Origin of the sequence: Enterobacter cloacae complex sp. 2022EL-00788, assembly GCF_026627565.1 — a bacterium.
Lineage (GTDB): Bacteria > Pseudomonadota > Gammaproteobacteria > Enterobacterales > Enterobacteriaceae > Enterobacter > Enterobacter pasteurii.
In genome coordinates, this window is the sequence record NZ_JAPNMC010000001.1 from 284,806 (window position 1) to 511,569 (window position 226,764).

Below are 226,764 nucleotides of genomic sequence, written 5' to 3' on the forward strand. Positions count from 1 at the left end.
AAGGCTGCCGAGCCAGATCTCGCCTCCGCGATGGGAAAGCGCATCACCGTAAAGGGAAGCGATAAGCGAGGTCCCGCTGATGGGAACGGAGCTGACCGCGTGCTGGATAAAGGCATCAAGTTTATTCATATGATTCATTCTGTTGTGATTTTTTTCCTGGATGAATCATAGCACAGGAGTTTGGGATCGACCCTCACCCTAACCCTCTCCCAAAGGGAGAGGGAACGTAATACACCCTCAGCCCTTTGGGAGAGGGCTGGGGTGAGGGAAATTCAACCGTTGGCGGCCACTTTACGCAAATCAAACACCCGGCAGGCTTTACCCTCCGAGCGGGGAATGCTGCCGCAGTTCACAATCATCACATCGGTTGAGATGCCCACCATCGACTTAATACGGTGGCGCAGCTGGTGGCAGACCTGACAGCGCTGCTCGTGCGTTAACGTTAAGCTGCTCTGCTTTAGCTCAACCTTCACCGAAAGTGAATCAAGATGCCCGCGACGGTTCACCTCCAGCTGATAGTGCGGCGAAAGGTGTTCAAACTTGACGATCTCTTCTTCCAGCTGTGACGGGAAGACGTTAACGCCGCGAATGATGAGCATGTCGTCGCTACGCCCGCTGATGCGGTCCATCCTGCGCATGGTGCGCGCGGTGCCCGGCAGCAGGCGCGTCAGATCGCGGGTGCGGTAGCGGATCACCGGCAGCGCCTCTTTGGTGAGCGTAGTGAACAGCAGTTCGCCCTGCTCGCCGTCGGCCAGCGGCGCGCCGTCATTCGGGTTGACGATCTCCGGGTAGAAGTGATCTTCCCAGATGGTCGGGCCGTCAGCGGTTTCGAGACACTCCATCGCTACCCCCGGGCCCATCACTTCGGAGAGGCCATAGATGTCCAGCGCGGTAATGCCCAGCCGTTTTTCAATTTCACGGCGCATCGCCTGCGTCCACGGCTCGGCGCCAAACACGCCGACGCGCAGGGAGCAGGCGCTGGCGTCACCGCCCATCTGGCGCTCCAGCTCTTCGATCAGGTTCAGGCAGTAGGACGGCGTAACCATGATCATGTCCGGCTGGAAATCGCGGATCAGCTGCGCCTGCTTCTCCGTCTGGCCGCCGGACATCGGGATCACCGTCGCCCCCAGACGCTCGGCACCGTAGTGCGCGCCCAGCCCGCCGGTAAACAGCCCGTAACCGTAGGCCACGTGAATTTTATCCTTCGCGCTGCCCCCGGCGGCGCGCAGGGAGCGGGCAACGATATTGGCCCAGTTGTCGATGTCATTTTGGGTATAGCCCACCACGGTCGGCTTCCCGGTGGTGCCGGACGAGGCGTGGATGCGCACCACCTGCTCCATCGGCACCGCAAAGGTATCGAACGGGTAGTTGTCGCGCAGATCCTGCTTGGTGGTGCACGGGAATTTTTGCAGGTCCGCCAGCTCGTTAAAATCGTCAGGGTGAACGCCCGCCGCGTCAAACTTGCGTTTGTACATCGGAACGTTGCTGTAGGCGTGGTTCAGCGTCCACTTCAGGCGCGCGGTCTGCAGGGCCTGTAATTCATCAACGGACGCGGTTTCGATCGGGTCAAGCTTTGTTGTATTTATCATCGCAGGGTACTCACATTATTGTTCGCTCAAACACGCTCAAGGATCATGGCAATGCCCTGACCCACACCGATGCACATCGTACACAGCGCGTAGCGCCCGCCGCGTCGGTGCAATTCATTGCCTGCGGCCAGCGCCAGTCTGGCACCGCTCATGCCCAGCGGGTGGCCCAGCGCGATCGCCCCGCCATTCGGGTTGACGTGCTCCGCGTCATCCGGCAGGCCCAGCTGGCGCAGCACGCCCAGCGCCTGTGCGGCAAAGGCTTCGTTAAGCTCAATAACGTCCATATCGGCGATACTGAGCCCGGCGCGCTCCAGCACCCTGCGGGTGGCGGGAACCGGGCCCAGCCCCATCAGACGCGGCTCTACCCCCGCGGTTGCCATTGCCACAACGCGGGTGCGCGGGGTTAATCCCTGGGCCAGCGCCATCTGCTCGCTGGCGACAATCAGCGCCGCCGCGCCGTCGTTCACGCCGGACGCGTTCCCCGCCGTAATCACGCCGTTCTTACGAAACGGGGTTTTCAGCGCGGCCAGCTGTTCAAGCGTGGTCTCCGCGCGCGGATGCTCATCCTCCGCCACCTCCGTCACCGCCCCTTTTTTGCCGGGCACCTGAACCGGCACAATCTCCTGCGCCAGAACGCCGTTCTGCTGCGCACGCGCGGTGCGCTGCTGGCTGCGCAGGGCAAACGCGTCCTGATCGGCACGGCTAATATTTAACAATTCAGCTACATTCTCTGCCGTTTCCGGCATGCTGTCAGTTCCGTATTGCTGATGCATGAGCGGATTCACAAATCGCCAGCCGATCGTGGTGTCGAAGATTTCAGCCTGACGCTGGAACGCCGCCGTGGCCTTGCCCATCACGAAAGGCGCGCGGGACATGGACTCCACGCCGCCGGCGATCAGCAAATCGCCCTCTCCGGCCTTGACGGCGCGCGCCGCAAAGCCAAGCGCGTCCAGGCCTGAACCGCACAGACGGTTAATGGTGGTGGCAGAAACCGCGTGCGGGAGCCCGGCGAGCAGCGCCGACATGCGCGCCACGTTGCGGTTATCTTCCCCGGCCTGATTCGCGCAGCCGAAGATCAGGTCATCTATCCGCTCGAGGTCAAGCTGCGGGTACCGCGCCAGCAGCCCGCGCAGCGGCACGGCGCCTAAATCATCAGCGCGCACGCCGGACAGGCTGCCGCCGTATCGACCGATCGGGGTACGAACACCATCACAAATAAATGCGTCACGCATCAGGCTTCTCCTGTCACACTGCCGCCGGTGCGGTGGGATTTCCCGCGAAAGAGAGCGACGGTTTTCTGTTGTTGGTTTTGAATTTCAATGTCGTATACGCCGGTCAGCCTGCCCTGATGCTTTACCCGCGCGGTAGCCGTGAGCTTATCCCCGGCGAAGCCCGGACGCAGAAAGTCGATGGAGCAGCCAGAGGCCACCGCCGCCAGCCCCTGGCTGTTGCAGGCGTAGGCAAAGGCGGTATCGGCCAGCGAGAACAGCTGGCCGCCGTGGCAGGTCTGATGGCCGTTGAGCATCTGCGGCGTGATGGTCATCGTGACCACCGCATAGCCTTCGTCCATTTCGATAATGTCGATGCCAAGCGCCCGGGCGCAGGCGTCCCGTTCATACATGGCACGAGCGTTGTGCCAGGCGTTATGACTCATGGCTACTCTCCAGAAGCGCGCGCTGGCGCAGCAGTGAACAGGGGCGATAGCGTTCTTCACCGTAGTGACGTTGCAGGTTCTCCAGCAGCGCTAACAGACGCTGCCAGCCAAGACGCTCGCCCCAGGCAATCGGGCCGCAGGGGTAGTTCACCCCTAAGCGCATGGCGGTATCGATGTCTTTTTCGCTGGCAACCCCTTTTTGCAGCGCGTCCAGCGCTTCGTTGGCAATCATCGCCACCGTGCGCCAGACCAGCAGGCCGGGGTAATCGGCAATCTGCACCACCCGCTTCCCCTGGTGCTGCAACCAGTGAATGGCCTTCTGCGTGGCGGAGTGCGGGTTGCCAGACGCTGCGGCTATCACCGCCACGTCGCGCTCGATGCGGTCAACCACCACGACCGGCCGACCGTGGCGCAGCGCCAGGGACTGGGCGGTTTCACCCTGCGTTTCAATCAGCAGCAGCTCGTCGATTTCCGTGACACCGTCACTTCTTCGCTGGGCGCGCATCGGGCTGAAGCTGTCGCTAACCGGCGCGAGCCAGCTGACGGCTGGCTTTTCTTCCTGCCAGCGGTAGACACCCTGCCCGCTTTTTTTGCCCAGACGCCCCGCCAGCACCAACTCCTGCTGTACCAGCGACGGCAGAAACCGGCGCTCCTGCCAGAAGGCGTTAAACACGGAGCAGGTCACCGCAAAGTTGACGTCCTGACCAATCATGTCCGTCAGCTCCAGCGGCCCCATCGGGAAGCCACCGCCGTCCCGCAGGGCGGCGTCAATTACCTCCGGCGCCGCCACCTGCTCTTCCAGCGCGCGCCACGCTTCGGAATAGAAAGGACGCGCCACGCGGTTGACGATAAAACCCGGCGTGGACTGGCAGCGTACCGGCTGTTTTCCCCAGTTCAGCGCCAGCTCGCAGAGGGTATCTGCCACTTCCGCCGAGGTTGCCAGCCCGCTGACCACCTCCACCAGCTTCATCACCGGCGCGGGGTTAAAGAAGTGCAGCCCGGCGACGCGCTCGGGATGACTAACCTCCGCCGCAATGGCGGTAACGGAGATGGATGAGGTGTTGCTGACGAGCAGCGCCTGCGGCGGGCAGACCTCTGCCAGCTGGCTAAACAGCGCTTTTTTCACCTCCAGACGCTCAGAGGCCGCCTCGATCACCAGATCGGCCTGCGCCAGGGCATTGATGTTCGTCACCGGGGTCAGGCGGGCCAGGATTTGCTCCCCGGCTTCGGCAGAGAGTTTTCCGCGCGAAACGCGAGAGGACAGGCGCTGGCGAATGCCGTCAATGGCGCGGGAGATGGCCGAAGCGTCAATGTCGTACACCAGCACCGGATGACCGTGGCTGGCCGCCACCTCGGCAATCCCGGCACCCATGGTGCCGCTGCCGATCACGGCGACCGTGTGAATGTTCGTCGCCATCTTATTTCCCCGTAAAGCGCGGAGCGCGTTTCGCCAGGAAAGCGCTGACGCCCTCCCGGTAGTCGTCGCTGCGTCCGGCAAGCCGTTGGTAATCCCGCTCAAGATCGAGCTGAGCGTCCAGCGTGTTGGTTTCCGCGGCGTTAATCGCCTGCTTGATCAGCCCCAGCCCGAACGTGGGCTGCGAGGCGAAATGCAGCGCCATCTGCTGCGCGGTAGCGGAGAGCTGCTCGTCGTCCACCACCTGCCAGATCATTCCCCAGTCCTGCGCCTGCTCGGCGCTGAGTTTATCCCCCAACAGCGCCAGCCCCATGGCGCGGGCGCGTCCGGCAACGCGCGGCAGGAACCAGGTGCCGCCGCAGTCCGGCACCAGCCCGAGCCTGCTGAAGGCCATCACGAAGGTGGCCGAGCGGGCGGCGATCGCCATGTCGCAGCCGAGCGCCAGCGTCGCACCGGCCCCTGCCGCCACGCCGTTCACCGCACATATCACCGGCTTCGGCAGCTTTGCCAGGCGGCGCACCAGCGGGTTGTAAAAGGTTTCAACGGACATGCCCAGATCGGGCGCGGGGCCGTTCGGGTCAACGTTACGGTCGTGAAGATCCTGCCCGGCGCAAAAGCCGCGCCCGGCGCCGGTAATCAGCAGGCAGCGGATGGCGTCATCGCGCTCAGCCTGCTTCAGGCATTCGGAAAGCTGCTGGTGCATTTCGTCGTTAAAGCTGTTCAGGCGCTCGGGGCGATTCAGCGTAATGGTCATTACGCCCTGCTCAACATGGCTCAGAATAAATTCCACAGTTAGCGTCCTTTAAAGTCTGGGGTGCGTTTTTGTAAGAAGGCAGCGATACCTTCACGGCGATCGTCGGTGGCCGCGAGCAGCGTGAACAGCTGACGCTCCTGCGCGAGCCCGGCCTGGAGCGGCACCTCCTGCGACTGGCGCAGCGCCTGCTTCGCCGCCTGCAGCGCCAGCGGCGAGTGGCGCGCCATCAGCGCCGCCTGCTTCAGGGCGTACTCCAGCGTCAGCGAGGCCGGGAAGACGTCGCTGACCAGCCCGGCGCTATGCGCCTGAACAGCTGTGATGCTTTCGCCCGTCAGCACCATTTTGCTGGCCAGCGATTTACCCACGCAGCGGATCAGCCGCTGGGTGCCGCCCGCGCCCGGCATGATGCCCAGGGAAATCTCCGGCAGGCCAAAGCGGGCGTTATCGCCGGCAATCACCACGTCGCACAGCAGCGCCAGCTCGCAGCCGGCGCCCAGCGCGAAGCCGTTGACGGCGGCGATCAGCGGCTTGTTGAAGGCGTTAATCCGCGCCCACAGCTGGGGACGGATATCGTTCAGGGTGGCGGGCAGGTCTTTTTCAGCCATTTCGTTGAGGTCGGCCCCGGCCGCGAAGCAGCGTTCGCTGCCGTAAATCACGCAGGCAGAAATTTCCGCGTCCGCGGCGGCGGCCTCGAGCTGCCCCGCGAGCAGCGCCAGCAGCGCATTGTTGAGCGCGTTGCGCGCCGCCGGACGGTTGAGCGTCAGCTGCATCACGCGGCCATGGCGGGTGACAATCAGTTCGTTCATGCCATCCCCTTCGCGTCAAAATCGACAATAACGTCGGCGGTCAGCGGCAGCGCCTGACAGCTCAGGACGTAGCCTGCCGCCAGCTCGTCCGGCTCCAGGCTGTAGTTGGTAGCCATATCGACTTTCCCGCGCAGCACTTTGCATTTGCAGGTGGCGCACACGCCGCCCTTGCAGGCGTAAGGCAAATCCGCCCCCTGACGCAGGGCCGCGTCCAGGATGCTCTCGTCGTCCGCCGTCAGGGTGATTTCCCGGTCGCGCCCGTCCTGACGGACGGTCACCTTCTGCCCCTCGGCCTGCACGCCGTGCGTTCGCTTCGCGGCGATGCCCGGCGTGTTAAAGCGCTCCAGGTGAATCGCTTTTTCCGGCATGCCCAGCGCTTTCAGCGCCGCCTCGGCGTCGTCCATCATCGCCGACGGGCCGCAGATGAAGGCTTCGTCGTACTGGCGGAAGTTGATCAGGGTTTTTGCCAGCGCCTGGAGCTTTTCGCCGTCAATGCGGCCATGCAGCAGATCGCTGTCGAGGGTCTCCTGGCTGAAGATGGACACCAGCTGCAAACGCTGCGGGTACTTATCCTTCAGGTCCGCCAGCGCCCGGCGGAACATCATGCTCTGGCTGCTGCGGTTGCCGTAAATCAGGGTGAAATGGCTGTGCGGTTCCGTGGCAAGGGTCGCGGAGAGAATGGCCAGCATCGGGGTGATCCCGGATCCGGCGGCAATCGCCAGATAGTGGCCTTCCCGTTCGGCCTGCGGCTGGTAGCCGAAATGCCCCTGGGGAACCATCACCTCCAGCGCCATGCCCTGTTTGATCTCATCCCGGGCATAGCGGGAAAAGCGCCCGCCCTCGATGGCCTTCACCGCCACGCTAATTTCTCCCGGCGCGGTGCTGCGGCAGATGGAGTAGCAGCGGCGCAGTTCTTCATCCCCGAGCCGGGCTTTCAGGGTCAGATGCTGGCCGGGGCGGAAGCGGTACGCCTCCTGCAGCGCCTGCGGCACCGCGAAGGTAATGGTTACCGCGTCGCGGGTTTCGGGTTCTACTTTTGCCACTGTTAATGAATGAAACGTTGTCATGGCGGCCTCAAATACATTTGAAATAGTCGAACGGCTCACGGCAGGTATTGCAGCGGTAGAGCGCCTTGCAGGCCGTGGATCCAAATTCACTGATAAGCGAGGTATCGGTGCTCGCGCAGCGCGGGCAGCTCACCTCAGCCGGCGCGTGTGCGTGACAGCTGTGGCCAACGGGCGGGCTGATGCCGTATGCCCGCAGGCGCTCGCGCGCGTCGGCGGTCATCCAGTCGGTGGTCCAGGCCGGTTCAAGCTGGAGCACGATATGCACCGGGGTAAAGCCGCTTGCGGTCATCGCCTCGCGGATCGCCCCCAGCAGGTGCTCCGTTGCCGGGCAGCCCGAATAGGTTGGCGTAAAGCCGATGACCCAGCCCTCACCCTGCGCCTTGACGCTGCGCACCATGCCTAAATCGGTGATGGTAAGAACCGGCACTTCCGGGTCTGGGATCTGGCTTAACAGCGCCCAGATCTGCGGGATTTGCGCCGGGGTGACGTCGACGAGGCGTTGCATAGCGTGCTCCTTTACCACTGCTGCCCGGGGTAGGCGCGCTGGAGATACTGCATCTCTGCCAGCATCGGCCCCAGATGTTCGGTATGAAGGCCCTTCTTGCCTCCCGTGCGATACGCCACTTCCTCTGGCACGCTGAGCTGAGCTTCCGCCAGACCGGCAAACACCTCGCTTTCCCACGGTTCACGCAGGGTGCGAGGGTCAACCGCCACGCCGGAATCAATCAGCGCCAGCTCAACGTCGTCGGCGTCGAACAGCTCGGCCGTAAAGCGCCACAGGCCGTTCACCGCCTGCTGCATTTTTTGCGCGGAGGTTTCCGTGCCGTCGCCCAGGCGCACCAGCCAGCCGCGGCTGAAGCGCAGGTGATAGCGCGCCTCCTTAATGGCTTTAGCCGCGATGGCGGCAAGCTGGCCGTCGCTGCTGCGGATCAGCCGCTCGTACAGCGCCACGTTCCAGGCGTCCATCAGGTACTGGCGGGCGATGGTGTCGGCAAAGCTGCCGTTTGGCTGTTCCACCAGCAGCACATTGCGGAACTGACGCTCATCGCGCCCAAACGCCAGCGCGTCTTCATCGCCCTGGCCTTCCAGCCCGGCGGCGTACGTCAGGAAGTTGCGCGCCTGGCCGAGCAGATCGAGGCCAATATTGGCGAGCGCCAGGTCAATTTCCAGCTCCGGCGCGTGGCCGCACCAGGCGCCGAGACGCTGAGAAAGCACCAGACCGTTGTCGCCCAGGCGCAGGGCATATGCGGATACGTTGTTCATCCCTAACCTCACATGTGCTCAATGCCATCGGGGATCGTGTAAAACGTCGGATGGCGGTAGACCTTGCTTTCCGCCGGGTCGAAGAACTCGCCGCTCTCTTCCGGCTGGGAGGCGACAATTTCACTCGCCTTCACCACCCAGATGGAGCAGCCTTCGCTGCGGCGGGTATAGGCGTCGCGCGCGTTTTCCAGCGCCATGCGGTCGTCGGCAGCGTGGAGGCTGCCTACATGACGGTGCGACAGCCCCTGCTTAGAACGGACAAAAACTTCGTATAACGGCCAGTAAACATTGCTCATGTTGGTTTCCTCTTATGCGGCCCGGCGAGCGCGCTGTTTTTCGGCGTGCGCCAGCGCGGCTTCGCGCACCCACGCGCCGTCGTCCCAGGCTTTACGTTTTGCGGCCAGACGTTCGTGGTTACAGATTCCGCGCCCGCTAATTACCTCGTCAAATTCCTGCCAGTCGATCTCGCCGAAGCGGTAGTGGCCGCTCTCCTCATCGAAGCGCAGGTCGGGATCCGGCACGGTCATCCCCAGCATCTCCACCTGAGGCACGGTGTTATCCACGAAACGCTGACGCAGCTCGTCGTTGCCAAAGCGCTTGATCTTCCAGGCCAGGCTGCGGGCGCTGTTGGGAGAGTTGTCGTCGTTTGGCCCAAACATCATCAGCGCCGGCCACCAGAAGCGGTTGATGGCGTCCTGAAGCATCTGACGCTGTTCTTCACTGCCCTGCGCCAGCGCCATGCAGGCTTCAAAGCCCTGACGCTGGTGAAAGCTCTCTTCTTTACAGATTTTCACCATCGCCCTGGCGTACGGGCCGTAGGACGTGCGGCACAGCGCCACCTGATTAACGATGGCAGCCCCGTCCACCAGCCAGCCGATGACGCCGATATCCGCCCAGCTCAGGGTCGGATAGTTGAAGATGGAGGAGTACTTCATCCTGCCGTCGAGCATCTTCTGGTAGATGTCTTCCCGCGCGCAGCCCAGCGTTTCCGCCGCGCTGTAGAGGTACAGGCCGTGTCCGGCTTCGTCCTGCACCTTCGCCAGCAGAATGGCTTTACGGCGCAGCGTCGGCGCGCGGGCGATCCAGTTGCCTTCCGGCAGCATGCCGACAATTTCGGAGTGGGCGTGCTGACCAATCTGGCGGATTAGCGTCTTGCGGTAGGCTTCCGGCATCCAGTCCTGCGGCTCGATGGCCGTCTCCTGCGCGATGCGTTGCTCAAAGCGTTGTTCTTGCGTCACATAACCACCTTTATGATTCGTTAAATCACCATATGTAGCAAAATGGTGAATCATTTGGTTTCTTAAAAGTTACACAAAGGTTAAATATAACCCCAAGAAGCGTTTGCCTGTTTTGTGACGACGCTCGCAAGGCTTTTCGCTTAAGGCTTGCCACGCGCGGGTTTAGCATCAGGATTCCGGGTTACGCAGATCACATCGTTAACAATTCATTAAAACTCAGCTTGATTTTTATGATTCACGATCAAACTATTTATAGGTAAATCACGAAACACCTGGAGAGAAGAAATGCAGCAGTTAGCCAGCTTCTTGTCCGGCACCTGGCAGTCAGGCCGGGGCCGCGCGCGCACCATTACCCACGCCATCAGCGGCGAGACGCTATACGAAGTGACCAGCGAAGGGCTGGACATGGCGGCCGCTCGCCGTTACGCCATTGAAAGCGGGGGTGAAGCGCTTCGCGCAATGAGCTTTATCGAGCGTGCCGCCATGCTGAAGGCGGTGGCTAAACACCTGCTGGGCCAGAAGGATCGGTTTTATGCGCTGTCAGCCCAGACCGGCGCGACGAAGGCCGACAGCTGGGTGGATATTGAGGGCGGCATCGGCACCCTCTTCACCTACGCGAGCCTCGGCAGCCGTGAGCTGCCGGACGATACCCTGTGGCCGGAAGATGAGCTCATCCCGCTGTCGAAGGAAGGCGGTTTTGCGGCCCGCCACGTCTTAACCTCAAAATCCGGCGTGGCGGTGCATATCAACGCCTTTAACTTCCCGTGCTGGGGGATGCTGGAAAAGCTCGCGCCTACCTGGCTTGCCGGGATGCCCGCCATCATCAAGCCGGCCACCGCCACCGCGCAGGTTACTCAGGCGATGGTGAAATCGATTGTCGAAAGCGGGCTGGTGCCGGACGGCGCCATCAGCCTGATCTGCGGCGGCGCGGGCGATCTGCTGGGCCAGCTCGACAGCCAGGACGTGGTGACGTTTACCGGCTCGGCCAGCACCGGCCAGAGCCTTCGCGTGCACCCGAATATCGTCGCGAACGCCATTCCGTTCACCATGGAAGCCGATTCCCTGAACTGCTGCGTGCTCGGTGAGGACGTGACCCAGGAGCAGCCGGAGTTTGCGCTGTTCATTCGGGAGGTGGTGCGCGAGATGACCGCCAAGGCCGGGCAAAAATGCACCGCCATCCGCCGCATCATCGTGCCGGAAGCGCAGGTTGAGGCGGTCAGCCAGGCGCTGATTGCGCGGCTGGAGAAGGTGGTTGTCGGCGATCCGTCGCAGGAAGGGGTGAAAATGGGCGCGCTGGTAAACGCCGAGCAGCGCGCCGACGTGCAGGAAAAAGTCGATAGCCTGCTTGCCGCCGGCTGTCAGGTCCGCCTGGGCGGCAAAGCCGATTTGCAGGCGGCTGGCGCCTTCTTCCCGCCCACCCTGCTGTTCTGCCCGCAGCCTGACGAAACCCCGGCCGTGCATTCCACCGAAGCCTTTGGCCCGGTCGCAACCCTGATGCCGTACCGCGATACCGAACACGCCATGCGGCTGGCGCGGGCGGGCGGCGGCAGCCTGGCGGGAACGCTGGTCACGGCAGATTCAAACGTGGCGCGGCAGTTTATTGCCGGAGCAGCACGCGCCCACGGGCGTATTCAGATCCTTAACGAGGAATCATCCAAAGAGTCAACCGGACACGGTTCCCCGCTGCCGCAGCTGGTGCACGGCGGTCCGGGACGTGCGGGCGGCGGCGAGGAGCTGGGCGGCCTGCGCGCGGTGAAGCACTACCTCCAGCGCACGGCCATTCAGGGCAGTCCGTCCATGCTGGCCGCCATTGGCAAGCAGTGGGTGCGTGGCGCAGAGGTACAGGAAGATCGGATCCATCCCTTCCGTAAATACTTCGAGGAGCTGCAGCCGGGTGACAGCCTGCTTACGCCGCGCCGTACCCTGACGGAAGCCGATATCGTCAATTTTGCCTGCCTGAGCGGCGACCACTTCTACGCCCATATGGACAAAATTGGCGCGGCGGAGTCGATTTTTGGCGAGCGCGTGGTGCACGGTTATTTCCTGATTTCTGCCGCAGCGGGGCTGTTTGTTGACGCCGGCGTCGGCCCGGTTATTGCCAACTACGGGATGGAAAACCTGCGCTTTATCGAGCCGGTCAAGCCGGGTGACACCATTCAGGTACGCCTGACCTGCAAACGTAAAACGCTGAAGAAGCAGCGCGCTGCCGATGAAAAGCCCACCGGCGTGGTGGAATGGGCGGTTGAGATTTTCAACCAGCATCAGCAGGCCGTGGCGCTCTACTCCATCCTGACGCTGGTGGCGCGCCAGCAGGGTGATTTTTGATCAAAGCAATAGGGTTAGCTGCTTCGATCGTTTGAGCGCATTAAATAAATCTGAAGAGAAAACATGGACTGGATGGCTTTGATTCATCAAACCATCCAGTCAGCCTGGTCTGAGTAAGTTACAACCGGAAACATTAAGCAAATTGACCATGTAATTAGCATGGTTATTATTTAGCGCCGGGAATATTCCCGCGTTAAATTACATGGAAGATTAATAGACTATGGCAATTCCTGTTTACCTTTTCTTAACTGACGATGGTGGCGCAAAAATTACAGGCTCGGTGGACGTTTGTGACCGTGAGGGAAGCATTGAAGTCACTGGCTTTACGCACAATCTTCGCCTCCCAACCGATCCATTGACCGGGAAAATCACCAGCAAACGCAACCATGCTCCAGTCGTTTTTCAAAAAGAAATCGATTCTTCCTCCCCTTATCTGATGAAAGCCTTTTCGACTGGACAAACCCTTAAAACAGCCGAGTTCAGGTGGTATCGCATTAATGATGCCGGGCAGGAAGTTGAATATTATAATATGCGTCTCGATAATATTCGCGTCGTTTCCGTTACGCCACTGATGCATGACGTTAAAGATCCGACTAAAGAAAAACACAATCATCTTGAAGTCGTGGAACTACGCTACGATAAAATAACCTGGACATATTGTGATGGTAATCTACAGTTTGCAGACTGCTGGGCTGAGCGCTAAATATGCGAATCCCATCCTATTCAACTCCCTATAATATTGCATCCTTTGCGCCACCGGGCGTGGATGTAGTTAGCCACATGCTAATAGCGCGATTTCATGGTGGCCCCTCATTAATGACCTACATATGGTTTTATCAAATGGTCAGAAACCATGGCCCATGGGATTATAAACAGGGCCGTGCAGAATATGCCAATTTTGGCAATTTTCATTACGGTGCCGTTGGCGCGGCGGCGGGCATTCCTGAAGGAATTCTGCTCCGGGGGGCAGGTACCGCACAGATCCTTGCCGGGACCAGTAATCCCGTCGAGTTTGCAAAATTCCAGAGCGATAATAATTACGGTGATGACCCAGTCGATCAGTTATGGATAAGGGCAGGAATAGATTATGCGCGACGTGCGGGCTTTTAACTGGCGGGCTGGAGTCATTATCGTTTTTTTCCTTATATTCATTGCATTCGCTTTCCGCGATCTGTTTACCGTGTATGAAAATGTTCAGGAAAAAATCACTGTTAACGACCGTTTAACTCTTTATATTACTCAGGTTGAGGCAGGCTCACTGTCCAGGAACAGGTATCATATTTATCTCTTCGATGCGAAAAAAAGCACGGAAGAGTTCATGTCTAACGTTAAGGATATTAACCCCGTCATGGTTACCGATGATGATAAAGCTTCGGTGACAATTAAAGATGGAGATATTTATATTCGCGTTCGCGGCAAGGTCTATTCGTTCACGACGGTAGGTTTAGATGTCCGCATTCATCTCGACAGTTCACCTTACTGACGCGCACTTTCTCTTTCACGGGGTGTGATGCACCCCTGCCCTTTTTTTAACCTGGCAAGACTGACAAACAACCTGGCAGATGCAGGCAAACGTTTTTCGTGGGCGCCTGTCAGGATAAGGCTGACACAACACAATAAACACAACAAGATGAGGTCTACGATGGGAAGCACTCCTTCTTTTTCTGCCCGCAGAACGGCGCTGGCCATGGCCGTTACGCTCTGCTGCGCCTGGCAGTCCCCTGTTTTCGCTCACGGCAGCGAGGCGCATATGGTCCCGATGGATAACGCGCTTCAGGAGTTTGGGGCTGACGTGCAGTGGGATGATTACGCCCAAATGTTCACCATCGCGAAGGACGGTGCTTTTGTGAAGGTCAAGCCGGGGGCGAACACCGCTATCGTCAACGGTAAACCCCTGACGCTCCAGGTGCCGGTAGTGATGAAGGACAAAAAAGCGTTTATCTCTGAGACCTTTATCAACGACGTTTTTCAGTCCGGCCTTGACCAGACTTTCCAGGTGGAGAAGCGCCCTCACCCGCTAAACGCGCTGACGGCAGATGAAATTAAGCAGGCCGTCGGGATTGTAAAAGCCTCGGCGGACTTTAAGCCCAACACCCGCTTTACCCAGATCGCGCTGGCGGAGCCGGAAAAAGCCAAAGTGTGGGACTTCGTGCTCAACGGCACCGCCGTGGATACGCCCCGGCAGGCAAATATCACCATGCTCGTTGGCAAACAGATTGTCGAAAGTCGCGTGGATCTGAAGGACAAAAAAATCCTGCGCTGGGCGCCGGTAAAAGACGCGCACGGCATGGTGCTGCTGGATGATTTCAACACCGTTCAGCAGATCATCAACGAGAGCCCGGAGTATGCCGCGGTGCTGAAAAAGCGCGGCATTACCGATCCGACAAAAGTCATCACCACGCCGCTTACCGTCGGCTTTTTTGACGGCAAAGACGGCCTGAAGCAGGAAGACCGCCTGCTGAAAGTGATCGCCTATCTGGACGTGGGCGACGGTAACTACTGGGCGCACCCTATTGAAAACCTGGTCGCGGTGGTGGATCTCGACCAGAAGAAAATTCAGAAGATTGAGGAAGGCCCGGTGGTGCCGGTGCCGCTTACCCCGCGCCCCTATGATGGCCGCGACCGCGTTGAAACGGTGAAGAAACCGCTGGAGATTATCGAGCCGGAAGGCAAAAACTACACCATTACCGGCGATACGGTGCACTGGCAGAACTGGGATTTCCACCTGAGCCTGGATTCACGCGTCGGCCCGATTATCTCCACCGTCACCTATAACGACAACGGCAAAAAGCGTCAGGTGATGTATCAGGGCTCGCTCGGCGGCATGATCGTGCCTTACGGCGACCCGGATATCGGCTGGTACTTCAAAGCCTATCTGGATTCCGGCGATTACGGCATGGGCACCCTGACCTCTCCGCTGGTGCGCGGCAAGGACGTGCCGTCTAACGCCGTTATGCTTGATGAAACCATTCCGGACTACACCGGGGCGCCGCTGGAGATCCCGCGCGCTATAGCGATTTTCGAGCGCTACGCCGGGCCGGAATATAAGCATCAGGAGCTGGGTAAGCCCAACGTCAGCACCGAGCGCCGCGAGCTGGTGGTCCGCTGGGTCAGCACCGTTGGCAACTACGATTACATCTTCGACTGGGTGTTCCACGAAAACGGTACCATCGGCATTGATGCGGGCGCAACGGGGATTGAAGCGGTGAAGGGCGTGCAGACGAAAACGATGCATGACGCCACCGCGAAGGATGACACCCGCTACGGCACGCTGATCGACCATAACATCGTGGGCACCACGCACCAGCACATCTATAACTTCCGTCTGGACATGGACGTGGACGGGATCGGCAACAGGCTGGTGGCGATGGATCCGGAAGTGAAGCCGAACACCGCAGGCGGCCCGCGCACCAGCACCATGCTGGTTAATCAGTACAGCATTGATACCGAACAGCAGGCGGCGCAGAAGTTTGACCCGGGCACCATTCGCCTGCTGAGCAACACCAGTAAGGAGAACCGCATGGGGAACCCGGTCTCGTATCAGATAATCCCTTACGCGGGCGGTACGCACCCGGTGGCGACCGGCGCGAAATCCGCCCCGGACGAGTGGATTTACCACCGCCTGAGCTTTATGGATAAACAGCTGTGGGTAACGCGTTACCATCCTGACGAAATGTATCCGGAAGGGAAATTCCCGAACCGCTCCACGCGCGATACGGGCCTCGGCCAGTACGGCAAAGATAACGAGTCGCTCAACGACCAGGATAACGTCATCTGGATGACCACCGGCACTACCCACGTTGCCCGCGCCGAAGAGTGGCCGATTATGCCGACGGAGTGGGTACACACGCTGCTCAAGCCGTGGAACTTCTTTGACGAGACGCCAACGCTCGGCAAGAAAAAAACCGAGCAGAAATAAGCACACGCCGGGCATTTGCCCGGTTTTTTTATCCATACATTTGAGGAATAATCGAGCCTGCTTATAGTTAGTAATACCTGGCTTTCGCGAGCTATCCACCGGACGGGAACAAAAATTGTAATGGAAAAAAGACACAACGCTACACCTGAGCCAGCGACCTGGCCAACCCGTAATTCGATGGTCGTCCACGGGCTGGCCGTAAACCTGCCGTGGCTTGCTTTCGTGAATGCGAGCTTTGCGCTGATGGTTCTGCTGCGCAACTCCCTGTTCGGCCATATTGATGCCCTTCTGCACATCAGCCAGCACCTGCGGCTGATGATTGACGCCTCCATGCTGGGCGTGGTGATCCTCTCCGTTGCGCTGGTGATGATGGCCTGGCGACGCATCCGCGGGGTCAGCGCCGTGCTGTTTATATGCAGCGTGCTCTGGTCGCTTTGCTGTTACTGGTTTATCAACGTTATCCAGCTTCCTCACCCCTGGCCGATATTTGTCACCCTGCTGATGGCCGGCATGACCGCACTCTATTTTCACCCGGTGGGGCTGTTATGCTTCATCGTGCCGCTGTGGCTCACCATGCCCGTTGCCAGCATGCTGCTGAATAAGGAAATGACGCTTCGATTTGCCGGGCTGTGGGTGATCTTCACGTTCATCCTCGTTTGCGGACGCTATATCCTGCTCCGCTGGTTTGATGAAGCCTGGCGTCGCAACCAGCAGAACCAGCGGTTAATTTCGCGGCTGGACGCGCTGGCCCATCAGGATCCGCTGACGAAAACGGCCAATCGCCGCGCGATGGAGCTGGTGCTGGAAAACGCGGTGGAGCAAGGCAAGCCCTTTACGGTGCTGATGCTGGACGTGGATTACTTCAAACTTTATAACGATACCTATGGTCACCAGGCGGGAGATGAGTGCCTGGCGCGGGTGGCCGAGGTGCTGAATACGTCGGTGCGCACGCCTGAGGATGTGGTCTCACGCTACGGTGGCGAGGAGTTTGTGGTGATCCTCTTCGACTGCGCAGAAGACGTTGCTGAAAAGGTCGCCGCACGGATCCAGGCTGGCCTGCGCGCGGCGGCGATCCCGCACGCCGCGTCTAAGGTAGGTGACTATGTGACGGCCAGTATGGGTATCGCAGGTCACACCGAAGGTCTGGCCGGGCCCGAAATCATCGCCCGCGCCGACGCGGCGCTGTATCGGGCGAAAGAGGGAGGACGGGATCGGTGGTCGCGGTAAGGCTGGCGCCCGCGTCCCCTCACCCTAACCCTCTCCCCTGAGAGCCGAGGGCATTGCTCAGTGCCCGCATTGATTTATGGGGATCCCTCAGCCCACAGGGAGAGGGCTACCCGGCGTTTTTAATACCGCACGCAAACTGACTTGGTTTCACACCAGCCGTCCAGCCAGTCCGGACCGAAATCGCGCCCGGTGCCGGACTGCTTCATTCCGCCAAACGGCAGGTTGGCGTCGATCAGCGTGTGGCTGTTCACCCATACCGTCCCGGCCTGTAGCCTGTCGGTGTATTCCAGCGCTTTACCAATATTCTGCGTCCAGACGCTGGCGGTGAGCCCGTACTCGGTGTCGTTCGCCAGCTGAAGCGCCTCCTCACCGTCCGCCACGCGCACCAGGTTTACCACCGGGCCGAACACCTCCTCACGCGTCAGGCGCAGGTTATTATCCGGGTTAACCACCATCGTCGGCGAAACGTAATAGCCTTTGTCGTCCGGCCCGCGGTTACCGCTGATCAGTTCCGCGTTGTGTGCCTTCGCTTCATCCAGGAACGCCTGGACCTTATCGCAGTGGGCGCGCGACACCAGCGGATTGATAAACGCCTCGGGCGACATGCCCGGCCCGACGGTCAGGGATTTCACGGCCTGTTCAAACCCGCTGACCAGCGTGTCAAACAGCGGGGCCTCAATATAAATGCGCGAGCTGGCCGCGCAGACCTGCCCCTGATTCAGGAAGCTGCCGGTCATCAGCCCTTCAATCACCCACGCCGGATCGGCATCTTTCAGCACGATGGCCGGGTTTTTGCCTCCCAGCTCCAGCGTCACGCCCGTTAACGTGTCCGCCGCCGCGCGGGCGATCTGCTTGCCCGTCGCCGTCGAACCGGTAAAACTCACCTTGGCAACGCGCGGGTGCGAGGTCAGCGCCGCGCCGCAGACGGCGCCGCTTCCGGTAACCACGTTGAACACGCCATCCGGGATCCCCGCCTCGCTCGCCAGCTCCGCCACCCGTAACAGGGTGAGCGGCGTGGTTTCGGAGGGCTTGATCACGATTGAACAGCCTGCCGCCAGCGCGGGCATCACCTTCCACATGCCAATCATCAGCGGGAAGTTCCACGGCACGATCCCCGCCACGACCCCAACCGGCTCTTTGCGCGTCCACGCCTGATAGCGCGCCCCCTGCGGCAGAGGAATAGAGAGATCGAGAGTTTTGCCGGCAATTTTCGTGGTCAGCCCCGCCGTATAGCGCATCCAGTTCAGGGTGCAGCCCACTTCGAACGCGCGGGAAATAGTAATGGATTTCCCCTGCTCCAGCGTTTCGAGCTGAGCCAGCTCTTCGCCGTGCTGCTCCACCAGATCCGCAAACCGCAGCAGGATGCGTTCCCGCTCGGCCGGCAGACGCCCTGCCCAGCTTCGGGCGACAAAGGCGCGCCAGCCCGACATTACTGCACGATCCACGTCATCAACGCCGGCATCGGCGGTGGAGGCAATCACCTCTCCGGTCGCCGGGTTGTAGACGTTCAGACGCTTTTCGCTATCGGACGCGGCCTGACGCCCTTCAATCCACAGGCCATGCTGGCGATCTAAAAACTGCTGCACGCCCGGTAGAACGGCGATATGTGATTCCGACATAGGGTACTCCTTCGTTATGCTTCGCAGGGTGTGTATGCAGTCTAAGAGGGGTTTCGCATTCCTGCTTTTGTCTGTGTGACATTCGCTTTGCCACCTGTGACAGGCTCCGCAAATTGTGATAATTCCCGCTTATAACGCTGTAACCATTGAGTGTTCTTTCCTATAGTCAGCCTCGTAGCCCTGACTAAATGCAACATAAATGTAACAATGCGAAAACGGTGACGGTACAGCGAGAAAATCAATGGCATGTGCAGGTGAACAGGACAATTTTCAGCAGTGGCTGGCGCAGATTAACCAGGTTTGCGGGCGCTTTGCTGCGCGTCCGCTAGGGGGCGCGTTTCTCGGCGAGCTGGAAACCAGCTACACCCAAAGCCTGAAGCTAAGCACCGTAACCGCCGCTGGCGTTAACCTGTTTCGCACCCGTCAGGAGATCAAAAACGGCAACGACGCCTGGTTCTATACCGTGTTTCAGCTGGAAGGTAGCGCGGAGATTGAGCAGGACGACCGCCGCTCGGTGCTAAAAACCGGGGATATCACGCTGATTGATGCCTCCCGCCCGTGCTCCATTTACTGGCAGGAGCGATCCCGCCAGATTTCGCTGCTGCTGCCGCGGCAGATCGTTGAGCAATACGCGCGCTTTCAGGAAGTGAGCTGCGCGCTTACCCTTTCCCGCAGTCTACCTACCGTTCAGCTTAGCTATCGCCTGTTGCAGGAGAGCATGGGCAATGCCGATCTGAGCGCCAGAGAGAGTGAAGCGGCCCTTGAGGCAATGGTGTGCCTGCTGCGCCCGGCGTTCCAGCAGCGTGACGAGGTGCTGCCGCGCAAGGAGCGCCAGTTCCGCAACGTTCTGTCACTGATTGACGACCATATTCAGTCAGAGGCGTTAAGACCGGAATGGATAGCCTCTGAGAGCGGCATGTCAGTACGCAGCCTGTACCGCATGTTCGCCGAGAAGGGGCTGGTGGTGGCGCAGTATATCAAGAACCGTCGCCTCGATTTATGCGCTCAGGCGCTGCGCGGCATTAGCGATGACGAAAAGCTGGCGGGAATTGGCTACAGCTGGGGCTTTACCGACCATAGCCATTTTTCCACCGCGTTTAAGCAGCGTTTTGGGGTCTCGCCCGGCGAGTACCGGAAGCGTTTTCGCTAGCTACTTTTTCAGCCACCTGCCGTTTATCCCCTTCACGTACTCCCCCGGCTGCGCGCGGGCCACCAGCTTTTGCCCCGCCATTTTTGCCACGTCGTCCACGGGCAGATTATTGCTGTCGGCCAGTTTTTGATAGCTTTCCGTGCGCGCGGCGTTGATACGGTTCACCAGCGCCAGCGTTTCCGCGTCATGCTGGACGGGGGCAAGGTAGCCGCTCAGGGTTTCCCCCACGCGCCCCTGGGCGCGCGCGTCGTTGAGCGTGAGCGTGGCGGCGTGAACGTTCATCCCCAGCGCCAGTAACAGCAGTGCTAATCGTTTCATGGCATCCTCAGAACAGATCGCTGCGGGATTTCAGCAGGGCTTCAACGTCTTTATCCACCTTGATATGGATTTCGTGCTCGATTTTCACGTTCATGTTGATGGTGATCGGCTCTTTGGGCGCCGCCACTTCAATGCGCGGCGTACAGCCTGACAGCAGCGCGGCCACGGCCACGGCGAGCACACCAGCCCTCATTTTCATTGTTGTTCCTCACTTTCCTTGCCTGTCGAACCGCGGAGAAGTGGTATCGCCGCATGTTGCTCAAACCATGTTTGCAAATTGTCTCCAAAGCGCAGACTGCGCCAGAGGGTAAAAATGTTCTCTTCATGGGTATAGTTCAGGTTCACGAAGCCGCTTTTGCCGTCGACGCGGCTGGTGCCCTTAATGGACGCCTGCATGGTTAATACGCCCAGATTATCCACATTGAGTTTTGTCCACGACTGCGAAATTTCCATATAGCGGAGCCAGTTAATTGCCGCCCCGGCAGCCATGTTGTCTTTCACAATGGCGTCTGCCGTATCCTGGTCGATACGCAGCGTCATCGGCCCCGGGTTGGTCAGCCAGCCATCTTTAATGATCCATTTCTCATTGTCCAGCCAGAACGGCAGCGCACCGCTCACCGGGCCGGACATGGAAAACTGCTTAGGATCTACCGCGCTAATCAGTTCGCTGGAGGAAATATTATCCACGCGCAGGAGTGCCGGATCGTGCTGCGGCATTCTCAGCTGCTGCATGGTGATTTTTCCGCCCAGCACCTCAACCTTAACGTTGGTGAGCAGGAGCGGGTTCGCTTCGGTCCAGGGATAATCGCCCTGGAGATCCGCGGTGATATTTCGGGCCGTCACCAGGTTTTTCACCTCGCCGATGCGTAACGTTACCGGCCCGCGCGTGCCCAGCGACCAGGTGCCCTGGCTCAAGCGGAACGGCAGTACAAAATCGACGCCGTTTATCTCGTTATCCGGCATCCACGCGCTGCCTGCTTTCAGCACCCCGTGCCCCCCCGCCTCAAAGCCCTGCCCGGCTGCCGCCGAGAAAGCGACCTGGGCATACATCTCACCGTCGCGCAGCGTCATTTTCCAGTCCGGTGGGATCAGCGGCTGAAACACGGTGAGAGACTGCTTTGGCCACCAGGCCTGACCGCGAAGGCGTTCGCCGTCCCAGCGGCCATTAACCCGTACCGGGCCGATTTTTTCCGCATGGAGGTCACCCTTAAACTGGAATACCGTCGGGTCTGTCCCCTCAACGCTGAAGGTCAGGACGGACGGCGGCAGCACGCTTCCGCCAGAGAAGGTGGTTTGTCCGGCATTAAGCACGAGCGCGCCGCTGAAGGTGGGTTTATCCGGGTCCCGCGACCAGCGCACCGGCTTATCCAGCGCCAGGCGCGGTTTGCTGACAAGCATCGTGCCGTACTGGAGTTTGTCGAAACCGGTAGAGAGGTCCGTCAGCTCTATCAGGCTGTCGCGCCATTCCCCGGTGCCCCGCACATCCCAGCGCGCGTTCATTGGCGTGAAGTTCCCTTTACCCCAGTAGCGCCACTGCCACAGGCCGTTATCGGGTAAAAAGTCGTTCGCCTGGCCGTCCAGATGCAGCTCAAAATTGCCCATCTCGTTCTCATGCGCCCGCAGAATGGCCTGCAAGCGGCCGTCCACGCCCTTCTGCGTAAGCTTCACTCCCGCCAGCGGCCAGCGGATCTCATCGATATCGAGCGCGTCGATGAGGCGACCGCGCGAGCGCAGCAGCGCGCCGGGAGCAAAAGTAAGCTGAGGATCGTAGAGGCTGCCGGTCAGCTTTGCCGGGAGTCTGGCATACAGGATCAGATCGTTTTGCTTGGCTTCACCGCTCAGGTATAGCGGCATTTCGCTGTTTTCCATACTGAGCGAGCCGGGGCCGATATTCAGCACCGCGTTGCCCTTACCCGCATCCCCCTGCGTCAGGACGTTGAGACGCCCCGTGAACGTGGCTTTTTCCAGCCCCTGCTGCCAGTTATCTACCCTGAGGCCGACGCGACCGCTCATCGGCATACCGGAGGCCGACCAGCTCCAGCGGCCGTCGCTGACGTTTAACCGCTGGGCGGTAATCTGCCACGGTAAATCGAGCAGCGGATCGGGATTGCCACGCGCCATGACCAGCAGCTGGCCCTGATTGCCCTCCCAGTCAAGATCGGCATCGACCAGCGAGGATAACTGTGGCACGTTGAAGGTGGCGACCGTATGCCCTTTTACCGGCACGCCGTCCGGTACCAGCGGCATCGTAAATTCGCCGACCAGCTTCACGGGCTGCGGCTGGTTCGGCAGCTGCACATCGAACTGGGTTATTGAAAGCGTCTGGCCGCGCAGCTGCCCCCTGATGCTCACCTGCTCTCCTTTATAGGTGATTTCCTGGCGGGCCGGGGTCAGTGAAGCGTGCAGCTTCCCCTCCCACTGCTGCCAGGGGGAAAGCGTAAAGCGGTGAACGGTAAGCCAGGTGTTGGGCAGTATGGCCTGCCACTGGGCCAGCGTTTTCGGCGCCACCGTAGAGGGCGCGGATTGCGGTAATTTGCTCAGGCAGACGGCGTTGAGATCGAGCGCGCCAATATCCAGATCCCAGCGGCCCGGATGGGACAGCGTGAGGTTTTCGACGCGGGCAATTTCACACTCATCTACCAGATAGCGGAGATCGGGAACGATCAGGGCGTGGCGCGTGAGCCGCGGGCTTTCTTCAAACGCGATGCGCGTTCCAACCGGTAGCCAGATCCCGGCGAGCGTGGGCACCCACTGGGCGAGCGTCATCAGCAGCGTCAGCGGCACAATAAAGAGCAGCAGTAATAGCGCGATTGCGGCTTTGTATTTACCCTTCATGGGCAGTTAATATCCTGATTTAGCGAAATAAATAAGCCGTTCCTGCCGCTCATTGTCGCATGTTTAGCCAGTCAGTTGAAGGTAATGCCATTTTTAAGAGTAGATGCTCTACAATAATTCATAGAACTTATTGATTTCAATGAAATTTGAAAAATTGTAAGATAATTTTAATCATGCTAACGTGGTTGCAAAATCACTGGAGAACGTCTTATGAAACTCGCGGTATATAGCACAAAGCAGTACGACAAAAAGTATCTGCAACATGTTAACGAGACGTACGGTTTCGATCTTGAATTTTTCGACTTTCTGCTGACGGAAAAGACGGCAAAAACGGCCCACGGCTGCGAAGGCGTTTGTATCTTCGTGAACGATGACGGCAGCCGACCGGTGCTGGAGGAGTTGAAAAAACAGGGCGTAAAATACGTTGCCCTGCGCTGCGCGGGCTTTAACAACGTCGATCTTGATGCCGCCAAAGAGCTGGGCCTGAAGGTGGTTCGCGTCCCGGCCTACTCTCCGGAAGCGGTTGCCGAGCATGCCGTCGGCATGATGATGTCGCTCAACCGTCGTATTCACCGTGCCTATCAGCGCACCCGTGATGCCAACTTCTCTCTGGAAGGGCTGACCGGCTTTACCATGTACGGTAAAACCGCGGGCGTGATCGGTACCGGCAAAATCGGCGTGGCCGCCCTTCGCATTCTGAAAGGTTTCGGCATGCGCCTGCTGGCGTTCGATCCGTACCCAAGCGCGGCTGCGCTCGAGCTGGGCGTAGAGTATGTCGATCTGAAAACGCTTTTCTCCCAGTCTGACGTCATCTCCCTGCACTGCCCGCTGACGCCGGAAAACTACCATCTGCTTAACCAGTCGGCATTCGAACAGATGAAAGACGGCGTGATGATTATCAACACCAGCCGCGGCGGGCTGATTGATTCTCAGGCCGCTATTGAAGCGCTGAAAACGCAGAAAATTGGCGCGCTGGGGATGGACGTGTATGAGAACGAACGCGATCTGTTCTTTGAGGATAAATCTAACGACGTGATCCAGGACGACGTGTTCCGTCGCCTGTCGGCCTGCCACAACGTGCTGTTTACCGGTCATCAGGCGTTCCTGACCGCCGAAGCGCTGATCGGCATCTCGGAAACCACGCTGGGGAATTTGCAGCAGCTTGATAAGGGCGAAGCGTGCCCTAACGCGATCGTTTAAGCCAGTCTGGCCGGGTGGCGGTTACCTCTGCCCGGCCGATAATAAGCCCATCGGAAAAATAACAGTGCCCCGGCTGGCAGAGGGGATATTTCGTTTAAAAATAAATAACGACCGTGTAAAACAAATCTACAACTGTTTTCAGGAAGCCGTTCTACACTTTAAGCGGATATATCGGTAATAAGATTAATATAAGACAATTTTATTACGTCCTTAAATGCCGGGCTATTTACGTAGCCTTCACACATTGTTGCTATTAGCAGAGGAGTCTGAAATATGGCATTCGTAACAACGAAAGATGGTGTCAGTATTTATTACAAAGACTGGGGCCCGATGGATGCGCAGCCCATCGTTTTCCATCACGGCTGGCCACTGAGCGCCGATGACTGGGATAACCAGATGCTCTTTTTCCTTGCAGAAGGCTTCCGCGTCATCGCCATCGACCGTCGCGGTCATGGTCGTTCCGATCAGGTGAGTGAAGGCCACGATATGGATCATTATGCTGCCGACGCATCGGCGGTGGTCGAAAGCCTGGATTTGCGTAATGCCGTGCACGTCGGCCACTCCACCGGCGGGGGCCAGGTCGCCAGATACGTTGCGAAGTACGGCCAGCCTCAGGGCCGCGTGGCAAAAGCGGTCCTGGTCAGCGCCGTTCCACCGCTGATGGTAAAAACGGACGCTAACCCCGGCGGAACGCCCATTGAGGTGTTCGACGGCTTCCGACAGGCGCTGGCAGCCAACCGCGCCCAGTTTTACCTCGACGTCGCCAGCGGTCCTTTCTATGGCTTTAACCGGGACGGGGCAGACGTTTCGCAGGGCACGATACAGAACTGGTGGCGTCAGGGAATGATCGGTAGCGCCAAAGCCCACTATGAGGGCATTAAGGCGTTTTCAGAGACCGACCAGACGGACGATCTCAAAGCCATTACGGTGCCTGTCCTGGTGTTGCAGGGCGATGACGACCAGGTCGTGCCGTATAAAAATGCCGCCCTTCTGCAGGACAAGCTGCTCGCAAACAGCGAGCTTAAAATTTATCCGGGCTTCCCGCACGGGATGCATACCACGCATGCCGATACCATAAACGCCGATATCCTGGCATTTATTCGCTCATAAAGACGATGATTATTCATAAAGAAACCGGGCGGCACGCCCGGTTCTCTTTTGCACCAGGGGCATTTTTTTTGGCTGTACATAAGCAAAAAACCCGCCGGGAGCGGGTTTTTGTAGTAGCCATGAAGATTATTTGAACACTTCAGCTACGGCCTGGAAATTAGGGCCATGCTCACGAGCGGCAATGATGACGTAGTATTTCCCGCCCTTCTCGTCTGCCAGTTTTGAGAGTTTTTCATGAAGATCGGAAGGTGAAGAAATTTGTCCACCTGAAGCCCCTACGGTTACATTACCCAGATATTCCAGCTTGAAGTGGTGCGCTTCATCCTTGGAAATCATATCTGCCGCAGATGCGCCAAAGCTTGCTACCGTTAAAGCCAGTACAGTCCCTAATAGTGCCTTTTTCATATCATTCCTCCTGTGGATGTATCTTCCTGTTTAACATTAGCACTAAATATGTAAACGAGCCGGGTCATTTTCACAAAGGGATTACGCGATGCTTCATTTCCTGGCTTTTATTCCTCACCACGCGGGCTCAGCAGTTTCATCTACTATACTGACCGATGCAGTTGTCATTTATCCGCGCGGTTACGCGTAAAGTAACGAAAACTCACCTGTACCATGACCATCAGGAGAACAATATGCACACGAGTAAAACCCTGAAAAGGGTGCTAGCCGTATCAGTAGCTGCAGCGATGTTCAGCACCGTTGGCGTACAAGCCCAGACGACGAACGCCGCGCAAACCAGCGCTGCGGGCCAGGCTCAATCGGGCGCTAAGCTAAGCTCCGGCGACGAAAACGCGTTGAAGGACATGGCGCAGGCCAACATTAACGAAGTGGCCGCCGCCAAACTTGCCCTGAGCAAGGCCCAGAGCAGCGAAGTGAAAACATTCGCTCAGAAGATGGTCGACGATCACGGTGCCGCCCTCACCAAAGTCCAGGGCGTTGCCCGGCAAAAGGGGGTAGAACTGCCGACCGAGCCGGACGTTGCGCATAAGGACCTGACCCGTAAGCTGGAAAACCAGAGCGGCGACGCCTTTGACAAGATGTATATGGAATATGCCGGCGTGAAAGACCACCAGATGGTGCTGTCGAAGCTACAAAAGGATGCCAGCAAGATCGACGATCCGGACGTGAAGGCTCTGGCTAACGAGCACACCCCGGTCGTTGAGCAGCATCTGAAGTCCGCCGAGCAAATGTCGGTGCCGTCCGGCGCGTCAGCGGACAAAAAGTAAGTGCCGCAGCAGCATGGCGCGCCCCGAGCGCGCTGACCCAAAAAAAGTGGGGCCCGCAGGCCCCACGCGCATTTCTACCCTCCCGGGTGAACGTTATTCAGGCAGCGCGTAGACCACCACCTGGTCGCCCACCTGATCCTTCAGGATAGTGTTCCCGCCCGCCACAAACGCCACGTACTGACGGCCTTTATATTCATAGACCGACGGGTTCGCGACCGCCGGGGCTTCAACCTGATCGGACCACAGCTCTTCTCCGCTTTCAACCGAGTAGGCACGCACTTTGGCATCCATCGAGGCGCCGATAAAGATCACCCCGCCCGCCGTCACGGCCGGACCACCGATAGTGGGTGAACCCCAGCCTTCCGGCATAAAGAAGCCATACTGCTGGGATACGCCAACCGGACGACGCCATTTCACATCGCCCGTGTGCATGTCCAGCGCCACGATTTCGCCAAACGGTGGCTGCCAGCACGGCATGCCCAGCCAGTTATCGGCCACCAGCAGGCGCATACCGTACGGGGCTCCTTCCTGCGGCGCAAAGCCGCTTTCGTTGCCGGCGGTTTTATCCGCCTTATCGTAATCCTCGCGGCTGTAGAGCTTCACGTACTGGACGATATGCGAGGTGTTGACGATGGCGATCTGCTTTTGCGGATCGAACGCAACCCCGCCCCACTGCACGCCGCCGGCGCTATCGGGATAGGTTAACGCGCCCTCGCCTTTGGTGGTGGGCGGCGTATACATTCCCTCATAGGTCAGGTTGTCCCACAGGCGGGAGCACTGGCCGGCACCGACGATATCCGCCAGCTTCCATATTTTCGGCTTTTTCGACTGGTCGAGCAGCGGCGCGGGCTTGGTTGGGAACGGCTGCGTGGGCGAGAGAACTTCGCCCTGCACCGAACCGTCACCCTGCGGAACCGGACGTTCTTCGATAGGCCATACGTCCTCCCCCGTCAGGCGGTTAACCACAAACAGGAAGCCCTGCTTGGTGGCCTGCACCAGCGCCGGGATCTTTTTGCCGTCTACGGTGATATCCATCAGCGTCGGCGCGGAGTTGATATCGTAATCCCAGACGTCGTGGTGCACCCACTGGCGGGACCAGACCACCTTACCCGTGTTGATGTCCAGCGCGGTGGTCGAGGTGCCGAGGGGAATCGCGTCGACGCGGTTGCCGCCCCAGTAGTTGGGCGACGGCGATGAGACAGGCAGATAGACGAGGCCATTGGCCTCATCCGCGGACATGTGCGTCCAGACGTTGGCGGTACCGGTACGCTTGCGGATCGCTTCCGGGATCGCGTCAAAGGTCCATTCGCGCTCGCCGGTCCGGGCATTGATGGAGAATACGGTGCCCGGAGGCGCTTCGGCATAGGCCCAGTCTTTACCGGCCCAGCCCACCAGCAGATGGTCGCCGACCACGGTTGGCGGCTGCAGGATAGAGAGCGGATACCTGGCGTTAATGGTGTTCCACTGGTTCACGTCCAGCACGCCGTTGTCCGCAAAGCCGCTGCACGGTTTGCCTGAATCGGCGTCCAGCGCGAAGAGCTTGCCGTCAACGGTGCCCATATAGACGATCTTCTGGCATGCCTGGCCGTTCACCGGATTTTTTGCCTGCCAGTAGGACACGCCGCGGTTCTTCAGCACCGGCTGGGTCAGCGCCTTGCGCGAAGATTTGGTGTCATAGTGCCACTTCTCTTTGCCCGTGCCCGGATCCAGCGCAATCAGACGATCGAACGGGGTGCCGATGTAGAGGGTGTCGTTGGCGAAAATGGGCGTGGCGGACCAGACGGTGGCGGGCGTATCGCCTTTCCCATCCGAGACGTCGCCGGTATGGAACTCCCAGATTTTCGTTAATTTGCCGACGTTTTCCGCTGTGATTTGGGTTAGCGGGCTGTATTTTTGCGCGTTAAGCTGCCCATGGAAGCTGTCCCAGGTGGCTGTGGAAGGCACCAGCGGCGTTGCCGGCTGGCTGGTCGAAGCGACTTTTTGCCCGCTACCGTTGCCGGTTGAGGCATCGTCTGTGGTTTTTGTCGTCCCTGGCGCCTGCCGATCGGCCGCATCAATATCAAGCGAATCCTGGGTGCCCTGAGAGGCCTCAGCGGCCTTATCCTGGGCCTGTAGCGCGAACGGGGCGACCAGCAGCGCCAGCGCCGTCATGCCGACCTTCAGGAAGGGATAATACTTATCGTTATGCACGGGCGGCTCCTCAGGCTTTGACGCGTTGATGGTTACGGGCTGACGTGCTGCTCAGCATAATCAGACCGATCAGGCCGACCACCATGGCCGCCGTGATGATGTACTGGTGCAGCAGCGCGGCGGCAAAACCCACGCCCGCCAGCAGCACCAGGGTGATAATAATCAGGAAAATGCGCGATCCGCGACCGGAAGCCGCGCGTAGCATAAAGGCCAGTATCGCCAGCACTACGCTGGCGATGGCTACGCCCAGTGCGCCAATGGTGCCGGTGACGCCGGTAAGCGGCGTCCACCAGGCGTACAGCGCCACCGCGAAGCCGGTTAACGCGGCCAGCAGCAGCAAAATGCTGCCGACGCGCGAGGATTGAGAATGATACATACCAGGAAGCCCCCTATAAAAATGCAAAATAAACCACCGTTAAGGCGTTTTCGTGGATATATGCCGCTGCCGTTCGCGCAGACACTCGCTAAAAAAACAACGCGGCGTGAGAAACGGCGGCATATTTCACTAAACGTAACAGAGTATAGAAGAGGATTTTTTTAAGGGGCGTTTATCCGGCGAGCGCCCTGCTCCACGCTGCGTTCAAAAGGCGGCGTGTTCCGAGAAAAACGCACGGGCGAAATTTAATGTCTGCTTTGAACGAGGAGCAAACAACGCAATTCCTCATGTAAAAACCTACCGGCTTAAAAATTTGGAAATTTAACGGAAATGGTTAAGCTTCTTATAAACATGCTTAAGGATAGCCAGAAAATGATTGTTAACTGTATGGTCTACCGTTCAGGCCAGCCCGCTGAAACCGTAGATATTGAAGATATCAGCGAAGTTATCCAGGATCCCGATGCGTTTATATGGCTGGGGCTTTGGCAGCCTGAACCGGCGTTTATGTACAAGGTACAGGAGGAGTTCGGTCTGCACGATCTGGCAGTAGAGGATGCGCTTAACGCACATCAGCGGCCTAAGATAGAGCGTTATGGCAGCTCGGCATTTATCGTTGTGAAGACCGTAAGTGGTCAGGGCGACAATATTGAGTTTGGCGAAACGCATTTGTTCGTGGGCCGAAACTTCCTTATTACGGTGCGCCATGGGGCTTCAGAGAGCTACGCTCCTATACGCGCCCGCGCTGCCGAGGCCCCGGACATGCTTTCGCATGGTCCGGCTTATCCCCTTTACTGTATTCTGGACTTCATTGTCGACAGCTATGCAGAGCTGACCGCGCGCCTCAATACAAAAATTGGCGATATTGAAGCGACGCTTTTTCACAGTGAATTTGACCGTGAAGCCATTCAGGACGTGTATTCCCTCCGCCGTAATCTGCTCGGGCTTCGCAATGCCGCTCAGCCCGTAGAAGAAATCTGTACAGAGCTTATCCGCATTCATGAAGAACTCATCCCAAAACCCCTCAGGGCCTATTTCAGAGATATTCAGGATCACGCTCGCCATGTCGTAACGGACGTAAATGACATGCGTGAGCTGCTTAGCAGCGCGATGCACGTCAACCTGGCCCTGGTTTCAGTGCAGCAAAACGAAGTTGTGAAGAAACTGGCCGGCTGGGGGGCGATACTCGTGATCCCGACGGTAGTCTTCAGCATGTATGGTATGAACTTCGAACATATGCCGGAACTGAAGACGCTCTTTGGCTATCCGGCTACGATCGCCGTCACGCTGGGGGCCTGTGTATTACTGTGGCTTCGGCTCAAACGCTCTCGCTGGCTTTGATTGATAAGCGGTCTGATAGTTTTTGGTGTCGTGAAGTACAGTAACGCCTCACGCTTACGTCGATTATGCCACGACACCATATTCTCTCCTTTATTTCCCCTGCATATGTCGGTACATCCCTGTTCATTGAGAACCGGGATCGCCCGCGCCACCGCTTATAAAATACTGCAAAACGAGACTATTACAGGGCAAGGTCATTCGTTATTACAAATTATCAAGCCACATCGATAATTATTATATTTGTTTATGCTTTATTGAGCTCGGGTGTGAATTCATATTGACGGACATAGGCACTAATTTTTTTACACAAGGATGGTTAATATGAAAAGGGTTTTTATGACGGCTGCATTAACTGGTTTATTTGTCAGTAATAATCCATATGCAGGAGAAAGCTATCTGGTCTATAACCCACACAATATTGCGGTATTTGAAGTCCGTTTCTTTAACGTTGGCGACGGCCCCTTTATGCCGGACTGGCCGAGCGCGTCTGAGTCAACCTGGGATCTTGGCCAGCAACAAAAAGAAAAAATACTCGATGCCATGCGTTACTGGGCTGAGGTTATTACCCCCAGCCCAGGGCAACTGCCCGCCATTATCAATGTGGGGACGTTTAACGACGAGAATGCCGCAGGTTCCAGCGAATCAGTGACCGACGGCATCATAAGCCTGACGCAGCTGCAGGGCGCATTGAACGGCATTGATACCGGAGAGCTGACCTTTGGCTCCCACGCCCAGTTCATCATGGGCAAACTGGATTTTGATAACGTTCCCTATGTGCCCGCGCAGTTGCCGCGCACTGGAAAGGCCGATCTGGTCAGCGTCGCTATTCATGAGCTGGCCCATGGCCTGGGAATATCCAATATGGTTACCGAGCTGCAGGGAAGTGGCACATTCACGCCCGCTTTCGATACCGTGCCTTTTGGCTCCTGGACCAGCCATCTGCGCGACGATCGTGGCAATCCTGCCCGACCAGGGCAGGTAATATTGTGTAATGGATGCAATAACACATGGGATCCGCAAGGCTTTGATGTACGGCTCGATAAAGGCTATTTCACCGGCAGGCACGTGGATGAAGTCCTTGCAGGCGCCATGCCTGGCGTGCCGGTGAAAATGTTAGCAGACGACGGTTCGGTCGATGATAACTACATGAGCCATATCGAGCTGAAAAACAGCATGATGAGCCATCAGAACTACCGCAATTACACAACGTTTATGGAAGCGGAACTGGCGTTGCTGCAGGATATGGGATATCAGATTGACCGACGTAACTTTTTCGGTTTTTCGCTGTATGGCAACGGGCAAACTCTCGTTAACCGCAACGGCTATTTTCAGCGTAATCAGCAGGCGGATGGCTATCTGGCTGGTCAATACAATACCGCTAGTCTGGGGGTTGGCCTGCATGTGTATGGCAGTAATAACCATATCTTTCAACAAGCGGACCTGTTGACGTCAGGGGCTGGCGGCGCGGGCATCCGTATAGACGGGCAAAATAACATCCTGAGCATCGAACCCGGAGTTCGGGTATACGCCGATGGCGTTAATGGCCGCGGGGTGATGTTTGCCTACGGTAAACAGCACAGCCTTATTCAGCGTGGCGACGTTCAGGCACTGGGCGCCAGTGGCGTCGGTATCAGTTTTGATTTTGGCAATAATCTCCTGGGTAACGAAGTGGACTACCGTGGATCCTGGCTTCATATCGTGGACGGATATTACGATGCGTTATTACCCGAGCTGCAGGGAGCGCTGGTAGATAATGCCGACATCAGCGGACGGGTTGCCGGTAAAGGCGCGGCGATTTATATATCACCGAACGCGCTGGTCGGTAATATAAATATATTAACGGGTGCCCGGCTGGAGGGTGATATTTATTCGGACTACGCCCAGCGGGATGACTATGGCCAACAGCGGTTAACGCTGCTTACCTTCGGTAAGAAGGCCAATGCGTACGGGCAAGCGACGGAAGCTGCCGATGCTGATTTCAGCTTTACGTACCGCGGAAATATTGAAGGTATCAATAATTTGGCACTGGACGCGCACGGAGGGAAAACCTCGCTTAACGGCGATTTTCAGATTTACAGCATGACTATTGCGCCAGGTGCCAGCCTGTCCGGCAACGCCAGCTACACGCTTAATGAGGAAGGCCGCTTTGTAAATAACGGGATCCTTGCGCCGGGTAATTCCCTTGGGCAAATCAATATATCCGGCGCTTATCAACAGGGGGATACCGGGCAGTTGTTGCTGGAAGTCGACGGGCGCGGCAGGCATGATACTCTGCGAGTGGACGGTCACGCACAGTTTGACGGTCAGCTGACGTTTGCGCCGCAGCCGGACTGGTACGCAACAAACTGGCGTCTGAGTACGCAAGATTTACTAAAAACGGACTCTTCCGGCGGCAATTTCAGTGCGGTGAACAGCGTGCTCCGCTCACCCACGCTAACGCTGCAAACAACGCCTCAGGGAAAGAATGGCTGGCAGCTCTCAATGCTGCGCGCTTCAAACGCATACAGCCGGTATGCGCAGGACGCAAATGCGCGGCAGGTAGGACAAGCGCTGGATAAAATTGTGGCAGAAGCTAAGTCGGATATACAACCGCTGTACCGTACCCTGGATTTCTCAGCCACTGATGGCAGGAGTATCAGCAATGCCTTGCCGCAACTTTCTGCGGGCGCCTACAGCGCCATGTTCGCAAGTTCCCTTCACCGTGAACAGCAGATAGCGCGGATCGTTGGCAGGCCAAATCCTGTGGTTATGCCGAAGCAGCTGGCGGAAGGCGAATGGCGCAGCTTTGCCATACCCTTTGGCGGCGGCTTCTGGCAACAGCGTCAGGGTGACAGTGTAGGGTACGACGCCAGCAGTTATGGCATTGTATTCGGTGCTGAAAAACAAAACGATGAGAATCACAACTGGATTTATGGCTTTCATGGCGCGGTCAGCGGCCAGTCGGTGACGGTGAAATCACCAGAAACCGCGACCGGGAAAACCACTGCTTTCGATCTCGGTATTCATGCTCGTTACGGCGCTGAAAGAGCCGAAGGAATGTATTTATTCGGCACTGGCCGATTGGGTATTGAAGACAGCTGGCTGGACAGAAACATTAGTGTCGAAACTTACGGAGCAAGCCACCATGCCACCTGGACCGGATTGTCAGGCTCTGTGTCGGCCGGCGGTGGCTATCGATGGGCGCTGAATAATAACGTGAACGCCGGACCGGTAACGTCACTGAATTACACCACATTACATCGTCCCGGCGTGAAGGAAAGCGGCAATGACGGCAGCCGACTGATGCTGGGTTCGCAGACCTTTGATTCTCTGAGATCAAGTATCGGGGTGAATGGTAACTGGAATGCACCGCTCGCTTCAGGGGCATCGGTAGCAGCTGAGCTGCAGCTCACCTGGGATCATGAACTCCTTGATGGCAACGTAGTGCAACAAGCCTCTTTCGCCAGCTATCGAAGCACAGGGTTTAGTTCCAGGAATCAGGTGGCTGGCCGTGACGCTCTGGGTGTTAAGGCAGGTATGAGCTATAAAATCAACGCTGATGTCGAACTGGGCATCGGGGTTGAAAGCGAAATGTTTCGTTCTGGCTATGACTCGATCGCAGGTAATCTTTCAGCCACCTGGCGTTTCTGATGTCTGAGGACGAGAAAATAACAGGGCTGGTAATTTAACTCACCGTATCCCCGGCGTTGCCGGGGTATTCCTGAAGATTTTTGATATCAGAAATGGCTTGTGTCTCCCTGGCCATGCTCACCAGAACCTTTAACCCGCTTAAGCTGGATCTCTTCACCACGTTGCCAGGCATCAGCGCCCTTAGCAACCGGGTGCGCCACAATATCCTTACGTTCTTCTTTGATGGCTTGCGTGCTCACGTCAAAGCGTCGATCTCTGTCAGCCAGGAGTTTAGGGTCTAACTGCCCTTCCCCGGTAAAGCCCATCATCAGTGCCGGAATGCCGAGCGGCAGCTTTTTATCGCGGTCGGTGTGCCAGGTATGCCAGGTCTTGCCGTAGGTATTCACAATTTTGCTCATCAATGCTTTGTCAGCCACTGCAGGTAAACCTGGCGCAATCAGGCTGCCGGATTTCACTTCATATTGATGGCTGTGCCACAATTTTTTTTCTTCCGGCGGCAGTGTGTTAAACAAACGCTCACTAATGATGTACTCAACGCCCATTAAACGGGCATCTTTGGTGTTTCCGTCGTAGATCACCGCCTGCATCACGTCTTCATTCAGGACGGTTACATAATGATGGGCTTCCATCTGGCCATTTTTATCCCCGCTATAAAAATGGAAACCGTCAAGGTAGGCGCTAATTGCATCAATGGGCGGACGGGACTGGATAAGCTGAGCACCGGCTTCAAGCGTGCTCGTCCCGACGGAGGTTTTTGCACCCGGAACAGGCGTATTTGAAGGGGTATTGTTCGCGCCGCAACCCACCAAAGTCAGGCTCGACAATAATAAAAGCGATAATGGTTTCATTGACCCTCCCTGTAAAAGTCGCTTTACTGAAAGTAGTACATTCGCGCAGACACGCCAGGAGAATTTTTATTAAACCATCGGGCAAACGGGCGTACCGAGGCATATATTTTCGGCTACATTAAAGCTTCAGACTATAAAACATTGTTTCTCTCATGCTCAATGAGCCATTCTTTACGCGAAATACCGCCACCATAACCGGTCATTCCTCCATCTTTTCCAATTATTCTGTGACAGGGGATCACTATTGCAATCCGGTTTGCTCCATTCGCTGCAGCGACAGCGCGTACGGAATTTGGCTTATTTATCCGTAATGAAATGGCCTGATAATGAGAGGTCTGCCCATATGGAACAGTACGCAACTCTTGCCAGACAGATTGTTGAAAATCACTGCCTGGGGCATCTATAGCGATCTCAAACTGTCGTCGAGTTCCGGCAAAATATTCACTGATTTCTTTTACTGTCCGCCGGGTATGGCTGTTTTCTCCGGTGACAATCCTGGCGTTAAATATACGCTGGATATCGCGGAATTCTGTTTCTAACTTCCGGCGATCGGTAAACTCCAGCAGACAGACTCCCCGCTCTGTAGCACAGACAAACATAGGCCCAAGCGTGGTAGTAAACCGATGAATAACAATGACCTGGGTTAACTGAGTCGGCGTTGCGCCAGTAAGCCGCTTGTAGATGTAACCAAACCCACTCAGGGATTCATAGCCATTGTCTAACGCAACGTCAGTAGCCGATCGTCCGCTTTTTAGCTCCTGCAGGGCAATATTCACCCGCTGCATTCGCTGGAAAGCCTGAAAAGTGATACCGTGATGTTGCAGGAACCAGCGTCTTACACGCTCCGGACTGATTCCATGCTGACGAAGCTCCGCGTCAGCCACACGGGATTTAATATCACGCCTGACAAGCGCAAGCGCCTGTTCAACAAATAATGGCGCGCTATGCGCATTTTCAGCAGGTCTGCAGACCTTACATGGTCGAAAGCCAGCTGCCAGGGCAGATTTGGCATCTTTATAAAATTCGACATTTTCGCGTTTAGGCTTACGTGCCCGGCATACAGAAATGCAGAATACACCAGTGGTCCTGACGCCAACAAAAAACACGCCGGTATATTCTGAAGCTCGTTCGAGTAATGCCTGATACCAGATATCACACAAATTCTTATCGACTATTTTCATCACCAAAAAGTCCTTCAAACGTCTGACGAGTTCGAATCGCATGCATTACATCAGTCAGCTTTGACTGCATGGCTGAATGAACAAAATTGCCCATTGAAATACGCTTTACCCCGGCTAGTTTCAGTCTGTCGAACGATGGAAGATCGGGCATACACATGACGTTCAGAGGCAGACCCGTTGCCTCTGCAATGAGGCTAATGTCTTTCTCTGACGTCAGACCGGGAACAAAAAGGCCGTCAGCCCCTGCTGCTTTATAGCTCTGACCCCGTAATATCGTCTCCTGCAACGCAGCTTCATGCCCGAGCAGGTACGTGTCAGTCCGAATGTTCAAAAACAGGCTATAATTTTCGCTTCTCAGCGCATCACTTACTGCTCTCAGATTACGAGAAAAATCAGAGACATCGTCAAGCTGACGCACCCCATTAATGACTCTGCTGTCTTCAAGGTTAACGCCTGATACGCCTGTCTGAGCAAGGAGCCTGAGATGGTTTGTTATCTCTTCCGCTGAATCACCATACCCTGCTTCCATATCAACGCTCAATGGCAGGTTACTGACAGCCCCGATACGGGTGACCACATAAAATAATTCATCAAACGGCATACCCTGCCCGTCTTCATATCCTAGCGTGGACGCTATTGCTGCGCTGGATGTTCCGAGAGCCTGATAACCTGCTTCTTGCGCTGCGGCAGTACTGGCGGCATCCCAAACGTTAGCAATAAGAAGAGGCTCATGTTGGTTGTGGAGTTCGGCAAAGTTCATATTCATACCCTCTCAATGGATTGAAAATGAATCTAAGCATTCAGTAAGAACGGCACAACCGAAATTCAGACGACCATTTTTAGCATACGTAGTCTGAACTCGGGGGCGGGACCAGACCGAAAAGTTTCAAGGTCTGGTTCTGGCACTAAGCAGACACCCTATCGGATTTGAAGGTCTGCTATGAGCGAGGAGCGGACATAAGATTCCAAAATAGAAAAAAATCGCCAGATTCACTAGTAGAGGCTAAATTGAATTCAGGCTCCACTGGTATGACCACGCAGGTAAGGCTCATAAAATGAATTCGATAATCATCCCCGTCAATCAAGGCGGATTTCTGGCTGCCACGGTTTGGGAGAGAAGCAATGCTAAAGCGTTGGTTATCCTTCACCCGGCAACGGCGGTTGTGCAGGCATTCTATAAGGGATTTGCAGAGTATCTTTTTAACAGAGGATTCAGCGTTCTCACTTATGATTACCGCGGTACGGGTCTTTCGAAGTCCGGGAGGATCTGTCATTACAACGTCTCAATGTCAGACTGGATCGAGCAGGACGTCGGATGCATAACAGCATGGGCTAAAGAGCGTTTCCCAGGCGTTAGTCTGCTGGCGGTAGGGCACAGTGTGGGAGGTCATGCCGTTCTGCTTTCGTCTGCCACCCAAGCTTTGCAGGCAGCGGTCATTGTGGCCTCACATGCCGGTGTGACGAGCACGATAAAACGAACGGTAGAAAAAGCACGAGTCTGGTGCTTATTGCGTATTCTGGCCCCGGTTCTTTGCCGTATCTTCGGCTACATGCCTGCCAGGCGCCTGGGGCTGGGCGAAGATTTACCGGCTCCGGTGATGCGTCAGTGGGGGCGCTGGAGCGCAATGCCGGGTTATTTTTACGACGATCCAGACTGGAATGCACGCCAGCGGGCAGGTGAGATAACGTTACCCGTGCTGGTGATGGGTTTTGATGACGATCCGTGGGCTAACCCTGAAGCTATTGCACGGTTGTTGGAGCCAGTGCAAAACGCAAAAATAGAACGCCGCGAGATACGGCGCGCAGATTTTGGACTTTCGTCCATTGGCCATATGGGCTTTTTTCGTGTGCGATGTGCGGAGAAATTATGGCCCGTCGTCGGACAATGGTTGGAGAGTCAATGCCCGGATTGAACGAAGTGTGGACATTAAGCCCTGAGTCCTCAAAGTTTAACGTCCGTTTTTGGCACAAAGCAGACTAAAACAGCCATTAACATTCATCGAATCCTCAGTAAATCTGAATAGCGGGTCGTGTACCGCGGCGAAAGCATTTCACGCTTCATCTGCCATTGCTGCTGTATGCCCTGCCCCGCAAAGTAAAGCGTACCCTTTCCATCCTTCGCGTTCAGACGATCCAGCACTTCCATCAGCTTTTCGCTTCCGGCACGCGGCGCGCTGTTGTCAAACAAATTGAGCTGGGCAACGCCCTGGCTGAAGAAGTCCCCGAGCATAATGCCGGCTTTCTGGTAGCGGTGGCCCTCCTTCCAGATTTTATCGAGGCACTTTACCGCAGCGTTGATAATGTCGCGGGAATCCTGAGTGGGCGTGAGAAGCGTCATTGAGGCACTCTTGCCGTAATAGGGCTCGTTCAGCGCGAATGGGGAGGTCTTGACGAACGCCGAGATAAAGCGGCAATACTGGTGCTCGCCGCGTAACTTCTCAGCGCCGCGGGCCGCATAGCTGCATATAGCCTGACGCACCTGCTCATATTCTGTGGCGCGTTCACCGAATGACCGGCTACAGACGATCTCCTGCTTTGTCGGTGCAAACTCTTCCAGATCGAGGCATGGCTCGCCGCGAAGCTCCCGGACCGTTCGCTCCAGCACCACATTGAAGTGCTTGCGGATAATCCACGTGCTCTGCTCTGAGAGATCCAGCGCCGTTTTGATGCCCATCGCGTTGAGCCTCTTGCTGATGCGCCTGCCCACGCCCCACACGTCCTCTACCGGCACGATAGCCAACAGCCGGCGCTGGCGGTCGATATTGGATAAATCCACCACCCCACCCGTCTGATGCTGCCATTTCTTCGCCGCGTGATTTGCCAGCTTCGCCAGCGTCTTCGTCTGGGCGATGCCAACGCCGATCCTCAGGTGCGTACGCTTCAAAACCGTGTCGCGGATCTCCTTGCCAAAGTCAGTCAGATCCCGGCAGTTTCGAACCCCGGTGAGGTCACAAAAGGCCTCGTCAATGGAATATATTTCGACGCGAGGGCTTATTTCTTCCAGCGTGGTCATTACCCGGTTGGACATGTCAGCGTAAAGTTCGTAGTTGCTGCTGAAGCAAACCACGCCGGCGCGCCGGAACAGATCCTTCTGCTTAAAATATGGCGCCCCCATCGTCACGCCAGCGGCTTTGGCCTCTGCGCTGCGCGCTATCACACAACCGTCGTTATTTGAGAGGACAACCACCGGTCGGCCTCTCAAATCTGGCCTGAATACCGTCTCGCATGATGAGTAGAATGAGTTCACATCACAGAGCGCAAACATATCAGCTGGCCGATTTAACAATAAAAGTAACCACGCCGAAGACGTCCAGCGTGTCTTCGCTGCCAACGATAATCGGCGAATAAGCGCTGTTCATCGGATTGAGCTGAACGGTAGGCCGCAGCTGCAGGCGCTTAACGGTAAATTCCCCTTCCACCGCGGCGATGACGATATCTCCGTGCTCGGCCGTTCGGGAGCTATCCACTACCAGCAAATCGCCGTCGCTTATTCCCCCCTCAATCATCGAATCACCCGCGGCTTTCACGAAATACGTCGAGCTGGGATGAGCAACGAGAAGCTCATTCAGATCGATGCGCTGTTCCACATAGTCGGCAGCCGGGCTTGGGAATCCGCACTGAACTAAATCGCTGAAAAGTGGAAGCGCGATAATCTCACGCAGTTCTGCAGGTCTGATAAATTCCATTACGCATACCTCTACTACTGTTTTTATATACAGTAGTTTTGTTTTGAAGCACGCGCAAGGCAGCTGAACCGCAGCGACTGTTCAAACCTTCACCGTTTCGCTTGTAAGTTTCTCTCTGGCTTCGAATTATGGTTTTTGTAAATTTTACGCTTAAACGCTTCGACTGCTCGTTTTAAAGACTAAATGAATAGATTGTCATCAACGCGACAAGCTGAAGGACGGCATGGCACTTCTTTAACCAGAATGTCGTTTGACTGTACCAATATACAGTAGTATTTTTACATTCAGACTGAATCGCATAATTAATATTCATAAGGATAAAAGATGTTTGTTGAACTGGTTTATGACAAGCGCAACGTACAGGGGCTGGAGGGAGCCAGGGAGATAATTCTGGCTGAACTGACAAAACGCGTGCACCGGATTTTTCCTGATGCCAGCGTCAAGGTTAAGCCGATGCAGGCGAACGGCCTGAATAGCGATGCCAGCAAAAGCGACCGGGAAAAGCTGAACCGTATGCTTGAGGAAATGTTTGAAGAGTCAGACATGTGGCTGACGCATGAGTAACAGGCGTTTAGTGACAGGGAAACCCGCTATAGCGTATGCCGGGTTTCCCTGTCATCGACGTAAAATAAAGGTGGGACAGGTATTTATTAATATCGCTTCATTGTGTTGACTGGCGCCCTTTCTGACCAGTCGGGCCTCTCACCAGTCATAATGGCACGCTGTTGTGATGGCGTCACAGACTGGGTTATTTCAGGCATTGATTTATATTCAGGTTGTTCAGGAGGGCTAAGAACCAGATCGGAACTACAGCCTGACAGAAGAAAAAAAACGAATACAGATGAATTAAACTTAAACACTTCAACCCCTTCCAATGGGACAACATTTTGCAGACAGAATGTGGTGTCTCCCGGTGTCGTTGCCCGAGTCAGCAAAGACATGCGCATACCCGCAGAGGGCAGTTGCCTGGAACGCCCTTTGGCACAAAACATTCACCACAAGAATAAATTATGCCGCATTCACTTTCCCAGTCAATGTTACTCATGGGTAAAGCCGGTTTATTCTCGCTGGCTCTGTTCCCGTACCTGACTCTATGGTGAAACAAATACGTTATCCTAAAACGTGTTCCGTGGTATCGCCAGTAAGTAAAGCATGGCGAAAAACAACGATCCCCAATACACCGAGTCATATCGATAAGGGTCAAAGTCAATATGTAAAAACCCTCTGAAAAATTCGTGGCCATTTGCAAAGATATTTATCTGAACGGTTGCCATAGCAATAACGAACACCATATAGGCAATAAATGGCGGGTATTTATGGAGCCTGTTAACTTTTAACTTCCCCAGGTAACGCAAGAAAAAAACTGCAACAGACACAATAAAATAGACTGCGGCAGGCCAGACAGATGGATAAAGCAAAAATTCTAATTCTTGTGACATAATCAATTCTCTTTAGCTACTTGGTACATCTGCCATCCCGTAATGCTACCACTGGTCAAATCCAAAGCCATTGCGGTTTTAGATGCCTCTTGCCAACCTCTGATATAATAAGATTGGATATTATGGAATAGACTCCATGATTTTTCTCTGGGTGCCAGAACTTTTCTGCCCGCACCATATGCTGATAAAGAGAGATCATCTACACCGTAAACTAAGTCAGCCTGGTTATTACCATAACCCAGCTTCGTAGCAGCAAATCTTTATGCATCTCTCAGGGTTCCCGATTGTTCTTCTCGGAAAAGAAGATAGAACCCATTTTCGTACATATTATTTAAACCATGAGCAATCATAGGGGCGCCGTATGCTGCGCATGCTAGCCCTAACGATCCAACGCATAAACTATGCCCCTCCATAAACTTGCGCCCCACCTGCAACAAAGCCAATCTGTTTGAGCGCGATAATCGTCGTTGTCGTCCGATTTTTTTCGACAACTAAAAATATCTTCGCTCGGTTAAAGGTTAGTAGATCGTCCTGTTCATGGAGGTGCCTGATTTGTTCTTCAAGAAGCTGTATTCTCCCGAGATAGGTAAGACAGTGGGATTCAATCTCTCATTTCATAAGCTTTCCAATGTTATAGGTTGGAGAGTATATTGTGAGAATGTTTTGGCAACAAACTCAAATAAAAAACCAATGTATTACCTCTCGAAAAATATTTAATAGATATGAGAGTCGAAAATCACTGTTACAGCACCTCGATATGTATCAGGTCGAGTAGATAACATTCTATCTACATCTTGTTTAATGATCAAAAAATCTATATAACCACTTTTATCCTGACCAAACTCTTTAGTTTCGAATATATTTCTATTAATATCCTTGCCAATGCCAATTCGTTTTCTACTCACGACTCCGCCTGAGTTTTTATCAACAATATTATTAGGGAGTGTCAAAAGCGTTTGCACAGGAATATTTTCTTTAGAATCATCTCCTTTAATGGAGCAATTATCTCCGATTTGATATTCGCATTGTAGATAGGTTGTAAAAGAGCCTGATGAGGATATTGAAAAAATACTTTTACCTGTGAGTTCTGGAGTTATGCGATTTATCATCCAGCGTTCCCAGTTTGCTTTTCCTTGCTCCTCTGTACATTTTTTACCCTTATCACAAGGTTGTAGAGATATTTTGCGCTCTTCTATATTTGTATTGATTTTAAGCTCGTGATTTACGCTGAGTGAAAAGTTAATTGTCAAGGTGCTATCTGAAGCTTGAAAGTTGTCGCCGAAATCGATATCCATTCCAGGACCTACATCAAATCTCAGCGTTCCTGTATAAATTCCTGATTCCATACTCAATGGATTAGGTGTTTTTAGATCATAGCCAAGACTAATCCCATCTACTCCATTTATATATTTATCGTCTCCTTCAGGCCGGTCTGTTGATGTAATATTATAACAACCACCGACACCCTCCGGATATGACCACAACCACCAAGCATAATACCCACCTATCCATCCAGGGGCACGATATACACATCCACCTGTTGGTTCTGAAAAGAACTGAACGTTTTTCCAATCATACACCCCGTGATTTTTAGCAGCTGTATATCTGGCACTTAAGGCATTAATTCTAAAGGAAACAATCGTTTTACTGGTACCATTACTGACTTCAACTTCCCTAAAAGACGAAGGTAATTTGAAATAAAGGCTATCTCTTGGATTGTCATTTACAGTAAGAGATCTTGATGGTTTAAGTACTAATCCAGTCCCAAGACTAACATCACCATTTTTACATTCATCTGGGTAGCGCACACAATACCCACTCTGTGGCGTGGTATTTGTGAACTTATTATTATCCGGCATCCATAAAGATGGTGTGAAGCTTGCAGTTATATTCAGGATTTCAGCTTTCGAATTTGGCGCAATGATTAGCAACATCATAGCCGAAAAATAAAAACACGTGATTATTCTCATTTTTTATTCCCTCTGTGTTCCACGCTGCATTTCAACGAATCCACAAATTGCACAGAATTAGCTTGGAGCCCCTCAGTGGCTGGAAGAACACATGCCAGGGCTGGTTTTCCATCTTCAGCTCTCATTTTTAGAATTCGATTATTTCTGCCTGTCTCTAATGTCAGAACGCCTTCCGCATTTATTACCGACCCGCTAACATCGCTTTCTACGAATCTATTTTTAAGAAGTTTACCTTGCTCATCTTGTAAAGTTCCGATAAGTGAATAGGTCTTAATCGCATTTACTTTCACGTACTGCACGCTGCCCTTGTTTAGTTGTATACTCTTTTGTTCTGGGAAGACTTTAACGCTATCTCCTCCGGTGGCACTAAATTGAATTAAGTCCCTTTTCCACTGTTCTGCTGGTACAACATTTCTACCGGGGGTTAAGCGGATCTCAGAGATCTTTCCCGAGGCTTGGATAACGATATCATCGTCATCCGATTCTACATCCACAATCAGTGCTGAACTCATACCTCGGGTGGTACTGCCGCTGGCCGATGCCATCTTTCCTCCACCCAACATCAGCACTTGACTTAGGTTTCCACCTGCTGTGTTTGTACTTCCTTGCGTGTTGTGTTGCACCCAGCCATCACCGCTTGCGAACTGCGTATCCACTGAAGCATTTGCACTTAATACAGTATTCCGGGAGCTGTATGACACACTTCCTCCCATCGTGCGAAGTACGCTTTCATCCTCTGGCTGATACTGATAACTGAGACTCGAATAACCGCGATTTTGATTCATCCCCGTTTCCGCTGATACAGCGTGCTGTGAAGATGGTGCCAGTGATAAGCTCAGACCCAGCGACACACCATTATCACGGCGCTTATTACCGTAACCTGGCCTATCCCAGCCGCTGACTCGAAAGTTCATATTTCTTCCAGCTAACGAACCCAGAGTCGTCGTCGAGATATCAGTACTAAATCCCTTCCGCCAAGGAGTATCGATATACTGGCCGTTTACTGTAAGTGATGTTGACCAAGGTAGTCGTAGCGACAAAGATGATCCCCAGACATCACCCTGCTGACGGTTTCTAGTCTGATGGCCGTATACGTCAGTTGTTGTTGACCGCCAAAACAGGCTCGCCGAGCCTCCACCTTGAATGGTGCGGTAATAACGAAAATCGGTATTTTGGTTTGACTGGTTGTCATTACTACCTGTCGTATACTGCGCAAACAACGAATCGTTCGGTGAAAGCGTGACATTACTTCTAACCCGGACTTGATGTTCGTTTTCGGTGGCTGCGCCGCTCAACCCCATCACCACCCGCGGGTGAATAAGAAAGTCAATACCGCCGCCAGCCGCTCCAGGATTAATGTTTTCGTCGCCATAGCGGTTGGTAGTACCAATGGTTCGCTGCTGCCCCCCCCAAAGGTTCATGCGCCAGCGTTTTTCGGGATTGTTCCAGCCCTGGGGTTTATAAATTTGTGCATGCTGGGTGTCGACAATGTGACCATTTTCGATAATTTTGATAGTTATGTCATATATGCCGCCCGGCAGACGTCTCGTATCGAGTGCTTGTACACCCGACTCTAGTTGCTGCGTATGAATGAGTCTCCCATCGCGCCAAACCTCCGCAATTGACTGATTTTTCCCAGTGACGTATACAGGCCAGGCACTTACGCTGTCACTACTAATAAGTAAGGAGTCAGATGTACCCCACATGGCACCAACTACCGTGTCATATCCGAAGCCTGATATTTCAACGTTACCCGTATCACTGTCGGGTGTGAAAAAGCCTAATCGGATAAAATGACCGGGAAATTCTTTCTGGGAATATAATTCATATAGGTTGCTGCTGCTGTAATGATATTTACCGTCGGTACCAGAAGACTGAAAAGAGGCTTTCTGGCTCCACCCAAGAAAAGAGGCTGTAAGTGTTGAGTTAATCCCCCAACTGCGGGTACTATCACTGTTGGTCACAGAAATATCATTATACATAATCATTCCACCAGGCATTCTCTCCGGCAATGTGATGAAGCTTTCTTCAGTTCTTGCTGTTTCATAATCTGATGTATATAGTTTCAGTACTGAGTTATCTAGTCGATATTCAGCCGCCATAAGACCAGGCGGACATTCTTTAGTACATTCCCCTACCGATACCCCTTTCTCCAGAACTTCTTTCCATCTGTCCCTAATCACAGGTTCAAGGTTATCTGACTCTTCCACGATACGAATGAGGCGAACTTTACCGCCTTCTGTTAAGGTTATTGCAGCTTCGAATAACAGAGAGTCGTTCAAAAAAACCTGTGCATGAACTTCTGACTCATAAAAGTAACGCCTGAAATCTTCAGGAAGAGCCCTCATATTAGCGGCTAGTGTCATTTCCGCTTCTGCATAGAAGAATGGGCAAAAAGATAAAAGCAACACGATTCTTTTCATATTAAAAGCCGCTGTAGTAATACAGCGGCCTCCTCTGTCAAGTTAGAGAAACAAGCCAGACATTATGGAGTTACTACAGGCTCAAAAATCATGGCCACAGAGCCGGTAAACATGCCGTTCACGGTGAGCGCTGCATCGTCAGCCTGAGTGATTTTTAAGGCAGTACGGCCACCTGCTTTAGCTGCCGTTGCACTTACCACTTCGGATGCGGTTTTGGTTACAGGCGTATTGTTAAAGGTCACAGCCAATGGAATAACATCCGTACCGTTTGACAACTGTGGTTTACCGTCAGAATTCAAGTTACCAGTCAGAGTTGCCTGGATGCCACCAGCGGTGTTTTTGTATTGGAACTGCTTTTCAAAAACCTGCAGTTTGCTGCTTGCAATGTCATAACCCATATCTTGGGTCTGATCGATCCAGCCTGCATCAACCGGGAGAACCTGGAAGGAATCTGATGGGACAGTAGCCGACAGGTTGATAGTGTAACTCTGGCTATCTGCAGCGTTTGCTGCACCTGTCATTGCCGCACAAGCAAAGATTGCCGCAGAAATGCTAGTTTTGATTGCAGTTAATTGACGATTCATAAAAAACTCCTTAAGGTTATTTCGTCCAAAATTCGCACAAAAGAGTGCTAGTGAATTAAGCAGGTATTAGAAAGACTTCGCCTGCTTATTGTTTCCCTCGATGAGAGTGAAATTTGTTTTGAAATCTTTTTTGCCAGTAATTGAATGGCTACGCCCAGGGAGAATAAACTCTCGACTGACTTCACCACAGTCAGTATTAGCAGTTCGACACTGGCGAATATCTTCAAGTACTACCGTTGCATTGCCATTGTTTGTGACAGATATCCCCCCAGCTGTATTATTTTTGATCCCAGTATTAAATGTGGGTTTCTCAGGCTGAACAATTACAATAGCTCCGTATCCAGTAAGAATATTTACACCTGCTTGCAGTGTATCTTGTCGATATTGCCCTGCCGCCTTGCTATCTAGTCCAAAACCATCATCGGCTTGAGGCATAACTGGGGTAAATCGTACACGGAAGTACCGTTCCTTCTCTCGCATTCCCGGCCACATAACACGAACCGACTGAAATCCATTTGGTGGAATAATCATCCTCAAAGGTGTAACTACCAGCCTATTTTTTTCGAGAACATTACCGTCCATCTCTTTCACAGGGCTTTCATTATTAGAGGTATTTTTGCTATTTGGATCTATCTCTAGCAACTCAACTCTCACAAAGGCAGTGGAGTCGCCACTGTTATAAATACGCTTTGTAAGACTCTGACTTTCAGGAGTTAGTACATCATACATACTTCCTATACCAATCATCGGAGCTGAGTTGACCGGTGCAGAGAAGATTCCAAGAGATAGAATTACCCCTGACAAATTTATGACATTTTTAAAATCAAACATAACACCTCATTCCACGCTTGGTAGTTTACGTGTAGTTAGATGAATACTACGAGAACAGAATTAATCTTGTGATCGATCAATAATCAACGCCTCATAAATTAACAACTTGATGATTCTCAACCCCTCAAAATAATCACTTCCATTATCGTGTATTTCAAGACATTGGGTGATTTTTCCTTTCAGCCAGTTTAATGCAAGTCTGTCAGGCTTTTTGTCACACACAAACTCAAGGAAATTTATCATTTCATGGCATTCCATGAATCCATAATGATTTAGCTTTGTTGATAGTTCGTCACAAGTAATCTCGGCAGAAAATGAGTAATCTTGACTGCCCATTATCAGTGTCGACTCCTATTCCATCTTCTAAGCAGTTCGAATATATAATTCATTCACATAGCTTCTACGAAAACTTGGATTGCCTACACATCGCGCTCAACTATCAGAGTTATGTTGCGGCAACTTTTCGATGGGCAGAAATTTACCATCGAAAACCGACAATGGAATCTTTATATTGAAATTATTGATTTTATAGAGTTTTATGCTGATTTATAAACTTTTAAAGACCAATACACCAACTAGAAAGACTTCTGTTAGGAAATTTCCTAACATGGGTTTATCCATAAGGTTGTAGGATGTATAATTTTCAGCGTGCTTTGAAGAGGAAATGAGGGATTATGCTGTATATCATCGAGGATCTGGTCTGTTTTCGCACAGATGATGGTGCGCTCTGGACCAAAAATGACGAAAAAGATTGTTTAATCCTCAGCCCCATCGTTGCACGACTATTACAACTTTTCTTACAAGAACAAGGTAAGCTGCTTACAAGAGAAGAAATTATGCATACTGTCTGGGAGAAGCACGGACTAGAACCCTCTAATAACAGTTTAAATCAGTATGTTTCTCAACTCAGAAAGTTATTATCACATTATCAGACTCCAGATGAGTCCATTCGTACAGTTCCTCGAGAAGGTTTCATCTTTAGCAATCAGATACAAGTACGAATCGCAAATGAAATTCATTATCAATCAAAAGCAGCAGAAAATTTAATATCGGAAAAGTTAAAAGAAAAAAAATTCTCCATGTCAAATAAATGGCTTGGTTTAGTCGCTTTAATGATGGTTATTCTAGCTCCCGTCATAGTTATCTTTGGAACCGAACTTCTACATAATAAACAATCATCTACTACCCCATACAAAATAGGCCAATTAGATCACTGCCCAATCTATTCTGTTTTAATGGGCCGAAATGCCAAACTGAAAGAGACTCTCACAGCTGCACAAAAGTATATAACCGATAACAACGTAAAATGTATTGACAATACCGCTTTATATTTTTTTTCAACTGGCAGCGCGTTAAAAAATCAAAACGGAAGAGTATTCTTGTCGCAATGCAAGAAAAAAGATAATAAAATAATATCTTGCATGGATTACACTTATCACTCATGGAAATAACCAATGAAAAAGATAAAAGTTCTTCTTCAAAAAAGAAAATCAGTTGTATTGATACTTTTCACAATTGCTTTGATTGAGTCTGTATTCTTTTTCGTTCATTATCGCCATCGTTTTAATATCGACTGTGATTCAGATTTTATCTTCAGGGCACCTCAAAATGCTTATGAAATAAAAGGAGTCATGATTTTAAAACTGGACTATGACAAACAAGGCCGAATCAGTATTGACGGTATAGTGAAATCCAAACACGGTCAAACCAGACTTAACCGTGATGCTCTTTTTACTTACAACAAAATTAACGCCACCACGTTCAAAATGGATAGCCTTAAAATAGTTAAAGGAGAACGAGATACTGCTTCGGATGAGGACCTTGCTATCAATTTTTTCTCGTTAGCATTCGAAACCCGAAGATTTCTCACAATACATCGTATTGAAAATGGTTATCTCGTTGGTAATACCACAGCTCCAGCTTTTATGTGTCTGACACCCTAATTTTTGAGCTTGGTTACATAATTCTTTTACGTGGGGGTGAGATGCGGTCACCCCATAATATTTCCTTTTCTTTAATGTCCGAAACGCTTTCTTTGTTCGTACATTGATTTGAGTAATTCTGCAGGTGTAAGCCCCTTTTGTGCCACTGGCGCTGCCAGCGCTCGTCGAACAGGCGAAATCGGACTCCCGGCCAGCACCCGCTTTTCCCACATATCAAGAATGTCACTGACTTCACGATCAAGCTCTTAGTGGCTCAGCTGACCATCCTTCCGTGGCGCCGCAGCTCGAGGCAAATGTGGTAATAAAGCTGATTAAGCCACGGATATAGCTCGCAGCTCTGATATCCTCCTGCAAATTTCGCAGAATTTAAGGATTCATTTTGGGGAGGAATTTTGGGGAAGAAAAAACCGGACAAAAAACCGGGCTTAACGCCCGGTTCTGTCTTCAGCCAGTAATGCCCTTACCCACTCAATCCACGATTCTCCAGCATCGGTTCGATCTTCGGATCGTGCCCGCGCCACTGGCGATAAAGTTCAGCTAAATCAGTGCTATTGCCGCGGGACAAAATCGCCTCGCGGAATTTCTGTCCGTTTTCACGCGTTAATCCGCCCTGCTCGACAAACCACTGGTAGCCATCGTCCGCCAGCATCTGCGTCCACAGGTAGGCGTAATAGCCTGCCGCGTAGCCGCCGCCGAAGATATGGGCGAAGTAGCTGCTGCGATAGCGCGGCGGTACGGCAGGTAGATCCAGCCGCTCTTTTTTCAACGCGGCGGCTTCGAAGGCCTCAACGTCCTCAACCGGCTCCTGAATGCCGTGCCAGTTCATATCCAGCAGCGCGGCGCTCAGCAGCTCCGCCATGTCATAACCCTTGTTAAACTGGGTCGCGTTGAGCATTTTTTCCCGCAGCGCATCCGGCATCGGCTCACCGGTTTGATAGTGACGGGCAAAGTGCGCGAACACCTGCGGATGGCTGGCCCAGTGTTCATTGATCTGCGACGGAAATTCAACGAAATCACGCGGCGTATTGGTACCGGAAAGCGTGGCATACCGCTGGCTGGCAAACAGGCCATGCAGCGTGTGGCCAAACTCGTGGAACAGGGTAATCACATCATCCCAGGAGAGCAGCGCGGTCTGCCCGCTCGCTGGTTTTTGATAGTTGCAGACGTTGTAGATAACCGGGCGCGCGGCAAATTCGTAAGACTGCTCAACGAAATTCCCCATCCACGCGCCGCCCGCTTTGGAATCACGCGCGAAGAAGTCGCCGTAAAACAGCGCCATGCCTTCACCGGTGCAATCGAAAATCTCCCACACGCGAACGTCCGGGTGGTAAACCGGTATATCAAAACGCTCGACAAAACGGATGCCGAACAGCTGCGTGGCGGTCCAGAACACGCCCTCTTCCAGCACCGTATTGAGCGCGAAATAGGGTTTGATTTGCGACTCGTCCAGCGCATATTTTACCGAGCGCACGCGTTCGGCATAATATGCCCAGTCCCAGGCCTGCACCGCAAAGCCCCCCTGCTCGTCGTCAATCACCTTCTGAATATCCGCCTGCTCCAGCGCGGCCCTGCTGCGCGCCGCGGGGACAATCCCGCGCATAAACCCGAGCGCGGCGTCCGGCGTTTTCGCCATCTGATCGGCAATGCTCCAGCTGGCATAGTTTTCAAAACCGAGCAGCTGCGCCTGCCTTGCCCGTAAGGCGGTCAGCCGACTGATCAGGCCGCGCGTATCGTTTTCGTCGCCTTGCTGAGTACGTTCCCAGCCCGCATAAAATAACTTTTTGCGCGTCTCGCGCTGCGCCAGCGCCGCCAGCGCGGGCTGTTGCGTGGTATTCAAAAGCGGGATCAGCCAGCGATCCTTCAGCCCTTTTTCCGCGGCAGCGTGGGCCGCGGTGGCAATCTCCTCCGCGCTGAGTCCATCAAGCTGGCGGACATCGTCCACCACCAGCCCTCCCGCCCTGTTCGCGGCCAGCAGGCGCTGGTTGAACTGGCTGGTCAGGGTGGCAGATTCGGTATTCAGGGCTTTCAGCTCTGCTTTTTCATCGGCATTCAGGCGCGCGCCTGCGAGAACAAAGTGCTGATACGTCTCCTCTACCAGGCGGCGGGATTCGGCGTCCAGCGCGTCGCGATCCTGCCAGACGGCTTCCACGCGGGCGAAAAGCGTATCGTTAAGCCAGATATCGTTCGCCAGACCGGCCAGTTCGGCAGAGAACTGCTCGTCCAGCGCCTGGAGGTCATCGTTGGTGTGTGCTGACGTCATGGCGAAAAACACGCTGCTGACGCGCGACAGCATGGCCCCGCTTTTTTCCAGCGCGAGCACGGTGTTATCGAAGTCCGGCGCGGCGCTCTGCGCGATAATCGCATCAATTTCCGCGCGCTTAAGGCGCATTGCCTCATCAAAGGCCGGACGATAGTGGCTGTCGTTGATCGCATCAAAACGTGGTGCCTGATAGGGCAACAGGCTACTTTCAAAAAACGGATTGTTGACCGACATCGTTTACTCCTGAGCACGGTATTTCTCCCCAGAGTAGGCCAGCCAGCGCCGGCCTGCAACGGTGTCATACAAATGTTGCCTTAACGACGTGCCGGAGAGCGTGCTATGTTAGTACCACACAAAAAGCGTTGAGGAACAGTGAGATGATTATTTTAGTTACCGGGGCGACAGCGGGTTTTGGTGAAAGCATCACGCGTCGCTTCGTCGCCAACGGACACAAAGTGATTGCAACGGGCCGTCGTCAGGAGCGCCTTCAGGAGCTGAAGGACGAGCTGGGCGACAGCATCCTGACCGCACAGCTGGACGTGCGCAACCGCGCCGCCATTGAAGAGATGATTGCTCACCTGCCTGCCGAATGGCGCGAAATTGATGTTCTGGTCAATAACGCCGGCCTGGCGCTGGGCATGGAGCCTGCCCATAAAGCCAGCGTGGAAGACTGGGAAAACATGATCGACACCAACAACAAAGGGCTGGTGTACATGACCCGCGCCGTGCTGCCGGGCATGGTTGAGCGCAACCGTGGGCACATCATTAACATCGGTTCCACCGCCGGCAGCTGGCCTTACGCGGGCGGCAACGTGTATGGCGCAACCAAAGCCTTCGTCCGCCAGTTCAGCCTGAACCTGCGCACCGACCTGCACGGCACCGCCATCCGCGTGACCGACGTTGAGCCAGGCCTGGTCGGCGGAACCGAGTTCTCCAACGTGCGCTTCAAGGGCGATGACGCGAAGGCGGATAAAACCTATGAAAATGCCAACGCGCTTACGCCGGAAGACATCACCGAAACCGTGTGGTGGGTTGCCACCCTGCCGAAGCACGTCAACATCAATACCGTTGAAATGATGCCGGTTAGCCAAAGCTATGCCGGGCTGAACGTGCATCGCGGCTAAACTGCCCTTCCCGGCCTGCGGGCCGGGTATGTGACGGCGTGCAAAAGAATGGTAGTATGTTCAGGTTAACTCTCTGAGAAATCACAATCCATGGCCGCTGAATCGCAACTTAATCCTACCCAGCCCGTTAATCAGCAAATTTATCGCATATTACGACGCGATATTGTTCGCTGCCTGATCCCGCCGGGTACGCCGCTCTCAGAAAAAGAGGTTTCGGTACGTTTTGACGTTTCCCGTCAGCCCGTGCGCGAGGCGTTTATTAAGCTTGCGGAAAACGGCCTGATTCAGATCCGCCCCCAGCGCGGTAGCTACGTCAATAAAATTTCGCTTTCGCAGGTGCGTAACGGCTGTTTCGTACGCCAGGCCATCGAGTGCGCCGTTGTGCGCCGCGCCGCGACGCTCATCAACGACAACCAGTGCTACCTGCTGGAGCAAAACCTGCATCAGCAACGTATTGCCATCGATCGCAAACAGCTAAATGACTTTTTCCAGCTGGACGATGAATTTCATCAGAAGCTGGCGCAGATTGCCGAGTGCCAGTTAGCCTGGGATACCGTCGAGAATATTAAAGCCACCATTGACCGCGTGCGCTATATGAGCCTCGACCACGTGTCTCCGCCAGAAATGCTGCTGCGCCAGCATCACGATATTTTCAGCGCGCTGGAAAAACGCGACGCGGAGGCCGTAGAAAAAGCGATGACGCTGCACCTCCAGGAAATTAGCGAGTCGGTACAGTTAATTCGTCAGGAAAACAGCGAGTGGTTTAGCGAAGAATAAAGCCTCGCCGCCCCCTTTCGGTTGCGGCGACGCGTTTAACGGACCACTAATACCGGAATAGTGGCGTAGCGCAGGATAGTTTCGGCATTTGAACCAAGCAAATGCGTCGTGATGCTCGGATTTTTTGACCCGATGACGATGACGTCATATTCCCCCTCTTTGCTGAGCTTGATTATTTCGTCGCGTACGTTGCCGAAGCGCACCTCGCAATCAATATTCTCCGGGGCCATATCAAACAGACGTTTCAACGCCTTCATTTTCTTGTCGGACTCGGCGGTCATATACTCTTCGAACTTCTTAATATCCGCGTTGAAGCCCCGAAGTAGCGAACGGCTGCTGTTGGGCAGAATGTTGACCAGCGTAATTGTCGCACCTTCCGCCTTCGCGAGGTTGACCGCGTGGCGTACCGCTTTGTCGCTTAAATCCATTTCAAACACGTCAACAGGCATCAAAATTTTCTTGTACATAAGCCTGACTCCTTTTCCGGTGAAGGGTTATTTCCTGCTTCAAGAATGGCATTACGGATATAAACGAACCCTAAACGCTTACGCGTCGAAACTATCAGTTTAGTAAAAGAACTGTCCGCTTTGTAAAGGGGTGTGCTGAACCGTCAACGCCGCCCTCAAATAAGAAAAAAGTGTGAGCTTGATCAAAAACAAATAATTTTGGCGAAGAGAGGCGTATTAATAGTGCCCCGTGAACGGCAGCCGCTGGAATAGCGCCGTAACGGATAAGTGAGAGAGGAGAAAATACCATGATGACATACGACCGTAACCGAAATGCAATCACCACCGGCAGCCGCGTCATGATTAGCGGTACAGGCCAGTTCGGCGTGATTAAAGCGATCCACAGCGACGGCCTTAACGCCGAGCAGGTGCGTCGTAGCAAAACGGTTGAAGTGGAAGGATGCGAAGGTAAGTTCGAGCCGATTGAGCTGATTCGCCTGGGGATGCACTAAGCTATGCCCCGACATGCCGCCGCGAACGGCGGCATGTCATAGCATTAAAGCCGGGCGGCGTACTCAGCAACCGTGGCTTTCGCCCCTTTTTGCAGTAACGTTTGATAGGCCTGCATAACAGCCCCCACAAAAACGGCGTCCTGCGGCAGTTCGTTGCCAAAAACAGACTCAATGCCCAACAGCGCGTTAACGCGGCTTTCCCCCTCGGCGCTACCGTTTACCGCCGCCTGAATCGCCGCCAGCTGCGGGTCGCTCACCTCGATGGCGTTGCCCTGCTCATCCACCCCGCCGACATAACGCATCCAGCCCGCCACGCCCAGCGCCAGCAGCGGGAAAGGCGTCTGGTGAACCAGGTGCCAGCGCACGGGATCCAGCATACGCTGCGGCAGTTTCTGGCTGCCGTCCATGGCGATTTGCCAGGTGCGGTGACGCAGCGCCGGATTGCTGTAGCGCGCGATCAGCAGGTCGGCATAGTGAGCTAAATCAACGCCCTTCACCTTCAGCGTCGGGGCCTGCTCGTTTAGCATCAGCGCGCGGGCGGCGGCGCGGTAGTTTTCGTCTTCCATGCAGTCGTTAATGTGCTGATAGCCCGCCAGATACCCGAGATATGCCAGGAACGAATGGCTGCCGTTTAGCATACGCAGCTTCATCTCTTCAAACGGAATAACGTCAGAAACCAGCTCCGCACCCGCCTCTTCCCACTGCGGACGTCCGGCAACGAAATTATCTTCAATGACCCACTGGCGGAACGGCTCGCAGGCCACGCCTGCCGGGTCACGTACGCCGGTCAGCTGCTCGATTTTATCCAGCGTATCGGCCGTGACGGCGGGCACGATGCGATCCACCATGGTTGACGGGAAGGTGACGTTAGCTTCAATCCAGTCTGCCAGCTCGCCATCAACAGCGCGCGCGTAGGCGCAGGTAACATTGCGCATCACGTGGCCATTCTCCGGCATGTTATCGCACGACATCACGCTGAATGCCGGTAATCCCGCCGCCTTACGACGCGCCAGCGCTTCAACCACGACGCCAGGTGCAGATTTGGGCTGCTGCGGGTTTCGCAGGTCTGCAACGATTAACGGATGATCGAGCATCAGTTTTCCGGTTGCCGGGGAGTGGCAATACCCTTTCTCGGTGATGGTCAGTGAAACAATGGCAACCTGCGGCTCGCACAGCGCCGCCAGCACGGCTTCCAGCCCGTCGACCTGCGCATGCAGCGCGCTTTTGACGACGCCAACCACGCGCGCCGTCCACGCATCGGCAGACATTTCTGCCACGGTATAGAGGTTATCCTGCGCCTTAAGATCGGCTATCTGCTGTTCGCCGCCAATCAGGTTAATTTCACAATAACCCCAGTCGCTGCCGCGATCGGCGGCAAGAATATCGGCATACACCGCCTGATGCGCGCGATGAAACGCGCCGAATCCAAGGTGAACAATGCGGGCCTTAAGCGCGTCGCGATTGTACTGAGGAAGCGTGGCTTTAGCCTGTAATAACCGGTTTTCCATGATTGTGACTCGTTTGATAAAGGAAGCTGAGAACCGCTGCCGCTCTCCGTTAGAGCGACAGCGCCTGTTGACTACACCAGCTAGAATGGCAGCGTCATTATTGTGTCTTGCCGATCACCATACTGGTTACGCTGCCGTGAACATTGATTTACATTAACTTTCGGCTAACTGGTGTGATATAAAAATCAAGTTGTGTGACATCTGGCAAAAGATATAAACCAAAATCATACCGAGGTGCGCACCGGCTCTTCGCCAGGCCGGACAGTCGGCTCGCGCCACAACCTGTCGTAGGGATAGCCTGTTAAATCTTCCACGACCCGGCGAGCCTCGGTGGATACGCGCTGAGGAGACCCGTTTGCCTTCAGACGATCGAGCTCATCCACAAAGATTTTGTGCGTACGCTTGTTCAGGTTGAACGTCAGGGCCTGCCACAGGGCCAGAATGAGCAGACCAGCGGTACCGATGAACATAAGCATTGCGATGGTGTGGATGGCTTCCGCTGGCTGCGTCAGGCTCCCTTTAACAAAGCCGCCGCTTTGTAGCAGAAGGCCCACGATAAAGGTGGCGATGGCGACCGTGGTTTTCCGGGAGAAGGTCATTACCGCGGCAAACAGCCCCTCACGACGCTGACGGCTCACCATCTCATCGATATCCGGAATGAACGGAAACACGTTCCACGGCGTAAATTCAAGCACGCAGCGCCCCACCTGATACACTCCGGCCAGAATGACCAGCGTCGCGACGGTATTCAGCGCGGGGATCTGGTACACGGCAAAGAAGCCACCCAGACAAAGCAACATCAGTGAATAGGCAAATACGTACAGCTTCGATGGCCCATATTTGATGATCCCTACGCCTGCGATTAGCGTGACGGGCAGCCCCACGATGCTCATCGACAGCAGCGTGCCGGCCAGCGAGGATGAGACATGCAGACAGTAGACGCAGAAAAAGACAAACACGGTGTTGTAAACGTCTTTGCCGGTAAACGACAGCAGATAGATGGCGAGATGTTTTCTGAAGGCCCGGATTTTCAGGGTTGAGCCATACTCCTTAAAAAGTCGGCCAAAGGCGACCAGCTTCTCCAGTGCCGTTTGCGGGTGCCTGCTTTTTTCAAGCCCGGCGAGCATTTCCGGCGTCAGCTCGCGCTCCCAGGTCACTTTCCACGAGATAAATACGCACACCATGAACAGGACGGCAAAAATAACGCCGTTAATGAGATAGGCATGGGCGCTGTTTTCCCCGAAATAGCCAATCAGCAATCCGGGAATGAATGTCGCCAGAAACGTCCCCGATGCCGAAAGAAACATGCGGCAGGTAGAGAGCTTGGTCCGCTGGTTAAAGTCTTTCGTCATTTCTGATGGTAACGTTTCCCAGGGGATCAGCACCATTGCGGCAATAATTTCAAATGCCAGATAGACCGCGAGATAAAAGCCGTATGTCATGCCGTCAAGCCACAGCAGCGCGTAGACCAGCATTAGCGGTGCGCCGATGAGCAAAAAGAAGCGCCGACGGCCAAATTTTTTACCAAAATAGTTTTTGTAAAAATGGTCCGTGAAGCTCCCCATAAACAAACTTACTACAGCATCGACAATACGCGCGATGGCGACAATAGACGCCGCTTCAACCGGAGATAGCCCGACAAACGTTGTATAGAAAAATAATAGCCAGGCGCCGATAACGGTAAATGCACCGCCGCCCATAATATCCGTTAGCCCGTAGCCGATACTAACCGGAATGGTAATTTTTTTTGCAGTCCGAGACATGTTTCATCCCCACTCAGTGAGTAGAATTTAAAATCTGAAATAGTTTTCAGCATTATCGTGGCAAATATTTTTAACCATCTTCGTGAGGATGGCGTTATTATCCGGAACCTCCCCGCGCTCCACCCAGCCACCGATGAGATTGCACAAAATGCGGCGGAAATAATCGTGGCGGGTATACGAAACCAGACTGCGCGAATCGGTCAGCATACCGACAAAATTCATTAGCAGCCCCTGATCCGCAAGGCTGTTCAGCTGGTTTTCCATTCCGCGTCGGGTGTCGTTAAACCACCACCCGGAGCCAAACTGTATCGGGGATTTAACGCCCAACTCCGCAGACTGAAAGTTGGCGATAGTCGTCGCGACGATATCGTTATAGCTGGCGTTGAGGTTATACAGGATGGTTTTGGGCAAGGCCTCAGCCTGCGCCATGGCATCCAGAAGCTGGTTGAGGTTGGCCGCAAGATTCGACTGGTCGGTCAGCGAGTCAAAACCGGTATTACTGCCAAGAGAACGGTACATGCGGGAATTATTGTTGCGAATCGCACCGAAGTGTATCTGCATTGCCCAGCCGTGCTGCCTGTAATAACGCGCCAGCATAATAAAAATGGCGCTGTCGAGAATCGCGTTATCACGGGCGTCCAGATTTTCGCCCCGGCGTTTTCGGGCAAATACGGATTCAACCTGGCCTTCATCCGCTGCCTGAAAAGGGATCTCCACGGGGCCGTGATCGGAAATTCGGCATCCCATGTCGTGGAACCAAGCAATACGCTGGCTCATCCCTCTGGCAAAATCGTCGAAGGTCTGGATTGCCGCCCCGGTCTTCTCTCCTAACCGATCGACAAAGGCAGCAAACTGCCGTGCGTCTGGTGAAAAAACATCGTCCGGGCGGAAGGTCGGTAATACCTTCACGCGGAACGTCGCGTCATCACGCAACAGCTGATGGTAACGTAAATCATCAAGCGGCGCGTCCGTGGTGCAAATAACCTCTACTCTTGAGCGCTTAATAAGTTCCCGCGGCGTAAAATCAGGCTGTTGTAATAGCCGATTACAGTGTTCCATTATTTCACGCCAGTTATGGCTACCCAGCGGTTCGTCACAGGAAAAATAGTGATGAAGCTCTAAATGCGTCCAGTGATAAAGCGGATTGCCATAGCTCGCTTCGATCGTTTCGGCCCACGCCGCAAATTTCTCCTCCGCCGGGGCATTGCCCGTAATGTATTTTTCGTCAATACCGTTGGCGCGCATGGCGCGCCATTTATAGTGATCGCCTGCCAGCCAGAGTTCGGTAATATTCTCGAGGTTTTTATTTTCGAAGATATCTTTCGCGTCCAGGTGGCAGTGATAGTCAATAATGGGCAGCGCTTTTGCGACGTCACGATAGAGCTCGACGCCTCTGGCATTGCCAATCATAAAGTTATCGTTAATGAAGCTCATGACAGGGCTCCATATTTCTGCTGCTCCGCGGCGGCAGCGTTCTGACGCAGGGGATCAGCCGCGTCTTCCGCCAGGCTTAAATCGCGGTCGCGGACTTCTGGCATCATCAAAGCAGAAATTAACCCAATCAGCGAGTACGCCACCAGCATGACAACGATCGGCCACCAGGACCCGGTCATGTTGCAGAAGATCCCCGCCAGCACCGGACCAAAGCCTACGGCTACCAGGCCGCCCGCCTCTTTCGAAATCGCCATGCGGGTAAAGCGGTTTCGCGAACCAAACATCTCCGCCATGGTGATGTTTTCCAGCGCAAACAGCCCGAGCACCGCGAAGTTATGGATAACGATGATAGAGAGCATGATCACGCCCGGCGCGTAGCTCTTGTCGACGATAATCGACAGCATCGGGTAAGCCAGAATGATGGCTGAAATGTTAAGGATGATATAAGGCAGGCGACGCCCCACCTTATCGGACAGCCAGCCCAGCAGCGGGATGGAGAGGAAGCCGAGAATCGAGCTGATCATCAGCGCATCGGTTGGGATCGCCTTATCAAATAACAGCGTCTGCACCAGATACCCGGCCAGGAAGGTCTGGATCAGACCTGAGTTCCCCGCCTGACCAAAGCGCAGCCCCGTCGCCAGCCAGAAGGATTTGCTCTTAAACATCGCGCCTAATGAGGTATCCTGCACGGCGACCGGCGCAACGGTTTCGGCGTCGTTAACCTTCTCAAACACCGGACTCTCTTTCAGATTCATACGCAGCCAGATGGCAAAAATCATCACCACCACGCTGGCGAGGAACGGCACGCGCCAGCCCCAGGCGACGAGCGCTTCGCGGTCGAGGGCAAAGAACATCACGGCCCAGATCGCCGTGGCGCTCAGCGTCCCGCAGTTGGTGCCCATTGCCACCAGCGAGGAGATGATGCCGCGTTTACCCTTCGGCGCGTACTCCGCCAGCATGGTACCCGCGCCGGAGATTTCTGCCCCCGCGCCCAGCCCCTGAATAATACGCAGCGTCACCAGCAGCACCGGCGCAAAAATCCCGATCTGCGCGTAGGTCGGCAATACGCCAATCAGGGTGGTGCAGATCCCCATCATGGTGATGGTGATAAACAGCACCTTTTTACGGCCAATCCTGTCCCCCATTCTGCCGAAGATAAACGCTCCGACGATGCGCGCGATATAGCCCGCGCCATAGGTGCCCATCGCCAGGATCAGCGCCATGGCGGCGGACTGTTCAGGGAAGAAAATTTCATGGAATACCAGCGCGGCGCCAAGGGAGTAAAGCTGAAAATCCATAAACTCCAGGGCGGTGCCCAGCCAGCCGGATACGGCGGCTTTCACCAGATCCGACGTCGTTCTTTGAGGTTGTACATGAGTCATGATGGCTATCTCTGAAAGGTAAGATGCGTACCACTTAGAGCCTGTCTTCGCAGGCTCTTAACCGCATGAATTGTTATTGGTCGAACGTGAGCAAGACCTTGCAGCACCGCCGCTGGTCTTTTTCAAACAGCTCGATTGCGTCCGTAACGTGGTGATAGTCAAAGGTATGGGTGATCAGTTTTTCAGGGTCGATCAGCCCCTTTTCCAGCCAGTCAATGACGACCGGGAACTTGTTGGCGTTCAGGCGCGAAGAGAAAATCGACAGCTCTTTGCCGGTGATCCCCTGCTGCACGATCTGGCTCGGGTCGCTGGAGAAGCCCATCAGCACGATGCGCGCGGCCGGTGAAGCCAGCGCGATCGCCTCCTGCAAAATGGTCGGATGACACGCGGCATCAATGATTAACGTCGGCTTGATACCTTTTTCGTCCAGCGCGGCCGGTAACGCCTGCTCGCCGTTGTTGATTACCCAGTCCGCACCGCTGCGCTGCGCCATCGCCAGCCGCTCGTCAATACGATCGACCACGATGACCTGCTTCACCTTATAAACGCCCTTCAGCGCCTGCACGGTGACGAGCCCCATCGGACCTGCGCCGTAGATCAGAGCCACGTCCTGTTCGGTTGGTTTTGCCTGCCCCGTCACGTTGGCGGCAATGGTGAACGGCTCCACCATGACGGCATGTTTGTCAGATATCGCATCCGGAATGCGCCACGCATTTTTAGCCGGTACGACGGCGTATTCGCTGAAGCCACCGTCGCGATGCACGCCCAGCACCACCAGCGAGGTGCAAACGTTCGGTTTACCCACAGAACAGGGGTAGCAGTGCCCGCAGCTGATCACCGGATCAACGGAAACGCGCTGGCCCAGACGGCTGTTCTCCACGCCCTCGCCTACGGCGTCTATCACGCCAAAGAACTCGTGACCAATCACGCGCGGGTATTTCGCAAACGGGTTATGCCCCCGATAGATATGGCTGTCTGAACCACAGATCCCGGCGAGCTTAATTTTGACGCGGACTTCATCAGCGCCCGGCAGCGGGAGGGAACGTTCTTCAATCACCAGCGAATTTGGCTGTTGGATGACTACGCTTTTCATTATTCGCTCCTCGTTTACCAGTTCCAGAGGGTGCCATCTTCCAGACGGGCCACCGGCAGATAGGCCGGATCGTACGGGTATTTCGCCGCCAGCTTTTCGTCAAACTCAATGCCCAGCCCTGGCTTATCGCCCGGATGCATATAGCCGTTATCAAAACGCCAGCTGTGCGGGAAGACTTCCAGCATCTGCTCCGAGTAGCCCATGTACTCCTGCACGCCAAAGTTAGGCACCCACAGGTCGAAATGCAGCGCCGCCGCATGGCAGACTGGCGACAGATCCGAAGGACCGTGTGAGCCGGTGCGTACCTGGTAGAGTGAGGCAAAGTCCGCAATTCGACGCATCCCGGTGATGCCGCCCGCATGGGTAATAGTGGTGCGGATGTAGTCAATGAGCTGCTCTTCAATCAGCTGCTTGCAGTCCCAGATGCTGTTAAACACCTCGCCTACGGCAATCGGGGTGACGGTGTGCTGGCGAATCAGGCGGAAGCACGCCTGGTTTTCTGCGGGGGTAGGATCTTCCATCCAGAACATGCGGTACTCTTCGATGCTCTTGCCGAAGCGTGCGGCTTCAATTGGCGTGAGGCGGTGGTGCATGTCGTGCAGCAGATGTTCGTTAAAACCAAATTTGCTGCGTACCGCGTCGAACAGTTTTGGTGTGAAGTCGAGGTATTTTTCAGTGGACCACAGCTGCTCTTCCGGCCAGTCCCCTTTGGTCGCTGGCTCATATGCCAGCCCTTTCCCCTTGGACATGCCGTAGGTGGTTTTCATCCCCGGCACGCCGCACTGAACGCGGATCGCCCTGAAGCCCATCTCCTTATGGCGGGCATAGTCTTCCAGCACGTCGTCGATGGTATGGCCGGTGGTATGACAGTAGACCATCACCCCTTCACGGGATGCCCCGCCTAACAGCTGATACAGCGGCATGTTAGCGGCTTTCGCCTTGATGTCCCAAAGGGCCATATCCACGGCGGAGATTGCCGACATGGTGACCGGGCCACGGCGCCAGTAAGCCCCTTTGTAGAAGAACTGCCAGATATCTTCGATGCGATGCGCATCGCGGCCTATCAGCTGAGGGCACAGGTGGTCTTTCAGGTAGGAGGCAACGGAGAGTTCACGTCCGTTCAGCGTGGCATCCCCCAAGCCGACAATACCGTCGTCGGTGGTGATTTTAAGGGTGACAAAGTTACGCCCCGGGCAGGTTACAAATACTTCAGCCCCGACAATCTTCATAATCCATTTCCTTACATCGCTCGTTGTGATGCAGGAAATTTACGCAACTACACTACTACCATACAAGTATAATGATCGTAAAATCGGCGGGCGATCACATTATGGGGGGCGCCTAGGCGCGCCCCCAGCCAGCGACGATGATCAGCATGCCGCACAGGGCAACTGCTGCTCCGGCCCAGTCATATACGCTGAGCCTGACGCCATCGACAACGCGCAGCCACAGCAGCGCGGTACAGACGTAGACCCCGCCGTAGGCGGCATAAACCCGCCCGCTGGCGGCCGGATGCAGGGTGAGAAGCCAGACAAAAAGGGCCAGCGCCACCCCAGCCGGAATCAGCAGCAGCGCGGGCGCGCCCCGCTTTAGCCAAAGCCACGGCAAAAAGCATCCGATGATTTCGCACAGCGCGGTCGCGAAAAAAAGCAGCGTCGTTTTCAACATTTTTTTCATTTCGTGAGGATTGATTTAGGCATGATACGCGATAATGGTCTCAACGTTCCCATACCTGCGGCGCGGGTATGACACCCTTCTGGATTGGTGTAGAATCCAGAAGGGGAATCCGATTATCTGCACCCGTTTAAAGGAAACGCTATGACTACATTAAGCAAACGCCTTTGTCTGACAGCCGTACTGGCGCTGTCATCGTTCACCTTTGCCGCAACGGCGACTGCCGAAACCAGCAAGCTCATCATTGAGTCTGGTGACAGCGCGCAAAGCCGTCAGAACGCCGCCATGGACAAAGAACAATGGAATGACACCCGCAGCCTGCGTCAGAAAGTGAACAAGCGCGCGGAAAAAGAGTGGGATAAAGAAGACGTCGCGTTTGATGCGCGCGATAAGTGTCAGCAAAGTGCCAACGTCAACGCTTACTGGGAACCTAACACCCTGCGCTGTCTGGATCGTCGCACTGGACGCACGGTTGCACCGTAATGACGAACCTGTGTGACGTTAAGCTCCGCCCGCTGGAGCGCGAAGATTTACGCTTTGTCCATCAGCTCGACAACAACGCCAGCGTGATGCGCTACTGGTTTGAAGAGCCTTACGAGGCGTTTGTTGAGCTGTCGGATCTTTACGATAAGCACATCCATGACCAGAGCGAGCGCCGGTTTGTGGTGGAGTGCGAAGGCGAGAAGGCCGGGCTGGTTGAACTGGTTGAGATCAACCACGTTCACCGCCGGGCCGAGTTTCAGATCATTATCTCACCGGAACATCAGGGGAAAGGCCTTGCGTCGCGGGCGGCAAAGCTGGCGATGGATTACGGATTTAACGTTCTGAATCTCTATAAGCTTTATCTCATCGTCGATAAAGAGAACGAAAAAGCGATCCATATCTACCGTAAGCTGGGCTTTATGGTGGAGGGCGAGCTGATCCATGAGTTCTTTATCAACGGCGAGTACCGTAACACGATCCGCATGTGTATTTTCCAGCATCAGCATCTGGCCGGGCACAAATCTTCCGCCGCCAGCCTGCTTAAACCTACCGCGCAGTAACCTGCGCGGTTTTCATTTCAGTAATATTCAATACTGTTTTTGATGGTGTACTTGCGCTCAACGGCAGGTTTGACGCTGTCATCGACGATCGCCAGCTCGCAGCTCACCGGGTTATCGTGGCGATCGTAGTCGCAGGTCTGCTTCACGCTGCCCATTGGCTTATCGTTCAACAGGCTTACCGCCGTGTAATCCAGGCGCTTGCGCAGATCGTTCGACGGCGTCGACTGAACTGCCAGCTTTTGGTCGCCGGACACGGTGGTTTTACCCAGCGGATAGCCGTCGGCGTCATACCGGTACTTCACCTCCATCTCTTTGCTGTGCGCGGCAACCACAAACCCGTTATCGTCGGTGTCCCACTTCACGCCGGCAGAGGGCAGCTCCGCCAGCTGGCATTTACCCTGTAACTTTACCTTCTGCTGCTGGGTCTCTGCGTCGAGGTAGAAGTTAGCGTCCAGCACCAGCGCAACGCCCGTATTGGCCTCCAGGTCGTGCAGCTCAAGCGTATCGAAACATCCTTCTGTCGACATCGTACCGGTCACGCGTTTAGAGACCTCACCCTTTTCGTTGAAGAGCGTCTGGGTGAAATCCTTCACCGGGCCGCGCAGAGGATCGAAATCAAACTCGTTCGAAAAGCTCGCCATCTCCGGCGTAAAGGACAGCGGCGCGCTGCTGTTGTCGCATCCCACCAGTACCGTTGCCAGTAGCGTTATCGCTGCGTAATTCTTCACATCATTTACCCGTCAAAAGACAATATTCTCAATCATATTAGCAAATACAGTTATTTACACGGTTCCTGCTAAAATTAACTCATACACACTGAAAAGGAGCAACAGATGAAACAGTTACCCTGGATTACCGCCCTGCTGTTAATGAGTGCTTCACCTGCGATCCTCGCCGCCCCGGATTCCTGCGAGCGCGTGAAAAGCGACATTCAGCAGAAGATTATCAACAACGGCGTGCCGGAGTCTGGCTTTACGCTAAATATCGTCCCCAACGATCAGGCCGACCAGCCGGATGCGCAGGTCGTTGGGCATTGTGCCAACGATACCTTCAAAATTTTGTACACCCGCACCAGCAGCGGTAACTACCCGGTAAGCGGCGCGGGTACGCAGGACAGTGCGCCCGCTGAGCCGCAATGATTTTTCTGCACTCAATCCCCCTGATTTGACGAGGATTAATATTTAATACCTCCAAATAAGTAACACTCCCCCCATCATTAGCCCGGTTGTAATCACGGGTGAAAATAAATACTAACAATGATGGGGTGAGTCATGTCCGAAGTTGAACATCACGGCGGGATCAGCCGCCGAGCTCTGGTTAAATCTACCGCCATAGGATCCCTGGCGCTTGCCGCCGGTGGGATCGCGTTACCTTTTGGTCTGAAAAGCGCCGCCGCTGCGGTGCAGGCCGCCATCCAGCCCGCGGAAGATAAAGTTGTGTGGGGTGCCTGCTCGGTGAACTGCGGCAGCCGCTGCGCGCTGCGTCTGCACGTCCGCGACGACGAAGTTTACTGGGTCGAAACGGATAACACCGGTGAGGATATCTACGGCAACCACCAGGTTCGCGCCTGTCTGCGAGGCCGCTCCATTCGCCGCCGCATTAACCATCCTGACCGTCTGAACTACCCGATGAAACGCGTGGGAAAACGCGGTGAAGGCAAGTTCGAGCGTATCACCTGGGAAGAGGCGCTGGACACCATCGCCGCGAACCTGAAAAGCGTGGTCGAAAAATACGGTAATGAAGCGGTCTATATTAACTACTCCTCCGGGATCGTTGGCGGCAATATTACCCGCTCCTCCCCTTACGCCTCGCTGGTCGCGCGCCTGATGAACTGCTACGGCGGCTTCCTCAGCCACTACGGCACCTACAGCACCGCACAAATCTCCTGCGCAATGCCCTACACCTACGGCAGCAACGACGGCAACAGCACTTCGGATATCGAAAACAGCAAGCTGGTGGTGATGTTCGGCAATAACCCGGCGGAAACGCGCATGAGCGGCGGCGGGATCACCTACTACCTCGAACAGGCTCGCGAACGCTCCAACGCGCGCATGATCGTTATCGATCCGCGCTACACCGACACCGCCGCAGGGCGCGAGGACGAGTGGATCCCGATCCGTCCGGGCACCGATGCGGCGCTGGTGGCGGGTATTGCGTGGGTATTGATTGATGAAAATCTCGTCGACCAGCCCTTCCTCGATAACTACTGCGTTGGCTATGACGAAAAAACGCTGCCGGAAGGCGCGCCCGCCAACGGCCATTACAAGGCCTATATCCTCGGCCAGGGTGACGATCGGACGGCGAAAACCCCGGAGTGGGCGTCGCGGATTACCGGCATTCCTGCCGATCGGATTATCAAGCTTGCCCGCGAAATCGGCTCTGCAAAGCCGGCCTATATTTGTCAGGGCTGGGGGCCGCAGCGCCAGGCGAACGGCGAGCAAACCTCCCGCGCCATCGCCATGCTGCCGATCCTCACCGGCAACGTTGGCATTAACGGCGGCAACAGCGGCGCGCGCGAATCGACCTACACCATCACCATTGAGCGTATGCCGCTGCCGGAAAACCCGGTGAAAACGCAAATCTCCTGCTTCTGCTGGACGGACGCCATCGCCCGTGGCCCGGAGATGACCGCCCTGCGCGACGGGGTGCGCGGTAAAGAAAAGCTTGATGTGCCGATCAAGTTCATCTGGAACTACGCCGGTAACACCATCATCAACCAGCACTCTGACATCAACAAAACCCACGACATTTTGCAGGATGAGAACAAGTGCGAAACGATCGTCGTTATCGATAACTTCATGACCTCATCGGCGAAGTATGCCGATATTATCCTGCCGGACCTGATGACCGTCGAACAGGAAGATATCATTCCTAACGATTACGCCGGGAACATGGGCTACCTGATTTTCCTCCAGCCGGTTACCGCGCCGAAGTTTGAGCGCAGGCCAATCTACTGGATCATGAGCGAGGTGGCGAAGCGCCTTGGGCCGGATATTTATCAGAAATTCACCGAGGGCCGTACGCAGGAACAGTGGCTGCAATATCTGTACGCCAAAATGGTCGCTAAAGATCCTCAGCTGCCGTCCTACGATGAGCTCAAAAAAATGGGCATCTATAAGCGCAAAGATCCGAATGGACACTTTGTGGCCTATAAAAAATTCCGCGACGATCCGCACGCCAACCCGCTGAAAACGCCGTCGGGAAAAATCGAGATCTACTCCAGCAGGCTGGCGGATATCGCTGCAACCTGGGAGCTGCAAAAAGACGAAACCATCACCCCGCTGCCGGTTTATACCCCCACCTTCGAAGGCTGGGATGCGCCCGAGCGCAGCAAATTCCCGCTGCAGCTGTTCGGTTTTCACTTCAAAGCCCGTACACACTCCAGCTACGGCAACGTGGATGTGCTTCAGGCCGCCTGTCGCCAGGAGGTATGGCTAAACCCCGTGGATGCCGATAAACGCGGCATTAAAAACGGGGATATGGTGCGCGTGTTTAACGACCGCGGTGAAGTGCGCATTGCCGCGAAAGTCACGCCGCGCATCATGCCCGGCGTGAGCGCAATGGGCCAGGGCGCCTGGCACGACGCCAGCATGAACGGGGATCGGGTCGATCACGGTTCCTGTATCAATACGCTGACCACGCACCGCCCGTCACCGCTGGCGAAAGGAAACCCGCAGCACACTAACCTGGTGCAGATCGAGAAGGCCTAAGGAGTAACCGATGACAACCCAGTACGGATTTTTTATTGATTCCAGCCGGTGCACCGGGTGCAAAACCTGCGAGCTGGCCTGCAAGGACTACAAAGACTTAACCCCGGACGTCAGCTTCCGCCGGATTTACGAATACGCGGGCGGCGACTGGCAGGAGGATAACGGCGTCTGGCATCAGAACGTCTTTGCCTACTATCTGTCGATTGCCTGCAACCACTGCGAAGATCCGGCCTGCACCAAGGTCTGCCCGAGCGGCGCAATGCACAAGCGCGACGACGGTTTTGTGGTGGTGGACGAGGATGTCTGCATCGGCTGCCGCTACTGCCACATGGCCTGCCCGTACGGCGCGCCGCAGTACAACGCCGCCAAAGGCCACATGACCAAGTGCGACGGCTGCCACAGCCGCGTGGCGGACGGCAAAAAGCCGATCTGCGTCGAGTCCTGCCCGCTGCGCGCGCTGGACTTCGGCCCGATTGAGGAGCTGCGCAAAAAGCACGGCCAGCTTGCCGCGGTCGCGCCGCTGCCGTCTGCACACTTCACGAAGCCGAGCATTGTGATCAAACCTAACGCCAACAGCCGTCCGACGGGTGACACCACCGGCTACCTGGCAAACCCGAAGGAGGTGTGAGATGGGAAGTGGATGGCATGAATGGCCGCTGGTAATCTTCACGGTCTTTGGGCAGTGCGTGGCCGGCGCGTTAATCGTGATGGGTTTCGCCTGGCTCAGGGCAGAAGACGATGCGGCTAAAAAACGTATCGTGCGCAGCATGTTTTTTCTCTGGGTAGTAATGGGAATTGGGTTTATGGCCTCGGTACTGCACCTTGGCTCACCGCTGCGCGCCTTTAACTCGCTTAACCGGGTTGGCTCTTCTGCCCTGAGTAATGAAATCGCGGCTGGTTCGCTTTTCTTTGCCGTGGGCGGTTTCTGGTGGCTGGTGTCGGTTATCGGTAAAATGCCCCCTGCTTTAGGGAAAGTGTGGCTGGCCGTCAGTCAGATACTGGGGCTCGTCTTTGTCTGGGCGATGACCCGGGTCTATCAGATTGATACCGTTCCGACCTGGTACACGGGCTATACCACGCTGGCCTTCTTCCTGACGCTGGCTCTTGCTGGTCCACTGCTGGCCGCGCTGCTGCTTCGCGCCGCAAACGTCGCGTTCAGAGGGACTTTTGCCGCCTCCGTCAGCGCGCTGGCGCTGCTGGTCAGCGTGGGTGCGATCGTGCTGCAAAGCAACGCGCTGGCGACTATCCACAGCGCCATCCAGCAGGCCAGCGCTCTGCTGCCTGATTATGGCTCGCTTCAGGTATGGCGCATCGCGCTGCTGGTGGCGGGTTTAGGCTGCTGGATCTGCCCTCTTATTCGTCGCCAGGAACCAAAAACGCTCGGCCTGTTCACCGGCTTCGTGCTGGTGGTGCTGGGTGAACTTATTGGCCGTGGGCTATTCTATGGTCTGCATATGACCGCTGGACTGGCGATTGCCGGTTAACACAGGCGCGCGGGGCAGCCCGCGCGCAAGTAAGGAATGTTGTAATGAATGATCTCTCACATCGCGAATCGTTCGCGTTCAGCGCCCGGGTACTGGGTGCGCTATTTTATTTTGCCCCGGACAGCGAACAGACCGCGCCGCTGGTGAGCGCCCTTATCGCAGGTGACTGGGTTCAGGACTGGCCGCTGGCGCAGGAAAGCCTGCAGCCCGTCGCCGATATGTTTAAGGCTCAAACAGATGAAGCGTTGAAGGACGCCTGGCAGCGTCTGTTTATTGGCCCGTATGCCTTACCCGCTCCACCGTGGGGCTCCGTCTGGCTGGATCGCGAGTCCGTGCTGTTTGGCGATTCGACCCTTGCGCTGCGCCAGTGGATGCGTGAAAACAATATCGCTTTTGAGATGCAGCAGAATGAGCCGGAAGATCACGTCGGCACGCTGCTGATGCTGGCGGCATGGCTCGCCGAAAACGGACGCGACGCAGAGCGCGACCAGCTTCTGGCCTGGCATCTGCTGCCGTGGAGCACGCGTTTTCTCTCCGTGTTTGTTGAAAACGCGGCGCATCCTTTCTACGTCGCGCTGGGTAAACTGGCTCAGCTGACGCTGGCAGACTGGCAATCCACCCTGCTCATCCCCGTTGCCGAAAAAACGCTGTACCGGTAGACGCTTCTGGCTTGCGCATCCTTTTGGGCAAGCCATCTATGTACATTTTTGCTGCAACGCGGAGCCGGAACTGTTATACTGTATATAATTACAGTACCGGAGGCGCAAAATGGCTGTTGAAACAAAATTCGTTGTCGTAAGAAAAGGTGAAGAGAAAATGACTTTTGCCAGTAAGAAAGAGGCTGACGCTCACGACAAACTGCTCGACATGGCAGAAGCGTTCACCGACTGGCTGCTGCAAAGCGGAATGCAGATGGATGAAACGCAGGCGGAAAACCTTGGGCTCTATCTCGCCGAGCAGAAAGAGGCCGTGCAGCATATTCTGCGTACCAGCAGGCTTCCCGATCTTAATGCCGCTCCTGTTGCCGATAAGACAGACGCAGAGGCGGATGGCGGTAAGAAAATCAGAGCCGTTAAGGCTGCCTGATCGTCAGAACGCTTCATCACCGATCCTTACGCCGCAGGCTGGAAACAGCTCGCGGCGTTTTTATTAGCCTGGACATTCCTGGCCGTTCGCACCATGCGAGGGGCGAAGGTTCTCAAAGCCCCTGCATTAAAAGCGCATATCTGTCCATATAGCCTCCATCATTTGCGAAAATTAAATCAATGATCCTCTGACAGAATGCACATTCTGATATGGAGGCGAAATGAATAAAATAAAATACCACCTTAGATACCTGGAATATTTTTTAAGGAAGTATAAAACGCTCTTAACTAATGATATGGCTTTCCATCTGGCCAGACTTAAAAGAGTGACGGGTGTTAGCGCGGATTTACGCAACCCGTCAACGCTTAATGAGAAAATTTGCCACCGCATCTTATTTGAACATAATCCATTTTACACAATGTTAGCTGATAAGCTTGCCGTAAGAGAGTACGTGGCAAAAAGCACGTCTTTAGTTAAGCTTATTCCGCTGGCCGGCGTTTATAACAGGGTGGAAGATATTGACGTCGAAACACTGCCCGATCGGTTCGTATTGAAATGCAATCACGACAGTGGAAGCGCTATCGTCTGCAAAGATAAAGCATATTTTGAACCCAGGAAAGCACTGACCAGGCTGAAGCTTTCGCTGAAAAGAAACATGTATTATACAACCAGAGAATGGCAATATAAGGATATTAAGCCCGTCATTATATGCGAACCTTACCTTGATTTATTTGCAGATAAGGACAGGAGCGTTACGCCAGAGATGTTAAGAGTACACTGTTTTCATGGGAAAGCCTGCTTCATCGAAGCTGACTTTACAGATGACAAGGGACAAGGATTCATTAATGTCTATGACAGTTCATGGACTTTGCAGCCCTTTCAAATGGAATATCCCAACACGCCGCAACCGGTTGATGAGCCTGAATCATTTGCTAAATCGGTCATTGCTGCCCAGGAATTGTCGAAAGACATCAGCTATTGCCGCATCGACCTTATGCTAAAAGGGCCGGACCTGTATTTCAGTGAAATAACCCTGAGTCCAAAAAGAGGAAAGCTGAAGATAACCCCAGCGGAGTGGGATGCTAAACTTGGCAGTTTGTGGAACCTTACCCTGGCTGACAACAGGCTCAATTGAGCCTGTGCAGCAAGGTTTTTACACTGGCCACGATAGTTTGAACAGCGAGCCGTTTTCTCGCGTTAGGCTATAGCTAACGTTTCCTCCGTGCGCGTGCATAATGGCCTTAACTACCGACAGCCCTAAACCGCACCCATCAGGATTGACCTTTCTGGCCTCTTCACCTCGCTGAAAAGGCTGGAATAAAGACTTCTGCAACGCTTCCGGAATTCCAGGGCCTTTATCCTGAACGAGAATATAGTTATCGTTTCCCATAACGCCATTTTTCACTAAGAGGGTCTGTGACGTTGAATATTTTAAGGCGTTGTCGAACAGCACCGTCAGGCACTGAATAATACGTAAAGGGTCGCAAACGCTTCGCTGATATTTAAGCTCAGGAATGATTACAAATTGTTTAGCTTTAAAATCAGGCAAAAAGGTTTCGATCGCATTCGAAATCGTTGCCGCAAGATCGACCTCGCTAAGCATCAGGGAGTAACCTGCCCCGCCTGAGGAGCTCACAACGCGAAGATCCTCAATTAAGCTGGTCAATCCTTCCGTTTGTTTCAGGAGGTTTTTTAATAGCGCCGGGTCTGGTTCGAAAACGCCGTCAACCAGTCCCTGAAGCCTTCCCCGCAAAATAGTCACCGGCGTGCGAAGCTCATGGGCGATTGCCGCATTCCATAAATTCCGCTGCGTATCCAGCGTTTGTAATTTTTCCGCCATCTCATTAAAGTCGTTAACGAGATTATTCATCTCACCCAGCTGGGAGCTGCCGCCACACGCTCTGGCGCTAAGATTTCCCTGCGCGATCTGCTTCAGGCTGAACGCCACGTCGTTCAGCGGTTTTAAGATCCTCGCCGACAGTTTGACGGTAAAGAAGAGTGAAACGACCAGACTGGTAAGTGAAGCGATCAGGATCCACATCCAGTCGAGGAAGGTCATATTTTCTTCATTACCCGCATTCGTCCCGCCCGGCAGAAAGTCGATCAGGAAGCTGTAGAATAAATAGGATCCCAGCACGGCAATGGCGATAATGATGAACGTTAACGACAGCATATGCGTCAATATTTGACGGCTCAGAAACGTTTCTTTGTTCATTTTTTTTCACCCAGCCGGTAGCCTAATCCTCTGATGCTTTCAGGCATCCCCTTAAGTCCGGCTTGTTCAAGCTTTTTCCTCAGTTTGCTCATATGACTGTCTACCGTGCGGTCCAGCGTGTCCCCTTCAGGCAAACACGCGTCGAGTAACTCTTCACGTGAACATACCTTCCTTGGGTTTCTGGCTAAATAGGTCAGAAGCTTAAATTTAGTGGTCGTGAGTACCGGCGCGTGAACCTCACCCTCGATAGTAATTTCAATATAAAATTCATCGGGATAAATTGTCAGATACGGCGTTCTTACAGGCCGTGAATGCGGAGCCTCAACTCTCGTTCTGGTTCTGCGAAGTACCGCTTCCACTCTGGCAATAACCTCTGAGGGATTAAAAGGCTTTATGACATAGTCGTCAGCCCCAAGCCGCAGCCCCATAAGCTTATCTACGTCCTGATCCAGTGCGGTAACCATGATGACGGGTACGCTGGTTTCTTTTCTCAGGGTGGTCAGTACATTCCAGCCATCGTATACGGGCAGGTGAATGTCCAGCAGCAGGAGATCCGGTTTATGTATACGGGTAAGATTGATCGCCTGCTCACCATCTTCAGCTCTTAGGGTTTTCATTCCTGTCTTATGCAAATAGCCCGTCAGTATGGCAGCGATGTCATCATCGTCTTCGGCGACGATAATCAGAATGTTGTTGTTCATATTTTCTTCCACAGTACTGATGACAGCGAGGATTTTACCCTGAAAGGTCTTTTAACAACATGGTTAAAAATTATTCGCTGCATTATTATCAACATCTCTTACAGCAGTGCTGTCTGACAGGAAAACCAGGGAGAAGTTCATGAAATTATGCCTGAGGCTTTAAAAAGGTTTTTGCGTTCTCCATACTGGCTACACAATTCAAAAATAACAAAGCAACATTGTCACGTAATAATGATCGTACAGGTAATAAGCGTTCGGGAATCCAGCGACTTTCTTCTGCCCTCGCAGGATAAAGCGCCATAGCAAGACAGCCGCTGCTGCGTAAGGAAAACTATCATAACGGCTAAATTTAATTTACGACATGAAAACGTCGTGGCCTCGTTTTTATACGCATTAGCTTCATGGGGCTTACTATACGCCTGGCTTTGTCTTATGCATTATTTCAATGAAAAAGGAGAGTCAACCTTACCTTTTTCATCACCGATCCGAATATCATTAGCTATAGCCGTGTTGTTTTTCATCATACAGAAAAGACCGGGAGTACTGAAAACCTTCTTTATCATTACATCGGGAACAATATTAACATTCCTGCAAATCATTACTGCCCTGCATTTACTTTTAAAAATCATGCCAGACGTTAGCGATTTGGTTTTTTATTACGAGTGTTTTTTACTGCTGTTTTTTTGCGGCTTGCCCATGTACTTATGTTTACGAATGATTTGATTACACGCCCTGTCATTATGAAAAGTACCTAAGCGTTGGCTACACATAGCCTCCATAAAACCTCCACTCGCGGATGACATCATGAAGATATACTCAGCGCATACCAGCCGATACTTACCTGAACGAACGTCATTAACCAGCGGCAGAATGCTCTCGCCGCTTCGATGCAAAATATATATACAAGATGATCTATAAAGACAAAACAAACGCGCCTGCGGCCTCTGGAGTTGCGCCTTCACTGAAGAGGCTCGCCTTCCGCCACAAAAAAAAGTTGTGTATTACTTTCCTGCTCGTTATTGCTGAAAACGTTGCTTTCCTGCTGTATCCCGTTCTGGCGGGCGTGGCGATAAATGCGATACTGGCGGGTCAAACCTCCCGTGCGGCCATTTATGGCCTGATGGTGCTGTTCATGTGGTGCATCGGCGCCGCCCGACGCAGCGTCGATACGCGAACCTTTGCACGTATCTACGCAAGCCTTGCGGTGACGGTTGTTATCGCTCAACGGAAATACTCGCTTAGTCACTCGACTATCGCCGCGAGAGTCACGCTATCGCGAGAATTTTTGGATTTCTTCGAGCTGCATTTGCCCGTATTTATCACCTCGATTGTTTCGCTTTTCGGCGCGGCAGCGATGCTGTTATGGATTGATTTTTGGGCAGGTGCGATCTGTTTCATCATCGTGGCAATACTGATGGCCTTCGTTCCGGGCTATGCCTTTAAAAACGAGACGTTATACCGTCGGCTTAATAATCGCCTTGAAAAGGAGGTGGATTACGTTAGCAGGGCATCGTTTGGATCCCTGAGCAGACATTATGACACGCTTGCCCGCCTGCGCATGGTCTTGTCCGACAGAGAGGCGTGGGGATATTTTTCCATCGGCATTCTGGTATTTATCCTCTTTTCGGTGACGATTATCAGAATGAGTCTGCAGTCCGGGATCAGCGCTGGTTATATTTATTCCGTAATGACTTATATGTGGATGTTTGCTACAAGCCTGGATGATGCGCCCCATCTCCTCGAGAAATTCTCCCAGCTCAGGGATATCGGTAAGCGGGTTTCTACGGACGATGAAATACCCTTATCAAAATAAACAACTTGACGATAAACTCTTATACGCTGACTGGATAAACCTGTAATGTCACATTTTTTTATTGAACGGCCCATTTTTGCATGGGTTGTCGCGCTGTTTATTGTTCTTACAGGAATATTGTCTATTCCTCGCATTCCCGTTGCGCAATATCCTGCCGTTGCGCCGCCGGGCATTATTATTTCGGTCAGTTATCCTGGCGTTAGCCCGGATGTGATGAACACGTCCGTAGTATCGTTGATTGAGCGTGAAATTTCTGGCGTTGACGATTTGCTCTATTTCGAGTCCTCCACTGACAACACGGGGATGGCAACGATTACGGTAACGTTTAAGCCAGGGACCGATATTAAAATTGCTCAAATGGATCTGCAAAACCAAATTAAGATTGTGGAGCCGCGCCTGCCGCAACCGGTGAGGCAAAATGGCATAAGCGTTGAGGCAGCCAACTCCGGTTTTTTAATGATGGTAGGACTGAAATCAAAAAAAGGAGAATATCAGGAAGCCGACCTGAGCGATTATTTTGCCAGAAACGTCACGGATGAACTCCGACGCGTACCCGGTGTAGGTAAAGTCCAGCTTTTTGGAGGGGAAAAGGCGCTCCGCATATGGCTGGATCCGATGAAATTACACGCGTATGCGCTGTCGGTCACCGACGTATTAAACGCTATCAGCCATCAAAACGTGATTGTTTCTCCGGGCAGAACGGGAGATGAACCTGCAACCAGCGGACAGGGGGTGAGTTATCCTATAACGGTAAAAGGGCAACTCTCTTCGGTAGAGTCGTTTCGTAACATCACGATCAAATCAGAGACCTCCGGTGCTCGCCTGAGGCTGGCAGACGTTGCCCGCGTGGAGATCGGATTGCAAAGCTATGCATTTGGGATACGTGAAAATGGCGTGCCAGCAACGTCTGCCGCTATTCAGCTTTCTCCCGGCGCAAATGCGATGAGTACGGCCGCCAGCATCCGCGCGCGGCTGGCGGAGCTATCCGATGTGCTTCCAGAGGGCATGGCGTTTACCGTACCTTTCGATACGTCTCCGTTTGTTAAGCTTTCTATCCTGAAAGTGGTTGAGACATTTATCGAAGCGATGGTGCTGGTGTTTTTTGTGATGCTGCTTTTTCTGCACAAGATTCGCTGCACGCTTATTCCCGCGATTGTGGCGCCGGTGGCCCTGCTCGGGACCTTTACCGTTATGCTATTCAGTGGTTATTCCATCAATATTTTGACCATGTTTGGTATGGTGCTGGCCATTGGAATTATCGTTGACGATGCAATTGTTGTGGTCGAAAACGTTGAGCGCCTGATGGAAGAAAAAAATATGTCCCCTCAGGAAGCGACGCGAGAAGCGATGAGTGAAATTACTCCGGCCATTATCGGCATTACGCTGGTGCTTACCGCGGTATTTATACCTATGGCTTTCGCCAGCGGATCCGTTGGTATCATTTATCGACAGTTTTGTATTTCGATGGCGATCTCTATTTTACTTTCAGCATTCCTGGCGCTGACGTTAACCCCTGCGCTTTGTGCGACCCTGCTCAAGCCTCATAGCAATCATCACGGTATAAGCAGAGCATTTTCAGTATGGTTCAACGCGCGCTTTCACAGGCTAACCGCATTTTACCTTTCCGGTCTGGGATTTGTGCTCAAGCGTACCGGCCGCATGATGTTGATTTACGCAGCGTTATGTTTAGCACTGTATGCGGGCCTGTCTTCCTTGCCTTCTTCATTTTTGCCAGACGAAGACCAGGGGTATTTTATGTCATCAATCCAGCTCCCCTCTGATGCCACCATGCAGCGAACGCTAAAGGTCGTTGATAAATTTGAAGAGGAAATCGCTCAGCGTCAGGCGATACAGAGTAACATTATGATCCTCGGATTTGGTTTTTCTGGCTCGGGTCAGAACTCGGCCATGGCATTCACCACGCTTAAAGACTGGAAGAAACGCCAGGGGGCCACGGCGCAGAGCGAAGCTGACTCCATTCAGACAAGAATGGCAAACGTGCCTGACGCGGTAACCATGAGCCTGCTGCCTCCGGCAATTTCGGATATGGGTACCTCATCCGGCTTCACCTATTATTTACAGGACAGGGGCGGTAAAGGTTATCCGGCGCTGAAAGCTGCGGCAGACGAACTTGTTATGCAGGCGAATCAGCATGAACAGCTGGCCGATGTTTATATCGATGGGCTTAGTGAGGGAACCAGCCTCGCGCTTAATATCGACAGGGAGAAGGCAGAAGCCATGGGCGTGTCGTTTGATGAAATCAATCAAACTATTTCCGTGGCGACAGGCTCGAATTATGTCAACGATTTTACCAACAACGGCAGGGTTCAGCAGGTTATCGTTCAGGCGGATGCCCCCTACCGGATGCAGCCAGAACAATTACTGGCCCTGTCTGTCAGGAATCGTCTCGGGAAAATGGTTCCCTTATCGACTTTTGTGACGCTTTCCTGGAATGTCGCTCCACAGCAGCTGAACCGCTATCAGGGATTTCCTGCCCTGCGCATAACCGGAAGTGCGGCTCAGGGAAAATCGACGGGTACCGCAATGGACGCGATGGACAGCCTGGCGCGGCGCTTACCTGCGGGCTTTGCAGGTGAATGGGCAGGCAGCTCCTTACAGGAAAAGGAGTCCGCTGCCCAGTTCCCGGCGCTGATTGCCCTGTCGATACTGGTGGTATTTATGGTGCTGGCGGCACTTTACGAAAGCTGGTCTGTTCCGTTCGCGGTAATGCTTGCTGTTCCGCCAGGGCTGGTCGGCGCCGTACTGGCCGTTTCCATTGCGAATAGCGCCAACGATGTCTTCTTTAAGGTCGGCCTGATAACCCTGATCGGACTCTCCGCCAAGAATGCGATTCTTATCATTGAATTTGCCAGGCAGCTGGTGAACGAAGGGCATAACCTGGTTGATGCGACAATGACCGCAGCGAAGCAACGCTTGCGGCCAATACTGATGACCTCTCTGGCGTTTACCTTAGGCGTGGTTCCGCTGATGCTTGCCAGAGGCCCCAGCGACAGCACCCAGCATGCTATCGGAACGGGCGTTTTCGGCGGAATGCTCAGCGGCACGCTACTGGCCATTTTCTTCGTCCCGGTATTCTTCGTCGTGATTACGCGGTTGACTGAAGTGCGAAAAGGCAGGTTGATAAAACGCCAGGACGTCTGAGATCGTCCACTCTCCCGGCCAGTCCAGAGCTTTTTATCTCCGGGCTGGCTTATGGCATCTCAGGCTCTGAATAGCACGCTACGTCATCACACATTTCCTGCAGCTCATTGATCAGTCTTGCCACATGGAAACCATCGCACACGGAGTGATGAACCTGAACGGCGAAAGGCAGCAAGACTTTCCCGTCCTGCGCGTAATATTTCCCGAACGTGAACATGGGCGCAAAAAAGTTCTGCATGTTAGCGACGTTGACATTAAAAGTAGTGAAACTCACCCAGGGAATATTCGATATGAAGAAAACATTTTCCCGGGACTCTTCCTTAGGCCAGTAGGCAAGGTTATCACCATAGCGAGAAACGTCTTCTGCATAAACGTTCTGAAAGTGACTAATATTCCCGTCAAAGTGGCTCCATAATGATGAAAACGTCTCCGTCTCTTTATGGAAAAGGGTGTACCCTGGATGCACCTCGTTCCATATTATAAGCTCATCATCCTTCATGGCCATGCGGAATTCCGGATGCCGGTTTACGGCTTTTGAAATAAGGGCAATAATCGCAGGATAAAATTTCCAGCCAGCCTGTTTGATATGTTTTAGCAGCGCGGTAATGTCCAGCTGAACCGTTTGGTTAAACGTGGATTGAGCAAAGCCCTGAAATACCGCAAAGTGTTCCTTTCTTGCCCAACGGGATAGATCAACAGTCGTATATTCTGCCGTTATTTTTGTCATTTCTTAGCCTTAGTTGAGCAGCGCAATATAAAATAGTAGCGTATCACAACCATAGTGGCTGTATAGGCCGTAGCGTAGATGGCCCTTAAATTTTCAGCGTATCAATCACGGCTCTCAGCGCCGGCGACACGTTACGGTGCGGATAATAGAGATATAGCCCGTCCATCCGCAGGCTGTAGCGCTGCAAAACGCGTATCAGCGTGCCGCGCTCCAGATCGTCAGCCACCTGCTCAACCGGAACGTAGGCCAGCCCAAGCCCCAGGCGCGCCGCTTCGGCCTCCATATAGCTGTCCGAAAAGGCCCACTGGCCCTCGGGGCGATGCGTAAAACGCTTTTCGTCCTGCACCAGTTCCCACTGATAGTGGCTACCGTCGGCAAACTGATAGGCAATGCACGGATGGGCAACTAAATCTGCGGGCGTCTGCGGAAAACCGTAGCGACGAAAATGTTCCGGGGCGGCCACCACGGCCATTTCCATATCGGGCGTGATGCGTACGGCAATCATTCCCTGCCCCACCTCCGGCCCCAGCCGGACGCCCGCATCAAACCGTTCGGCGATAATGTCCACGAAGCGGCTTTCATTCATCAGCTCCAGCCGAATATCCGGGTAGCGCTGTTTGAATACGGCAAGCTTTGGCAGCAGGCATTTTTCGATGGCGTGCTGGCTGGCATTGATGCGCACGGTTCCGGCAGGCGTCTGGCGGTAATGTGCCAGTCGGGTAAGGCCGGAATCGAGCGAGTCAAAGGCCGCGCCCGCGGTCTCATAAAGCTGTTCCCCGGCGTGGGTCAGCGACAGTTTACGCGTGGTCCGCATCAGAAGCTGAACGCCCAGCCGCTCTTCCAGCTCCCGGACCGAGCGGCTGATCCCGGATTGTGCAAGCCCGAGCCGCTGTGCGGCTGCCGTAAAGCTTCCCTCGCGCACCACCTGAATAAACAGGTACAGCTCGTTGTAGTTTTCCCGCTTCGCCATCGCCCCTCCATTTATAACAATATGATATTAATTTTAGCAGCTTTCGGCCTCTAATCATCACTATTACTGCTAACTATAATGACCCCCATCACAACAACACGCGGTACCTCTTATGAAAACATTCACCCAAAAACTATCCGTAGCGATGCTGCTATGCGCATCATTAAGTGGAGTGACGACAATGAGTTATGCAGAAACAACGAATCCAAACGCGCCCGTTTCGATGGTGACCACCTGGGATAAAACGTTCGCCGAGAGCGATAAGGTTGACCATCGCAAGGTGACGTTCCAGAACCGGTACGGGATCGTCCTGGTTGGGGATCTCTACATTCCTAAAAACCGCGGCGACCACAATCTGGCAGCGATTGCCGTCAGCGGGCCTTTTGGCGCGGTCAAAGAACAATCCAGCGGACTGTACGCCCAGACCCTTGCTGAACAGGGTTTCGTTACCCTGGCGTTCGACCCGTCTTATACCGGTGAAAGTGGCGGCCAGCCGCGCAACGTAGCCTCTCCTGATATCAACACCGAAGACTTTAGCGCCGCGGTGGATTTCCTGGGATTACAGAAAGAAGTTGACCGTAACCGTATTGGCATTCTCGGCATCTGCGGCTGGGGCGGTATGGCGCTGAACGCGGCATCCATGGATACCCGCGTGAAGGCGGTTGCCACCAGCGTCATGTATGACATGAGCCGCGCGATGGGTCACGGCGTGGGCGACGGGAAAGATCGTTACACGACGGCCGATCGCCGGGCCGTATTGCAGTATCTGAACGCACAGCGCTGGAAAGATGCCGAAAGCGGCACCTTCGCCCACGGCGGCCATGACATTTATGTTGATGAAAACGGTAAGGTGACGGCGGCCGAACGGATCCTGCCGGAAGCGTTACCCGCCGATCCGCATCCGGTTCTGAAAGAATTTTATGACTACTACCGAATGCCGCGCGGCTTCCACGCCCGTTCCGTTAACTCCACCGGCGCGTGGACCGCGACCATGCCGTTATCCTTTATGAATATGCCGCTGCTGAGCTATGCCGGGGAGATCGCCATTCCTACGCTGATTGTGACCGGTGAAAACGCGCACTCTCGCTATTTTGCGGAAGACGCGTTTAAGGCCGTCGGCAGTAAACAGAAAGAGCTGGTGATTGTCCCGGGCGCAAACCACGTCGATCTCTACGACAACGCCGCGGGGAAAATCCCGTTCGCGCAGTTTGCGCAGTTCTTCAAAACCAGCCTGAAATAATACGCACAGCCCCCGAGTCTCAAGGGGGCTTCTCTTCTCTCCGCTGTGAATTACGACTATGTCTACGCTGAACCCCATCACATCACGTAATACTGAACCTGCGCGCTGGGGAGGTATTTTTGCCATGACCCTGTGCGTATTCGTTCTGATTGCCTCGGAATTTATGCCCGTCAGCCTGCTCATGCCCCTTGCCCGGGATTTAGGCGTGACGGAGGGGCTGGCAGGCCAGGGTATCGCCATTTCCGGTGCGCTGGCGGTCCTGACCAGCCTTTTTCTTTCCCAACTTGCCGGGAATATGAACCGTAAATATCTTCTGCTGGGCATGACCATGCTGATGGCGCTATCGGGGATCGTCATCGCCTTCGCCCCGAACTATCTGGTCTATATGACGGGCCGGGCGCTGATCGGCATTGCCATCGGCGGGTTCTGGTCGATGTCTGCCGCAACGGCCATCCGCCTGGTGCCACAGCATCAGGTCTCCCGAGCGCTGGCGATTTTCAACGGCGGCAACGCGCTGGCGACGGTTGTCGCCGCGCCGCTGGGCAGCTATCTTGGATCGACCATCGGCTGGCGAGGCGCGTTTCTCTGCCTGGTTCCCGTGGCGATAGCGGCGTTCGTCTGGCAATGGTTTAGCCTGCCCGCTATGAACGCAAACCAGGGCCAGGGGTCACACAAAAGCGTATTTCGCCTGATTCGCCAGCCCGCGGTTTCCGTTGGTCTGATGGCGTGTGGTCTGTTCTTTATGGGCCAGTTTGCGTTATTTACCTATGTTCGTCCCTTCCTCGAAACCGTCACGCAGGTGAGCGCCTCCGGCCTGTCGCTGATCCTGCTGGGTATCGGAATAGCGGGTTTTGTCGGCACGACGATCGTGGCCCTGGTACTGAATGCCGCCTTTTACCGGACATTAATGGCCATACCTTTGCTGATGGCGATAATTGCCGGCGTGCTGATCCTGGCCGGGCATAGCCTGTGGATCGTTGCCCTGCTGTTTGGGTTCTGGGGAATGCTGGCAACGGCGGCGCCCACGGGCTGGTGGACGTGGCTCGCCCGGACGCTCCCGGAAGATGCCGAGGCGGGCGGCGGGCTGATGGTCGCGGTGATCCAGCTCTCCATCGCTCTCGGCTCGACGGCAGGTGGCCTGATGTTTGACTCCCTTGGATGGCAGAGCACCTTCGGGCTGAGCGGCATATTACTGCTGAGCGCGGTGGGGCTGACCTTTAAGGCGTCGCGCTACGCAAGATAAGGCATTATATTAACAGGGTTATTTTATTTAATTACAAAACCACGAACACCTCCCGATGAAATAATAATTAAGCAATATCCTGGTCAGCCAGCGATATCGCTTTGTTAGCTTGAAGAATCAGGCAAAGCTCAAACGGGAGGTATTCTTTGCTGATTAAATTAAAGAAAGAACGAACGCATCAGGAGGATCGCCGTCTTGCTCTGTGGCTGGCGACCTCCGCGGGTCTGCTGAATGCCATTGCGCTGGGCGCGTTTGGCTTTTTTCCCTCCCACATGACGGGTAACACCTCGCAGCTATCCAGCGAAGTCTCCTCCACCGATCTTAACGATATCCTTTTCTTCGGCGCCATTATTCTGTCGTTTGTGACGGGCGCCATTGTCGCCAGAATAATTGTTATCTGGGGCATTATCCATAACGTCAGGCTGGTATTTAGCCAGGTTCTGCTGGTAGAAGGTTTTTTACTGGCCGGGGTTTCTCTCTACGAACTCTATTTCCACTCCTTCGCCACAAATCAGGAAATTATTCTTTTCCTGTGTGGACTGATGGGGATCCATAATTCCACCTCCACGCAGCTTTCGGGCGGGCGGGTGAGATCAACCCATATTACCGGCACGCTAACCGATGCGGGCATTTCGCTGGCCTCCGTCATGGTCGCCATGCTGCGCCGGGATTACTCAAAAGACACGGCGGCGCAGAAAAGCCAGCTAAAAACCCATTTAACCACCCTGTTCTCGTTTATCACCGGCGGTATTGCGGGGCTGATCCTCTTTCGCTGGTTTGGATTCAACGCGATGCTGGCGCTGGGGCTGATGCTGGTACTCGTGGCTGGCTTCTCGATTGTTCGCATCTCATGGCGTGTTCGAAAGGTTCGTGCCGCCCTGAGCCGATAGCCCGCCGCTATGCCTTAGGTGACGTTGTCACTTAAGGCGCTTCTCTTTAAGACTATTCTGCCTTCCCGCTGACAGCCCTTATCGCATAAGGCTTAGTCCAGGTTGTCACTAATTTCATAGGGTTACTGTTTTACCCCCTTCGCTGGAACCCGTCCCATTCGCTTGCTATAGGTGAAGTACCCCTGCCGAAACATGGCATAACAACAGGCAACCGGTGGTTGCTATAACGCATGCGCACAGGGAGACACACCGCAATGCACCCATTACTCAAACGATCGCTGCTTTTTATCGGCGCCATTATCGTGGTTCTCGCCCTCCTCGTCTGGGGAATTGGGCCTGAGACGATTAAGGCGCGCCAGGTTGACCTGCTCTATCTCGGACGGCAGCACCTGATTCTGGTCTTCTCATCGATGTTCTTTGCCCTGCTGGTCGGTATTCCAAGCGGTATTCTGCTGAGCCGCCCGGCCGCGCGAGGTATCGCTGAATACGTGATGCAAATCTTCAACGTGGGCAATACCCTTCCTCCGCTGGCGGTGCTGGCGCTGGCGATGGTGGTGATTGGCATTGGCGATAAGCCAGCCATTATCGCCCTGTTCCTCGCCTCGCTGCTGCCGATTGTGCGTAATACCTATGCCGGGCTGTGCTCCGTTCCCTCATCGTTGCTGGAAGCGGCGAACGGCATTGGCATGACCAAATGGCAGCGCCTGCGCCAGGTTGAGATCCCCAACGCCTGGCCGGTGATGCTCTCCGGGATCCGCATAGCCACCGCGATTAACGTCGGCACCGCACCGCTGGCGTTCCTGATTGGTGCCAGCAGCTACGGCGAGCTGATATTCCCCGGCATTTATCTGAATGACTTCCCGACGCTGATCCTGGGCGCGGCGGCTACCGCCCTGTTCGCCCTGATCCTGGATACCCTGCTGGCCGCGCTGGGCCGCGTGATGAGCCCACATCTCGCTCAATAACAATAACAAGGAGCTTCTATGAGACCGTTTTCCCGCCTGGCGGCGCTGTGTGCCGCCGCGCTCTTCTCCAGCCACGCGCTGGCGGCCCCGCTAATCCTGGCGACCAAGAGCTTTACCGAGCAGCACATCCTGTCGGCCATGACCGTGCAGTACCTGCAAAAGAAAGGCTTTCAGGTGCAGCCGCAAACCAATATTGCAACGGTAATTTCCCGTAACGCGATGATCAACAAGCAGATCGATATGACGTGGGAGTATACCGGTACGTCGCTAATCATCTTTAACCACATCAACAAGCGCATGTCGCCGCAGGAGTCTTACGAGACGGTGAAACGCCTGGACGCAAAGCACGGCCTGGTGTGGCTTAAACCTGCCGATATGAACAACACCTACGCCTTCGCCATGCAGCGCAAGCGCGCCGAGGCGGAACATATCAACACCATGTCTGAGATGGTGGCAAAGATTGAGCACGTCCGTAAAACCGACCCGGATAACAACTGGATGCTGGGTCTTGACCTGGAGTTTGCCGGACGCAGCGACGGGATGAAACCGCTGCAGGCGGCCTACGGCATGGAGCTCGACCGCCCGCAGATCCGCCAGATGGATCCTGGTCTGGTCTATAACGCGGTGCGCGACGGCTTTGTCGATGCGGGGCTGATTTACACCACCGACGGGCGGGTAAAAGGTTTCGATCTCAAAGTGCTGGAAGACGATAAAGGCTTCTTCCCGAGCTACGCCGTGACGCCGGTCGTGCGTAAAGACACGCTGGATGCCAACCCGGGGCTGGAAGAGGCGCTTAACACCCTCTCAGCCCAGCTTAACAACGACGTTATCACCGAGCTGAACAAGAAGGTGGATATCGACCATCAGTCACCGCAGCAGGTCGCCCGTGATTTCCTGCGTAGCAAACGACTGCTGTAGGAGGCGCTATGGAGACCATTCACTACATTTTCGACAACTGGGACTATCTGCTCACCCTGACGCTTCAGCATCTGTGGCTGGTGGCCCTGGCCGTGGGGCTGGCGATAATTATTGGCGTTCCGCTGGGCATTTTGATCGTTCGCCACAAATGGCTGGCTACGCCGGTGCTGGGGATTGCCACCATCGTGCTCACCATCCCGTCTATCGCGCTTTTCGGCCTGATGATCCCGCTCTTTTCGCTGATCGGTCAGGGCATTGGCGCCCTGCCCGCCATTACGGCGGTGTTCCTCTACTCGCTGCTGCCGATAGTGCGTAATACCCATACCGCGCTCGACAGCCTGCCCCCCGGGCTGCGCGAAGCGGGACGCGGTATCGGCATGACCTTCTGGCAGCGCCTGCGCTGGGTGGAAATCCCGATGGCGCTGCCGGTGATCTTTGGCGGGATCCGCACCGCCGTGGTGATGAACATCGGCGTTATGGCGATTGCCGCCGTGATCGGCGCGGGCGGGCTCGGCCTGCTGCTGCTTAACGGCATTGGCGGAAGCGATATTCGCATGTTGATTGCGGGCGCGCTGATGATCTGTCTTTTAGCGATTGTGCTCGACTGGCTGCTGCACCGTTTGCAGGTAGTACTGACTCCGAAGGGGATTCGATAATGATAAAACTGGAAAACCTCACCAAACAATTTTCACAGAAGCACGGCCAGACCGTTAAGGCCGTCGACAACGTTAACCTGAACGTGCCCGAAGGGGAAATGTGCGTGCTGCTCGGCCCGTCCGGCTGCGGGAAAACCACTACCCTGAAGATGATTAACCGGCTTATCGCCCCAAGCAGCGGTAAAATCCTGATTAACGGCGAAGACACCAGCGGAATGGACACCGTTACCCTGCGCCGCAACATTGGCTACGTGATCCAGCAGATTGGCCTGTTCCCGAACATGACCATCGAAGAGAACATCACCGTTGTGCCGCGCATGCTGGGCTGGGACAAAGCCCGCTGTAAAGCCCGTGCCGAAGAGCTGATGGATATGGTGGCGATGGATCCGCACAAGTTCCTGAACCGCTATCCGCGCGAGATGTCCGGCGGCCAGCAGCAGCGTATCGGCGTGATCCGCGCGCTGGCGGCGGATCCGCCGGTACTGCTGATGGATGAGCCATTCGGCGCGGTGGACCCGATCAACCGTGAGGTGATCCAGAACCAGTTCCTGGAAATGCAGCGCAAGCTGAAAAAGACCGTCATGCTGGTGAGCCACGATATTGACGAAGCGCTCAAGCTAGGCGATCGCATCGCCGTTTTCCGCCAGGGGCGTATCGTCCAGTGCGCCAGCCCGGACGAGCTGCTGGCGAAGCCGGCCAATGAGTTTGTCGGCTCTTTCGTGGGCCAGGATCGCACGCTGAAACGCCTGCTGCTGGTTTCCGCGGGTGACGTGACCGATCGGCAGCCTACCCTCACGGTGCGCGAATCAACGCCGCTGCCGGAGGCCTTTGCCATCATGGACGATAACGATATTCGCGCCATTACCGTGGTTGACGAACAGGGCAAGCCGCTGGGCTTTGTGAAGCGCCGCGAAGCGCGTAATGCCGACGGCGCCTGCGTCGACATCCTCCATCCGTTCCGCATGACCGGTAAGGCCGAAGACAACCTGCGCGTGGTGCTTTCTCGCCTGTATGAGAGCAACACCAGCTGGATGCCGATCGTGGACGAAGACGGACGCTACAACGGCGAAATTTCTCAGGATTATATTGCGGAGTATTTGAGTTCAGGGCGCACGCGCCGGGCGTTAAATATTCATAGCGACAGTTAAACACCCACGCCGGGCTATGCCCGGCCTCTTTTTCGCACGCATACCTTTTGCTAACCCCTCGTTTTCCTATCACAATATCCTATCGTCTCCGTTTAATTCTGCCCCATGCAACGACTTCACGCTTACCCCGACATTCGCGCCATGTTCCGCCGGCTCCTGATCGCCACCGTGACCGGCGTGCTGGCGGCGCTGGCCGTAGCGGCATTTCGCCACAGCATGTATCTGCTGGAGTGGCTGTTTCTCAGCAACGTAAGCGGTAGCCTGGTAAACGCCGCCGCCGCGTTATCTCCCTGGCGTCGGGCGCTGACGCCCGCGTTGGGCGGCCTGGCCGCAGGCATCCTGCTGTGGGGATGGCAGCGGCTTACGGCGCAACGCCCGCATGCGCCAACGGATTATATGGAAGCGCTGGAAACGGGTGACGGCCAGTTTGATTACGGCGCCAGCCTGGTGAAATCCCTCGCGTCGCTGCTGGTGGTCTCCAGCGGGAGCGCCATCGGCCGTGAGGGCGCCATGATCCTGCTCGCGGCGCTCGCCGCCTCCTTTTTTGCACAGCGTTTTACGCCGAAATCTGAATGGAAACTGTGGATAGCCTGCGGTGCCGCCGCCGGGATGGCCAGCGCCTATCACGCGCCGCTGGCCGGGAGCCTGTTTATCGCTGAGATCCTGTTCGGCACCCTCATGCTGGCCTCGCTCGGCCCGGTAGTGATTGCCGCCGTGGTGGCGCTGCTCACCACGCGTCTGTTAAGCCCCGGCGCAAACACGCTTTATACGGTGCACCTGAGCGAAGCCTTAACGGCCGCAGATTATGCGCTGATGGTTGGCGTCGGCTTGCTGGCAGGGGTTTGCGGCCCGCTGCTGATGTGGCTGATGGGTTTTAGCCATACGCTGTTTCTGCGTCTGAAGCTTTCGCCGCCGTGGCAGCTGGCGCTGGGTGGGCTGATCGTCGGGCTGCTGTCGCTGCTAACGCCGAAGGTTTGGGGAAATGGCTACAGCGTGGTTCAGGCATTTTTGCAGTCGCCACCGCTGTTGTCGGTGATTGCGGGCGTCTTTATCTGCAAGCTGCTGGCGGTGCTGGCGAGCAGCGGCTCCGGTGCGCCCGGTGGGGTATTCACGCCAACGCTGTTTGTCGGTATGGCGACCGGCATGCTGTTTGCGCAGCTATTTGCCCTGTGGTTTCCTGGCGCTGAGACGGCGATTTTGCTCGGGCTGGCGGGGATGGCGACGTTGCTCGCCGCCACCACGCACGCGCCGATCATGTCGGCCCTGATGGTATGTGAAATGACCGGGCAGTATGTCTTACTCCCCGGCTTGCTGGTTGCCTGCGTGGTGGCGTCCGTACTGTCGAGGACGTTACGCCACGACTCGATCTACGGGCAGCATACCGCCGAAAGCAGAGAGATCGACGTAGTGCGCTAGGTCGCGCTGTTCGGCGCGGGGCAGATAAGGCAGTTCACCCACCAGCGGACCAGGCAGTTTTTTGCTCAGCACGTCGATGATTTCAGCGTAGTGCGCAAGGCCGGGGTTAATCCGGTTCGCCACCCATCCAATCAGCGGCAGGCCGTCATTCGCAATAGCCTGCGCCGTCAGCAAGGCGTGGTTGATGCACCCTTCCTGAATACCCACCACCATCACCACCGGCAGTTGCTCCTGCACCACCCACTCGGATAGCGGACGCAAATCGTTCATCAGGCTGCGCCAGCCGCCGGTACCTTCAACGACAACGTGGTCAACCTGTTCACTCAGGTTTGCCAGGCCATCAGAAAGCAGGCTGTAGTTAATTAGCCCGCTGTGGGCGACGCTGCTCTCCTCCTCGCTCAGGGCGATAGGATTAACGGCGTCATAGGGCAGCTCCAGAGACGAGACGCTTTGCAGAACCAGGGCGTCTTTATTACGCAGCCCTTCTGGCGTCTCTTTACTGCCTTTTGCAACCGGCTTGTATCCTGCAACGCGTTCACCCCTTGCCGCCAGGGCCTGCAACAACGCGCGGGATACCACTGTCTTCCCGACAGAAGTATCAGTACCAGTAATAAAGAAACGCTTAAGCATGACTCATTCCACCTCTTGGGTATGCTTCAAAAATATAAACCAGGTAAATAATTCAGTGGGGGAAAGTCTACGGGATGCGTGCGCTACCCGGCTTGAGATAGCGCAATTTTTCGTACATCAGTGGAAAAGAGTTAGCCCTGCAGTAAACGAATCAGCAGCGAGCCGTTGTACATCGCATCTTTAACCAGCGCGGCGCCCGCCATCGTTCCCTGGTTGGAGAACTGGGTGCTTTCGACCACGATATTTTTGCTGTAAGCGGGAAGTGCCTGCTGGCTGATACAGGCGGAGATCGCCGGAAAGAGGATCTCCGCCGCCTGGCTGAGCGGCGAGCCAATCAGGATTTTTTGCGGATTGAACAGGTTCACCATTATGGCCAGAATGCGCCCGACGTTATTGCCCACGCCAGTAATGATGTCCTTCGCCAGCAGATCGCCCTGCCTTGCCGCCGCGCACAGCGCATCTACGCTCAGCGGCTGCCCATGCAGCGTGGAGCTCATCGACTGGCTGAGTCGCACCTGCGCCAGCTCCAGCACGCTTTCGACGCTGGCGATCGTCTCAAGGCAGCCGTGGTTACCGCAGTAGCAGCGTTTACCGTACGGATCGACCTGCGTATGGCCGATCTCCACCAGACTGCTGCTGCCGGCGTGTAAAAGTCGTCCGTCGGTGATCACCCCCGCCCCGACGTTGTGGTCAATCACAACCTGAATCACGTCTCGTGCGCCGCGGGAAGCCCCAAACAGCGCCTCGGCCATCGTCCAGGCGCTGATATCATGCTGTATGTAGACCGGCACGCCGGTATGGCTTTCCAGCACTTCTCCCAGCGGCATCTCTTTGACGTTTTCATAAAACGGCATGCGGTGCACAATGCCATTTTCGGTATCAATAATTCCCGGCAGGGTAATTGCAATTGCCGTTAGGCGTTCGAGGCGCTGCTGATGGCGAATAAAGAACTGGTCGATATGGATCAGAATGGCGTCAAGAAGAGGTTGTTCTGCGTCGAGCGGGAGTTCCAGCCGGTCTTCTACCACCAGCTTGCTGCTCAAATCTCGCAGCGCGAGAAAGATTTCCCCGCGGCTAATGCGCAGCGACAGGTAGTGCCATGCCTCGGTTTCGACCACCAGCCCTACCGCCGGACGGCCGCGGCTGCCAGGCTCCTGAATTTCCGTCTCCTGAACCAGATGGGCTTCCAGCATTTCGCGGACAATCTTGGTGATACTGGCGGGTGCCAGCTGTGCCAGGCGCGAAAGATCGATACGCGAAACCGGACCGAGCTGATCAATCAGGCGATAAACGGCGCCCGCGTTGGTCTGCTTTATCTGATCGATATGCCCTGGCTGACTATCAGCAACCACCTCGTACTCCCTTATTTTCGAGCTTCGAAATAAACTGAGGGCTATGGTGAAGCACTTCAATGGCCGACGTCAAATTTTTACTTAGCCATGTGATTTACTGCACATTTTTGCCCACTTTTCCCTATAAATAGCGCCCGTGAGAGGCGGTAATTAGCGCTGCTTTGAAACGTTGTGCCGCGTGGCTTTGTTCATGATGTTTAGACCACACCAGCCACATCTCCGACACCGCATCCGGCTCGGCAATAGTTACCCAGCGCATTTCCGGCAGCTGCACCCGCTTGAACGAGGCCGGAAGAATCGAAACGCCAAGCCCTGCGGCAACGAGACCAATGATCGTCATTGCTTCTCCTACCTCCTGGGCGATGGTCGGAACAAGCCCATAGCGCCTCATCAGGCCGAGAATATCGTCGTACAGCCCGGTCCCCACCTGCGGGTCAAAAAAGACAAACGGCTCTTTCGCCAGTTCAGCCAGCGTGACGCTGTGCTTAGCGGCGAGAGGATGGTCGCGGGGGATCATCGCCATCAGCGGTTCCCGCAGGATCACCTGCCACGCCAGGGTATCAGGCAACCGCGTGTTGCGCATCAGCCCCAGGTCGAGCGAGCCTTCATTGAGCGGCGATATTTGTTCCCGGGTATTTATTTCGCGAGTCTGAATATGCACGTCGGGAAAGTTGCGACGAAACGATGACAGCGTTTGTGAAACGGCGCTGATAAAGGGAGCCGACGAGGTAAACCCGATGCGCAACTCCCCCGTTTCGCCAAGATAGAGCCGCTCCGCTCTGGCCGCGGCGTCATCCACCATGCTCAGGATTTGTCGGCTGTCGGCGAGAAACTGCTTCCCCGCCGCCGTCAGGCTCACGCTGCGGTTGGTTCGCGCCAGCAGGCGCGCCCCCACCTGCTGCTCCAGGATTTGGATCTGCTGGCTTAGCGGCGGCTGAGAGATGTTCAGCCTTGCCGCGGCGCGGCCAAAATGCAGTTCTTCGGCGACGGCAACAAAATAACGCAAATGGCGCAGTTCGATATTCATATTTATAAAGTATCATTTGAGATTATTAATATATTAGACAGAATATTTACATTTTCCTACCCTGATCCTGTGGTCATACCCGTCACCAGAAATCACGGGGATGTTTAAGCAAGGATTACGTGTGAGTCGTACAACAGCTGTTGATGTCGCGCCGGCAAGCGACATTGATGTCTTACCCGCAGCACCGCAGCCGGTTCAGTTTATTAAGCGTGGAACACCGCAGTTTATGCGCGTCACCCTGGCGCTCTTTTCCGCAGGTCTCGCCACCTTTGCCCTGCTCTACTGCGTACAGCCTATTCTGCCGGTCCTGTCGCATGAGTTTGGCGTGTCGCCGGCCAGCAGCAGTATTTCTCTCTCCATCTCAACCGGGATGCTGGCGATTGGTCTGCTGTTCACCGGGCCACTGTCGGACGCTATCGGCCGCAAGCAGGTCATGGTAACGGCGTTAATGCTGGCCTCCGTTTGTACCCTGCTGTCCACTATGATGACCAGCTGGCACGGCATTCTGATCGCGCGCGCGCTGATTGGCCTCTCCCTCAGCGGCGTGGCGGCGGTGGGGATGACCTACCTCAGCGAAGAGATCCACCCGAGTTTTGTGGCCTTTTCCATGGGGCTGTACATCAGCGGGAACTCTATCGGCGGGATGAGCGGACGCCTGCTGAGCGGCGTGTTTACGGATTTCTTTAGCTGGCGCATTGCCCTGGCGGTTATCGGCTGCTTCGCGCTCGCCTCGGCGCTGATGTTCTGGAAAATACTGCCGGAATCGCGCCATTTCCGCCCTGCCTCCCTGCGCCCGAAAACGCTGTTTATCAACTTCCGCCTGCACTGGCGCGATAAGGGATTGCCGCGTTTGTTCCTGACCGGTTTCCTGCTGATGGGCTCTTTCGTGACGCTGTTCAACTATATTGGCTATCGTCTGATGCTCTCTCCGTGGCATCTCAGCCAGGCGCTGGTGGGTTTGCTCTCCGTTGCGTATCTCACCGGAACCTGGAGTTCGCCAAAAGCCGGGGCCATGACGGCTCGCTACGGCCGCGGCCCGGTGATGCTGGCTTCTACTGCCGTGATGCTGTTCGGGCTGCTGATGACGCTTTTCTCCTCCCTTTGGCTGATTTTTGCCGGCATGCTGCTCTTCTCCGCCGGATTCTTTGCCGCGCACTCCGTTGCCAGCAGCTGGATTGGCCCGCGCGCGCGCCGCGCCAAAGGCCAGGCGTCGTCGCTGTATCTGTTTAGCTATTACCTCGGTTCCAGCATTGCCGGTACGCTCGGCGGCGTGTTCTGGCATCACTACGGCTGGAACGGCGTAGGCGGGTTTATTGCCCTGATGCTGTGCGCTGCGCTGCTGGTGGGCGCCAGCCTGCATAAACGTCTGCAATAGGTTAACGTTATCCCCGCATGAACGTAATTGTGCGGGGCTCATTTCTGACGTTAGTTATGCTTAATTAAAAATTAAGCATAATCAATTGCTTATTACTATTTCGTGTATTTATTATCCACACCGCTCTCTGTAAGCTCATCGACTCCGTTCTATGAAAAGAGGGGTTTTACATGGCTATTCCAGGCAACATGTGGTTGTACGATGACGGTGGCGCACTGATCAAAGGCGGTTGCGACGTGCAGCAGAGGGAGTACAGCATTGAATTTAAAGGTTTTCACCATAACCTTTCTACGCCGACCGATAATCTGACAGGTAAACCTACGGGTAAGCGCATCCACTCCCCGATGATGATTGTTAAGGAATTCGATTACTCCTCACCCTATCTCTATAAGGCAGTCGCCACTGGTCAGGCTCTGCAAAAAGCCGAACTCAAGTTCTACAAGATTAATGATGCAGGCCTGGAAGCGGAGTACTTCAATATTGTTCTGGAGGGGGTGCGGATTGTTTCGGTATCACCTGCCATGGCCGCGCCGGGCGACAACAATAACAACCACCTGGAAACGGTTGAATTGCGCTACGAGAAAATCACATGGAAGCATAACGATGGAAATATTATTTTCTCCGATGCATGGAATGAGCGGGCGTCAGCGTAACTGGGGTCGATATGGATACAATCGAAGAAGTTAACGGCACCTACTTTTACAGAGGCCATTCAAACGTCACTCCGGGCGAGTTACTTGAGATCATTTTTCTGGAGGAGTTCTGTATAGAGTTGGGGATAGATGCCGTTTCAGGTGCGGCTATTTTGGGCGGGCAACCGTGGTTAGGTACGCGAACGAAGCCAGGGAATGCCATTGAAGGAACAAGCGTCATTTCAAAGTATGCGCGAATGATTTTGAAGGATGTTAAAACCCCTTTCGGAATTCGAGTCAAAACACCGGTGGGTGTACGGATGAGAACAACAACAAGCCTTGCCGCTGTTATTGCCCGCTATTGTCCCTGGTTAGGTTGGGGGTCATTAGTTACCACCCTTTACAGAATTTCGACGCGCACTCAGGAGAAATATAACCTGATCGCACGACCTAAAGACCGTATACAGTGGACATCGTTCTAATGCTCACAGACGAAATTAGCTCTAAAGTCCTTGATATGTTCAACGATGAAATTTCACGCGAACTTGACGATAACTGGAACGAGATATTGCTTGAGCTCGATTCTGATTTATTCGGTTCACCAGGCGATGACCTTCACGACGCGTTAAACCGGTACGAGAAAGAATTTAACGTGGATTTATCTGGCGTGAACTGGTCTCGTTATTTTCCCTGGCAGAACACCCCATTATTAAAGCGCTGGTTTAAGCTAAAGCGGGAAGAGGTAGAAGCAACCCGCATTCCGTTAACCGTAAGCATGTTTGCTGAATCCGCAAAAGCAGGAAAATGGCTCTACGATTGAATTGACAGGGGCTTCACGCCCCTGACATCAAAAGTACACGGTTCCTCCCTAAATCGCGTTACACTCCCCTGAACACCTCCAACAGAACGAGAACAATAACTATGCAGAAAAACGTTTCTTATCAACAGCTCACCCGCACCTTCCAGCGCCTCTCACGCTTCTCTCACCTCACCTCCATCGCCAGCTGGGACATGTTCACCATGATGCCGCCAGGCGGCAGCGCCGCGCGGGGTGAAGCGCTGGCGGAGATGAGCGTCCTGCAACATCAGATCCTGACCGATAAAAAAGTGGGCGAATGGCTGGCCGCGGCGGCAGAAGAAGATCTGAACGACGTTGAGCAGGCCAACCTGCGTGAAATGACGCGTCACTACCAGCAGGCGACGCTGCTGCCGGAATCGCTGGTGGAGGCCAAATCGCTGGCAGGCAGCAGGTGCGAGCACGCCTGGCGCACCCAGCGTCCGGCCAACGACTGGCAGGGCTTTTCTGCCAACCTGAAGGAGGTGGTGAAACTCAGTCGTGAAGAAGCCCGCCTGCGTGCCGATGCCAAAGGCTGCACGCCTTACGACGCGCTGCTGGATATTTTTGAGCCGGACATGACCAGCGCCCGCCTGGACGTGCTGTTTGGCGACATGAAGTCGTGGCTGCCGGATCTGCTGGCAAAGGTGGTGGAAAAGCAGGCCCAGCATTCGTTCGTTCCGCCACAGGGCCCCTTCCCGACCGCAACCCAGCGCGAGCTGGGTCTGGAAGCGATGAAAATTCTTGGCTTCGATTTTAACGGCGGTCGTCTGGACGTCAGCGCCCATCCGTTCTGCGGCGGCGTGCCGGAGGACGTGCGAATCACCACGCGTTACGATGAAGATGAGCTGCTCAGCGCGCTTTTCGGGGTGATCCACGAAACGGGACATGCCCGCTACGAGCAAAACCTTCCCCGGGCATGGGCCGGTCAGCCCGTTGCGCTGGCGCGCTCTACGGCGATACACGAATCCCAGAGCCTGTTTTTCGAGATGCAGCTTGGCCGCAGCGACGCGTTCCTGAAGCATTTGCTTCCGGCGGTGCATGCCCGCTTCGGCAGCCAGGCGGCATTCAGCGAAGAGAACTTCATTGCCTGGAACCAGCGCGTGAAGCCGGGATACATTCGCGTTGACGCGGATGAAGTAAGCTATCCGGCGCATGTGGTGCTGCGCTACGAGATTGAACGCGCGCTGATCAACGGCGAAATTGAGGTCGATGATATCCCCGCCCTGTGGGATGAAAAAATGCAGGCCTGGCTTGGGCTGTCCACCAAAGACAACTACCGCAACGGCTGCATGCAGGATATCCACTGGACCGACGGCGGTTTCGGCTACTTCCCGTCCTATACGCTGGGGGCAATGTATGCGGCACAGCTGTTCCATGCCGCTAAAACCGCGCTGCCAGGGTTGCAGGACTCCATTGCCGGCGGCGATTTCACGGCGCTCTTTGAGTGGCTGCGTCAGAACATCTGGCAGCACGGCAGCCGCTTCAGCACCTCGCAGTTAATTACCCAGGCGACGGGCGAAGATCTGAACAGTCGATACTTCCGCGAACATCTGACTTCCCGCTACCTGTAATCGACCGCGCCGGGGTTAAACCCCGGCGTGTACATACGGTTACACGCCGATACCAATCACTCACGGAAACCCCGAATTTACAGGGATATAGTTATTTCAACGGCCCCGCAGTGGGGTTAAATGAAAAACCAAATTCGAGGGTATGAAAATGAAAAAAGTATTAGCTCTGGTTGTTGCCGCTGCTATGGGTCTGTCCTCTGCTGCATTCGCGGCGGAAACTACCGCCACCGCAGCGCCTGCGGCAGCCACCGCCGCTCCGGCCAAAGCGGTTCACCATAAAAAACACCACAAAGCAGCAAAACCTGCGGCAGAACAGAAGGCTCAGGCGGCGAAAAAGCACCACAAAAAGGCAACTAAACCTGCGGTAGAGCAGAAAGCCCAGGCCGCTAAAAAGCATCACAAGAAAGCGGCAAAACACGAAGCGGCTAAACCTGCTGCACAGCCGGCAGCGTAAGGTACAGGCTTAACCGTGCCCTTCTGGGCACGCTGGCAAACCGGCGCTGAACGGGAAACAGGTCAGCGCCGTTTTTTTATCCGGAGGGCGTATGTTGCGGCGCTATCGGTTTGAGTTCATTCTTATCCTGCTAATTTTATGCGCGCTCGTTGCCAGCCGTTTTTATCTTTCCTGAATGTAGCACGCTGATTTTACTCCCACTTTCCCGCTGTCCCGTCTATAGTATTTTCATAGGGTTCACTTTTAATAATCATAATTACCCCACCAGAGTGTGATATGCGTAAATCTGTTGTGCTGTTACTGGGAACGTTTAGCCTCTTTGCGGGCTTTTCACATGCGGATGATGGCGACGCCATTAGCGCTAAAGAGGTTAAGACGCTGTTTTTTGGTCATGACGACCGCACGCGTGTCACCGATCCTACCGACTCCCCCTGGGATGCCATCGGGCAGCTGGAAACCGCCAGCGGCAATTTATGTACAGCAACGCTCATTACGCCACACCTGGCGCTGACGGCGGGACACTGCCTGTTAATGCCGCCCGAGGGCAAGCCGGACAAGGCGATCGCCCTGCGCTTTGTGTCGCAAAAAGGGATATGGCGGTATGAAATTCACGGTATCGAGGGCCGGGTGGATGCGTCGCTCGGTAAACGGTTAAAAGCGGACGGTGACGGCTGGATTGTGCCGCCGGGCGCGGCATCCTGGGATTTCGGCCTCATTGCCTTACGCTATCCGCCGTCCGGGATCGCCCCGCTGCCGCTTTTTGATGGCGACAAAGCCGCACTTACCGACGCCCTGAAGGCCGCCGATCGAAAAGTGACGCAGGCAGGCTATCCTGTCGATCACCTCGATTCGCTGTACACCCATACGGACTGCGTGGTAACGGGCTGGGCGCAAAGCAGCGTGCTGTCGCATCAGTGCGATACGCTGCCGGGTGACAGCGGATCGCCGCTGATGCTAAAAACCGACAAGGGCTGGCAGCTGATTGGCGTTCAAAGCTCGGCGCCGGCAGCGAAAGATCGCTGGCGGGCCGATAACCGGGCGCTGTCAGTGACCGGATTCCGCGACAGGCTGGAGGCGCTGGCGCAGCAGTAGATTGCTCAGGCGAGCTTAATCATGATCATGCCTGCGAGCAGCAGTACCAGCCCTATCCAGCCTTTATTGTTTAAACGCTGGCCAAACATAATCCAGCCTGCTGCCAGGGTGGCGGCGATACCAAAGCCGCCCCACAGCGCATAGGCGACGGAAAGATCGATGCCTTTTACCGCCTGTGACAGGGCGCTGAACGCCCCCAGCACCGCGGCAATCGATAACAGGCCGTAGGCTTTACGACGGAAACCGTCAGAAAACTTCAGAAAGACGTTAGCCATTATTTCCAGAACGATCGCGAACCCCAGCCAGGCCGCGTGGATCCATTCAAACTGCTGCATGGGTCTGCTCCTTCTGCTGTTTAGCCGGCTTGCGGGTACCCGATTTAATCAGCACGATACCTGCTACAAGGGTCGTTAGACCGGCAATTTTCATCGTCGTCAGGGTTTCGTCAAATAACAGCACGCTGAACAGCGTAATCAGCAAAATACCGATACCTTCCCACAATGCGTAGGCCACGCCGAGCGCGATTTTTTTTACCGCGAAAGAGAGGAAAATATAGGAAAGCGTAATCATCACCAGCATCAAAATAAAACCGGTGCTGCCGTCACTGACGCTCGCCCATTTCATCGACAAGGTGCCGGTAATTTCAGCGACGATAGCCAGAGCTAATAAAATCCAGTAAAACATGTTTTTCTCCTGCTTGAGAATATAATCCATCGAGGCTCGCTGCGGGCAGCAAACCAAAAAAATAGGGAATTAAATCAGATAGCTAAGCGCATAGCGCCAGCTCAGGCAGAAGACGTGACTATAGCGCGGAACGCCAGTGTTGCTCACCGGAAAGAAGGCAGAGGGAGGTAGAAAACAGAGCAGAGTTGTTTGAAAAATACGTCCTGAACAAATTGTCCATAAAATTACAATTATCCGCGGTCTTGCTTCTCGTCTTTGCGGATGAAAATTGTCCTCAGTAGTTGAACACGCCTGATTTGTATCATAAGCCAGGAAATTACTCAAAGTCTTTTCACTTCTTTACCCACTCCGTTTGATTTTGGTTAGTTTATTGCAACCGCTTTACCCTCTATTATTAATAAAAACTTTTTGGGAACGTTCATGGCTAAACCCATTATTACCCTCAACGGGCTAAAGATCGTCATCATGCTGGGCATGCTGACGATCGTTTTAACCGGGGTCCGCTTCGCGGCCGATATCATCGTGCCCTTTATCCTGGCGCTGTTTATCGCGGTGATCCTCAACCCGCTGGTGCAGCGGATGGTGCGGCTGCGCATTCCTCGCGTGCTGGCGATAAGCCTGCTTATCAGCATAATTATCGTCGCGATGGTTTTGCTGGTGGCCTATCTGGGAACGTCCCTGAACGAGCTGGCGCGAACGTTGCCGAAGTATCGCTCCTCGCTGGCGATCCCGCTGCTGCAAATTGAGCCCTGGCTGCAGCGGGCAGGCATCGAAGTTTCGGTTGAGGAGCTGCTTAAGTACATCGATCCGAATGCCGCCATGACGATTGTGACCAGCCTGCTGGCGCAGCTGTCTAACGCGATGACCTCCATTTTCCTGCTGTTCCTGACGGTAGTATTTATGCTGCTGGAAGTCCCGCAGCTGCCCGCAAAGCTTCAGCACCTTATGGTTCGTCCGGTGGAGGGAATGGGCGCCATTCAGCGCGCGCTCGACAGCGTCTCACGCTATCTGGTGCTGAAAACGGCCATCAGCCTGGTGACGGGGATCGTGGTCTGGGGGATGCTCGTCGCGCTGGACGTGCGTTTTGCCTTCGTCTGGGGGCTGCTGGCCTTTGCGCTTAACTACATCCCCAACATCGGCTCCGTGCTGGCGGCGATCCCCCCTATCCTTCAGACTCTGGTTTTTAGCGGATTATACGACGCGCTGATCCTGCTGGCGGGCTATCTGGTGATTAACCTCGTCTTCGGGAACATTCTTGAGCCACGAATGATGGGACGCGGGCTGGGGCTTTCCACCCTCGTTGTTTTCCTGTCCCTGATATTCTGGGGCTGGCTGCTCGGGCCTGTCGGCATGCTGCTCTCCGTTCCGCTGACCATTATCGTCAAAATTGGCCTTGAGCAGACGGCTGGTGGGCAAAGTATCGCGGTTCTGCTGAGCGATATGAGCCACAGGGCCGATTAATCCTCCATCGACAGCACGGGCTTGCCCGCTCTTCCCGCTTCGCGATAGTAACCCAGTGCCCTCTGCCATTCCGGCAGAGGGTAAAGGGCGAGATCGCTGCACCGGCTGGCGCGCAGTTCAGGCCAGATACGCTGAAACTCCGCCTGCCACGCCTCTGCGCTGAGGCTGTCCAGATAGTTGCGGATATGAAACCAGGCCACGCGCGGCAACGCCCGCTGCTGCCGGAAGGTCTGCCCGGAGAGCAGCCCGTAGCAGACAAACGTCCCCCTTTCAGGCATCACGCTCAGAATCGTCTCCGCCAGGCTACCGCCCGTGGCGTCGTACACCACGTCCGCCCGTGAGGCCGCGGCGTTGACCGCCTCCCGGTCGTGCTGTGCAATCGGGACGATCCCCATATCAGCCAGGCGCCCGGCGTGCACCGCTGAACGATGGATGCCGTAAATGGCTTCTGCCCCCGCCCGGCGCGCCCACTGGCCAAGAAGGATAGCGCAGTCCGATCCGGCGGCGGTGAGCAGCACCGTTTTCCCGCTCGCAGGATAGCGGTCCAGCATCATCTGCGCGGCAAGCGGGTTGATATAGGCGCGCGCGGCAAGCCGCGAGTCGACGTCGTCCGGAACGGGAACGGCATATTCTGCCGGGCAGTCGACGTAGCGCTGCCAGGTTCCCTGCCCGCGCAGCGGCAGCACCCGCTTACCGAGCAGCGCCGCGTAAGCCGCGGGCGCTTCAGCCACTACGCCGACGCCTTCATAACCGGCGACCGCAGGCAGCGGCGTGCGGTGGCGATACGCTCCGGTAACGGGGATGAGATCGGAGGCGTTGACCGGAGCAAAAAGCATGCGCACCCGGAGGTCTCCCGGCTTTAGCGTACAGAGCGCGGCGGATTCTGCCTGGAGTACCGATTCAGGCTCGCCAAAACGGCGATACCAGAGAGACAGGTTATGCATTGCCGTCCCGCCAGCCCATTTCGGGAGCGACGTGCTTCAGGATGGACTCAATAACGTGCGCGTTGTACTCCACGCCGAGCTGATTTGGCACGGTGAGCAATAGCGTATCCGCTTCCGCGATCGCTTCATCCTGCTTCAGCTGTTCAATCAGCCTGTCTGGCTCCGCGGCGTAGCTGCGGCCAAAGATTGCCCGCGTTTTTTCATCCAGATAGCCCACGCTGTCGCTCTCATTGCGGCCTGAACCGAAATACATCCGGTCGCGATCGTCCATCAGAGCAAAAATGCTGCGGCTGACCGAAACGCGTGGCTGTCGCGCGTGCCCCGCATCAGCCCAGGCCTGCCGGTAGGCGCGGATCTGTTTTGCCTGCTGGATGTGGAACGGCTCGCCGGTTTCATCGTCTTTCAGCGTTGAGCTTTGCAGATTCATTCCCAGCTTTGCCGCCCATACTGCTGTTGCATTTGAGCCCGCGCCCCACCAGATACGTTCACGCAGGCCGTCCGAGTGCGGCTCGAGTCGCAGCAGCCCCGGCGGATTCGGAAACATCGGCTGTGGATTCGGTTTCGCAAACCCCTCACCGCGCAGTACGTCAAGCAGTACCTCCGTGTGGCGGCGCGCCATATCGGATTCGTTTTCACCTTCCTGCGGCACATAGCCAAAATGCCGCCAGCCGTCAATCACCTGCTCCGGGGAGCCGCGGCTGATGCCAAGCTGTAGCCGTCCGCCAGAGATCAGATCGGCCGCACCGGCATCCTCCGCCATATACAGCGGATTCTCATAGCGCATGTCGATCACGCCCGTACCGATTTCGATACGCCTGGTTTTAGCGCCTATCGCAGCCAGCAGCGGGAACGGGGAGCCGAGCTGGCGGGCAAAGTGATGCACCCTGAAATACGCCCCGTCCGCCCCCAGCTCCTCGGCAGCAACCGCCAGGTCGATAGACTGCAGCAGCGCGTCTGCCGCGCTTCGCGTGGCGGACTGGGAGGACGGTGTCCAGTGGCCAAACGACAAAAATCCGATCTTTTTCATAATGACGTATCCTGATGAAGCATTGCGTAATCCCTACTCTACGCATTCACGGATGAGAATAAATGGTGATTATTTAACGGAATAGTTCAAATAAACTGACTAAAAACGCCGTTTGTATCCATCCGTCCATGCGAGGATGGCATTCTCCCGTCATAACATAATGCGATATAGTGTGACGTATTCTCATGTTAACAGGTACTTCAGCAATGGCTCTTATCCCCAAAAACTACGCACGGCTGGAAAGCGGCTACCGTGAAAAAGCGCTAAAAATCTACCCATGGGTTTGCGGACGCTGCTCGCGCGAGTTTGTTTATTCGAATCTTCGTGAACTTACGGTTCACCATATCGACCACGATCACACCAACAACCCGGAAGACGGCAGTAACTGGGAGCTGCTGTGTCTGTTTTGCCACGATCACGAACACTCGAAGTACACCGAGGCGGACCAGTATGGCACCACCGTTGTCGCGGGTGAGGATGCGCAAAAAGACATGGGCGTCGCCACGTTTAACCCCTTCGCCGATTTAAAAGCGATGATGAACAAGAAGAAATAATATCGACGGCTTCACTGCCCATACCTGCCGTATGGGCAGTCAGAAAAAGAAAGGTGATGTATTCCAGTCACAGGTTGAACAAGGAGACGGCCTTAATATCGGCTTCAGGATTCACGCGTTTTACAGTCTCTAAAAAAGCAGCGAAGTTTTGATTAAACACCGTCAGATTATTATAAAACTGCACCTGTTTTTCACCGGCTCCCTCAAGATAGCTCACAGACCAGAGCCGCCTGTTATTTACCACTATCGAGCCCGGCTTAATTTTTACGATAGCCGTAAGCTCAATTTTACGGGCATCACCCTTTATAACCTCGTATAAATACTGCTCATCATAAAAGTAGGTTTTACCTGACGATCCGCCAAACCAGAAAGGATGGGTAGAGATTTTTTTCAATCCCCGACTGTCGGCAACGATACGCTTTGGATGCCGAATACGCCTGACGAAAAAGCGCATCAGCATAATCAGTGCCGCAAAAGACAGCACCACGAAAAGTAAGTTAATGCTCTCCCGCATATTTCGTTACCTGCCACGCATAATGCTAAGTGGCGCAGTATAGCGTAGACCTCTAGCTCAGGGAACGAATGCGCTGCAATGGCGCATGGAATCGGAAATGCTTTCGCCCCGGCACGCAACACGATGTGCCGATCTCCCTACTGTTAAGTGATATTAATAATTGCTGCCAGGTTGTAAATTTCTCCTTGCCGGACGGGACAAATAGGTTATCGTGCCGGGCAACTTTCTTAGCAATAACACAGTGGGATGCGCTATGGCGATTTTTGATGGTCACAACGACCTGTTGCTTAATCTTTGGCTTCACCATCGCCACGATCCGGTTACGGCCTTCTTTTCGGGCATCGGGAACGGACATCTCGATTATCCGCGCATGCAGCAGGGCGGATTTTCCGGCGGGCTGTTTGCCCTCTTCGTGCCGCCGCAGGCGTATATTGCCCGCATGGCACCGCAGCACGCCGACGAGCCGTGGCAGCCGGTCGACATTCTCTGGCAGCAGCTGGCGATCCTTAAGCAGATCGTCGCGCAATCTGCTGGCCGCGCGCGACTGTGCCTGAGCGCGGCTGATATTGAACGCTGCCGTCAGGACAAGGTGCTGGCGATGGTGGCGCATATTGAGGGCGCGGGCGGTTTCGACAGTGACGGGGACGACCTGCATGCTTTTTATGCCGCCGGCGTGCGCAGCATTGGTCCATTCTGGAATATTGCTAACCGCTTTGGCACCGGCGTAAACGGCGCCTTTCCCGGCAGCCCGGACAGTGGTCCTGGACTCACCCCGGAAGGTATCGCCTTCATCAGGCAGGCTAACGCCCTGAACATGCTGATTGACGTCTCGCATATGAATGAAAAGGCGTTCTGGGATACCGCCAGCCATTCCTCGGCACCGCTGGTCGCCACCCACTCCAACGCCCACACGCTGTGCCCGCAGCCGCGTAATTTAACCGATCGGCAGCTGCTGGCTATCCGCAACAGCGGCGGCGTGGTGGGCGTAAACTTCGGCAATGCCTTTCTGCGCGCCGACGGTAAACGCGATAGCGACACCCCGCTGAGCGCTATTATCCGCCATATCGACTATCTTATTAACATCATGGGTGACGATTGCGTCGCGCTGGGATCGGACTTTGACGGCATTACGCTGCCTGATGAGTTAGGCGACGTGAGTGGTTTACCGCGGCTAATCAGCGCGTTGCGCGATAGCGGCTATGATCAATTAATGCTGGATAAGCTGCTGTGGGCCAACTGGCAAAAGGTATTAAAAAATGTTTGGCAACAATAGGTTGTATTGTAAACATTAAGTTAATTCCTTACATTTTGCGGGTTGAGCTTTACCCCTCTGTAGCGCATTATTTGATGGCTATCACAAAACCGGCACAAACGATGGTGTTAGTGCCGTATTTTATAGAGGAAAAAACGATGTGGAAGAAACCTGCTTTTATTGATTTACGTCTTGGCCTGGAAGTGACGCTGTACATTTCCAACCGCTAATCGCTCTGCCCGCCATCCGTGCGGGCATTTTCGTTTGACTACCTGGTCCATCTCCATGTTTATTAAAGTCCTCGGCTCCGCCGCCGGCGGCGGTTTCCCCCAGTGGAACTGTAACTGCGCCAACTGTCAGGGTTTACGCAACGGCACCATCCAGGCTACCCCCCGCACCCAGTCGTCCATCATCGTCAGCGATAACGGCAAAGAGTGGGTGCTGTGTAACGCCTCCCCCGATATCGCCCAGCAGATCGCGCATACGCCGGAACTGAATAAGAAAGACGTTCTGCGCGGGACGCATATCGGCGGCATTATCCTTACCGATAGCCAGATTGACCACACCACCGGGCTGCTCAGCCTGCGCGAGGGATGCCCGCATCACGTATGGTGTACGCCGGAGGTGCATGAGGATCTCTCCAGCGGTTTCCCGATTTTTACCATGCTTAAGCACTGGAACGGCGGCCTGATTCATCATCCCATTGCCCCGCTCAGCCCGTTTAGCGTGGAAGCCTGTCCGGACCTGGAGTTTACCGCTGTCCCCATTGCCAGTAACGCGCCGCCCTATTCCCCGTGGCGCGACCGCCCGCTGCCGGGCCATAACGTGGCGCTGTTTATCAAAAACCGCCGTAACGGCCAGACGCTGTTCTACGCCCCGGGACTCGGCGAGCCCGACGATGCCATCCTGCCGTGGCTTAACAAAGCGGACTGTCTGCTGATTGACGGTACCGTCTGGCAGGACGATGAGCTACAGGCCGCCGGCGTCGGGCGCAATACCGGTCGCGACATGGGCCACCTGGCGCTCGGGGATGAACACGGCATGATGGCGCTGCTGGCCTCCCTGCCGGCCAGGCGCAAAATTCTGATTCACATTAATAACACCAACCCGATCCTTAACGAGCAATCGCCGCAGCGTCACGCCCTCGCAGAGCAGGGAATAGAGGTGAGCTGGGACGGGATGAACATTACGCTTCAGGACTAACTATGCACATTCGCGAAACGCTGTCGCCGCAAGAGTTTGAACACGCCCTGCGGGCGAAAGGCGCCTACTATCATATCCACCATCCGTACCATATCGCGATGCACAACGGCGAGGCCAGCCGCGAGCAGATCCAGGGCTGGGTGGCGAACCGCTTTTACTACCAGACCACCATTCCGCTGAAAGACGCGGCAATCATGGCAAACTGCCCCGATCCGCACACGCGTCGCAAGTGGGTGCAGCGGATCCTCGACCATGACGGCAGCAACGGCCATGACGGCGGTATCGAAGCCTGGCTTCAGCTGGGCGAAGCCGTAGGGCTTAGCCGCGACGACTTAATCAGCGAACGCCACGTGCTGCCCGGCGTCCGTTTCGCCGTTGACGCTTACGTTAACTTCGCCCGCCGCGCCTGCTGGCAGGAGGCGGCCTGCAGCTCGCTGACCGAGCTGTTTGCCCCGCAAATTCACCAGTCGCGTCTCGACAGCTGGCCGCAACACTATCCGTGGATCAAAGAGGAAGGCTATTTTTATTTCCGCAGCCGCCTCAGCCAGGCCCGCCGCGACGTTGAGCATGGCCTGGAACTGGCGAAAACCTACTGCGATAGCGCAGAAAAGCAGAATCGGATGCTGGAGATCCTGCAGTTCAAGCTCGATATCCTGTGGACGATGCTCGACGCGATGACCATGGCCTACGCGTTGCAGCGCCCTCCCTATCACACGGTCACCGACAAAGCGGCCTGGCACACAACCCGACTGGTATAAGCATGAAAAAGAACGCAATCGTCGCCTTTCGTCGTGGCTATCGCCTGCAGTGGGAAGCCGCTCAGGACAGCCATGTGATTCTCTATCCGGAAGGGATGGCTAAACTTAATGAAACCGCGGCCGCGATCCTCGAACTGGTTGACGGCCAGCGCGATGCGGCTGCGATTATTGCCCTACTCAACGAGCGGTTCCCGGAAGCCGGCGGCGTCGATGACGACGTCGTTGAATTCCTGCAAATTGCTTATCAACAGAAGTGGATAATTTTCCGTGAGCCAGAATAAAACCGCCGTCAATCCACCGCTGTGGCTGCTGGCGGAGCTGACCTACCGCTGCCCGCTACAGTGCCCCTACTGCTCTAACCCGCTGGATTTTGCCCGGCAGGATCGGGAGCTCACCACCGAACAGTGGATCGACGTTTTCCGCCAGGCGCGGGCAATGGGCAGCGTGCAGATGGGCTTCTCCGGCGGCGAACCGCTCACGCGTAAAGACCTGCCTGAGCTGATTCGCGCCGCCCGCGATCTGGGTTTTTATACCAACCTGATTACCTCGGGAATTGGCCTGACGGAAAGCAAGCTTGACGCGTTCAGCGAGGCCGGTCTCGATCATATCCAGATAAGCTTCCAGGCCAGCGATGAGGTGCTCAACGCCGCGCTGGCGGGGAATAAAAAAGCCTTTCAGCAGAAGCTGGCGATGGCCAAAGCGGTTAAGGCGCGCGATTACCCGATGGTGCTCAACTTCGTCCTCCACCGGCATAACATCGATCAGATCGATAAAATCATCGAGCTGTGCATCGAACTGGACGCCGACGACGTTGAGCTTGCGACCTGCCAGTTCTACGGCTGGGCGTTCCTTAATCGCCAGGGTCTACTGCCGACGCGAGAACAGATTGCCCGCGCTGAACGTGTGGTTGCCGAATACCGACAGAAAATGGCTGCCGCGGGCAATCTGACCAACCTGCTGTTCGTCACGCCCGATTATTATGAGGAACGGCCGAAAGGCTGCATGGGCGGCTGGGGCTCGGTTTTCCTCAGCGTCACCCCGGAAGGGACGGCGCTGCCCTGCCACAGCGCGCGCCAGCTGCCGGTGGAGTTCCCCTCGGTGCTTGAGCAGAGCCTGGAATCCATCTGGTATGACTCCTTCGGCTTCAACCGCTATCGCGGCTTTGACTGGATGCCGGAGCCGTGTCGTTCCTGCGATGAAAAGGTGAAGGACTTCGGCGGCTGCCGCTGCCAGGCCTTTATGCTTACCGGCAGCGCGGACAACGCCGATCCGGTGTGCAGCAAATCGCCGCATCACCATAAAATCCTCGAGGCGCGGCGCGAAGCGGCCTGTAGCGACATGAAAATCGGCCAGCTACAGTTCCGCAACCGTACCCGCTCCGAGCTCATCTACAAAACCCGGGAACTCTGAGGCCCATGGATACCCGCATCGTCGAGCTGGCAGGCGGCATCCGGGCGACGCTGGTTCATCAGCCGCAGGCGACGCGCGCGGCCGCGCTGGCGCGAGTGAGCGCCGGAAGCCATCACGAGCCGCAGCGCTTCGCCGGGCTGGCGCATTTACTTGAGCACCTGCTGTTCCGCGGCGGCCAGGGCTATCAGGACGACGAGCGGCTAATGGCATGGGTCCAGCGCCAGGGCGGCAGCGTTAATGCCACCACGCTGGCACGCCACTGCGCCTTTTTCTTCGACGTTGCCGCCGATAGCCTGTCCGACGGCGTGGCGCGGCTGCGCGATATGCTGCAGTCGCCGCTGCTTTCTCTGCATGACGTTCAGCGTGAAGTCGCGGTCATTGATGCGGAAAACCGGCTCATCCAGCAACACGATGGCGCAAGGCGCGAAGCCGCGGCGCGCCACGCGATGGATGCACCGGCGGCGTTTCGCCGCTTTCAGGTGGGCAGCCAGGACTCCCTGGGCCATGACGCAAAGGCGCTTCAGGCCGCCCTGCGCGACTTTCACCGCCGTTACTATGTGGCCGGGCGGCTGCAGCTGTGGCTACAGGGGCCGCAGGCGCTGGATGATTTAGCCGGACTTGCCCATACCTTTGCGGCAGGTTTTGCTTCAGGTGAAGGGCCTGAAGCCGCGCCGCCGCTGCGCCTCAGCGCGCCAGCGGAGTATGAGCTGGCGGTGGCGGAGCGCCCCGCCCTGTGGCGCTGCCCGGCGATCCGGTTAAATGACAACGTTGCTCTTTTTAGGGAATTTTTACTCGACGACGCCCCCGGCAGCCTGATAGCCGGACTACGGGCGCGCGGGCTGGCCGAAGACGTAGGGTTAGACTGGCTTTATCAGGATGACGAGTGCGGCTGGCTGGCGATTACGCTTGGCGGTGAGCAGCATGAAGCCATAAACGAGCAGGTGACGCACTGGCTGCGGGCGCTACAGCAAACGACGGCGGAGCAGCAGCGGCACTACTACCGGCTGGCGCAGCAGCGTTTTAGCGCCCTGTCGGCGCTGGAGCAGCTGCGCCAGCGGGCGTTTGGCTTTGCGCCCGGCGCGTCGCCCGCCGGTTTTTCCGCCTTCTGTGCCGATCTGCTGGCGGCGCCAGCCTCTTATCTGGCCTGCAAAAAAATGGACGTCGATGAAGGTATCGTCAGCCAGGGTTTTGCCCTGTCGCTTCGCCGCTGGCGGCGTCAGCGGGCTTCGGATAAGCCCATCGCGTTTACGTTCTACCCGCAGAAAGCGTCAGGCTCGGCGCCACCGCTGCCCGCCGAAGCCGTTCCGCTGCTGCATGTGTCCCCGCAGACGCAGCCGCCAGCGCTTGTCCTGCGCAGGCCTTTTTATTCTCGCGTTGGCTGGTCTGAAGGGGTGGCGATCGGCAGTCAGTTACGCCCTCTCCTTGCCGGGCTACGCCATGTCGGCGGCAGCGGCGAGTGGCAAACGGTCGACGGCAGCTGGCAGCTTACCCTGCGGCTGCCTGACGCCCTCGCGGTGGCGGAACGCATCATCAGAAAAATAGCAGAGTGCCTCTCGCGTCCCGCACCGGCTATTGCGCCAGCGGCGGAAGGCATTGCGATCCGTCAGCTCCTTCAGCAGCTGCCTGAACGCCTGGCCCCGGCTTCGCCACCGGAAGGCTGGCTGGCGGCGTTAGCCGGCGGCAGCGCCGGGGACGCGCGCCGGGCAGGCCGGCTGCTTGCCCTGCTTGACGCGCCGGTAAACGCTGACGGCACGCCGCCTGGCGGTTTTCTGCGCGGGATCGAACGAATCCCGCACGCCAGCGCGGATTCGGCGCTGCTGGTGTTTATCCCCCTGCCGCCGGGCGCGTCGCTCGCCGCGCTGCGGCTGCTGGCGCTGTGGTGCGAGCCGCAGTTTTTCCAGCGCCTGCGCGTGGAGGAGCAGATTGGCTACGTGGTCAGCTGTCGCTATCAGCGCGTTGCCGACCGGGACGGCCTGCTGCTGGCGTTACAGTCGCCTGACCGCTCGCCCCTGAATCTGCTGGGCTGCTGTAAACGTTTTTTGCGTGAGCTGACGCAGTGTGATGAGGCGACGTTCGGCGCATTGCGCCAGAAGCTGGCGGCGGATATCCGTTCCCCGGAGGATGCCAGCGCCACGGCACTGGCTGCCCTGCGCCAGCGCTATGGTTTACCGGCACTGACCCCGCAGGCCATTGACGCTCTGCAACACGACGAGGCGATCGCGCTGGGCCGCGAGATGGCCCGCCGTCGCCGCAGCTGGCGGGTGCTTTTCACTGGCTGACCTGAACCGTTCCCTTCTTCATCTTTATGGTGCTTACGCCAAAAAAAAGCCCCGTACTAAGACGGGGCCTGGCTGCTTTCGCGGTTAGTTATCCAGCGCGTAGGCAATCACGTAGTCTCCACGATCCGGCGACTGGCGCGCGCCGCCGGCGGAAATCAGGATGTACTGTTTGCCGGTTTTCGGTGAAACATAGCTGATAGGTCCGCCCTGGCTACCCACAGGGAGGCGCGCTTTCCACACTTCTTCACCCGTAAACGAATCGAACGCGCGCAGGTAGTAATCCTGGGTTCCGGCAATGAACACCAGACCGCCCTGCGTGGCCAGCGTACCGCCCAGCGTCGGCATACCGACAGGCATCGGCATACGCATTTTAATCCCAAACGGCCCGGTATCCTGGACGGTACCGACCGGCACCTGCCAGACGATTTTCTGCGTTTTCAGATCGATGGCGGACAGGGAGCCAAACGGTGGTTTCTGGCACGGAATGCCCAGCGGTGACATGAAACGGTTTTTGTTGACCGAGTACGGCGTCCCCTTCATAGGAACGGCGCCCATCCCGGCGTTCACGGCTTCACCGCCCGTGTTGGCCACCGCGCTTTGCGGATCCTGCTTAATCAGCTGAACCCACAGGCCCAGGCGCATGTCGTTGACGAAGATATACTGGTTGTTCGGATCCGTGGACAGACTGCCCCAGTTCATTCCACCCAGCGAGCCCGGGAAGCTAAGAGAAACATCGGTTCCCGGCATCGTGTACAGGCCGTCATAACGCATTGATTTGAAGCTGATACGACAGGCCAGCTGGTCGAACGGCGTAGCCCCCCACATATCCGATTCCTTCAGGGTCTCCGCGCCAATCTGCGGCATACCCACGGAGCGCGGCTGCGTTGCTGGATACTGTTCGCGCGGAATATCGGCCGGTTTTACCGGAACCTCTTTCACTTCCGTAAGCGGCTTACCCGTCAGGCGATCGAGGACGTAAATTTGCCCCGCTTTGGTGCCCACCACCACCGCCGGCTTGTTGCCCTCTTTGGTCGGGAAATCAACCAGGCTCGGCTGCATCGGAATATCGAAATCCCAGAGGTCGTTATGCACGGTCTGGTATACCCACTTCTCTTTCCCGGTAGTCGCATCCAGCGCCAGGATTGAGGTGGCGTATTTGTGATCTTCCGGAATACGGTCAGCGCCCCACAGGTCGACGGAGGAACTTCCCATCGGAATAAACACGGTATTCATCGACGCATCCCAGGACATAGGGGCCCAGGAGTTGGCGGAGCTACGTTTGTAGTGTTCGCCCGGCTTCAGAACGTAGTTCGGATCCGGATTACGCGGATCGAACGCCCAGCGCAGCTGGCCCGTGATCACGTCATAACCGCGTACCACCCCGCCCGGCATATCGGTGCTAACGTTATCCGCAACGCGCCCGCCAACCACAATAGTGGTCCCGGCCAGGGTTGGGGCCGACGTTAATACATAGGTTGGATCTGACGCGTCGCCCATCCCTTCATGCAGGTTGACGCTGCCGTTAGTGCCGAAATCAGGGCAGAACTTCCCGTTGTCGGCGTCTAAGGCCATCAGCTTACCGTCAATGGTATTCATCAGGATGCGACGCTGGCACGCTGCGCCCGGCGCGACCTGCGCCGGAAGAACCGGCGTGGAGCCAGCCACGGTCGGCTGCGCCAGCGGTTTAGTGGCATCAAAGTACGCCAGGCCACGGCAGCGCATCCAGATTGCAGACTTAGCGTTGATTTCCGCTTTCCAGATCTCTTTGCCGCTATCGGCATCCACGGCAATCACGTTGTTATGCGGCGTACACAGGAAGACGCGGTCGCCTACCTGCAGCGGCGTCTGCTGATCTTCTGCGCCATTGCCGTCCGGGCTTTCCGGAACGTCGCCGGTGTGGTACGTCCAGACCGGCTTCAGGTTTTTCACGTTGTCGCGGGATATCTGGTCCAGCGCGACAAAGCGGCTGCCGCCGGCAGTGTTGCCGTAGTGATCCCAGTTTTGCTGTTTCGCATCTTCTTTGACCGGCACCAGCGGGCGTTTTTCGCCGCTGAAGGCCACGGTCGGATGGGGTTGAAACATCTGAACAAAAGTGACGCCCATGGCGATGATAATAACCGCGCAGACTCCCCACGCCCCTTTTGCACAGGAAGATTTACCTTCACGTTTACGCAAGGCAGGCCAGGTTGCTGCAGCCAGCAGCATCAGCCCGGCGGGCAACATTAAGCGGGAAACCAGCGGCCAGAAGTCTGTGCCAGCATCGAAAAATGCCCAGATCAGGGTGCCAAGAAACACCAGGGCGAACAGCAGCACGGCGGAGGACTTCCGGCGGAAAAACTGAATTGCCGAGAGCAGGATGAAAATACCGGCAATGAGAAAGTACCAGCTGCCCCCAAGGGTAACGAGCTTAAAGCCGCCGACGGCAAAAAACAGCCCCGTCACAAGAAGTATCACACCGACCAGCAGGCACCACAGCCCCAGCCAGCCGGATGTGCGGGGATTATTGTCTGACATAAAAATGAATCTCCTGATTTCTTTATAAAACAAGGCTAAATTGACAGCTACGATGCTTTAGCCCTGCACAACACAAATTGTTCGTATGCGAAGCATAAATTAAAAATAGCGCGCAGACAAAATGTATTACGTCGAAAGAAAAGAAAACCAGCGAAATAGCAGGGGCTTATCGGGGTGAAATAATTGAATATCGCTAAATAACTCCCCTGCTCTGGAATATTTGACCGGCCAACAGTTGCTTATTCGAAGAATATCAGGGATCCACGGCGGAGCGGGCATCATCACATCAGATTTTTACACCCTGGCGCTCAGCCAGCAGATTTAATTCGATAATACCCTTACCCCGGCACGGGAATAGAGATGAAATAAGTTTCAGTAAGAAATTATTAATCATTTTATAGAATGCAGCGCGCTGCAAATTCGCTCATTATCAAAACGGAAAATATTATTTTATGCATAAAAGCGAATTCACGGCGTCGACAACAGAAACACTATCTGAACACTTACTTAAGACTTAATACGTAAAAACCATAAAAACAACATCACTGCACGCTCACTATACGTTGACTTTCAAACAAGACTAGCGCATATTTTACAGCACAAATTAACAAGACAATTTCTGGAGAACGTTTTCTATGCCAGCCCGTGATTATCCCGATAAGCGCGTAGCTCGCGGTTTAGCAAAGGAGGCAGAGCTGAGGATGTTAAGCGCCCGTATCGATCCGGCGCTGATGGAGTACATCCGCATTACGGCGTATGAAACACGTAAAAGTAAGCAGGAGATCGTGGCGGAAGCGTTAGCGCTTCACCGTCAGAAAAGCCAGATGGGCTCATAAAAAAGCCCGGAAGGATGCCGGGCTTTCGTTGATGCCGGGACTAATCCACCAGCGAATTTAACGTCTCCAGCGCCTCAGGCGGAAGCACCAGTTCCGCTGCCGCCAGGTTTTGCCGCAGATGCGCCAGCGACGAGGTACCCGGGATCAGCAGGATATTTGGCGAGCGTTGCAGCAGCCACGCCAGCGCCACCTGCATCGGCGTTGCATCGAGTGAATCCGCCACCGCCTGTAGCCCGGAAGACTGCAGCGGGGTAAAGCCTCCCAATGGGAAGAACGGCACCCATGCAATCCCCTGCTGCGCCAGCGAATCGACTAACGCGTCGTCGCCGCGATGCACAACGTTGTACATGTTTTGTACGCACACCACGTTAACCATCTTTTGCGCTTCGGCAACCTGCGAAGCGGTGACGTTGCTCAACCCGATATGACGAACCAGCCCCTGCTGCTGCAGCTCCGCGAGGGTGCTCAGCGGCGCGGCGATCGATCCCTCCGCCGGCCCGTGGGCGCTGAACATGATCCGCAGGTTAACCACGTCCAGCACGTCCAGCTTCAGGTTTCGCAGGTTGTCATGCACCGCCTTCGTCAGCTCCTGGGCGGAAAACGCCGGTAGCCAGGAGGCGTCATCCCCGCGCCGGGCTCCAATCTTGGTCACGATAGTGAGGTCATCCCGATACGGGTGAAGCGCCTCGCAGATGAGCTGGTTGGTCACATGTGGACCGTAAAAGTCGCTGGTATCAATGTGATTTACCCCCGACTCCACCGCCTCACGCAGCACCGCCAGCGCCGCCTGTTTGTCTTTTGGCGGACCAAATACGCCAGGCCCGGCAAGCTGCATTGCGCCATAGCCAAATCGTTTAACCGTACGCGTTCCGAGCGTGAACGTTCCGCTTTTATCAATGCTGCTCATGCTGACCTTCCTCGTGAAAATGATCCGGATTTACAACAGGTTCCGCAACGAAACCATTAGTTAAGCAATAGTAAAATTAAAGTTTAAATTCGCTACGACGATAGTATTGATGTAACCCTGCACCTTCTCTTACGGACGACCGCTATGCTGAAAAATCTGCACGTGATTACCGGTATTATCTTTGCACTCACCATATTCTGTCTGATGCAAGTTGTCACGGGAGGGTTGTTCTACTCTGCCGTGAATAACGATCGACATAACTTCCAGAACTCCGGGGTGCTCAATGCCCAACAGGAGAGCCTGAGCGACAGCGTAAACACGCTGGTAAAAACGCGCGTCACCGTTACCCGGGTGGCGATCCGCTACCTGAAAAACCAGCGCGATCCCGCGTCCCTTGCGGCAATTAATACCCTGCTCGGCACCGCGAACGCCTCGCTGACCAGGGCCGAAACCTATTATAAAAACTGGCAGGACATACCGCAGGTTAACGGTCAGAATGCCGCGCTCACCGCAGAGATGCAGAAAGCGTGGAATCACATGCACGAGGTGATGCGCCTGTCGATTGAGTATCTGCGCGCCGATAACTATCAGGCCTATGGCGACCTGGATGCCCAGCAGGCGCAGGACGATATGGAAGCGGTGTACGCCCGCTGGCGCGCCGAAAACAACGTCCTGCTGAAAGCCGCCGCTGAAGAGAACCAGAGCAGCTTCACCCAGATGCAGTGGACGCTGGCGACGATCTTCCTGACCGTCATCGCCGTGCTGGTGGTGATCTGGCAGGGTTTGCAGCACCTGCTGGTAAAACCGCTTAAGACCATCATGAACCATATTCGCACCATCGCGAGCGGCGATCTGACGCAAAACGTCGATATTTCCGGACGCAACGAAATGGGCCAGCTGGCCGCCGGTCTGCACGAGATGCAGCGGTCGCTGGCGCGCACCGTCAGCGCCGTGCGCGGCAGCACGGACTCCATCTACACGGGCGCGGGCGAAATAGCCGCCGGGAGTAACGACCTGTCTGCACGAACCGAACAGCAGGCCGCCTCGCTGGAGGAGACCGCCGCCAGCATGGAAGAGCTGACAGCCACGGTCAGGCAGAACTCCGACAACGCCCGTCAGGCCACGCTGCTGGCGAAGAACGCCTCCGAAACGGCCGCGCGCGGCGGCCAGGTGGTGGATAACGTGGTGCGCACCATGAACGATATTGCCGACAGCTCGCGGCAAATCGCGCATATTACCGGCGTGATCGACAGCATTGCCTTCCAGACCAACATTCTGGCGCTCAACGCGGCGGTTGAGGCCGCTCGTGCGGGAGAACAGGGTCGCGGCTTTGCGGTCGTGGCAGGCGAAGTGCGCACGCTGGCCAGCCGCAGCGCGCAGGCGGCAAAAGAGATCAAGGGGCTTATCGAGAACTCCGTCAGCCGGGTAAATACGGGCTCTGAACAGGTGAGCGAGGCGGGTGCAACCATGCAGGAGATCGTCGCCGCCGTAACCCGCGTCACCGATATTATGGGTGAAATCTCGTCGGCGTCTGACGAGCAGAGCCGGGGTATTGAGCAGGTCAGCCTGGCGGTCTCGCAGATGGACAGCGTAACGCAGCAAAACGCCGCGCTGGTACAGGAGTCGGCAACCGCGGCAGCGGCGCTGGAGGATCAGTCTGAACAGCTGCGCCAGGCGGTGGCGGCATTCAGGCTGAACGACCAGGAAGCCACTGCATCTCGTCCTAAAAACGTAAAAACGCCCGTACTGCTGCGCCCGTCAACGGCAGGGGCGAACGCGTCAGACGCTAACTGGGAAACCTTCTGAGTCACGGGCGGGCGGGCATATCGCTCGCCTGCCCGGTCAGCGGCTGCGCTTGGCGTGGCGCTCCCAGTTCTCCCGCTTCGCGTCATCTGACTTACGCAGCGAGACGTAGCATGCTCCACTGCCGCCGTGGTGCGGCTGCGCTTCGCAAAATGCCTGCACCTCGTCAAACTCGGTCAGCCAGCGCGCAAGATAGCTGCGCACCACGTTCGGGTGAGACTTCTGCTCTCGCCCTTTACCATGCACGACGATCAGATTGCGTAAACCGTCGCGTCCGGCCTGGCGAATAAAGGAATACACCATCTGGCGGCACTGCTCCACAGGCTGGCGCAGCAGCGTTAAGCTGGCCTGACGGGAATATTTGCCGGAACGCAATTTTTCAAAGACTCCCTGCTGTACCCCTTCACGCTGGAACATCAGCGGTTCTTCAAGCGGCAGCAGTTCCAGAAATCCCAGCGTCAGAAAATTGTCGAGCTGCTCAGTATCGATCTCCTGACGCGCCCGCGCGTTGCGGCTCTGCTGCCAGTGAATATCCGCGCAGCGTTTGAGCGGCTGGACATCCTCCATGGCGTCAAGAAAAAGTGATTTGTCGTCAGGGTTCATGGAAATCCTCCGGCTGCATCTGAGCCTGTACTATACCTGCGCCCGATACGGGTCTCAACAACCCCGGGTAAGGGCAAATATTTACCCGATGAATATATATAAATATAACCCGAAAGATATTTAATCGAAAATTAACGTAAATTTTAGCCTTAATAAATAAAATAATTTACGTTAAAAATTCGTGAAATCAGTCACTCAACGCCCTTCTCTTTTAAAGAAAACCTGTTATAACTAATTAAACCTGCCAAAGGAATAATACATGTAGGATCCCCGAAAGGATGCACGACCGTGTGTACTGTAGGGTCTGTCTGATGTCGGGCAGACTCTATTTTTTTATTGTCGACATTTTCAGCAAATAATATTTCTGGCTTCCCTTCTGAATAGCGTTATTAACGATTCGGCAAGCGGGGTCTGGCGCGAATCTCGTCGCTGAATTAAATAATATGCCGCTTTGGGAAGGGATTCGGCAACCGGCAGCATCACCAGACGGTGCGCCAGCAGCGGGTCACAGCCCAGCTCCTGCGGCAAAATGCTGATAAAGTCACTTTGCGCCACCAGGCTAATACAGGAAGAAAAGGTCTCACAGACTACGCCAATTCGCGGTATTTGCGCGCGGTGGGTAAAGGTATCCTGCAGCTGCTTATAATAACTTCCGCGAGGGGTTGGCATTGTCCAGCTATATTGCAGAAGTTCATTAATGGAGGTTGCTCCCGTCGCCGGATGCCCTTCCCGACAAAAAACGGCAAACGGTTTTTCAAACAGCTTTTCAAACGTAAATTCGTGATCGTACGGCCCCTGATAATAGGTGTTGATGGTAAAATCCAGCTCGCCCTGGCGTAACTCATTTATCATCGATACCAGCTGGCCTTCCATAATTCGCACGTTGACCTGAGGATGCCGCGCGTGAAAGCGCGTAATCACTCTCGGCATCAGGCTGCGTGAGATGCTTGCCCCCATGCCTATGCTGATCTGCCCCGCGAGCTCGCCCTGACGCTGGCGGATGTCATCCTGCGCGGCGCGCAGCTCTTCCAGAATCAAATTTGCGCGGTGGTAAAACCCTTCCCCGCACTCGGTCAGGGCGACGCCTTTGCTCCGGCGCACAAACAGCTGTGCCGCCATCCCCTCCTCCAGCTCTTTGATGGATTTGGTCAGCGCGGGCTGCGAGAGGTTAAGCGTCCTGCTGGCGCCGCGAATGCTGCCCTGGCGCGCCACTTCAACAAACGCCCTGATTTGATGAAATTTAATCTGAAATGACATATCGCGACCGATAACCGTTGTTTATCAGAGTAAAGAAACTGTCATCTACTTTAATGGAAAGGGATGTGCGAGGGTAATTCCTGAACGGTTAAAACTGTGAAAAATCGGTTAGTGATAAGTAAAAACTATCACAGCGTGAAGCAGTTCACATATTTTAATGATGACAGGAACAGATATGGACACACTGGCGCAGTACATCCAGACGTTAACCCCGCAGCTGAGCGCGTGGCGTCGCGATTTTCACCATTTTGCGGAATCCGGCTGGGTAGAGTTTCGTACCGCGGCGAAAGTTGCGGAAATCCTCGACTCGCTGGGTTACGAACTGGCGATGGGCCGCGACGTGGTGGACGCCGAAAGCCGAATGGGGTTGCCCGACGATGCGACCCTTTCGCGAGAGTTTGACCGGGCCCGCGCGCAGGGCGCGCCCGAGAAATGGCTCGCCCCGTTCGAGGGGGGATTCACCGGCATCGTCGCTACCCTGAATACCGGCCGTCCCGGCCCGACCCTGGCCTTTCGCGTGGACATGGACGCGCTTGATCTGAGCGAGGCGCTTGACGACAGCCATCGCCCGTTCCGCGAGGGTTTTGCCTCCTGCAACCCCGGCATGATGCACGCCTGCGGCCACGACGGGCACACCACCATCGGCCTGGGTCTGGCGCGGGTGCTTAAGCAGAATGAAGCGCGGCTCAACGGCACCGTCAGGCTGATCTTCCAGCCCGCCGAAGAGGGCACGCGCGGCGCGCGCGCCATGGTAGCCGCAGGCGCGCTGGACGGCGTGGACTATTTTACCGCCATCCACATAGGGACCGGCGTGCCTGCCGGAACGGCGGTCTGCGGCAGCGATAACTTTATGGCGACCACCAAATTTGACGCGCGCTTTACCGGCGTCGCCGCACACGCGGGCGGTAAGCCGGAGGATGGACGTAACGCCCTGCTCGCGGCGGCCCAGGCCGCTATCGCGCTGCACGGCATTGCGCCCCACAGCGAAGGCGCGTCCCGCGTCAACGTGGGGGTGATGCAGGCGGGCAGCGGACGCAACGTGGTGCCCGCCAGCGCGCTGCTTAAGGTTGAAACCCGCGGCGAAAGCGACGCAATTAACCAGTACGTCTTTGACCGCGCGCAGGCGGTAATTCAAGGCGCAGCGGCGCTTTACGGCGTTTCGGCTGAGATAAGCCTGATGGGAGCGGCGACCTCCAGCGCCCCCTCTCCGGCCTGGGTCGACTACCTTCGCGAACAGGCAGGCCAGGTATCCGGCATTGCTCACACCATTGACAGGGTCAACGCGCCTGCCGGCTCCGAAGATGCGACGCTGATGATGGCCCGCGTGCAGCAGAACGGCGGAATGGCCTCCTACATGGTGTTCGGCACCGGGCTGAGCGCCGGACATCACAACGAAAAATTCGATTTCGATGAGCAGGTGATGAACGTTGCCATCGAAACGCTGGCGCGAGCTGCGCTTAATTTCCCGTGGACGCGAGGTGTGTAATGCAGGAGAACTACGCTTTTATCGCCGATGCCGTCGACACGCGATGTCGGACGTTTACCGATATTGCCGACGACATCTGGGATCATCCCGAAACGCGTTTTGAAGAGTTCTGGTCAGCCGAACGGCTTGCCGGCGCGCTGGAGGCCGAGGGTTTTACCCTGACGCGGGAAGCCGGCGGCATTCCCAACGCCTTTATTGCCAGCTACGGCAGCGGCAGGCCCGTTGTTGCCCTGCTGGGCGAGTACGACGCGCTGGCAGGATTAAGCCAGCAGGCACATTGCGCGACGGCGCAATCCGCCACGCCGGGGGCGAACGGCCACGGCTGCGGGCATAACCTGTTAGGTACCGCTGCCGTGGCCGCCGCGGTGGCGGTGAAAAGCTGGCTGGAGCAGCACGGCGGCGGCGGAACGGTGCGTTTTTACGGCTGCCCGGGCGAGGAAGGCGGCTCAGGTAAAACCTTCATGGTGCGTGAAGGGTTATTTGACGATGTGGACGCCGCCGTCACCTGGCACCCGGAAGCCTTCGCCGGGATGTTTAACGTCAGCACGCTGGCCAATATTCAGGCCGCCTGGCGGTTTAAGGGGATCGCGGCCCATGCGGCAAACTCTCCGCATCTGGGACGCAGCGCGCTGGACGCCGTGACGCTGATGACCACCGGCACCAACTTCCTCAACGAACACATCATTGAGAAAGCGCGCGTCCATTACGCCATTACCGATACCGGCGGGATTTCGCCCAACGTGGTGCAGGCGCAGGCGGAGGTGCTGTACCTGATCCGCGCCCCGGAGATGGCCGATGCGCAGCAGATTTACGAACGCATCGAGAAAATCGCCCAGGGGGCGGCGATGATGACCGAAACCACCGTCGAGTGTCGCTTTGATAAAGCCTGCTCAAGCTATCTGCCAAACCGCACGCTCGAGGCGGCGATGTACCGCGCGTTGCAGCATTACGGCACGCCGGCATGGACGGAAGAGGAGCGCGACTTCGCCCGTGAAATTCGGGCTACGCTGACCCCGAACGACCTGCAAAACAGCCTGAAAAATATTGCCGCCACCGGTGGGGAGTTGGGTAAAGCCTTTGCCCGCCGTCACCAGGAGACGCTGCTGGTGGATGAAGTCGCCCCCTATGCCATCACCGACAACGTGCTGGCAGGGTCAACCGACGTGGGCGACGTCAGCTGGAAAATGCCTGTCGCCCAGTGCTTCAGCCCCTGCTTTACCGTTGGCACGCCGCTGCATACCTGGCAACTCGTGGCGCAGGGGCGTACCTCCATTGCCCATAAAGGCATGCTGCTGGCCGGAAAAGTGATGGGGGCCACGGCGCTCAACCTGCTACAGGATGCCGACCTGCTGAATAAATGCCGTGAAGAGTTCGAACAACAAACACAAGAAAAACCGTACGCGTGTCCGATCCCACCGGGCGTGACGCCGTCACCTTTAAAATAAAAAAACACAACACAACAACACAACAGTCCCGAGGAACGCCCATGAGTATGTCATCCATACCTTCGCATTCCCCATCCGGTAAGCTCTATGGCTGGGTTGAAAGGATCGGCAATAAAGTGCCGCACCCTTTCCTGCTTTTTATCTATCTGATTGTAATTTTGATGGTCGCGACTGCCGTGCTGTCGGCCTTTGATGTCAGCGTGCGCAGCCCGGCCGACGGCAGCATGGTGGCGGTAAAAAACCTGCTCAGCGTTGAAGGGCTGCACTGGTTTTTACCGAACGTAATTAAAAACTTCAGCGGGTTTGCCCCCCTGGGCGCCATTCTGGCGCTGGTGCTGGGAGCGGGACTGGCCGAACGCGTGGGCCTGCTGCCCGCGCTGATGGTGAAGATGGCCTCTCACGTCAGCGCGCGCTACGCCAGCTACATGGTGCTGTTTATCGCCTTTTTCAGCCATATCTCGTCCGACGCCGCGCTGGTGATCATGCCGCCGATGGGGGCGCTGATTTTCCTCGCCGTTGGCCGCCATCCTGTTGCAGGGCTGCTGTCGGCGATAGCGGGCGTGGGCTGCGGATTTACCGCTAACCTGCTGATCGTCACCACCGACGTGCTGCTTTCCGGCATCAGCACCGAGGCCGCCAAAACCATCGACGCCGCCGTGCACGTCAGCGTGATCGACAACTGGTACTTTATGGCCAGCTCGGTGATTGTCCTGACGATTGTCGGCGGGCTGATTACCGATAAAATCATCGAGCCGCGCCTGGGTAAATGGGAAGGCCGCAGCGATGAAAAGCTGGAGACGCTGAGCAAAGAGCAGCAGTTTGGCCTGCGCGTCGCGGGGATCGTCTCGCTGGCGTTTATCGCGGCGGTGGCGCTGATGGTGGTGCCGGAAAACGGCGTGCTTCGCGACCCGGTTAAGCACACCGTTCTGCCCTCGCCCTTCATTCAGGGCATTGTGCCGCTGATTATCCTCTTCTTCTTTGTCGTTTCGCTCGCGTACGGCATCGCCACCGGCAAAATACGCCGACAGGGGGATCTGCCGCATCTGATGATCGAGCCGATGAAAGAGATGGCCGGGTTCATTGTGATGGTGTTTCCGCTGGCGCAGTTCGTGGCCATGTTTAACTGGAGCAACATGGGCAAGTTTATGGCCGTTAGCCTGACGGACGCGCTGGAGGCAGCGGGATTAAGCGGCGTTCCGGCGTTTGTTGGCCTGGCGCTGCTGTCATCCCTGCTGTGCATGTTTATTGCCAGCGGTTCGGCCATCTGGTCAATTCTGGCCCCCATCTTTGTACCGATGTTTATGATGCTGGGCTTCCACCCGGCGTTCGCCCAGATCCTGTTCCGCGTCGCCGACTCGTCGGTGATCCCGCTGGCGCCCGTCTCCCCCTTCGTGCCGCTGTTTTTGGGCTTCCTGCAACGCTACAGGCCGGAGGCCAGACTGGGTACCTACTATTCGCTGGTCTTGCCCTATCCGCTTATCTTTTTAGGGGTATGGCTGGTGATGCTGGTGGCGTGGTATCTTGTCGGCCTGCCGATTGGGCCGGGTATTTACCCGAGGCTGAACTGAAGGAATATTGATGCTGAGATTACTCGAAGACAAGATTGCGACGCCGCTGGGTCCGCTGTGGGTTATCGCGGATGAAGCGTTCAATCTGCGCGCCGTTGAATGGGAAGAACACAGCGACCGGATGGTTGAGCTGCTCAACATCCATTATCGCGCCCAGGGTTACGAGCGCATCGCTGCCAGCAATCCGGGCGGGCTAAGCGATAAGCTGACGGCCTACTTCGAAGGCGATCTCGGCATCATTACTACCCTGCCAACCGCTACGGCTGGAACCCCTTTTCAGCGCGAGGTGTGGCAGGCGCTGCGTGATATCCCCTGTGGCCAGGTGATGCATTATGGTCAGCTGGCAGAGCAGCTTGGCCGTGCCGGCGCGGCGCGCGCGGTGGGCGCGGCAAACGGCTCTAACCCAATCAGCATTGTCGTGCCTTGCCACCGCGTCATTGGACGCAACGGCACCATGACCGGCTATGCCGGGGGCGTGCAGCGCAAGGAGTGGCTGCTGCGTCATGAAGGGTATCTGCTGCTGTAGCTCCCAGGCTTTTAGTGCTTAATTTTCTTCCGGTTAGGCCAATAATCCTTAATCATTCTGTGGAATTTCAATGAGATGGCAACACGTTGCCGTCTCTTGTCGCTATTGGGGGGTTGCCAGGCTTACGTACTTACCAAAAAGATGTTAAAATTGACCAATATCAATTAAGGCTTGAGCAAACCTATGATCCCGGAAAAGCGAATTATACGACGCATTCAGTCTGGCGGTTGTGCTATCCATTGCCAGGATTGCAGCATCAGCCAGCTCTGTATCCCGTTTACCCTGAATGAGCACGAACTCGATCAGCTTGACAACATCATCGAGCGCAAAAAGCCTATTCAGAAAGGGCAGACGCTGTTTAAGGCGGGAGACGAACTGAAATCGCTCTATGCTATCCGTTCTGGCACCATCAAAAGCTACACCATCACCGAACAGGGCGACGAGCAGATCACCGGCTTCCACCTGGCGGGCGACCTGGTAGGCTTTGACGCCATCGGCACAGGCCATCACCCGAGCTTTGCTCAGGCGCTGGAAACTTCTATGGTCTGCGAAATCCCGTTTGAGACGCTGGACGATCTCTCCGGTAAGATGCCGAACCTGCGTCAGCAGATGATGCGTCTGATGAGCGGTGAGATCAAGGGCGATCAGGACATGATCCTGCTGCTTTCCAAGAAGAATGCTGAAGAGCGTCTGGCTGCCTTTATCTATAACCTCTCCCGCCGTTTCGCGGAACGTGGTTTCTCACCGCGTGAATTCCGTCTGACCATGACGCGTGGCGATATCGGTAACTATCTGGGCCTGACCGTGGAAACCATCAGCCGTCTGCTGGGTCGTTTCCAGAAGAGCGGCATGCTGGCGGTGAAAGGTAAGTACATCACCATCGAAAACGGCGAAGCGCTGGCGGTTCTGGCCGGTCACTCCCGCAACGTGGCATAACCCTCCCGGATAACGAATGCCAGGTCGATAAATTTTCGTAATTATTGATCTGGCAAAAACTTCCCCCCTGTTTCATTCAAGATATATAGGTTACTCTTTTACTTACAGACTGTGGTGACAGTAGTAAGGAGACCTGTATGGCAAAGTATCAAAACATGCTGGTGGCTATCGATCCTAATCAGGACGATCAGCCGGCATTACGACGTGCTGTGTATTTACATCAACGGATTGGTGGCAAAATTAAAGCGTTTTTGCCGATTTATGACTTCTCATACGAGATGACCACCCTTCTGTCGCCTGACGAGCGTACCGCTATGCGTCAGGGAGTGATCGGCCAGCGTACCGCGTGGATCCGCGAGCAGGCGAAATATTACCTGGAAGCGGGCGTACCTATCGATATCAAAGTGGTCTGGCACAACAGGCCTTTCGAAGCTATTATCCAGGAAGTGGTGGCCGGCGGGCATGACCTGCTGCTGAAAATGGCGCACCAGCACGACAAGCTGGAATCCGTTATCTTCACCCCAACCGACTGGCACCTGCTGCGCAAATGCCCTTGCCCGGTATGGATGGTGAAAGATCAGCCGTGGCCCGAGGGCGGCAAAGCCGTCGTGGCGGTCAACCTGGCCAGCGAAGAGGATTATCACAATTCGCTGAACGAGAAGCTGGTGAAGGAGACCCTTCAGCTTGCCGACCAGGTAAACCACACCGAAGTGCATCTGGTGGGGGCGTATCCGGTTACGCCAATCAATATCGCCATCGAACTGCCTGAATTTGATCCGAGCGTGTATAACGACGCGATTCGCGGCCAGCATCTGCTGGCTATGAAGGCGCTGCGCCAGAAATTCAGCATTGACGAGAACATGACCCACGTAGAAAAAGGGTTACCGGAAGAGGTTATTCCGGACCTGGCGGAACATTTGCAGGCCGGGATTGTGGTGCTGGGCACCATCGGTCGTACCGGTATTTCTGCCGCGTTCCTGGGGAATACCGCCGAGCAGGTCATCGACCATCTGCGCTGCGACCTGTTGGTCATTAAACCGGACCAGTACCAGACGCCGGTTGAACTGGACGACGATGAGGACGATTAATCAAAAGTGAAAGCCCGCCGGTAAGGCGGGCTTTTTTTATTGCGCTTCGCTCACGCGTTGCGGTGGCGCCTCGTCGCCAGCATTCATCCAGGGCGCGTGCAGAACCATGCTCGGCAGCGCCAGCCTGATCTCCTGCTGGTTTAGCCCTTCCAGAATACGGATATTGATCTCCTGCTGAATATCCATGTACTTGTTGTAATCCGCCGTATTGACGATATGGACAACCTCGAAGGTCAGGCGATCGCGATCGAAGCCCAGGAAATGGGCGCGGTCAAACTTCGTTTCGCCGACGTCCGTGATGATCTGCTTCACCATTTCGCCCACGGAGCGCAGCTTGTCCGGCGCCGTGTCGCTGGCCACGCCAAAGGTAAAGACGATCCGCCGCGTCTGCATTCGCTTATAGTTATGCAGCGTCTGTTGCAGCAGAATGGCGTTCCCGCAGACAATCTGCTCCCCGCTCAGGCTGCGGATGCGGGTGGTTTTCAGGCCAATATGCTCTACCGTCCCCGCCACGTCGTTGAACACCACAAAATCGCCAATCTCGAACGGCTTGTCAAAGCCGATGGAAAGGGATGCAAAGACATCGCTCAGGATCGTTTGCACCGCGAGGGCGATAGCGATACCCCCTACCCCAAGGCTGGCAACCAGAGCAGTGATGTTGACGCCCGCGTTAGCAAGAATAGACAGCAGCATCACTGACCAGACGATGGCACGGAGGATAAGCCCCGTGATCACCAGCGTAACCGGATTTTTATGGCTTCCCGGCGCCAGCATGACGTGACGAAGCCACGACACAACCCCCTGATCCATCCACAGCGCCACCTGGATCGCGAAGACCAGGAACCAGGCGTGGCTCACGGTGCCAAAAAGACGATCGGGTAAGTCAACGAAACGCAGGCTGAAGAGCAGCGCCACCACAAAAAGCAGGAAGCGGCTGGTGCGGTTAAGCATATCCGTCAGGATAAAGCGCATCCGGTTAGTGGTTGGGTGCTTGTCGCCCCAGGTGGTGATGCCTTTCTTAACGAACGCGATCAGGCGCGTCAGCAGCCAGTACACCAGCAGCGTCACAAAGACAACCGTGGCGACACCAATCCAGAACGCTGGCGTCATCATCAGCTCTATGATGTCGAAGCGGGACAAAAATTGCATTACACCTCCTCGTATTACACAAAGGGTAAAGTATAGACAGAGGAGAAACGCTGGCCGCAGAAATAAGAAAACCGCCCCGAAGAGCGGTTTGTCAGGATGACGCTGAATTACAGCGCTTTCAGAATCGCATCCACGCTGGCCTTGGCGTCGCCAAACAGCATGTGGGTATTTTCCTTGAAGAAAAGCGGGTTCTGAACGCCAGCATAGCCGGTGTTCATGGAGCGCTTGAAGACAATCACGTTCTGCGCTTTCCACACTTCCAGAACGGGCATGCCCGCAATCGGGCTACGCGGATCGTCCTGTGCCGCCGGGTTAACGGTGTCGTTGGCGCCAATGACCAGCACGGTGTCGGTATCGGCGAAATCATCGTTGATCTCGTCCATCTCCAGCACGATGTCGTAAGGCACTTTCGCTTCCGCCAGCAGCACGTTCATGTGGCCCGGCAGACGCCCCGCCACCGGGTGAATACCAAAGCGAACCTTGATCCCGCGCGCGCGCAGCTTCTCGGTGATTTCCGCCACCGGATACTGCGCCTGCGCCACCGCCATGCCGTAGCCCGGGGTGATGATGACGGAATGCGAGTTTTTCAGCATCTCGGCGGTCTCTTCCGCGCCGATCTCGCGGTGCTCGCCCACTTCCTCATCAGAGCCGGTAGAGGAGCCGTCCGTGCCGAAGCCACCGGCGATGACGCTGATAAACGAACGGTTCATCGCCTTACACATGATGTAAGAAAGGATCGCACCGGAAGAGCCCACCAGCGCACCGGTGACAATCAGCAGGTCGTTGCTCAGCATGAAGCCAGCCGCCGCCGCTGCCCAACCGGAGTAGGAGTTCAGCATGGAAACCACCACCGGCATGTCGGCCCCGCCGATAGAGGCCACCAGATGCCAGCCGAACGCCAGCGCGATGATGGTCATCACCAGGAGAGCCAGCACCTGCAGGCCTACGCTTTCGGTACGAACGAAGACCACCAGCAGCACAAAGGAAACCACCAGCGCCGCGAGGTTCAGCTTGTGGCGGTTAGGCAGCATCAGCGGCTTAGACGAAATCTTCCCGCGCAGTTTGCCAAACGCCACGATCGACCCGGTGAAGGTGACCGCACCGATGAAGATGCCGAGGAACACTTCGGTGAGGTGAATGTTCACCAGAATCGGCTCCAGGCCCGGTTCGTGGTACAGGTAGCTGTTAAAGCCCACCAGCACCGCCGCCAGCCCCACGAAGCTGTGCAGGATCGCAACCAGCTCCGGCATCTCGGTCATTTCAACGCGTTTCGCCAGGCGAATACCAATCGCGCCGCCGATGATCATCGCCACCAGGATCCACGCCACGTTGCCGGTGTCCGGCCCGAAGATGGTGGCAATCAGCGCAATCGCCATCCCGGCGATACCAAAGTTATTTCCCTGCTGAGACGTTTCGTGCTTGGAAAGTCCCGCCAGACTGAAAATAAACAGGATTGCAGCAACAATGTATGCGGCTGTAACTAATCCTCCAGACATATGCTACCCCTTAGCCTTTAAGAAACATTTTCAGCATGCGCTGAGTCACGGTGAAGCCACCGAAAATATTGATACTGGCGATCAGCACCGCAATAAAGCTCAGGAAGCTTATCCAGCCGCCGTGACCAATCTGCAGCAATGCCCCCACCACGATAATCCCGGAGATGGCGTTGGTAACCGACATCAGCGGCGTATGCAGCGCATGTGAGACGTTCCACACGACGTAGTAGCCCACCACGCAGGAGAGCGCGAAGACGGTGAAGTGGCCGAGGAACTCTTTTGGCGCAACGTCCGCCAGCCAGCCGAACAGGATGATGACCAGCGCCATGATGGCGTATTTACGCCACGGTGAGGCAGGCTTCGCTGGCTCAACTGGCTCGGGCGCCGCTTTCGGGGCCGCCTGCGGCTGAGCGGAAACCTGGATCGGCGGTGCAGGCCAGGTGATTTCCCCTTCACGCACCACGGTCACGCCGCGCACCACCACATCGTCAAAATCAACGGTGATGTTGCCGTCTTTCTCTTTGCAGAGCAGCTTCAGCAGGTTAACGAGGTTAGTGCCGTACAGCTGAGAGGACTGGGTTGGCAGACGCCCCGGCAGGTCGGTATAACCGATCACCTTCACGCCGTTAGCGGTTGTAGTAACCTGGTTTGGCACGGTGTATTCACAGTTACCGCCGTTTTGCGCCGCCAGATCGACGATGACGCTGCCCGGCTGCATGGAATCGACCATTTCGCGGGTGATCAGCTTCGGTGCCGGTTTACCCGGAATCAGCGCGGTGGTGACAATAATGTCCACCTCTTTCGCCTGCGCGGCGAAAAGCGCCATTTCCGCTTTGATAAACGCTTCAGACATGACCTTCGCATAACCATCACCGCTGCCCGCTTCTTCCTTGAAGTCCAGCTCGAGGAACTCGGCGCCCATACTCTGCACCTGCTCCTTCACTTCCGGGCGGGTGTCAAACGCGCGGACGATAGCGCCCAGGCTGTTTGCCGCACCGATAGCCGCCAGGCCGGCCACGCCGGCACCAATCACCATCACTTTTGCAGGCGGCACTTTACCTGCCGCGGTGATCTGACCGGTAAAGAAGCGACCAAACTCATGGGCAGCTTCGACAATGGCGCGATAGCCGGCGATGTTCGCCATAGAGCTCAGCGCATCCAGAGACTGCGCGCGCGAAATACGCGGCACGGAGTCCATCGCCATCACGGTGACGCCGCGTGCCGCCAGCTTCTCCATCAGCTCCGGGTTTTGCGCTGGCCAGACAAAGCTCACCAGCGTGGTGCCGGCGTTCAGCAGTTCAATTTCACTCTCTTCCGGTGCGTTTACCTTCAGAATAATGGGTGATTGCCAGACCTCAGCACCGTCCACAACGTCCGCGCCAGCCTGAATAAAGGCCTCGTCGTCGAAACTTGCCAGTTTGCCTGCGCCGCTTTCAATCGCGACGGTGAACCCCAGCTTAAGCAGTTGCTCCACCGTTTTCGGTGTTGCCGCTACGCGGGTTTCATTGGCTAACCGTTCTTTTGGTACCCCAATACGCATAGTTTTCCCTTCCATCGGTTTTTGATGATGGTTTGTCGATAATTGCCCGCGGCTAGCTTCATTTTTCGCCAGTACCATAACGGCGAAGCATGATTAACCCCGGAAAATAAAACAGTAACAAACTTTCTATAACCTACTGAAAATAGCGCCCGCGATCTACCGCCAGAAAACACTATTTCTTACTTTATCTGTGAAAAATAAGCGATCGGGGTCACTGACAGAGATATTTACCTTTAATTCACCTTCATGACCGATAATTCGCGCAAGCGGAGCGGTAAAAACATGATATAGCGCCATAAGAGAACAACTTATTAACATTAAATTAACTTGTAAAAGTCATATGCTTTATCAGTTTTGCTTGTCAAACGCCTGTTTTTTCCACATATCACTAAATGTTATCGAATCAGGCGCTTCGGTGAGCACAGGCTGTGAAAAATGGCGCAGACAGCGACGGGTGTTCAATGCCATAATCGGGACCGTCTCAAATTAACAACAATACCAGTACATGGTTTGCGCAAGGCGAAGGATTATTTTTATGAAGCTTAAGAACACACTCCTGGCGTCCGCACTTCTATCCGCGACCGCCCTGTCCGCGAATGCCGCGACGGAGTTAACGCCGGAGCAAGCGGCAGCGTTAAAACCTTTTGACCAGACGGTCATTGTGGGCCGCTTTAACTCCATCGGCGACGGCGTTGCCGCCGCTTCTAAAGCCGCCGATAAAAAAGGCGCGGCTGCGTTTTACGTGCTCGATCAATCCGATCAGGGCAACAGCGGCAACCAGCGCGTGACCGTTGCGCTGTACAAAGATAACGCCCCTAAGGCAGATGAGCAGAAAAACCGCGTGATTAACGGCATCGTTGAGCTGCCGAAAGATCAGGCCGTTCAGCTGGAACCGTACGACACCGTCACCGTTCAGGGCTTCTACCGCAGCCAGCCAGAAGTTAACGATGTCATCACCAAAGCCGCGCGTGAAAAAGGTGCTTACGCTTTCTATATCGTGCGCCAGGTTGATGCCAACCAGGGCGGCAACCAGCGCATTACCGCATTCATCTATAAGCAGGATGCGAAAAAGCGCGTAGTACAAAGCCCGGATGCCATTCCTGCGAATTCTGAAGCCGGACGCGCCGCGTTAGCGAAGGGCGGCGAAGAAGCGAAGAAAGTTGAAATTCCGGGCGTAGCAACCTCTGCTGCACCAAGCGCTGAGGTGGGTCGTTTCTTTGAGACGCAATCCACGAAGGGTGGCCGTTACACCGTCACGTTACCGGACGGCACTAAAATTGAAGAGCTGAACAAAGCCACTGCCGCGCAGATGGTTCCGTTCGACAGCATCAAGTTTACCGGCAACTACGGCAACATGACCGAGATCTCCTATCAGGTGGCGAAGCGCGCTGCGAAGAAAGGCGCGAAGTACTATCACATTACCCGCCAGTGGCAGGAACGTGGTAACAACATGACCATCAGCGCCGATCTGTATAAGTAACAAAACGGTTTCACAAAGGCGGCACCGTGCCGCCTTTTTTGTTACTTTTTTTCTGATTTCTGCCACACGTCATTGCATGCGTCCGTGACACTCCGTAAAATCCCGCGCCTTAGTGTGATCCACCATTTTTATGCGCCTTAGCGAAATAATTATTCTGGGTTTGGACGTTTCATAACAGGAAGCCAATGGAAAAGAAACTTGGCCTGAGTGCTTTAACTGCACTCGTATTGAGCTCAATGCTGGGCGCGGGCGTATTCAGTTTGCCGCAGAATATGGCGGCCGTAGCCAGCCCTGCCGCGCTGCTGATCGGCTGGGGCATAACCGGTGCCGGAATTTTGCTGCTGGCGTTCGCCATGCTGCTGCTGACCCGCATCCGACCGGATCTGGACGGCGGCATATTCACCTACGCGCGCGAAGGCTTCGGCGAGCTGATTGGCTTCTGCTCCGCCTGGGGTTACTGGCTGTGCGCGGTGATCGCCAACGTCTCCTATCTGGTTATTGTCTTTTCGGCGCTCAGTTTCTTTACCGATACGCCCGAGCTGCGCCTGTTTGGCGACGGCAATACGTGGCAGTCCATCGTCGGCGCCTCGGTACTGCTGTGGATCGTTCACTGGCTGATTTTACGCGGCGTCCAGACCGCTGCAAGCATCAACCTGGTGGCAACGCTGGCCAAGCTGGTGCCGCTTGGCCTGTTCGTCGTGCTGGCCTTTCTGGCCTTCCGCCTGGACGTATTTAACCTCGACTTCAGCGGGATTGCGCTGGGGGTTCCCGTCTGGGAACAGGTAAAAAATACCATGCTGATCACCCTGTGGGTGTTCATCGGCGTAGAAGGTGCCGTCGTGGTCTCCGCGCGAGCGCGTAACAAGCGCGACGTGGGACGCGCCACGCTGCTGGCCGTGCTGGCGGCGCTGGGCGTTTATCTGCTGGTGACGCTGCTGTCGCTCGGCGTGGTGGCGCGCCCTGAGCTGGCTGAAATGCGCAACCCGTCGATGGCCGGGCTGATGGTGAAAATGATGGGCCCGTGGGGCGACGTAATTATCGCGGCGGGTCTGATTGTCTCCGTCTGCGGAGCGTACCTGAGCTGGACCATTATGGCCGCGGAAGTCCCGTTCCTGGCCGCCACCCACAAGGCGTTCCCGCGCCTCTTTGCGTGTCAGAATAAAAACAGCGCGCCTTCCGCCTCGCTGTGGCTCACCAACATCAGCGTACAGGTCTGTCTGGTGCTGATCTGGCTCACAGGTTCAGACTATAACACGCTGCTGACCATCGCCTCCGAGATGATTCTGGTACCCTATTTCTTAGTGGGCGCATATCTGTTAAAAATTGCGACCCGTCCGGCACACTATGCGGTGGGCGTCGGCGCCTGTATTTACGGGCTATGGTTGTTGTATGCTTCCGGGCCGATGCATCTGCTGCTGTCCGTGGTGCTGTACGCGCCAGGCCTGCTGGTGTTCATCTATGCTCGCCGCACGCATCAGCTTGAGAATGCCCTTCAGCGTCGCGAAATGGTGTTGATAGGTATGCTGTTAGTCGCTGCCGTACCGGCAACGTGGATGTTAATGGGATAGCGCCGCCTGTCCCATTGTTGAACTGAAAAGGAGAATACGATGGGACATACGCAGCAACGCCCAATACTAATCACTGGCGCAGGCCGCCGCATCGGCCTCGCCCTCGCCCATCACTTCCTCAATCTTCGCCATCCGGTCATTGTCAGTTACCGCACGGAATATCCCTCCATTGAAGGGCTGAGAAACGCCGGAGCCGTATGCATTCAGGCGGATTTTTCGACGGATGAGGGCATCCTCGCCTTTGCGGAAGCAGTGAAATCGACCACCAGCGGGCTGAGGGCGGTTATTCACAACGCCAGCACCTGGCTTCCTGAAAAAGCAGGCCACTCGCTCAGCGAAACGCTCGCCTGCATGATGCAAATCCACGTTAATGCCCCCTACTTGCTCAACCATGCCTTGCAGGATCTGCTGCGCGGGCACGGCCATGCCGCGGGCGACATCATCCACTTCACCGATTACGTGGTGGAGCGAGGAAGCGACAAGCACATCGCCTACGCGGCCAGCAAAGCTGCTCTGGATAACATGACGCGATCGTTTGCACGCAGGCTGGCGCCCGAGGTAAAGGTCAATGCAATTGCGCCGGCAATGATTTTGTTCAACGAGGGCGACGACGCGGAGTATCGTCAGCAGGCGCTCAACAAGTCGCTAATGAAAATTGCGCCCGGCGAGAAAGAGATTATCGACCTGATCGACTATCTGCTGACCAGCTGTTACGTCACCGGCCGAACCTTTGCCGTGGACGGAGGCCGTCCGCTGCGCTAGTGAAAGCGGCTCCAGAAGAAGATCAGCACCCAGGCGCTGAGGCTCCAGCAGACCACCGCTCCGCCCAGCGCCAGGGGCAGACGCAGAAAGCCGGTGAAGTACCACAACGACAGCAGATAGATAAAATACGGAATGATTGACCACATCCCGAAAACGATGGTGGCGCGCAGCGCCTCAATACCCCGCTCGGAGGCCACAATATAGTGGGCGATCAGCGCAAAGGTCGGGAAAAGCGGAATCAGCCCGGCAATGTAGTAATTTTTGGTTTTAGCCAGTACACCAATCAGCAGCACCACCAGCGCGCCAAGCGCGGCTTTTATCACCAGCCCCATGCTTTTTCCCTTTAACAATCAAATAACAATGTTATGCAGAATAACGGAACTCTGGCTAATTGAGAAAGATTAATGGAAGGTTAATGTTGTGCGGTGTATGTTGGCATTTTTCGCGATAACAGACGCAGTATGAATAAGATTGTTTATGTAGAAGATGAACCAGAAGTGGGGCAATTAATCGCCGCTTACCTGGGTAAACATGATATGGACGTGATTGTTGAGCCTCGCGGCGACCGCGCAGAGGACGTCGTCACCCGCGTAAACCCGGATCTGGTGCTGCTGGACATCATGCTGCCCGGTAAAGATGGCATGACGCTCTGCCGCGATCTGCGGGCGAAATGGGACGGGCCAATCGTGCTGCTGACCTCACTCGACAGCGATATGAACCATATTCTGTCGCTTGAGATGGGCGCCAATGACTACATACTCAAAACCACGCCTCCGGCGGTCCTGCTGGCCCGCCTGCGCCTTCACCTTCGCCAGCGTGCCGGCGCCGAGCGTGACGCGCCCGCTGGCTCGTTAACGCCGCATAAAGCGATGCGGTTCGGCACGCTGTCTATCGATCCCGTCAACCGCCAGGTTATGCTCGCCGGGGAGCAGATTTCGCTCTCGACGGCAGATTTTGACCTGCTGTGGGAACTGGCAACCCACGCCGGGCAAATTATGGATCGTGATGCGCTGCTGAAAAACCTGCGCGGCGTAAGCTACGACGGCATGGATCGCAGCGTGGACGTGGCGATTTCTCGCCTGCGAAAAAAGCTGCAGGACAGCGCCACCGAGCCCTACCGCATTAAAACCGTGCGTAACAAGGGCTACCTGTTTGCTCCGCACGCGTGGGAAACCTGATCTACATCCGCTGATGAAAAAGCACGTTGTGCTGCCCCGGCTTCCCGTTTCGTTCGAAAGCCGGGTATCGCTCGGCCTTATTCCCGACTAAGCGAATTTTATGTAAGAGTTTTCTTGCTATCGCGGCAAGAAGGCTCATAATTGACCTACGCGCCTCGTGCCATTCTTCACGGGTCATGCCAGCTGTAGCGTAATCGTCCAGGAGCCGCTACTGCAGATCGCCCTATCTCTACTCAATCATCAGTGCTTCTAATGTAGTGCAACGCTTCTAACAGCGACGTTGAAAGCCATTCTTCTCAAAAAAATCCTGAAATGAGGATTTAAGCCCATGAAATATGTATAGCTACGATGATGTAGATAGCATCAAAACCAATCTTGAATGGATTGTTCATCAGGCAGCGACTCACCATCCGCTACCCACCCCACACGACCAAAAAGCCATTTTTAATCTTCTGAAACTGATCCAGACCTACGAAGCGCTCCTTGAATTAATCAACGAATTTGGTATTTCTGTTATAGATGCGAATATCGCAGAAGGCCTGTCCGTTACGGAAAACCTGATAGCCAAACTGAAACGTCCCGGAGACGCAATTTAAATATTTTGAGCCTTGCCATTACGGTATGTTCTCCGGCGTAATGGCAATGATGCATACGGATAGTTCTTCAACATTCTTCACTATTGTTAAACCCCAATCCAGATCAAAATTTAACCGATAAATCATCATTCATAAAAAAAAACTCAAAAAAAACCCTTAGGCTGATAAGGATTACCTCCTTGAAATAAAAGGAATTATCCAAACATAATAAAAATAACGATCAATATCAATAGGTTACAAGATTGATCAAATTGAAATCCCGTGCTAAACAAAATTACAGGCTTATAATCCTAATCTGAGGAACCCGTAATGGCATGGCGAGTGTTAAGTTCTGTGATCTGCCCAAACACAGGCATTGTTTACTCATGCATCGTTGGTATGAAATTAATAAGGCTGATTATATGGTACGAAAGTGATATTTATTTAGTGCCGGGCGACAGAATTCATCCAACAAAAAATGGCATTTTCATTAACGGGGAATTTAGTCCGATATCACTTTATAACGTTTCGCCGTACCGGGAGGCATTATGGAACGAGATAAAAAATAAAATGTCCTGCCCTTTTAATAAAGATAATGAAACTGAAGACTGTGCATATTCAATACACTGTAACGCGCGCAAATGCCCTCACGGTTTTACCACCAATCCGCTAATAATAGGATTACGGCGTAATCATTAAATCCGTAACTTCTCACTGCGATTACAACGCTCTGATTCAATGAGAAATTCTAATGAGTCAGGGCTTTTCCTTTATGGCGACATCCTGTAAATGAAGTCATCGATGAGCCGTTACGGTGTTGTCAGCACGGTTAAACCCTGCTTTCATAGCAATACTGTTGGGGTGTGAACGCTGAAATACTTTCCGCGTAGTGTGCTGGTGGTTATTAATGAAAAAGCTGTTTGTACAGTTTTATCTTCTGCTGTTTGTCTGCTTCCTGGTGATGACCATGCTGGTCGGGCTGGTTTATAAGTTCACTGCCGAGCGCGCGGGCAGGCAGTCCCTTGACGACCTGATGAAAAGCTCGCTCTACCTGATGCGCAGCGAGCTGCGTGAAATACCGCCGCACGACTGGGCGCGCACGATGAAAGAGCTGGACCTTAACCTGTCGTTTGATCTGCGCATTGAGCCCATCAAGGATTTCGATCTGGAGCCGCCAGCAATGCAGCGCCTGCGGGACGGAGACATCGTGGCGCTGGACGAGAAGTATACTTTTATACAGCGAATCCCGCGTAGCCATTACGTTCTGGCCGTCGGCCCCGTGCCCTATCTCTATTATCTGCACCAGATGCGCCTGCTGGATCTCGCCCTGCTCGCCTTCATTGCCATCTCGCTCGCGCTCCCGGTTTTCATCTGGATGCGGCCGCACTGGCAGGACATGCTGAAGCTGGAATCCGCCGCGCAGCGTTTCGGGGAGGGTCATCTTACCGAACGTATTCACTTTGACAGCGGATCCGGCTTTGAGCGTCTCGGCATCGCCTTTAACCAGATGGCCGATAATATCAACGCCCTGATAGCCAGCAAGAAGCAGCTGATCGACGGCATCGCTCACGAGCTACGTACGCCGCTGGTGCGTCTGCGCTATCGTCTGGAGATGAGCGAGAATCTGACCGGTGCTGAATCGCAGGCGCTCAACCGGGATATCGGCCAGCTTGAAGCGCTCATTGAAGAGCTGCTGACCTATGCCCGCCTCGACCGGCCGCAGAACGAGCTGCACCTCAGCACCCCGGATCTCCCTGCCTGGTTACAGACACATATCAATGATGTGCAGAGCGTAAACCCGCAGCGCAGGCTGCTGACGGTCATTAAACCCGGCGATTACGGCGCGCTGGACATGCGCCTGATGGAGCGCGTGCTGGATAATCTGATGAATAACGCTATGCGGTACAGCGAGACCACGCTGCGTATCCGCTTAGATTTACAGGGAAGCCAGGCGAACCTCTCCGTGGAAGACGATGGGCCCGGCATTGAGCCGTCAGAACGGGAAAAGGTTTTCGAGCCGTTTGTGCGCCTCGATCCCAGCCGAGACCGCGCCACTGGCGGCTGCGGTCTCGGGCTGGCCATTGTCCGTTCCATTGCCCAGGCGATGGGCGGCTCGGTCCGTTGTGAAGAGAGCGAACTGGGCGGCGCCCGCTTCGTCTTTAGCTGGCCGATCTACCACAACATTCCCCTTCCCGTTCCTGCCTGACCTTCACCGCACGCTGGCCTGACCCGGCGTGCTGTGCTATACCATCAGTATGTTGTAACTAATTAGGGGCTGCTATGGCAACTTACGACCTCATCGAAAGGCTGAACGCCACGTTTCGGGAAATAGAACAGGAATTACTCACCCTGACGGCAGAATTACAGGGCTGTCGCCTGCTGGCCGCGCGCGTCTTCTCCCTGCCCGAGGTGGCGAAAGGGGCGGAACACGATCCGCTGGACACCATTGAGGTGACGCAGCATATCGGCAGCGCGGCGCTTGAGCTGACGTTGCAGCACTATCGCCGCCTGTTCATCCAGCAGCAGTCCGAAAACCGCAGCAGCAAGGCCGCCGTGCGCCTGCCCGGCGTTATCTGTCTGCAGACGGACACCAAGTCGCGTGAAGCGCTGGAGGCCAGAATTGCGCATATTAATGCGCTGAAGGCCGCCTTCGAGAAGATCGTGACCGTTGAATCCGGGCTGGCACCGGCTGCCCGTTTTGAGTGGGTGCATCGTCAGCTTCCCGGGCTGATAACCCTGAACGCCTACCGCACGCTGACGGTGCTGAACCACCCCGCCACGCTGCGCTTCGGCTGGGCGAATAAGCACATCATTAAAAATTTCACGCGCGATGAGATCCTGGCGCAGCTGGAGAAAAGCCTGAAATCACCGCGTACGGTCGCCCCGTGGTCGCGGGAACAGTGGATTGAGCGGCTGGAGCAGGAGTACCACAGCATTGCCTCCCTGCCGGCCGATGCTCGTCTGAAGATAAAGCGTCCCGTAAAGGTACAGCCTATCGCCCGCGTCTGGTATGCGGGGCAGCAAAAGCAGGTGCAGTATGCCTGCCCGACGCCGCTGATAGCGCTTTACGACGCCGATCGTGGTGCGGTGGTGCCGGACATCGGGGAGCTGCTTAACTACGATGCCGAAAACGTACAGCATCGCTATAAGCCCCAGGCGCAGCCGCTTAAGCTGATTATTCCGCGGCTGCACCTGTACGTGGCGGGATGATTACGTCTGGCTGCTGACCATCGCCTCCGGACGGACCCAGGCGTCAAACTCGGCGTCCGTCAGGTAGCCCAGCGCCAGCGCCGAGGCTTTTAGCGTCAGCCCCTCCTTGTGCGCTTTTTTGGCAATTTCGGCCGCTTTGTCGTAGCCGATGTGGGTGTTCAGCGCCGTTACCAGCATCAGGGACTCATTCAGCAGCTGGCCGATCCGCTCGCGATTTGGCTCAATGCCCACCGCACAGTGCTCGTTAAAGCTTTCCATGCCGTCTGCCAGCAGACGGATCGATTGCAGTACGTTGTGGATCACCATCGGACGATAGACGTTAAGCTCGAAGTTACCGGACGCGCCGCCCATGTTAACCGCCACGTCGTTGCCCATCACCTGGCAGCAGAGCATGGTCATGGCTTCACACTGGGTCGGGTTAACCTTCCCCGGCATGATGGAGCTGCCCGGCTCGTTTTCCGGGATGCTGATTTCGCCGATGCCGCAGCGCGGGCCGGAGGCCAGCCAGCGCACGTCGTTGGCAATTTTCATCAGCGAGGCGGCCAGCCCTTTCAGCGCGCCGTGCGCGTGGACCAGCGCGTCACAGGTTGCCAGCGCTTCAAACTTGTTAGGCGCGGTTACGAACGGCTGCCCGGCGATCTTCGCCAGCTCGTCCGCCACGCGCGCCGCGTATTCGGGATGGGTGTTTAACCCGGTACCGACCGCCGTCCCGCCGAGCGCCAGCTCCGCCAGATGCGGCAGGCTACCATCGATATGCTTAAGATTATGCTCCAGCATCGCCACCCAGCCGGAAATCTCCTGGCCGAGCGTCAGGGGGGTGGCGTCCTGCAGGTGCGTACGGCCGATTTTAACGATATCGCGGAAGGCCTGCGCTTTTTCATTAAGCGTGGATTTCAGGACGTTGAGCTGCGGAATGAGCTTTTCGCGGATGGCGATAACCGCCGCCACGTGCATCGCCGTCGGGAACACGTCGTTGGAGCTCTGACTTTTGTTGACGTCATCGTTCGGGTGTACCTTGCGCTCCATGCCGCGCACGCCGCCCAGCAGCTCGCTTGCCCGGTTCGCCAGCACCTCGTTCATGTTCATGTTGCTCTGGGTGCCGGAACCGGTCTGCCAGACGGCAAGCGGGAATTCGTCGGGGTGTTTACCCGCCAGCACTTCGTCTGCGGCGCGGATGATGGCCGTGGCTTTTTCGGCGTCCAGCAGGCCCAGATCCTGGTTCACTTTGGCAGCGGCGCGTTTGGTCAGCGCCAGCGCCTGAATTAGCGAGACGGGCATCTTCTCGGTTGAAATGCGGAAATGCTCCAGCGAACGCTGGGTTTGTGCGCCCCATAGCCTGTCGGCCGGAACCTCGATTGCGCCCATAGAGTCTTTCTCATGGCGTACCGTTGTCATTACTTTCTCCTTGATAACGCTGTCGGGATTGCTCACATGCTTAAGGGATAAGTATTGATGACTTCTGAGAAACGATATGGCGCTTTGTGCGCTCTTTAGTATGTCGGGTGGCGCTGACGCTTAACCGCCACCCGGCTTTTTTCAGGTTACTTCACACACGCCGAACACTGGGATGACTGGATCTGTTTGAAGAAGTCGTTTCCTTTGTCATCCACCAGGATAAACGCCGGGAAATCTTCCACTTCAATTTTCCAGATAGCCTCCATGCCCAGTTCCGGGTATTCCACGCATTCCAGGCTCTTGATGCTGCCCTGCGCCAGCACCGCTGCCGGGCCGCCGATGCTGCCGAGGTAGAAACCACCGTGCTTGTGGCACGCGTCCGTTACCTGCTGGCTGCGGTTGCCCTTCGCCAGCATGATCATGCTGCCGCCGTTGGCCTGCAGCTGGTCAACGTACGAGTCCATACGGCCCGCCGTGGTTGGCCCCAACGACCCGGAGGCATACCCTTCTGGCGTTTTCGCCGGGCCCGCGTAGTAGATTGGGTGATCTTTAATGTACTGCGGCAGCCCTTCACCGTTGTCCAGGCGCTCTTTCAGCTTCGCATGGGCGATGTCGCGGCCCACGATGATGGTCCCGTTCAGGGAAAGGCGCGTTGAAACAGGGTACTGCGACAGCTGCGCCAGGATCTCCTTCATCGGGCGGTTCAGGTCAACGCGTACCGCTTCACCCTCACCCGCTTTGCGCAGCGCTTCCGGAATATACTTGCCCGGGTTGTTTTCCAGCTTTTCGATCCAGATGCCGTCGCGGTTGATCTTGGCCTTGATGTTACGATCCGCAGAGCACGAGACGCCCATCCCGACCGGACAGGACGCGCCGTGGCGCGGCAGGCGGATCACGCGAATGTCGTGCGCGAAGTATTTGCCGCCAAACTGCGCGCCAAGCCCCAGATTCTGCGCTTCGGTCAGCAGTTCCTGCTCAAGCTGCACGTCGCGGAACGCCTGGCCGTGTTCATTACCTTCGGTTGGCAGGCCGTCGTAGTATTTGGTTGAGGCCAGCTTGACGGTTTTCAGGGTGCTTTCCGCGGACGTGCCGCCAATCACAAACGCGATATGGTACGGCGGGCAGGCGGCCGTGCCGAGAGTGCGCATCTTCTCAACCAGATAGTTCTTCAGCTTGCCCGGGGTGAGCAGCGCTTTGGTTTCCTGGTAAAGATAGGTTTTGTTGGCCGAACCGCCGCCTTTGGCGATGCAGAGGAATTTATACTCATCGCCGTCGACGCTGTAGAGGTCAATCTGCGCCGGCAGGTTGGTACCGGTGTTGACCTCTTTGTACATGTCCAGCGCCGCGTTTTGCGAATAGCGCAGGTTGTCCTCGGTGTAGGTGTTGTAGACGCCGTGCGCCAGCGCCGCTTCGTCACCGCCGCCGGTCCAGACGCGCTGGCCCTTCTTGCCGGTGATAATCGCCGTGCCGGTATCCTGGCAGGTTGGCAAAATGCCCTTCGCCGCGATATCCGAGTTACGCAGGAACTGCAGCGCGACGTATTTATCGTTCTCGCTGGCCTGCGGATCGCTCAGGATATCGGCAACCTGCTGCTGATGCGCCGGACGAAGCATAAAGGACGCATCGTGGAAGGCCTGCTGCGCCATCAGCGTCAGGGCCTGCGGGTCAACTTTGAGGATCTCCTGCCCTTCAAACTCAGAGACAGAAACGTAATCGCGGGTTAACAGATAATACTCGGTCCGATCCTCGCTGAGGGGGAAAGGATCCTGATAATGGAAGGGTTTATTCGACATTGTTCTCTCACTTACTGCTTCGGTCTGTTTATTCAGGGCAGATGTTCCGCTGCCCGGCTTAAAAGCGAGTCAGCTTATCCTACACAATTTTTTAACAAAAACTGAGACTAGTACGACTTTTTACATCCGCAGGTTACTTCCATTCGGTTTATTGCTTTAATACGCGCAGTTAATTCCACATATGAATCAGGGCTTGATAATGCAAAAACTCATCAACTCGGTGCAAAACTATGCCTGGGGAAGTAAAACTGCGTTAACGGATCTCTACGGTATCGCGAACCCAAACAACCTGCCGATGGCAGAACTGTGGATGGGCGCGCACCCGAAGAGCAGCTCAAAAATTGAAGATGCCAGCGGCCAGGCCCGCAGCCTGCGCGAGGTGATCGATGCCGACAAAACCGCGCTGCTCGGCAGTAAGGTGGCGAACCGCTTTGGCGAGCTGCCGTTCCTGTTTAAGGTGCTGTGCGCCGACCAGCCGCTCTCCATTCAGGTTCACCCGAACAAGAAAGCATCCGAAATCGGCTTTGCCAAAGAAAATGCCGCCGGTATTCCGCTGGACGCCGCAGAGCGTAACTACAAAGATCCCAACCACAAGCCGGAACTGGTGTTTGCCCTTACCCCTTTCCTGGCGATGAACGCGTTTCGTGAGTTTTCCGAGATCGTCTCCCTGCTGCAGCCGGTCGCCGGAGCCAGCAAGGCTATCGCCCACTTCCTGGAAAACCCGAACGCAGACGCGCTGAGCGAACTATTTGCCAGCCTGCTCAGCATGCAGGGAGAGGAAAAATCCCACGCGCTGGCGGTGCTGAAAGCGGCACTCAGAGGCCAGCAGGGAGAACCGTGGGACACCATTCGCGTGATTTCCGAGTTTTACCCGGACGACAGCGGCCTGTTTTCTCCGCTGCTGCTGAACGTGGTGAAGCTCAACCCGGGCGAAGCGATGTTCCTGTTCGCCGAAACGCCGCACGCCTACCTGAACGGCGTGGCGCTGGAGGTGATGGCCAACTCCGATAACGTGCTGCGCGCGGGCCTGACGCCAAAATACATCGACATCCCTGAGCTGGTTGCCAACGTGAAGTTCGAGGCTAAACCTGCCGGTGAGCTGCTTACTCAGCCGGTAAAAAATGGCGCAGAGCTGGATTTCCCTATCCCGGTAGACGATTTTGCCTTCGCCCTGCATGACCTCAGCGCAGCCGAAGCTACCGTTGCGCAGGAGAGCGCGGCGATCCTGTTCTGCGTGGATGGCGAAGCAACGCTGCGCAAAGACGACCAGCGCCTGGTGCTCAGGCCGGGCGAATCCGCCTTTGTTCCGGCAAACGAGTCGCCTGTCCTGGTGAGCGGCACCGGCCGCCTGGCCCGCGTTTTTAATAAGCTTTAGGGACTTACTGAATTTTTTAACAACTCTTGCTAAGCTAGTAACAGGCGTTGTAACACCAGGCGGTTTTCACCGCCTGGTTTCATTTTAGGGATAATCGCAATGAAAAAATCGGTCGTAGCGGTAGGAGTGATTGTTGCTTTAGGCGCGATCTGGACAGGTGCTTCCTGGTATACCGGGAAACAGCTGGAAAGCCGTCTGGCAGAGATGATGGCGCAGGCAAACAGCGAGATTAAGCGCAGCGCGCCTGAAGCAGGCCTGGAGCTGAGCTACCAGAACTACCAGCGTGGCGTGTTTACCAGCCATATGCAGGTGGTGGTGAAGCCGGTGGCGGGGAATCAGAATGCCTGGCTGAAGCCGGGCCAGAGCGTCGTGCTGGATGAAGTGGTCAGCCACGGTCCGTTCCCGCTGGCGCAGTTGAAAAAGTTTAACCTGATCCCATCCATGGCGTCGGCCCGAACCGTGCTGGTGAATAACGACGTGACGAAGCCGCTTTTCGACATGGCGAAAAATGAATCTCCGTTTGAGATTAATACCCGCATCAGCTATGCCGGCGACACGCGCTCTGATATCGACCTGAAAGCGCTGAATTACGAACAAGGCACCGACAAGGTCGCCTTCAGCGGCGGTAATTTCCAGCTTGATGCCGATCGTGACGGCAAAAACGTCTCGCTGACCGGCGAGGCGGAAAGCGGTCTGGTTAACTCAGTCAATGAGTACAACCAGAAGGTCCAGCTCACCTTTAACAACCTTAAAGCGAGCGGCAACAGCCGTATGACCGATTTTGCCGAGCGTATTGGTGACCAGAAGCTGAGCCTCGACAAAATCGCCATTGCGATTGAAGGCAAAGAGATGGCCGTGCTGGAAGGCATGGAGCTGGACGGCAAGTCCGACGTCTCCAAAGACGGTAAAAGCATCAACACCCAGCTGGATTACGGCCTGAAAAGCCTGAAGGTGCAGAACCAGGATCTGGGTACCGGCAAACTGTCGCTCAAAATCGGCAATATTGACGGCAAGGCGTGGCACGAGTTTAGCCAGAAATACAGCAAAGAGAGCCAGGCCCTGCTGACCGATGCCGCGCTGCAGCAGAACCCGCAGGCTTACCAGCAGCAGGCCATGGCGGTGCTGTTTAATAACCTGCCTGTTCTGCTGAAAGGCGAACCGGTTATTACCGTAGCGCCGCTGAGCTGGAAAAACGCGAAGGGCGAAACCAACCTTAACCTGTCCCTGTTCCTGAAGGATCCGGCGGCCGCCACCGGTGAGCCGCAGACACTGGCACAGGAAGTTGACCGCAGCGTGAAGTCGCTCGACAGCAAGCTCACCATCCCGATGGATATGGCGACCGAGTTCATGACGCAGATCGCGAAGCTTGAGGGTTACGGTGAGGATGATGCAGGCAAGCTGGCGAACCAGCAGGTGAAAGGCCTGGCGGCGATGGGCCAGATGTTCCGCATCACGAAGGTGGAAGACAACACTATCTCCACCAGCCTGCAATACGCCAACGGTCAGGTAACGCTTAACGGCGACAAAATGCCGCTGGAGGACTTTGTCGGCATGTTTGGTATGCCGACCCTGGGCATGCCGGAACCGGCTGCCCCGGCAGTGCCGCCGGCGGTACCGCAGCAGTAATCGACCCAAGCCCCTCAATGAGGGGCTTTTTTTGGCCGCTTATCCCTTCCAGCCCTCCAGGAAATCCATCAGCAGCGCGTTCACTTTCTCCGGCTGTTCCTCCTGCGGCAGATGCCCACACTCTTCTATGGCATGCGCTCTGAGGTCATCCGCCATTTCTGCCCAAACGCTTCGCATATCGAACAGTTTACCCACTGCGTGAAAATCATTACCCCATAAGGACATAACCGGGCAGGCAATCTTCACATCGGCATCGTCCAGATCCTGCGCCACGTCTTCGGCGTTGGCGCGGTAGTCCGCCATTGCTCCCCTTACCGCTCCCGGTGCCTGATACGCGCGAACGTAGGTATCAAAGGCCTCACCGCTAATCGTCGACGGATCGTACGTCCAGTCTGAGAAAAAATGACGAAGCCAGATATGCTCGCGCCCTGCAATTAAGGCTTCCGGCAGATCGGGCACCAGATGGAACAGGAAGAACCAGTACGCCCGGGCAACCGAGGCATTAAGATCGCGTGCGACGATACGAGTTGGCACGTTGTCCATCACCACCAGACGATCGACCTGTTCAGGGTAATCTTTAGCGAACCGGGTGGCGACGCGGGCCCCCCGGTCGTGCCCCACCAGCACCACTTTTTCCAGACCCAGCGCGCGCATAAGCTCCCGGATATCCCGGGCCATATTGCGTTTGTCGTAGCCCGAAGCGGGTTTGTCCGTCTCCCCGTAACCGCGCAGATCGGGTGCAATTACGCGATAGTGCCTGGACAGCACCGGCATCTGGTAGCGCCAGGCGTAATGCGTTTCGGGAAAACCGTGCAGGAGGATCACCGGCGCGCCTTCGCCTTCCTCAACCACAAACTGGCGGATGCCGTTAGCTGTTACGGTGTAACTTTTCATGTAATTAACCTCTTATTTCAGCAGCGGCACGAGCGCGGCGCGTTGATAGGGACCATAGATGGCGGGGCTCCAGCTGAAGCCCTGACCGCTGGCGGTAATATGACCTACGCCAGGAAAAGGCAGATGCGCAGCAGCGACCCATTCGCCGCTTTTTGCCAGGGCGTTAAATTCCTGCGTGCGGGACGCGACGGCTTTCTTCGCGTCAACATCAAAGCGAATCGAGACGTCGGGGTGGGGAAACTGGATCGCCGGGGCGTGGATGAGATCGCCAATAACGTCGATCGCCTGCCCTTCAGACGTAAAACGATAAACGGTGCTGCCCGGCGTATGGCCCGGCGCATAGGCGGTTTGCACCTCCGGGATCGGCGACGCGGGCGGAACGAAGGTTTTAAGGCGCCCCGAGGCGCTATAAGACGACAACGCTTTTTGCGCGATGGCGAAATATTCTTTTGCATTCGCAGGCGCACTCGCCTCTTTAGCGGGATCGAGCCAGTAGTCAGCTTCACCCTGTGGGACGTAAACCGTAGCGTTAGGGAAAAGCGCCTTCCCTGCGGCATCGCTCAGACCGCAGACGTGATCGAGATGGAGGTGGGTGAGGAAAATGGCGTCTACCTGCCCGGGGCGATAGCCGGAAGCCTCCATATTCGGGATCAGCTGGCCTGCGGTCTGCGGCACGCAATGGCCCGCCCCGCTGTCAATCATGATCAAATGCTTACCGGTGTTGATCAGAAACGCGTTAAACGACGTCGGCATACGTTCGGAATCGATGCGGCGCTGCGCCAGCAGCGTGCGAATATTATTCTCGGATACTCCCTTCAGCAGTGATGGCGAAAGATCGTTGTAGCCATCGAACAGCGCCGTGACCTCATAGTGCCCCACTGCCAGACGGTAATAGCCCGGAACCTGCTGCCGAATCTGTGCAGGCGCATCCGCCCACGCTGAACCAACAAAAATCAAACCGCTGAGCGCCAGCGCCGTTGTTATCTTTTTCATTTTCACTCCGAATGTAGCGTTTATCAGGACGTGAAATGACTATGGCGCTATAACGATTAATAGTGTAGATGTATGATTTGATACGCCAGTATAACGAGAATCGATATAATGAAGCTGGAAGACGTTGAAGTATTTGTTGAAGCTGTCAGGGCAGGCAGCCTGGCCGGTGCCGCCCGTCGGCTGTCAATGAGCTCCATGGCGGCTTCCCGCGCGCTGAATGCCCTTGAAGCGGAGCTGGGGGTACGTCTGGTTCACCGCACCACGCGATCCCTCTCGCCCACCGGGGATGGCGAGGTGTTTTTGCCCCACGCGCATGCCCTTCTGGAGGATAAAACCAACGCGCTGGCAGATCTGTTTCCCGATGGGTCTCACCTTGCCGGACGACTTCGCATCACCGCCTCTGCGGCGTTTGGACGCAAAATCATCGCCCCGATGCTCCCCGGCTTTATGCGCCAGCACCCCGCCCTACAGGTCGATTTGCTGGCTACTGACGAACAAATCGATATTGTCAGCCATGGGCTGGACGTGGCCTTACGTATCGCGCCGCTGAGGGATAACCGCCTGGTGGCCCATAGGCTTTGCGAAAACCCCCGCGACCTGTGCGCCAGCGCGGAGTACCTGGCGGCGAACGGCTATCCTGAAACGCTTGGCGATCTTGCTGAACACAGCTGCCTGACCGCTTCAGACACAATGCACTGGTCATTCGAGCAGGGCGATATCCGCCACCGGCAAAAAGTGTCGGGACGTTTTTCGGCTAACTCTATAGAGGCCATCTTTGAAGCGTGCCTGGGGGGAATGGGGATCGCGAATTTGTCCCGCTGGTACGTTGAACCCGCGTTTGCCACGGGCCAGCTCGAGCGGATCGTTCTTAAGGATACACGGCCGGAAGCGCTGGCCGTGTGGGCCGTTTACCCGACATCCCGGCTGATCCCCGCTAAGGTAAGAAAGTTTGTGGAAGCCCTGGAGGCGCGGCTGGCGCAGGATCCACTGACGTAAGCGGCAGGAATTACTTCACCGTCACTAACCGCGCCGCAACAATCTGGTGCCCGGCCTGCACGTCCGACTTTTCAGTCCGCTGCATGATCCTGTCCGCCAGGGTGTAACCCATCTCCCGGGCCGGGGTCGTCGCCCAGACGATGGGAAGATCGTCCAGCGCATTTTCCCCGACGTCGGCAAACGCCCCCAGCGCCACCTGATGGCCGAAGAACGTTTCAACTCCGCCCTCGCCGCTCTGGCGGCCAGCACGAATTAAGCCAAACCATGCCCCCATTGCAATCACGTCGTTATAGCAAATGACGGCGCTGATGGTCGGGCTGCTGCGCAGCAACGTAGCGATCGCTTCCGCCGCCTTCTTCTGGCTTGACTCGCACTCCACCACCCATTCGCTGTGGAACGGAAGCCCGTATTTGATAAGCGTTGAGCAGTATCCGCCTACGCGTTCGGCGCGCGTCAGGGACGAACTTTTGCCGCCGAGCCAGGCGATGCGCTGATGTCCGCGATGAATAAGATGCTCGGTCAGCATTTGCGCGGCCTGCATATTATCCGGGCGAAGCGTATCGGCTTCGTCGAGATAGCTGGCTCGCGAGGCAAACACCAGCGGCACGCCTTTCTGCGCGGCGCGCTCGCACAGCTCGCTGCCCACCCCGGAGGCCCCGGCGACGATCACGCCGTCTACCCCCTGCGTCAGCAGCATGTCCAGCCGGGACAGTAGCTGCTCCGCTTCCCGGCCACCGTGAAGGAGAAAAACCATTCGCCCCTGCGCTTCGAGCGCTTCGGTAAGCCCGGCGGTCAGCTCGGCGTAAAACGGCGACGTCAGGTCGCGAACGATCAGCCCTATCACCCCGCTCTGCCCGCCGCGCAGCGCCGACGCCTGGCGATTACGCACAAAACCCAGTTGCTCAACGGCCTCGTTGACGCGCTGGCCGGTGGCGGGAGAGATGCGCCCCTTCCCGCTCAGCACCAGCGAAACGGTGCTGACGGAAACCCCCGCCGCCAGCGCGACATCGTTAATGGTGATCTTTTTCGCTACAGCCATGTGGTGGCGTGACTCCCTGATAGTGAGATCGCTAAAACGTTTTATCAATATGTTCTCTTTATACTACCAGTGAAAGCCCGGGAATGTGATTCAGCGCGCACTAAAGTTTGATAAAACGTTTTATCTTCTCGCTCCATTGAGGCAGGTAAATAACGTTCCACTATTTAAGGAGTCGTTTTATGACGGCGAAAGCAGCACAAAAAATATCGCTGTGGGAGTTTTTCCAGCAACTGGGTAAAACCTTTATGCTGCCCGTGGCGCTTCTCTCTTTTTGCGGGATCATGCTGGGGATCGGCAGTTCGTTAAGCAGCCACGACGTGATTACCCTGATCCCGTTCCTCGGTAATCCGGTGCTTCAGGCGATCTTCATCTGGATGAGCAAGGTTGGCTCCTTCGCCTTCAGCTTCCTGCCGGTGATGTTCTGTATTGCTATTCCTCTGGGGCTGGCGCGCGAGAACAAAGGCGTGGCGGCGTTCGCGGGCTTCGTTGGCTATGCGGTGATGAACCTCGCGGTCAACTTCTGGCTCACCGCTAAGGGGATCCTGCCGACGACCGACGCGGCGGTGCTGAAAGCCAATAACATTCAGAGCGTGATTGGCATTCAGTCCATCGATACCGGGATCCTCGGGGCGGTGATCGCCGGCGTGATTATCTGGATGCTGCACGAGCGCTTTCACAACATCCGCCTGCCCGACGCGCTGGCCTTCTTCGGCGGCACCCGCTTTGTGCCCATCATTACGCTGGTTGTAATGGGCCTGTTTGGTCTGATCATCCCGCTGATTTGGCCGGTGTTTGCCATGGGGATCGCCGGGATTGGCCGGGTCATTAACGGTGCGGGTGATTTCGGCCCGATGATTTTCGGTACGGGCGAGCGTCTGCTGCTGCCGTTTGGCTTACAGCATATTCTGGTGGCCCTGATTCGCTTTACCGAAGCCGGCGGCACCATGGACGTCTGCGGCCATTCGGTAAGCGGTGCGCTGACCATCTTCCAGGCGCAGCTGAGCTGCCCGACCACCCACGGCTTCTCTGAAAGCGCGACCCGCTTCCTGTCGCAGGGTAAAATGCCCGCATTCCTCGGCGGCCTGCCGGGAGCCGCGCTGGCAATGTACCACTGCGCCCGTCCGGAGAATCGTCATAAAATTAAAGGCCTGCTGATCTCCGGCGTAATCGCCTGCGTGGTGGGCGGCACGACAGAGCCTATCGAGTTCCTGTTCCTGTTCGTAGCGCCGGTGCTGTACCTCATCCACGCCGTTCTGACGGGCCTGGGCTTTACCGTAATGGCCGTACTGGGTGTGACCATCGGCAACACCGACGGCAACGTGATCGACTTCGTGGTATTCGGTATCCTGCACGGCCTGTCCACCAAGTGGTATCTGGTGCCGGTTGTGGCCGCGATTTGGTTCGCGGTGTACTACGGGATCTTCCGCTTCGCCATCACCCGCTTTAACCTGAAAACGCCTGGCCGCGATACCGATACCGCCACCAGCGTTGAGCAGGCGGTGGCCGGTACCGTCGGCAAATCCGGCTATAACACGCCGGCGATTCTGGCGGCGCTGGGCGGTGCGGATAACATCACCTCGCTGGATAACTGCATCACCCGCCTGCGCCTGTCGGTGGCGGATATGTCTAAAGTCGATGCTAACGCGCTGAAGGCTAACCGGGCAATCGGCGTGGTACAGTTAAATCAACACAATTTGCAGGTGGTCATTGGCCCGCAGGTTCAGTCAGTGAAGGATGAACTGGCAACCCTGATGCGAACCGTCGAAGCCTGATGCCTCGCCCCCTCGCTGTGAGGGGGTTTTATTTTACGGAGCACCGTGATGTTTGATTTTTCTACCGTCGTGGACCGACACGGCACCTGGTGTACCCAGTGGGATTATGTCGCCGACCGCTTCGGCGCTGCCGATCTGCTGCCCTTCACCATCTCTGATATGGATTTTGCCACCGCGCCCTGCATCCTCGATGCGCTGCACCAGCGCGTGAACCACGGCGTGTTAGGGTACAGCCGCTGGAAGAATGATGAATTCCTGGCCGCCGTGGCGCACTGGTTCCGCCAGCGCTTTAACAGCGAGATTGACCCGGAAACCGTTGTGTACGGGCCGTCTGTCATCTATATGGTTTCGGAACTTATCCGCGTCTGGTCCTCGCCGGGGGACGGCGTAGTGGTTCATACCCCGGCTTACGATGCGTTTTATAAGGCCATCGAAGGCAACCAGCGTACCGTGGTTTCGGTGCCAATGCAGAAGACGCCGGGCGGCTGGGACGGGAACATGGCCGCGCTCGAAGCCGCGCTGGCAAAACCTGAAAACACCATCCTGCTGCTGTGCAGCCCGCAAAACCCGACCGGCAAAGTCTGGACGCGGGATGAGCTGACCGGGATCGCGGCGCTGTGCGAACGCTATAACGTGGCGGTAATAAGCGATGAAATTCATATGGACATGGTCTGGGGATCGCATCGCCATACGCCCTGGAACGCGGTTGCGCGCGGTAAATGGGCGCTGCTGACCTCCGGTTCAAAGAGCTTTAATATACCGGCGCTGACGGGAGCCTACGGACTGATTGCCGATAACGACAGCCGTAACGCCTACCTGAGTGCGCTAAAAGGCCGGGACGGACTCTCTTCCCCTTCCGTGCTGGCCCTCACCGCCCACATCGCCGCTTACCAGCAGGGCGAACCCTGGCTGGACGCGCTGCGGGCCTATCTTGAAGAAAACCTGCGCTACGTTGCCCACGAGCTAAACCGCGCTTTCCCGCAGCTCAACTGGCTGCCGCCCGAGGCAACCTATCTGGCCTGGATCGATCTTCGCCCGCTAGGTATCGATGATAAAGCACTGCAAAAGGTGCTGATCGAACAGCAAAAAGTGGCCATTATGCCGGGTTATACCTACGGGGATGAGGGCAAAGGCTTCGTTCGACTGAACGCCGGCTGTCCGCGCAGCAAGCTCGAACAGGGCGTTCAGCGGCTGATCGCCGGCATCAACACCCTGCTGTAAATTATTTGCGCAACGGAATATTCCCTTGCGCAAATAGCTTTTTACCTCGATTTGTTTTTATAATATGGCGCACTTTAACCAGCAAAGAGTGCGACCATGATTGATACCCGCCTGCCTTTAACAGATATTCACCGCCACCTTGACGGCAACATTCGTGCCCAAACCATTCTCGATCTTGGCCGCCAGTTCAATCTCACACTTCCTGCCGAAACGCTTGATACCCTGCTCCCGCACGTTCAGGTCACCTCGAACGAACCGGATCTGGTGAGTTTCCTGAGCAAACTCGACTGGGGCGTGAAGATGCTGGCCTCTCTCGACGCCTGCCGCCGCGTTGCCTTTGAAAACATCGAAGATGCGTCACGTAACGGCCTGCACTATGTCGAGCTGCGTTTTTCGCCGGGCTATATGGCGATGACCCACGGCCTGCCCGTGGCGGGCGTCGTTGAAGCGGTAATTGACGGCGTGCGTGAAGGCTGTAAAACCTTTGACGTTCAGGCGCGGCTGATCGGCATTATGAGCCGTACCTTCGGTGAATCGGCCTGCCTCCAGGAGCTGGAAGCGTTGCTGGCGCATCGCGACCAGATTACCGCCGTCGATCTTGCCGGAGACGAGCTGGGCTTCCCGGGCAGCCTGTTCCTGTCCCATTTCAACCGGGCGCGCGATGCAGGCTGGCACATCACCGTTCACGCGGGTGAAGCCGCCGGGCCGGAAAGCATCTGGCAGGCCATTCGTGAGCTGGGTGCGGAACGTATCGGCCACGGCGTCAAAGCGGTTGAAGATCGCGCCCTGATGGATTTTCTCGCCGAGCAGCGCATCGGGATCGAATCCTGCCTGACCTCCAACATTCAGACCAGCACAGTGGCATCGCTGGCGCACCATCCCCTGAAAACCTTCCTCGAGCACGGGGTGCTGGCTTCACTGAACACCGACGATCCGGCGGTCCAGGGCGTGGATATCATTCACGAATACACTATCGCCGCGCCGCAGGCCGGGCTGAGCCGGGAGCAGATCCGCCAGGCTCAGATCAACGGTCTGGAAATCGCCTTCCTTACGCCTGAAGAGAAGCAGGCGCTTAAGGATAAAGTGGCTCGCGGTTAACGCCAGTGCCGGGCGGCACGGGGCCTGCCCGGCACGGCCTTATGCCAGACAGAGCGTTGCGCGATGTCTGGCAGATTCAATTCCCAGCTCGATCAGCTCCATAATCTGTATTGCCTGACTCGCCGGAACCGGATTTTCCCCGGAACCGTTCAGCGCGTCGCGGATAGCGGCATAATAGGCCGGGTAGTTTCCCGGTAGCGTCAGCACCGTCTCCTCCACCAGCACCTCTCCCTCCGCACGCGTCACCACGCCGTCACGCATGTCGTAACCCCAGTCCTCCTGCGGCAGGCGTTCGCCATTTTTTAGACGCTCCTCCTGCGGATCCAGGCCGAACTTCACGTAGCTGCCGCGCGCGCCGTGAACGATATAGCGGGCCGATTCCGCAGCCGCGAGCATCGTTCCGTGCAGCACAATACGGCGCTGCGGATAACTTAACATGGCGTGGAAATAGTCGGTGGTTTGCGCCCCCGGCCTGAGCTGAGCCAAATCGACCGTCATGCTCACGGGAAGCCCAAACAGATGAACGGCCTGATCGAGAAGGTGCGGCGCCAGATCATACCAGATGCCGCTGCCCGGTCCGGCCTGCTCGCGCCAGCGGTCCCGCACCTGCGGGCGAAAACGATCGAAGTGCGACTCAAAATAAGCAATTTCTCCAAGCGTGCCTTCATTCAGCAGCGCCTTAACCGTCAGAAAATCGCTGTCCCAGCGCCGGTTATGAAATACTGACAGTAGCCGCCCCAGGCTGCGCGCCAGCGCGTCCAGCTCGCGCGCCTGTGACAGCGTCACGGTGAAAGGCTTATCGACGACAACGTGTTTACCCGCTTCCAGCGCCGCCTTCGCCAGCGGGAAGTGGGTGTCGTTAGGGGTGGGGATGACGATAAGGTCAATATTCGGATCGTTAAAGAGATGCTTAGGCTCCGTCACCACCGGCACGGCCGGCCAGTCGGCGTGGACTTTGGTTTCATCGCTGCTTGAGATAGCCGCCAGCTCCATTCCCGGAGTACCGGCAACCAGCGGTGCATGAAAGGTCTTGCTCGCGTATCCGTAGCCAATAAGACCGACGCGGATGTTTTCACTCATGATATGCCCCCTCGCCGTGCGCTTATTTACCACCGCATTTGCGCTTGCCGCACGGATTAATAATGTGCCCTTAGACTTAAAATAGCATCCTGCGGCAAAGGTATTTGTTACGGCCCGTAAAAGTGTGCCTTTTATCCCGGGGAATCGTTCCCAAAGCGCTTGCCCTGAGGAAAATGGCGCTGTAACATTTGCAATCTGTATTTATGGATAAATTACAAACACAAATTATGGCATCAATAATTAATCGAATCATTGAATTAGCGGGATGGATTGTCCTTGGAGTGTCGGTCGTGTTGCTTGGCGTTGCCAGCCATATCGATAACTACCAGCCGCCGGAGCCTGTGACCGTTGCACAACATAAGTAATCCGGTATCGTCATAAAGCGTGACAATTTACGTTATGGCACGTATTGCCTGACGTTATGAACGGGGTTACCCTTCACTTCCAGGCATCGACGGGTGCCTGATTCTTCGCAAAGAAAACTCCTAATTTCGTCACGCTACCCGAGTGGACAGTTTACGTCTTTATTAATCCGTTTATTATTCGAACGCGTTACCTTTACGGGTATTACCCCTTTTATATGGAAACTCATTAATATGACAGTTCAGGACTATTTATTAAAATTTCGCAAAATCAATTCCCTTGAGAGCCTGGAAAAACTGTTTGACCATCTGAACTATACCCTGTCGGATAATCAGGACATCATCAATATGTACCGTGCCGCAGATCACCGTCGCGCCGAACTGGTCTCTGGCGGTCGTCTGTTCAACGTAGGTGAAGTCCCTAAATCCGTATGGCGTTATGTAGTATAAGAAAGTAGCCATCCGCGTGAAATGTTATATACTCTGCGCCCTGCAAATTTCTGTATAACATTTCGCGCAGACTATGGGAGAGCCTATGACCGCATTGCCTGGAGAAAGAATTGGTGGCTGGTTAATCGCCCCGCTGGCATGGCTGCTGGTTGCATTATTAAGCGCGTCTCTGGCGCTGCTGCTTTATACCACTGCACTGATTACGCCTCATGCTATCCAGACGCTGATGTCTCAGAGCGCGCTCAATATTGCGACCTGGTTTGTGTCGTTCGTTTTCGCGATCGCGATGTGGTACTACACGCTGTGGCTGACCATCGCATTCTTCAGGCGCCGCAAAAGCGTGCCGAAGCACTACATTATCTGGCTGCTAGTCTCCGTGCTGCTGGCCGTAAAAGCCTTCGCCTTTTCGCCCGTGTCTGATGCGCTGGCGGTGCGCCAGCTGCTGTTTCCGCTGCTGGCAACGGCGCTTCTGGTGCCCTATTTCAAGCGCTCAACGCGCGTGAAGAAGACCTTCGTTAACCCGTAATAACCTTACAGTTAACCTGTTGTGGCCTGTTGTCGTTTATCCGATAATAGGCGGCTATTTTATTTCAGGCTAAATAATGACCGATTACTTACTGCTCTTTGTCGGAACTGTGCTGGTTAATAACTTCGTGCTGGTGAAGTTCCTTGGCCTGTGCCCGTTCATGGGCGTCTCCAAAAAGCTGGAGACGGCAATGGGCATGGGGCTGGCAACCACCTTCGTGATGACGATGGCCTCTATCTGCGCATGGCTGATTGATACCTGGATCCTGATCCCGCTGGACATGCTTTATCTGCGCACCCTGTCCTTTATCCTGGTCATTGCGGTGGTGGTGCAGTTCACCGAAATGGTGGTGCGTAAAACCAGTCCGGCCCTGTATCGCCTGCTGGGTATTTTTCTGCCTCTCATCACCACCAACTGCGCGGTGCTGGGCGTGGCGCTGCTCAACATCAACCTTGGGCATAATTTCATGCAGTCGGCGCTGTACGGTTTTTCCGCGGCGGTCGGTTTTTCCTTTGTTATGGTTCTGTTCGCGTCCATTCGCGAGCGTCTGGCGGCGGCGGATATTCCCGCGCCGTTTCGCGGCAACGCCATCGCGCTGGTGACCGCAGGTTTAATGTCTCTGGCCTTTATGGGCTTTAGTGGTCTGGTGAAGTTGTAATGAGTGCTATCTGGATTGCCATCGCGTCCATCAGCGTGCTGGGACTGGTGTTTGGCGTCATTCTGGGCTATGCCTCCCGCCGTTTTGCGGTCGAGGACGATCCGGTTGTTGAAAAAATCGATGAGCTTTTACCGCAGAGCCAGTGCGGGCAGTGCGGCTACCCCGGCTGCCGCCCTTATGCTGAGGCGGTGGGCGTGCAGGGTGAGAAAATTAACCGCTGCGCGCCGGGTGGCGAAGCCGTCATGCTCAAAATTGCCGCGCTGCTTAACGTCGACCCGCAGCCCGTCGACGGCGATGAACAGGCGCAGGAGCCCGTGCGCGCCCTTGCCGTTATTGACGAAGCCAACTGCATTGGCTGTACCAAATGTATTCAGGCGTGTCCTGTAGACGCCATTGTGGGCGCAACGCGCGCTATGCACACCGTTGTGGCGGATCTGTGCACCGGCTGTAATCTCTGCGTGGCGCCCTGCCCGACGCAGTGTATAGAACTACGCCCGGTTGAAACGACTACCGAAAACTGGAAGTGGGATCTTCAAGCCATTCCGGTTCGCAATATTCCTGTGGAACAACATGTTTAAGTTATTTTCTGCTTTCAGAAAAGAGAAGATCTGGGATTTCGACGGCGGCATCCATCCGCCGGAGATGAAATCGCAGTCTAACGGCACGCCGCTGCGTCAGATCCCGCTGGCGACCCGTTACGTTATGCCTCTGAAACAGCATATCGGCGCGGAAGGTGAACTGTGCGTGAAGGAAGGCGACAGCGTCCTTCGCGGCCAGCCGCTGACCTTTGGCCGCGGCCGTATGCTGCCGGTTCACGCCCCGACCTCCGGTAAAGTGGTGTCCATTGCCCCGCATACCGTTGCCCATCCGTCGGCGCTGTCCGAGCTGAGCGTCATCATTGAAGCTGATGGCGAGGACCGCTGGATCGATCGTGACGGCTGGAGCGACTACCGCTCCCGCAGCCGGGAAGAGCTGATAGCGCGTATTCATCAGTTCGGCGTTGCGGGTATGGGCGGCGCAGGCTTCCCGACCGGCGCCAAGCTTCACGGCGGCGGCGATAAAATCGAAACGCTAATCATCAACGCCGCCGAGTGCGAGCCGTACATCACCGCGGATGACCGCCTGATGCAGGACTGCGCGGCGCAGGTGGTGGAAGGGATTCGCATCCTCGCGCATATCCTGCAGCCCCGCGAAGTGCTGATCGGTATTGAGGACAATAAGCCGCAGGCCATTTCCATGCTGCGCGCGGTGCTGGCGGATAGCCATGATATCGGCCTGCGCGTGATCCCAACGAAATACCCGTCCGGTGGCGCAAAGCAGCTGACGCAGATCCTGACCGGCAAGCAGGTTCCCCACGGGGGCCGTTCGTCCGATATCGGGGTGCTGATGCAGAACGTCGGTACCGCCTACGCGGTGAAGCGTGCGGTCATCGACGGGGAGCCGCTGACCGAACGCGTGGTCACCCTGACCGGCGAGTCCGTCTCGCGTCCCGGCAACGTCTGGGCTCGCCTGGGCACCCCGGTGCGTCATTTGCTGGAGCAGGCGGGGTTCTGTCCGGGCAGCGATCAGATGGTCATCATGGGCGGCCCGCTGATGGGCTTTACCCTGCCGTGGCTCGACGTCCCGGTGGTGAAAATCACTAACTGCCTGCTCGCCCCTTCCCCGACGGAGATGGGCGAAACGCAGGAAGAGAAAAGCTGCATTCGCTGTAGCGCCTGCGCGGACGCGTGTCCGGCAGATTTGCTGCCGCAGCAGTTGTATTGGTACAGCAAAGGCCAGCTGCACGATAAGGCGCAGGCGCACAACCTGGCAGACTGTATTGAATGCGGTGCCTGTGCCTGGGTCTGCCCGAGCAATATTCCGCTGGTGCAGTACTTCCGTCAGGAGAAAGCCGAAATCTATGCGATCTCGATGGAGGAAAAACGCGCCGCTGAGGCTAAAGCCCGCTTTGAAGCGCGCCAGGCACGGCTGGAGCGCGAGAAGCTCGCCCGTCAGGAACGCCATAAGCAGGCCGCCGTGCAGCCTGATGCAAAAGATCAGGATGCGATTAACGCCGCACTGGCCCGCGTGCGTGAGAAAAAAGCCACCGCCGCCCAGGCGGTGGAAATAGCGGCCGGACAAAAACCGGACAACAGCGAAGCGATTGCCGCCCGCGAGGCGCGTAAAGCCGAAGCGCGCGCGCGTCAGGCGGAGAAGGCGCAAAACGCCAAACCGGAAGCCGATGCCGATCCGCGTAAAGCCGCGGTGGAAGCGGCTATCGCCCGTGCCAAAGCGCGCAAGGCCGGACAGCAGGCAGTGGTGGTGGAGCAGGACGCGCCGGATCCGCGCAAGGCTGCCGTGGAAGCGGCCATCGCCCGCGCCAAGGCGCGCAAGGCGGCACAGATTCAGCCTGCCGAAGAGAGCGAAGCCCCCGTCGACCCGCGTAAAGCCGCCGTGGAAGCGGCTATCGCCCGCGCTAAGGCGCGCAAGGCGGCACAGCCGGAAACGCTGCCTGCGGCCGCTAACGACGATCCACGCAAAGCCGCAGTCGCCGCCGCGATTGCGCGTGTTCAGGCAAAGAAAGCCGCGCAGCAAGCCGTTAACGAGGATTAAATGGTTTTCAGAATTGCAAGTTCCCCTTATACCCATAACCAGCGCCAGACATCGCGTATCATGATGCTGGTGTGCCTGGCCGCGCTGCCGGGCATTGCCGTTCAGTGTTGGTTTTTCGGCTGGGGCACGCTTTTCCAGCTGGCTCTTGGTTGCGCCAGCGCCGTTGCCGCGGAAGCCCTGATCCTGAAGCTGCGCAAAATGGACGTTACCCGCATCCTGAGCGATAACTCCGCCCTGCTGACCGGCCTGCTGCTGGCCATCAGTATTCCCCCGTTTGCGCCGTGGTGGATGGTGGTTTCAGGAACCGTATTTGCGGTAGTCATCGCTAAGCAGCTGTACGGCGGGCTGGGCCATAACCCGTTTAACCCGGCGATGATCGGCTACGTTGTTCTGCTCATCTCCTTCCCGGTCCAGATGACCAGCTGGCTGCCGCCGCATGAGCTTGCCGCCACGGTGCCCGGGTTTATGGACGCTCTGCATGTAATCTTTAGCGGCCACACCGCGCAGGGCGCGGATATGAACGCGCTGCGCATGGGCGTGGATGGTATCAGCCAGGCGACACCGCTCGACACCTTTAAAACCTCCCTGCGCGCCGGACACAGCGTTGAGCAGGTCATGCAGTCCTCCATTTACAGCGGCGTTCTGGCAGGTGCTGGCTGGCAGTGGGTCAATGTGGCCTACCTGCTGGGCGGTGCGTTCCTGCTGCAACAGAAGGCCATTCGCTGGCATATTCCGGTCAGCTTCCTGGCGACGCTGGCCGTCTGCTCGACGCTCGGCTGGGTTATTTCCCCGGACTCACTGGCAACCCCGCAGCTTCATTTGCTCTCCGGCGCGACCATGCTCGGTGCATTCTTTATCCTGACCGATCCGGTAACCGCCTCCACCACTAACCGCGGCCGCCTCATCTTTGGCGCGCTGGCGGGACTGCTGGTCTGGCTTATTCGCAGCTTTGGCGGCTATCCCGACGGCGTGGCGTTTGCCGTGCTGCTGGCCAATATCACCGTTCCGCTCATCGACTACTACACCCGTCCGCGCGTGTACGGTCATCGCTAAGGGTTACGCCATGCTTAAGACAATGCAAAAACACGGCGTTACGCTGGCAATCTTCGCCGCCGCCCTCACCGGGCTGACGGCGCTGGTGAATGAGCTGACGAAAACCACCATTGAAGAACAGGCTGTAAAACAGCAAAAAGCGCTGTTCGATCAGGTGATCCCGTCAGATTTCTACGATAACGACCTGCAGAAGAGCTGCTTTGTCGTGCAGACTCCGCAGCTCGGTAACGGACCGCACCGCGTGTATATTGCCCGTAAGGGAGAGAACCCGGTGGGTGCCATCATGGAAGCCACCGCGCCGGACGGCTACTCGGGTGCGATTCAGCTGCTTGTGGGCAGTGATTTTTCCGGCACCGTGCTGGGCACGCGCGTCACGGAGCATCACGAAACGCCGGGCCTCGGCGATAAAATCGAAACGCGCTTAAGCGACTGGATCTTACACTTTGCCGGGAAGGTGATTCATGGCGAGGACGATCCCGCTTTCGCGGTGAAAAAAGATGGCGGCGAGTTTGACCAGTTCACGGGCGCCACCATAACGCCGCGCGCGGTGGTCAACGCCGTCAAGCGAGCCGGGCTGTATGCCGAAACGCTGCCCGGGCAGCTTAACAATCTTTCCCCGTGTGAGGAGTGACCATGAGCCAGGTTAAAGAAGTCATCGTTCAGGGACTCTGGAAGAACAACTCGGCGCTGGTGCAGCTGCTGGGGTTGTGCCCGCTGCTGGCGGTGACGTCCACCGCCACCAACGCGCTCGGTCTGGGCCTGGCAACCACGCTGGTGCTCACCTTGACCAACTTCTCAATTTCCGTGCTTCGCCGCTGGACGCCGTCGGAAATCCGCATTCCGATTTACGTGATGATCATTGCCTCGGTGGTTAGCGTGGTGCAAATGCTGATTAATGCCTACGCATTTGGCCTGTACCAGTCGCTGGGGATCTTCATTCCGCTGATTGTGACCAACTGTATCGTCGTTGGCCGCGCCGAAGCCTTCGCGGTGAAAAACAACCCGGCCATCTCCGCGCTGGACGGATTTTCCATCGGCATGGGCGCAACCGCCGCAATGTTCGTCCTCGGATCTATGCGTGAAATTCTGGGCAACGGCACGCTTTTTGACGGCGCAGATGCGCTGCTCGGCGGCTGGGCTAAGGCGCTGCGCATTGAGGTGTTCCACACGGACACCCCGTTCCTGCTGGCAATGCTGCCTCCTGGAGCATTTATTGGCCTTGGCATGATGCTGGCGGTAAAATACCTGATTGATGAAAAACGTAAGCGCCGCGCGGCCGAGCGCAGCGTGCAGGAAGGGATCCCCGAAAAAGCCTCATGAATAAAGAGAAACGCATTGCGATACTGACGCGCCTGCGCGATCAGAATCCTCATCCAACGACGGAGCTGAACTTTAACTCTCCGTTTGAGCTGCTGATCGCGGTGCTGCTCTCCGCGCAGGCTACTGACGTAAGCGTCAACAAAGCGACTGCCCTGCTCTACCCCGTCGCGAATACGCCGCAGGCCATGCTGGAGCTGGGCGTGGAGGGGGTAAAATCCTATATCAAAACCATCGGCCTGTTTAACAGCAAGGCTGAAAACGTTATTAAGACCTGCCGGATCCTGCTTGAGCAGCACGGCGGTGAAGTTCCGGAAGATCGTGCTGCGCTGGAGGCGCTGCCGGGCGTCGGACGCAAGACGGCAAACGTTGTGCTGAACACGGCTTTTGGCTGGCCGACAATTGCCGTGGATACGCATATCTTCCGCGTCTCTAACCGCACCCATTTTGCGCCAGGAAAGAACGTGGAGCAGGTTGAAGAGAAGCTGCTAAAGGTGGTTCCCGCTGAGTTTAAGGTGGACTGCCACCACTGGCTGATCCTGCACGGTCGCTATACCTGCATAGCCCGCAAGCCGCGCTGCGGCTCCTGCATTATCGAAGATCTTTGCGAGTACAGCGAAAAGGTCTATCCCTGACAGCGCTTTTTCCGCTCGCTTCTCAAGCCCTTAGTTTCAATAAGGGCTCTATCATCCCTTAGATTGACCATAAAATACCCTCCGCTTTGTCTTTCAGCCACGCTGATTCGTCGGCCATTTAACACTCAAACAGGTTAATAGTTTTTTCATCACCAAAAATTTCTATACATCTGTGATCCCGATCACTCTGATAACGTCATGTTGGATTTTTGTTTATAAAACCGTCCCTGCCCCTTTGCCACACAAGATGTAATTGGCCCCACACCGCAGATAAGACCAGTCATTTTTCAGATTATGGGCTATATCACTGCCAACAACCATAAATAGCAGAACATATCGCCAAACAGCCATCCGGCAGGGCCTTTTGTAGTGAAAAAAACCAGCAATTTTCAACCAATGAAATTTAACGCTGAATAACATTTGTATGAACCGAGGATTATGCCGCGTCAGTTATATGTAACAGAGTATTACAAACGTATTGCCAGACGGGGCTGGATAGTGAACATTACCCGCCGTTTCCCCTCCCAATATAACTATAAAGCGGATGGACTACGGTCATCACGCTATGAACACCCCCGTTAATATGGGATGTAAAAAAAGAGGTATATGTGTCAACTGCAAACAATAAACCAACAGATGAGAGCGTAAGTCTTAACGCTTTCAAACAGCCTAAAGCGTTCTATCTCATTTTCTCTATCGAATTATGGGAGCGTTTTGGCTACTACGGCCTGCAAGGGATTATGGCCGTTTACCTGGTTAAGCAACTGGGTATGTCCGAAGCGGATTCCATCACGCTGTTCTCATCCTTCAGCGCTCTGGTGTATGGCCTTGTCGCAATTGGCGGCTGGTTAGGCGATAAAGTCCTCGGGACTAAACGCGTCATTATGCTGGGCGCCGTGGTTCTGGCGATTGGTTATGGACTGGTTGCGTGGTCCGGGCACGATGCAGGCGTGGTATACATGGGCATGGCCACCATCGCGGTCGGTAACGGCCTCTTCAAGGCTAACCCGTCTTCCCTGCTTTCTACCTGCTACAGCAAAGATGATCCCCGTCTGGACGGTGCATTCACCATGTACTACATGTCCATCAACATCGGTTCATTCTTCTCCATGCTGGCAACCCCATGGCTGGCCGCGAAATTTGGCTGGAGCGTGGCGTTTGCGCTGAGCTTCGTGGGCATGCTGATCACGGTAGTGAACTTCCTGTTCTGCCGCAGCTGGGTTAAAGATTATGGTTCAAAACCAGACTTCGAACCGGTGCACATGGGCAAACTGCTGGCAACCATCGTTGGTGTTGTGATCCTGGCCGCCGTTGCCACCTGGCTGCTGCACAACCAGGGCGTTGCACGTGCGGTACTGGGCGTGGTTGCGCTGGGTATCGTTATCATCTTCGCCAAAGAAGCCTTCGCCATGCAGGGTGCCGCCCGCCGCAAGATGATTGTGGCCTTCATCCTGATGCTGGAAGCGATTATCTTCTTCGTGCTGTACAGCCAGATGCCTACGTCTCTGAACTTCTTCGCTATCCGTAACGTTGAGCACTCAATCCTGGGTATCGCGTTCGAGCCGGAGCAGTATCAGGCGCTCAACCCGTTCTGGATCATGATTGGTAGCCCGATTCTGGCCGCTATCTATAACAAAATGGGCGACCGTCTGCCTATGCCGCACAAGTTCGCCATCGGTATGGTGCTGTGCTCCGGCGCGTTCCTGGTCCTGCCGCTGGGTACCAAATTCGCGACTGACGCGGGTATCGTCTCCGTTAACTGGCTGATCCTGAGCTATGCGCTGCAATCTATTGGTGAGCTGATGATCTCCGGCCTGGGCCTGGCAATGGTTGCACAGCTGGTACCACAGCGTCTGATGGGCTTCATCATGGGTAGCTGGTTCCTGACCACCGCTGGCGCGGCGATCATCGCCGGTAAGATTGCGAACCTGATGGCGGTACCAGAAAACGTTACCGACCCGCTGGTGTCCCTGAACGTTTACGGCACCGTGTTCATGCAGATTGGTATCGCGACCGCCGTGATTGCCATACTGATGCTGCTGACTGCCCCTAAACTGAATCGTATGACTCAGGACGACGACAAATCCGCTAAGGCGAGCACAACCGCCACCGCGTAACGTCATCGGGAAACGACTGACCAGAAGCCGCTAACGTATTAGCGGCTTTTTTTTTATCCGAACGCGCACTAACATAGCTGGAACCTCAGCAAAAAGGAGTTACCGATGAAACTGTTCTATAAACCGGGCGCCTGCTCTCTTGCTTCCCATATCACCCTTCGCGAGAGCGGTAAGGATTTTACGCTGGACGGCGTTGACCTGATGAAAAAGCGCCTGGAAAACGGGGATGACTTTTTTGCGATTAACCCAAAAGGGCAGGTTCCGGCCCTGCTGCTGGATGATGGCACCCTGCTGACCGAAGGGGTGGCGATTATGCAGTATCTCGCGGACAACGTACCGGATCGTCAGCTCCTTGCCCCTACCGGCAGCATTGCACGGTATAAAACGCTGGAGTGGCTGAACTACATCGCCACCGAGCTGCACAAGGGCTTTACGCCCCTGTTCCGCCCGGATACCCCGGAAGAGTACAAACCGACCGTGCGCACGCTGCTGGAGAAAAAGCTTCAGTACATTAACGACAGCCTGAAGGTCGACCAGTGGATCTGTGGCTCACGCTTCACCATTGCCGATGCATATCTGTTTACCGTTCTGCGCTGGGCGCGCGCGGTTAAGCTGAACATGGACGGATTAGATCATATCGCGTCGTACATGGCACGCGTGGCGGAGCGTCCTGCGGTTGCCGCGGCGCTGAAAGCGGAAGGTTTAAACTAACCTGCGAGCGCGTGTTGCCGGGTAGCGATGACGCATACCCGGCAAACGTCAATATGGGGCTTTATAGCCTTGTGGCGCTGAAATAGTGCTCCGGCTTCGCGATGCGATCCTGCGCCGCAACCACCTGCAGCTCATATTCCTGCATCGTTTTCGTCGCAATCATGATTTCATATACGGCCGCGGTCACGTGCTCCAGCGCATCGCGCAGGCCTACCCCCTGCAACAGCTTCACCAGCAGCAAACCGCTGGTGACATCACCGACGCCAACGGGCTGACGCATGCCGAAATCCACCAGCGGCCGGCTGATATGCCAGGCGTCGTCCTTCGTCACCAGCAGCATCTCAAAACGGTCCTGGCTCATCCCTGCGCGCGCCAGGTGTTTTACCAGTACAATCTCCGGCCCCTGGGCTATCAGTTCGCGAGACGCGCTTACAGCCTCTTCTACGCTGTTTACCGGATGCTCGCACAGTATCTCCAGCTCAATCAGGTTGGGGGCAATAATATCGCTGGCCGGCAAGGCATGCCGGACATGAAACTCCGCCACGCCCGGCGCCACGATGCAGCCTTTTTCCGGATGGCCCATCACCGGGTCGCAGAAATATTTCGCTGCGGGGTTTGCCGCTTTCACCTGGCGCACGATGCCAAGGATATGCTCCCCCTGCTCCGCCGAACCGAGATAGCCGCTCAGCACAGCGTCGCAGCGCCGGAGCTGGTCAATCTCCGCAATACCCTGAACGATCTCCGTCAGATGCGACGGCGGCATCACGCAGCCGGTCCATTTACCGTACTGGGTGTGATTCGAAAACTGGACGGTGTTGAGAGGCCAGACGTTGGCGCCGAGGCGGCGCATCGGAAATTCCGCAGCGCTGTTGCCGGCATGCCCAAAAACAACGTGGGACTGAATGGCGAGGATGTTCTTCATGTTGTACTTACCAAACCCTGTCAAAACAAAAGGGGCGTGGTTTCCCACGCCCCTGCATTCTTTTAATTACTTCCAGCAGACCAGACAGTAATTTTTCTTACCACGACGCAGCAGCGTGTAGCGGCCATACAGACGATCGCTCTCGGTGAAGGTGTATTCCGGATCGGCCTGTTTTTCGCCGTTGATGGTGATAGCGTTTGAGGCGATGGTTTTACGCGCCTGGCCGCGGGACGGCTGTAGCTCGGAATCCACCAGCGCCTGCATCAGGTCTGCGCCTTTCTCCATCTCGACCATCGGCACGCCATCCTGGGCCAGCTGCTCAAAGTCCGCTTCGCTCAGGTCGCTCAGGGTACCGTTGAACAGGCTCGCCGTAATACGTTTCGCCGCCGCCAGGCCTTCCTCGCCGTGCACCAGTTTTGTAACTTCGTCCGCCAGCACGTACTGGGCGCGCGGAGCTTTACCGCTGTTCTTGTCTTCCTCTTCCAGGGCATTGATGTCTTCAATATCCATAAAGGTAAAGAATTTCAGAAAGCGATAAACGTCGGCATCCGCCGTGTTGATCCAGAACTGGTAGAATTTGTACGGGCTGGTTTTCTTCGGATCCAGCCATACCGCGCCGCCTTCGGTTTTGCCGAACTTGGTACCGTCTGCTTTGGTGATCAGCGGAACGGTCAGACCAAAGACCTGATTCTGGTGCAGACGACGGGTCAGATCGATACCGGAGGTGATGTTGCCCCACTGGTCGGAGCCGCCAATTTGCAGAGAAACGCCGTGGAGCTTGTTCAGGCAGGCGAAGTCATAACCCTGAAGCAGGTTATAGGAGAACTCGGTAAAGGAGATGCCCTGATCGTCACGGTTAAGACGCTGCTTCACCGCTTCTTTGTTAATCATCTGGTTAACAGAGAAATGCTTGCCGATGTCGCGCAGGAAGGTCAGCACGTTCATGCCGCCAAACCAGTCGTAGTTGTTCGCCGCAATTGCAGAGTTTTCACCGCAGTCGAAATCGAGGAAGGGTGCAACCTGTTTGCGGATCTTGTCTACCCACTCCTGAACGGTGTCTTCGGTATTCAGCTTACGCTCAGCGGCTTTAAAACTTGGGTCGCCAATCAGACCGGTCGCGCCGCCAACCAGCGCGACGGGCTTATGGCCGGCCATCTGGAAGCGTTTCAGGCATAACAACGGAACAAGATGCCCCAAATGCAAGCTGTCAGCGGTGGGATCGAAGCCGCAATACAGCGCGATCGGGCCTTGCGCCAGTCGCTCTGCTAACGCTTCTTCGTCCGTCACCTGGGCCACGAGGCCCCGCTCTTGCAATTGTTTAATCAAGTTACTGCTTGCCATCAAATTCTCCATGTATAAACGACTGCACCTTTGCCGGTACACGACTTTTCGCCTGGTGCGAAAGGTACATAGAATAAAGCGCAAGCGCGGCGTGCGCTAGCGCTTAACACAACAAATTTCAGGGTTTACGGGGCCAGCCTGTCTATTTTCCAGCCACGGTTGTCGCGCTGGTATAAAAAGCGGTCATGGAGACGGTGTTCACCGCCCTGCCAGAACTCCATCTGCTCGATGGGAATGCGGAATCCGCCCCAGAAGCTCGGCAGCGGCACTTCACCCTGCTGAAACTTCTGCTTGAGTTCGAGGAATTTGCTCTCCAGCACGCCGCGGGCAGAGATGCGGCTGGACTGCTTAGACACCCACGCGCCAATCTGGCTGTCGCGCGGGCGGCTGTGGAAATACTTCACGACCTCGAGCGTGGAGAGGCGCTCCGCTTTGCCGGTCACCATCACCTGACGCTCCAGCATATGCCACGGGAACAGCAGGCTGATGCGCGGGTTGTTTTCCAGGTGGTGGGCTTTCCGGCTGCCGAGGTTGGTGTAGAACACCAGCCCTTTGTCGTCGAAGTGCTTGAGCAGGACGATGCGCTGGTAGGGTTGACCGTTTTCATCAACCGTGGCGACAACCATGGCCGTCGGATCGGCCAGCTTCGCTTCGCAGGCCTGCTTCAGCCAGCGTTCAAAAAGCACCAGCGGTTCGGCGGGAAGATCCTGGCGGCGCAGCCCGCCTTTGGTGTATTCACGGCGCAGATGCGCAATTTGCTGCAATTCGTCGTTATCTGACATGGCGTTAGCTGAAATTGACATTGGGTGGCGCTATTGTGCGCCCCCCTTGTAAAAATCTCAACGCTTCGGATTTTCGAGCTGACAGTTGTTCAGCACAATGCGGTCACGCTTGTAGACGGTAGCGCTGTCCCCTTTCGACCAGAACACGTAAATCCCGTCCGTGTAGCGCGCGCCGGAGGCCGACATGCCCTGCTTCAGGGTCAGCAATTTATTGTCGTAGACAAAGCTGGCTTCCTGACGAGGGTTGTTCAGCTTCACCGTCAGCGGTTTTTCATCACAGCGGTATTCAAGCGTGTCGGTTTGCATACGCTCAACAAGCTGGTTATAGGCGCTGCATCCGGTCAGAAGAAAAGGCAAAGCAATAAGAAGGTATTTTTTCATGAGCATATCCCGAAGACTATCCTGGTCCCGGAGGGCATGGCCGCCCTCCTGTTGTTCCTCATTTTAAGGGTTACACCCGCCGCTGAATTTCAGTTAACTCTGATTATGACGCGGGTTCGCGGGGAAAATAGCGCCGAGAACGCTCGCTTCCCGCGCGCCGGTCACGGAGGGTAAATTCCCTGGCAGCCCGGCAACCGTACGCCAGGCAAGCCAGGCGAAGGCCAGCGCCTCCATATCGTCTCCGCTGATGCCGGCTTCATCTGTGGTAGTCACTTCCGTGCCCGGCAGCAGTGCGGCCAGGCGCGCCATGATCAGCGGATTGCGGCTCCCACCCCCGCATACCAGCAGACGCTCGCAGCCGCCGCTCAGCAATACCTGTTCAGAAATGGACATGGCGGTTAGCTCAGTAAGCGTCGCCTGCACGTCCTGCGGCGCGAGCGCGGGGAACTGCGCCAGCTGGCGTTCAAGCCAGCCGTAGTTAAAATATTCGCGCCCCGTGCTTTTTGGCGCAGGCAGCGCAAAGAACGGATCGCTTAACAGGGACTGCAGCAGAGGGAGGATCACCTTCCCCTGGCTGGCCCACCGGGCATCTTTGTCGTAAGGTTTACCGATCTGACGCCATATCCAGGCATCCATCAGCATGTTGCCGGGCCCGGTATCGTATCCGCGCACCGGCTGACCCGGGATAAGCAACGACAGGTTGGCGATCCCGCCTATGTTCAGCACCATCCTGCGCTCAACCGGATGGGCCAGCAGCGCCTGGTGGAATGCCGGCACCAGCGGTGCGCCCTGACCGCCAAGCGCCATATCCCGACGGCGGAAGTCGCCCACTACCGTCACGCCGGTTTTGGCCACAATCTGGTTGTTATCGCCAATTTGCATCGTATGCGGCGCCTCGCCGACGGGCTCATGCCAGACGGTCTGCCCGTGGCACCCGATCGCCACGACATCCTGCGGATGAAGGCGCTCTTGCTGCATCAGGGCCAGTACCGCTTGTGCAAACAGCGCCCCCAGACGCACGTCCAGCTGACCAAGCTGAGAAAGCGTCAGCTGCTGTCCCTGGCAGATGCTCAGAATCTCTTCTTTTAACGAGACCGGAATAGGCCAGCTCAGGCTTGCCTGCTGCGCCACCATGTTTTCATCAATAGCGGCCAGGACGACATCCACACCGTCAAGACTGGTCCCGGACATCACACCGATATAGCGACCCGATTTCATGCGCTTTCCTTACGTTACGTGGGCTAAGTGCAAACACTCCACCATAAATGACGCTGCTTTGCTATGCGGTGATTATAATTTTTAACAATCTCAGACCTGCCGCACAGGCGGCTTTTGTTTATGTCCCGTTAAGCCAGATTCAAGTAAAATTTTTTTATTCGGCATGCAAAGATATGAACTGTGGTCGTTAATGCCATATAATTTAGCCATAACGGATGCCCCAACCGGGCGTTTTTTGGTGAACAGGAGAGTCAAATGATTTTACGTGTAATGGGCGTTTCGCTGATTGGTTTAACACTGGCGGGTTGTGTGAACGACAATTCACTCTCCGGCGACGTATATAGTGCTTCTGAAGCTAAACAGGTACAGAACGTGACATACGGTACTATCGTTAATGCCCGTCCTGTTCAGATTCAGGGTGGCGATGACACGAACGTTGTGGGCGCAATCGGTGGTGCGGTACTGGGTGGATTCCTGGGTAACACCATTGGCGGCGGTACCGGACGTTCTCTGGCCACCGCGGCGGGCGCAGTTGCCGGCGGCGTAGCCGGTCAGGGCGTTCAGGGCGCGATGAACAAAACCCAGGGCGTTGAGCTGGAAATTCGCAAGGACGATGGCAGCACCATTATGGTCGTGCAGAAACAGGGTAATACCCGCTTCTCCGCTGGCCAGCGTGTTGTACTGGCAAGCAACGGCAGCCAGGTTACCGTCTCCCCGCGTTAAAATAATAATGGATGCGGTCAAAAGACCGCATTCATTTACAAAACATATCAATTTAATAAATATAGTTACAAAAATAATTCATTTGGTGAATTATTCATCTCCTCTGTTCTTGTTCCTGCGCAAAGTATTTTTTACTTATCTTCGTTAGACTCTTCGCATTCATTTTCTCTTTTTTATTTATTTGAACTTATATGCTTGCGATCTCTCGATTTGTAAAAAACCGCTATATGGCGTTCGTCATTGGATGCATCGTCGTCATAAGCGTATTACAGGGATTATTTATAAAACTTGTTGAATGGGTTCCTTCATTCTCTCCGCTATTTTTCCCTACGCTCACTATTTTTCTTCTGGTATTCCATCTGTTTATTGCCTGCTTTATGGCAATGAAATACTGGTGCGATAAAAAACGTTTATATCTCGTTCCGATTGCCGCGGCCTTTGCCGGTTCGGCATTGCTGATGGTGGGTACGCTGTCCAGCTTTCCGGCCTGGCTGGATCTCTATCAGTTCAACGAGGCGAACTATAATGACGCGATGATCTTTTATATGTTCCGCCACCTTTTAATGGCGGTGCTGATGATCGCCTCGGTATTACTGTATACGCTCCGCGCTTCCCCCCTCACGCGAAGCGCCCACATCGGCGCCGTTGCCGGGTCGGCTCTTTTCACGTGCGGTATGCTTGGGCTGGCGTGGTTCTATTCCAGCCATTCCACAATGCTAACCCTGGATCTCGTGGATAATGAAACCCGGAAGTTTATGGTTCTCTGGAGCCAGACGATCAATATCATTTTGATCGTTATCTGGGGCGTTACCTTAATCACCCTGATGGCCGTGACCCGGATAAGAAATTTGTTCTGGGTGGGCGGAAATTTTTTGTGCGTCTGTTATGTCGTCACGCTGTTAATGCTGCTGTTAGGCGGACACGCGGAAGATGTTTCGTGGTATCGCGCCCGGTTATTCGAAACCGTCGCGACGTTAATGATAATATTTATTCTGCTTTCCGACGTCTTTAATTTGTATCGCGACTCGCACGTCAAATACCAGCAGTCTTATCAAAACTCGATCCGCGACCCGCTCACCCGTCTTTATAACCGCAGCTATTTTTATGATTCATTAAACTACGCCCTCGGCTCGGCAACGGAGGCACACCCGGTATCGGTGGTGGTAAGCGATCTTGACCGTTTCAAGCGCATCAACGACTGCTACGGGCATTTGCAGGGAGATAAGGTGCTGCAGTTTGTCTCTAATCTTCTGACGGATTCCGTGCGCCCCCAGGATATCGCGGCCCGAATCGGCGGTGAAGAGTTTGTTCTGATGCTGACCAATACCCCATCAGACGCCGCGCGGCAGGTCGCCGAGCGCATTCGTCTCAAGCTGAGCGGGTTTGATAAAACCAGCAGCGGCGGCCATCTGCCGGAGCCAATTACCATCAGCATGGGCGTATTCACCGCAACCTCGCCGGAAACCAGCGCGGAAACCTGCGTGGAAAGCGCGGATAAAGCCATGTATGAGGCAAAGGAGACGGGGCGCAACCGGGTCGTGGTGTTCAGGTAATGAGAAAGGCCCTGCATAAGCAGGGCCTTTACGTTCGGTCAGTCGCGGGATTGCAGATCGTGGATGTTCTGCTCAAGACGGGCGATAAGTCCAATTAGCATCTCCAGCTCCGCAGGTGAAATACCGGACAGGATCTCCCCCCGCGTTTTACTGATGACGGCTTCCATCTCCGTAATGATAGGAGCCGCTTTTTCCGTCAGTTTTATGCGCTTGGCGCGACGATCGCTGGCGCAGGTTTGACGGGAGATGAGTCCCTTCTCTTCCAGCTGGTCAAGCGTACGCACCAGGGACGGTTGCTCAATACCGATCGCTTTTGCCAGCTGAATTTGCGACTGTTCTGGCGGGAGCTGATGAATGTTATGCAGCGTAACCCAGTGGGTCTGCGTCAGTTCCAGAGGTTTCAGGCGATGGTCAATCAGAGCACGCCAGACGCGTACCAACCTTGCCAGATCAGAACCTAATGGCGATTCCAATTTCATCTCCTTATAATTAGCTTGCTAAGTGATTATAGTGATTTTAGAATAGTTTGCAGTATTTGTATTGCCAAAACAAATGCAATCACGGTATTCATCATTCCAGAAAGAATGATTTACACTGAATATTCATGCGCCATCGCACTGATACATGCCATTGCGGCACTCACTCCACTGCAAAGGATCGCTGCTCGTGACGTTTTTCTCTTTCTCTGCCGGGTTGCCCCTTCAGGATCTGATTATCGGCGCATCGGTCTACTTTCCGCCTCTTTTTAAAGCCGTTATGGTTGGATTTGTGATCTGGCTCGTGGCGCACCGACTGCTGCGGGACTGGATGTATTCTGGTGAAATCTGGCACCCGATGTTGATGGATCTCTCGCTGTTTACCTTTTCCGTCTGTCTTGGCCTTGCCGTGTTAACCGTCTGGTGAGAATGCCCTTGAAAACGCTTAAATATTTTTCCACTCTTTTCGTTTTGGCGCTGGCGCTGATTGCCGGCTGGTGGCTCTGGAACTATTACATGCAGTCCCCCTGGACCCGCGACGGCAAAATACGCGCAGAACAGGTCAGCATCACGCCGCAGGTGTCGGGCAGCATCACCGCGCTCATGGTAAAGGACAACCAGTTCGTCCACGCGGGCGATGTGCTGTTCCGCATTGACGAGACCCCTTTTCAGATTGCCGTGCTTAACGCCCAGGCACAGCTGGCTAAGGCTCAGTCCGATCTCGCAAAGGCCAACAACGAAGCCGACCGACGCCGCCATCTGTCGAAAAACTATATCTCTGCGGAAGATATGGATACCGCCAACATCAACGTGAAAACCATGCAGGCCGGTCTGAAGGTGGCGGAGGCCACGCTGAAGGAGGCGGAGTGGCAGCTGACCCAGACGGTGGTTAAAGCGCCGGTAGACGGGTGGATTACCAACCTGTCCACGCGCGTGGGAGACTACGCCACGACCGGAGAGCCGGTTTTTGCCCTGGTGGATAGCCGCTCGTTTTACGTGGTTGGCTATTTTGAAGAGACGAAGCTGCGCCATATTCGCGAGGGCGCGCCAGCCCGAATCACCCTCTACAGCGGCGCGCAAACGTTACAGGGTCACGTATCCAGCATCGGTCGGGCAATCTACGACCAAAGCGTCGAAACCGATTCTGGCCTGGTGCCTGATATTAAACCCAACGTACCCTGGGTGCGTCTGGCCCAGCGGGTGCCGGTTCGCGTGGAGTTCGACAGCCTGCCGAAAGAGATTACTCTCGTTTCAGGGACCACCTGTACCGTCTCCATCGGGACACGATGATGAACCTGCGGGCTGTCTCGTGGCGCAATGCGCCCTGGATAAAAGCGACGCGCCCGCAGTGGCGTTACGCGCTGCGCAACGGCATCGCCATGTGCCTTGCGCTTACGGTTGCCTATTACCTGAACCTGGATGAACCCTACTGGGCGATGACGTCAGCGGCGGTGGTTAGCTTCCCCACCGTCGGCGGCGTTATCAGTAAAAGCCTCGGACGCGTGGCGGGTAGCCTGCTCGGTGCCACCGCCGCCCTGATTCTGGCTGGCCATACCCTGAACGATCCGTGGCTGTTTCTGCTCAGCATGTCCGCCTGGCTGGGGCTGTGCACCTGGGCCTGCGCCCATTTTACCAATAACGTTGCCTACGCGTTTCAGCTGGCGGGCTATACCGCGGCCATTATCGCCTTCCCGGTGGTTAACGTGCTGGATACCACCGAACTGTGGGATATCGCGCAGGCACGCGTGTGCGAGGTGATGGTCGGTATCCTGTGCGGCGGCATGATGATGATGATCCTGCCCAGCACCTCTGACGGCACCACGCTCATCACCGCCCTGAAAACGATGCACGCGCGCCTGCTGGAACATGCCAGCCTGCTCTGGCAACCCGACACAAACGATGAGATCCGTCTTGCGCATGAAAAAGTCATCGGCCAGATCCTGACCATGAATCTGCTGCGCATACAGGCCTTCTGGAGCCACTACCGCTTTCGTCGCCAGAACACGCTGCTGAACTACCTGCTGCACCAGCAGCTACGCATGACCAGCGCAATATCGAGCCTTCGCCGGATGTTGTTGAACTGGCCTGCACCGCCCGCGCTTACCCGGGAGGTGATTGACACCCTGCTCGCCGCCCTTGCGCGCCCGGACGCGGATATCTACAGCGTGGCCCGGATAATTGCTCCGCTCGCGCCAGCGGATGAGTATGACTACCGCCATCGCGCCTTCTGGCAGCGTCTGAACTATTTCTGCCGGCTGTATCTGCGCAGCAGCCGCTGGCTGAAAGCCGTCGAAAATGCCACGCCCGTTACCGAGTTTTCCGTACCCGGCAGCCCCGCTCTGGCGCGGCATACCGATGCCATGGAGGCGCTGTGGAGCGGTTTTCGTACCTTTTGTGCACTGATGCTGGTCGGCGCATGGGCCATTACTACGCAGTGGGACGCGGGCAGCGCGGCGCTGACGCTTGCGGCCATCAGCTGCGTGCTCTATTCGGTGGCGGCGTCCCCCTTCAACTCGCTTACGCTCCTCATGCGCACGCTGGTGCTGCTGTCCCTCTTCAGCTTTGTGGTGAAGTTTGGCCTGATGGTGCAGATAACCGATCTGTGGCAATTCCTGCTGTTTCTCTTTCCGCTGTTAACCACCATGCAGCTGCTCAAGCTGCAAATGCCTAAGCTGGCCGGCCTGTGGGGGCAGCTGATTGTTTTTATGGGATCGTTCATCTCGGTGACGAATCCGCCGGTTTACGATTACGCCGATTTCCTGAATGACAACCTGGCGAAAATTCTCGGCGTGGGGCTGGCATGGCTGGCGTTCGCCGTGCTGCGCCCTGGTTCGGACGCGCGTAAAAGCCGCAGGCATATCCGGGAGTTACGCAGAGGATTTGTCGACCAGCTGAGCCGCAGGCCGCACCTTCGAGAAAATGAATATGAATCGCTGGTTTATCATCACGTCAGCCAGCTCAATAACAGCCAGGATTCCCTCTCCCGGCGCTGGCTATTGCGCTGGGGCGTGGTGCTGCTGAACTGTTCGCACGTGGTGTGGCAGCTGCGCGCCTGGGAGACGCGGTCCGATCCGCTGTCGCGGGTCCGCGACACCTGCATTGCCCTGCTGCGCGACGTCATGAGCGAGCGCGGCGTTCAGCAGCGCCCGCTCAGCGTCACCCTCGCCGAGCTTCAGCGCATTTGCGACGCTCTGGCGCGCCATCATCTGCCTGCGGCGCGCGATCTGGCGTCCATCATCTGGCGGCTGCACTGTTCCCTGTCACAGCTTGAACAGGCGCCGCCGCCCGGCACGATAGGCGATCAGATCACCCCACAGGCATAGCGCGCCCCGCCGCCGCCAAGCGGTTTAGGCTTATCTGACATGTTATCGCCGCCCACGTGGATCATCAGCGCCTTGCCCTTGACCTCATCAAGCTTTTTCAGTCGGGGCGCGACGACGGGATCGGTAGCCTTGCCGTCGTTATTGACCACCAGCACCGGCAGATCGCCGAGGTGACCCATCCCGTCCGGGCCTTCGTGTTTACCGGAGTTGTGCGGGTCGAGATGCCCCCCGGCGGCTTCTGCGGCGGAAGGTTTACCCTCTTTCATTGCGGGCTGGCAGCTGCCTTTAGCATGAACGTGGAAACCGTGTTCGCCGGGGGGCAGCGCCTTAAGATTGGGGGCAAACTCCAGCCCTTTATCCGTTTCGGTGATTTTCACCGTCCCGATGGACTGACCGACCCCCTGAGAAGTGACGAGATTCATTTCAACGTCGTCGCTGGCTGCCTGCGCTCCTGCGCATACGGCCAGCGTGACAATAGCCAGAGCAAAACGCTTCATAAGACCTCCACGGGTTATTTTTTGCACCTTAAGTCTATACCAGAGGCGCAGATTTCACCGGAAAGTCAGTCAATTACTTGCTCAGGGAACGTCGTAGCCCAGCGCGGCCTTGCGGATGCGGAACCACTGCTGACGCGTCATCTCCAGTTCTTCGGCGGCAAGCGCCGCGCGTACGCGCTCAATCTTGCCGGAGCCAATAATCGGCAGCGGCTTAGACGGCAGGCGCAGGATCCAGGCGTAAACCACCTGTTCGATACTTTCCGCATTGAGCTCGCGGGCCACGGTTTCGAGCTCGTTACGCAGCGGCTGGAATGCCTCATCGTTAAACAGGCGGCCGCCGCCGAGGCAAGACCATGCCATCGGACGGATGCGCAGCTGTTGCAGCTGATCGAGCGTACCGTCGAGCAGCAGCGGCTGATGAACCGGGGAGATTTCCACCTGATTAGTCGCCAGCGTAAACGGCAGACGAGACTGCAATAGCGCAAACTGCGCCGGGGTAAAGTTAGACACGCCGAAGTGGCGCACCTTGCCGCTCTGGTGCAGGGTCAGGAAGGCTTCAGCGACCTCGTCCGCATCCATCAGCGGATCGGGACGGTGGATCAGCAGCAGGTCGATACGATCGGTAGCCAGATTAACCAGCGACTGCTCGGCGCTTTTCACAATGTGCGCGCTGTCGGTGATGTAGTGTCCCAGGGCATTCTCCGGTTTTGCCGTTGTGGCAATACCGCATTTGGTCACAATTTCCATACGATCGCGCAGCACCGGCGCCAGCTTCAGCGCCTCGCCAAAGGCGGCCTCGCACAGATAACCGCCATAAATATCGGCGTGATCGACGGTAGTGACCCCTAAATCAAGATGCTCTTCAATAAAGTTCGCCAGCTGGAGGGGGGACATATTCCAGTCCATCAGGCGCCAGTAGCCCATTACAAAGCGGGAGAACTCCGGGCCCTGCGGGGCAAGGGTAATACGCTGAACCATAACATTTTCCTCAAGGAGATTATGTCACCAGTATACGCAATTACCTTGCTAAAACAGTGAAGGTTGCTGAGGTTCTTCGGTTTCAATCGCTTTGTTTGCGCGAATTTTGCGCAGCAGTCGCTGCCGACAGAGGCGTATCACCTCCTGCTTTTGCGCGTCGCTGAATTTTTGCCAGTTAAAACGCTCATCCCGCGTGCGCATGCACCCGCGGCAGTAACCTCGTTCATCAACCTGGCAAATCCCCCGGCACGGGCTCTGGACGGGGAAAAATTCCAGTTGCTCTGCCACTTCTACCTCCACAGCGTCACTATTTCCTACAGTGAAGACCCTAAACGACCCGCACGCAAGGGGCGGCAGCCACAAATATGACGTTAAGGTTTCGCTAATCTTCCCCTCTTATACTCGCCGCACTGATATAACGAATGGTCTGTTCATCATGTGGTTCACTAAGAAGTTACGCTGTAACGAAACGGTTTTCACCCTGGGCTGCGCGCTGTTCTTCACCGCGTTAAACGCGCTGTTTATACAGCGCAGCTGGGCAATAATTGCGCCAGCGCGCCTGCACGACCTGCTGTTTGCCGCCAGCGTACCGCTGGTGCTGTTCTGCGGCTGGGTGATTGTTTTTAGCCTGCTGAATATTCCCTTTATTCGCAAGCCGCTGATGATTGTCCTGACCATGGGATGCGCCGCCGCAACCTATTTTATGTATACCTATGGCGCGGTTATCGATCGGAACATGATGGTGAACGTCTTCGAAACTAACTCTCAGGAGGCCACCGCCCTGGTAACGCCGCAGATGATCGTGTGGCTTGTGCTGGCGGGTCTGGTTCCGTCCATCATCTTAGCCCTGACGCGCATTCGAAGCGGAAAATGGTGGTACGCCCTGCTGATGCGACTCGCCACCCTGCTCGGCGCGCTGCTGGCGATTATCCTGGTCGCGGCGGTATTTTATAAAGATTACGCTTCGCTGTTCCGCAATAATAAAAGCATCGTCAAAATGGTTACCCCGGCGAACTACGTAAGCGCCGTGGTCAAGTACGGTAAAATGCGCTGGTTCGCAGGCGATCGGACGCTGGTCCGCATTGGTCAGGATGCCCGTAAGGGCGCGCTAATTTCAGGCCAGCAAAAGAAAACCGTGCTGGTTCTCGTGGTGGGCGAAGCCTCCCGCGCCGAAAACTACTCGCTGAATGGTTACCGCCGTGAAACCAACCCGGAGCTTAAAAAGCAGGACGTCATCAACTTCCCCCAAGCCTCCTCCTGCGGCACGGAAACCGCCGTTTCCGTTCCCTGCATGTTCTCCGGTATGACGCGGAAAAAATACGATGCGGACCTGGCGCAACATCAGGAAGGCCTGCTTGACGTGCTTAACCACGCCGGGTTCAACCTGCTGTGGCGCGACAACGACGGCGGATGTAAAGGTGCCTGCGACCGCGTGCCGCATACGGACATGACCCAGTGGAATCTGGACTCGTACTGCAAGGACAAAGTCTGTATCGACGACGTAGACCTCTACCGCCTGGACAAAGTGCTGGATGGTCTGAAGCAGGACACGGTACTGGTGATCCACCTGATGGGAAGCCACGGCCCGGCCTATTACAACCGTTATCCGGACAGCTTCCGCAGGTTTACCCCGACCTGCGACACCAATGAAATTCAGAACTGCGATCATCAGGCGTTGATCAACACCTACGACAACTCAATTCTGTATACCGACAGCGTGGTCAGCAGGACTATCGACGCGCTGAAAGCCCGACAGGCCACCATGAACACGGCGCTGATTTACCTTTCCGATCACGGTGAGTCGCTGGGCGAACGCGGAATTTATCTGCACGGCACGCCGTATATGCTGGCGCCGGAGCAGCAAACGCATATTCCGTTTATGTTCTGGCTCTCTGCGGATTACGTGAAAAACTTCGGTGTCAACACGGACTGCCTGCGTGACCATGCTGCAAAAGATGCGGTTTCACAGGACAATTTGTTCGCCACCGTTCTGGGGATGATGAATGTTAAATCAACGGTTTATCAACCGCAGCTGGATATTTTGTCGCAGTGCCGTCGCGATGCTGCCTTGCATTAGACCGAACGGTCTATTAAAGTGAAGTCATGAGCAGACATACAGAACACGATACCCGCGAACATTTACTGGCTACCGGCGAGCGCCTTTGCATGCATCGCGGATTTACCGGTATGGGGCTGAGCGAGTTGTTAAAAACCGCGGAAGTCCCTAAGGGATCGTTTTATCACTACTTCCGATCCAAAGAGGCGTTCGGCGTGGCCATGCTGGAGCGGCACTATGCCAGCTACCATCAGCGCCTGGCAACGCACTTCGCCAGCGGTGAAGGTAACTACCGGGATCGGGTTCTGAACTACTATCAGGAGACGCTGACGCAGTTCTGTCAGCAGGGCATCATCAGCGGCTGCCTGACGGTAAAACTGTCTGCCGAAGTGTGCGATCTTTCCGAAGATATGCGCACGGCCATGGATAAAGGGGCCAGCGGCGTTATCGCCCTGCTGGCGCAGGCGCTGGAGAAGGGGCGCGATGAACAAACCCTCGCCTTCCTCGGCGATCCGTTAACGCAGGCGCAGGTGCTCTACTCACTCTGGTTAGGCGCTAACCTGCAGGCCAAGATTTCTCGCAGCGCCGTGCCGCTCGAAAGCGCGCTGGCACATGTGAAAAGCTGTATTACCGCGTCCGGCGCGTAGCCGGCATTTTTATTTATCCTTTTACTAGTCGACTGGTCTACTCAGGAGCCGTTATGTCCGCTGAAAAGTTATTTACCCCACTGAAAGTCGGTGCCGTTACCGCCCCAAACCGCGTATTTATGGCCCCGCTCACCCGTCTGCGCAGCATCGAGCCGGGCGATATCCCAACACCGTTGATGGGTGAATATTATCGTCAGCGCGCCAGCTCAGGCCTGATCATCTCTGAAGCCACGCAGATTTCTGCCCAGGCAAAAGGCTATGCCGGCGCGCCGGGCCTGCACAGCCCGGAACAAATTGCCGCGTGGAAAAAGATCACCGCGGGCGTACATGCTGAAGAGGGCCGTATTGCGGTACAGCTGTGGCACACTGGCCGTATCTCGCACAGCAGCATCCAGCCCGGCGGCCAGGCTCCGGTTTCTGCCTCTGCCCTGAACGCGAATACCCGTACCTCCCTGCGCGATGAAAACGGGAACGCGATCCGCGTCGATACCACCACCCCGCGCGCGCTGGAGCTGGACGAGATCCCGGGCATCGTGAACGATTTCCGTCAGGCCGTGGCCAATGCCCGTGAAGCCGGTTTCGATCTGGTTGAGCTGCACTCCGCGCACGGTTACCTGCTGCACCAGTTCCTCTCACCATCGTCTAACCAGCGTACCGACCAGTACGGCGGCAGCGTTGAAAACCGCGCGCGCCTGGTGCTTGAAGTGGTGGATGCTGTCTGCAACGAGTGGAGCGCAGACCGCATTGGTATTCGCGTTTCGCCGATCGGCACGTTCCAGAACGTCGACAACGGCCCGAATGAAGAAGCGGACGCGCTTTACCTGATTCAAGAGCTGGCAAAACGCGGCATTGCTTACCTGCACATGTCCGAGCCGGACTGGGCTGGCGGCAAGCCTTATAGCGAAGCCTTCCGCCAGAAGGTGCGCGAGCGCTTCCACGGCGTGATTATCGGCGCGGGTGCCTACACGGCGGAGAAAGCTGAAGATCTGATCGGCAAAGGTCTGATCGATGCCGTAGCCTTTGGCCGCGATTACATTGCTAACCCGGATCTGGTTGCCCGTTTGCAGAAGAAAGCGGAGCTGAACCCGCAGCGCCCTGAAAGTTTCTACGGCGGCGGCGCGGAAGGTTACACCGACTACCCTTCTCTCTAATCCCGCATTGCACATTGATAGCGGCGACATTTCGCCGCTATACTAAAACATCGTTTCTGTTCAAAAAGATAATCCAAACTGAGGAAATTATGCGCCTACTTCACACCATGCTGCGCGTTGGCGACCTGCAACGTTCCATCGATTTTTACACTAACGTTCTGGGCATGAAGCTGCTGCGCACCAGCGAAAACCCGGAATATAAATACTCCCTGGCGTTCGTGGGTTACGGTCCGGAGTCTGATGAAGCCGTCATTGAGCTGACGTACAACTGGGGCGTAGACAGCTACGAGCTGGGTACGGCTTACGGCCATATTGCGCTGGAAGTGGATAACGCGGCCGAAGCCTGCGAACGCATCCGCAGCAGCGGCGGGAACGTCACCCGTGAAGCGGGCCCGGTTAAAGGCGGCACCACCGTGATTGCCTTTGTTGAAGATCCGGACGGTTACAAAATCGAACTGATCGAAGCCAAAGACGCTGGTCGTGGTCTGGGCAACTGATCCCGCAGGGCGCACTATGCGCCCGTTGTTTTGCTGCATCGCCTCTCAAAATTTGCCATAATACGCACTGCTTTTTTCCCCTTGTAAGAGACCCTGATGTCCGATAATGCTCAATTTACCGGTCTGTGCGACCGTTTTCGTGGTTTTTATCCCGTTGTCATTGATGTTGAAACAGCCGGATTTAACGCTAAAACCGATGCGCTGCTTGAGATTGCCGCCATCACGCTGAAGATGGATGAACAGGGCTGGCTTGTACCGGACACCTCGCTGCATTTCCACGTTGAACCCTTTGAAGGGGCAAACCTACAGCCGGAGGCGCTGGCCTTTAACGGTATCGATCCGACAAACCCGCTGCGCGGGGCGGTAAGTGAATACGAGGCGCTTCACGCCATTTTCAAAATGGTGCGCAAGGGCATGAAAGAGAGTGACTGTAGCCGCGCCATTATGGTCGCCCACAACGCCACGTTCGATCACAGCTTCACGATGGCGGCTGCGGAACGCGCCTCGCTGAAGCGTAACCCATTCCATCCGTTCGTTACGTTCGACACCGCCGCGCTGAGCGGCCTGGCGCTGGGCCAAACCGTGCTGTCCAAAGCCTGCATCACGGCGGGTATTGCGTTTGACGGCACCCAGGCGCATTCCGCGTTATACGACACCGAGCGTACGGCGGAGCTGTTCTGCGAGATCGTCAACCGCTGGAAGCGTCTGGGCGGCTGGCCCCTGCCGATGGGCGACAGCGAAGAACAGGCATAAAAAAAGCGACCTCCTGAGGTCGCTTTTTTGTCCGCGCAGAAAACTTATTCTGCGTCCGGCTCTTCGGTTTTATACTTCGCCGCGGTCTCTTTGATCAGCTGCTGCAGTTCGCCGCGCTGATACATTTCAATCAGGATGTCGCATCCGCCAACCAGTTCACCGTCAACCCACAGCTGTGGGAAGGTAGGCCAGTTTGCGTATTTTGGCAGCTCAGCGCGAATGTCCGGGTTTTGCAGGATATCAACGTAAGCAAAACGCTCACCACAGGCAGACAGCGCCTGAACCGCTTGTGCGGAGAAGCCGCAGCTTGGCAGCTTCGGAGAACCTTTCATGTACAGGAGAATTGGGTTTTCAGCGATCTGGCGCTGAATTTTTTCAATAGTGGTGCTCATGTCTTGCTTCCTTTAACTTCTGTTACGGCATCAGTCTGACATTGTAGCGGGTCAGGCCGACATCGGAAAATAACATTTTTGTCACGTCTCATTATTTTATCTGCTATCGCGTAAAGATGCATTGCTAATGTCGTTTATCGCTGCCCGCAGCGCGGATTTGCTCAGGGAGCGAACAATTCTGCTACAGAACGATGAATTTTTTTGCACTTGCTAACGAAACAGCTTTTGAGAATGAAAAATGCTATTAACTTATTCTGATTTTTTGGATTAGAATCGACACGTTTTGTAAATCATACGCGGGTATTATTGATAGCCTGCATTCATCAGGGGACTGCCCAGTGGCGCGGATAACGAAAATCTCGATGACGCTCTGTGCTTTACTGTTTACCACACTCTCATTTGCGCCAGCGGCGAACGCCTCTGAACAGGCGCGACACTCTGCCGTACAAAAAACGCATCTGGCAAAAAACGCAGAAAGAAAGAAAAAAACCACCGGCAAAACCGTTAAAAAGAAATCCACCGCGAAGACGAAAAAGACCGCCTCCATCACATCAAAAACGCTCCGCTCCAGCACGCGCAACACCACCCGCACTGCCGCCAGATCCGCTTCCGAAAAATGCATCGTGCGCAAAGGCCATAAAACCAAATGCACAAAAGTGACGAAGCTGGCCGACGCGCATAAGGTTCGCATGCAGAAGGCGCAAAAAACGGCGATGAATAAGCTGATGGGGCAAATTGGTAAACCGTACCGCTGGGGCGGCAGCTCTCCACGCACCGGTTTTGACTGTAGCGGGCTGGTTTATTATGCCTATAAGGATCTGGTGAAATTCCGCATTCCGCGCACCGCAAACGAAATGTACCATCTGCGCGACGCCGCCCCGGTTAACCGTGGCGAACTGCAAAACGGCGACCTGGTGTTCTTCCGCACCCAGGGACGCGGCACGGCTGACCACGTTGGCGTGTACGTGGGTAACGGTAAGTTCATCCAGTCACCGCGCAGCGGCCGGGACATTCAGATCACCTCTCTCAGCGAAGATTACTGGGTGCGCCACTACGTGGGCGCGCGACGCGTCATGACGCCGAAAACCATCCGCTAAACCCTGCCCTGCCGCATCAGTGGCAGGGTAAGTTCCTCTTTTGCATACCCTTTTAATTTGCTATTCTGTCCATGTTGTCTGTAGGGTTATTGGCAACGTATAAAACTATAAGGAGAGAAGCAATGTCGTTCGAATTACCTGCACTACCGTATGCAAAAGACGCCCTGGCCCCGCACATTTCTGCGGAAACCCTGGAATATCATTACGGCAAACATCACCAGACCTATGTCACCAACCTGAATAACCTGATCAAGGGCACCGATTTTGAAGGCAAAACGCTGGAAGAGATCGTGCGCAGCTCAGACGGTGGCGTATTCAACAACGCCGCTCAGGTGTGGAACCATACGTTCTACTGGCACTGCCTGGCACCCAATGCTGGCGGAGAGCCTGTCGGCGAGCTGGCCGAAGCCATTAACGCCGCATTCGGCAGCTTCGCCGAGTTCAAGGCGAAGTTTACCGACGCCGCGGTTAAAAACTTCGGCTCCGGCTGGACCTGGCTGGTGAAGGAGGCCGATGGAAAACTGGCTATCGTTTCCACCTCAAATGCGGGCACCCCGCTGACCACCAGCGCAACGCCGCTGATGACCGTGGACGTGTGGGAACACGCTTACTACATCGATTACCGTAACGCGCGTCCTAACTACCTGGAGCACTTCTGGGCACTGGTTAACTGGGAGTTTGTTGCGAAGAACTTCGCCGCGTAAGAGACACGCAGAAGGGGCGACCCTTCTGCGTTTTTGTTTATTCAGCGGTGCACGCCGCTTCAGGCTGTTTGCGACCGGACATCAGCACCAGCAGCAGGCCGAGTGCGGCAATGATTGCGCCCATCACCGGAACGAAGCTGTAGCCCAGCCCCCCGGAAATGACCGCCCCGCCGGCAGCCGCGCCCAGCGCATTGCCGAGGTTAAACGCACCGATATTGACCGAAGAAGAGAGCCCAGGCGCTTCGTGCGCGACGCGCATGACGCGCATCTGCAGCGGCGGTACCACGGCAAAAGTCGCTGCGCCCCACACCACCATGGCAATTGCGGCACCCACTTCGTTACGCGCCAGCCACGGGATCGCAATCATGATCGCAATCAGCAGGGTTAAGAAACCCTTCAGCGTCCCGCTGACGGAGCGGTCCGCCAGCTTCCCGCCAAGATAGTTACCGATGGAGAAGCCCACGCCAATCAGCACCAGCATCGCGGTAATAAATACCGGCGTCGCGTGGGTGATATCGTGCAGCACCGGGGAGATATAGGTGTAGAGTGTAAACATCGCCCCTGCTCCCAGCACCGTGGTGAGCAGCGCGGAAAGCACCTGAGGACGCATCAGCACCGCCAGCTCTTTACGCACTTCCGGACGCTCACCGGCGCTCCCTTTCGGCAGAGAGAAGAACAGCGCCACCATCGCAATTACGCCGAGCGCCGCGGTTGCGAGGAAAGACATTCGCCAGCCGATCGTCTCACCCAGCCAGGTGGCTGCGGGCACGCCGCCGATATTGGCGATGGTCAGCCCCATAAACATAGTGGCCACCGCGCTGGCCTGCTTATGTTTTGGCACCACGCTGGCGGCCACAACCGATCCCAGCCCGAAGAACGCGCCGTGGTTAAGGCTGGTCAAAATGCGTGAGAGCATCAGGGTGGTGTAATCCGGTGAAATCGCGGAAAGCACGTTCCCCAGGGTGAAAATCGCCATCAGGAAAATCAGCGCATTGCGGCGCGCGCGGTGCGAAAGCAGCAGCGTCATCAGCGGCGCCCCTACCATCACGCCAACCGCGTAGGCGCTGATTAACATACCGGCCGCAGGGATTGAGACGTCCACGCCCCGGGCTATAACAGGCAATAACCCCATCGGGGAAAACTCAGTGGTGCCAATCCCAAAAGCGCCAATCGCCAGGGCCAGCAGTGGAAAATTGATTTTCATGAATGAACTCCGGAAACCGTGCCATAACGCGACACAGAATTAAGAAGTCAAAAGCATGACATCAATCACAAAAAATGAGAAGTTAACATTTTGGCAAAAGATTTTTGCCGGAGGGGTAACAATTGCAGAAAGCGAGGGAGAAAGCTCTCCCCCGTCTGAATCAGTGCAGCGCAGCGGTTAAACCACCCGCAACGATAAGAGCAAGAACAACAATGGTGGTAAACAGCGAAAACTTAAGATCGGTACTCATCAATTTTTCTCCTTTTATTCACCCTACGAAAAGTGAGCCTGCTCATTTTTACACAGTTCAGGTCAAAAATCTTCCAGGATTTAAGCGGATATCCACTTTACCTCTTCCCCTTTTCATCAAGATAGGACAAAATTCCACGCTAAATTTATTAGCGTACCGGCCATTGACCCCCTCCTGACGTCCTGTGTCGTTTTCCCGGCGTGTCGCAACTCAAGATTGCGTAATAAGGGTGAGAGAAGGCAAACGTTTACCTTCAAGTTTTTCAGGAGCTTAGGATATGGTCTGGAGTGACATTTAATGGCAACAATTAAAGACGTAGCAAAACGCGCAAACGTTTCCACTACAACCGTATCACATGTTATTAACAAAACGCGTTTCGTCGCAGAAGAGACGCGTAATGCCGTGTGGGCAGCGATCAAAGAACTGCACTACTCGCCGAGTGCCGTTGCGCGCAGCCTGAAGGTTAATCACACCAAATCGATTGGCCTGCTGGCTACCAGCAGTGAAGCGGCCTACTTTGCTGAAATCATCGAAGCCGTTGAGAAAAACTGCTTCCAGAAAGGCTACACCCTGATTCTGGGCAACGCGTGGAACAACATTGAGAAACAGCGCGCTTACCTGTCGATGATGGCGCAAAAGCGCGTGGACGGCCTGCTGGTGATGTGTTCTGAATACCCGGAGTCGGTCCTTTCCATGCTGGAAGAGTATCGCCACATTCCAATGGTGGTGATGGACTGGGGCGAAGCGCGCGCCGATTTCACCGATTCGGTGATTGATAACGCCTTTGAAGGCGGTTATATGGCGGGGCGTTACCTGGTGGAACGCGGTCACCGCGAAATTGGCGTGATCCCGGGCCCGCTGGAGCGCAATACCGGCGCTGGCCGCCTGGCCGGTTTTATGAAGGCGATGGAAGAAGCGATGATCGTCGTGCCGGAAAACTGGATCGTGCAGGGCGACTTCGAGCCGGAGTCCGGCTACCGCGCCATGCAGCAGATCGTTTCCCAGCAGCATCGCCCTACCGCGGTGTTCTGCGGCGGCGACATCATGGCGATGGGCGCGCTCTGTGCGGCGGACGAGCTGGGCCTGCGCGTGCCGCAGGACATTTCGGTGATCGGCTATGATAACGTGCGCAACGCCCGCTTCTTCACCCCGGCGCTGACCACCATTCACCAGCCGAAAGACTCGCTGGGTGAAACGGCCTTCAATATGCTGATGGACAGGATCGTCAACAAGCGTGAACAGTCCCAGTCCATTGAAGTCCACCCGCGCCTGATTGAACGCCGTTCCGTTGCGGACGGCCCGTTCCGCGACTACCGTCGTTAATCATTTCTCGGGGCCAGCTACGCTGGTCCCCGTAACCACTCCCGGTTCAGCGTTTCGCTGTCTCCCAGATAGTCCAGCAGCCAGGCCATCGCGGGCGATACGTCGCTTTGCTGCCAGGTCAGACAGCAGGCTGCGTCCGGGAAGGGATTTTCCAGCGTCAGGGCCACCCACTCCCCCGTGTCGATGCGCGGACGCGCAACGTGTACCGGCACCATCCCAACGCACAGCCCCGCGCTCAGGCAGGTGGCTGACGACTCCCAGTCCGGCGCGACTACCCGGCGCTGATTGTCCAGCAGCCAGGTAATGCGCTTGGGCAGCGAACGGGAGGTATCCTCCAGCACCAGCGACGGCCAGTTGCGTAACGTGTCGTCACTCAGCGGCCCCTCCATCGCCGCCAGCGGGTGATCGCGCGCCACCACGCAGGTCCAGCTCAGCATGCCCATGTCGCGAAACGCGTAGCGTCCGCCAACCGGGATGGCCTGCGTGGCGCCAATCGCCATCTCTGCCCGGCCGTCCGCCAGCGCATCCCAGACCCCGTTGAACACTTCCTGCGAAACGCGCAGCTCAACGTCGGAAAAATGGCGATAAAAATCGACGATCATCTGCCGGGTACGCTCCGGCTTAACGATGTTATCCACCGCAATGGAAAGGTGTCCGCGCCAGCCGTTAGCGATCTGCTGGCACTGCTCGCGGGTGATCTGCATTTTTTTGATAACAGACCGCCCTTCTTTCAAAAACCACGCCCCGGCAGGCGTCAGTTCCACGTCGCGATGGCGCCGCTCGAACAGCGGGACCGCGAGCCACTCTTCCAGCTGCCGCACCGTATAGCTGATTGCCGAGGGAACGCGGTGCAGCTCCTGCGCGGCACCGGTAAAGCTGCCGTTACGGGCCACGGCATCGACCACTTCAAGGGAATAATCTGACCACATTTTCTGCCTGCAAAATTTTTGAATGCACTCGCCAAATATTAGCGTTTCACAAGCCGCTTTGCACTCCCTACACTCTGCGGCAACGTACACCTGCCTCCTCAGGAGAATAAATAGTGCAACCCAGGAAAGGATTTTTAGTCTGGCTCGGCGGCTTAAGCGTGCTGGGCTTTCTGGCGACCGACATGTATCTGCCCGCGTTCGCCGCGATGCAGGAAGATTTGCAAACCCCTGCCGCCGCCATCAGCGCCAGCCTGAGCCTGTTCCTTGCAGGCTTTGCTTTTGCGCAGCTGCTCTGGGGACCGCTGTCGGATCGTTTTGGCCGTAAGCCCGTTCTGTTGCTGGGGCTGGCGATATTTGCCGTTGGCTGTCTGGGCATGCTGTGGGTTCGCGATGCCGCCTGGCTACTGGCGCTGCGCTTCATTCAGGCAGTCGGGGTCTGCGCCGCAGCGGTCACGTGGCAGGCGCTGGTTACCGACTATTATCCGGCCTCGCGTACTAACCGTATTTTCGCCACCATTATGCCGCTGGTTGGCCTGTCGCCGGCGCTCGCCCCGCTGCTGGGCAGCTGGATCCTGGCACACTTCGACTGGCAGGCCATTTTCGCCACGCTGTTCGCCATCACGCTGGTGCTGATGCTGCCCGCGTTTGCGCTTAAGCCTGCGCATAAAAAAGAGGCGCATCCGGACGCGAAGCCGGTCACCTTTACCTCCTTACTGCGGGCTAAAGCCTATCGCGGCAACGTGCTGATTTACGCCGCCTGCTCCGCCAGCTTCTTCGCATGGCTGACCGGTTCGCCGTTTATTCTGCATGACATGGGCTACAGCCCGGCGGCTATCGGCCTGAGCTACGTTCCGCAGACCATCGCCTTCCTGGTGGGCGGCTACGGCTGTCGCGCCGCGCTGCAAAAATGGGAAGGCCAGCAGATGCTGCCCTGGCTGCTGGTGCTCTACGCGTTAAGCGTGATCGCGACCTGGGCCGTTGGCTTTATTCCGGGTGCCGGGCTTGCTGAAATTTTGATTCCGTTCTGCGTCATGGCGATCGCAAACGGTGCCATCTACCCTATCGTTGTGGCTCAGGCACTGCGCCCGTTCCCGCAGGCGACGGGCCGCGCTGCCGCGCTGCAAAACACCCTGCAGCTGGGTCTGTGCTTCCTGGCAAGCCTGGTGGTCTCCGCGCTGATTGCAACACCGCTGCTCACGACCACCAGCGTCATGCTGGCCACCGTTGCGCTGGCAGGTCTGGGCTATCGCATGCAGTCATCAGCGCATCGTGAGCAGAATGAAGACGCGCGCAGAGAAACGTCGCACGCCTGATTGCGCAGGAAATTATGTTCAAAACCAGTGATTAGGTTGCTAACAATTTTCTGTTGAATCACCAAATTTAGAGGCCTATACTAAATTTGGTTCGATTAAATACGATAAATATTAAGTGTTAACGGGAGCCGGAGCGCTCCCGTTTTACCATGGACGGCTTTTCGGCAAGGGAAATCTCCCTTCCTCTGTTCTACGTCGGATATTAGCCTCGCGGGCATTTACCGTGAGATTTCTCACAAACCAAAAAAAGCGTCTACGCTGTTTTAAGGTTCTGATCACAGCAAGGTGATGGAGAAGCTATGAGTTCATCGTGTATAGAAGAAGTCAGCGTTCCGGACGATAACTGGTCCCGGATCGTCAGTGAACTGTTGGGACGTGCGGGCATTACGATTAATGGCTCATCCCCCTCCGATCCCCAGGTTAAACATCCCGATTTTTTTAAACGCGTTTTACAGGAGGGATCGTTAGGGCTGGGCGAAAGCTATATGGACGGCTGGTGGGAGTGTGAACGGCTGGATATGTTCTTCTCCAGCGTATTACGCGCCGGTCTTGAAAATCAGCTCCCTCGTCACTTCAAAGATACGCTGCGTATCGCCTCCGCTCGCCTGTTCAATCTGCAAAGTAAAAAGCGGGCGTGGATCGTCGGCAAAGAGCATTACGACCTGGGTAACGATCTGTTCAGCCGGATGCTCGACCCGTTAATGCAGTACTCCTGCGGATACTGGAAAAAAGCAACGTCGCTGGAACAGGCGCAGCAGGATAAACTACAGCTGATCTGCGACAAACTGCAGCTGCAGCCCGGCATGCGGGTGCTGGACATTGGCTGCGGCTGGGGCGGTCTCGCCTGGTTTATGGCGACGCATTACGGCGTCAGCGTGGTGGGCGTCACGATATCGGCCGAACAGCAGAAGATGGCGCAGGAGCGCTGCCAGGGCCTGGATGTTGATATTCGGCTTCAGGATTACCGTGACCTGAACGAGCAGTTTGACCGCATCGTTTCCGTTGGCATGTTTGAGCACGTGGGTCCGAAGAACTACAAAACCTATTTTGAGGTGGCCGACCGTAACCTGAAGCCTGACGGTATTTTCCTGTTACATACCATCGGCTCTAAGCGCACCGACAACAATGTAGATCCCTGGATCAATAAATACATCTTCCCGAACGGCTGTTTACCCTCCGTACGCCAGATAGCGAACGCCAGCGAACCGCATTTCATCGTGGAAGACTGGCATAACTTTGGCGCAGATTACGATACCACCCTGATGGCGTGGCACGAGCGTTTCCAGGCCGCGTGGCCTGAAATTGCCGACAACTATTCGGAACGATTCAAACGGATGTTTAGCTATTACCTGAACGCCTGCGCTGGCGCGTTCCGCGCGCGGGATATACAGCTATGGCAGGTGGTGTTTAGCCGGGGCATTGAGCACGGCCTGCGGGTGGCCCGCTAAAAAAATAACCCCGGCTACCCGGGGTTATTTTTTATTCTTCTTCCACGGCCTTTATTATCGCCGCCTCTTTCGCCGCCAGCACGCGCTCAACGGTATCCACGACCGCCTGGGTCTGGGGATCAATTTCGATATTCACGCGCTGCCCCAGCTTTTTTGCTCCGAGCGTTGTGCGCTGCAGCGTTTCAGGAATTAAATGCACGCAAAAACGCGTTGGCGTCACTTCACCTACGGTCAGGCTAATCCCATCGATGCCAATAAATCCTTTATAGAGGATGTATTTCATTAATGACGGATCCTGCACCTTAAACCAGATTTGACGGTTATTTTCAGAGGTGACAATTTTCGCCACCTCTGCGGTGGTCATAATATGGCCCGACATCAGATGCCCGCCAATCTCGTCGCTAAACTTAGCCGCACGCTCGACATTTACGATATCGCCCGGCACAAGCTCGCCGAGGTTGGTAATACGCAGCGTCTCTTTCATTAAATCAAAGCTGATCCGGTTACCGTTAATTTCGGTTACCGTCAGGCAGCAGCCGTTATGCGCAATCGACGCACCGGTTTCGATGCCGTCGAGCATATATTCAGGCAGCTCAACCACGTGAGTACGGAAATTTGGTTTTTCATCAATGGACACCACTTTGGCAGTGCCCTGCACAATACCAGTAAACATGCTTACAGCTCCTGTTCATTCCGGACGGCGATAACGCCGTTTAATCCCACCACAATAACAGTTGAAAAAACAGGTTGCCAGCGATGCGCAATTTCTGACGTTTTTTTCACTAGATAATTAGTTAAACCCCGCTACAATAGCTGGCATCCCTCTGTTTTTTCTTCTTGCTGCCAGTTACGGCGGCCTTTTTAGTCTCTCAAATAACTACAATACAAAGGTGTTCACGTGCAGAAGTATATGATCGAAGCGCGTCAGTTATTGGCACTGGCAATACCGGTGATCGTCGCGCAGGTAGCCCAAACCGCAATGGGATTTGTGGATACGGTGATGGCCGGTGGGTACAGCGCCACCGATATGGCCGCCGTGGCGATCGGAACCTCAATCTGGCTTCCGGCCATTCTGTTTGGCCACGGCCTGCTGCTGGCGCTGACGCCAGTTATTGCGCAGCTCAACGGCTCTGGCCGACGCGAGCGCGTGGCCCATCAGGTTCGCCAGGGCTTCTGGCTGGCCGGGATTGTCTCCATTCTGATTATGATTGTCCTGTGGAACGCCGGGTATATCATCCGCGCTATGCATAATATCGACCCGGCGCTGGCGGATAAGGCGGTAGGTTATCTGCGCGCCCTGCTCTGGGGCGCGCCCGGCTATCTGTTCTTCCAGGTGGCGCGCAACCAGTGTGAAGGGCTGGCAAAAACCAAACCGGGCATGGTGATGGGCTTTATCGGCCTGCTGGTCAACATTCCTGTGAACTACATCTTCATCTACGGCCATTTTGGCATGCCGGAACTCGGCGGCGTAGGCTGTGGCGTGGCGACGGCAGCGGTGTACTGGGTGATGTTTGGCTGCATGCTCACCTACATCAAACATGCACGCTCCATGCGCGACATTCGTAACGACACCGCCTTCAGCACGCCTGACTGGTCGATGATGACCCGCCTTACCCAGCTGGGTCTGCCTATTGCGCTGGCGCTGTTCTTTGAAGTGACGCTGTTTGCCGTCGTCGCCCTGCTGGTTTCGCCACTGGGCATTATTGACGTGGCAGGCCACCAGATCGCCCTGAACTTCAGCTCGCTGATGTTCGTTCTGCCGATGTCGCTGGCCGCAGCGGTGACGATCCGCGTGGGCTTCCGTCTGGGACAAGGCTCAACGCTGGATGCGCAAACGGCGGCCCGCACCGGGCTGGGCGTCGGCGTCTGCATGGCGGTCTGTACCGCGCTCTTCACCGTGCTGCTGAGAGAGCAAATCGCCCTGCTCTACAACGATAATCCGGAGGTGGTGACGCTCGCATCACACCTGATGCTGCTCGCCGCCCTGTACCAGATCTCTGACTCCATCCAGGTCATCGGCAGCGGCGTGCTGCGCGGTTATAAAGATACGCGCTCCATCTTCTTTATCACCTTTATTGCGTACTGGGTGCTGGGTTTACCCTGCGGGTATATTCTGGCACTGACGGATCTGGTCGTAGACCGCATGGGCCCAGCCGGGTTCTGGACGGGCTTTATCATCGGCTTAACCTCGGCGGCCATTATGATGATGCTGCGCATGCGCTTCCTGCAACGTCAGCCTTCCGCGGTGATTTTGCAGCGCGCTGCACGTTAAACACGAGGTAGCCGCCGGATGGCGGCTACTTTCTCTTCACTTTGCGCGGTAATGAAGCAATCGCGTGAAATCAGAGAGAAAAATGCGTTTTCCCTCTTGCCACCATGGTGCTGTGCCGCTAATATTCGTCCCCGTTGTCACCGACAACACGTTGCGTTCATAGCTCAGTTGGTTAGAGCACCACCTTGACATGGTGGGGGTCGTTGGTTCGAGTCCAATTGAACGCACCATTCTGCGTCCGTAGCTCAGTTGGTTAGAGCACCACCTTGACATGGTGGGGGTCGGTGGTTCGAGTCCACTCGGACGCACCATTTCAGTTCTGAAATGGTGCAAATTTCCTCTTCTGAATATCTTAATTTCTCCCTTCATTGAATGACTTAACCTTTCTCCTGCTACGCTTGTTATATGGTTCAGAAACGCAGGAACGCTTTCGATGAAAAAAATTGCCATTATCGGCTCAGGCCCAACAGGGATTTACACCTTCTACTCTCTTCTTGGCAACGCAGCGCCACTGTCCGTCACCGTGTTTGAGAAAGCAGACCAGCCCGGCGTCGGTATGCCCTACAGCGATGAGGATAACTCCCGGCTGATGCTGGCGAATATCGCCAGTATTGAAATTCCGCCCATTTTTATCAGCTACCTCGACTGGCTAAAGCAGCAAAATGCAGCTCACCTTGCCCGCTATAGCGTCGACAAAGACACGCTGCACGACCGGCAGTTCCTGCCGCGCATTTTGCTGGGTGAATATTTTCACGATCGGTTTCTTGCCGTTGTCGCGGAGGCAAAAAAGGCGGGATTTCACGTCGAGGTTCATCCCAACGCCGAAGTCACGGATATCAAGGCTGACGCAGACGGCGTGGCTCTTTCAGTGAACGATGCCCCGTTCTCCAGGAGGTTCGATCTTGCCGTGGTCGCCACCGGTCACGTCTGGCCGGATGAAGAGGAAGCCACCCGCACCTTTTTCCCAAGCCCATGGTCAGGGCTGATGGACGCGGAGATCCGCCCCTGCGAGGTGGGGATCATGGGCACGTCCCTCAGCGGGCTGGACGCGGCCATGGCGGTCGTGATGCAGCATGGTCAGTTTACCGGGGAGCAGTTCATTCTGAATAAGGGCAGCGAGGCGTTAAAAATCGTGCTCATGTCCCGCACCGGCGTGCTGCCGGAGGCCGACTTTTACTGCCCCATCCCTTACGAGCCGCTGTCCGTATTAACCGAGGCCGTGGCTGAGAGCGAAATAGCAAAAGGTCCGGACGGACTGCTTGACCGCATTTTTGCGCTGATGGTGAAAGAGCTTGAGCATGCCGATCCGCAGTGGTGCCGGGCAATCTCCCTAAGCACGCTGAATGCCGACACGCTTCGCGATGTCTGGTTTGAGGATCGCAAAAAGCACGGGCCGTTCACATGGGCCGAAGCGAACCTTAAAGAAGTGGAGCGGAATAAGCGCGAAAAACGTACCGTCGCCTGGCGCTACACCGTGCTACGCCTGCATGAGGTGGTTCAGGCGATTGTCCCTTTACTGAACGAACGGGACAGAGCGCGGTTTAAGTCCGGGCTGGAACGCGTGTTTATTGATAATTATGCCGCTATCCCGCCACAGTCTATCCGCCGGCTGCTGGCGCTGCGTGAAGCGGGAATCGTCAGCGTGGTTACGCTCGGTGATGATTACGATCTGGATATCGGCAGCGATCAAACCGTCATCACCACGAAAGAAAAGAGTTATCGCTTTGACGTGTTTATCGACGCGCGCGGGCAAAAGCCGCTCAAAAATAAGCATATTCCCTTCCCTACGCTGCGCAAACAGCTTGAGGAAACCGGCGATGAGATACCGGACGTTGGGGAAGACTACACGCTGCTGGCACCAGCGTCTCTGCGCGGGCGTATAGCCTTCGGGGCGATTCCTTGGCTGATGCACGATCGTCCGTTTGTACAGGGGTTGTCAGAGTGTGCTGAAATTGGTCAGGCGATGGCGAAGGCGGCGGTAAATCCCGCGTCGGGAGTGCGCCGCAGGTTACCTTTTGCGGAGTATTAACAGGGCATCCCTGCCCTGAGCGTCGGATTACTCGAAGTACACTTCCGGGTTTTCCGACAGCGATACGAACGTTTTGGTGTTCTTGTCCAGGGCAAGAATTTTGCCGCTTTCAATATCATACACCCAGCCGTGCAGGCGAATGGCGTTGTTGCGCAGGCCTACCGCCACGGACGGATGGGTCTTGATGTTGCTCAGCTGCGCAAAGACGTTCTCCTGCACCATTGCATTCACTTTGTCGATCGGCTTATCCCAGGCTTTTTTCTCTACCACCGCTTTTGCCGCATCGGAATAGCGCAGCCAGTGGGAAACGGCCGGCATTGGCTCCAGATCGGCGTTGTCAGCAATCGCCTTCATCGCACCGCAGTTTGAGTGGCCGCAGATAACGATGTCGGTTACGCCCAGCGCCACCACCGCGTACTCGATTGTCGCAGAGACACCGCCTGGCTCCGGCCCGAACGGAGGCACGATATTGCCGGCGTTTCGAATGACAAAGAGCTGTCCTGGCTCTTGCTGAGTAACCAGTTCCGGGACCAGACGGCTGTCGGAGCAGGAGATGAACAGCGCTTTGGGATTCTGACTGGACGCTAAACTACGAAAGAGCTCTTTACGTTGCGGGAAAATCTCTTTTTGAAAGCTGAGAAAACCTTCAATGATATGTTGCATAGCCATTTCTCTTTTATCTGTTTTAGTTTAGGTATGATCGCGATCACACTCGTAAAATTTAACCACCGTGCCCTAGCGGAGACAAGCAATATATTTCTGGCCCGACCGCTGGACTATCTCATCCGCGTTCGCCGCTATGTTTTGCCCCTCAAACGCCCCGTACAGGCGCGCAAACTTTTTGCCCGTAAGCCTGCGGGTCACGGACTCGACGGTGCTGGCAGGCAGCGGCAGCATATTCGGATAGCTCCACATGAACGACACGGCGTCTTTACCCGGCGTAACCTGCAAGATGTCCCCCGCCAGCAACACGCCCTCCCCCGACTGCCAGTGCAGCACCGTGCCGCCGGCAAAATGGCCGCCAAGCCGCAGCAGGGTCACTGACGGCATAATTTCAAGAGCGTCGTCTTCCCAGAAGCGTATCGCCGGGCTGTCGCGCATTACCCACTGCCGATCGCTGGCGTGAAGGTAGATCGGTGCGTTAAACGCTCCGGCCCACTCCTGCATGGTGGTGTAGTAATGCGGATGCGAAATCGCGATCGCGCTAATTCCGCCGAGCGCTTCAACCAGCGTTCTGGTCGCCGGATCGAGGTTGGCGATGCAGTCCCACAAGATATTGCCGTGCGGCGTGCGCAGCAGGATTGCCCGCTGGTTGATGGCAAAGGACGGTACGGTTTTGATGCTGAACAGATGTGGCTCCAGCTGCTGCCATTTGTTGACGTGCGTGGCGGTAAGGCTGTTGAAATCTATCCATGCCTGCCCCGTTACCGGAACATACTGACGCTCATCGTCGCAAACTGGACAGTTAATGGGCTGTTCATCGTAAGCGGTACCGCAGGTTTTACAGAGTGTAATCATCAGCTTTCCTCAGCAATAAAGCTCTGAGTATGGCAGGGATTATCCTTATGTGCTGCGAGGTGCACTGCCCGGTTTTTTTGGCTTATACTCTGCCGGTATCAAAAACTGAAAACGCAGGTGCCACATGGAAATTGATCTCGATAACTTAGTCTTTAACGGGCTGGATGAAGCAGAAGAGCGTAACGCGGAACGTCTTGACGACGCGGATAAAAAAGCCCAGGCGATCGTCGCCGATGACGACTGCGGCGATGCCTGCAAGATCTGAATACAGAGCACCGGCCATGCCGGTGCTTTTTTTATGAATTACTGTCCGGCCCCGTCAATGGCCGCCTGGGCACAGGCTTCATCAAGATGACCGCCCGGCGCGCCGCCGATGCCAATCGCCCCAATCACCTCATCGCCCTCTTTTATCGGTAAACCACCCGCCAGCAGCAGGAAGCCGGGAACATCACGCATATTCTGCGCGCCCGCGTTAGTCTGTGCAGCTTCCATTACCTTACCTGACGCGTTTTTCGTACTCAGCGCGGTATAGGCCTTCATTTCGCTGGCTTTTACCGTATGTGGGCCAGCGTTATCCGTGCGCTGCACTGCCTTAACAACCCCTGCGCGGTCAACCACGGTCACCGTAACCTGATAGTGCTTTGCCATACAGGCCTGAACGGCGGACGTTGCCAGCGCGTTAGCCTGTGCCAGAGAGAGGCTTTTCTGATTCAGCGCATCCGCCCGTGCAGCCAGGCTTACGCTACCCGCGACCAGTGCCGCCACCATCAATACTTTTTTCATTGCACTTCCTCGAGTGTTGGGAGACAACCCGAGATTACTGAAGCGCGCGTCTACGCGTAATTCGGTTGATTACGCACTCCACCTGGTAGTTATACGGATTGCAATTTGTCATATTCCCGGCTCGCCTGAACCAGGCTGCTGACGCCAAGCTTGGCAAACGCCGCCGCGCGGTGCGCTTCCACGGTCCTCGGGGAGAGGTTAAGACGCGCAGCCGCCTCTTTGTTGCTGCATCCTTCCATCAGCACGCTCAGCACCTCGTGCTCCCGCGCGGTTAGCTGTTCAAATCGCGCTTTAATCCGCGAGATATCCTGCCAGGCGGCAGATCGCCGCAGGCTCTCTTCGAAAGCCATGCCAACCGTTTCGATAAGCCTGTCGGCGTCCAGGGGTTTGGTGAAGAACTCAAACACGCCGTTGCGAAACGCGCGACGGCAGGCGTCGACCGTTCCGTGCCCGGTCATGATAACGACCGGCAGCAGCGGCCAGGGCCATTCACCCTCTTCCAGCCAGGCAAGCCCGCCCTTGCCCGGCATGCGCATATCCAGCAGCAGACAGCCGACAAGCGCCGTTTCGCCGCCGTGCGCCAGCGTAAAGGCATCGACGCTCTCGAATGCCTTAACCTGCCAGCCCATTCCTGAGAGTAAAAACGTCAATGATTCCCTGATGGACTCATCGTCATCAATGAGCCAGACCACCTTATCCATGCTTTGTCTCCTTACCTTCTGCCAGCTGCAGCCGGATCTGCGCCCCGCCCTGCGGGGCGTTGCCCAGCGCGATCGAGCCGTTCATGCGGGTTATTAGCGTTTCCGTTAACGTCATCCCCAGCCCCGTTCCGCCGGGGCGTCCGCTAAAGAAGGGCATAAAGGCGTTTTGCAGGGCCTCCGGGCTAAATCCCGGCCCGCCGTCGGTAAGCGTGACCAGAATGCCCTTCTCGTTTTTCTGGCTGTCGATCCGCACCCAGCCGTGCGTGCTCTCCTGCTGAGCCTGAATCGCGTTGCTGAGCAGGTTGTGCAGTATCTGCTCCAGCCAGAGCCTGTCTGCCAGCACGGTCGTGGCGTCCGCTGCAAACGCGTGGATGACCGCGATACGGTTCGATTTGCGCTCGTGCTCCAGCAGGCTCTCAACCTGCTGCCAGCACTGCACCAGATCGGTTTCGCGCAGGGTCACCTTCTCCTGTACCACATGCTCGCGAAAGCGCGTCAGCAGGGCGCTGATGCGCTGCGTTTGCAGCAGCGCGGCCGCAAGCGCCTGCGGCACGGCCTGCGGATTAGCCTCGAGCTGTCGCTGCGCCCCCTGGATCCAGGTTTGCACGGCGGTAAGCGGCTGGTTAATTTCATGGACGATGCCCGCGGTGATCTCCCCCAGCGTGTTAAGCCTGGCATGCTGATAATAGCGGGCGCGCTGCTCGGCCTGCTGCCGCTGTTTGCGCTGCCAGAGCACGCTTCCCACGCCCGCAATCGCTACCCCCCACGTCAGAAAGAGCAGCAGGTAAGGCAGCAGGGAAACGCTGAACCAGTCAGGCTCTGCCTCGGCTGTAAGAACGAAGGGCTGGGTATGCTGCGGGAAAGCGCGCTGCCAGCGCCAGAAAGCGCCGGAGGATGGCGGACCATCGCCGTTCGTGACGTTAAGATGCAGCTGCGCAAAGCTATGGCGCGCGGGAATCAGCGCGCTTAGGTCGACCAGCACGCGTATCTGCCGCCAGGGATTGTATAACCAGTACCGCACCCCGCTAAACGGCTCCACGCGCGGGGCGTCCAGCGCACGCCCCGCGGTTTTTTCCAGGGCCAGGACAGAAGGAAACTTTTTGCGTAACGCGGTGATATCTTCATCGCCGCTCAGAAGCGGAAGCACCGATTCGTTTTGCGTCAGCACCGCGCCGATCGCAGAATAGCGTGCCGTAAACTCGCGATCGCGCTCCCAGTACTGGCGACGTATCTGTTCCGCATACAGCAGCACGCCGCTTATCAGGCAGACCGCCACCCATGCAGCGATGCTGCGCTTTATCATCTTTTCTAAGCTCATAGCGTTAACGGGCGCAGTCATTCAGGCTGTCGACATTACCAGTTAACGCTGATGAGAACAAAAAAACGCGGACGTTATCAGATCTCCGGCGTTCTGCTAAAACCGGTCAGCATGAGGATCGGGCCCTGTGGGGAGGATGCCGCGTCAAACTGATAGTGGTTTCCCTGACGATCGCCGCCGATGTACCATGAGATCTCGGTTTTGCCTTCTGCCAGCGCCTTGCGCACCGCTTTATCGACATCCACCATCCGGTATTCCCGGGAGTGGTTCAGGTAAAGTATCGCATCCGAACGGTAGTTACAGGACGGTCGCGAATGCCAGCTCACGCTGGCCGGATCCCAGTCGTTGCTCGCCGGATAGAAGAAGATTTGGTCAGCGCCGTTAGTTTCCACTTTCCCGCCGTAGATACGCACGCGGTATTTAAACTGCGAGGGATCCTGACCGGCAGGCAGCGGAGGAATGCGGAACTTCACCAGCGACAGCGTTTCGCTGTTGCGCGTGCGACCGCCGTTCTTCCAGTTATCCTGCACCAGCAGAACCTGCGGATCCGGCTGGGAAAGCGCTGGCTCCAGGCTGCTGAGCCAGACGTTGGCCTTCGGTTTCGAATAACCATACGGAACGGTGGTGCCGCAATCCATCCCGCGGTTCATGCACAGGTCGGTCATAAAGCGCGCGGCATCTTCGGTCCAGCCGTTCATAAAGTCAGCATGAGCCGTATACAGGCTTCCCCACCGCTCTTCGCGCTCGTCTCCGTGCATGATTGGATCGAGGGAGAGCTGCACTTTGCTGGTATCCAGAGAGTCGATCGTCGGTAGCACGTACGCAACGTTCATGTTAACGGTCGGGATTTTCACCGGGAACGCGGACGGGCACTGCCCTCTGGTATCGTAGGTGGCGTTGGCCAGGCCGTGGGCGGGCTTCAGGTTTACCCCGTCCCAGCAGTTCGGGAACTGAATGCCGATATTAAACTGCACGGCATCGTTCGCCTTGCGCAGGCCGCAAACCTCACCCGTTTTGGTGGTGTAGCCCCTGCCGTTGGCGCACAGGAAGGTGATATGTGGGTTCGGCGCGGTACCATGATGGTCGCCTGCCAGCAGCGACAGCCCCGCCGGGAAAGGGTGCAGCGGCCAGGCGTCAACGTTCGATGCCTGATAATAGGTTTTTTGATAGGCGGGTTTAACCACCGTTCCGTCAGGCAGCTTCAGCGAAGGGACCCAGTAGGCCGAGCCGTCTGCTTTATTATCGCAGGTGGTCTTTTCATGCGCGCGCAGCGATTCACGGCTGGCGTAAGCATCCGCCTGCTCGTTGCCAAAGAAGTCGTGCAGCATGGCCTCGTTGGGCATGCCGTACATCATAATGGCATCGTCGCCGAGGGTGTGGGAGTAAGCGCAGACAACGTGCGCCTGTGGCCCGGCGTGTGCCGCCTGCATGGCAATCAGTAAAGCGGTGGCAGAAAGTGCCGGGGTTAATACTGTCCGTTTCATTATTATCTCCATCGTTGAGAGGAGATAGTGGTAGCAAAACGGCTGCGGTTTACCGAGGATTTACCCGCGTATTTTTCCGCTCATCCCTGCTTTACACGCATCACGCACAGCTCATTCCAGTACGTTTCGCGCGTCCGGCGCAGTTCAGCGTGACGTTTTATCATTGAACCACTCCGGGTCAATGTTGGCTACGTCCACGCCGTACAGGCTGGCGACGGGCAATACTGACTCAAGAACACGTTGCGCGCTGTTCTCCGCACTCGCTGGTCGGGCCGCAAAAAACCGCCGTAACGTGCTTATCCACTTTTTCATCGTCATCACCCTTCTCGCTTAACCGGAACTCAGTTAAGCACGCGTTAGCCATGAAGGGGAAATAACAATAATGGCTGTTGATATGCGGGATCTGAGTAACTCACGACGCGCTGACGTCGTGGCCGGACAGCGCTTTTACCACCGTTTCCATCGCTTTGGTTGTCAGCTCGCTGCGCTTAACGCGCTGGTTCGCCAGCGCGGTACGCAATACGCCCGCAATGACAATATGCTTCGGCTCCTGGCCTAAATCACGCATTTCGAGAACGACCTTGCCTACCACCCGGCACATCTCCTGATACAGCGCTTCGTCTTTAGTCACATTGCCCATTGTCATCACTCCGTTGCCCTAAAGCGTCAGCTTAAATGATTCGTCGGCTGGATACAAAAAAGAAGCCCGGCGTATTTCCCGCCGGGCTTCATCTTAAAAATCAGGTGATTAGTTATTTACCGGGATCACTGCGCCTTTGTATTTGGTGCGGATCCAGTCCTGGATCTCTTTGGAGTGCAGCACGTTCACCAGCGCGACGATATCTTTCTTCTTCTCGTCTCCGCGATGGACGGTAATGATGTTGGCGTACGGGTTGTTTTCACCGCTTTCAACCGCAATCGGGTCGTGTACCGGATCCAGGCCTGCATCGATGGCGTAGTTGGCGTTGATCACCACCGCCGCACCTTCGTCGTTGTTGTACATCTGCGGCAGCAGGGAGGCTTCAACGTTAGGGGTAAACTGCAGCTTTTTCGGGTTCTCAACGATATCGCTGATCCGCGCGGTCACTTTATCAATGCCTGGCTTGAGCTTGATCACGCCCTCTTTTTCGAAGATAGACAGAATACGGCCTTCCTCGGAAACCGCGTCACGCATGATGATTTTGCCGCCCTCCGGCAGATCCTTCAGCGATTTGTATTTTTTGGAATAAATGCCGATTGGCTCGATGTGGATAGCGCCCGCACTCACGAAATCATACTCCTTATCGCCCGAGTGATCTTTCAGCACGCTGTTCAGATAAGGAACGTGCTGGAAGTAGTTAGCGTCGATGTCGCGCCCGGCCAGCGCGGTGTTAGGCAGAATGTAGTCCTGAAACGGTTTAATCTCCAGATCGATACCCTGCTTCGCCAGGATCGGCTTCGCCTGCTCCAGAATTTCGGCGTGCGGCGTGTTGGAGGCGCCCACGGTCAGGGTGTCAGCCCAGGAGGCGAAGCTCAGGGCGCTCAGGGTGGCTGCGGCGATCAGCGTCAGCGTTTTTTTCATGATGATGGTTCCTGTGTGTATTTATTAGCGTTTATCTAACAGTGATGTGATGACATCGCCGCAGAACTGGATAATGAAAACGATGATTAAAATGGTCACCGTTGCCACCAGCGTGACGTCACCATGGTTGCGCTGGAATCCTTCCAGATATGCCAGATTTCCCAAGCCGCCGGCACCAATTACCCCTGCCATTGCGCTGTAGCTCACCAGCGCAATCAGCGTCACCGTCATCCCTGACACCAGGGCGGGTGAGGATTCCGGCAGTAAAACCCGAAACACGAGCGTGCTCAGCCGTGCGCCCATCGAGCGCGTGGCTTCAATAACCCCTTTATCCACTTCACGCAGGGCAATCTCGACCAGGCGGGCGTAAAACGGCGCGGCACCAACAATCAGGGCGGGCAGCGCGGCGTTGGCGCCAAGAATGGTGCCCACGATGGTCTTGGTGAACGGGATCAGCAGGACGATGAGTATGATGAACGGGATAGAACGAAACACGTTCACCACTATCGAAATCACGCTGTAGACCGTGCGGTTGTGGAACAACCCGCCGCGGGCGGTTAAAAACAGCGCCAGACCAAGCGCGATCCCCAGAATAAACGTCGCCACGCCCGAAAGCGCGGTCATGTAGAGCGTCTCCTGCGTTGCAGCCCACAGCTGATCCCACTTCAGGTGCGGAAAAAGATGTTCAGCCATGCTTAATTACCTCGCCTTCAATATCGCTTTGCTTCAGGTCGGCGAGGATATTGTTCAGTTGTTCATCGGATGCCGCCACGTGCACCCAGAGCTGCCCGAAAACGCCGTGGGCGGTTTGCGTCATTTTCCCGTGCAGGATGTTAAACGGCAGGCCGTAGCGCAGGGTCAGCTCACCCACGATCGGCCTGTGCGTGCTGTGTCCCGTAAAGGTCAGCCTGATGACCGTGCCTTCCAGCCCGGTTGCCAGCTCCGTATTAAAGGTTTCGTCTTCGGCGTACTGGCTTACCTGACGGACGAACTGACGGGTGATCGGCTGCTGCGGATGCGTAAATACGCTCAGCACGTCTCCCTCTTCCACCACCCTGCCGTTCTCCATCACCGCCACGCGATCGCAGATTTTGCGCACCACGTGCATCTCGTGGGTGATCAGCACGATGGTCAGGTTAAAACGGCGGTTAATGTCCAGAAGCAGATCGAGGATCTGATCGGTAGTCTGCGGATCCAGCGCGGAGGTCGCTTCGTCACACAGCAGCACGTCCGGATGGTTGGCCAGCGCGCGGGCAATCCCAACGCGCTGTTTTTGCCCGCCGCTCAGCTGCGACGGGTAGGCATTCTCGCGCCCCTTCAGGCCGACCAGCTCCACCAGCTCGGCGACGCGGGCCTGAATTTGCGCTTTTGGCACGCCGGCAATTTGCATTGAAAAGGCGATGTTTTCCCGCACCGTGCGCGACCAGAGCAGGTTAAAGTGCTGGAACACCATGCTGATTTTCAGGCGTGCCTGACGCAGCGCTTCCCCTTTTGCGGCGGAGATATCCTGTCCGTTGATGGAGACGCTTCCGGCGCTCGGCTTTTCCAGCCCGTTCAGCAGGCGGATCAGCGTGCTTTTTCCGGCCCCGCTGTAGCCGATAATTCCATAAATCTGTCCCTGCTCTATCGTCAGATTGACGTTATCAACGGCGGTGAGCGACGCCTTTCCGTTATCAAAAACCTTCGAAATATTGCTGAGTACGATCATTCTTATGGGTTATCCGTTACGCATATAGCGGTTTAGCAGTATGGATGTCCAAACGATAGTAAACAGCCGTTATCAGTTTTTAAATGACCAAAAAGGAATTTCATATAACGTCAGGAAATAAGCAGCAGAGCGGCTGGCGGGAAACGCTTAGATGAATATCAGAAATGGTTATCTGCCAGACGCATAGCAGTCCGGCGGCATCCGATAAAATCGTCTATTTTTTCAGCACTTTTAGCGCGTATAGCCATCCCCACATCCAGACAACTTTACGTCTCGCTGTCCTTGCGTCTGAAAACATGATGAATATTCCTTTCCGTTCTAAAACCTGGTGAAACGTTCTTTATTGAGCAAATTTCATGGTCCTATCATCCGGTCATGACCTCCTGACAGGAAATAACCATGACGATCTACCACTCCGTCACCGAAATGATTGGCCGCACGCCGGTTATGCAGCTGCACAAGCTTGATACCGGCCCCTGCTCGCTGTTCCTCAAGCTGGAAAACCAGAACCCCGGCGGCTCGATCAAAGACCGCGTCGCGCTGTCGATGATTAACGAAGCCGAGCGTACGGGGCGGCTTCAGCCCGGTGGCACCATTATCGAAGCCACGGCGGGGAATACCGGGCTGGGGCTGGCGCTGATTGCCGCGCAGAAAGGCTACGCGCTGATGCTGGTCGTGCCGGACAAAATGAGCCGCGAGAAGATTTTCCACCTGCGGGCGCTGGGCGCGCAGGTTGTGCTGACCCGCTCTGATGTGAACAAGGGACATCCGGCCTATTACCAGGATTACGCCCGGCGCCTGGCGAACGAGGTGCCTGGCGCGTTTTATATTGACCAGTTCAATAACGAGGCCAACCCGCTGGCGCACCGCACCACTACCGCTCCTGAACTCTTTGCACAGCTTGACGGGCAAATCGACGCCATCGTCGTCGGCGTTGGATCCGGCGGTACGCTGGGCGGCCTGCAGGCGTGGTTCGCTGAACACTCGCCGCACACGGAATTTGTGCTTGCCGATCCGGCCGGGTCGGTGCTGGCGGACCAGGTCGAGACCGGGCGCTATCACGATGCCGGGTCGTGGCTGGTTGAAGGGATTGGCGAGGACTTTATCCCCCCGCTGGCGCATATCGAAGGGGTGGAGCGCGCCTGGCGCATTACCGATCGCGAAGCGTTCGCCACCGCGCGTGAGCTACTGAAAACGGAGGGGATCCTGGCGGGCTCCTCCAGCGGCACGCTGCTGGCGGCGGCGCTGAAATACTGTCAGGCACAAACCACGCCGAAACGCGTGGTCACCTTCGCGTGCGACAGCGGCAATAAATATCTCTCAAAGATGTTCAACGACGACTGGATGCGCCAGCAGGGACTTATCTCGCGCCCCCGGGCAGGCGATCTCTCCGACTATATCGCCCTGCGGCATGATGAAGGCGCGACGGTCACCGCCGCGCCGGATGACACCCTTTCCACCGTGCTGGCCCGCATGCGCCTGTACGACATCTCGCAGCTGCCGGTGCTCGATAACGATAAGGTCATCGGCATCGTTGACGAATGGGACCTGCTCCGGCACATCGGCGGAGACGGGGAACGCTTCTCCCTCCCCGTGACGGCTGCCATGACCCGGCAGGTCGAGTCTCTGGATAAGCAGGCGCCGGAGAGCGCGCTGCACGCCATTTTTGACCGTGGCCTGGTCGCCATTATCTATGACCAGGACCGCTTTCTGGGTCTGATTACGCGCAGCGACGTTCTCACCGCGTGGCGCAACCGTCTGCAAAAATAAAGGAACAAACGATGAAAAATCTGGCAACCCTCAGCGTACACAGCGGCGAGTATCGCGATCGGCACGGCGCCGTCATGCCGCCGATTTACGCCACCTCGACGTTTGCGCAACCGTCGCCGGGTGAGCACACCGGCTATGAATACTCGCGCAGCGGCAACCCGACCCGCCATGCGCTGGAAACCGCCATCGCCGAACTGGAAGGCGGCACGCGCGGATACGCGTTTGCCTCCGGCCTGGCGGCCATCTCCACCGTGCTGGAGCTGCTGGACAAAGACAGCCATATTGTCGCCATTGATGACGTGTATGGCGGTACGTATCGCCTGATTGAAAACGTCCGCAAGCGCAGCGCCGGGCTACAGGTGAGCTGGGTTAAGCCGGACGATTTAGCTGGTCTTGAGGCCGCCATTCGCCCGGACACCCGGATGATCTGGGTAGAAACGCCCACCAACCCGCTGCTGAAGCTGGCCGATCTGGCGGCCATCGCGGACGTCGCCCGGCGCCATAACGTCATCAGCGTGGCGGATAATACCTTCGCCTCCCCGGTCATTCATCGCCCCCTGGCATCGGGTTTTGACATCGTGGTGCACTCTGCCACCAAATATCTCAACGGCCATTCAGACGTGGTCGCCGGGCTGGCGGTGGTCGGGGCCGATAAGGAGCTGGCGGAGCACCTCGGCTATCTGCAAAACGCGGTTGGCGGTGTTCTGGATCCGTTCAGCAGCTTCCTGACACTGCGGGGGATCCGCACCCTTTCCCTGCGTATGGAAAAGCACAGCGCCAACGCGCTGGCGATTGCGCAATGGCTGGAGCAGCATCCGCAGGTTGAAAGCGTGTTCTATCCCGGGCTGGCGTCACACCCGCAGCACGCGCTTGCCCGCCGCCAGATGGCGCTACCGGGCGGCATGATCTCGGTAGTAATAAAGGGAGATGCGCAACGCGCAACAGACGCGATCCGCAGCCTGAGGCTTTTTACCCTGGCAGAAAGCCTGGGTGGCGTGGAGAGCCTGGTGAGCCAGCCCTACAGCATGACCCACGCCTCCATTCCCCTCGCGCAACGGCTTGCGAACGGCATTGTGCCGCAGCTCATCCGCCTGTCGGTGGGAATTGAAGATGCAAACGATCTGATCGCGGACCTCCAGCAGGCGCTGGAAAAGTGAGCAAAATACGGCGGGCGTACCGCCTGCCGTCATAAGATGACATTATGCCTTAACGCCTTGATAACAAACTTATGTGAATCTGCACAGATTGTTTTTGAAACACCGTTTCCATTTTCCTTTTTGCTGTGAATCAGCGTATAATGCGCGCCAAATCCCTGGTGAATGGTTTCAGCGCTTGGAATACAAAAAACAACGTACAACTTCTCCTCTCCTTCGTTGGGCTGGCACTCAGGCACACTTTCTTCTGCACGCTCATGTGATGTCACCTATTCTTAGTGCGTGTCATAGACTCTTTCGCAACACAGGTTTGACTCCGCGGCGGTGCGCCCCCGGAGCGAGATTTCCATATCCTTCCCAACTTAAAGACTAAGACTGTCATGAAAAAGACGAAAATTGTTTGTACTATCGGCCCGAAAACCGAATCCGAAGAGATGCTGAGCAAAATGCTGGATGCCGGCATGAACGTGATGCGTCTGAACTTCTCCCACGGTGACTATGCTGAACACGGTCAGCGTATCCAGAACTTGCGCAACGTCATGAGCAAAACCGGTAAAAAAGCCGCGATCCTGCTCGACACCAAAGGTCCTGAAATCCGTACCATTAAGCTGGAAGGCGGTAACGACGTTTCGCTGAAAGCGGGCCAGACCTTCACCTTCACCACCGACAAGTCCGTGGTAGGTAACAACAAAATCGTTGCAGTAACCTATGAAGGCTTTACCAGCGATCTGTCTGTCGGCAACACCGTTCTGGTGGATGACGGCCTGATCGGCATGGAAGTCACCGCCATCGAAGGTAACAAGGTTATCTGTAAAGTGCTGAACAACGGCGACCTGGGCGAAAACAAAGGCGTTAACTTGCCGGGCGTTTCCATTGCGCTGCCGGCGCTGGCTGAAAAAGACAAGCAAGACCTGATCTTTGGTTGCGAACAGGGCGTTGACTTCGTTGCGGCGTCCTTTATCCGTAAGCGTTCTGACGTGGTTGAAATCCGCGAGCACCTGAAAGCGCACGGCGGCGAGAAGATCCAGATCATCTCCAAAATCGAAAACCAGGAAGGCCTGAACAACTTCGACGAAATCCTCGAAGCGTCTGACGGTATCATGGTTGCGCGTGGCGACCTGGGCGTTGAAATCCCGGTTGAAGAAGTGATCTTCGCGCAGAAGATGATGATCGAGAAGTGTGTTCGCGCGCGTAAGGTGGTTATCACCGCCACGCAGATGCTGGACTCCATGATCAAAAACCCACGCCCTACCCGCGCAGAAGCTGGCGACGTGGCTAACGCCATCCTCGACGGCACCGATGCGGTAATGCTTTCTGGCGAGTCTGCTAAAGGTAAATATCCTCTGGAAGCGGTCAGCATCATGGCGACCATCTGTGAGCGTACCGACCGCGTGATGAAGAGCCGCCTGGATTACAACAACGACAGCCGTAAACTGCGCATCACCGAAGCCGTGTGCCGTGGCGCGGTAGAAACCGCTGAGAAACTGGAAGCGCCACTGATTGTGGTTGCGACGCAGGGTGGTAAATCTGCGCGCGCGGTGCGTAAATACTTCCCGGACGCGACCATTCTGGCGCTGACCACCAACGAAACCACCGCGCGTCAGCTGGTGCTGAGCAAAGGCGTGATCCCACACCTGGTGAAAGAAATTGCCTCTACCGATGATTTCTATCGTCTGGGTAAAGAAGTGGCTCTGGAGCTGGTTGACCGCGGTCTGGCACAGAAAGGCGACGTTGTGGTAATGGTTTCTGGTGCTCTGGTTCCGTCCGGCACAACTAACACCGCATCTGTTCACGTGCTGTAATATTTCCCGAACAAATTATATTTTTGTTAAAAAGCGTCCTGCGGGACGCTTTTTTTATTCCCGCCTTTAACCAGAACTATTCAAAAAGCAAATCGGGTTTCTCTATTTAATCGCGATTTATCTAAGATGAATCCGATGAAAAATGCCTTTTTTAACATAGCTTTTTCGTCAAAACTGCCGATTTCGTTGCTTCTTTGAGCGAACGATCAAAAATAGGCGTAATCCCATCAAAAAAATATTCTCAACCCAAAAAAGTTTGTGTAATACTTGTAACGCTACATGGAGATTAACTCAATCTAGAGGGTATTAATAATGAATCGTACTAAACTGGTACTGGGCGCGGTAATCCTGGGTTCTACTCTGCTGGCAGGTTGCTCCAGCAACGCTAAAATCGATCAGCTGTCTTCTGACGTTCAGACTCTGAACGCTAAAGTTGACCAGCTGAGCAACGACGTGAACGCAATGCGTTCCGACGTTCAGGCTGCTAAAGACGACGCAGCTCGCGCTAACCAGCGTCTGGACAACCAGGCTACTAAATACCGTAAGTAATAGTACCTGTTAATAAAATGGCGCACATTGTGCGCCATTTTTTTTGTCTGCGTCAAACCGCCTACTGCGTTACCTTCTCACCTTCGCCTTCCGCAACCGCCGCTGATACCCGACTGTTCTGCACCGACAGGACCGCACTGCCTGAAGTTGGCGCATTGCCCGCTGATACGGCTACCGGGATACCTGCCCTGCGCGACAGCGCCTTATCAATAAGCGTTTTATCGCTGCCCGCCTCCCCTGCAAACGCGGTGAACGCCGCAGAGTGCGTGAACGATGCCGTCTGAGGGTTTTCCCCTTCGACCTGCGCCAGCGGCCTGTGCACTTCGATATAGCGTTTACCGTCCGGCTCTACGGAGAATTTAACCGGCTCATTGATAATCTGTACCCGCGTTCCGACGCGCACATTTTCAAACAGCGCTTTAATATCCGGCGCGTTCATTCGCATACAGCCAGAGCTAACGCGCAGCCCTACGCTGTCCGGCGCGCTGGTACCGTGAATGAGATATTCCCCATTCCCGATGCCTAAACGCAGCGCATAGCGCCCCAGCGGGTTATTTGGTCCTGCGGGTACCACAGGCGGCAGTTTAATGCCCTGCGCCAGCGAGCGTGCTCTGATGCCCGCTGTGGGCGTCCACGTTGGGTTAGGGATTTTCTGACTCACGCGAGTGGTGCTGACCGGCGTTTCCAGCCCAAGCTGACCAATACCCAGCGGATAGACCTGCACGATATTTTCACCCGGCGGGTAGAAGTAAAGACGCAGCTCCGCCAGGTTCACCACGATGCCTTCTCGCTCGGTGTCCGGGAGCAGCATCTGGGACGGGATGGTGATCGCCGTACCTGGCGCAGGGTTTACCGGCGCAATGGTATTATTCGCTTCAAGGATAAGCTGCGCCGCGGTATTAAACCGGCGGGCGATCGCCTGGAGCTTATTGTCCCCTTCCTGAATGGTGTACGTCTGATTTTGCCCAATCAGGCGGCTGCCCGCAGGCGGCAAAGGATAATCGACCGCCCGGGCTGAATTAAGCGCACCGAGCGAACCGAGGAGTAATAGAGTTATTAGAGACGCGCGCTTCATGCTGAGATTCCTTATTCACTGGCAGAACGCCAGAAAGCTGAAAAACCAGCGAGGTGGAAACCACCCCGCGAAACAGAATGAATGCTGTTCTGTAAGTTTAGCTAAGGATTGCGGCTTTGGCGCGGATAGCGCGGATCATCGCTTCCAGCCCCTGGGAGCGGGACGGAGTGAGGTGCTGGGTTAAGGCCATTTTTTCAAACCACGGGCGGACGTCAAAGGCGACAATATCCTGCGCCGACATCTGGTGATAAAGAATAAAAACGACGGCAATCAGCCCCTTTACGATGGCTGCGTCGCTGTCGCCCTGAAATTCTATCGCCCCGTCGTCATTCTGCCGCATCAGGATCCACACCTGGCTCTGGCAGCCCTGAATGATGTTGTCCGGGTTATGCGCCTCTTCGCCGAGCGGCGGCAGGCGCTGGCCCAGTTCGATGATATAAAGGTATTTTTCTTCCCAGTTTGCGCAACGCCCAAAGTTGCGCAGCAATTTATCTCTGTCCGGCAATTCTGCCATCTCTCGCCTCTCCGTTAGCCAAGCAGCTGGTGAATACGTTTTAGTCCCGCCACCAGCCTGTCGACCTCTTCCATTGTGTTGTACATCACCAGCGACGCGCGGCACATCGCGGGCACCTGATAAAAGGCCATCAGCGGCATTGCGCAGTGGTGCCCTGTGCGCACGGCGACGCCGTAATTATCGAGGAAACTGCCCACATCGTAGGCGTGATGCTTCCCGAGGTTAAACGCTATTACGCCAAGACGGTCTGCCGGGCCGTATAAGGTTAAATCCGGGACGCCGGCAAGCTCGTGCAGGGCGTACTGCATCAGCTGCCGCTCGTACTCCTGAATAGCCTCCAGCCCCGCTTCAGAGACGTAGCTAAGGGCCGCTCCCAGCCCGACAATCCCGCCCGTGTTTGGCGTACCCGCCTCAAAGCGCCACGGCGCGCGGGCGTAGGTTGTGCCTTCCGTCAGGCTGACGGTGGCAATCATGGATCCGCCCCCTTCCCACGGCGGCATGGCCTGGAGAATGTCCTCTTTTACGTACAGCACCCCGATGCCCGTCGGGCCATAGAGCTTGTGTCCCGAGAAGACGTAGAAGTCACAGTCCAGCGCCTGAACGTCTACCGCATGGTGCATAACCGCCTGCGCCCCGTCAATCAGCACCTTCGCGCCAGCCTGATGGGCCTTATCGACGATCTGCGCCACCGGGTTTTCCGTCCCCAGCACGTTTGAAACGTGGGTTACGGCCACCAGCCGCGTCCTGTCGTCCAGCAGTGCATCCAGCTGCTCCAGCTGCAGCGTGCCGTCTTCGTTCAGCGGGATCGTCCGCAGCTGGGCACCCACGCGCTCACAGAGCATCTGCCACGGCACGATGTTGGCGTGGTGCTCCATCTGGGTGATGATGATGTTGTCACCCGCACGCACCTGCGCGGTGCCCCAGCTGTTGGCCACCAGGTTGATCCCTTCGGTGGTCCCGCGCACGAACACCAGCTCTTCCGGCGAACGCGCGTTGAGGAAGGCCGCCGCCTGCGTACGCACGTTTTCCATGCGCTGCGTCGCTTCGGCGCTCAGGGTGTGAATACCGCGGTGCACCGCCGCATAACCGTGGCGGTAAAATTCCGCTTCCGCATCCACCACCTGGTTCGGTTTTTGCGCGCTGGCCGCGCTGTCGAGATAGGCCAGCGGCAGGCCGTTTACCTCACGGGTGAGCACCGGAAAATCTGCCCGGATCTTCTCTACGGGGAACGTCATGCTTCGCCTCCAGGCAGACGCTGGCCGATACGGGCCAGCACCTGCTGTTTAAGTGCGCCATCGGGCAGCGCTTCCGTCAGCTCGGCCGCAAAGGCGTAAATAATCATCTTTTGCGCCGCCTGCTGGTCTATCCCGCGCGAGCGCAGGTAGAACATCTGCTCATCGTCAATGCGCCCGACCGTCGCGCCATGGCTGCACTTCACGTCGTCGGCGTAGATCTCCAGCTGCGGCTTAGTGTCGACTTCCGCCAGACGCCCCAGCAGAAGGTTATTGTTGGTCATCTGCCCGTCGGTTTTGATGGCGTGCTGCGCCACGTTGATCAAACCGTTAAACACCGCACGCCCTTTGTCGCTGACGATGGTTTTGTGCAGCTGGCGGCTGTTGCAGTAGCCTTTGTTGTGCTCAAGCCAGGTACGCGTGTCGCACACTTCCGATTTGACCGGCATCGCCAGGCTGTTAATGCGCAGCGTGGTGTTTTCTCCGTTCAGCCGGGTGCTGGTATTGTGGCGCAACACCGCCCCGCCGAGCAGGAAGCTGTGGCTGTACGCCGCGGCATCCTGGCCAAGCAGCACATCGTTGTGGGCAAAGTGGTGGCTGAGGGGATTCTCAAACGCCAGCTTGATATGGTGAAGCTGCGCATTGGCGGCCACGTTCATCGTCAGGCGCGAGCCGGTGAAGTGGCGAGTATCGTTAAGGCTAACGTAATGCTCGATTACCGTCGCCTCCGCCCCTTCTGCCAGCTCAAGATGATGGCGATAGTGGGCGGTGTTGATCTCGTCACCCTCAACGCCCTGCGTGATGTGCATCAGCAGCAGCGGCTTCGCCGGGCGCTGGTTACGCTTCACCCGAATATGCGTCACGCTCCTGGACAGGCTCTCGGTCAGGTGCAGGAAGACCTCAGGCTGAACCGGGGCGCTCAGGCTCTGGCGCTCGTCGTTAATCTCGATATCGAACCCGCTGTCCTGCACGCTATCGCTCAGCTCGGCCCGGAACTGGCCGTCGACAAACACCAGACGCACGGCATCCACGCTTAGCGCCAGCGCGTCGCGCCTGTCAGGGCTAACCTGCGCCAGACGCGTAACAAACTCGCCGTTCAGCAGGCCGTCCAGCGGAGTATATTTCCAGTTTTCATGCTTGCGCGTAGGCAGGCCGAGACGCAGCATCTGCTGAAGATGGTGCTGAGCCTGTTCAGAACGCGATTCGCCCTGCGCTTCAAACAGCCGGTGCCACTGCTGGAGTGCATTACTGCTGTTCGGTAAGCCAGCCATAACCCTGCTCCTCCAGTTGTTTAACCAGCGTAAAGTCGCCGGATTTCACAATGCGCCCCTGGTAAAGCACGTGGACGTAGTCGGGCTTGATGTAATCCAGAATGCGCTGATAGTGGGTGACGATAATGAATGACCGTTTGCCGTCGCGCAGGGAATTCACCCCGTCAGCGACGATCTTCAGGGCATCGATATCCAGACCGGAGTCCGTCTCGTCGAGAATGCACAGCTCCGGCTCAAGCACCGCCATCTGGAGTATATCGTTGCGCTTTTTCTCACCGCCGGAGAAGCCCACGTTCACCGAGCGGGTCAGCAAATCTTCCGGCATTTTCAGCAGCCCGATCTTCTCTTCCATCAGGTCCTGGAAATCAAAGCGATCCAGCGCCTCCAGCCCGCGATACTTGCGCACCGCGTTCAGCGCGGTTTGCAGGAAGAACTGGTTACTGACGCCCGGAATTTCTACCGGATACTGGAAGGCCATGAAAATCCCCTCACCGGCTCGCTCCTCCGGCGACATCTCCAGCAGATCTTTACCGTTAAACTCAACGGAGCCGTGGGTGACTTCATAATCTTCGCGTCCCGCCAGCGTCGCTGAAAGCGTGCTTTTCCCGGAGCCGTTTGGCCCCATAATGGCGTGAACTTCACCCGGCTTAACGTCAAAATTGAGGCCACGCAGGATGGCTTTGTCTTCCACGCTAACCTGTAAATCTTTAATGCTTAACATGTGCTTTCCTTAACCGACGCTGTGTTCAAGACTAATGGCGAGGAGTTTCTGGGCTTCAACGGCAAATTCCAGCGGCAGTTCAGAGAACACGTCCTTACAGAAGCCGTTAACAATCATTGAAATCGCATCTTCTTCACTAATCCCGCGCTGCAGGCAGTAGAAAAGCTGGTCTTCACCGATGCGCGACGTGGTGGCCTCGTGCTCAAGCTGGGCGCTGTTGTTGCGGCACTCGACGTACGGGAAGGTATGCGCCCCGCAGTCGGCACCAATCAGCATCGAGTCGCACTGGGTGAAGTTACGCGCGTTGGTGGCCGTCGGCATGATTTTCACCAGCCCGCGGTAGCTGTTCTGGCTGTGCCCGGCGGAGATACCTTTGGAGATGATGGTCGATTTGGTGTTTTTACCGATGTGGATCATCTTGGTGCCGGTATCGGCCTGCTGATGTCCGCTGGTCAGGGCCACGGAGTAAAACTCACCGATGGAGTTATCCCCGCGCAGAATGCAGCTCGGGTATTTCCAGGTAATGGCGGAGCCGGTTTCTGACTGCGTCCAGGACATCTTGCTGTTTTCGCCTTCGCACAGCGCGCGCTTGGTGACGAAGTTCAGGATCCCGCCGGTATTCCCGTCGCCCGGGAACCAGTTCTGCACCGTGGAGTATTTCACTTCCGCGTCTTTATGGATGATGACTTCCACCACCGCCGCGTGCAGCTGGTAGCTGTCGCGTACCGGCGCGGAACAGCCTTCAATGTAGCTGACGTAGCTGCCTTCGTCCGCCACCAGAATGGTGCGTTCAAACTGGCCGGTTTTTTCCGCGTTGATGCGGAAATAGGTCGATAGCTCCATCGGGCAGCGCACCCCTTTCGGCACGTAGATAAAGGTGCCGTCTGAGGCTACCGCCGCGTTGAGCGCCGCAAAGAAGTTGTCGTTACTCGGTACCACGGTGCCGATATACTTTTTCACCAGCTCCGGGTGGTCGTGAATGGCTTCGCCGAAGGAGCAGAAAATGATCCCCTGCTCCGCCAGCTTTTCACGGTAGGTCGTTGCCACCGATACGGAGTCGAAGATGGCGTCCACCGCCACCTCTTTACCCTCACGCACGGGCACGCCGAGCTGGTTAAACGCCTCTTCCACCTCTTTGCTCAGGAAGCTGTTATCCGCGCCCGTTTGCTGCACCGCACCGGGCTGCGACGCGCAGGTGTCATCACAGCTGCCGCAGGATGGCGCGGAGTAATAGCTGTAATCCTGATAGTTCAGCTTGTCATAGTGCGCCTTAAGCCAGTGTGGTTCGTCCATCTCCAGCCAGGCGCGGAAGGCGCTGAGGCGAAATTCCAGCATCCACTCCGGCTCGTTACGCTTGGCCGAGATGGCGCGCACGACGTCTTCATTAATGCCTTTCGCCAGCTCGTCGGTTTGCAGCTGCGTGAAGAAACCCTCTTTATAGTTGAGGTGTCCGCCGCTCCAGGTGTTTACATCACTCGTTGCTTCAGTATTACGAGACATAGTACCGCCTATACCCCAAAGCTTTCGCCGCAGCCGCATTCGTTCTGGGCTTTCGGGTTATGAAATTTGAATAACTGGTTTAAACCTTCCCGAACGTAATCGACTTCAGTTCCGTCGATAAACGGCATGGCCTGAAGCGCGACGTACAGTTTTGCTCCGTCGGTTTCAAAGACCAGATCGTCTTTTTCGGGCTCGGTAACGGTGTCCAGCACGTAGCCAAAGCCCGCGCAGCCGGTCTGCTTAACGCCCAGGCGCACGCCGAGGATATCGGGGTTTCTCCCCACCAGCTCGTGTATGTGGGCCGCTGCCGCAGGCGTGAGCGTTAAGCCACGCCAGGCGAAATCGGCCGGATTGAAGGTTTCTGAATGCAGTTCCATAGGTCCACCTCATCTGATAAGCCACCAGGGCATAACACCATGTTAGTGATAACGATTATCACTTCAACCCCCTGCGAGCAGGGGCTTTGGGCTAAACCGCCCTTTTTGGCTACTTTCATTAAGCATAGACCCTGTGACGGGATGCGAATGGGATGGTTATATTTGTTCAATGCATTGATAAATAATGCATTTCATCAGAAAGATCGTGGCGTGGCAGGCAAAAAGAAAAAATGCATTGAAAATACCTATTTTTGAGATAGATATTGTTCAGGACTGAAGAAGGAAATGCTTAAACAAAAAAGGCCCTGACGGACCCCCTTAATTTAGTGGTGGAACGATACCGCAAAGCCCTGTTCACGCCAGTGGTCGAGCTGTTCCTGCTGGCGAGGTGTCGGCGCTTTACCTGTCCAGACGAATATTTTTTGCCCCGGGAAGAGTTCCGGGCGCGGAGAATCAATCGGTTCAGCCAGTACGTCAATGTGCCAGCCTTTACCGGCAAGACGCGCCGCTTCCAGCCACAGGTGCGTACGGTCGTCGCATTCCCACCCTACCAGCAGCGCGTCTTTACCGGCTTTTTTTCGCGCGTCCAGCAGGCTTGTGACGGCAAACTCGATCAGGACGCCGTCGAGCAGGCTCGCCATATGGCGCACCGTATTCTGATCCTGGTTCATTCGCTGTCGTACCGGGGTAATGATGTTATCGATCAGGGCGTCCATCGCATGATCGCGGCGGAACTCGCCGATTTTGGCGCGCAGCTTTGCCGGGCTGGCATAGCGCAGAACGGTCAACATCTCTTCCTGGAAGGATGCCCAGTTCCCCTGCGTCATCACTTCTTTATTTTCAAGAAGGGCTTTTACTTTGCCGACCGAAATGCCCGTTTTCATCAGGCGTTTGATCTCTTCGATACGCAGGATATCCTCATCGTCAAACTGACGATGACCCCCTTCGCTGCGCTGCGGCTTCAACAATCCATAACGGCGCTGCCAGGCACGCAGCGTAACGGGGTTGATACCGCATCGTTCGGCCACTTCGCCGATACTGTAATAGGCCATTAACTCCCTCACGCTCAATACTTCCATACCTAACCTAACCAACCTTATCAGATTGTACAAACCATTTGTATAACTAACTCCTCGTTCTGAGCAAGTGAATGGCTCAATGAGCCATTCACTCGTTAATATATTGTTGTATAAATTTTGCCGTACGTACAGGTAACTCTTGCGGGTTCAGTACAAGTTTTTAAAAATCGAACTTTTTCTCAGGCCACGCAATCGCCGGAATACCGCCAAGGCGCGGGCTGGCAAACAGGTGTCCCTGGAACTGAGAAATCCCGGCAGACTCCAGCCACATCCACTCTTCCGCCAGCTCGACGCCTACGGCACAGAACTGGATCTCCAGCGAGGCGCAGCACTTGATTATCGCCTGCACGATGGCCTGACGCGGGCCGCTCTTGTGCACGTTGGCGATTAAATCACGATTAATCTTAATTCTGTCCGGCTGGAACTCGGCAAGCAGCTGTAGCCCGGCAAATCCGGCCCCAAAGTGATCGATGGCCACGCTGATGCCGGCGCTTTTGAGCTGTCGGACCGCACTGGTAAACTCTTCGAAACGCGAGATCGCCTCACGCTCGGTAAATTCAACCACAATCTGCTCCGGCACAAATCCGTTCGCCTCGATTGCCGTAAGTAAAAAATCCACGGCTCCGGGAACGTTCACCAGCGTCATCGGCAGCAGGTTGATGCACAGCGTTTGATCCTGCAAGCCCAGCGCGCTGGCCATCGACAGCGCCACCTGCTTGCTTTTCAGATCCGAGTCGTACAGCGCCTCGCTCGACTGGTTAGCAAAGTACGCTTCAGGGGAATCACCGTCGGGCGTGCGGATCAGCGCTTCCCAGGACACCACCTGCTGCATAAAGGGATCGACGATAGGCTGAAACGCGAAGCTACACTCCGCCCCCTTTGGCACGACCGCGGGCTGGGACGACAGCGCCGTCTCTTCGCTGACAAAATCCCAGGAGTCTGCCGGAGGCAGCTCAAAATAGTTCGCTTTTTCAGTCGCCTCAACGAACGTGCGGAAAAACTGCAGGGCACGGTCGCTGTAGGTCAGCTGATACTTTGTCGTGCCTTTATCAAGCACCTGTTGCAGCACTTCGTCCGTGTCGTACTGACGAAGGTCAAAAAGCTCCATACCGGCGTTGCCAAACCGTCGTAAGGGGCCGTGATCGCTCAGCAGCTCGACCACGTTGTGGTGTCGCGGATCCTGGCAGATGAGCTGATAGATTTCCCTGACGTTTTCAGCGGGCCCTTCCAGTAACTGGAAAAAGTGGGTGCCGTTAAACAGCAAAATCCCCGTCACATCGAACTGGCGATTTCTACAATTTGCAGCAGCTACCATGTCCTCCAGCGCTTTCACTGGAACGTCCTCGCAGATATGGCTGCGGTAAATGATGGTCGTTAGCATGCTAATCCTGAAGGTAGAGGGGGTGACCACGAAGCTCGTGGATAGCGCTCTGTTATAGCATATTTATTGCCCAACAAATAATTTACATCTCAATGATTTAAACAGCACCCAGGTAACATTTGGCAGTTTGTACAACTCCAGGTCCCCGCTTCGGATTGTACAATATATTCTCGGGTGGACGCTTAAAATTACTCATCAGTAACACCCTGATAAATAATAATATTATAAAATATATTATAAAATGTTTAAAAAATTGTACATTTTAAATGTACAGATTTGAAAATTATGTATACCTTAAATGTAACGTTACTGATTACAGATTTTTACAGGAGCGAAACATGCACCAGAATGGTTACGTCGCAGACTCAGCAGCAGCCATTGCGCAGTACTTCGAAAAAGCCGCGCTGCCAACCCAGCAGGAAACGTTGGGTCAGGTTGTTGTTGAAATTCTTAGCGACGGGCGGAATCTCAACCGCAAATCGCTCTGCACCAAACTTTTGAGCCGACTCGAAAAGGCCGATGGCCCGGAAGAGGAACAACATTATCACATGCTGCTCGGTCTGCTGTTCGAACGTTAATGTTATGAACAGTGGAGACGCAGACAAACTTATCGACCTGCTTATTGGAGAAGCCGTTCTTTCACTTCTGAAGGAGGGAGGATCCGTGACGTCCGGTGGGTTGATTAAGCGGCTGCGTGACATGCAGGCATATGAACCGGATCCCCGGCGGCGGGAGACGCTGGCGACGGTAATAGCTGAAATCAGCTCAGACACGGTCGCTTTTAAAGGTCGCAGAACCGCGCAAGGACGAACAGAGAGAGAGAGGGAACTCTCCAGTCTAAACAAGACAATGTAGTGCCCTTATTTGGTAATGGAAAACCGTCCGATTCCAAAAAGATACATTGACTACTACTTCACAGCTACGGTGAGAACAAATGAGACAAAATATTCAGCTTCAACCCGAATACCATTCCGCCTTTCTAGATAGCGCGTTGTCGGAGTATTTCCGCCACGCCGGCGATCGCTTTGCTGAAGAATCTGCCATTTTTTCAACTGCGGTACGTTGTGTTCTCGCATCCGAAGGTCATCTGACCAACAAGGCGATCATCCTCTGGCTGATCCAGACGCTGGAAACTACCGATGATGTCGTCAAGGCGGACGTGATCCGTAAGACGCTGGAAATCGTTGTCGGCTATACCATGGACGATCTGTAATTATCCCGCTTTGTTACTGATACCACATCCTGAAGGCTCGCACAGCGAGCCTCTTGTTCTGACCACACTTCATAGCCGCTTAGCTCAGCAAAAGCGTAGACGATTCTGCCCCCCATCAGGCCCGATTATTTTCCAGATAATCACGAAGCAGGTTCGGACGGCTCTTTTTCTCCATCATCCGTCGCAGCAGGACTACCAACTCGTAATCACTTCGCAGGTTAAACTTCTGCATCATCATATATTTGTGGGTAAAGACCGTTTTGTCGCTCATCTTTAGCGCGCTTGCGGTTTGCACAACCGAAAGCCCCCGGTAAAAACTCACCATAATACGAATCTGCTGCCGGGATAAATCCTTATGCCTGCACTCAAAGCAGGATTTTTTACTCCAGGCGTAGTCCGGTAACTGCGTCCTGAACCAGGCGATAAAAAGAGCGCCACAAATACGATCGAGCGATGCCCGGCGGGGGATGAAAATGATGTCCTGAAAGCAGGAGGGCAACGCGGTAAATCGCAGCTCATCGTCGACCATCCCAATCACAATCCCCTTTTGCCGGGACAGCAGCTCTGGAAAACAGGTCAGCGTCTCACCCTGGCATAATGAAAGGACGATGATATCGGCCTGGCTGACGTTGTCATGGGTCAGGTCGAGGGTAAAGCGGATACGATGATGAAAGTTATGCGCAAAAAAATCTTCGAAAAAATACCGTAGCCCCGCCTGGAAAAACAGATCGGTTTCCTGAATCAGAATCGTTAACATCGTTGATACCCACGTCTTTTATGAAGGCTATTTACCGGCGCTCAGTTGTACTGCATCGTCATGACAACCACTGCACTGATGCTTCCCGGCGTGACGCCACCGGCCACGGATACCACCGAGGCCTGCATGGGCAAGGTCGCGGTTCCGTCTGCAGCAACGGTTTGGCTCATAGCGGAGCCTGTTCCCTTCAGCGTACCGGTTTCGGCGTCACGCATGGCAATCGCCACGCCGGTGGCCGAACCGCTGTTCCTGAAGTACTCCGCGCCCGCCATGGGATCGGGGGTGCCGGTAAACGAGACCGTCACGCCGCGCGTTCCCGACGGGCACCGGGTGAAGCGGAGGCTGAACGGCACCGGATCCGAGGCCGAGCCCGGCATCGCCAGGTTGGTTGCCTGAATATTGCCCAGATTAATATCCAGACTGTTATTTCCTTCATTAAAGATACACGGGGAGGCAACGATATTTCCGGTAACGCTGACGTTAACGCTCTCCCCTGCAAATACGCTACAGCTGATTAAGACGGCGGCGTGCGCAACCGTGCGCAGTATATTCATCGCTTTATCCATTACTGGTACGTTAAATCAAGGGTTGCTGATGCGTTAGCTTTACCGGTAGTAACAGTAGGCTGAGTCTGATAATAACGTGCGGTTACAGGAAAGGTTTCCTGACCACCAGCAGATCGTTTCAGAACAATTCGGCTGTTTAACTCTAGCGGGGCCCCATTGTATAATAATTGCACGCCGACACCTTTCGCCACATCCACATTCCCCTGTCCAGTCAAGGCTAATACGCTTCTGGCACCTGCGTCAGGGTTTTGCGTGCCCTGTAACATGACGTTGATATTAGCGTTGGTGTCGCAATCAAGGCCTAAATTCTGCGTATTTTGCGCGCCAGATGGAACTGTACCTACCGTACTTCCAAAACTCGCTGCTGAAATATCGCCTAAAGGAAAACTTAAATCAGGCGTTTTGATTGAACACGCTAGTTGAGTCACATGATTACCTGTAAAGTTGACCGTTAACGATTGAATTCCATCATCTCCATATGCCTTTGCCAGTAATCCAGAACCGATCGCGCCTGAGGTGATTTCGCCCGTCTTTATTAAAGTGACTTCCAGCGGAGCAACAACCGTGACTGTCGGTGATGATACTGAATACTGTCTGATTTTTGAAAAATACCAACCTGCAGACGTAAACCTCAAGCCGATCCCAACGCCGGGGACATTCGTATTATAATAGTTAGGTATTGTCGAAGGATTACTAAACTTAATCATCTCATACGTTATCGTCCCCGTGCCTGTACAATAATCGATATCACCCGTCCCATTGGTAATAAAACTACTTATCACGGTTCCTGCTGGCGCGTCACGTTGAACGTATACCGCGGGCTGCTGTATGTTAAACGGTTGCGCTGGTTCAAATCCCTCTCCCTGATAGTTACAGTCTGCTTCAACAGGCACAGAACATAACCATAAGAATGAAGGAATAAATCGCCAACGCAGCCTATGTTTATTTTGATAACACATTATTCGTCCTCAACTACAATTAAAAGCAACGACAGAAATAGCGGTAAATTTATCTTTTTCATTGATTCTGTAGTTGACCCGACATTGCTCTGAATCTTCATTACCCCATTTCACCAACAACGTTCCGTTTGGGCTCAATCCAGTCAAATAAACCTGGCCTTTATCCCCTACGATAAAACTGCTCTCGCTATTTGCGGCAGTCGCGATAGCGCCAAACGGTACAGGCTCTCCACCGCGGTGATGAAGCGTCATCAACACCCGCATACCCACTTTTGCTACATAATCCGCTCTTACCACCGCACCACGGGTCGGTATCACTGTCTTATTGGTCAGCTCCAGCTCCACGTCATCCGGGAGCGTATCGGTTCTCAGCGCCACGTCGTTCTTACGGTACGGCGTCAGGTTGCTCACTGCTGTGTACCCACGCCAGTCGGTTTTTGCCCCGCTCTGATTCTGGATACTCACCCCTACCGCCCCGGGTGCTTTCACCAGCACACTGGTCTCACCCAGCGGTTGCGAGAAGGTAACCCCGTCGGCGTGGGCAATTAATCCACCCTGTAATCCATAGTTCAGACGATCGCTACCCTTGTCATAACCGTAGCCAGCATAGGCCTCACCATAGGTGCCTTTGAAATCAACGCTGGCGTTACCGGTATAGCCCACGGCATCGGTTCCATGGCCTTGCTGCACGTTCCAGCTGAGAGCGTTGTTCTCAAGCGCAGTGCCGTTCAGTCCAACGCTGTGCGTAGTGCCGTTGTTCTTGCTGGCGTTTATGCTGTAGTTAACCCACGTGCGCGGCAGGAAAGCCTCTAATGGAATGCTTACGTTCAATGCAATCTGCCGATCTTTGCCGTAGCGGGTTGTACGGCTGTAGCTGTCGGTACTGCCATTTTTACTAAAGGTATAGGTGATTCCGTAGTTCACGCTCTGCCAGGCGTTGTTATACCCGGCGCCGTAAGACGCAATGGTTTTATCTGAATTCCAGTAATCTTCACGTACAGCGCTAAGCGTAAGCGCCCCCAGGTTCTGACCAATATTCTGGCTCATCGTCAGCTCAGCGCGGTTGCGACGGCGATTCTGTAATGCGCTATTGTCACTATAGTTATCCAGGACTTCCTGCATGCCGTAGTAGCCGCTGGTTGAATAGCGGTAGCCAGCAATGGCGAAATGGGTTCCCGTCCCGACAAAGTTCTTGCTGTAGCGAATACGCCAGGACTGCCCGCTGTTTCTCTGCATGTTCTGTGATGTTGACCACGCCTGGGTTACATCCGTTGAGAAGGCACCAAAGTCGCCCAGGTTTTTACCCATACCGGCAGCCAGAGAATGATATTTACTCGCTTCCTGGAGACCGCCGTACAGGGTCAGGCCAAACGGCAAGCCGTAGATCCCGGTCAACTGGCTGAACAGGGTTTGATCTGCATCGTTGTCAGAGGAGCGGTACTGGCCTCCGGTTATAGCAAACTTGAAGCGCCCCTCTCGCTGTAGTACCGGCAATGAAGCAAAGGCCACGCTGAAGCGCTGCTCGCTGCCGTCACTTTCTTTCACGGTGACATCGAGATCGCCCGCACTTCCAGTTGGATAGATGTCAGTAATTTCGAAGGCCCCGGGAGCCACGTCGCTCTGGTAAATCTGATAGCCATTCTGGTGAATGATCACCTGTGCATTGGTACGCGCAATACCGCGCACCACTGGGGCATAGCCTTTCAATGAGTCCGGCATCATGTCGTCGTCAGAGGCAAGCTGCACGCCGCGAAAGGGAATACTGTCATACACGTCCGCCTGAGAGGCACCGTCCCCGGTTGTGAGCTGCGCTTTTAGTGGAACGATCGCCCGCTGAGCGTAGACGTAGACATTGTCCCATTTTCGGTTTCCGTTGCTATCGCGGATCCAGGTGGCATAGTTGCGGATCCGCCATGAACCGACGTTAATCCCGGAACGCAGGTTGGCGTACAGGCTGTTAGCGTTGCTGCCATGTCCCCAGTTATTCGAGCCGCTTAGGCTGTAGTTAAGCAGCGCAGCGGCGATCCCTTCATCCCACATTTCTGGCGGCACGTATCCGCGTGCCTGCGCTGACAGCGCCGCCTGTGGAATACCGATCGCCAGTTGCTGTGCACTGAAAACGAGCTCGGTGGAAGCCTGAGGGATCGCCGATAGCTTCGCACATTCCCCCCCCGAAGCCAGATCGGGAAATAGTCCGGTTCTAATTCCCCAGCTGTTGAGCTGTGCCACGCTCAGGCAGGGCTGCAAAGTCGTCTCGCCTTCTGCATTTTTTACCGCGTCGAATTTGATCTCACGCGTATCGACAATCTGCCCGCCGATAAGAACATCAACCCGATACGTGCCGGGCAACTGGGAGCCGGACTCAAACGCAGAGAGGTCAGCCCCCTTCATGCCTGGATTATCAAGCACAATCAACTCCGGGTTAAAATATTCATTTGCATAAGCAGCTGAAGCGAGCGCAGTAGCGATTAAACAAGCAAGGGCCGCCAGTTTAAATAAAACTGCCTGCTTATTAAGCTTATTCACCACGTTGCTCCATCCGGACGAAATATAGGTGTTCTGTCACAGCGCCTTTGAAAGGCTGGCGTTATGTGCCTTTCCGACACCACCGTAATCGTTTATAATTTTGAAGGTTACCGTTTCACCGGTAATGCCTTTCGGCAAATCAAATCGCGCGCTAGCCCCTGGAAGCACATAGGTTACGTCCTCAAGCTTTTTACCATTGATGCTGATTTCATTGAAATTCATGACTACCTTCGTCGGGTTAATTACCTGAATCTGACTCCCGCTACGCCGCCAGGTTAAATTATCTGCGAGCTCATCTGGAATGACACCTTTCAGCGCAGCTGGACGGTAAATGAGCTTAATGCGTGTTTTCACCGCTAATTGCAGCGCGTTATTTTTTCGCGACGCAGCAGGAATAGATTTAATGTTTAGCCAGTAAAGTGACTCTTTATCATGAGCAACTGAACCCGCTAATACGATACGCTCCACGTTCTGCTGCCCTTTATCAAGGCGATACAGCGGTGGCGTAATAATAAAAGGCGTTTTCTCAGCGCTCCCATTTTGCGATTCCACCCACGACTGAATTAAATAAGGCGATGAGTCCGGGTTAGTGACGCTAACAGAAGATTCCTTTTTATTGCCATCATAAACGACACGCGTCCCTCCAATTATCACGCCAGCATTTACCTCTGAGATACCGACAGAAAGAAACACGCAGGCAACGACAGTTTTACTCAGAAAATGCATTTTATTCCTCAATAACGAAGGGGCCGAACAGACCGGCCCCCCAAGGCTTCCGTCAGGAAAAATCAGTTATAGACGACGGAGAAATTAGCCACAGAATTTGCGGGGCCAGCCGTTACCGCTGACGCCGTTGAAACGTACTGAGCGTAAAAGTTCAGCGTATTGTCAGCCGTGCTGCTGAGCGCGTAGGTATAGCCGTTGCTGCCGTGTAACGGCAGGTCGGCTTTGTCTGCCGTCATCAGGTTAATCGCCACCCCTGTTGCCGCGCCCGCCAGGGAGGTATCCACCGCCAGCAGGCTGGAATTGGTTAGATCCGGCGTACCGTCAAAACGTACTTTTGCACTGTTGACCGTCACCGGGCAGTTTTTCAAAATAATATTGAACTGTGTCGCCGCCGTTCTGGCACCCGCTGCCGAGAATTCCGTTTTATTATAATCGCCCAATACCACTACCTGATTCTGCGATGCCACATCGACGTCGCAGGCGGAATCCAGAATATTACCGTTGAAATTAACGGTGCCGGCCGCGGCGAAAACGTTGGTCATGCTCAGTAAAGAACCTGCCGCAAACATTGCCATCATCAAATTTTTATTCATAGTGCTCTGTCCTGTGTCGCTTTTATTGACCACTTATATTCAGGCAAAAAACATAATGCCCGTCGATGAGTTAAAATTTATACAACTCTATTTCGGCGCACAATCAATTTTAAGGTCTAGCTGTAGACCTCCGTTTAACAAAAACAAAACACATTCATGCAGAAATAACGTAAGATTCTTTTCCCCGGTCTACTTTTAGACTTGAGTTAAAAGATTTTATAATTCAATAAATTAATTCTGGAATACGGCCGAGTCTATAATTAGACCCGCTGAAAACGTTCCCTGACTTACTGTTTTTTAAGATAATTCTCTATACCGATCAAAAAATGATCGCACCAGTGAGTGAGGTCTCTTATGAACACCCGAATCGCGCCTGAGTCGGTCAAGGAAATATCGACGGTGGCTGGCGCTAAACCTGTTAAGCACATTGAAAAAATCATCGACAGCGTATTTCTCCATGCGGAACGACGCATTATGGCTAAAGGGGACGTTATTCATTATTACTCCGGCGAGATCCGCCTGTGCTTTTTGCTGTTACACGGCAGCGTTGCGCTGCACCGTCGCGGTGACGGCATCGTGTTAAATTCTGAATCAGCGCCATTTATTCTCGGCGTAAGCAGCCAGTTTTCTTCAGAACACCTGTACGTCCGGGCGCTGGAAACGTCCGAAGTGGCCAGCGTTTCGCTGGAGCGCTTTAACAGCGTGGTGGCGCAGCAAAATTTGTGGGAGCCTTTCTCGAACCTGCTGATCTATACCGCATCGCGCGTCTATGAGCATTGCGCCCAGATATCGCAGATGTCGGCCTACGACATTATCCGCTTTCAGCTCGTCGAGCTGATGCAGGAGCCGGAGGCAATAAGACAGAGTATTACCGCTGCGGCCTATATCAAAAGCCGGACCTACCTGTCGCGCAGCGGCATTATGCGGATCCTGGCGGAGCTGCGGACGGGAAAATACATCACCATGGAGCGTGGCGTGCTGGTAGCGATCCATCACTTACCCCGCAGGTACTGACGCGCTATTTATATCTGGTGAAGGCGTAAAAGAAGAGCGACACTATAGAGAGTTCAGTCTTTTTCCAGGTTTACGCTATGTTGTCTGATAAGCCATCGCATCGCGGATCTCCCTATGCAGAGGAGCTCATTTCTCACTTACGGCCGCACTGCACCCTGCACAAATCCGGGCCCGGCGAGCAGTTCGATCTCCAGGTCAACGGCCAGAGCATGTGTTATTTGATCCTTGAGGGAACAGTCGCGGTATACAGAAGAAGCGACAATATGATGCTGTCGACGGCCCGCAGCCCCGCCCTTTTTGGCCTCGCAAACCTGACTGACGTCTATTTCAACGATTATCTTCGCACGGTGACGCCCTGCCTGATCGGCGTGCTCACAACCGAGCGGGTGGCTGAAATCATCAAAGAGAACGCGCTATGGGGGCTGCTCTCTAACCAGCTGATGTTCGTCTATAACCGCCTCTACCACAACGTTATGCCGAAAGGCGCGCCCACGGCCTACGAGATGATTCGCCAGCAGCTGATGAAGCTGATGGAGGAAGACGACAGCTACCGGCGCAGCGTGCCGGCAGAGAGGTATATCAGAGATAAAACCCAGCTGTCCCGAAGCGGCGTGATGCGCATTCTGGCCGACCTGAAAACGGGCGGATACATCGAAATGGAAGAAGGCAGGCTCATTAAAATCAACAAACTTCCCGCCAGATACTGAATGGCAGAGACAAAAAAGGCCGCTTCGCGGCCTTTTCTTCAGTGCTTAATGGACGTGAACGCCCAACCGCCAGGCAAAGTAGATCTCTTCTTTCAGCTCGTTTGAAGAGAGCGCCAGCAGGTCCGTAAACTCCAGCTCAAGCTGTTTCAGCTTTTTCAGGTACTGTGCCGGAGACAGGTTGCTGTTATCGCGACGTAAATATTCAATTGCCAGCCGTGTTGGGGTTATTTCAGTATCCATGATGTCCTCGCTTATGTATAAAACGCAACCAGTATATCACAACCAGGTGGCTAATTTTTGACCAAAAGCAAGACATCTGGAAACTTTACACAACTGCCGTCGTTAGCCTGGACGAACAGCACAGCCGCTCCTGCTCATCCAGAATATCAATCTGCCACACCTGATGACGGCTTCCGGCGTGCAGCGCGCGGCAGACGCCGCGTACGCGCCCGCTGCGAACGGAGCGGATATGGTTGGCATTAACCTCCAGACCTACCACCTTCTGCTCCCCTTCCGTACACAGATAGCCCGCGACCGACCCCAGCGTTTCGGCCAGCACGACGGACGCGCCGCCGTGCAACAGGCCAAACGGTTGATGGGTTCGGCTGTCTACCGGCATCGTCGCTTCCAGCTCGTCGTCGCCAATGCGCGTGAAGCGGATGTCCAGCAAACCGACCATGTTCTCCGCGCCCATGGCGTTTAAGGCTTCCAGCGTGACCGCACGTTTCCAGATCATCCCA

The 226,764-nt window shown here is 55.7% G+C and carries 226 protein-coding genes, 2 tRNA genes and 4 pseudogenes (2 of these 232 cut by a window edge); 119 read left to right on the forward strand and 113 right to left on the reverse strand.

Features of this window, described 5'->3' with window-relative positions; all coding sequences use genetic code 11:
- From paaX to paaA, 12 genes are all read right to left on the reverse strand, one after another.
- Positions 1-138: the 5' portion of a phenylacetic acid degradation operon negative regulatory protein PaaX gene (paaX, locus tag OWK27_RS01300; protein WP_252003647.1), read on the reverse strand. 798 nt of this gene lie to the left of the window's left edge; 138 of the gene's 936 nt are visible here — the first part of the coding sequence; it begins with the start codon at positions 136-138; its stop codon lies beyond the left edge, outside the window.
- 134 nt (positions 139-272) lie between these two features.
- The gene (gene paaK / locus OWK27_RS01305) at positions 273-1,589 is read right to left on the reverse strand and encodes a phenylacetate--CoA ligase PaaK (RefSeq protein ID WP_148419443.1); all 1,317 of its coding nucleotides are present in this window, start codon (positions 1,587-1,589) and stop codon (positions 273-275) included.
- Between the two features lie 26 nt (positions 1,590-1,615).
- Positions 1,616-2,821: a 3-oxoadipyl-CoA thiolase gene (gene pcaF / locus OWK27_RS01310; protein ID WP_267589631.1), complete on the reverse strand. Its 1,206-nt coding sequence runs from the start codon at positions 2,819-2,821 to the stop codon at positions 1,616-1,618.
- Positions 2,821-3,243 (reverse strand): hydroxyphenylacetyl-CoA thioesterase PaaI, encoded by a 423-nt coding sequence (paaI, locus tag OWK27_RS01315; RefSeq protein ID WP_148419441.1) that lies wholly within the window; start codon positions 3,241-3,243, stop codon positions 2,821-2,823. Before paaI ends, pcaF begins: the two co-directional genes overlap by 1 nt.
- The gene (gene paaH / locus OWK27_RS01320; RefSeq protein ID WP_267589632.1) at positions 3,233-4,660 is read right to left on the reverse strand and encodes a 3-hydroxyacyl-CoA dehydrogenase PaaH; all 1,428 of its coding nucleotides are present in this window, start codon (positions 4,658-4,660) and stop codon (positions 3,233-3,235) included. The genes paaI and paaH overlap by 11 nt, the downstream gene beginning before the upstream one ends.
- A gap of 1 nt (position 4,661) precedes the next feature.
- Entirely contained in the window at positions 4,662-5,447 is a 786-nt protein-coding gene (gene paaG / locus OWK27_RS01325) for a 2-(1,2-epoxy-1,2-dihydrophenyl)acetyl-CoA isomerase PaaG (protein ID WP_267589633.1), read from the reverse strand.
- Between the two features lie 2 nt (positions 5,448-5,449).
- Positions 5,450-6,217, reverse strand: coding sequence for a 2,3-dehydroadipyl-CoA hydratase PaaF (gene paaF, locus OWK27_RS01330; protein WP_267589634.1), 768 nt, complete (start codon positions 6,215-6,217; stop codon positions 5,450-5,452).
- Positions 6,214-7,284 carry a 1,2-phenylacetyl-CoA epoxidase subunit PaaE gene (gene paaE / locus OWK27_RS01335; RefSeq protein ID WP_267589635.1) on the reverse strand — a complete coding sequence of 357 codons (1,071 nt, stop codon included), beginning with the start codon at positions 7,282-7,284 and terminating at the stop codon, positions 6,214-6,216. The genes paaF and paaE overlap by 4 nt, the downstream gene beginning before the upstream one ends.
- Positions 7,285-7,291: 7 nt before the next feature.
- Positions 7,292-7,789 carry a 1,2-phenylacetyl-CoA epoxidase subunit PaaD gene (gene paaD, locus OWK27_RS01340; protein ID WP_193356500.1) on the reverse strand — a complete coding sequence of 166 codons (498 nt, stop codon included), beginning with the start codon at positions 7,787-7,789 and terminating at the stop codon, positions 7,292-7,294.
- Positions 7,790-7,800: 11 nt separating this feature from the next.
- The gene (gene paaC / locus OWK27_RS01345; protein WP_193356501.1) at positions 7,801-8,547 is read right to left on the reverse strand and encodes a 1,2-phenylacetyl-CoA epoxidase subunit PaaC; all 747 of its coding nucleotides are present in this window, start codon (positions 8,545-8,547) and stop codon (positions 7,801-7,803) included.
- Between the two features lie 8 nt (positions 8,548-8,555).
- Complete coding sequence (paaB, locus tag OWK27_RS01350) at positions 8,556-8,843, reverse strand: 1,2-phenylacetyl-CoA epoxidase subunit PaaB (protein ID WP_003857353.1); 288 nt, start codon at positions 8,841-8,843, stop codon at positions 8,556-8,558.
- A gap of 12 nt (positions 8,844-8,855) precedes the next feature.
- Positions 8,856-9,785 (reverse strand): 1,2-phenylacetyl-CoA epoxidase subunit PaaA, encoded by a 930-nt coding sequence (gene paaA, locus OWK27_RS01355; RefSeq protein ID WP_176610415.1) that lies wholly within the window; start codon positions 9,783-9,785, stop codon positions 8,856-8,858.
- A gap of 285 nt (positions 9,786-10,070) precedes the next feature.
- On the opposite strand from paaA, the gene paaZ reads away from it, so the two are divergent.
- The 6 genes from paaZ (at position 10,071) to OWK27_RS01385 (ending at position 17,256) form a co-directional block, all read left to right on the forward strand.
- Entirely contained in the window at positions 10,071-12,110 is a 2,040-nt protein-coding gene (gene paaZ, locus OWK27_RS01360; RefSeq protein ID WP_267589636.1) for a phenylacetic acid degradation bifunctional protein PaaZ, read from the forward strand.
- A gap of 220 nt (positions 12,111-12,330) precedes the next feature.
- Complete coding sequence (locus OWK27_RS01365; protein ID WP_267589637.1) at positions 12,331-12,813, forward strand: Hcp family type VI secretion system effector; 483 nt, start codon at positions 12,331-12,333, stop codon at positions 12,811-12,813.
- 113 nt (positions 12,814-12,926) lie between these two features.
- Positions 12,927-13,220 (forward strand): polymorphic toxin type 44 domain-containing protein, encoded by a 294-nt coding sequence (locus OWK27_RS01370; protein ID WP_267589638.1) that lies wholly within the window; start codon positions 12,927-12,929, stop codon positions 13,218-13,220.
- Positions 13,198-13,593 carry a hypothetical protein gene (locus tag OWK27_RS01375; protein ID WP_267589639.1) on the forward strand — a complete coding sequence of 132 codons (396 nt, stop codon included), beginning with the start codon at positions 13,198-13,200 and terminating at the stop codon, positions 13,591-13,593. Before OWK27_RS01370 ends, OWK27_RS01375 begins: the two co-directional genes overlap by 23 nt.
- Before the next feature lie 159 nt (positions 13,594-13,752).
- Positions 13,753-16,029 (forward strand): primary-amine oxidase, encoded by a 2,277-nt coding sequence (gene tynA, locus OWK27_RS01380; RefSeq protein WP_267589640.1) that lies wholly within the window; start codon positions 13,753-13,755, stop codon positions 16,027-16,029.
- 120 nt (positions 16,030-16,149) lie between these two features.
- Positions 16,150-17,256: a GGDEF domain-containing protein gene (locus OWK27_RS01385; protein ID WP_267589641.1), complete on the forward strand. Its 1,107-nt coding sequence runs from the start codon at positions 16,150-16,152 to the stop codon at positions 17,254-17,256.
- A 119-nt stretch (positions 17,257-17,375) separates the two neighbouring features.
- On the opposite strand, the gene OWK27_RS01390 is transcribed toward OWK27_RS01385, so the two are convergent.
- On the reverse strand, positions 17,376-18,875 hold the full coding sequence (locus tag OWK27_RS01390; RefSeq protein WP_267589642.1) for an aldehyde dehydrogenase family protein: 1,500 nt from the start codon (positions 18,873-18,875) through the stop codon (positions 17,376-17,378).
- Between the two features lie 241 nt (positions 18,876-19,116).
- On the opposite strand from OWK27_RS01390, the gene feaR reads away from it, so the two are divergent.
- Complete coding sequence (gene feaR, locus OWK27_RS01395; protein WP_148419557.1) at positions 19,117-20,025, forward strand: transcriptional regulator FeaR; 909 nt, start codon at positions 19,117-19,119, stop codon at positions 20,023-20,025.
- Here the strand turns inward: feaR and OWK27_RS01400 are convergent, their stop codons facing one another.
- The 3 genes from OWK27_RS01400 to OWK27_RS01410 are packed head-to-tail and all read right to left on the reverse strand — an operon-like array spanning position 20,026 to position 23,178.
- On the reverse strand, positions 20,026-20,343 hold the full coding sequence (locus OWK27_RS01400; RefSeq protein WP_176610420.1) for a YdbL family protein: 318 nt from the start codon (positions 20,341-20,343) through the stop codon (positions 20,026-20,028).
- Between the two features lie 7 nt (positions 20,344-20,350).
- A complete protein-coding gene (locus OWK27_RS01405; protein ID WP_148419429.1) occupies positions 20,351-20,542 on the reverse strand; it encodes a YnbE family lipoprotein in 192 nt (63 codons plus the stop codon).
- Positions 20,539-23,178, reverse strand: coding sequence for a YdbH family protein (locus tag OWK27_RS01410; protein ID WP_267589643.1), 2,640 nt, complete (start codon positions 23,176-23,178; stop codon positions 20,539-20,541). The genes OWK27_RS01405 and OWK27_RS01410 overlap by 4 nt, the downstream gene beginning before the upstream one ends.
- Positions 23,179-23,388: 210 nt before the next feature.
- On the opposite strand from OWK27_RS01410, the gene OWK27_RS01415 reads away from it, so the two are divergent.
- Both OWK27_RS01415 and OWK27_RS01420 read left to right on the forward strand, forming a co-directional pair.
- The gene (locus OWK27_RS01415; RefSeq protein ID WP_267589644.1) at positions 23,389-24,378 is read left to right on the forward strand and encodes a 2-hydroxyacid dehydrogenase; all 990 of its coding nucleotides are present in this window, start codon (positions 23,389-23,391) and stop codon (positions 24,376-24,378) included.
- A gap of 273 nt (positions 24,379-24,651) precedes the next feature.
- A complete protein-coding gene (locus tag OWK27_RS01420; protein WP_267589645.1) occupies positions 24,652-25,488 on the forward strand; it encodes an alpha/beta fold hydrolase in 837 nt (278 codons plus the stop codon).
- Between the two features lie 126 nt (positions 25,489-25,614).
- Here OWK27_RS01420 and OWK27_RS01425 read toward each other — a convergent pair whose 3' ends face one another.
- The gene (locus tag OWK27_RS01425) at positions 25,615-25,893 is read right to left on the reverse strand and encodes a DUF1471 domain-containing protein (protein WP_176610425.1); all 279 of its coding nucleotides are present in this window, start codon (positions 25,891-25,893) and stop codon (positions 25,615-25,617) included.
- Positions 25,894-26,126: 233 nt separating this feature from the next.
- On the opposite strand from OWK27_RS01425, the gene OWK27_RS01430 reads away from it, so the two are divergent.
- Complete coding sequence (locus tag OWK27_RS01430; protein ID WP_267589646.1) at positions 26,127-26,720, forward strand: DUF4142 domain-containing protein; 594 nt, start codon at positions 26,127-26,129, stop codon at positions 26,718-26,720.
- Between the two features lie 93 nt (positions 26,721-26,813).
- Here OWK27_RS01430 and OWK27_RS01435 read toward each other — a convergent pair whose 3' ends face one another.
- The gene (locus OWK27_RS01435; RefSeq protein ID WP_267589647.1) at positions 26,814-28,910 is read right to left on the reverse strand and encodes a pyrroloquinoline quinone-dependent dehydrogenase; all 2,097 of its coding nucleotides are present in this window, start codon (positions 28,908-28,910) and stop codon (positions 26,814-26,816) included.
- Positions 28,911-28,920: 10 nt separating this feature from the next.
- Complete coding sequence (locus tag OWK27_RS01440) at positions 28,921-29,286, reverse strand: hypothetical protein (RefSeq protein WP_267589648.1); 366 nt, start codon at positions 29,284-29,286, stop codon at positions 28,921-28,923.
- 372 nt (positions 29,287-29,658) lie between these two features.
- On the opposite strand from OWK27_RS01440, the gene OWK27_RS01445 reads away from it, so the two are divergent.
- On the forward strand, positions 29,659-30,624 hold the full coding sequence (locus tag OWK27_RS01445) for a magnesium and cobalt transport protein CorA (protein ID WP_267589649.1): 966 nt from the start codon (positions 29,659-29,661) through the stop codon (positions 30,622-30,624).
- A gap of 321 nt (positions 30,625-30,945) precedes the next feature.
- Positions 30,946-34,254 (forward strand): autotransporter outer membrane beta-barrel domain-containing protein, encoded by a 3,309-nt coding sequence (locus OWK27_RS01450; RefSeq protein WP_267589650.1) that lies wholly within the window; start codon positions 30,946-30,948, stop codon positions 34,252-34,254.
- A gap of 86 nt (positions 34,255-34,340) precedes the next feature.
- On the opposite strand, the gene OWK27_RS01455 is transcribed toward OWK27_RS01450, so the two are convergent.
- From OWK27_RS01455 to OWK27_RS01465, 3 genes are all read right to left on the reverse strand, one after another.
- A complete protein-coding gene (locus tag OWK27_RS01455) occupies positions 34,341-35,102 on the reverse strand; it encodes an OBAP family protein (protein ID WP_193356122.1) in 762 nt (253 codons plus the stop codon).
- A 131-nt stretch (positions 35,103-35,233) separates the two neighbouring features.
- Complete coding sequence (locus OWK27_RS01460) at positions 35,234-36,283, reverse strand: bifunctional transcriptional activator/DNA repair enzyme AdaA (RefSeq protein WP_267589651.1); 1,050 nt, start codon at positions 36,281-36,283, stop codon at positions 35,234-35,236.
- The gene (locus OWK27_RS01465; protein WP_267589652.1) at positions 36,267-37,043 is read right to left on the reverse strand and encodes an isocitrate lyase/PEP mutase family protein; all 777 of its coding nucleotides are present in this window, start codon (positions 37,041-37,043) and stop codon (positions 36,267-36,269) included. The genes OWK27_RS01460 and OWK27_RS01465 overlap by 17 nt, the downstream gene beginning before the upstream one ends.
- A gap of 295 nt (positions 37,044-37,338) precedes the next feature.
- On the opposite strand from OWK27_RS01465, the gene OWK27_RS01470 reads away from it, so the two are divergent.
- Positions 37,339-38,196 (forward strand): alpha/beta fold hydrolase, encoded by an 858-nt coding sequence (locus tag OWK27_RS01470; protein WP_267589653.1) that lies wholly within the window; start codon positions 37,339-37,341, stop codon positions 38,194-38,196.
- An 83-nt stretch (positions 38,197-38,279) separates the two neighbouring features.
- Here OWK27_RS01470 and OWK27_RS01475 read toward each other — a convergent pair whose 3' ends face one another.
- Positions 38,280-39,548 carry a Y-family DNA polymerase gene (locus OWK27_RS01475; protein WP_267589654.1) on the reverse strand — a complete coding sequence of 423 codons (1,269 nt, stop codon included), beginning with the start codon at positions 39,546-39,548 and terminating at the stop codon, positions 38,280-38,282.
- Position 39,549: 1 nt separating this feature from the next.
- Positions 39,550-39,969, reverse strand: a complete 420-nt coding sequence (locus tag OWK27_RS01480; RefSeq protein WP_148419413.1) for a translesion error-prone DNA polymerase V autoproteolytic subunit — start codon at positions 39,967-39,969, stop codon at positions 39,550-39,552.
- Positions 39,970-40,293: 324 nt separating this feature from the next.
- Between OWK27_RS01480 and OWK27_RS01485 the strand changes: the two genes are divergently transcribed.
- Positions 40,294-40,533 carry a DinI family protein gene (locus OWK27_RS01485; RefSeq protein WP_148419412.1) on the forward strand — a complete coding sequence of 80 codons (240 nt, stop codon included), beginning with the start codon at positions 40,294-40,296 and terminating at the stop codon, positions 40,531-40,533.
- 551 nt (positions 40,534-41,084) lie between these two features.
- Here the strand turns inward: OWK27_RS01485 and OWK27_RS01490 are convergent.
- The 8 genes and pseudogenes from OWK27_RS01490 to OWK27_RS01530 all read right to left on the reverse strand — a co-directional run bounded on the left by OWK27_RS01490 (position 41,085) and on the right by OWK27_RS01530 (position 47,552).
- Positions 41,085-41,408 carry a hypothetical protein gene (locus OWK27_RS01490; RefSeq protein ID WP_267589655.1) on the reverse strand — a complete coding sequence of 108 codons (324 nt, stop codon included), beginning with the start codon at positions 41,406-41,408 and terminating at the stop codon, positions 41,085-41,087.
- 2 nt (positions 41,409-41,410) lie between these two features.
- Positions 41,411-41,821: pseudogene (locus OWK27_RS24285) on the reverse strand (DUF4225 domain-containing protein).
- The gene (locus tag OWK27_RS01505; RefSeq protein WP_324291163.1) at positions 41,808-42,014 is read right to left on the reverse strand and encodes a DUF4225 domain-containing protein; all 207 of its coding nucleotides are present in this window, start codon (positions 42,012-42,014) and stop codon (positions 41,808-41,810) included. Before OWK27_RS01505 ends, OWK27_RS24285 begins: the two are co-directional and overlap by 14 nt.
- A 107-nt stretch (positions 42,015-42,121) precedes the next feature.
- Complete coding sequence (locus tag OWK27_RS01510; RefSeq protein ID WP_267589656.1) at positions 42,122-43,378, reverse strand: hypothetical protein; 1,257 nt, start codon at positions 43,376-43,378, stop codon at positions 42,122-42,124.
- On the reverse strand, positions 43,375-45,801 hold the full coding sequence (locus OWK27_RS01515; RefSeq protein WP_267589657.1) for a TcfC E-set like domain-containing protein: 2,427 nt from the start codon (positions 45,799-45,801) through the stop codon (positions 43,375-43,377). Before OWK27_RS01515 ends, OWK27_RS01510 begins: the two co-directional genes overlap by 4 nt.
- Positions 45,802-45,863: 62 nt before the next feature.
- Positions 45,864-46,385, reverse strand: a complete 522-nt coding sequence (locus OWK27_RS01520) for a CS1 type fimbrial major subunit (RefSeq protein WP_267589658.1) — start codon at positions 46,383-46,385, stop codon at positions 45,864-45,866.
- 66 nt (positions 46,386-46,451) lie between these two features.
- A complete protein-coding gene (locus OWK27_RS01525; RefSeq protein ID WP_267589659.1) occupies positions 46,452-47,216 on the reverse strand; it encodes a hypothetical protein in 765 nt (254 codons plus the stop codon).
- 60 nt (positions 47,217-47,276) lie between these two features.
- On the reverse strand, positions 47,277-47,552 hold the full coding sequence (locus OWK27_RS01530) for a hypothetical protein (protein WP_267589660.1): 276 nt from the start codon (positions 47,550-47,552) through the stop codon (positions 47,277-47,279).
- Between the two features lie 338 nt (positions 47,553-47,890).
- Here OWK27_RS01530 and OWK27_RS01535 point away from each other — a divergent pair, with 338 nt between their 5' ends.
- Both OWK27_RS01535 and OWK27_RS01540 read left to right on the forward strand, forming a co-directional pair.
- Positions 47,891-48,667, forward strand: a complete 777-nt coding sequence (locus OWK27_RS01535) for a winged helix-turn-helix domain-containing protein (RefSeq protein WP_267589661.1) — start codon at positions 47,891-47,893, stop codon at positions 48,665-48,667.
- Between the two features lie 3 nt (positions 48,668-48,670).
- Positions 48,671-49,159: a hypothetical protein gene (locus OWK27_RS01540; RefSeq protein WP_267589662.1), complete on the forward strand. Its 489-nt coding sequence runs from the start codon at positions 48,671-48,673 to the stop codon at positions 49,157-49,159.
- A 71-nt stretch (positions 49,160-49,230) separates the two neighbouring features.
- Here OWK27_RS01540 and OWK27_RS01545 read toward each other — a convergent pair.
- Together OWK27_RS01545 and dcp are read right to left on the reverse strand one after the other, a co-directional pair.
- Positions 49,231-49,502: pseudogene (locus OWK27_RS01545) on the reverse strand (replication protein P); the annotation flags it as partial.
- Positions 49,503-49,619: 117 nt separating this feature from the next.
- Positions 49,620-51,653 carry a peptidyl-dipeptidase Dcp gene (dcp, locus tag OWK27_RS01550; RefSeq protein ID WP_267589663.1) on the reverse strand — a complete coding sequence of 678 codons (2,034 nt, stop codon included), beginning with the start codon at positions 51,651-51,653 and terminating at the stop codon, positions 49,620-49,622.
- A 143-nt stretch (positions 51,654-51,796) separates the two neighbouring features.
- On the opposite strand from dcp, the gene ydfG reads away from it, so the two are divergent.
- Positions 51,797-52,543 (forward strand): bifunctional NADP-dependent 3-hydroxy acid dehydrogenase/3-hydroxypropionate dehydrogenase YdfG, encoded by a 747-nt coding sequence (ydfG, locus tag OWK27_RS01555; protein ID WP_148421099.1) that lies wholly within the window; start codon positions 51,797-51,799, stop codon positions 52,541-52,543.
- Between the two features lie 90 nt (positions 52,544-52,633).
- Positions 52,634-53,320, forward strand: a complete 687-nt coding sequence (locus OWK27_RS01560) for a GntR family transcriptional regulator (protein ID WP_176610443.1) — start codon at positions 52,634-52,636, stop codon at positions 53,318-53,320.
- Between the two features lie 35 nt (positions 53,321-53,355).
- Here the strand turns inward: OWK27_RS01560 and OWK27_RS01565 are convergent, their stop codons facing one another.
- On the reverse strand, positions 53,356-53,787 hold the full coding sequence (locus OWK27_RS01565; protein WP_148421095.1) for a universal stress protein: 432 nt from the start codon (positions 53,785-53,787) through the stop codon (positions 53,356-53,358).
- Positions 53,788-54,074: 287 nt separating this feature from the next.
- Here OWK27_RS01565 and ydfZ point away from each other — a divergent pair, with 287 nt between their 5' ends.
- Positions 54,075-54,278 carry a putative selenium delivery protein YdfZ gene (ydfZ, locus tag OWK27_RS01570; protein ID WP_148421092.1) on the forward strand — a complete coding sequence of 68 codons (204 nt, stop codon included), beginning with the start codon at positions 54,075-54,077 and terminating at the stop codon, positions 54,276-54,278.
- A 44-nt stretch (positions 54,279-54,322) separates the two neighbouring features.
- On the opposite strand, the gene OWK27_RS01575 is transcribed toward ydfZ, so the two are convergent.
- The 7 genes from OWK27_RS01575 to OWK27_RS01605 form a co-directional block, all read right to left on the reverse strand.
- The gene (locus tag OWK27_RS01575) at positions 54,323-55,786 is read right to left on the reverse strand and encodes a mannitol dehydrogenase family protein (protein WP_267589664.1); all 1,464 of its coding nucleotides are present in this window, start codon (positions 55,784-55,786) and stop codon (positions 54,323-54,325) included.
- Positions 55,787-56,010: 224 nt separating this feature from the next.
- Positions 56,011-57,549 (reverse strand): MFS transporter, encoded by a 1,539-nt coding sequence (locus OWK27_RS01580; RefSeq protein WP_148421088.1) that lies wholly within the window; start codon positions 57,547-57,549, stop codon positions 56,011-56,013.
- Between the two features lie 27 nt (positions 57,550-57,576).
- Complete coding sequence (uxaC, locus tag OWK27_RS01585) at positions 57,577-58,983, reverse strand: glucuronate isomerase (protein ID WP_148421086.1); 1,407 nt, start codon at positions 58,981-58,983, stop codon at positions 57,577-57,579.
- Positions 58,980-60,365, reverse strand: a complete 1,386-nt coding sequence (locus OWK27_RS01590; RefSeq protein WP_148421084.1) for an MFS transporter — start codon at positions 60,363-60,365, stop codon at positions 58,980-58,982. Before OWK27_RS01590 ends, uxaC begins: the two co-directional genes overlap by 4 nt.
- A gap of 73 nt (positions 60,366-60,438) precedes the next feature.
- Positions 60,439-61,458, reverse strand: a complete 1,020-nt coding sequence (locus tag OWK27_RS01595) for a Zn-dependent oxidoreductase (RefSeq protein WP_267589665.1) — start codon at positions 61,456-61,458, stop codon at positions 60,439-60,441.
- A gap of 14 nt (positions 61,459-61,472) precedes the next feature.
- Positions 61,473-62,687, reverse strand: a complete 1,215-nt coding sequence (rspA, locus tag OWK27_RS01600) for a starvation-sensing protein RspA (protein ID WP_148421080.1) — start codon at positions 62,685-62,687, stop codon at positions 61,473-61,475.
- 112 nt (positions 62,688-62,799) lie between these two features.
- A complete protein-coding gene (locus OWK27_RS01605; protein ID WP_148421078.1) occupies positions 62,800-63,126 on the reverse strand; it encodes a YnfA family protein in 327 nt (108 codons plus the stop codon).
- A 150-nt stretch (positions 63,127-63,276) separates the two neighbouring features.
- Here OWK27_RS01605 and OWK27_RS01610 point away from each other — a divergent pair, with 150 nt between their 5' ends.
- Together OWK27_RS01610 and speG are read left to right on the forward strand one after the other, a co-directional pair.
- Positions 63,277-63,615, forward strand: coding sequence for a DUF1283 family protein (locus tag OWK27_RS01610; protein WP_148421076.1), 339 nt, complete (start codon positions 63,277-63,279; stop codon positions 63,613-63,615).
- Positions 63,615-64,175: a spermidine N1-acetyltransferase gene (speG, locus tag OWK27_RS01615; protein ID WP_148421074.1), complete on the forward strand. Its 561-nt coding sequence runs from the start codon at positions 63,615-63,617 to the stop codon at positions 64,173-64,175. Before OWK27_RS01610 ends, speG begins: the two co-directional genes overlap by 1 nt.
- 17 nt (positions 64,176-64,192) lie before the next feature.
- On the opposite strand, the gene OWK27_RS01620 is transcribed toward speG, so the two are convergent.
- On the reverse strand, positions 64,193-64,903 hold the full coding sequence (locus OWK27_RS01620; protein ID WP_267589666.1) for a YnfC family lipoprotein: 711 nt from the start codon (positions 64,901-64,903) through the stop codon (positions 64,193-64,195).
- A gap of 105 nt (positions 64,904-65,008) precedes the next feature.
- Here OWK27_RS01620 and OWK27_RS01625 point away from each other — a divergent pair, with 105 nt between their 5' ends.
- The 7 genes from OWK27_RS01625 to OWK27_RS01655 all read left to right on the forward strand — a co-directional run bounded on the left by OWK27_RS01625 (position 65,009) and on the right by OWK27_RS01655 (position 71,590).
- Positions 65,009-65,314, forward strand: a complete 306-nt coding sequence (locus OWK27_RS01625) for a DUF1161 domain-containing protein (protein WP_148421070.1) — start codon at positions 65,009-65,011, stop codon at positions 65,312-65,314.
- A gap of 132 nt (positions 65,315-65,446) precedes the next feature.
- Positions 65,447-67,885, forward strand: coding sequence for a selenate/tellurate reductase subunit YnfE (gene ynfE / locus OWK27_RS01630; RefSeq protein WP_267589667.1), 2,439 nt, complete (start codon positions 65,447-65,449; stop codon positions 67,883-67,885).
- A gap of 10 nt (positions 67,886-67,895) precedes the next feature.
- Entirely contained in the window at positions 67,896-68,513 is a 618-nt protein-coding gene (locus OWK27_RS01635) for a DMSO/selenate family reductase complex B subunit (RefSeq protein ID WP_017384545.1), read from the forward strand.
- Between the two features lies 1 nt (position 68,514).
- Positions 68,515-69,369, forward strand: a complete 855-nt coding sequence (locus tag OWK27_RS01640) for a dimethyl sulfoxide reductase anchor subunit family protein (protein WP_267589668.1) — start codon at positions 68,515-68,517, stop codon at positions 69,367-69,369.
- Positions 69,370-69,413: 44 nt separating this feature from the next.
- Positions 69,414-70,028 (forward strand): Tat proofreading chaperone DmsD, encoded by a 615-nt coding sequence (dmsD, locus tag OWK27_RS01645; protein WP_148418768.1) that lies wholly within the window; start codon positions 69,414-69,416, stop codon positions 70,026-70,028.
- A gap of 109 nt (positions 70,029-70,137) precedes the next feature.
- The gene (locus tag OWK27_RS01650; RefSeq protein ID WP_176610453.1) at positions 70,138-70,455 is read left to right on the forward strand and encodes a YebG family protein; all 318 of its coding nucleotides are present in this window, start codon (positions 70,138-70,140) and stop codon (positions 70,453-70,455) included.
- Positions 70,456-70,675: 220 nt separating this feature from the next.
- Complete coding sequence (locus OWK27_RS01655) at positions 70,676-71,590, forward strand: ATP-grasp fold amidoligase family protein (protein WP_267589669.1); 915 nt, start codon at positions 70,676-70,678, stop codon at positions 71,588-71,590.
- 18 nt (positions 71,591-71,608) lie between these two features.
- Here OWK27_RS01655 and OWK27_RS01660 read toward each other — a convergent pair whose 3' ends face one another.
- Together OWK27_RS01660 and OWK27_RS01665 are read right to left on the reverse strand one after the other, a co-directional pair.
- Positions 71,609-72,670, reverse strand: coding sequence for an ATP-binding protein (locus OWK27_RS01660; RefSeq protein ID WP_242172994.1), 1,062 nt, complete (start codon positions 72,668-72,670; stop codon positions 71,609-71,611).
- On the reverse strand, positions 72,667-73,371 hold the full coding sequence (locus OWK27_RS01665) for a response regulator (protein ID WP_267589670.1): 705 nt from the start codon (positions 73,369-73,371) through the stop codon (positions 72,667-72,669). Before OWK27_RS01665 ends, OWK27_RS01660 begins: the two co-directional genes overlap by 4 nt.
- A gap of 907 nt (positions 73,372-74,278) precedes the next feature.
- Here OWK27_RS01665 and OWK27_RS01670 point away from each other — a divergent pair.
- Both OWK27_RS01670 and OWK27_RS01675 read left to right on the forward strand, forming a co-directional pair.
- Complete coding sequence (locus OWK27_RS01670; RefSeq protein ID WP_267589671.1) at positions 74,279-75,184, forward strand: ABC transporter six-transmembrane domain-containing protein; 906 nt, start codon at positions 74,279-74,281, stop codon at positions 75,182-75,184.
- Positions 75,185-75,229: 45 nt separating this feature from the next.
- Positions 75,230-78,346 (forward strand): multidrug efflux RND transporter permease subunit, encoded by a 3,117-nt coding sequence (locus OWK27_RS01675; protein WP_267589672.1) that lies wholly within the window; start codon positions 75,230-75,232, stop codon positions 78,344-78,346.
- 49 nt (positions 78,347-78,395) lie between these two features.
- On the opposite strand, the gene catA is transcribed toward OWK27_RS01675, so the two are convergent.
- Together catA and OWK27_RS01685 are read right to left on the reverse strand one after the other, a co-directional pair.
- Positions 78,396-79,073: a type A chloramphenicol O-acetyltransferase gene (gene catA, locus OWK27_RS01680; protein ID WP_267589673.1), complete on the reverse strand. Its 678-nt coding sequence runs from the start codon at positions 79,071-79,073 to the stop codon at positions 78,396-78,398.
- Between the two features lie 85 nt (positions 79,074-79,158).
- A complete protein-coding gene (locus OWK27_RS01685) occupies positions 79,159-80,043 on the reverse strand; it encodes a LysR family transcriptional regulator (protein WP_267589674.1) in 885 nt (294 codons plus the stop codon).
- A 112-nt stretch (positions 80,044-80,155) separates the two neighbouring features.
- On the opposite strand from OWK27_RS01685, the gene OWK27_RS01690 reads away from it, so the two are divergent.
- The 8 genes from OWK27_RS01690 to clcB all read left to right on the forward strand — a co-directional run bounded on the left by OWK27_RS01690 (position 80,156) and on the right by clcB (position 88,519).
- The gene (locus OWK27_RS01690) at positions 80,156-81,283 is read left to right on the forward strand and encodes an alpha/beta hydrolase (protein ID WP_267589675.1); all 1,128 of its coding nucleotides are present in this window, start codon (positions 80,156-80,158) and stop codon (positions 81,281-81,283) included.
- A gap of 58 nt (positions 81,284-81,341) precedes the next feature.
- The gene (locus OWK27_RS01695; protein ID WP_267589676.1) at positions 81,342-82,526 is read left to right on the forward strand and encodes an MFS transporter; all 1,185 of its coding nucleotides are present in this window, start codon (positions 81,342-81,344) and stop codon (positions 82,524-82,526) included.
- Positions 82,527-82,672: 146 nt separating this feature from the next.
- Positions 82,673-83,416, forward strand: a complete 744-nt coding sequence (locus OWK27_RS01700) for a YoaK family protein (protein ID WP_267589677.1) — start codon at positions 82,673-82,675, stop codon at positions 83,414-83,416.
- A gap of 254 nt (positions 83,417-83,670) precedes the next feature.
- Complete coding sequence (gene osmY, locus OWK27_RS01705; RefSeq protein ID WP_267589678.1) at positions 83,671-84,381, forward strand: osmoprotectant ABC transporter permease OsmY; 711 nt, start codon at positions 83,671-83,673, stop codon at positions 84,379-84,381.
- A gap of 18 nt (positions 84,382-84,399) precedes the next feature.
- Positions 84,400-85,299: an osmoprotectant ABC transporter substrate-binding protein OsmX gene (gene osmX / locus OWK27_RS01710; RefSeq protein ID WP_148418781.1), complete on the forward strand. Its 900-nt coding sequence runs from the start codon at positions 84,400-84,402 to the stop codon at positions 85,297-85,299.
- A gap of 8 nt (positions 85,300-85,307) precedes the next feature.
- Entirely contained in the window at positions 85,308-85,955 is a 648-nt protein-coding gene (gene osmW, locus OWK27_RS01715) for an osmoprotectant ABC transporter permease OsmW (RefSeq protein WP_045332238.1), read from the forward strand.
- Positions 85,955-87,103: an osmoprotectant ABC transporter ATP-binding protein OsmV gene (osmV, locus tag OWK27_RS01720; RefSeq protein WP_148418782.1), complete on the forward strand. Its 1,149-nt coding sequence runs from the start codon at positions 85,955-85,957 to the stop codon at positions 87,101-87,103. Before osmW ends, osmV begins: the two co-directional genes overlap by 1 nt.
- Before the next feature lie 105 nt (positions 87,104-87,208).
- Complete coding sequence (clcB, locus tag OWK27_RS01725; RefSeq protein ID WP_267589679.1) at positions 87,209-88,519, forward strand: voltage-gated ClC-type chloride channel ClcB; 1,311 nt, start codon at positions 87,209-87,211, stop codon at positions 88,517-88,519.
- Here clcB and bioD read toward each other — a convergent pair.
- The 3 genes from bioD to OWK27_RS01740 all read right to left on the reverse strand — a co-directional run bounded on the left by bioD (position 88,454) and on the right by OWK27_RS01740 (position 91,528).
- Positions 88,454-89,149 carry a dethiobiotin synthase gene (gene bioD / locus OWK27_RS01730; protein WP_148418784.1) on the reverse strand — a complete coding sequence of 232 codons (696 nt, stop codon included), beginning with the start codon at positions 89,147-89,149 and terminating at the stop codon, positions 88,454-88,456. The two genes, clcB and bioD, sit on opposite strands and share 66 nt — an antisense overlap.
- Before the next feature lie 131 nt (positions 89,150-89,280).
- A complete protein-coding gene (mlc, locus tag OWK27_RS01735) occupies positions 89,281-90,501 on the reverse strand; it encodes a sugar metabolism global transcriptional regulator Mlc (protein WP_176610463.1) in 1,221 nt (406 codons plus the stop codon).
- 121 nt (positions 90,502-90,622) lie between these two features.
- Entirely contained in the window at positions 90,623-91,528 is a 906-nt protein-coding gene (locus OWK27_RS01740) for a LysR family transcriptional regulator (RefSeq protein WP_267589680.1), read from the reverse strand.
- 121 nt (positions 91,529-91,649) lie between these two features.
- On the opposite strand from OWK27_RS01740, the gene OWK27_RS01745 reads away from it, so the two are divergent.
- The 8 genes from OWK27_RS01745 (at position 91,650) to OWK27_RS01775 (ending at position 97,490) form a co-directional block, all read left to right on the forward strand.
- Entirely contained in the window at positions 91,650-92,903 is a 1,254-nt protein-coding gene (locus tag OWK27_RS01745; RefSeq protein ID WP_267589681.1) for an MFS transporter, read from the forward strand.
- 170 nt (positions 92,904-93,073) lie between these two features.
- A complete protein-coding gene (locus tag OWK27_RS01750) occupies positions 93,074-93,556 on the forward strand; it encodes an Hcp family type VI secretion system effector (RefSeq protein ID WP_267589682.1) in 483 nt (160 codons plus the stop codon).
- Between the two features lie 11 nt (positions 93,557-93,567).
- Positions 93,568-94,017: an STM2901 family protein gene (locus tag OWK27_RS01755; RefSeq protein WP_045907534.1), complete on the forward strand. Its 450-nt coding sequence runs from the start codon at positions 93,568-93,570 to the stop codon at positions 94,015-94,017.
- Positions 94,002-94,355 carry a DUF1493 family protein gene (locus OWK27_RS01760; RefSeq protein WP_420712925.1) on the forward strand — a complete coding sequence of 118 codons (354 nt, stop codon included), beginning with the start codon at positions 94,002-94,004 and terminating at the stop codon, positions 94,353-94,355. Before OWK27_RS01755 ends, OWK27_RS01760 begins: the two co-directional genes overlap by 16 nt.
- A 101-nt stretch (positions 94,356-94,456) precedes the next feature.
- A complete protein-coding gene (locus OWK27_RS01765; RefSeq protein WP_267589684.1) occupies positions 94,457-95,944 on the forward strand; it encodes a carboxypeptidase M32 in 1,488 nt (495 codons plus the stop codon).
- 148 nt (positions 95,945-96,092) lie between these two features.
- A complete protein-coding gene (asr, locus tag OWK27_RS01770; RefSeq protein ID WP_148418789.1) occupies positions 96,093-96,398 on the forward strand; it encodes an acid resistance repetitive basic protein Asr in 306 nt (101 codons plus the stop codon).
- A 91-nt stretch (positions 96,399-96,489) separates the two neighbouring features.
- The gene (locus OWK27_RS24325; protein WP_148419184.1) at positions 96,490-96,573 is read left to right on the forward strand and encodes a hypothetical protein; all 84 of its coding nucleotides are present in this window, start codon (positions 96,490-96,492) and stop codon (positions 96,571-96,573) included.
- Between the two features lie 101 nt (positions 96,574-96,674).
- Positions 96,675-97,490: a trypsin-like serine peptidase gene (locus OWK27_RS01775; protein ID WP_267589685.1), complete on the forward strand. Its 816-nt coding sequence runs from the start codon at positions 96,675-96,677 to the stop codon at positions 97,488-97,490.
- Between the two features lie 5 nt (positions 97,491-97,495).
- Here the strand turns inward: OWK27_RS01775 and mdtI are convergent, their stop codons facing one another.
- From mdtI to OWK27_RS24330, 3 genes and pseudogenes are all read right to left on the reverse strand, one after another.
- Positions 97,496-97,825, reverse strand: a complete 330-nt coding sequence (gene mdtI / locus OWK27_RS01780; protein ID WP_176610469.1) for a multidrug/spermidine efflux SMR transporter subunit MdtI — start codon at positions 97,823-97,825, stop codon at positions 97,496-97,498.
- The gene (gene mdtJ, locus OWK27_RS01785; RefSeq protein ID WP_193356159.1) at positions 97,812-98,174 is read right to left on the reverse strand and encodes a multidrug/spermidine efflux SMR transporter subunit MdtJ; all 363 of its coding nucleotides are present in this window, start codon (positions 98,172-98,174) and stop codon (positions 97,812-97,814) included. The genes mdtI and mdtJ overlap by 14 nt, the downstream gene beginning before the upstream one ends.
- Positions 98,175-98,292: 118 nt before the next feature.
- Positions 98,293-98,463: pseudogene (locus OWK27_RS24330) on the reverse strand (hypothetical protein).
- A 131-nt stretch (positions 98,464-98,594) separates the two neighbouring features.
- On the opposite strand from OWK27_RS24330, the gene OWK27_RS01790 reads away from it, so the two are divergent.
- Entirely contained in the window at positions 98,595-99,635 is a 1,041-nt protein-coding gene (locus OWK27_RS01790) for an AI-2E family transporter (RefSeq protein WP_148418793.1), read from the forward strand.
- Here the strand turns inward: OWK27_RS01790 and OWK27_RS01795 are convergent.
- Positions 99,632-100,579: a zinc-dependent alcohol dehydrogenase family protein gene (locus tag OWK27_RS01795; protein WP_267589686.1), complete on the reverse strand. Its 948-nt coding sequence runs from the start codon at positions 100,577-100,579 to the stop codon at positions 99,632-99,634. The two genes, OWK27_RS01790 and OWK27_RS01795, sit on opposite strands and share 4 nt — an antisense overlap.
- Positions 100,572-101,606 carry an LLM class flavin-dependent oxidoreductase gene (locus tag OWK27_RS01800; RefSeq protein WP_148418797.1) on the reverse strand — a complete coding sequence of 345 codons (1,035 nt, stop codon included), beginning with the start codon at positions 101,604-101,606 and terminating at the stop codon, positions 100,572-100,574. Before OWK27_RS01800 ends, OWK27_RS01795 begins: the two co-directional genes overlap by 8 nt.
- 206 nt (positions 101,607-101,812) lie before the next feature.
- Between OWK27_RS01800 and yajD the strand changes: the two genes are divergently transcribed.
- On the forward strand, positions 101,813-102,160 hold the full coding sequence (gene yajD, locus OWK27_RS01805) for an HNH nuclease YajD (RefSeq protein ID WP_014169845.1): 348 nt from the start codon (positions 101,813-101,815) through the stop codon (positions 102,158-102,160).
- A 67-nt stretch (positions 102,161-102,227) separates the two neighbouring features.
- Here yajD and OWK27_RS01810 read toward each other — a convergent pair whose 3' ends face one another.
- A complete protein-coding gene (locus tag OWK27_RS01810; protein WP_267589687.1) occupies positions 102,228-102,674 on the reverse strand; it encodes a hypothetical protein in 447 nt (148 codons plus the stop codon).
- A 67-nt stretch (positions 102,675-102,741) separates the two neighbouring features.
- Between OWK27_RS01810 and OWK27_RS24335 the strand changes: the two are divergent.
- From OWK27_RS24335 to pqqF, 8 genes and pseudogenes are all read left to right on the forward strand, one after another.
- Positions 102,742-102,825, forward strand: a pseudogene (locus OWK27_RS24335) (DUF4113 domain-containing protein); the annotation flags it as partial.
- Positions 102,826-102,927: 102 nt separating this feature from the next.
- Entirely contained in the window at positions 102,928-103,947 is a 1,020-nt protein-coding gene (locus OWK27_RS01815; protein ID WP_267589688.1) for a dipeptidase, read from the forward strand.
- 137 nt (positions 103,948-104,084) lie between these two features.
- The gene (gene pqqA / locus OWK27_RS01820; RefSeq protein WP_002905689.1) at positions 104,085-104,156 is read left to right on the forward strand and encodes a pyrroloquinoline quinone precursor peptide PqqA; all 72 of its coding nucleotides are present in this window, start codon (positions 104,085-104,087) and stop codon (positions 104,154-104,156) included.
- A gap of 55 nt (positions 104,157-104,211) precedes the next feature.
- Positions 104,212-105,129, forward strand: a complete 918-nt coding sequence (gene pqqB, locus OWK27_RS01825; RefSeq protein ID WP_148418801.1) for a pyrroloquinoline quinone biosynthesis protein PqqB — start codon at positions 104,212-104,214, stop codon at positions 105,127-105,129.
- A 2-nt stretch (positions 105,130-105,131) separates the two neighbouring features.
- On the forward strand, positions 105,132-105,887 hold the full coding sequence (gene pqqC, locus OWK27_RS01830; RefSeq protein ID WP_242173041.1) for a pyrroloquinoline-quinone synthase PqqC: 756 nt from the start codon (positions 105,132-105,134) through the stop codon (positions 105,885-105,887).
- A gap of 2 nt (positions 105,888-105,889) precedes the next feature.
- Positions 105,890-106,168, forward strand: a complete 279-nt coding sequence (gene pqqD, locus OWK27_RS01835) for a pyrroloquinoline quinone biosynthesis peptide chaperone PqqD (RefSeq protein WP_267589689.1) — start codon at positions 105,890-105,892, stop codon at positions 106,166-106,168.
- On the forward strand, positions 106,155-107,297 hold the full coding sequence (gene pqqE, locus OWK27_RS01840) for a pyrroloquinoline quinone biosynthesis protein PqqE (protein WP_267589690.1): 1,143 nt from the start codon (positions 106,155-106,157) through the stop codon (positions 107,295-107,297). The genes pqqD and pqqE overlap by 14 nt, the downstream gene beginning before the upstream one ends.
- A 5-nt stretch (positions 107,298-107,302) precedes the next feature.
- Positions 107,303-109,576: a pyrroloquinoline quinone biosynthesis protein PqqF gene (gene pqqF / locus OWK27_RS01845; protein ID WP_267589691.1), complete on the forward strand. Its 2,274-nt coding sequence runs from the start codon at positions 107,303-107,305 to the stop codon at positions 109,574-109,576.
- Between the two features lie 84 nt (positions 109,577-109,660).
- Here pqqF and OWK27_RS01850 read toward each other — a convergent pair whose 3' ends face one another.
- Complete coding sequence (locus tag OWK27_RS01850) at positions 109,661-112,090, reverse strand: membrane-bound PQQ-dependent dehydrogenase, glucose/quinate/shikimate family (RefSeq protein WP_267589692.1); 2,430 nt, start codon at positions 112,088-112,090, stop codon at positions 109,661-109,663.
- 635 nt (positions 112,091-112,725) lie between these two features.
- Here OWK27_RS01850 and OWK27_RS01855 point away from each other — a divergent pair.
- On the forward strand, positions 112,726-112,926 hold the full coding sequence (locus OWK27_RS01855) for a hypothetical protein (RefSeq protein WP_148418813.1): 201 nt from the start codon (positions 112,726-112,728) through the stop codon (positions 112,924-112,926).
- Positions 112,927-112,966: 40 nt separating this feature from the next.
- Here OWK27_RS01855 and OWK27_RS01860 read toward each other — a convergent pair whose 3' ends face one another.
- A complete protein-coding gene (locus OWK27_RS01860; protein ID WP_267589693.1) occupies positions 112,967-113,833 on the reverse strand; it encodes an aldo/keto reductase family oxidoreductase in 867 nt (288 codons plus the stop codon).
- Between the two features lie 144 nt (positions 113,834-113,977).
- On the opposite strand from OWK27_RS01860, the gene tcp reads away from it, so the two are divergent.
- Positions 113,978-115,639 (forward strand): methyl-accepting chemotaxis citrate transducer, encoded by a 1,662-nt coding sequence (gene tcp, locus OWK27_RS01865; protein WP_324291161.1) that lies wholly within the window; start codon positions 113,978-113,980, stop codon positions 115,637-115,639.
- Between the two features lie 36 nt (positions 115,640-115,675).
- Here the strand turns inward: tcp and smrA are convergent, their stop codons facing one another.
- Both smrA and OWK27_RS01875 read right to left on the reverse strand, forming a co-directional pair.
- Positions 115,676-116,239, reverse strand: coding sequence for a DNA endonuclease SmrA (gene smrA, locus OWK27_RS01870; RefSeq protein ID WP_176610480.1), 564 nt, complete (start codon positions 116,237-116,239; stop codon positions 115,676-115,678).
- A gap of 348 nt (positions 116,240-116,587) precedes the next feature.
- A complete protein-coding gene (locus OWK27_RS01875; RefSeq protein WP_267589694.1) occupies positions 116,588-117,496 on the reverse strand; it encodes a LysR family transcriptional regulator in 909 nt (302 codons plus the stop codon).
- Positions 117,497-117,671: 175 nt separating this feature from the next.
- Here OWK27_RS01875 and OWK27_RS01880 point away from each other — a divergent pair, with 175 nt between their 5' ends.
- The 6 genes from OWK27_RS01880 to uspE all read left to right on the forward strand — a co-directional run bounded on the left by OWK27_RS01880 (position 117,672) and on the right by uspE (position 124,545).
- On the forward strand, positions 117,672-118,982 hold the full coding sequence (locus tag OWK27_RS01880) for a M20 family metallo-hydrolase (protein ID WP_267589695.1): 1,311 nt from the start codon (positions 117,672-117,674) through the stop codon (positions 118,980-118,982).
- Positions 118,982-120,427, forward strand: coding sequence for a M20 family metallopeptidase (locus tag OWK27_RS01885; RefSeq protein ID WP_267589696.1), 1,446 nt, complete (start codon positions 118,982-118,984; stop codon positions 120,425-120,427). The genes OWK27_RS01880 and OWK27_RS01885 overlap by 1 nt, the downstream gene beginning before the upstream one ends.
- Before the next feature lie 41 nt (positions 120,428-120,468).
- Positions 120,469-121,995, forward strand: coding sequence for a p-aminobenzoyl-glutamate transporter (gene abgT / locus OWK27_RS01890; RefSeq protein ID WP_148418827.1), 1,527 nt, complete (start codon positions 120,469-120,471; stop codon positions 121,993-121,995).
- Between the two features lie 10 nt (positions 121,996-122,005).
- The gene (gene ogt, locus OWK27_RS01895) at positions 122,006-122,521 is read left to right on the forward strand and encodes a methylated-DNA--[protein]-cysteine S-methyltransferase (protein WP_267589697.1); all 516 of its coding nucleotides are present in this window, start codon (positions 122,006-122,008) and stop codon (positions 122,519-122,521) included.
- A 183-nt stretch (positions 122,522-122,704) separates the two neighbouring features.
- Positions 122,705-123,457, forward strand: a complete 753-nt coding sequence (gene fnr / locus OWK27_RS01900) for a fumarate/nitrate reduction transcriptional regulator Fnr (protein WP_014070017.1) — start codon at positions 122,705-122,707, stop codon at positions 123,455-123,457.
- Positions 123,458-123,594: 137 nt separating this feature from the next.
- On the forward strand, positions 123,595-124,545 hold the full coding sequence (gene uspE / locus OWK27_RS01905; protein WP_267589698.1) for a universal stress protein UspE: 951 nt from the start codon (positions 123,595-123,597) through the stop codon (positions 124,543-124,545).
- A 36-nt stretch (positions 124,546-124,581) separates the two neighbouring features.
- Here the strand turns inward: uspE and OWK27_RS01910 are convergent, their stop codons facing one another.
- The 3 genes from OWK27_RS01910 to pntA all read right to left on the reverse strand — a co-directional run bounded on the left by OWK27_RS01910 (position 124,582) and on the right by pntA (position 128,730).
- Complete coding sequence (locus OWK27_RS01910) at positions 124,582-125,694, reverse strand: mechanosensitive ion channel family protein (protein ID WP_148418832.1); 1,113 nt, start codon at positions 125,692-125,694, stop codon at positions 124,582-124,584.
- 107 nt (positions 125,695-125,801) lie between these two features.
- Positions 125,802-127,190, reverse strand: coding sequence for a Re/Si-specific NAD(P)(+) transhydrogenase subunit beta (gene pntB, locus OWK27_RS01915; RefSeq protein ID WP_148418834.1), 1,389 nt, complete (start codon positions 127,188-127,190; stop codon positions 125,802-125,804).
- Between the two features lie 10 nt (positions 127,191-127,200).
- Entirely contained in the window at positions 127,201-128,730 is a 1,530-nt protein-coding gene (gene pntA, locus OWK27_RS01920) for a Re/Si-specific NAD(P)(+) transhydrogenase subunit alpha (protein ID WP_267589699.1), read from the reverse strand.
- Between the two features lie 535 nt (positions 128,731-129,265).
- On the opposite strand from pntA, the gene ydgH reads away from it, so the two are divergent.
- From ydgH to folM, 3 genes are all read left to right on the forward strand, one after another.
- The gene (ydgH, locus tag OWK27_RS01925; protein WP_148418838.1) at positions 129,266-130,210 is read left to right on the forward strand and encodes a DUF1471 family protein YdgH; all 945 of its coding nucleotides are present in this window, start codon (positions 129,266-129,268) and stop codon (positions 130,208-130,210) included.
- 185 nt (positions 130,211-130,395) lie between these two features.
- Positions 130,396-131,778, forward strand: a complete 1,383-nt coding sequence (locus OWK27_RS01930) for an amino acid permease (protein ID WP_267589700.1) — start codon at positions 130,396-130,398, stop codon at positions 131,776-131,778.
- Between the two features lie 39 nt (positions 131,779-131,817).
- Positions 131,818-132,540 carry a dihydromonapterin reductase gene (gene folM, locus OWK27_RS01935; RefSeq protein WP_193356179.1) on the forward strand — a complete coding sequence of 241 codons (723 nt, stop codon included), beginning with the start codon at positions 131,818-131,820 and terminating at the stop codon, positions 132,538-132,540.
- Here folM and OWK27_RS01940 read toward each other — a convergent pair.
- The gene (locus tag OWK27_RS01940) at positions 132,537-132,872 is read right to left on the reverse strand and encodes a GlpM family protein (RefSeq protein ID WP_032670034.1); all 336 of its coding nucleotides are present in this window, start codon (positions 132,870-132,872) and stop codon (positions 132,537-132,539) included. The genes folM and OWK27_RS01940 overlap by 4 nt on opposite strands.
- A 129-nt stretch (positions 132,873-133,001) precedes the next feature.
- Between OWK27_RS01940 and rstA the strand changes: the two genes are divergently transcribed.
- The 5 genes from rstA (at position 133,002) to tus (ending at position 137,503) form a co-directional block, all read left to right on the forward strand.
- Complete coding sequence (rstA, locus tag OWK27_RS01945) at positions 133,002-133,718, forward strand: two-component system response regulator RstA (protein WP_148418843.1); 717 nt, start codon at positions 133,002-133,004, stop codon at positions 133,716-133,718.
- Between the two features lie 335 nt (positions 133,719-134,053).
- Positions 134,054-134,314: a hypothetical protein gene (locus OWK27_RS01950; RefSeq protein ID WP_267589701.1), complete on the forward strand. Its 261-nt coding sequence runs from the start codon at positions 134,054-134,056 to the stop codon at positions 134,312-134,314.
- Between the two features lie 309 nt (positions 134,315-134,623).
- Complete coding sequence (gene iraM / locus OWK27_RS01955) at positions 134,624-134,992, forward strand: anti-adapter protein IraM (protein WP_148418846.1); 369 nt, start codon at positions 134,624-134,626, stop codon at positions 134,990-134,992.
- Between the two features lie 208 nt (positions 134,993-135,200).
- Complete coding sequence (gene rstB / locus OWK27_RS01960; RefSeq protein WP_267589702.1) at positions 135,201-136,499, forward strand: two-component system sensor histidine kinase RstB; 1,299 nt, start codon at positions 135,201-135,203, stop codon at positions 136,497-136,499.
- 74 nt (positions 136,500-136,573) lie between these two features.
- Complete coding sequence (gene tus / locus OWK27_RS01965) at positions 136,574-137,503, forward strand: DNA replication terminus site-binding protein (protein WP_267589703.1); 930 nt, start codon at positions 136,574-136,576, stop codon at positions 137,501-137,503.
- Here the strand turns inward: tus and fumC are convergent, their stop codons facing one another.
- Entirely contained in the window at positions 137,504-138,898 is a 1,395-nt protein-coding gene (gene fumC, locus OWK27_RS01970; RefSeq protein ID WP_267589704.1) for a class II fumarate hydratase, read from the reverse strand.
- A 146-nt stretch (positions 138,899-139,044) separates the two neighbouring features.
- Positions 139,045-140,691 carry a class I fumarate hydratase FumA gene (gene fumA, locus OWK27_RS01975; protein WP_176610497.1) on the reverse strand — a complete coding sequence of 549 codons (1,647 nt, stop codon included), beginning with the start codon at positions 140,689-140,691 and terminating at the stop codon, positions 139,045-139,047.
- A 199-nt stretch (positions 140,692-140,890) separates the two neighbouring features.
- On the opposite strand from fumA, the gene manA reads away from it, so the two are divergent.
- Both manA and OWK27_RS01985 read left to right on the forward strand, forming a co-directional pair.
- Entirely contained in the window at positions 140,891-142,066 is a 1,176-nt protein-coding gene (gene manA / locus OWK27_RS01980; RefSeq protein WP_148418856.1) for a mannose-6-phosphate isomerase, read from the forward strand.
- Between the two features lie 99 nt (positions 142,067-142,165).
- Entirely contained in the window at positions 142,166-143,692 is a 1,527-nt protein-coding gene (locus OWK27_RS01985; RefSeq protein WP_176610499.1) for a YdgA family protein, read from the forward strand.
- 39 nt (positions 143,693-143,731) lie between these two features.
- On the opposite strand, the gene OWK27_RS01990 is transcribed toward OWK27_RS01985, so the two are convergent.
- Both OWK27_RS01990 and OWK27_RS01995 read right to left on the reverse strand, forming a co-directional pair.
- Positions 143,732-144,586, reverse strand: coding sequence for an alpha/beta fold hydrolase (locus tag OWK27_RS01990; RefSeq protein ID WP_267589705.1), 855 nt, complete (start codon positions 144,584-144,586; stop codon positions 143,732-143,734).
- Positions 144,587-144,598: 12 nt separating this feature from the next.
- Positions 144,599-145,579 (reverse strand): MBL fold metallo-hydrolase, encoded by a 981-nt coding sequence (locus OWK27_RS01995; RefSeq protein ID WP_267589706.1) that lies wholly within the window; start codon positions 145,577-145,579, stop codon positions 144,599-144,601.
- Between the two features lie 108 nt (positions 145,580-145,687).
- On the opposite strand from OWK27_RS01995, the gene OWK27_RS02000 reads away from it, so the two are divergent.
- A complete protein-coding gene (locus OWK27_RS02000) occupies positions 145,688-146,575 on the forward strand; it encodes a LysR family transcriptional regulator (protein WP_267589707.1) in 888 nt (295 codons plus the stop codon).
- 10 nt (positions 146,576-146,585) lie between these two features.
- Here OWK27_RS02000 and OWK27_RS02005 read toward each other — a convergent pair whose 3' ends face one another.
- Entirely contained in the window at positions 146,586-147,614 is a 1,029-nt protein-coding gene (locus OWK27_RS02005) for a Mal regulon transcriptional regulator MalI (protein ID WP_267589708.1), read from the reverse strand.
- A gap of 179 nt (positions 147,615-147,793) precedes the next feature.
- On the opposite strand from OWK27_RS02005, the gene malX reads away from it, so the two are divergent.
- The 3 genes from malX (at position 147,794) to add (ending at position 151,705) form a co-directional block, all read left to right on the forward strand.
- Positions 147,794-149,386, forward strand: coding sequence for a maltose/glucose-specific PTS transporter subunit IIBC (malX, locus tag OWK27_RS02010; protein WP_148418867.1), 1,593 nt, complete (start codon positions 147,794-147,796; stop codon positions 149,384-149,386).
- Positions 149,387-149,434: 48 nt separating this feature from the next.
- Complete coding sequence (locus OWK27_RS02015; protein WP_267589709.1) at positions 149,435-150,607, forward strand: MalY/PatB family protein; 1,173 nt, start codon at positions 149,435-149,437, stop codon at positions 150,605-150,607.
- Positions 150,608-150,703: 96 nt separating this feature from the next.
- On the forward strand, positions 150,704-151,705 hold the full coding sequence (add, locus tag OWK27_RS02020; protein WP_267589710.1) for an adenosine deaminase: 1,002 nt from the start codon (positions 150,704-150,706) through the stop codon (positions 151,703-151,705).
- A gap of 39 nt (positions 151,706-151,744) precedes the next feature.
- On the opposite strand, the gene OWK27_RS02025 is transcribed toward add, so the two are convergent.
- Positions 151,745-152,785, reverse strand: coding sequence for an oxidoreductase (locus tag OWK27_RS02025; RefSeq protein WP_193356192.1), 1,041 nt, complete (start codon positions 152,783-152,785; stop codon positions 151,745-151,747).
- A gap of 239 nt (positions 152,786-153,024) precedes the next feature.
- Between OWK27_RS02025 and blr the strand changes: the two genes are divergently transcribed.
- From blr to gstA, 12 genes are all read left to right on the forward strand, one after another.
- On the forward strand, positions 153,025-153,150 hold the full coding sequence (gene blr, locus OWK27_RS02030; RefSeq protein ID WP_176611222.1) for a division septum protein Blr: 126 nt from the start codon (positions 153,025-153,027) through the stop codon (positions 153,148-153,150).
- Between the two features lie 231 nt (positions 153,151-153,381).
- Positions 153,382-153,597 carry a transcription modulator YdgT gene (gene ydgT / locus OWK27_RS02035; RefSeq protein WP_000217941.1) on the forward strand — a complete coding sequence of 72 codons (216 nt, stop codon included), beginning with the start codon at positions 153,382-153,384 and terminating at the stop codon, positions 153,595-153,597.
- Between the two features lie 85 nt (positions 153,598-153,682).
- Positions 153,683-154,123, forward strand: a complete 441-nt coding sequence (locus OWK27_RS02040) for a DUF2569 domain-containing protein (RefSeq protein WP_148418877.1) — start codon at positions 153,683-153,685, stop codon at positions 154,121-154,123.
- Between the two features lie 76 nt (positions 154,124-154,199).
- Positions 154,200-154,781, forward strand: coding sequence for an electron transport complex subunit RsxA (gene rsxA, locus OWK27_RS02045; protein ID WP_022647920.1), 582 nt, complete (start codon positions 154,200-154,202; stop codon positions 154,779-154,781).
- Complete coding sequence (gene rsxB, locus OWK27_RS02050) at positions 154,781-155,359, forward strand: electron transport complex subunit RsxB (protein WP_148418879.1); 579 nt, start codon at positions 154,781-154,783, stop codon at positions 155,357-155,359. Before rsxA ends, rsxB begins: the two co-directional genes overlap by 1 nt.
- Positions 155,352-157,373, forward strand: a complete 2,022-nt coding sequence (gene rsxC, locus OWK27_RS02055) for an electron transport complex subunit RsxC (RefSeq protein WP_267589711.1) — start codon at positions 155,352-155,354, stop codon at positions 157,371-157,373. The genes rsxB and rsxC overlap by 8 nt, the downstream gene beginning before the upstream one ends.
- The gene (gene rsxD / locus OWK27_RS02060) at positions 157,374-158,426 is read left to right on the forward strand and encodes an electron transport complex subunit RsxD (protein ID WP_176610506.1); all 1,053 of its coding nucleotides are present in this window, start codon (positions 157,374-157,376) and stop codon (positions 158,424-158,426) included.
- A gap of 10 nt (positions 158,427-158,436) precedes the next feature.
- A complete protein-coding gene (rsxG, locus tag OWK27_RS02065; protein ID WP_267589712.1) occupies positions 158,437-159,057 on the forward strand; it encodes an electron transport complex subunit RsxG in 621 nt (206 codons plus the stop codon).
- Between the two features lie 2 nt (positions 159,058-159,059).
- Complete coding sequence (locus OWK27_RS02070) at positions 159,060-159,746, forward strand: electron transport complex subunit E (RefSeq protein WP_176610508.1); 687 nt, start codon at positions 159,060-159,062, stop codon at positions 159,744-159,746.
- Entirely contained in the window at positions 159,743-160,378 is a 636-nt protein-coding gene (gene nth, locus OWK27_RS02075; RefSeq protein WP_148418888.1) for an endonuclease III, read from the forward strand. Before OWK27_RS02070 ends, nth begins: the two co-directional genes overlap by 4 nt.
- 608 nt (positions 160,379-160,986) lie before the next feature.
- Positions 160,987-162,495: a dipeptide/tripeptide permease DtpA gene (gene dtpA, locus OWK27_RS02080; RefSeq protein ID WP_267589713.1), complete on the forward strand. Its 1,509-nt coding sequence runs from the start codon at positions 160,987-160,989 to the stop codon at positions 162,493-162,495.
- Positions 162,496-162,600: 105 nt separating this feature from the next.
- Positions 162,601-163,206: a glutathione transferase GstA gene (gene gstA, locus OWK27_RS02085; RefSeq protein WP_267589714.1), complete on the forward strand. Its 606-nt coding sequence runs from the start codon at positions 162,601-162,603 to the stop codon at positions 163,204-163,206.
- A gap of 61 nt (positions 163,207-163,267) precedes the next feature.
- On the opposite strand, the gene pdxY is transcribed toward gstA, so the two are convergent.
- The 5 genes from pdxY to anmK form a co-directional block, all read right to left on the reverse strand.
- The gene (gene pdxY, locus OWK27_RS02090; protein WP_267589715.1) at positions 163,268-164,128 is read right to left on the reverse strand and encodes a pyridoxal kinase PdxY; all 861 of its coding nucleotides are present in this window, start codon (positions 164,126-164,128) and stop codon (positions 163,268-163,270) included.
- Between the two features lie 66 nt (positions 164,129-164,194).
- Complete coding sequence (tyrS, locus tag OWK27_RS02095; RefSeq protein WP_148418896.1) at positions 164,195-165,469, reverse strand: tyrosine--tRNA ligase; 1,275 nt, start codon at positions 165,467-165,469, stop codon at positions 164,195-164,197.
- Between the two features lie 125 nt (positions 165,470-165,594).
- On the reverse strand, positions 165,595-166,251 hold the full coding sequence (gene pdxH / locus OWK27_RS02100; protein ID WP_193356316.1) for a pyridoxamine 5'-phosphate oxidase: 657 nt from the start codon (positions 166,249-166,251) through the stop codon (positions 165,595-165,597).
- A 57-nt stretch (positions 166,252-166,308) separates the two neighbouring features.
- Positions 166,309-166,638 (reverse strand): C-type lysozyme inhibitor, encoded by a 330-nt coding sequence (mliC, locus tag OWK27_RS02105; protein ID WP_267589716.1) that lies wholly within the window; start codon positions 166,636-166,638, stop codon positions 166,309-166,311.
- An 87-nt stretch (positions 166,639-166,725) separates the two neighbouring features.
- Entirely contained in the window at positions 166,726-167,850 is a 1,125-nt protein-coding gene (anmK, locus tag OWK27_RS02110; RefSeq protein ID WP_267589717.1) for an anhydro-N-acetylmuramic acid kinase, read from the reverse strand.
- Between the two features lie 255 nt (positions 167,851-168,105).
- Here anmK and slyB point away from each other — a divergent pair, with 255 nt between their 5' ends.
- Together slyB and OWK27_RS02120 are read left to right on the forward strand one after the other, a co-directional pair.
- Positions 168,106-168,573, forward strand: a complete 468-nt coding sequence (gene slyB / locus OWK27_RS02115) for an outer membrane lipoprotein SlyB (protein ID WP_063448917.1) — start codon at positions 168,106-168,108, stop codon at positions 168,571-168,573.
- A 191-nt stretch (positions 168,574-168,764) separates the two neighbouring features.
- The gene (locus OWK27_RS02120; protein ID WP_267589718.1) at positions 168,765-170,126 is read left to right on the forward strand and encodes a GGDEF domain-containing protein; all 1,362 of its coding nucleotides are present in this window, start codon (positions 168,765-168,767) and stop codon (positions 170,124-170,126) included.
- Between the two features lie 38 nt (positions 170,127-170,164).
- On the opposite strand, the gene slyA is transcribed toward OWK27_RS02120, so the two are convergent.
- Positions 170,165-170,605: a transcriptional regulator SlyA gene (gene slyA / locus OWK27_RS02125; protein ID WP_193356202.1), complete on the reverse strand. Its 441-nt coding sequence runs from the start codon at positions 170,603-170,605 to the stop codon at positions 170,165-170,167.
- A gap of 187 nt (positions 170,606-170,792) precedes the next feature.
- On the opposite strand from slyA, the gene OWK27_RS02130 reads away from it, so the two are divergent.
- The 3 genes from OWK27_RS02130 to OWK27_RS02140 are packed head-to-tail and all read left to right on the forward strand — an operon-like array spanning position 170,793 to position 173,925.
- On the forward strand, positions 170,793-171,029 hold the full coding sequence (locus OWK27_RS02130; RefSeq protein WP_267589719.1) for a DUF1656 domain-containing protein: 237 nt from the start codon (positions 170,793-170,795) through the stop codon (positions 171,027-171,029).
- Between the two features lie 2 nt (positions 171,030-171,031).
- Positions 171,032-171,892, forward strand: coding sequence for an HlyD family secretion protein (locus tag OWK27_RS02135; RefSeq protein ID WP_148418910.1), 861 nt, complete (start codon positions 171,032-171,034; stop codon positions 171,890-171,892).
- Positions 171,892-173,925: an FUSC family protein gene (locus OWK27_RS02140; protein WP_267589757.1), complete on the forward strand. Its 2,034-nt coding sequence runs from the start codon at positions 171,892-171,894 to the stop codon at positions 173,923-173,925. Before OWK27_RS02135 ends, OWK27_RS02140 begins: the two co-directional genes overlap by 1 nt.
- Here OWK27_RS02140 and sodC read toward each other — a convergent pair.
- The 3 genes from sodC to OWK27_RS02155 form a co-directional block, all read right to left on the reverse strand.
- Positions 173,904-174,422, reverse strand: a complete 519-nt coding sequence (sodC, locus tag OWK27_RS02145; protein WP_148418912.1) for a superoxide dismutase [Cu-Zn] SodC — start codon at positions 174,420-174,422, stop codon at positions 173,904-173,906. The two genes, OWK27_RS02140 and sodC, sit on opposite strands and share 22 nt — an antisense overlap.
- A gap of 81 nt (positions 174,423-174,503) precedes the next feature.
- Positions 174,504-175,400: an aldo/keto reductase gene (locus OWK27_RS02150; RefSeq protein WP_267589720.1), complete on the reverse strand. Its 897-nt coding sequence runs from the start codon at positions 175,398-175,400 to the stop codon at positions 174,504-174,506.
- A 48-nt stretch (positions 175,401-175,448) separates the two neighbouring features.
- Positions 175,449-175,688 carry a DUF1289 domain-containing protein gene (locus tag OWK27_RS02155; protein WP_267589721.1) on the reverse strand — a complete coding sequence of 80 codons (240 nt, stop codon included), beginning with the start codon at positions 175,686-175,688 and terminating at the stop codon, positions 175,449-175,451.
- 148 nt (positions 175,689-175,836) lie between these two features.
- Here OWK27_RS02155 and eptA point away from each other — a divergent pair, with 148 nt between their 5' ends.
- The 5 genes from eptA to rnt all read left to right on the forward strand — a co-directional run bounded on the left by eptA (position 175,837) and on the right by rnt (position 180,504).
- Complete coding sequence (gene eptA, locus OWK27_RS02160) at positions 175,837-177,477, forward strand: phosphoethanolamine transferase EptA (RefSeq protein ID WP_267589722.1); 1,641 nt, start codon at positions 175,837-175,839, stop codon at positions 177,475-177,477.
- Positions 177,478-177,503: 26 nt separating this feature from the next.
- Complete coding sequence (locus OWK27_RS02165) at positions 177,504-178,103, forward strand: TetR/AcrR family transcriptional regulator (protein WP_176610517.1); 600 nt, start codon at positions 177,504-177,506, stop codon at positions 178,101-178,103.
- 53 nt (positions 178,104-178,156) lie between these two features.
- The gene (locus OWK27_RS02170) at positions 178,157-179,254 is read left to right on the forward strand and encodes an alkene reductase (protein ID WP_267589723.1); all 1,098 of its coding nucleotides are present in this window, start codon (positions 178,157-178,159) and stop codon (positions 179,252-179,254) included.
- An 89-nt stretch (positions 179,255-179,343) separates the two neighbouring features.
- The gene (gloA, locus tag OWK27_RS02175; protein ID WP_148418923.1) at positions 179,344-179,751 is read left to right on the forward strand and encodes a lactoylglutathione lyase; all 408 of its coding nucleotides are present in this window, start codon (positions 179,344-179,346) and stop codon (positions 179,749-179,751) included.
- Between the two features lie 96 nt (positions 179,752-179,847).
- Positions 179,848-180,504, forward strand: a complete 657-nt coding sequence (rnt, locus tag OWK27_RS02180; RefSeq protein ID WP_267589724.1) for a ribonuclease T — start codon at positions 179,848-179,850, stop codon at positions 180,502-180,504.
- A gap of 44 nt (positions 180,505-180,548) precedes the next feature.
- Here rnt and grxD read toward each other — a convergent pair whose 3' ends face one another.
- Entirely contained in the window at positions 180,549-180,896 is a 348-nt protein-coding gene (grxD, locus tag OWK27_RS02185) for a monothiol glutaredoxin 4 (protein ID WP_003832760.1), read from the reverse strand.
- A gap of 338 nt (positions 180,897-181,234) precedes the next feature.
- Here grxD and OWK27_RS02190 point away from each other — a divergent pair, with 338 nt between their 5' ends.
- On the forward strand, positions 181,235-181,993 hold the full coding sequence (locus OWK27_RS02190) for a C40 family peptidase (protein ID WP_267589725.1): 759 nt from the start codon (positions 181,235-181,237) through the stop codon (positions 181,991-181,993).
- Between the two features lie 122 nt (positions 181,994-182,115).
- Complete coding sequence (gene sodB, locus OWK27_RS02195) at positions 182,116-182,697, forward strand: superoxide dismutase [Fe] (RefSeq protein ID WP_193356209.1); 582 nt, start codon at positions 182,116-182,118, stop codon at positions 182,695-182,697.
- 37 nt (positions 182,698-182,734) lie between these two features.
- On the opposite strand, the gene OWK27_RS02200 is transcribed toward sodB, so the two are convergent.
- On the reverse strand, positions 182,735-183,901 hold the full coding sequence (locus OWK27_RS02200) for an MFS transporter (RefSeq protein WP_148418931.1): 1,167 nt from the start codon (positions 183,899-183,901) through the stop codon (positions 182,735-182,737).
- 160 nt (positions 183,902-184,061) lie between these two features.
- Positions 184,062-184,151 carry a YnhF family membrane protein gene (locus OWK27_RS02205; RefSeq protein ID WP_003857632.1) on the reverse strand — a complete coding sequence of 30 codons (90 nt, stop codon included), beginning with the start codon at positions 184,149-184,151 and terminating at the stop codon, positions 184,062-184,064.
- A gap of 297 nt (positions 184,152-184,448) precedes the next feature.
- Here OWK27_RS02205 and purR point away from each other — a divergent pair, with 297 nt between their 5' ends.
- Positions 184,449-185,474: an HTH-type transcriptional repressor PurR gene (purR, locus tag OWK27_RS02210; protein WP_148418933.1), complete on the forward strand. Its 1,026-nt coding sequence runs from the start codon at positions 184,449-184,451 to the stop codon at positions 185,472-185,474.
- A 17-nt stretch (positions 185,475-185,491) separates the two neighbouring features.
- On the opposite strand, the gene punR is transcribed toward purR, so the two are convergent.
- Entirely contained in the window at positions 185,492-186,403 is a 912-nt protein-coding gene (gene punR, locus OWK27_RS02215; RefSeq protein ID WP_176610520.1) for a DNA-binding transcriptional activator PunR, read from the reverse strand.
- A 113-nt stretch (positions 186,404-186,516) separates the two neighbouring features.
- Here punR and punC point away from each other — a divergent pair, with 113 nt between their 5' ends.
- Complete coding sequence (gene punC / locus OWK27_RS02220) at positions 186,517-187,716, forward strand: purine nucleoside transporter PunC (protein WP_176610521.1); 1,200 nt, start codon at positions 186,517-186,519, stop codon at positions 187,714-187,716.
- A gap of 299 nt (positions 187,717-188,015) precedes the next feature.
- Positions 188,016-189,164, forward strand: coding sequence for a cyclopropane fatty acyl phospholipid synthase (cfa, locus tag OWK27_RS02225; RefSeq protein ID WP_267589726.1), 1,149 nt, complete (start codon positions 188,016-188,018; stop codon positions 189,162-189,164).
- 31 nt (positions 189,165-189,195) lie between these two features.
- Here cfa and OWK27_RS02230 read toward each other — a convergent pair whose 3' ends face one another.
- Positions 189,196-189,837 (reverse strand): riboflavin synthase subunit alpha, encoded by a 642-nt coding sequence (locus OWK27_RS02230; RefSeq protein ID WP_242173099.1) that lies wholly within the window; start codon positions 189,835-189,837, stop codon positions 189,196-189,198.
- Between the two features lie 225 nt (positions 189,838-190,062).
- Here OWK27_RS02230 and mdtK point away from each other — a divergent pair, with 225 nt between their 5' ends.
- From mdtK to OWK27_RS02250, 4 genes are all read left to right on the forward strand, one after another.
- On the forward strand, positions 190,063-191,436 hold the full coding sequence (gene mdtK, locus OWK27_RS02235) for an MdtK family multidrug efflux MATE transporter (protein ID WP_148418943.1): 1,374 nt from the start codon (positions 190,063-190,065) through the stop codon (positions 191,434-191,436).
- Positions 191,437-191,589: 153 nt separating this feature from the next.
- Positions 191,590-191,666: transfer RNA gene (locus OWK27_RS02240), tRNA-Val, on the forward strand.
- A 4-nt stretch (positions 191,667-191,670) separates the two neighbouring features.
- A tRNA-Val gene (locus tag OWK27_RS02245) sits at positions 191,671-191,747 on the forward strand.
- A gap of 122 nt (positions 191,748-191,869) precedes the next feature.
- A complete protein-coding gene (locus OWK27_RS02250) occupies positions 191,870-193,465 on the forward strand; it encodes an FAD-NAD(P)-binding protein (RefSeq protein WP_267589727.1) in 1,596 nt (531 codons plus the stop codon).
- Between the two features lie 27 nt (positions 193,466-193,492).
- Here the strand turns inward: OWK27_RS02250 and OWK27_RS02255 are convergent, their stop codons facing one another.
- Together OWK27_RS02255 and OWK27_RS02260 are read right to left on the reverse strand one after the other, a co-directional pair.
- Entirely contained in the window at positions 193,493-194,128 is a 636-nt protein-coding gene (locus tag OWK27_RS02255; protein WP_148418947.1) for a carbonic anhydrase, read from the reverse strand.
- Between the two features lie 72 nt (positions 194,129-194,200).
- Positions 194,201-194,983, reverse strand: a complete 783-nt coding sequence (locus OWK27_RS02260; protein WP_267589728.1) for an MBL fold metallo-hydrolase — start codon at positions 194,981-194,983, stop codon at positions 194,201-194,203.
- A 124-nt stretch (positions 194,984-195,107) separates the two neighbouring features.
- On the opposite strand from OWK27_RS02260, the gene OWK27_RS02265 reads away from it, so the two are divergent.
- A complete protein-coding gene (locus OWK27_RS02265; RefSeq protein WP_003857665.1) occupies positions 195,108-195,248 on the forward strand; it encodes a hypothetical protein in 141 nt (46 codons plus the stop codon).
- Positions 195,249-195,286: 38 nt separating this feature from the next.
- Here the strand turns inward: OWK27_RS02265 and OWK27_RS02270 are convergent, their stop codons facing one another.
- The 9 genes from OWK27_RS02270 to OWK27_RS02310 all read right to left on the reverse strand — a co-directional run bounded on the left by OWK27_RS02270 (position 195,287) and on the right by OWK27_RS02310 (position 202,538).
- Positions 195,287-195,766 carry a GlcG/HbpS family heme-binding protein gene (locus tag OWK27_RS02270; protein WP_176610526.1) on the reverse strand — a complete coding sequence of 160 codons (480 nt, stop codon included), beginning with the start codon at positions 195,764-195,766 and terminating at the stop codon, positions 195,287-195,289.
- A gap of 89 nt (positions 195,767-195,855) precedes the next feature.
- Positions 195,856-196,467 carry a response regulator transcription factor gene (locus tag OWK27_RS02275; RefSeq protein WP_148418953.1) on the reverse strand — a complete coding sequence of 204 codons (612 nt, stop codon included), beginning with the start codon at positions 196,465-196,467 and terminating at the stop codon, positions 195,856-195,858.
- Positions 196,460-197,785, reverse strand: a complete 1,326-nt coding sequence (locus OWK27_RS02280) for a sensor histidine kinase (RefSeq protein WP_267589729.1) — start codon at positions 197,783-197,785, stop codon at positions 196,460-196,462. The genes OWK27_RS02275 and OWK27_RS02280 overlap by 8 nt, the downstream gene beginning before the upstream one ends.
- A 77-nt stretch (positions 197,786-197,862) precedes the next feature.
- Positions 197,863-199,269 (reverse strand): DUF1996 domain-containing protein, encoded by a 1,407-nt coding sequence (locus tag OWK27_RS02285; RefSeq protein ID WP_267589730.1) that lies wholly within the window; start codon positions 199,267-199,269, stop codon positions 197,863-197,865.
- 144 nt (positions 199,270-199,413) lie between these two features.
- Positions 199,414-199,581 (reverse strand): hypothetical protein, encoded by a 168-nt coding sequence (locus OWK27_RS02290; protein WP_176610529.1) that lies wholly within the window; start codon positions 199,579-199,581, stop codon positions 199,414-199,416.
- Between the two features lie 100 nt (positions 199,582-199,681).
- A complete protein-coding gene (gene fumD, locus OWK27_RS02295) occupies positions 199,682-199,909 on the reverse strand; it encodes a fumarate hydratase FumD (protein ID WP_148418959.1) in 228 nt (75 codons plus the stop codon).
- A gap of 108 nt (positions 199,910-200,017) precedes the next feature.
- Positions 200,018-200,830 carry a MetQ/NlpA family ABC transporter substrate-binding protein gene (locus OWK27_RS02300; RefSeq protein WP_267589731.1) on the reverse strand — a complete coding sequence of 271 codons (813 nt, stop codon included), beginning with the start codon at positions 200,828-200,830 and terminating at the stop codon, positions 200,018-200,020.
- A gap of 24 nt (positions 200,831-200,854) precedes the next feature.
- Positions 200,855-201,523, reverse strand: coding sequence for a methionine ABC transporter permease (locus OWK27_RS02305; protein ID WP_176610531.1), 669 nt, complete (start codon positions 201,521-201,523; stop codon positions 200,855-200,857).
- Positions 201,516-202,538: a methionine ABC transporter ATP-binding protein gene (locus OWK27_RS02310; protein WP_267589732.1), complete on the reverse strand. Its 1,023-nt coding sequence runs from the start codon at positions 202,536-202,538 to the stop codon at positions 201,516-201,518. The genes OWK27_RS02305 and OWK27_RS02310 overlap by 8 nt, the downstream gene beginning before the upstream one ends.
- Before the next feature lie 399 nt (positions 202,539-202,937).
- On the opposite strand from OWK27_RS02310, the gene OWK27_RS02315 reads away from it, so the two are divergent.
- The 5 genes from OWK27_RS02315 (at position 202,938) to lpp (ending at position 207,813) form a co-directional block, all read left to right on the forward strand.
- The gene (locus OWK27_RS02315; protein WP_267589733.1) at positions 202,938-204,308 is read left to right on the forward strand and encodes a cystathionine beta-synthase; all 1,371 of its coding nucleotides are present in this window, start codon (positions 202,938-202,940) and stop codon (positions 204,306-204,308) included.
- A gap of 11 nt (positions 204,309-204,319) precedes the next feature.
- On the forward strand, positions 204,320-205,465 hold the full coding sequence (locus OWK27_RS02320) for a trans-sulfuration enzyme family protein (RefSeq protein WP_267589734.1): 1,146 nt from the start codon (positions 204,320-204,322) through the stop codon (positions 205,463-205,465).
- Positions 205,466-205,538: 73 nt separating this feature from the next.
- Positions 205,539-205,835 (forward strand): hypothetical protein, encoded by a 297-nt coding sequence (locus OWK27_RS24340; RefSeq protein WP_420712926.1) that lies wholly within the window; start codon positions 205,539-205,541, stop codon positions 205,833-205,835.
- A 7-nt stretch (positions 205,836-205,842) separates the two neighbouring features.
- On the forward strand, positions 205,843-207,264 hold the full coding sequence (pykF, locus tag OWK27_RS02325; protein WP_267589735.1) for a pyruvate kinase PykF: 1,422 nt from the start codon (positions 205,843-205,845) through the stop codon (positions 207,262-207,264).
- A 312-nt stretch (positions 207,265-207,576) separates the two neighbouring features.
- Complete coding sequence (gene lpp, locus OWK27_RS02330; protein ID WP_001082307.1) at positions 207,577-207,813, forward strand: murein lipoprotein Lpp; 237 nt, start codon at positions 207,577-207,579, stop codon at positions 207,811-207,813.
- A 61-nt stretch (positions 207,814-207,874) separates the two neighbouring features.
- Here the strand turns inward: lpp and ldtE are convergent, their stop codons facing one another.
- The 9 genes from ldtE to OWK27_RS02375 form a co-directional block, all read right to left on the reverse strand.
- A complete protein-coding gene (ldtE, locus tag OWK27_RS02335; protein ID WP_267589736.1) occupies positions 207,875-208,888 on the reverse strand; it encodes a L,D-transpeptidase LdtE in 1,014 nt (337 codons plus the stop codon).
- Between the two features lie 97 nt (positions 208,889-208,985).
- Complete coding sequence (gene sufE, locus OWK27_RS02340; protein ID WP_176610537.1) at positions 208,986-209,402, reverse strand: cysteine desulfuration protein SufE; 417 nt, start codon at positions 209,400-209,402, stop codon at positions 208,986-208,988.
- Positions 209,403-209,416: 14 nt separating this feature from the next.
- A complete protein-coding gene (gene sufS / locus OWK27_RS02345) occupies positions 209,417-210,637 on the reverse strand; it encodes a cysteine desulfurase SufS (RefSeq protein WP_267589737.1) in 1,221 nt (406 codons plus the stop codon).
- A complete protein-coding gene (sufD, locus tag OWK27_RS02350) occupies positions 210,634-211,905 on the reverse strand; it encodes a Fe-S cluster assembly protein SufD (RefSeq protein WP_267589738.1) in 1,272 nt (423 codons plus the stop codon). The genes sufS and sufD overlap by 4 nt, the downstream gene beginning before the upstream one ends.
- Complete coding sequence (sufC, locus tag OWK27_RS02355) at positions 211,880-212,626, reverse strand: Fe-S cluster assembly ATPase SufC (protein WP_148418979.1); 747 nt, start codon at positions 212,624-212,626, stop codon at positions 211,880-211,882. The genes sufD and sufC overlap by 26 nt, the downstream gene beginning before the upstream one ends.
- A 9-nt stretch (positions 212,627-212,635) precedes the next feature.
- Positions 212,636-214,126, reverse strand: coding sequence for a Fe-S cluster assembly protein SufB (gene sufB / locus OWK27_RS02360; protein ID WP_148418981.1), 1,491 nt, complete (start codon positions 214,124-214,126; stop codon positions 212,636-212,638).
- Positions 214,127-214,134: 8 nt separating this feature from the next.
- Positions 214,135-214,503 (reverse strand): Fe-S cluster assembly scaffold SufA, encoded by a 369-nt coding sequence (gene sufA, locus OWK27_RS02365; protein WP_267589739.1) that lies wholly within the window; start codon positions 214,501-214,503, stop codon positions 214,135-214,137.
- 323 nt (positions 214,504-214,826) lie between these two features.
- Positions 214,827-215,555: a MerR family transcriptional regulator gene (locus OWK27_RS02370; protein WP_148418987.1), complete on the reverse strand. Its 729-nt coding sequence runs from the start codon at positions 215,553-215,555 to the stop codon at positions 214,827-214,829.
- 187 nt (positions 215,556-215,742) lie between these two features.
- A complete protein-coding gene (locus tag OWK27_RS02375; protein ID WP_148418989.1) occupies positions 215,743-216,963 on the reverse strand; it encodes a diguanylate phosphodiesterase in 1,221 nt (406 codons plus the stop codon).
- Positions 216,964-217,301: 338 nt separating this feature from the next.
- Here OWK27_RS02375 and ycgZ point away from each other — a divergent pair, with 338 nt between their 5' ends.
- A complete protein-coding gene (gene ycgZ / locus OWK27_RS02380; protein ID WP_148418990.1) occupies positions 217,302-217,541 on the forward strand; it encodes a regulatory protein YcgZ in 240 nt (79 codons plus the stop codon).
- Between the two features lie 356 nt (positions 217,542-217,897).
- Positions 217,898-218,176, forward strand: a complete 279-nt coding sequence (locus OWK27_RS02390) for a biofilm/acid-resistance regulator YmgB/AriR (protein ID WP_022647868.1) — start codon at positions 217,898-217,900, stop codon at positions 218,174-218,176.
- Positions 218,177-218,291: 115 nt separating this feature from the next.
- Here OWK27_RS02390 and OWK27_RS02395 read toward each other — a convergent pair whose 3' ends face one another.
- The 6 genes from OWK27_RS02395 to OWK27_RS02420 form a co-directional block, all read right to left on the reverse strand.
- Positions 218,292-218,933 (reverse strand): helix-turn-helix transcriptional regulator, encoded by a 642-nt coding sequence (locus OWK27_RS02395; protein WP_267589740.1) that lies wholly within the window; start codon positions 218,931-218,933, stop codon positions 218,292-218,294.
- 41 nt (positions 218,934-218,974) lie between these two features.
- Positions 218,975-219,487 carry a fimbrial protein gene (locus OWK27_RS02400; protein WP_267589741.1) on the reverse strand — a complete coding sequence of 171 codons (513 nt, stop codon included), beginning with the start codon at positions 219,485-219,487 and terminating at the stop codon, positions 218,975-218,977.
- Between the two features lie 11 nt (positions 219,488-219,498).
- A complete protein-coding gene (locus OWK27_RS02405) occupies positions 219,499-220,458 on the reverse strand; it encodes a fimbrial protein (protein WP_267589742.1) in 960 nt (319 codons plus the stop codon).
- 9 nt (positions 220,459-220,467) lie between these two features.
- A complete protein-coding gene (locus OWK27_RS02410; RefSeq protein ID WP_420712927.1) occupies positions 220,468-222,984 on the reverse strand; it encodes a fimbria/pilus outer membrane usher protein in 2,517 nt (838 codons plus the stop codon).
- A 36-nt stretch (positions 222,985-223,020) separates the two neighbouring features.
- Positions 223,021-223,710 (reverse strand): molecular chaperone, encoded by a 690-nt coding sequence (locus tag OWK27_RS02415; protein ID WP_267589743.1) that lies wholly within the window; start codon positions 223,708-223,710, stop codon positions 223,021-223,023.
- A gap of 62 nt (positions 223,711-223,772) precedes the next feature.
- Positions 223,773-224,303 carry a fimbrial protein gene (locus OWK27_RS02420; RefSeq protein WP_176610546.1) on the reverse strand — a complete coding sequence of 177 codons (531 nt, stop codon included), beginning with the start codon at positions 224,301-224,303 and terminating at the stop codon, positions 223,773-223,775.
- Between the two features lie 354 nt (positions 224,304-224,657).
- Here OWK27_RS02420 and OWK27_RS02425 point away from each other — a divergent pair, with 354 nt between their 5' ends.
- Together OWK27_RS02425 and OWK27_RS02430 are read left to right on the forward strand one after the other, a co-directional pair.
- A complete protein-coding gene (locus OWK27_RS02425; RefSeq protein WP_267589744.1) occupies positions 224,658-225,317 on the forward strand; it encodes a winged helix-turn-helix transcriptional regulator in 660 nt (219 codons plus the stop codon).
- Positions 225,318-225,394: 77 nt separating this feature from the next.
- A complete protein-coding gene (locus OWK27_RS02430) occupies positions 225,395-226,024 on the forward strand; it encodes a helix-turn-helix domain-containing protein (protein WP_267589745.1) in 630 nt (209 codons plus the stop codon).
- 45 nt (positions 226,025-226,069) lie between these two features.
- On the opposite strand, the gene OWK27_RS02435 is transcribed toward OWK27_RS02430, so the two are convergent.
- From OWK27_RS02435 to OWK27_RS02445, 3 genes are all read right to left on the reverse strand, one after another.
- A complete protein-coding gene (locus tag OWK27_RS02435; protein ID WP_148419009.1) occupies positions 226,070-226,264 on the reverse strand; it encodes a YdiH family protein in 195 nt (64 codons plus the stop codon).
- Between the two features lie 85 nt (positions 226,265-226,349).
- Positions 226,350-226,760 carry a 1,4-dihydroxy-2-naphthoyl-CoA hydrolase gene (gene menI / locus OWK27_RS02440; protein WP_148419010.1) on the reverse strand — a complete coding sequence of 137 codons (411 nt, stop codon included), beginning with the start codon at positions 226,758-226,760 and terminating at the stop codon, positions 226,350-226,352.
- On the reverse strand, positions 226,757-226,764 hold the end of the coding sequence (locus tag OWK27_RS02445) for an FAD-binding and (Fe-S)-binding domain-containing protein (RefSeq protein WP_267589746.1). It continues 3,049 nt past the right edge of the window; the window shows 8 of its 3,057 coding nt (coding positions 3,050-3,057); its start codon lies off the right edge, out of view; it ends in the stop codon at positions 226,757-226,759. The genes menI and OWK27_RS02445 overlap by 4 nt, the downstream gene beginning before the upstream one ends.

Excerpts from the sequence above, each read along its gene's own strand:
- OWK27_RS01675 (WP_267589672.1), top strand. The coding sequence starts at position 75,230 with ATGTCACATTTTTTTATTGAACGGCCCATTTTTGCATGGGTTGTCGCG.
- OWK27_RS02405 (WP_267589742.1), bottom strand. The coding sequence starts at position 220,458 with ATGTGTTATCAAAATAAACATAGGCTGCGTTGGCGATTTATTCCTTCA.
- mdtJ (WP_193356159.1), bottom strand. The coding sequence starts at position 98,174 with ATGTTTTACTGGATTTTATTAGCTCTGGCTATCGTCGCTGAAATTACC.
- sufE (WP_176610537.1), bottom strand. The coding sequence starts at position 209,402 with ATGGCAGAATTGCCGGACAGAGATAAATTGCTGCGCAACTTTGGGCGT.
- abgT (WP_148418827.1), top strand. The coding sequence starts at position 120,469 with ATGAGTATGTCATCCATACCTTCGCATTCCCCATCCGGTAAGCTCTAT.
- fnr (WP_014070017.1), top strand. The coding sequence starts at position 122,705 with ATGATCCCGGAAAAGCGAATTATACGACGCATTCAGTCTGGCGGTTGT.
- OWK27_RS01775 (WP_267589685.1), top strand. The coding sequence starts at position 96,675 with ATGCGTAAATCTGTTGTGCTGTTACTGGGAACGTTTAGCCTCTTTGCG.
- pqqC (WP_242173041.1), top strand. The coding sequence starts at position 105,132 with ATGCACATTCGCGAAACGCTGTCGCCGCAAGAGTTTGAACACGCCCTG.
- anmK (WP_267589717.1), bottom strand. The coding sequence starts at position 167,850 with ATGAAATCGGGTCGCTATATCGGTGTGATGTCCGGGACCAGTCTTGAC.
- OWK27_RS02400 (WP_267589741.1), bottom strand. The coding sequence starts at position 219,487 with ATGAATATACTGCGCACGGTTGCGCACGCCGCCGTCTTAATCAGCTGT.
- OWK27_RS01530 (WP_267589660.1), bottom strand. The coding sequence starts at position 47,552 with ATGGGCAGTCAAGATTACTCATTTTCTGCCGAGATTACTTGTGACGAA.
- OWK27_RS01755 (WP_045907534.1), top strand. The coding sequence starts at position 93,568 with ATGGATACAATCGAAGAAGTTAACGGCACCTACTTTTACAGAGGCCAT.
- bioD (WP_148418784.1), bottom strand. The coding sequence starts at position 89,149 with ATGCTTAAGCGTTTCTTTATTACTGGTACTGATACTTCTGTCGGGAAG.
- paaI (WP_148419441.1), bottom strand. The coding sequence starts at position 3,243 with ATGAGTCATAACGCCTGGCACAACGCTCGTGCCATGTATGAACGGGAC.
- OWK27_RS01880 (WP_267589695.1), top strand. The coding sequence starts at position 117,672 with ATGGACACACTGGCGCAGTACATCCAGACGTTAACCCCGCAGCTGAGC.
- OWK27_RS01595 (WP_267589665.1), bottom strand. The coding sequence starts at position 61,458 with ATGAAAAGCGTAGTCATCCAACAGCCAAATTCGCTGGTGATTGAAGAA.
- OWK27_RS02200 (WP_148418931.1), bottom strand. The coding sequence starts at position 183,901 with ATGAAAATCAATTTTCCACTGCTGGCCCTGGCGATTGGCGCTTTTGGG.
- speG (WP_148421074.1), top strand. The coding sequence starts at position 63,615 with ATGACGAACCTGTGTGACGTTAAGCTCCGCCCGCTGGAGCGCGAAGAT.
- feaR (WP_148419557.1), top strand. The coding sequence starts at position 19,117 with ATGGCATGTGCAGGTGAACAGGACAATTTTCAGCAGTGGCTGGCGCAG.
- OWK27_RS01640 (WP_267589668.1), top strand. The coding sequence starts at position 68,515 with ATGGGAAGTGGATGGCATGAATGGCCGCTGGTAATCTTCACGGTCTTT.
- dcp (WP_267589663.1), bottom strand. The coding sequence starts at position 51,653 with ATGTCGGTCAACAATCCGTTTTTTGAAAGTAGCCTGTTGCCCTATCAG.
- rsxC (WP_267589711.1), top strand. The coding sequence starts at position 155,352 with ATGTTTAAGTTATTTTCTGCTTTCAGAAAAGAGAAGATCTGGGATTTC.
- OWK27_RS01410 (WP_267589643.1), bottom strand. The coding sequence starts at position 23,178 with ATGAAGGGTAAATACAAAGCCGCAATCGCGCTATTACTGCTGCTCTTT.
- rnt (WP_267589724.1), top strand. The coding sequence starts at position 179,848 with ATGTCCGATAATGCTCAATTTACCGGTCTGTGCGACCGTTTTCGTGGT.
- OWK27_RS01535 (WP_267589661.1), top strand. The coding sequence starts at position 47,891 with ATGCTGTATATCATCGAGGATCTGGTCTGTTTTCGCACAGATGATGGT.
- OWK27_RS01455 (WP_193356122.1), bottom strand. The coding sequence starts at position 35,102 with ATGAAACCATTATCGCTTTTATTATTGTCGAGCCTGACTTTGGTGGGT.
- ydgH (WP_148418838.1), top strand. The coding sequence starts at position 129,266 with ATGAAGCTTAAGAACACACTCCTGGCGTCCGCACTTCTATCCGCGACC.
- OWK27_RS02120 (WP_267589718.1), top strand. The coding sequence starts at position 168,765 with ATGCTTGCGATCTCTCGATTTGTAAAAAACCGCTATATGGCGTTCGTC.
- OWK27_RS01990 (WP_267589705.1), bottom strand. The coding sequence starts at position 144,586 with ATGAAAAGTTACACCGTAACAGCTAACGGCATCCGCCAGTTTGTGGTT.
- pqqB (WP_148418801.1), top strand. The coding sequence starts at position 104,212 with ATGTTTATTAAAGTCCTCGGCTCCGCCGCCGGCGGCGGTTTCCCCCAG.
- iraM (WP_148418846.1), top strand. The coding sequence starts at position 134,624 with ATGGCATGGCGAGTGTTAAGTTCTGTGATCTGCCCAAACACAGGCATT.
- rsxD (WP_176610506.1), top strand. The coding sequence starts at position 157,374 with ATGGTTTTCAGAATTGCAAGTTCCCCTTATACCCATAACCAGCGCCAG.
- OWK27_RS02150 (WP_267589720.1), bottom strand. The coding sequence starts at position 175,400 with ATGGTTCAGCGTATTACCCTTGCCCCGCAGGGCCCGGAGTTCTCCCGC.
- OWK27_RS01475 (WP_267589654.1), bottom strand. The coding sequence starts at position 39,548 with ATGTTTGCGCTCTGTGATGTGAACTCATTCTACTCATCATGCGAGACG.
- sodC (WP_148418912.1), bottom strand. The coding sequence starts at position 174,422 with ATGAAGCGTTTTGCTCTGGCTATTGTCACGCTGGCCGTATGCGCAGGA.
- OWK27_RS01875 (WP_267589694.1), bottom strand. The coding sequence starts at position 117,496 with ATGTCATTTCAGATTAAATTTCATCAAATCAGGGCGTTTGTTGAAGTG.
- paaF (WP_267589634.1), bottom strand. The coding sequence starts at position 6,217 with ATGAACGAACTGATTGTCACCCGCCATGGCCGCGTGATGCAGCTGACG.
- paaD (WP_193356500.1), bottom strand. The coding sequence starts at position 7,789 with ATGCAACGCCTCGTCGACGTCACCCCGGCGCAAATCCCGCAGATCTGG.
- rstA (WP_148418843.1), top strand. The coding sequence starts at position 133,002 with ATGAATAAGATTGTTTATGTAGAAGATGAACCAGAAGTGGGGCAATTA.
- rsxA (WP_022647920.1), top strand. The coding sequence starts at position 154,200 with ATGACCGATTACTTACTGCTCTTTGTCGGAACTGTGCTGGTTAATAAC.
- gloA (WP_148418923.1), top strand. The coding sequence starts at position 179,344 with ATGCGCCTACTTCACACCATGCTGCGCGTTGGCGACCTGCAACGTTCC.
- osmY (WP_267589678.1), top strand. The coding sequence starts at position 83,671 with ATGCACCCATTACTCAAACGATCGCTGCTTTTTATCGGCGCCATTATC.
- paaH (WP_267589632.1), bottom strand. The coding sequence starts at position 4,660 with ATGGCGACGAACATTCACACGGTCGCCGTGATCGGCAGCGGCACCATG.
- tus (WP_267589703.1), top strand. The coding sequence starts at position 136,574 with ATGGCAACTTACGACCTCATCGAAAGGCTGAACGCCACGTTTCGGGAA.
- OWK27_RS01480 (WP_148419413.1), bottom strand. The coding sequence starts at position 39,969 with ATGGAATTTATCAGACCTGCAGAACTGCGTGAGATTATCGCGCTTCCA.
- smrA (WP_176610480.1), bottom strand. The coding sequence starts at position 116,239 with ATGAACCCTGACGACAAATCACTTTTTCTTGACGCCATGGAGGATGTC.
- osmV (WP_148418782.1), top strand. The coding sequence starts at position 85,955 with ATGATAAAACTGGAAAACCTCACCAAACAATTTTCACAGAAGCACGGC.
- OWK27_RS02265 (WP_003857665.1), top strand. The coding sequence starts at position 195,108 with ATGGAAATTGATCTCGATAACTTAGTCTTTAACGGGCTGGATGAAGCA.
- OWK27_RS01590 (WP_148421084.1), bottom strand. The coding sequence starts at position 60,365 with ATGACTCATGTACAACCTCAAAGAACGACGTCGGATCTGGTGAAAGCC.
- OWK27_RS01665 (WP_267589670.1), bottom strand. The coding sequence starts at position 73,371 with ATGAACAACAACATTCTGATTATCGTCGCCGAAGACGATGATGACATC.
- osmW (WP_045332238.1), top strand. The coding sequence starts at position 85,308 with ATGGAGACCATTCACTACATTTTCGACAACTGGGACTATCTGCTCACC.
- ydfZ (WP_148421092.1), top strand. The coding sequence starts at position 54,075 with ATGATGACATACGACCGTAACCGAAATGCAATCACCACCGGCAGCCGC.
- OWK27_RS01605 (WP_148421078.1), bottom strand. The coding sequence starts at position 63,126 with ATGTTGAAAACGACGCTGCTTTTTTTCGCGACCGCGCTGTGCGAAATC.
- ycgZ (WP_148418990.1), top strand. The coding sequence starts at position 217,302 with ATGCACCAGAATGGTTACGTCGCAGACTCAGCAGCAGCCATTGCGCAG.
- punR (WP_176610520.1), bottom strand. The coding sequence starts at position 186,403 with ATGTGGTCAGATTATTCCCTTGAAGTGGTCGATGCCGTGGCCCGTAAC.
- pntB (WP_148418834.1), bottom strand. The coding sequence starts at position 127,190 with ATGTCTGGAGGATTAGTTACAGCCGCATACATTGTTGCTGCAATCCTG.
- OWK27_RS01425 (WP_176610425.1), bottom strand. The coding sequence starts at position 25,893 with ATGAAAAAGGCACTATTAGGGACTGTACTGGCTTTAACGGTAGCAAGC.
- pdxH (WP_193356316.1), bottom strand. The coding sequence starts at position 166,251 with ATGTCAGATAACGACGAATTGCAGCAAATTGCGCATCTGCGCCGTGAA.
- OWK27_RS02250 (WP_267589727.1), top strand. The coding sequence starts at position 191,870 with ATGAAAAAAATTGCCATTATCGGCTCAGGCCCAACAGGGATTTACACC.
- OWK27_RS01510 (WP_267589656.1), bottom strand. The coding sequence starts at position 43,378 with ATGAGAATAATCACGTGTTTTTATTTTTCGGCTATGATGTTGCTAATC.
- OWK27_RS02140 (WP_267589757.1), top strand. The coding sequence starts at position 171,892 with ATGAACCTGCGGGCTGTCTCGTGGCGCAATGCGCCCTGGATAAAAGCG.
- OWK27_RS01885 (WP_267589696.1), top strand. The coding sequence starts at position 118,982 with ATGCAGGAGAACTACGCTTTTATCGCCGATGCCGTCGACACGCGATGT.
- OWK27_RS02375 (WP_148418989.1), bottom strand. The coding sequence starts at position 216,963 with ATGCTAACGACCATCATTTACCGCAGCCATATCTGCGAGGACGTTCCA.
- OWK27_RS01390 (WP_267589642.1), bottom strand. The coding sequence starts at position 18,875 with ATGTCGGAATCACATATCGCCGTTCTACCGGGCGTGCAGCAGTTTTTA.
- lpp (WP_001082307.1), top strand. The coding sequence starts at position 207,577 with ATGAATCGTACTAAACTGGTACTGGGCGCGGTAATCCTGGGTTCTACT.
- paaB (WP_003857353.1), bottom strand. The coding sequence starts at position 8,843 with ATGAGCAATGTTTACTGGCCGTTATACGAAGTTTTTGTCCGTTCTAAG.
- OWK27_RS01385 (WP_267589641.1), top strand. The coding sequence starts at position 16,150 with ATGGAAAAAAGACACAACGCTACACCTGAGCCAGCGACCTGGCCAACC.
- tynA (WP_267589640.1), top strand. The coding sequence starts at position 13,753 with ATGGGAAGCACTCCTTCTTTTTCTGCCCGCAGAACGGCGCTGGCCATG.
- slyA (WP_193356202.1), bottom strand. The coding sequence starts at position 170,605 with ATGAAATTGGAATCGCCATTAGGTTCTGATCTGGCAAGGTTGGTACGC.
- OWK27_RS01520 (WP_267589658.1), bottom strand. The coding sequence starts at position 46,385 with ATGAATCGTCAATTAACTGCAATCAAAACTAGCATTTCTGCGGCAATC.
- OWK27_RS02025 (WP_193356192.1), bottom strand. The coding sequence starts at position 152,785 with ATGAGTGAAAACATCCGCGTCGGTCTTATTGGCTACGGATACGCGAGC.
- catA (WP_267589673.1), bottom strand. The coding sequence starts at position 79,073 with ATGACAAAAATAACGGCAGAATATACGACTGTTGATCTATCCCGTTGG.
- OWK27_RS01420 (WP_267589645.1), top strand. The coding sequence starts at position 24,652 with ATGGCATTCGTAACAACGAAAGATGGTGTCAGTATTTATTACAAAGAC.
- ydfG (WP_148421099.1), top strand. The coding sequence starts at position 51,797 with ATGATTATTTTAGTTACCGGGGCGACAGCGGGTTTTGGTGAAAGCATC.
- OWK27_RS02165 (WP_176610517.1), top strand. The coding sequence starts at position 177,504 with ATGAGCAGACATACAGAACACGATACCCGCGAACATTTACTGGCTACC.
- OWK27_RS02275 (WP_148418953.1), bottom strand. The coding sequence starts at position 196,467 with ATGGATAAGGTGGTCTGGCTCATTGATGACGATGAGTCCATCAGGGAA.
- gstA (WP_267589714.1), top strand. The coding sequence starts at position 162,601 with ATGAAACTGTTCTATAAACCGGGCGCCTGCTCTCTTGCTTCCCATATC.
- paaE (WP_267589635.1), bottom strand. The coding sequence starts at position 7,284 with ATGACAACGTTTCATTCATTAACAGTGGCAAAAGTAGAACCCGAAACC.
- OWK27_RS01375 (WP_267589639.1), top strand. The coding sequence starts at position 13,198 with ATGCGCGACGTGCGGGCTTTTAACTGGCGGGCTGGAGTCATTATCGTT.
- OWK27_RS01370 (WP_267589638.1), top strand. The coding sequence starts at position 12,927 with ATGACCTACATATGGTTTTATCAAATGGTCAGAAACCATGGCCCATGG.
- uspE (WP_267589698.1), top strand. The coding sequence starts at position 123,595 with ATGGCAAAGTATCAAAACATGCTGGTGGCTATCGATCCTAATCAGGAC.
- nth (WP_148418888.1), top strand. The coding sequence starts at position 159,743 with ATGAATAAAGAGAAACGCATTGCGATACTGACGCGCCTGCGCGATCAG.
- OWK27_RS02005 (WP_267589708.1), bottom strand. The coding sequence starts at position 147,614 with ATGGCTGTAGCGAAAAAGATCACCATTAACGATGTCGCGCTGGCGGCG.
- OWK27_RS01490 (WP_267589655.1), bottom strand. The coding sequence starts at position 41,408 with ATGTCACAAGAATTAGAATTTTTGCTTTATCCATCTGTCTGGCCTGCC.
- OWK27_RS02285 (WP_267589730.1), bottom strand. The coding sequence starts at position 199,269 with ATGAAACGGACAGTATTAACCCCGGCACTTTCTGCCACCGCTTTACTG.
- OWK27_RS01515 (WP_267589657.1), bottom strand. The coding sequence starts at position 45,801 with ATGAAAAGAATCGTGTTGCTTTTATCTTTTTGCCCATTCTTCTATGCA.
- OWK27_RS01800 (WP_148418797.1), bottom strand. The coding sequence starts at position 101,606 with ATGAAAAAGATCGGATTTTTGTCGTTTGGCCACTGGACACCGTCCTCC.
- mdtI (WP_176610469.1), bottom strand. The coding sequence starts at position 97,825 with ATGCAGCAGTTTGAATGGATCCACGCGGCCTGGCTGGGGTTCGCGATC.
- OWK27_RS02315 (WP_267589733.1), top strand. The coding sequence starts at position 202,938 with ATGACGATCTACCACTCCGTCACCGAAATGATTGGCCGCACGCCGGTT.
- OWK27_RS02070 (WP_176610508.1), top strand. The coding sequence starts at position 159,060 with ATGAGCCAGGTTAAAGAAGTCATCGTTCAGGGACTCTGGAAGAACAAC.
- purR (WP_148418933.1), top strand. The coding sequence starts at position 184,449 with ATGGCAACAATTAAAGACGTAGCAAAACGCGCAAACGTTTCCACTACA.
- OWK27_RS02170 (WP_267589723.1), top strand. The coding sequence starts at position 178,157 with ATGTCCGCTGAAAAGTTATTTACCCCACTGAAAGTCGGTGCCGTTACC.
- dmsD (WP_148418768.1), top strand. The coding sequence starts at position 69,414 with ATGAATGATCTCTCACATCGCGAATCGTTCGCGTTCAGCGCCCGGGTA.
- sodB (WP_193356209.1), top strand. The coding sequence starts at position 182,116 with ATGTCGTTCGAATTACCTGCACTACCGTATGCAAAAGACGCCCTGGCC.
- sufS (WP_267589737.1), bottom strand. The coding sequence starts at position 210,637 with ATGACGTTCCCCGTAGAGAAGATCCGGGCAGATTTTCCGGTGCTCACC.
- OWK27_RS01625 (WP_148421070.1), top strand. The coding sequence starts at position 65,009 with ATGAAACAGTTACCCTGGATTACCGCCCTGCTGTTAATGAGTGCTTCA.
- OWK27_RS02390 (WP_022647868.1), top strand. The coding sequence starts at position 217,898 with ATGAGACAAAATATTCAGCTTCAACCCGAATACCATTCCGCCTTTCTA.
- OWK27_RS01405 (WP_148419429.1), bottom strand. The coding sequence starts at position 20,542 with ATGAAAATGAGGGCTGGTGTGCTCGCCGTGGCCGTGGCCGCGCTGCTG.
- fumA (WP_176610497.1), bottom strand. The coding sequence starts at position 140,691 with ATGTCGAATAAACCCTTCCATTATCAGGATCCTTTCCCCCTCAGCGAG.
- ogt (WP_267589697.1), top strand. The coding sequence starts at position 122,006 with ATGCTGAGATTACTCGAAGACAAGATTGCGACGCCGCTGGGTCCGCTG.
- OWK27_RS02280 (WP_267589729.1), bottom strand. The coding sequence starts at position 197,785 with ATGAGCTTAGAAAAGATGATAAAGCGCAGCATCGCTGCATGGGTGGCG.
- OWK27_RS01995 (WP_267589706.1), bottom strand. The coding sequence starts at position 145,579 with ATGAAAAAGATAACAACGGCGCTGGCGCTCAGCGGTTTGATTTTTGTT.
- OWK27_RS01695 (WP_267589676.1), top strand. The coding sequence starts at position 81,342 with ATGTCTACGCTGAACCCCATCACATCACGTAATACTGAACCTGCGCGC.
- OWK27_RS02135 (WP_148418910.1), top strand. The coding sequence starts at position 171,032 with ATGCCCTTGAAAACGCTTAAATATTTTTCCACTCTTTTCGTTTTGGCG.
- OWK27_RS02015 (WP_267589709.1), top strand. The coding sequence starts at position 149,435 with ATGTTTGATTTTTCTACCGTCGTGGACCGACACGGCACCTGGTGTACC.
- slyB (WP_063448917.1), top strand. The coding sequence starts at position 168,106 with ATGATTTTACGTGTAATGGGCGTTTCGCTGATTGGTTTAACACTGGCG.
- rstB (WP_267589702.1), top strand. The coding sequence starts at position 135,201 with ATGAAAAAGCTGTTTGTACAGTTTTATCTTCTGCTGTTTGTCTGCTTC.
- OWK27_RS01415 (WP_267589644.1), top strand. The coding sequence starts at position 23,389 with ATGAAACTCGCGGTATATAGCACAAAGCAGTACGACAAAAAGTATCTG.
- OWK27_RS02430 (WP_267589745.1), top strand. The coding sequence starts at position 225,395 with ATGTTGTCTGATAAGCCATCGCATCGCGGATCTCCCTATGCAGAGGAG.
- folM (WP_193356179.1), top strand. The coding sequence starts at position 131,818 with ATGGGACATACGCAGCAACGCCCAATACTAATCACTGGCGCAGGCCGC.
- OWK27_RS01940 (WP_032670034.1), bottom strand. The coding sequence starts at position 132,872 with ATGGGGCTGGTGATAAAAGCCGCGCTTGGCGCGCTGGTGGTGCTGCTG.
- OWK27_RS01525 (WP_267589659.1), bottom strand. The coding sequence starts at position 47,216 with ATGTTTGATTTTAAAAATGTCATAAATTTGTCAGGGGTAATTCTATCT.
- manA (WP_148418856.1), top strand. The coding sequence starts at position 140,891 with ATGCAAAAACTCATCAACTCGGTGCAAAACTATGCCTGGGGAAGTAAA.
- pcaF (WP_267589631.1), bottom strand. The coding sequence starts at position 2,821 with ATGCGTGACGCATTTATTTGTGATGGTGTTCGTACCCCGATCGGTCGA.
- OWK27_RS01850 (WP_267589692.1), bottom strand. The coding sequence starts at position 112,090 with ATGTCAGACAATAATCCCCGCACATCCGGCTGGCTGGGGCTGTGGTGC.
- pqqF (WP_267589691.1), top strand. The coding sequence starts at position 107,303 with ATGGATACCCGCATCGTCGAGCTGGCAGGCGGCATCCGGGCGACGCTG.
- OWK27_RS02420 (WP_176610546.1), bottom strand. The coding sequence starts at position 224,303 with ATGAATAAAAATTTGATGATGGCAATGTTTGCGGCAGGTTCTTTACTG.
- OWK27_RS01650 (WP_176610453.1), top strand. The coding sequence starts at position 70,138 with ATGGCTGTTGAAACAAAATTCGTTGTCGTAAGAAAAGGTGAAGAGAAA.
- sufB (WP_148418981.1), bottom strand. The coding sequence starts at position 214,126 with ATGTCTCGTAATACTGAAGCAACGAGTGATGTAAACACCTGGAGCGGC.
- OWK27_RS01400 (WP_176610420.1), bottom strand. The coding sequence starts at position 20,343 with ATGAAACGATTAGCACTGCTGTTACTGGCGCTGGGGATGAACGTTCAC.
- tcp (WP_324291161.1), top strand. The coding sequence starts at position 113,978 with ATGCTGAAAAATCTGCACGTGATTACCGGTATTATCTTTGCACTCACC.
- OWK27_RS01810 (WP_267589687.1), bottom strand. The coding sequence starts at position 102,674 with ATGCGGGAGAGCATTAACTTACTTTTCGTGGTGCTGTCTTTTGCGGCA.
- OWK27_RS01855 (WP_148418813.1), top strand. The coding sequence starts at position 112,726 with ATGCCAGCCCGTGATTATCCCGATAAGCGCGTAGCTCGCGGTTTAGCA.
- OWK27_RS01440 (WP_267589648.1), bottom strand. The coding sequence starts at position 29,286 with ATGTATCATTCTCAATCCTCGCGCGTCGGCAGCATTTTGCTGCTGCTG.
- pykF (WP_267589735.1), top strand. The coding sequence starts at position 205,843 with ATGAAAAAGACGAAAATTGTTTGTACTATCGGCCCGAAAACCGAATCC.
- OWK27_RS01930 (WP_267589700.1), top strand. The coding sequence starts at position 130,396 with ATGGAAAAGAAACTTGGCCTGAGTGCTTTAACTGCACTCGTATTGAGC.
- OWK27_RS01560 (WP_176610443.1), top strand. The coding sequence starts at position 52,634 with ATGGCCGCTGAATCGCAACTTAATCCTACCCAGCCCGTTAATCAGCAA.
- OWK27_RS01910 (WP_148418832.1), bottom strand. The coding sequence starts at position 125,694 with ATGCAATTTTTGTCCCGCTTCGACATCATAGAGCTGATGATGACGCCA.
- OWK27_RS01365 (WP_267589637.1), top strand. The coding sequence starts at position 12,331 with ATGGCAATTCCTGTTTACCTTTTCTTAACTGACGATGGTGGCGCAAAA.
- OWK27_RS01690 (WP_267589675.1), top strand. The coding sequence starts at position 80,156 with ATGAAAACATTCACCCAAAAACTATCCGTAGCGATGCTGCTATGCGCA.
- OWK27_RS02205 (WP_003857632.1), bottom strand. The coding sequence starts at position 184,151 with ATGAGTACCGATCTTAAGTTTTCGCTGTTTACCACCATTGTTGTTCTT.
- clcB (WP_267589679.1), top strand. The coding sequence starts at position 87,209 with ATGCAACGACTTCACGCTTACCCCGACATTCGCGCCATGTTCCGCCGG.
- OWK27_RS01485 (WP_148419412.1), top strand. The coding sequence starts at position 40,294 with ATGTTTGTTGAACTGGTTTATGACAAGCGCAACGTACAGGGGCTGGAG.
- uxaC (WP_148421086.1), bottom strand. The coding sequence starts at position 58,983 with ATGAGCTTCATTAACGATAACTTTATGATTGGCAATGCCAGAGGCGTC.
- OWK27_RS01470 (WP_267589653.1), top strand. The coding sequence starts at position 37,339 with ATGAATTCGATAATCATCCCCGTCAATCAAGGCGGATTTCTGGCTGCC.
- OWK27_RS01460 (WP_267589651.1), bottom strand. The coding sequence starts at position 36,283 with ATGAAAATAGTCGATAAGAATTTGTGTGATATCTGGTATCAGGCATTA.
- rsxB (WP_148418879.1), top strand. The coding sequence starts at position 154,781 with ATGAGTGCTATCTGGATTGCCATCGCGTCCATCAGCGTGCTGGGACTG.
- eptA (WP_267589722.1), top strand. The coding sequence starts at position 175,837 with ATGTGGTTCACTAAGAAGTTACGCTGTAACGAAACGGTTTTCACCCTG.
- OWK27_RS01765 (WP_267589684.1), top strand. The coding sequence starts at position 94,457 with ATGCAGAAAAACGTTTCTTATCAACAGCTCACCCGCACCTTCCAGCGC.
- OWK27_RS01445 (WP_267589649.1), top strand. The coding sequence starts at position 29,659 with ATGATTGTTAACTGTATGGTCTACCGTTCAGGCCAGCCCGCTGAAACC.
- OWK27_RS24325 (WP_148419184.1), top strand. The coding sequence starts at position 96,490 with ATGTTGCGGCGCTATCGGTTTGAGTTCATTCTTATCCTGCTAATTTTA.
- OWK27_RS01610 (WP_148421076.1), top strand. The coding sequence starts at position 63,277 with ATGACTACATTAAGCAAACGCCTTTGTCTGACAGCCGTACTGGCGCTG.
- OWK27_RS01660 (WP_242172994.1), bottom strand. The coding sequence starts at position 72,670 with ATGAACAAAGAAACGTTTCTGAGCCGTCAAATATTGACGCATATGCTG.
- OWK27_RS01985 (WP_176610499.1), top strand. The coding sequence starts at position 142,166 with ATGAAAAAATCGGTCGTAGCGGTAGGAGTGATTGTTGCTTTAGGCGCG.
- OWK27_RS01580 (WP_148421088.1), bottom strand. The coding sequence starts at position 57,549 with ATGTCTCGGACTGCAAAAAAAATTACCATTCCGGTTAGTATCGGCTAC.
- paaK (WP_148419443.1), bottom strand. The coding sequence starts at position 1,589 with ATGATAAATACAACAAAGCTTGACCCGATCGAAACCGCGTCCGTTGAT.
- add (WP_267589710.1), top strand. The coding sequence starts at position 150,704 with ATGATTGATACCCGCCTGCCTTTAACAGATATTCACCGCCACCTTGAC.
- OWK27_RS01685 (WP_267589674.1), bottom strand. The coding sequence starts at position 80,043 with ATGGCGAAGCGGGAAAACTACAACGAGCTGTACCTGTTTATTCAGGTG.
- OWK27_RS02000 (WP_267589707.1), top strand. The coding sequence starts at position 145,688 with ATGAAGCTGGAAGACGTTGAAGTATTTGTTGAAGCTGTCAGGGCAGGC.
- fumD (WP_148418959.1), bottom strand. The coding sequence starts at position 199,909 with ATGGGCAATGTGACTAAAGACGAAGCGCTGTATCAGGAGATGTGCCGG.
- paaC (WP_193356501.1), bottom strand. The coding sequence starts at position 8,547 with ATGAACAACGTATCCGCATATGCCCTGCGCCTGGGCGACAACGGTCTG.
- asr (WP_148418789.1), top strand. The coding sequence starts at position 96,093 with ATGAAAAAAGTATTAGCTCTGGTTGTTGCCGCTGCTATGGGTCTGTCC.
- OWK27_RS01670 (WP_267589671.1), top strand. The coding sequence starts at position 74,279 with ATGATCTATAAAGACAAAACAAACGCGCCTGCGGCCTCTGGAGTTGCG.
- osmX (WP_148418781.1), top strand. The coding sequence starts at position 84,400 with ATGAGACCGTTTTCCCGCCTGGCGGCGCTGTGTGCCGCCGCGCTCTTC.
- OWK27_RS01655 (WP_267589669.1), top strand. The coding sequence starts at position 70,676 with ATGAATAAAATAAAATACCACCTTAGATACCTGGAATATTTTTTAAGG.
- OWK27_RS02290 (WP_176610529.1), bottom strand. The coding sequence starts at position 199,581 with ATGAAAAAGTGGATAAGCACGTTACGGCGGTTTTTTGCGGCCCGACCA.
- OWK27_RS01860 (WP_267589693.1), bottom strand. The coding sequence starts at position 113,833 with ATGAGCAGCATTGATAAAAGCGGAACGTTCACGCTCGGAACGCGTACG.
- OWK27_RS02370 (WP_148418987.1), bottom strand. The coding sequence starts at position 215,555 with ATGGCCTATTACAGTATCGGCGAAGTGGCCGAACGATGCGGTATCAAC.
- cfa (WP_267589726.1), top strand. The coding sequence starts at position 188,016 with ATGAGTTCATCGTGTATAGAAGAAGTCAGCGTTCCGGACGATAACTGG.
- OWK27_RS01430 (WP_267589646.1), top strand. The coding sequence starts at position 26,127 with ATGCACACGAGTAAAACCCTGAAAAGGGTGCTAGCCGTATCAGTAGCT.
- OWK27_RS01565 (WP_148421095.1), bottom strand. The coding sequence starts at position 53,787 with ATGTACAAGAAAATTTTGATGCCTGTTGACGTGTTTGAAATGGATTTA.
- ydgT (WP_000217941.1), top strand. The coding sequence starts at position 153,382 with ATGACAGTTCAGGACTATTTATTAAAATTTCGCAAAATCAATTCCCTT.
- pntA (WP_267589699.1), bottom strand. The coding sequence starts at position 128,730 with ATGCGTATTGGGGTACCAAAAGAACGGTTAGCCAATGAAACCCGCGTA.
- OWK27_RS01450 (WP_267589650.1), top strand. The coding sequence starts at position 30,946 with ATGAAAAGGGTTTTTATGACGGCTGCATTAACTGGTTTATTTGTCAGT.
- ldtE (WP_267589736.1), bottom strand. The coding sequence starts at position 208,888 with ATGAAGCGCGCGTCTCTAATAACTCTATTACTCCTCGGTTCGCTCGGT.
- ynfE (WP_267589667.1), top strand. The coding sequence starts at position 65,447 with ATGTCCGAAGTTGAACATCACGGCGGGATCAGCCGCCGAGCTCTGGTT.
- OWK27_RS02270 (WP_176610526.1), bottom strand. The coding sequence starts at position 195,766 with ATGAAAAAAGTATTGATGGTGGCGGCACTGGTCGCGGGTAGCGTAAGC.
- OWK27_RS02395 (WP_267589740.1), bottom strand. The coding sequence starts at position 218,933 with ATGTTAACGATTCTGATTCAGGAAACCGATCTGTTTTTCCAGGCGGGG.
- OWK27_RS01750 (WP_267589682.1), top strand. The coding sequence starts at position 93,074 with ATGGCTATTCCAGGCAACATGTGGTTGTACGATGACGGTGGCGCACTG.
- sufD (WP_267589738.1), bottom strand. The coding sequence starts at position 211,905 with ATGGCTGGCTTACCGAACAGCAGTAATGCACTCCAGCAGTGGCACCGG.
- OWK27_RS02305 (WP_176610531.1), bottom strand. The coding sequence starts at position 201,523 with ATGGCTGAACATCTTTTTCCGCACCTGAAGTGGGATCAGCTGTGGGCT.
- grxD (WP_003832760.1), bottom strand. The coding sequence starts at position 180,896 with ATGAGCACCACTATTGAAAAAATTCAGCGCCAGATCGCTGAAAACCCA.
- tyrS (WP_148418896.1), bottom strand. The coding sequence starts at position 165,469 with ATGGCAAGCAGTAACTTGATTAAACAATTGCAAGAGCGGGGCCTCGTG.
- rspA (WP_148421080.1), bottom strand. The coding sequence starts at position 62,687 with ATGAAGATTGTCGGGGCTGAAGTATTTGTAACCTGCCCGGGGCGTAAC.
- OWK27_RS02260 (WP_267589728.1), bottom strand. The coding sequence starts at position 194,983 with ATGATTACACTCTGTAAAACCTGCGGTACCGCTTACGATGAACAGCCC.
- OWK27_RS02425 (WP_267589744.1), top strand. The coding sequence starts at position 224,658 with ATGAACACCCGAATCGCGCCTGAGTCGGTCAAGGAAATATCGACGGTG.
- paaZ (WP_267589636.1), top strand. The coding sequence starts at position 10,071 with ATGCAGCAGTTAGCCAGCTTCTTGTCCGGCACCTGGCAGTCAGGCCGG.
- OWK27_RS02320 (WP_267589734.1), top strand. The coding sequence starts at position 204,320 with ATGAAAAATCTGGCAACCCTCAGCGTACACAGCGGCGAGTATCGCGAT.
- OWK27_RS01790 (WP_148418793.1), top strand. The coding sequence starts at position 98,595 with ATGGCTAAACCCATTATTACCCTCAACGGGCTAAAGATCGTCATCATG.
- sufC (WP_148418979.1), bottom strand. The coding sequence starts at position 212,626 with ATGTTAAGCATTAAAGATTTACAGGTTAGCGTGGAAGACAAAGCCATC.
- OWK27_RS01540 (WP_267589662.1), top strand. The coding sequence starts at position 48,671 with ATGAAAAAGATAAAAGTTCTTCTTCAAAAAAGAAAATCAGTTGTATTG.
- OWK27_RS02040 (WP_148418877.1), top strand. The coding sequence starts at position 153,683 with ATGACCGCATTGCCTGGAGAAAGAATTGGTGGCTGGTTAATCGCCCCG.
- OWK27_RS01815 (WP_267589688.1), top strand. The coding sequence starts at position 102,928 with ATGGCGATTTTTGATGGTCACAACGACCTGTTGCTTAATCTTTGGCTT.
- OWK27_RS01795 (WP_267589686.1), bottom strand. The coding sequence starts at position 100,579 with ATGCATAACCTGTCTCTCTGGTATCGCCGTTTTGGCGAGCCTGAATCG.
- OWK27_RS01740 (WP_267589680.1), bottom strand. The coding sequence starts at position 91,528 with ATGAATATCGAACTGCGCCATTTGCGTTATTTTGTTGCCGTCGCCGAA.
- mliC (WP_267589716.1), bottom strand. The coding sequence starts at position 166,638 with ATGCTCATGAAAAAATACCTTCTTATTGCTTTGCCTTTTCTTCTGACC.
- OWK27_RS02310 (WP_267589732.1), bottom strand. The coding sequence starts at position 202,538 with ATGATCGTACTCAGCAATATTTCGAAGGTTTTTGATAACGGAAAGGCG.
- rsxG (WP_267589712.1), top strand. The coding sequence starts at position 158,437 with ATGCTTAAGACAATGCAAAAACACGGCGTTACGCTGGCAATCTTCGCC.
- OWK27_RS02300 (WP_267589731.1), bottom strand. The coding sequence starts at position 200,830 with ATGAAAAAAACGCTGACGCTGATCGCCGCAGCCACCCTGAGCGCCCTG.
- menI (WP_148419010.1), bottom strand. The coding sequence starts at position 226,760 with ATGATCTGGAAACGTGCGGTCACGCTGGAAGCCTTAAACGCCATGGGC.
- yajD (WP_014169845.1), top strand. The coding sequence starts at position 101,813 with ATGGCTCTTATCCCCAAAAACTACGCACGGCTGGAAAGCGGCTACCGT.
- pqqD (WP_267589689.1), top strand. The coding sequence starts at position 105,890 with ATGAAAAAGAACGCAATCGTCGCCTTTCGTCGTGGCTATCGCCTGCAG.
- OWK27_RS01635 (WP_017384545.1), top strand. The coding sequence starts at position 67,896 with ATGACAACCCAGTACGGATTTTTTATTGATTCCAGCCGGTGCACCGGG.
- OWK27_RS02415 (WP_267589743.1), bottom strand. The coding sequence starts at position 223,710 with ATGCATTTTCTGAGTAAAACTGTCGTTGCCTGCGTGTTTCTTTCTGTC.
- OWK27_RS01575 (WP_267589664.1), bottom strand. The coding sequence starts at position 55,786 with ATGGAAAACCGGTTATTACAGGCTAAAGCCACGCTTCCTCAGTACAAT.
- OWK27_RS02255 (WP_148418947.1), bottom strand. The coding sequence starts at position 194,128 with ATGCAACATATCATTGAAGGTTTTCTCAGCTTTCAAAAAGAGATTTTC.
- OWK27_RS02435 (WP_148419009.1), bottom strand. The coding sequence starts at position 226,264 with ATGGATACTGAAATAACCCCAACACGGCTGGCAATTGAATATTTACGT.
- OWK27_RS02230 (WP_242173099.1), bottom strand. The coding sequence starts at position 189,837 with ATGTTTACTGGTATTGTGCAGGGCACTGCCAAAGTGGTGTCCATTGAT.
- fumC (WP_267589704.1), bottom strand. The coding sequence starts at position 138,898 with ATGACAACGGTACGCCATGAGAAAGACTCTATGGGCGCAATCGAGGTT.
- malX (WP_148418867.1), top strand. The coding sequence starts at position 147,794 with ATGACGGCGAAAGCAGCACAAAAAATATCGCTGTGGGAGTTTTTCCAG.
- OWK27_RS01950 (WP_267589701.1), top strand. The coding sequence starts at position 134,054 with ATGTATAGCTACGATGATGTAGATAGCATCAAAACCAATCTTGAATGG.
- OWK27_RS01465 (WP_267589652.1), bottom strand. The coding sequence starts at position 37,043 with ATGAACTTTGCCGAACTCCACAACCAACATGAGCCTCTTCTTATTGCT.
- sufA (WP_267589739.1), bottom strand. The coding sequence starts at position 214,503 with ATGGAACTGCATTCAGAAACCTTCAATCCGGCCGATTTCGCCTGGCGT.
- pdxY (WP_267589715.1), bottom strand. The coding sequence starts at position 164,128 with ATGAAGAACATCCTCGCCATTCAGTCCCACGTTGTTTTTGGGCATGCC.